The sequence below is a fragment of the Novosphingobium sp. PASSN1 genome (assembly GCF_002278815.1).
Genome location: NZ_NKIS01000001.1, coordinates 400,451 through 628,200, shown reverse-complemented (window position 1 = coordinate 628,200; position 227,750 = coordinate 400,451). Strand labels below are relative to the sequence as shown.

Sequence of the window (227,750 nt, the reverse complement as noted above, 5' to 3'; positions counted from 1 at the left end):
GCCGCTTGTCGTCCGCGGCGAAATTGTCACGCCGGGCTGGCTGCTTAATCACCCCGAGGAGGGTTACGCACTCGTCACGGGACCGCTTCCTGATCGTTTGGAAGCGGCCAACGAGGAGCTATGGCTAATTCGTCTGAAAAGGCGAGTTGAGCGTGTGCGCGAACGCGCAAGTCAGCTGGCTATTGAGCTCGACGAGGCTCAGTTGCGAGTGTTCGCACTTTCGACATCGAAAACTCGGTTAGCGGCGGTCTGGGACGAGAAACGGCAGATCCTCCCGGATACGGACCACCCTGGCCTGTTGGCAATCATGGAACGGAGAGTGACCGAGGAGGAAGATTTCATTATTCTCCTCAGTGCGGCGATCGGACAGTTCCGCGCTGCCGAGACGATCGTCGATGAGGCCGCCGCCGCTGCACGCGGCGCGGGCATGCAAACCTTCGATCGCGACGCCGCGCTTGCATTCATGCGTCAGCCGCGCCGGGAACTTTATGCCGAGATTGAGCGCCGTCTTGAGGGTTTCGCAAGGTGCGGACGAGAGCGTATAGACGATTGGGGTGACCAATTTAGGCTGGAGCGTCGGCTGCCACTTGCGCGCGCTCTCGCGCTGCTTGCTGTTGCGCCAGAGGAATGGCGCCAGCCTCCAAAGCAGGCATATGTCGCAACTTTGCTGGACTTCTATGCCCGGCGGATAACCGGCGCGATCATGCGCGGTCCACTCACTCGAATGGTTATCGGCAAGACCACCGCCCGCGTCGACCTATTCGAGCTTACTAGCGAACGCCGACCAGCCCGTCAGTTGCTTGATCATGTGCTTTTGCGAGGTGAACAGGCTCTCGACATTGATCCAGCACCCCTAGCCGAGGATCCTCGGATTGAGAGGCGCCTTCGGACCCTCCACAGCCATGCGACCCTCTATCGCCGAGATACTGGCATCGATGGCCTCTACCTAGGCTTTCCGTTTTTCGTCATGCAGGAGACTAAGGCGTCGACCCGCCCGCGGATCGCGCCAGTTTTGCTTTGGCCGGTGAAGCTGAATCCTGAGGTCGGTGCGCGCGGCCGGGTGACGCTTGCCTTCGACCACGATCGGGAGGAAGTCCGGCTTAATCCTGCATTCGAAACACTTCTTGGAGTCGAGACAGCCGCACGCTGGCAGGAGTGTGCTAACGAGCTGCTCGGACGCGCCTCGGCTTCCGCGCGCGAAGTCGTTGAAGCATTCGCGGGCCTGGCCGAAATTCAAGGCGACGATCTGGGGCCACTCCCGTCCAAAGACTTACGGATCAAACCCGGCGACGACCGCATTGTCTGCGCGGCAGCACTTTTCCACCTCGGCTTCCTCGGCCAGGCAGTTATGGAGGACCTGAGGCAGCTCAAGGCATTACCTCCAACTGGGACCAGCCTCGAGACTGCTTTTCGCGTTGGCGAGCAGGTGGCGAGGCCCGAGCTCGTCGCCGTACCCGAGCGCCAGCGCTTTTTTACATCTGATAGCGACCCGTCGCAGGAAGCCGCAGTGCTCGAGGCCCGGCATGGACGTGGCCTGCTGGTGGAAGGTCCACCTGGAACTGGCAAAAGCCAGACTATCGTGAACATGGTCGCGGACGCGATCGGCAATGGCAAGAGCTTGCTCATCGTATGCCAAAAGCAGGCAGCCCTCGAAGTCGTGAACAAGCGCCTAGAGGCTGCGGGCCTCGGTGGTCGCATCGTCATGGTGAACGATGTTCACAAAGACCGTGAGCCAGTGATCCGCATGATCCGTGAGCAGCTCGAGGAACTCTTCCAACGGCCGGGCGGTGCGACCGGATGGCGCATGCAGCGTGAGCAGATGGCCGGTCGGATTGAGGCGCTTGAGCAAGAACTTGACGGGCATCATCGTGCCCTCCACGAAACTGATGCCGTCACGGGCATGTCCTACCGGCTCATTTTGGGCGACCTCATTGGCCTCGCCAGGGAGGGACCTAGCATTCCCTTGCCTTCGCTGCGGCACCTCGTCGGTGTGCTCAATCCGAGCGAGCTTGAAGTCTTGTTGGAACGCTGTGTGCCGATTGCGCGCTTATGGCTTCCGGCAAACTTCGAGGGCAGCCCACTCGCTGCGACTCGCTCCTTTGGCAATGACGAGGGAAGTATCGAGACCTTTGCAGGTGATTTAGCCTACTTTGCTGCGGCCGAACGCGAACGCGCTGACGTGATCAGGCGAACTCCCGATGCTCTGATAATCGAGGACCCGGAAGGTTATCGGACTTGGTCCGCTGAACACGGGGCAGTGCTTTTAGGCCTCGAACTGTCGGCGCGAGAGCGTCTTGCACGGTGGCTTGAGTCGCTGGGAGGCGCGAGCGTCAGACCCCGCGCGACCACGACAGCCAGAGTAGAACTGGCAATGCTCGAAAGGGGCCTACTTGGTCTTCCCGCGGACGAGGCCCCCGCCGATGCGATCGCTGTGGCGCAGGCGATGGACGACCAAGAACTGGATAGTTGGATCGAGGTTTCAGATCGGCTGCTCGCCAGCCCGGGATTTTTCGGGCGGCTGTTTCCGAACCGTTGGCTTTGGCTTTGGCGGCGAGGCCGCCTACTGCGACGCGAAGGTCTGGCTGACGCGTACGAGTTCGGCGCCGCGCTGAAACGTGAGAAGGCACTCCGCCCGCTTCGCGATCGGCTTATCGTAGCTGCAATCGATATTGGGGAACCTGCGGGAGACCTTGCTGGCATGCGCGTTCCCGACCTTCTTGCGGCTACGCGCAGTTTTGCCGCCGAACTGGATGCAGCTGAAGCGCTTGTGGTGCGGCTCGAGGCGTATCCCGAGCCTTTAACAGCAAAGGCTATGGCCCGCGCCGCGACGCGCGAGGCGGTTGTAGATCTCATGGAGGCTATACACCAAGGCCTCGCCCGTCACGATGCGAGGGCTACCAGTAGCTCGGCGCTCGCAAAACTGAAACCCTGGCTTGAAGATGACTGGAGCGAAGTCTGCTTCGAAGCGATTGTAGCGAACATTGACAATTCGGCTCGCATTGAGCCGATTTTAAGCGCTTTGCCTCACCTGTCCGCCTACCAAAAGTTCCGCGTCCGCGTGCCGCTGCTCGGTGAGCAGTCCATGGCAGTCTTTGCTGAGCTTGCACGCATCCGCAGCAAGCTCGAGAACTTGGTGGTAGGGGAACTGGAACCCTCAGTGCGCCGCATCATCGCCACGGAGTCCAGGCTCGCCTGGAAGACGCGCCTTGAGACTGCCGATCCGAACCTCCTCCTCGAAGCCAATGAGCTCGAGACAAAGGCGGCCTCGCTTGCGAGTGCAGCCCAAGAGATGCGAGCGCTCAACCGCCGCCTGCTCGTCGATGACATCGAAACCTGGCTCCTGAGGCCGATGCGAGAATGGGAGGACATAACCCGACTTCGCGGCGCGCGCGCGAGGCGAATGCGGGAATTTGTCGATCGCGGAGCCGACCTTGGACTGATGAGGCTGCGGCCTGTTTGGCTTGTGAATCCGGACGTTGCGAGCCGTCTATTGCCGCTTCGCAAGGCGCTATTCGACACGGTGATTTTCGACGAGGCATCGCAAATGCCCGTCGAGTACGCGCTGCCCACTCTCTACCGCAGCCGGACGATGATCGTCAGCGGCGACGAAAAGCAAATGCCACCGACTGCGTTCTTCTCTAGCCGCGTCGAGAGCGATGAGGCGGAGATATTCGAGGGCCATAGCGCGGATTCGGACCTGGCTGTGGAAGAGCGTGAGGTTATCGAGGAAACTTGGAATCGACGCGAGATAAAGGACTGTCCGGACCTTCTCCAGCTCGCGAAGACCGTTTTACCGCCGACGACGCTGCAGATTCACTACCGCTCAACCTACCGCGAACTTGTGCAGTTCTCGAACGCGGCGTTCTACGCGAACCGACTCAGTGTGCCGGCCCGCCACCCCGCCGAAGAGATCCGTCGTAAGCGGCCAATCGAACTCATTCGTGTTGATGGCACCTACATCGATCAGACTAATCCCGCTGAGGCTGAGCGCGTCACAGACGTGCTGGCCAAGCTCTGGTTGGAGGCACCCAATGCACCACCGACCGTTGGCGTTGTTACGTTCAACCGCAAGCAAGCCGACCTGATCGAGGACAAACTCGAGGAGCGCGCCGAGCAAGACCCGGCGTTTCGCGTCGCGCTCACTCGCGAGCGCGACCGCGTCGAAGGTGGCGAAGATATGGGTTTCTTTGTCAAAAACGTAGAGAACGTGCAGGGCGACGAACGCGACGTGGTCGTTTTTTCCTCTACCTTCGGCAGAAATGCGCAGGGGACCTTCCGTCGATCGTTCGGGGTACTCGGCCAAGCTGGTGGGGAGCGCCGCCTCAACGTTGCTGTGACCCGCGCAAAGAACAAGATTATTCTTGTGACTTCGATGCCGATTCCGTTGATTTCCGACCTGTTGACGACGCGGCGGCAGGCCGCGAGTCCGCGCGACTATCTTCAGGCGTACTTCGAATATGCGCGAACGCTCTCGGACGGCGATCTGGATGCGGCTGAAGCGCTTTTGTTAAGACTCACAAGCGAGCAGGGCCGTCGTCGCAGTCCGCTGAACGATGGTCATGACGGCTTTAAAGATGCAGTTGCTGCCGAAATTCGTGCGCTGGGCTGGGAGCCCGCATTGATCGAGGAGGGCGGCGCGTTTGGTCTCGATTTCGCCATTGAAGACCCGCGTACCGGCCTCTTTGGCATCGGCATCGAGTGCGATGCTCCGCGACACCCGCTGCTCGCTACGGCTCGCGCAAGAGAGATGTGGCGGCCGGCGGTACTGCGTCGATCGATACCTGCGCTTCACCGTGTCTCGTCGCACCGTTGGTACCACGAGCCTCAGATCGAGCGGGAACGCCTGCGGCATGCGGTCATCACGGCTTTAGGGAGACAAGTGTGAGCGGACCAAAGGTTGTGCGCGTGGTAACGCGCGAGGAGGTTCTGGCGATCTGTGAGCGATTGCTCGGCCGGGTTGATGCAGCGTTGACCGAGTGGCAAAGGGTTGGATTGCGCAACGATTGCCTCGAAGACGGCGCGATTGCGGCAGCCGAAGCGCGCCGCGCTGAACTTGCTCGGATGATAGCGGCTGACCAGTTTACTGAGCTGCAGAAAGCTGCCCCGCGCGAGGAGGCATTCCTCAGGCAGGACATCCAAGAGCGCCTCGGCGTGGCCGCGCGCCGGCTGGCTGAGGCACGCTCACGCGACCGGCGTGCGCGCGAAGCTGGAGTTACCCTGCTTCGCACACTGCGAGCAAGGGAAGCACCGATAGACAACGAATTGGCGGCCAAGATCGAGCGCGGCGACACTGCAGCGCTTTCCAAGGGCTTTGACCTCCTAGCAGCAGAGCCGAACAATCTGACTACAAACCTCGAGTTGGCAGGGAAATTGCAGACCAATGGGCAGGGCAAAACCTTTGCCGACTGGCTGGCGCTCCATGCCCCCCCGCCACTCGATCCGCTGGTCGAGGTGATTGCCCTCCGGCTCGACACTCTAAAACACCTAGTCAGCGACGAGATGCTAGCCGGATGGCAAGTACGACTAGATGAGGCGGAGAACGCCCCGTTGGCCAGGCGGGCGCTTGTGCTCGACGGCCTCACTGTCGAGACTGCGCGCGTCCACGAGGCCGAAGAAGGCCGAGCCGCAGCACTGTTCGATTTACGCCTTTTGCTTGCAGAGGCATCCGCTGCCGGAATAGTCGTGGCTGATGTCGGCAGGATTGAAGACAGCGCAATCACCGACATTGAGGCGCGCAAAGCAGAGATCAAAACGATCCTCGACGCCCACGAGCGCGAAACGGCGGCCGCCGCGCGTCGGGCTGCTGTGCTCGATGGTCTAGCCGGTCTCGGATACAAGGTTAGCGAAGGCATGACTACAACTCTGGCGCAGGAGGGCCGCCTGGTGGTGCGCTCCGCTGCGAGGCAGGATTACGGGGTGGAGATAACAGCTCCGGCTGGCGCAACCCGAATTCAAATGGCACCGATAGCGTTCACCTTGGGCGGTGCCGGGCCCGATCCGGCACGCGACCGCGATGCCGAAACGATCTGGTGCAGCGAGGTTACGGAGTTAGGCGCAAGGCTCGCCAAGGCGCAGGGTGAGCTCGTGATCGAAAATTCACTTCCAATTGGTGCGCGGGCACTGAAGCGCATAGCCGACCGGGAGCGGGAGGCACGCGAGAGTGTGGCAGCACCGGAGCTCAAAGGTCGGAGTCTGCAATGAAGGGGGTGCTCTAGTGGTCACCTCACGGCAGTTCGCACGTGGCATGGTTCGCACGATGCGCGCTATGGACCGAGCGGCCAAACAGGCTGAACGGCAGCGTGTTGCTCGTCAGCGTGGCATGGCCCGCCAAGCTCATCTTGACGCATCTGCGGAAGCTGTCGAAACCTACGAGACAATGATTGAGTCACTTACGGCTGCTCATCGGATCAGGTTTGATCGGCGAAACTGGCTCACCACAGCTACGGAGCCACTTGGCGCTGCGCCCCCTCGGAGTGACCAGGCAGAGCGCGAAGCGGCTGCAAGATTGGGCGGATACAAGGCGGGATGGCTAACTCGCGTGATTGGTCGCGAACGGAAGGTCCGCGAGCGTTTGTCCGAGGCGATCGCAGCTGCGCGTGGCGAGGACGACGCGGTCCACGCAGCGAGGGAACAGACAGTAGCTCAACGGAATGCGGAGATCGAGCTGGCAAAGCGCGTCGTGGCACGCGATCCCGATGCACTTTTTTCTGCGCTGGAAGAGCACAGCTCGCTTGGTGATTTGCCCTTCGCCGTCGAAGGCATCGACACCTTATTCATCGACAACAGGATTGTGGCCATCGTGGACGGCTTGGATGTTGAGGACATTCCTGAGGAGAGCGCCAGCTTGCTGAAATCGGGCAAAGCCTCATTCAAAGCGATACCGCTTGGAAAGCGCCATGAGCTCCACCGGGATGCGCTCTGCTCGGCTGCCGTGCGCGTCGCGCTCGAATTCTTGACCGTCCTGCCGCTGGATTTTGTTGAAGTTCTCATGCTCACTGACATTCTTGACCGCGCAACTGGTCACATTAACGCGGCGCCGGTGCTGCATTTGTCCCTCTCCGAGCAAGCTGCCTCGACAATCAATTTCGAAAGGGCAGACGGTTTCGCGCTGGTGGAGCGGCTGGGCGGACACATGGACTGGACCAAGCGAGAAGGGTTCAGGGCCATCAACGCAGCCGCTTTCGGGATCGAACTCTCAAACTAGGTGCAACTAGCCGAAAGGCGGACTTAAGGAGGACAAAAGGGTGATCAGTCGCAGAAATCTGCTAGCGGCCATCGGGGCAGTCGCGCTCGTAGGTCTAAACGGAGAGGCCGAGGCGAAAGGACGGCGACGTCCGCGCCGTCGCAGCGGAAGCAGTGGACTTTCAGGTGGTCGAGGGACAAGCGACGACGGCCAATGCCCATGTAATGGGGGGAAGGTCTGCATTGGACCCCGTGGGGGCCGCTACTGCATAACGCGATCAGGCGGGAAACGTTATGGCGTCTGAGGTTAGAGAATGTCCATCGAAAGAGAAAGGTCTCTTTGGCAGAAAGCTCAGACCTGCGTACCGATAGGGCGACCGATCGGAACTCCCGACATGAGCCGCAAGCGACAGTCCGACAAAATGGGCCGAACATACGAAAGACTACAAGCTTCGACTGTCTCATCTCCAGCTCTTGATGTAGCGGGTGCTTCAGTTTGCTAGAGCAAGGATGCGCTGAGTTAAAAGAGGCAATAAGATGAAAATTCATGGTGGTACGCTGCGCCTGAGCGCCACTGATCTGGTGGGGTATCTGAACTGTCGGCACTTGACGCAATTGGAACATGCGGCGGCACGCGGTGAGCTTTCGCGTCCAAAATTCTTTGATCCCGCTCTTGAGGCACTCTGGGAGCGCGGTAAGCAGCACGAACTGGCCTATGTAGACCATTTGCGCGCACAAGGTCTTTCACTTGCTGTGATTGAAGGCGTGGACATCGGCGATGAGGCCGTTGAGCAAACTATTGCCTCCATGAGGGCGGGCGTTGACGTGATCGTCCAGGCCGCGCTGCGAGGCGGATACTGGGCTGGCCGTGCCGACATTCTGCAGCGCGTCGACACGCCAAGCGACCTAGGGCATTGGTCCTATGAAGCCGCCGACGCCAAGCTCGCCCGAGAAACGAAAGGCGGCACCGTCCTTCAGCTGTGCCTTTACTCTGAACTCGTTGCTGAAGTGCAAGGCACAATGCCAGTCTTTGCCAGCGTCATTCCGCCCTGGACCGACTTTGAGCCGGAGCGATATCGGCTCAGCGATTTCGCCGCCTATCACCGCCAGGTGAAGCAAGGATTGCTCGCAGCAATCAACACTCGGACGGCCGAACAGACATATCCGGAGCCAACATCAAGCTGCGACATCTGCAACTGGAGCGCGCGTTGCAATAAGCAACGCCGGGATGACGATCATCTTTGCCTCGTGGCGGGCATCTCCTCGATGCAGATCACAGAGCTCAAGGATCACGGCGTTATAACAGCAACGGCGCTGGCCGAACTGCCGCTGCCCCTGCAATGGAAGCCGGAGCGTGGCTCGAAGGAATCGCTGACCCGCGTCCGCGAGCAGGCTAGGATTCAGCTCGAAACCAGAGTCAGCGGGGAACTACGCTACGAACTTCTGGCAACAGTGGCAGGTTTCGGTCTCAATTGCCTGCCCGAGCCCTCCGAGGGCGATATCTTTCTCGACTTTGAGGGCGATTCCTTCGTCGGCCAGCATGGTCTGGAATATCTCTTGGGTTTCCACTTTCGCGAGAATGGTGAGCCACAATACCGCGGGCTCTGGGCGCTTGACCGCGCCGGCGAGAAGGCAGCTTTCGAGACATTCATGGATGTTGTGCTCGAGCGAATGAAGGTTTTCCCGCAGCTTCATGTCTACCACTACGGCGGTTACGAGACAGGCGCTCTTAAGCGGCTGATGGGGCGATATGGCACGCGCGAAGACGAACTGGATTCACTGTTGCGTGGCCTCGTGTTCGTCGATTTGCTGAGCGTGGTCCGCCACTCGCTGCGCGCGGGCGTGGAGAGTTATTCCATTAAGAAGCTCGAACCGCTCTTTGGCTATGTTCGTGACGCAAGCCTTCCCGATGCCAACCTGGCGCTAAACCGGCTGCAGGTGAGCCTTGAACTGAACGACGCGGCCGGAATCCTTCCGGAGGATAAGCAGACCGTCGAAACCTACAATCGGGACGACTGTGTCTCGACCGAGGCGCTGCGCGATTGGCTGGAGGCCGAACGCACCAAGCTCATTGCTCGGGGCATCGACATAACGAGGCCGGAGCCAGGTGAGAGCGGGCCCAGCGAGGGCCTTTCCGAATGGCTTGCGCGGATAACGCCGCTGATTGAGCGGCTGACTGCCGACGTCCCTGTCGATCCGGAAAAGCGCACCGCCGAGCAACATGCGCGCTGGCTCCTTGCCAACCTTCTCGAGTGGCATCGCCGGGAGGAGAAGGCGACCTGGTGGGAATACTATCGCCTTAGCGACCTCTCCGCAGACGAGTTTATAGACGAGCGCGCCGGCCTTGCAGGTCTCACCTTCCTGGAAACGGTTGGCGGCACAGCCAAGTGCCCGATCGACCGCTACAGCTTCCCCGTACAGGAAGCCGATATCCGCGCAGGCAAAGGGCTGAGAGCGCAGGGCGGCCAAGCACTTGGCACCGTCGAGGACATGTCGAGGGAACAGCGCACCATCGACATCAAGAAAGCCTCGGCAATGGCGGACGAACATCCTGCTGCCGTCTTCGTGCATGAACATGTGCCATCCAAACCCATGCAGGAATCGCTGGTCAGATTGGCAACCCATGTCTGCGAGCATGGCATGGCCGAGGGAGAAGCCTATCAGGCAGCGCGCGACATGTTGATGCGCGTGGCGCCGCGCATTGCCGACGGCAGCGCTGTTCGTCTCGATGGTGAAAAGCCCCTCGATGCGGGCGTGCGCATAGGCCCGCTCATCGCAGCAGGCGTGTTGCCAATTCAGGGACCTCCTGGCACCGGCAAAACCCACACCGGTGGGCACATGATTTGCGAGCTTGTCCGACAGGGTAAAAAGGTTGGGGTCGTGGCCAATGGTCATGAGGTGATCCGCAACCTCTTGAGCAAGGTCATTGAAGTCGCCGACCAGACCGACACCCCCCTGATCTGCATCCAAAAGCCGAAAGGCGGGTCCAAGGAGGACGCGACCGACCGGCTGCGGTTCGCGAAGAAGAGCAATGCGGAGATCTTCGCCGCGCTCAACGCGGATTGTAGTGTTGCAGGAGGAACCGCCTGGCTGTGGTCGACGGAGGATGCCTTCGAAAGTCTCGACGTACTCTTTGTCGACGAGGCGGCACAGATGTCCCTGGCGAATGTACTCGCCGTTTCGCAGGCGGCAAAAACTTTGGTTCTGCTCGGAGACCCGCAGCAGCTCGACCAACCCATGCAAGGCAGCCATCCGGACGGAACCGGCTGCTCTGCGCTCGACCACCTGCTTTCGGGCAAGCAAACAATCGCATCCGATGAAGGCCTGTTTCTCGACGTCACCTGGCGACTTCATCCGGATATCTGTGCGTTCACATCCGAGCTGTTTTACGAGGGCAAGCTCGGAGCGAAGGCAGAAGCGGCCGGCCAGCGGGTCAACGCGAAGGGGATCGCCAATGGCACGGGTCTGAGGTTCCTGCCCGTCGAGCATTCCGGAAACCAGAATTGCTCACCCGAAGAGGCAGACGTAGTTGTTGAACTCGTCGCCGATCTTTTGGGTCAGGGCTCGACCTGGATCGATCGTGAAGGTAACGAAAAGCCCCTCGGAATCGAAGACATACTGATTATCGCCCCATACAATGCGCAGGTATTCGAGATCCAACGTCGAGTACCCCGGGCGCGGGTCGGAACGGTCGACAAGTTTCAGGGCCAAGAGGCGCCGATCTCGATTTATTCGCTCGCCAGCTCTTCGCATGCCGATGCGCCGCGCGGTATGGAGTTTTTGTATAGCCTGAACCGACTGAACGTCGCGACCTCACGTGCAAAATGCGTCACGATCCTTGTCGGGTCTACGCAGGTTTTCGAGGCCGAATGCCGCACGCCTCGTCAGATGCAACTCGCGAACGCATTTTGTCGATATCTTGAGCTCAGTTCAGTGTAACGCCGTCTCAGTTGCGGCTGTTCCGCGCACATAGGTGGCACACCAAACAATGCCGTTTGTTCAGCACATCTCCATGTCCGCAAAAAGGGCCGTGTGCCGACCGGCAGCTTCCTACCCAGATCCGGGTCAATCACACCAGAACCGCTTAGGCGTCCGGTCCCGCTGGAAGCGGCCATCCTCGGGGACACGGGCACCCTGAGTCAGTTGAGGGCTTAGTTTTCGAATGCCTGAATAGGCGGTCGGCGAATTTGGGGCGCCCAAATCCTCGAAGTTACCGAGACTCTGGGAGATCGGATGGCTGACTCAACAATCTCAAGCAAGAAACAGCATGGCTAGCAAGCGCTTGGAGCGGCTTGCCGCCGGGAGAGGATATTCGTCGTCTCGTCAGATGCCAGCTTGGGTTAGGGCGCAGTGCCTTTCAAGATCATCTGTTACTGATAGGAGGGCGGATAATCGTCTCGATTCTATGGTGACTTACACCGGAATAGCTTCCAAAACGGAGATATGGGCCGTACTGATCACTTCACATTGGACACCCAATTGCACAGGGTTCGAAGGCTTCCGCAACTTAGCCGTCTCTTCCCTCACGTTCCGCTCGTTATCTGCCTAACGATGCTGCTTGTGAGCTGCGGAGGGGAAGGGGACGTTCAGAACGTCTCAGCGGCATGCGGCGGATTTCCCGGCATCACGGGGCGAGCCTCCAAGATTTCCGATGGGGACACTTTCCGCCTGTCGCAGTCGAACGGCAGATTCGTTACCGTGCGCCTAGATCAGATTGACGCTCCGGAAAAGACTCAGCCCTGGGCCAAGAAGTCACGGCAGAAGCTCGCCGAATTGCTGGGCACGGGTGAAGTCTGCGTCGTTGGCGGAAAGCACGACAAGTATGGTCGGCTGGTAGGCGAGGTTCGTGCGAATGGAGTTCAGGTGAACCGCGAAATGGTGCAATCCGGTTCGGCTTGGGCTTACCGGCAGTATCTCCGAGATCCGTCGCTTGTGCAACTTGAGGCGCAGGCCCGCTCTGAAAAGCGGGGGCTTTGGTCAATGCCGCCAGCGCAAAACATACCGCCGTGGGAGTTCCGGCACCCGGAACTAGCTTCCAAGGCCGAAACCGCGCAACACCATGGTCTACTGGGATTGCCTGTACATGGGCATTTGGCGCCAGAATGCTCTGCAAAGCCGTCGTGTCGGCAGATGAACAGCTGCGACGAAGCCAAAGGCTGGCTAGCAAAGTGCGGCGGTCAGGGGATCGATGGGGATGGCGACGGCAAGCCCTGCGAGAAGCTGTGCTCTCCCGCCAGTTGATCTCCCGCGGACGGGCTATCGCCTCAACTTGGTGTAGAAAATCTGCTGAACTGCATCCCTTGCGAACACGAGGCCTGTCGTTTCACGCAATTGAACTGTGTAGCGGCAGTTAGGGAACTTTTCTACAACTCGGTTGAAGACGTTGCGGAACCGCGCCAGCGGAAGGCTCCGAACATCGGAGTATTGAAGACCCACGTCGGTCAACACCTTGCGAAGCTCAGGTGTTTCGGCCTCAAAGGTGATCGTCGTAGCGCTTCCTATCAAGGAGGCGAGCACGGTAACCTGACGTTTTCCGGCGACCTCGCTTACTAGGCAAGGCGGGCGCCCGAGACCTTGTTCGAGCTTCTTGGCCGCTGCTCCGGCTCCTCCGGCCTGATCGACCAACTCGACAAGTTTGGCGATGTCCGCGTCTTTGCTACCAGCATGAAGCTTCCCGTTCAGTTCCTTGAGCTGCATTGGCGCAAGCTTAGTCAGCTCGTCGGTGAGTTCCACAATGTTGGAAACTCCTGCTGCATCAATGGCTTTGCCAACCTGCTCAGGGGTGTAATTGCGTGCGCTACGCCCTTCCGCTGCCTTATAAAACACGAAGACGAGCAGCCCAAAAAATATGATCTGAATGAGGAAGTCGACCAGAGTCAGCAGCACGACGCTTTCTGACCGTTGCGCCGCCATGATCAGGAGTTCGTTTCAGGATTGACGAGCAGGAGCTCTTCCACCTGACTGGTTTTTTGCTCGATCGACGCCAAATTGCGGGTGAGACGGCCTTCGATCTCCTCCGAAAGTGCGAGCATTGAGTCCTTGAAGCCTCCGGTTGAATCGATAAGCGCCTGGTTCAGGTTGATCAAAACTGTGCGAAGCTCGTCGGCCTGCGCGCCCATGGACTGCACTGCTCTACCACCGGTATTGGCCGAATTCGCCATAGACGACAGGTGCTGATCCAGTGCTCCCATCTGCTCGACCAAAGCTCCGAACTTTGGCGCCAGTTCTGCCATCGTCGTCATCGCCCGTGCAGCAGCAGCAGCTTGCACCTTGATGTCCTTTAAAGGTTGAGAAACCGCGCTCGCTTGGTCCGAAACTGAAGTGAAGGAAGCCGCCGAAACACTCGCAGAGAGGTTGAAATCCGCTAGGGCTGAACGACTTTCCTCCATTGCAGTCGCAAGCTTCGGGACAGAGCCTTCCTTGCCACCAAGTTCCGATAGCGCTTCGTGGGCACTCATAGCGGAATCGCTCACTTTCCCGAGGCCGCTCGCGAAGGCACCGACGCTATCAGATCCCGCCGAGGCCGAAGTTTTGAGCTCCTGCAGAGTGATGTTGAGCGCCGTCACAGTATCGGTCATCCCCAGAACGCTGTTGCGCAGCGCCTCGCGCTCGGAGCCAAAAGTCACGTCATTCACGGCGGTTCTAAGGTCTTTGAGCGCTGCTTGGCCCTCAGCGGCAATGCCTTTCATTGCCTCACGAAAATCGCTAACGCTAGCCTCAATGTTCTTCTGGACGCTACCCTGGATTCGGCTCGCAAACTCTTCCTGTTGCTGAACAACACTGTTGGCAAAGGCTGAAAAGCGATCAGAGCCCAACTGGACATTGTCGGAGAGGTCCCGGGTATCTTGGACAACTCGCTTCATCAGATCGACGATCTCGGCGTCGGAAAGGGTCTTCGAGGCGGCAGTTAACTGCACCCTTGCCCACACCGCATACCCTGTTGCGAGCAGCCCCAGTCCGAACTGAAACGCTACTTCCGTGAAGTTGTCGTTGATGCCTCGCGTTGCCAGCCGCAATGCCGTGCAGCCGAGGGCACCAACCGTGACGAGAAAGCCAAAATAGTAGACGCTGTCGATTTCAGCTGGACCCAGCGTTCCTTCCACAGCCCTTGGCCGGAGATAGCCAAGATGGTACCAAATGAGCGGCGCCAAGCCCGCTAGGAACGGCAATATTAAGGGTACGAGCGGGTAAGTGGTGGAGGGTGGGATCCACACGCCGACCAGCATGCAGATGGCGGAAATAAGCATGCATCGGGTCAGAACATTCGAGTAAGTGATCACGAGACTTTAGCTCCGCCCGGCAGGTAGTCAGTGGTTAGTGCCGCGTTCGCGCCGTCGTTGTCGCCGAAGAACCAAGCCCAGAACCTGGTTCTGCAGGCAGCGACAGCCTCGCCCACCCCTTCTCGCGGGATGAAGTTCAATTGCACATCGGTGTTTTTGAACGTGGGGCGTTCAACCGCTCCCGCTCGGTGCAGACGGAAGCTCTGGATGGCCGCGTTGCCATCACTGCATCCATACAGGCTGGAGTTCTCGCTGTGCTGCATCATGTCGGAGTAGAGGACGAGCCGGCTCTTCCCGGCGCGCAGACTGTCACTCAGACTCAAATCTATGATGGCTTCGCCCAGCGGCGAGGCTTCCGACTTCTTGGCTGCAACGGCCAAAGCCGCTTCGAACGGCTTCTGGAAGTTCTCTGTGAAGCGCCGTTGAATCGCTTTTACGTTCTCAGTTAGTTCGCTCCCGTCCTGCTGCGGCTTGCAAGCGCTGAATACTGGCAGGAGCTTGGTCCGTGATTGCTCCGTGATTACAAAGACAGACACAAGTTCATTCGCCTGGACGACCTCGGCCACTGTCTTCATGGCCCGGCTGCGCATTTCCGAAGCTGTTTGCTCAGGAATGGCATCGCTTTGGTCGATGACGAAGACGGTTTTGGCGGTCACAGGGGCTACACAGTTTCGTTCGTCCGGTCTCGGGCGGCCTGACAGGTAGGCATTAAAGGCCACCATGCCCAGTGCCACCAAGATGACCCCGGCTATAAGTATGATGCCCTGCCGATCTTTTTTGCTGAGCCTGCTCACAGCGCCTGATCCGGCATGACCTTGAGCTTCTGGGTGATGAGATCCTTAGCGTCGGCCTCCACGCCGGCGATGAACTTGTCGAACATGCTTCCCATGATCTCGGAGGAATGTGACTGGAGTTCGTGGATCTTGCTTCCAAGATCTTCCCGGTAGCGGGCTTGCAAAGCTTCCACGTTAGCCATTACCGCCTTCAGATGTTCAGTTCGCTCCTGCTCGCCGTCTGCGTTCACGGTATCGGTCACCGTGGGCTGCGTCGAAAAATAGTCTGGCGGGTTGGTGCCGCGAATGGCGAGATTGGCTTGCCGATAGCCATCGAGGACCAATTGATAGTCCAGCTGAATGGCTTGCGTGTTCGAAAGTAGGGTTCGCTTGGCCATCGCCGTTTCCGAGATACGGCGGCTGATGGTGGCGATGATGGTGGCTGCCTCACTGGACAGTCGCTGCACGTTCACCAAGTGGGCGTGCATCAAATCCTTGATCTTCTGCTTGAGCAGCGCGCGGGCACCGTCATCGACCTGCTTCGCGGCCTTGAGGGCTCGATCGCGCTTGCTGTAGCCCGGAAATGGATCGTCAGAGGTATAGCCCTTCCAAAACGCCAAAATACTTAGGCAAATCCCCGTCATGAACAGCAGGAAGCTTGAGAGATCCTTCAAGCTGAAGTCCAAAACGAAGATGCGAGCGGCTTCAGATTGAGCCACTGCGAACCCGTCTCGAAGCTGTGAGAGGTCCTGCGGATCATTGAGCATCTGATATGCAGAGCGGAACGCTGCAAAAAGTGCGTTACAGAACAGGGTGAGGGGTATGAACAGTGCCAGTGATGCCCATCCCAGAACCTTTAGGCTGGTGGCGCTGCGGTTCTTATAGCGGAAGAGATTCCCGAGGCCTGTGGCAGTGCCCATGTTGACCGCCGCAACAAACAACGCGACCATCAGCCCGCCAACCAAGCCGTTGTCGTTTTGGTAAAAAAACGCGTTCGCTATCGTCTCGGCAAGTGCCAGTGCAAGAATGATTGCCCAGTGCCAGATTAAGCTCTCCGGGTAGTGAGCCGGATCCCTGATGCCGTTTTCCGCCTGAAACGCTCGCAAGGCAACCTCGTGCTGAATCCGCTCGGCGGCACTATCAATGAGCGCACTGCGGTCGCCGGCCAGAGCAGCATCAACACTGCCGGCTAACGTCTTGTCCGCCAGCGCCTGCTGAATATCGCCATCAAGGACGGTAAGCTTTGATTGCACGTCGACGATAGCCTTGTCGGCCTCGGACATGATCGCATTGAAAATCCGCTGCTCGTCCGCGACGAGCTTATCTGCCTCTGCCTTGAGGGTCACTTCGTGTGTATCGGGATACGTGGATTGTGTTGGGGGCCGGTTCTTCGCTGCCTCTTGCTGTCCGTACTTTCGGTAAGCATCGACCTTCCCGGCCAGGCTACCAGCGTAACTCGAAATCTGCACTCTTGGAGCCCCCCTGAAGCGCGTACGCTAACGTTCGAGAAGTATGGCTAAGTTCTCGCGTTCGCAATGACGTTCAAAGCAAAATCGAGCCGAAATGACGTGCAGATGGCGAGGTATTCGTTAAATCATTGGAAATATTGAAAAATATGCCTACATCACCTTGTGCATTCCTTTGCGCTGTCGATGACCATCATTGCTCTCGAAGGCGCCCGACGTGGCTATCCTTGCAGTCCAAATTACAACCCATTTCGTTTGTCTCACACTCCAGTGGAGGAATAATCATACAAGTTAGCGGGGGAAAGTCTCCACATCGATGAGGAGCGCGCTCCTAGTCGGCGGGGCGGAGGGCGGCGTGACCTTAAAGCGCGGCAGAAGGCGTCGCTGCACGCGATAGTCGTCACTCGCGCTAAGAAGGTCGGCCAAATCTGCCAGATTGGGTGCGGAATTACCCATCATGTCTGCCTCGACCGGGGCTAACACCCATCACCTCGCCGACGCGCCATGCCAATGTCGGCGAGGGAGTCGAGGACCGGGCGCACAGTAGCGGCGCGTTTGCTCTTGAAGGCGCGGGCGATGTCTTGCGGGCCGACGATGGAGAGGATGGACTGCTCGGCGCAACTCGTAGCGCTGATGCTTGTCGTCTGTGCGGCCCTCAGCGGGCGCATCGACGCCTAGCAGGTTGCACAGCTCGTTCATGAAGCTCGGGGTCTTGGCGAGTTTGATGCCGACAGTGCCACGCAATTACGCAATGAACTTTTCGATATCGGAGGGGCCATCAATTAGACGATGATAAAGCACATGGATGGTTGATAGGCAACAACGCGAGCGGCCGCATAACAAAACCTGAATAGAATCAGAGCTGAGAAAATGTGTGTGATGTTAGCAAGGTAAGAAGCCGTTTCGGACATTGTGTAAGGTTATAAGGATCAGGTTTATCGCTGGAGACCGGGCGTTCGGGGGCTATTGGCAGGCAGTTTTGTTTCTGATATGTTCCAAGCGCAAGCCAAGGAGTTCACATGACCGACAGGAACGATCAGCCAACCGAATTTGTTGCCCCCCGGAACTGGGAAGGGCTGGCCGAGTTCGATCGTGCGCTGGCCGACAACCGATTGACCGAATATCGGATCAAGAAGGCGTGGGCGGATCCGATTAATCGTGCGGTGACCATTTTGGTCTGCCTGATCCTCGCAGCTTATGTCGGCTACGTTGTGATCAACGATTTCATTCTCTGAGACCGTCATTCCGGCCATTTTTTGATGCGGTCCGCCGTTTCGGGATTCGCACCCTTCGCATCTGAAGTAAGCCCGTCGAGCAAAGCGCGCTGCGAAGCGATCGATCGTTGCCCCTGAGCCTGAGCAGCTTCCACAATCGCATGCAAGCCTTCCGCCTGCCGCGTATTGCGCTGACCGCTGCTTACAGGTGCGGCGACGATGGATTGTGACATTTGAGTCTGTGGGCGTGCAATGGGCAGCGCCGGAGGCAGGGTGAGCTTTTCTGAGACACCGGCCCGAACCTGACCCGCATAGCTTTCAATGAACTTGCTTTGGAGAGCCTGGCCCGCAGGGCTCAGCTGGAAAGCAGTATCATCGAAGCGGGCACTTCCATAGAAATCGCGGTTCTGGTCCATTTCGGCCAAGCCCCACTCGCGATAGGCCTGACTAAGGTTGAGATTGCCGGACGTGTTGTGGCTGGCGAAGTAGGATGCCTGACCTTCGAGGCGATGTGCAGTTTCCTCAGCGCGGCGAGCTTCGCGGGAGTTCGATTGGGCCTCGGTCACGCTCGAGTTCAGACCGCTGGCTTTGGACGAAATCGAGGTATTGCTTGTTGTGCTGATGGTCCGGAGAAAGCCGTCGCGCGCGCTTGACCAATTCCGGCTGTCCGACATCTGTTGCAGGCTGCCTAGGATGCGGGAACGATCTTCGGAGGCGATCCCGACGTCGCTGTCGGTCCAGGATTGGTTGCGCCCGCCCTTTGCGCCTGCGCCAACATTGCCGGGCCCAAACTTGCCGCCAAGACCGGCTGACGCCTCGCCGTTCAGGAACCACGAGATCGACATGTCGTCCGCTGCCCGCCGCGACAGCCCGAACTGGCGCTGGAGGCTGGACGAAGCCTGATCCACCTCGCTGTAGGCAGTCTGGATGCTGTCCGAATTCGAACTGCCCTGCGCAGTCTCATTGCCGTGGGCATTGCTGAGCTGGTTGCGGAGCTCCTGGAACCTGGCGATGGCCTGGCTGGTCGATTGGGTCGCAACGTTTGCCAAAGTTTCGCTCTGGCTGCGCGCTTCAGATGCCATCGTGGCCAGACGCGAGGAGAACTCAGCTCCAAGCGTCGGCGTGAAGGGGTAGCTCGAATTGGGCACCTGATCGTAGGCCGCGCCCGGAAACGATGTGGTGGTCGCGCCGCTTCCGCTGATCGTGCGGGTCTGGGCGGCGCCATAGGCAAAACTCGGCGCGATGGTCCCTTGGGCGAATTGGCGGGTGAGCACGTTCGAATTGTCGATGCTGGAATTGCCGAGCGAGACATTGCCTGTGCTCGCTTCGCGCGCCGCTTCCTCCGCGGCATTCTGGCTGGGATTGAGGTAGGATGTCGCCTGTGACGAAATCGCCATCGCGCCTTTGGCGACGCCGCCCGCGAGAAACGGCACCGATGCGATCAAATAGCCCGCCAACACGCCGATGTCGGCGTTGACGTCGGCCATACCGGTGAAAGTGGCAAGGCTGAGCCCCGATCCGTTCGCGACAGCGCCCATATCGGCCGCGCCTTTGACCATGAGGATCATGTGAAGGATCACGAACAGCGGTCCCCAGGCGGCGAGGTAAAAGAAGCCGGTCAGATACCCCTTGAGCGCGGTCGGTCCGGTGCGGGGCAGCAGGAACAGCGGAAACAGCACCGGAAACAGTGCATAGAACAGCACGGTCAGGACGATGTTGAGGAGCGGCACCCACTTCATGGCGTTGCTGGCGATCGAGCCGTAGGTGCGCTCGGTCTGGATATCGGCGCGCGTCTGGGCATAGACATCAATGCTCGAAGCCCCGTTGTTCCCCGCAAAGCCGTGCATGGCCTGCGCCATCGCGTTGATCGTCAGCGTCTGCTTGAAGATCTGCGAGGCATTGGCCGAGACGCCGGACAAGTACTGGAAGGCGACCGGTAGATCAGCCAGCAGCTTGGCCTTGGCGAGCGCTGTGGTCTGGTTCGGATAGAGCTGCCGCCCAAACGCCGTGGTCATGGCCGTGACGATGCCGGCCCATTGGCCATTCAGCGCCGTGTAGGCCTCGCGGCAGGTCAGGATGGTCGCGGTGACTTTTCCGCTGGCTGCGTCGCGGGTGAGGAACCGCTGCGCGCGCGCCTGGCTGCCGGGGCCGATCGTCGCCCAGATGTCGGTGCTGTTCGCCAGTGTCTGCATCGATACCCGGCCAAGCAGCACATCGTAGAACACGCATTGCCGGAAATGCTCATCCAGATTGGCAGCGAACTCAGGGTCTGAGATTCTGAGGCCCCGCGTTGCCTCGAACAGGCGCACACCATAGACCATCCCGTTTTTGGAGTAATTGAGCTGGGGCGGCAGCGCGAAAACAACTTCGGCTGAGCCAGTGAGGTAGTCGCCAACCTGGCTGGTGAAACTCGCCATAAGCGCAAGGCCCAGAGGAACGCTGCTTACGTTGGCGGGCGCGAGACCCGGGTTGATGCGGTCGGTGACGTGGACGTCGAGCCGCGGCACCATCAAGCAGGTGTACATGAGCGTCGCGCCAAGGAACCAGTTGATCCACGCGCGCCAATCCTGCCCGAAAGCCAGCGTCAGGGCCGACAGTCCGAGACCCATGACCATCACGACCTGCAGCAGGCCCTTATAGCCGCCGTTGCCGGTCCAAGCGGCGACCGCCCGGAACACCGCGACGAGATAGTCGCCGCCGCCGACCGTGAAGACTTCGACCATTGGATTGGTCCCTCAAGTTTTGCCGGCTGCCGATCGCGGCACCGGCGGGAAGAACGTCAGTGGGTGAGTGCGCGGGTTTCGACAGCACGCGACCAGTCGAGCGCGGCGGCCATGCCGGGCGACATCTGGCTGGCGAGCAGGTTCTCAATGAAGGCGGTCTTCTCGATGATCTGCATGATCGCCCCGACTTTGGCCTGGGTATTGGCCTGCCGGTCGGCGAGTGCCTGGCGGACCACGTTCACCTGACCTTGCCAAAGCGTGATCTTGGCCTCGTCGGCACCGATGAAGCTCGCCATCGAACGAGTTGATTCGCTGACTATGCGGTCGAGAACGGCAAAGAGCAGATCGACGCTGGCGATCTCGGCCAAGGTCTGGCGGTCATCGGTCGGCATGCCGCGCCCGTAGGCGGCCTGCACGGTGAGGATCTTGTAGAGCGGGACCGAGGAGACCTGGAGCAGCTCTTTTTGAGCCGCAGTGATCGGCGTGTCGTCGCGGATCGCTTGGACCATGCCATCGATCAGCGCGGCGATGCGGGGGCGCAGGGCCTTCGATACAGGGACCGACAGCGACGCGAGGCCAGGGTTCAGGCACTGGTCGGGCTCGTCGCAGTGGAAGATCTTGACCGCGCCGCCCGAGCTGCCGTCGAGCAGTGCCGAGACCAGGGTCGAAGAGGCATCGCCCGCGACTGGCACAAACTTGCCCGGCGTATCGTCCTTGGGCGGCTGGTAGATCACCGTACCAACCAAAGTCATCGCGTATTCAGCGAGTTCCTGGTCGAACTTGCCGCTAGGCGAGAAGAATGCGGACTTCTTGAGCACGGTCCAGGTGTAGTTGCGCGCCACGCCCGGATTGACGTCGGCAAAGCTGGCGTCGGCTTTGCCGGTCGTGCTGGCGCGCTCGCCGCGCGTGCCGCAGCCATGCTTGGCGGCGGCGTAGTCGGTGAAGATTCCCTGGCTGTTGCCGATCGCCTCGCAGACCGCCTTGTCGGCTAGGTCGCCCTTGGGCCAGACGCCGCCGACGAGGCCTTGCGCCATCTCGCAGGAGTTGATGCTGAGATTGTTCATGAGCTGCGCCTTCTGCGCAAACTCCTGCATGATCTTCGAGCATTCCGGGCAGACGGTGTCGATGGCGAGACTGAAGGCAAAGCCGACCGCATTGTTGGCGACGGCTTTGAGCATTGCAACGATCTCGCTGGCATTGATGAAACTGAACGAGCCCGCGAACAGGTCGATCCCGCCGCAGCCGGCGCGGGCCTTGGGCAATTGCAGGTTGGCGATCGAGGTCGTTTTCTGCGGAAAGCGCATCCAGACATTGCCGAGGCTGTAGTAGCCCGCCGACTGGCCCTGAAAAGCGGTTGGGCCGTTCACGTTGGCAGCGCCGCCCACATCGTTCAGGAACGAGTCCATCGAGCTGCCGACGTTAGCGCTGGTCGGTGCCGGGGTTGAGGCGAGGGGCAGGGCGAGCGCCATGATCGCGGCGATCAGGCGCTTGGATCTAGTAGTCATGGCCGGCTTCCTTGGAAGTGAGGAGGTAGATGCGGTCCTGGAGCTCGTCGGCGGACATCACGCCGTAGCCGATCGGGATCGCGCGGTGCGCGGCGGCGTCCCACAGGACCACGGCGGGCGTGATCCCGGGCTCAAGACCCATGCGCGCACGCTGGTTTGTCTCTGCGGTGTACCGGGGAAAATCGGGTGAGGGGCCGCCGTCGGTCGAGATCGCGCGGACGGTAATGGCCCACGTCGATGCCACCGAGCGCACGATCGGCGACATCACGCTGCAGGCACCGCAGCTTTGCGCGAAGAAGTAAAACAAGCCGTAGCGTTCGGCCAAGTGCGCCATGACGCTATCGCGCTCGGCCTTGCGCGCGTCCTGCCACTGCCGCTTGCCGAGCGTCGAGACCGGCCGCTGCAGCGTGTAGTCGAGGTCCGGATCCTGCCAGATCGAGCGCTGCCAGACGTCGCTAAAGAGGGAAGCCCGGTCGAGCTGCGCGCGCTGGAAGCGGATATAGGCGGTGACGTTCGCAGGGGTGGGGTCAAGAATGGCGCGCGCTTTGAGTTCGCGCAGCTCTGCCGTGATCGTATCGAGCCGCTGCGTTGCGGGGGCCGTGGGCGCCGAAACGGAAGGGGCAGGTTCTGCGGGTTTGGGCTTGGTGCAGTAGAACCAGTACCCGAGGCGGCGCTCGGCGCAGTAGAACGGATCGCCGCCTGAACTTACGGCAGCTTCTGAAGATTCTGACGCATGTGCTGGAATAGTCGGGCTCAGAAGCAAGCCGATGGCGAGCGCGCCGGCACGCGCGGCGCGATCAATGCGATGCATTGGCATAGTAGGCCTCGATTTTTTGCTGAAGGTCGCCGGCGGCCTGGAGCTCGTCAGGCAGGCGCGCGGCATCGGTGAACTCGGCATAGACTTCGCTGAAGTCCATTTTGGATAGATCGAGCTTCGCGAATTCCTGGACGGTGAACCCGGCGCAGGTTTCCTGCTTGGGCGGGGCCCAGGGCTTGTTCAGTTGGACGCGGCCCTGTTCCTGCAGCACCCGCGAGAGCTTCGATTCAAAGCAGCAGTAGACTTTGCGCTTGGTGAAGCAGACGCCGAGGAAACTTGAGGCACAGTATGTTCCAACGTAGCTGCAAAGACCCTGCGCATCGCGCTGATGGAGCAGCATTTCTTCGCGGCCACAGCCGAGCGCCACGAGCAGCTGGATCCCCGGAATCAGCGGAAAGCCCTTGCCCTTGCAGCAGTTCAAAATGCCGAAAACCTTGGAGGCGCAGCTCGCGCGCTCGCCCTTGAACAGCGAGAGGTTTGCCGGATCGAACTCGCGGCGGGCTTGGGCCAGCGCGTTCAGCGCGACAGCCGCATCCTTGAACTCAGTGTTGGGCTGGCGGTCGATGGTCTCGCAGGACCCGTCGATACAGTAGACATCGCCGTCGCAGATGAATTGGTCCGCGTCAGGTGTCTGGTCAGGGACAGGGCAATCGTAGACCCGCTCCCAAGTCCGGCAGGGCTCATCGGTCAGGCAATCGGAGCGAACGAAGCGGCAGCCCGGATTGGCTTCGAGCGCCGAGCAGTCCTGCTTCGCTTCGTAGGCGGCGCAAGTGTAAGTCCGCTCCCAGGCCCAGCATGGCTGCGTGACCGCGACGCCGCCGATGATGCGGGTGACGGGATCACTGTCGGTGCAGGTTTCTGAGCCAGCGGTGCAATCCGCTTCTGCAGCAAGCAAATTGCAGGCGCCTTCATCGCGGACGGTATCGACCGTTTGGCTCTGCATGACGGAGACCGGCGTATACCCGGCGATCGGCGCAGTGCAGGTGAACTCATCGACGGGATCACCGGGTTCGGTGCAGCCGCCGCCGGCGAATGTCTTGTCCCGTTGCAGACAAAGGCCGGGGTGCGTGCCGGTCTTGCGGCACTCAGACCCTATGAACGCCGAGCAGTCGCCGCCGGTCGAGCAGAAGTAGAGGTATGTGGACTTATCGCGCAGCGCGGTCGTCAATCTCACAGTACAGCTGCGGTTCTCCTGGCTCGCAGTGTAGCCTGTGTTGCAGGTCGCGAAGTAGCGCGCGGCCGTGCCGGTCGAAGGCGGCAGCGGCACGCAGCTGCCTGCGCTACCCTTGCCACCCATGCCGCTGGCATAGGTCATGGGATCAGCGCTGATCGTGCGGCTGCGGGCAATGGCCGCATCGAGATCGACGGCATTGAACTTCGCGCGGCGCTGCATGGAATCGCGCATGGTGCGATAGCCGCTGTTGGTACTGGTCTGGCTGGCGGCTTCGCGCACCATTCGATCTGGATCGGCAAAGTAGCCCGACTGCGCCGGCGTGCCGCCGTAACCGGGCACGCGGGTTGCATTCGGCTTGGTGGTCGCGGCGGCCTGCGCATTGGCTGCCTTGGCAACGCCGAAGGCCTTGCCGTCGGCGCGGGCAGCTTCGGGCGTGCTTTGGGCCAGTGCCGGTGCGGCGAGCATGAGTAGAGCAAGAGCGGGGACGCTGCGGATCATGGTGCATGCTCCTCGAGGCGGGCGCGGTACTGGGCCGCGAGCTTCGCGCCAGGACCGCCACCACCGGCGATGGTGTCCAGCGCATAGGCAGCCGTTACGTTGCCACTGATGCGGTCGAAGGTCGGGACGCTGGTGGTGCAATCGAACCCGTCGCAAAGGTCAAAATCACTGCTTGCGACCACGTAGGCCGGGACCGCCTCGATCCCGAACGCGCGGAACAGGCGCGGATCGATCCCGACGCCGTCGCGGCGCTCGCCCGGTGCGAGGACGCGCGACAGCGCGGCAGTCATGGCCTGCGCGCTGCCGCGGGTCAGCCCGCGAAACACCACCACGCCGCCTGCGCGCGGCACGTCGTCCAACATGGCCTTGAGCGCTGCGGGCGGCATCGAAGTGCTGGCAAAGGCTATGAATCGCGGTGCTTCGCTAAGGTCTGCCTTGGCCATAGTTCCGGCGTCGGCCACCATGCCGTCAAAATCGAATGCATCGCCTGTCCTGCCGGCATGCGTGCGCGCAGCGGCAGAAAGTCGTGCGCCGTTGGCATGGCCATCTTGGGCTGTCTTTGCCGCAGAAGTAGCAAGAGCCTGAGCGCGAGCCCGCGCAGTGGCAGCCAGAGCCTCAGCGTCGCCCGCCTGCTGGGCAGTGCGCGCGCGTATAGCCTCGACATCGATATCTGCCGGAACGCTCTGGGCAAGCGCGCCGCCCAGCGCGGAGGTGAGGGCGAGGCCTGCCAGAAGCCAGGCGCGCAGGGGGAGGGAGGGCCGCCTGCTCATAAAGCGCAGCAATTGCGTTTGCGCCAGACAAGGTAGCCCATGTCCTCGCCAATTGCCGGATAGACTTGTCCCGCCGACATGAAGGTGGTCGAGGCGCCGATCGGTGCGCAGGCGTAGCGGCCGCTGGTCTGGGGATTGGGGTTGGTCGCCTGAAAGCGGTACTGCTGCTTGCGCATGACCGGCATGAGGTATTTGCCGCAGAGTCCCTTGCCGCCCATCGTGCCCCAGGCGACGAGCTCGCGGTGGAGCTTGAAGGCAAATCGCGCGAGCGCGAGGCGCGAGGCCTGAACGTGGCCGATGGTCGCGGCGACATTGCCGTTCATGGGATACATAGTGCCCTGGCAGCCCGCGCACCAGAACAGGTCGTCGCTGGGCAGACGCGTGGTCGCCGCGACGCAGTCGGCAGCGCAGGCGGCGAGTGCCAGCGGATGATCGAAGTGAGCTCGCTGTCCTGCCAGAGCGGATCGAGCTCAGTGATATAGAGGATGTCGACCGAGCCCTGCTCAAGGCAAAGAAAGTCGGCCACCAGTTCCATCCAGTAGATCAACGGATAAGCGTACCAGTGGATGTGCCACTGCGAAGCGTACTGGGTCGCGCCGCCCACCGCGGAGGGTCCTGCCATGGTCTTGAAGCCGATATCGAAGCCCGGATCGAGTTTAAGCCCGCCCAGATTGACGAAGCACCAGGGCTTCATGCTGACATCGGCGAGCCGCACCGGCTCCCAGAACCCCATGGCAATCCCGGGACGCAGACCGCACAGGCAGACCGGGAGCGCAGGATTGCTGGTGTCGGGCCGGCCCGAGGGCCAGATCTTGAGCCCGCCGATCGAGATCGGGAACAGGCACGACCAGCAGATATCGGTGATCGGGTTCACGAAATGCCCCGTGCAGCGGCCCGGGCCGGACGCGGCTGCTGCAGGCGACGGCGTGACGGTCGTGGCGAGCGCCAGCCCGGCAAAAGCCGCGAGCGCGTGGCGGGCAAGCGCGCGAAGCCGCGTCATGACGCCCTCGCCGGTGCTGGCTTCAGCGCCTGTTCGGTGATCTGAAGTACGCGGCCCTTCTGCTCGACCACAGCGGGAACCGCGCGGATGCCGAAATGCCGGACCAGCGTGCCGCCCTGGTCGAAGAACACACGCATCTGGCGCGCTTTCATCAGCGCGAGGGGCGCGCCCGACACGAGGATCACTTTAGGATGGCGCTTGCCGAATTTGGCAGCAGCCCAGTCGAGTGCGGCGGGATCATCGCCGCCCAGGAACACGAGCGGACTGCGGAGCGGGACGGTGTCGAGCGGATTGACCTTGGTGCCTCGCGCAATGATGACCACGCCGCGCGCATCGCGAATATCGGCGCTTACGGTGATTGTCGGATCGAAGGTCCAGGTCCGAGTGGTTGTGGCATGTGCGAGGCCCGACACCGGATCGGGGCGCTCGACTTTGGCGACCGTGCGGCGCTGGAGCGCGGCATTGAGTCGTGCTGTCTCCCCGCTCGCTTCCAGATGTGTCAGGCGGGCATGGATCTGTTCGAGCAGATCGGGCTCAGCGATACTCCAGACCGCGCCATGCAGGCCGTAGTCACGGGCAGCGGCTTGGTTGGTGCTCGCGCACAGCGCGAATGCCAGGACCAGGGCGAGTGAGCGGATGGGGCGCTGGCTCACAGGATAGCCCTCCCGGTCCCGAGAATACGGGGGCGGCAGATCCACCCGATTGCGGCATAGCGGCTGTCGAAACCGTCCTTGTGCGCGGTGCCGACGAAGTAGCAGCCCTTGGGGATTGTCCCGGTGGGCCCAAGGGCGAGCGGCTCGCCGGTGCGGGCCGTGGGCTTGGCGAGCGCGACGGGCACGCCGTCTACGAAGAATTGCCGTCCCTCGCGCGTCACGCGCTGCCCGGGCATCCCGAGCACCCGCTTGCCGAAGAGCCCCGGCTCCTTCCCGAAGTGTCGTTCGAGCAAGTCCGAGCGCGGCGGCACAAACAGCACGAGATCGCCCTTTGCGGGCGCGGCACCGCGCGTCAGCCACATTGCCCAGCAGGGGAGCGAGGGGCTGGCGTTGACGAGAAGGGCGTGCGCGCGAGCAAAATCGCTCAACCCGCCTGCGCCCAGGATTGCAAGACCAGCGCCAGCGGCCAGCAGCAGGCTCCGACCGCGTTCACGCCAGCGACCGTTCTTGAGATGGAACAGGTCAGCGCGCGGCACGGGCGAGGTCCCCCATGCGGCGCGCGACGTCGGCGCGCACCGTTTCGGTCATATCGGGCACGCCGCCGGCGACGACGGCTTCGGCGACCAGCACGGTGCGGCCGTCACGGCCGAGACGCTCGACCGAAGCCTGCACGGCCTTGAGATAGGCTTCGACCTCGCCGCGGGTCTGTTCGGGCGGCCGGCCCGAGCGGGCCTCGGCTTCCACAAAATCGCCCATGATCCGCGAGAGCTGGACCGTCACGACCTGCCGCTTCTCCAGATTGAGCAGGCTGCGTGTGGCCCAGATGCCCCAGAGCGTGGACAGCGTGAGGCTGACCCCGAGTGCTGCCGTGCCGAGCGTTTTGCGCCAGGACATAGCTGGCAATGGCAATGTTGCCAGAATGTTCCTCACAGTTCATCCCCCGAAAGACCGTCCTGCACCGCGTCGAGAAACACAGGCAGGCGCCAGATCGCGAGGAGCGTGGCGAGACCGAACAGGCCAAGCGCCGTGCCCTGGTCGAAGGCAGCGCGCGCACCGTGATCGGCGGCGAGGTAGTGCGCCGCGAGGTTGTCGAGATGGAGGAACAGCCGCTCGGTATCGCCGCCCGCCAGCATCAGGAACGCAAGCAGCGGCAGGCCGAGCACCATGAGGTAGATCGCGCCCAGAAAGGCGCCTGCCTTGACGAGGATGTACCAAAGGTCGGCCAGGTGCCGCCGCTTGCGGGGCGGGGTGCGGCCTGCGGGCGCGGCAGGGACGGGCAGACCCGGAGGTGATGTGTCACCGGGAAGCGGGGGCGCAAGATTGTCGAACGGCGTAACGAGATAGAGAGGCATCGGGGTATCCTTGTTGTGAAAGTTGGGGGAAGGCCGCCGGCCTAGTGCTGGTCCGGAAAGGCGATGCGCGCGATGGCGTCAGCGAGCTGGTGACCGCGCGCGATCTCGGCATCGATGGCTGCAACGGTCTGGGGCGAGCTCGAGAACAGCGTCGCTGAGTAGGGATCGAGCACGAGCCGGCCGATCGCCTCGACTTCGGGTCCCTTGATGAAGACCTCGGAATAAGCCGAGCCCTCGCGCTTGAGGCTCCGGATCAGCGTCTCGGTGCGGTCGTCCATGTCGAGACGCTTGGAATTGCGGAAATCGGCGATCGTCTCGGGTTTCTGCTGGAGGATCAGCATCCAGTCGCTGTTCTCGAGCGCAGCGGTGGCGCCGTCCGACTTGTAGTAGTCGTTGAGCGACTGGGTCGCGGTGGCGAGTGCGCCGCCATACTTGCGGCAGGTGCGGGCGTAGGTTTCGACGAAGGTGCCCATCGAGCCGCCCTTGAGCAGCGCCCAGGCCTCGTCGATCAGCAGCAGCTTGCGCACCGAGCGCGGGCTGCGGGTCATCGCCTGGCTGGTCATGAACATGATGGCGCTGAGGACCACGCTGCGCAGGTCCTCGCGTGCGGCGAGGTCCGACATCTCGAACACCGTGAAATCGCTGGAGAGGTCGAGCGTCGCCGCACCCTCGAAGAACGCGCCGTAGGTGCCGCCCGCCGTGTAGGGCGCGAGCGCGGTGGCAAGGTCGCGCGCGAGCGGGTGGTCGAGGCCCTCCAGCGCCGCGCCAACCAGCGTCACGCTGGCGGAGGGGCCATGGGCGTTCCACACCTCATTGACCGCCCGGTCGATGAGCCCGCGCTCGGTATCGGAGAGCGCCGCGCTGTGGCGCGCCATCTGTCCGATGATCGCCTTGACCATGCCGAAGCAGTCGAGGCGGTAGTCCTCGTCCTCGGCTGCGCGGGTCGCATCGATCATCGAGAAGGGGTTGAGGCAGAAGCCAGAGGCGAGCGTGAACTCGACGAACCGGCCGCCTTGCAGCCGCGCAGAGTGCTCGAAGCTGCGGCCATCGTCGATCACGACGACTTGCGCACCGGCCCCGCGCAGCGCGGCGCACATTTCCTGAAGCAGCACCGACTTGCCCGAGCCCGACTTGCCGCAGATCGCGACATTGTGGTTGCCCGCACCGTTCTCGAAGGGCGACCAGTAGAAGGGTTGGCCGCGGCGTCCGACGAACAAGAGGTGCGGCACCGGGCCGCCGAGGTATTCGCCCTGGACCGGCGCGATGTTGGCGGCCGTGGTCGAGAGCAGCGTCCGAAAGCGGCGCAGCCGCTCCATATCGGTGCCAAGCCCATCGGCGAGGGTGAGCGGCATGGCAGCGAGCAGACCCTGGATCTGGAGATAGCGCTCGTCGGCGAGGTCCCAGCCTGCCGCCTTGTAGATCGACTTGACCGCACGCTCGTGGGTGTCGCCAAGCCCGAGCGGCGAATAGGTCGTGACCCCGTAGAAGACGCGCACGAGACGGCGGCCTTCCTGCAGTTCGGCCTGGACGCGCGCCCATTCTGCCGACTGCTCGCCAATGCGCGGCAGAAACCGCGCGCTGCGCGTATCGGCAAGGCTGGTCGTGCGAATGAACTTGTAGCCAGCGCGCGCGGCTGCCGCTTCCTGGTCGGGGTAGACCAGACAGAGCATGGTCGCGGCGGGACAGGGAAAACGCAGCTTGTCGGTGAAGAGATCACCGATCAGCCGCGCGCATTCGTGCGGGGCCCAGCGCGGCGGATAGGCGCGCACGGCAAAATGCCTGAGGTCGAAGCGGTCGGGATAGACTTCTCCGATGACCGGGGAGCCGTCAGCCATCTCGCCGGTCGGGCGGAAGCGCTCGGTTGCCAGAAGCAGGCGGTCTTCGCGAACCACCAGCTCGATATCGCGGCGGATAGCCTGCGCTGCGATCGGATCCTCGGGATTGTAGGCCACCACATCGTCCTGCGGCGCGGTCGTCGGCGAGGTGAGGTCGTCGATGAGCGCGATAAGACCGTCAGGCTCCAGTTCGGCAACGCCGAGACCGAGCGACCTCAGCATGGCGACGAGGCCTTCGCGGACCTGGACCAGTTCCTGCGCGGAGACCGACTTGTGTTCAGGCACGCCGACCGAAATGAAGACCTGATGATGGCGGGCGTGGAAGGGGGCTTCGTCCGATCCCGAGCGCCAGACCATCTTGTAAAGCTGGCGGGCACGGTGCCGGGCGATGGCTTCGTAGATCCCGCCTTGCAGGTAGCGCGGCGCAAACCACGGCGCGACGATCCGGCTGACGCGCGGGGAAGCCAGATGCAGTATCTGCAGGCAGGCACCTGCCGGGAGGCCTTCGGAAAAGAACGCGCCAAGGATCTCGGCGGTGCGCTCGTCGGCCCCGATCAGCGGTGTCACGCCGAGCACAAACCCTTTGGAGCGGGCATTGAGATAGAGCCGGTGCCGGGGATCCCACACACGGTAGGGCAGCCAGTCCGAGAGCATGTCGAGCATGAGGCGGGGACGCGCGCCGTCGGTTTGCTCGGCATCGCCGGCCAGGCCGCCGAGCAGCGCGTCGCGCAGGGTGCGGAAGGACAGGCTCACGGGCGCGGTTCCTTATTTGCAGGGGTCTTGGCATCAGCCGGACCGGCAGCGTGCGCGGCATCGATGGCGGCGGCCGTCGGGTAATGCGGCGGATCAAAAGAAGGCCGAGAGGTCCGGTCATGCGGGGTGGCGGGCATGTCGGACCCCTCGGCCACCGGCGGGGGGGCGCCGGGTATTGCCTCGCCGACCGTGGAGGGGAGGGCCGGAGGCGAGACAATCTCGAAGGGAAGGGTATCGTTCTGGGTCGGTGCGATGCCGCGGTCCGCATCAGCGGGAACGGTTTCGGTATCGAGGGCCGACCTGGCAGCGACCTGTGCGGCCTTTAGCTGGCGACCAATCTGGCGCGCTATGGGGGCGGCTGACGGCTGGCTGTCGCCGCGCAGCTCAGCCGCCCAATGCGGGGCCTCGATCACCGTCCAGGCAACGGCTTCGTCGTGGAGAGTTCCGGCCTCATCGACATGGGCGGGGAAGACCACGCGCAGCCGGCGTTCCGCTGTGCGGGAAGGATCGGCTTCGCCGACCGGCGCTGCGATCCCGGCGCGCTGGCGCGCTTCGCGAAAACCGTTGTCGGCATCTGGTGAGGCGAGCTCGCGCGTCGCGTGCTCGTCGATCGTGCGGGACGGCGCGCAGGTGCCTTCGGGTGCGCGGCAGGTGAACTGGCCTTTGACGTTGGTGCCAAGCCCGACGCAGCCAGTCAGCGACAGGCAAAGCGGGGCAAGCATGGCGGGAAGACGCAAACGTTGCGACATGAGATTCACCTTTTGTTCGATGCAGGGGTTTGGGGCACGGGCGCGGTGAGAAAGGCGCGCAAGGCAGCAGCCGGGCGGAAACCCTCGAGCACTGCGCCATCGGACGGCCGCACGATCACCGGCGTTCCCGCAAACCCGTGGGCCTTGGCAAAGGCCTCGTTGGCATCGAGCCCGCGGGTGTCGCAGGGCCTGGTATTGGCGAGTGCGGTCCCGGAATAGGCGAGGTGAAGCGAGGTCTCCTGGACTGGCGAACACAGCACGCGCTCGGCATCCTTGCGGGCTTCCGCCCCGAAGATCGAGATCGGCCGCTCCTCGACCCGCGCGCCGATAGCGCGCAGTTCGACCGACAGCTTCTTGCAGTAGCCGCAGTGGAAATCCGAGAAGACAACCACCTTGGGGCCATTGATGGGTCCCCAGCGGATTGCGCCGCTCTCTGGAAGGCCCGCGAGCGAGACCTTTTGCGGGGCAGGGGCTGTCTGCGGCCGGTCGGGCGCATCGCTTTCTGCACTGTCTCGGCGCGGTGCGCCTGCTGCGAGCAGATCAGGGTTGAGCTGGAGCAGCCGTGCGGCCGTCAGGTCCTGGCGCGCCTCCATGTCGTAGACGCGGCCGATCATGAGGTACTTGGCCTGCGCATCGACATAGAACAGCGTCGTTTTGGAAGCGACTTCGCACAGGCCGCCAAGGCCCTTGCAGGTGATCGCGTCGATCGGGGTCTTGGGCAGACGCAACTTGAGCGCGGCGCGGACCTTGGCCGTATCACGCGCCGCATAGGCTGGGACAGCGAGGTAGGCGGCTGCCCCGCCCAAAGCGCCTGTCAGCGCGAAGAGGCTGACTAGCCCGAGGGCCTTTGCGAGAGTGCGAGACCTCGGCACTCGTGTGGTGATCATGCTCATTGGGAATTCCTCACGAAGACACCGTCGAGAAACACAATCTCGACATCGATGCCGGTCGGCATCTCGACGACGGGCTGGTACTGCTCGGCGCGCTCGATCAGGTACTTGGCGGTGGAATCGGCGGCTTCGCCAACCCCCTGGCCGAGACCGCCGCCAAGAATGTCGCCGGCCGAGAGCTTGGCAATTGTTCCGTTTGGGGTGGTCTGCTGGTTCGAGAAGACCGTGTTCGCGTTGGCGGAGAACCCCCGCCCAAACCCGCCGATGATACCGGCGAGCAGCGCTTGGGTGACGAGGTTGCCCTCGCGGCTGACAATGCGGCCGCGCACGCCGGACTTGCCGGCAAAGCTGATGAAGCCTTTAACTTCGCTGACCGCGACGCGACCGCCGGGCTGATCGCAGGTCATCCGCGCCAGTTTGACGTAGACTTTCTCCGAGGAGAGATCGCCGCGCGCCGCGCCGTTGACCACGCAGCCTTCGATCCGCGTCGTCAGCACTTTGCCGTTCTGCAGGACCGAACGCGCAGGCCCGGTGATCCGGAGCACGACCGGCAGCGGGTCGGTCTGGCTCGCGACACCGGCCGAGGCATCGACCCCGACGATCACGCGCGCCGGCGCATAGGAATTAGGCGGCAGGTATTCGGGCGAATCCTCGACAACGAGCGGCGGTGCTTCGGCCCGCGACACTTTCATGCCCGCACCGCCCTTATCGCCGGTGAAGCTCATCAGCTTGACCTCGGCGGAGGGCGCAGCGGGGCCTTCGCTGGGAGAGCCACCCAGGCCCTCGGCATTGCTGCCGGGCGCGGCAAGTCCACGCGCGTCGTAGCTGCCGCCACGCGGACCATAAGCCGGGAGCGGCGGCGCGGCGGCAGGCGCGGGCGGGGCCGCCAACTGGCTCTTCAATTGGGCGTTCTCGGCTGACACCGCATCGATCGCGGCCTGACCGTTGGTGCGCATGGCCTCGTTCTCAGCCTTGAGCGCTGCCATCTGCTCGTCTATCTCGCCTCGCGGCACGGCGGCGTCCTTGAGCTCCTTCTGCGCGCGCGCCATGGCCTCGAGCCGGTTGCCGAAGACCGCAACGAACTCGCGCTCCGACAGGTCACGATTGACCAGCCCGCCCGTGTCCACGGTGGTCTTGGTCGCACTGGCTTTGTCGCTGCTCTCTGCTCCGAAAAGGAACCATGCCGATCCGGCCAAGAGAACCGCCGCGATTCCGCCAAGCAGCAGATTCTGGCGCCGCTGTGTACGCTTGTTCAGCGTCGCAAGCAGATCGCGGTCGGCGTTCCCGCCGCTCTCGGCAGGGCGCGGTGGACGGTGTTGTTCGGTCTTGTCGTCAGTCATGGCCAGTGTCCCCGTTCGGCCCGACAATCCAGGCGGTGGTGGCAGCGCCCGGCGCGAGCACCGGATTGGCGATGGCAACCGCGATCGTGCCGACAGGCGCGAGATCGCGGGTGGCAATCGTGGCAGGGACCGTGCCCCGGTTGGCAAGGCGCACGACTTTGCCGGCAAGACTGGCGCCCCGGTATTCGGCGATCAGCTGGACCTCGATGCCGCCTGCGCGGGCGGGCAGGCTGCTGGGCTGCCGCACTGTGAAGCCTGGAACTTGCGCGTTTCCAGCCATGGCCTGGACAAGGCGCACCGCGCTCGTCTCGATCGGCGTGGCCTTCTCCCAATCGCTCGCTGCATCCTTGGCGATGGCGGAGTTGGTCACGAAGACCTGCTGTGCTTCGACCGGACGGATCAGGCAGGCAAACTTGTAGACGTAGCCTTTCTTTGTGGTGGCAAAGAAGCTGATCCGCGCGGCGGCGTAAACCTCAGGCACCGAGACATAGATGTCGCCGCGCACTGGCTCGTTGGTGACTGCAAAGTCGTTGTAGGGCGTGCCGGTGCCGATCTTGGAGACGCTGGCGAAAGCATCGCCGACCAGCGCAAACCGGGTCAGCTCATGCGCCGAAACCTCGCAGTCGATCGTGCCGCCATCGGCGGTCTGCTTGAACTGGTCGGCGAAAGCAGGGCCGCTGGCGCATAGCGCAGTCAGAGCGGCAAGGACCGGCAGCGATCCTGCCAGGCGGGGGATTGATCCACGCATCAGTTGGACTCCGAGGGTGTGGGAATGGGGGCCGTGCCCGCGGGGCGGTCGTCGGCATGGGCGGATGGGACCACTGCAAATCCGGACAGCGCGAGGCGCAGGCCGCGGTAGGTCCAGTCGAAGCGGAAGCGGCGCTCCTCGCTCGCGATCACCTGCTCGCCCACAAAGGTCTTGAGCGTGCCGCTGACCTCGGAGGTAAGGGCACGGGGATCGACTTCGAGCTTGCTGATCACGAAAGCCTGGGTGACCTCGGAGCCGCGCTGTTCCTCGACAATCCGCATGAGTTCGGCCTTGAGCCGGCCGCGCTGCGCCGGATCAGCGAGCGCCAGGATCTGGCCCATCCAATAGTCGAGACCCTCGGGGCTGCGGTTGAGCAAGGTGAGCGCGACATCGCGGGTTACGAACTCGAGGTACTCGGCCGAAACCCCTGCGCTCGAAATCACCAGCGGCGTGCGGGTGGTTGGAATGAGCAGCACTTCGCGCTCGCGGGTGGCGATGAGGCTGGCCGAGCCTGCAAAGAGCAAGCCGAGGCATACGCTCGTCATCGCGAAGAGATTGCGCTGGCGCAGCAGCGACTGCGTGCGCTCGTGGGCGACATCGGACAGCATGTGACGCGCTCCTCAGCCCGCCAGCACGCGGCAATGGGAGGGCGGCGTTGCCACGAGACCGGTCAATCCCGGCGGCAGATACCAATAGGCGGCATGGTGGACCCAGGAGGCAGAGCGCCCAGCCTTCGCCTTTCGCAGGGCGAACCAGGCCCCGACGGCGAGCCCGATGCCGATCAAGATATGCTGCGCGAGGATACCCCAGGTGAAGGGGACAATCATCCCGGCGAACTCGTCGATGGTCCAGAAGCCGATCAGCTCGGGATCGTCGAGGCGGCGGGGGATCGCATTGCGGTCGGTCATGGTAACGTGCCCTCCCAAGGCGTCACGGATCGGTGATCAGATGACGGCGGTGATCACCGAGGTGACGATCGGAACGCCCGTGCCGACACCCACGCCGACGCCGACCGGCACGGCGATCTGGCCGAGCGTGAAACGGCCCGAGGCAAGGCTGATGAGACCGGCAGCGAGGCTGAGGACGGTGATGATCTTGCCGCCCGAACCCTGCAGAAATCCGGTAAACTTCGTCAGCGCGGTGGTGAAGGTGGCGTCGGTGCCCGCGTATGCCGTGCCAGCGGCGAGCGCGAGCGCGGCGACCGGCAGGATGAGAGCAGCGGACTTGGCGAGGCGGGCCTTGGAACGGCCAGGCAAGGGGAGGGCAATCAAGGTCATGGAGCGTTCTCCGAGGGGGTGGTCACAGCGGTCATCGCCGCTGCCCCACCGTCTTGGCCGGAGAAACTGGTCTAGGAAAAGAGAAGGCTGATCGAGGAAGCGTTATTGGACAAATCTGGACGATCGATGCGATGGCAACTCGGCGAATCTGGCCTGAACCGGCCAAATGCCATGCTAAGTGTGACGGAAATGCCAGCCAAAGCGAGCCAATTTGCGAGACACTACCCCGAATCGGTTTTATCTAGGATAACCGATATGTTCTAAATATGTTCTTTTCGGTTCCTAGCGAAGCGGACTCGCGCTACATGTCCGAGTCGAACCAAGTGGGACCGATTGTGGACATGACCTGCAGCGCACAGACCTTAGGGATCAACGCAAGACTGGCACGGCTTCTGACTGCTGCCGTCGACCGCTCGGGCAAGTCGCGCCGCGAGGTTGCACGCGCCGCAAGCATGAACAAGGACACCTTTCTGCGGATCTTGCGCGGCGACAAGGCGGTCACGCTCGATGATGCTGAGCGCGTGCTCGATGCGAGCGGGCTCCCCTCCAACGGCGCTCTACTGCTTGCGATCCTCGGGCACGAAGATCTCGCGGTCGAATGGCTGGGTGAAGACGCGGGCGCGTTCCTCGATCAGTTCCTCACAGCGCTGCCGGTGACCATGAACGAAACGCTGGGACCCCGTATAGCCGATCTGCGCCCGCGCTGGGCCATCGGCACCTCGTGTCTCGTGGCGCGGCTGCTGGCCAAACACATCGATGATTTTGCCGAGCGCGACATTTCACTCGTGCTTGGCAGGTGAGGGGGGCGGGGGTGGCGTGACCAAACGAGGAGACCATGACTATGTCACGAATTGCTGCTGAGCGTGTTCCCGAGGCTGCCGCTCAAACGGTAGAACCTGCAATTGTGATCACCGCGCCTCCGCGCTTGATCCGCCTGCCGGAAGTGATGGCAAGGGTCGGGCTGAAGCGATCGTCCATCTACCAGCGTATGGCCGAGGGCCGTTTCCCGAAAGGCCGCTCGCTAGGTCCGCGCTGCACTGTCTGGGTCGAGGCCGAGATCGATGCCTGGATTAAGTCGATCACCCAGCATTGATCAGACCTAGAGCGCAAAGGTCTGTATCCAATTGCGCTTTGCCAAAGTTCACCGGCCGGTATCTCAATGGACGGCCCGCGCTTTGGATCGTTTTGTTGATCGTGCTTCCTTCGCCGAAGGACTGGCCATGCAGAAGCTTGCCCACTCGGCCATGAGCGCTTTGCGCTTTTCGAGGAAGTCGGTGCGGCGATAGGCTGCTTCGACTTTGTTCGGGATGGTATGCGCGAGCGCGGCTTCTGCAACCTCGCCAGGATAGTTCGTTTCCTCTGCCGCCCAATCCCGGAATGATGACCGAAAGCCATGAACGGTCACATTCAGGTCTTTGTCGCGGAGGATCTTGAGCAAGGTCATATCCGAAAGCGGGCGCTTTGGGTTCTGCCCCGGAAACACCAGATCGCTTGCCTCCGCTCGCAGTGCTTCAGCCCGCTTCAGGACCTCCAGTGCCGCCTCCGAGAGCGGGACGATGTGGACCACGCCAACTTTCATCCGCTCCGCCGGCACCGTCCACAGGCGCCTCGCAAGATCGAACTCCTTCCATTCGCAGCCTCTGATTTCACCGGATCGGGCCGCTGTGAGAATGAGAAGCTCGAGCGCTAGGCGCCCAACCGACTGACGTTCACGAAGAGTGGTCATGAATGCCGGAACTTCCGGGAAAGGCATGGCATCGAAATGTTTGTTTTTGCGCGGTTGGCGGGGCAACCCCCGGTTGACCGAGCGAAGCGGCGCTTCCGTAGCTCGCAAGCCTTTGGCGCATGCCCAATCAAGCACCGCTGCAATTCTCTGGCGAACCCGCCGGGCAGTTTCCGGTTTGCTCAACCAGATCGGTGCAAGAACGTCCCTGATCGCGGGTCCCTCGACTTCGGATACGAGGCGGTTGCCAATCAGTGGAAATGCATACGTCTCAAGCGTGTTGATCCATTGGTCTTGATGCTTGCCGTTCTTCCATGCCGCCTTGTGCTCGCTGTGTACCGTCTTGGCCGCTTCGCGGAAGGTTGGGATTATCAGGTCGGCTTTCTTGCGTTCGGCAATGACATCGACACCGGCCCTCATCTGTTTGCGGATTGCCCGCGCCGAATCGCGCGCCTCAGAAAGGCTCAAGTCAGAGAGCGTGCCGAGCCCGATGTCTCGTCGCTTGCCATCAGCCTGCACCCTGAGCAGCCAGCTGCCGCGCCCCTGGGCGGCAAGCTTGAGAATGAGGCCTTCTCCATCGGAATAGCGACCAGGCTCCTTCAGGTTCTTGACCGCGATTGCACTCAACTTTCCCATTGGGCTTGCCTTTCCAGACCCACACTCAGACCCACACTCAGTGTGGGACTGAGTGGAACATATGCAGAACTAGCCGGATGCACAAGATGCAAAAAAGGCCGCATTTCTGCGGCCTTTTGGATATTCTTGGTGCTGTATGGAAGCAAGAATGGCGGACAGGGTGGGATTCGAACCCACGGTGAGCTTCCACCCACGGCGGTTTTCAAGACCGCTGCCTTAAACCACTCGGCCACCTGTCCATGCGCTGTGTGCACGGGAACGCCGATAGCGGGCTGGCGCGGGATCGGAAAGGGGTTTTGCGCAGGTGGCTGGAGGGACTTGCCGCGCGTTTTGTCGATTGAGGGATTCCCAGCACGGCCCGGCTGTGCGAGTGTCGGGCGTGATGATGCTGCCATTCCGATTTCGCATGCCCGGAGCCATTGCCTTGTGGCGGGCTGGGCTAGCCGCGCTGGTGCTTTCGCTGCTTGCCGGTCCGGCGGGTGCACAAGCTGATCAGGCAGCGGGGGGATTCGAAGGCTATCTGCAGTACCTTGCCGCCAAGGCGCGGGCGGAAGGTGTGCGCGAGACGACGATTGCCTCGGTCATGGCCGGGCTGACCGAGAACCCGCGTGTGATAGCGCTTGACCGGGCGCAGCCGGGAACGTCGTCCACTATCCCGGCGTTTGCAGGCTATCGGCGCACGCATGTGGATGCCGCGCACATTGGCGGGGGGCGGCGGCAGTTTGCGGCTTCGGCAGACTATCTTGAGCAAGTCGACGAGCGCTACGGCGTGCCGCCGCAGATCATATTGGCGATCTGGGGGCACGAGACGAACTACGGTTCCTATACCGGCGATTTCGATCTTGCGCGGTCGCTGGCGACGCTGGCCTATGAAGGGCGGCGGCGGGCGCTGTTTGCCGAGGAATTCATCGCGCTGCTCAAGATGGTGGACCGGGGTGTGCCGCGGTCCAAGCTGGTGGGCAGCTGGGCTGGTGCTTTCGGCAATCCGCAGTTCCTGCCCAGTGTCTATTTGCGCGTGGCGCAGGACGGCGATGGCGACGGATTTGCCGATATCTGGTCGAGCCGCAAGGATACGCTGGCCTCGATTGCCAACTACTTTCGCGATGCAGGGTGGCGGCCGGGCGAGGCATGGGGCGTGGCCGCTGACGTGACCGCGCCGCTTGACCGTGCGTCTTTGGGCACGGCGCTCGCCAGCCCGCGCTGCCCTCAGGTGTTTGCCCGCCATTCGAAGTGGAAGACCGTGCGCGAATGGAAGGCGCTGGGCGTGGTGCCCCGCGCGCCGAAGTTGGCCGACGATACGCTGGCCAGCTTTCTCGAACCCGATGGTCCGGGGCAGACCGCCTACCTGCTAACCGGAAATTATCGAGTTATCCTCGATTATAACTGCTCGAATCTCTACGCCCTCTCGGTGGGACTTCTGGCTGATGAAATTGCCCGTTAACAGGAACAGCAGCGTGCTAGCGCTGGCCATGGTGCTGGCGCTGGGCGCAGGACTGGGGGGAACGTCTGCCATCGCCGCCGGTGAGCGCAAGGCGCCAATGCCCGATGTGATGGGTCCTGAAGGCGATTATCCCGTCACCATCGGTGATCCTTTCACCGTGGACGGGGTGACGTATACACCTGCCGATACGCTGAATTACGATGCCGTGGGCAAGGCGCTGGCGATGGGCGCAGACGAAACCGGCCCGGCGCGGATCAGCGGTGCGCACCGCACGCTGCCGGTGCCGAGCTACGTCGAGGTAACGGCGCTCGACAGCGGGCGCACGATTGTCGTGCGGATCGACCGGCGCGGGCCGATGAGCGGGAACGGCCTCCTGGCGCTTTCGCCGATGGCGTGGGCGCAACTGGGCCTTGCTGCAAGCGGCTCGGCGCCGGTGCGCGTGCGGCGGGTCAATCCCCCTGAGCCCGAACGCGCGCTGCTGCGTACCGGACAAGCCGCACCGCAGCGGATGGATACGCCGCCGGGCCTGCTGGCCGCGCTGCGCCGCAAGCTGGGGCTGGAGCCGCCGGTTGGCGATTTGCCGGTGACGATTCGCCCGGCCGATGTAGTGCCGGGCAGCGCGGCGAAGCCGGTGACGGCACCGCCGGCAGTGAAGCCGGTGCTGACGCCTGAGCCGAAGCCGGCCACCAAGCCTCCGGCAAAGCCTGCGCCTGCGCCCGTGGCGGCGGTGCAGCCCGAACCTCGTCCCAAACCCACCCCCGCGCCTGCCCCCACACTTGCCCCCACACTTGCCCCCACACAGGCCACGCGGCCTGCATCGGCAAGGTTCTTCGTGCAGATCGGAGCGTTTGCGCAGCGGGGCAATGCCGAAGCAGCGGCGCGCAAGGCGGGTGGCTCTATCGTGCAGTCCGGCACGCTCTGGCGCGTGCGCAGCGGGCCGTTTTCCGCCGGGGATGAGGCGGAGCGCGGGCTGGCGAAGGCGCGCGCTGCGGGCTATGCGGGTGCCCGGATCGTCCGCGACTAGAGCTGCGCGGCGCGGTCCCGTTGGTCATGGGGTTCGCGCTTGGATACGAGGATCATCACCGCGATCGTGATCGCTGGACTGGCTGGCTTGCCCGTGCAGGCGGCTGCGCCAGTGGTCCCGGCCACACATCCTGCATCACCGGCTACCATGCCCGAAATGACCGCGCCCATTGCGCTGCTGATCGACGTGAACGGCGGGAAAGTGCTGTTCGAGCGGCAATCGCATCGGCGCTTCATGCCCGCTTCGCTCACCAAAATCATGACGAGCTATGTCGCGTTCGAGTTGATCAAAGCGGGCAAACTTCGGCTCGATCAGCGTTTCCGCATGAGCCATGAGGCGTTTCGCCAATGGCACCGCGTGGGCAGCACGATGTTCCTTGCCGATGGCAGCGATACTTCGGTGGCCGAACTGCTGGAAGGGATTGTCACGGTTTCGGCCAACGATGGCTGCATCGTGCTGGCCGAGGGCGTGGCGGGTAATGTCCCTGCGTTCACAGCGCTGATGAACGATGCGGCGAAGCAGCTCGGCATGAAGGACACGCACTACAACACCCCCAATGGCTGGATGGACGAGGGCGCGACTTATGTTTCCGCCGCTGACCTCGCGATACTCAGCACCGCGCTGATCACCCGGCATCCTGACCTTTACGCGCGGTTCTACGGACACGAGCGCCTGACCTTCAGAGGTGTCGAGCAGCCCAACCACAATCCGCTCTATGGCCATGTGGCGGGGGCTGACGGCGTGAAGACCGGGTTCACCAATGAGGCTGGCTACGGCCTCGTCGGCTCTGCAATCCGGGATGGGCGACGGCTGATGATGGTCGTCGGCGGATACGACAACGGCAAAGTGCGCGCGCGCGAATCGCGCGATTTCCTTGAATGGGGATTTGCAGCGTTTGAGGCGCATTCGCTGTTTGGCGCGGGCGCCAAGGTCGGTGCAGCCGAAGTGCAGGGCGGGGAAGCGCGGACGGTTGCACTCGTTGCGCCGCACCCCTTGGCACTGACTCTGCCGCGCGGCGCGGGCGCACGCTATTCGCTCAGCCTGCGCTACAAGGGACCGCTGCGCGCGCCAATTGCCAAGGGGCAGGAAGTCGCGAGCCTGATCGTGCGGGTTCCGGGAGCAGGCGAGACGCGTCTGCCGCTCGTCACTGAGGACGCAGTGCCAGTGGCAGGAACACTGGCGCGGCTGCGCAACGGGCTTTTGGCCATGATCGGCCAATGACCGGCCGGTTCATCGTGTTCGAGGGCGGGGAGGGGGTCGGCAAATCGACTCAAAGCCGCCTTCTCGCCGAGGCGCTGCGCGCACGCGGACTGGAGGTCGTCACCACGCGTGAGCCAGGCGGGACACCGGGCGCGGAGGCGATCCGCGCGCTGCTGCTGGGTACCGATGGCCCGGGCTTCGGCGCGCGGGCCGAGGCGCTGCTGTTTGCCGCCGCGCGGGCCGACCATGTCGAGACGCTGATCCGCCCGGTGCTCGCGCGCGGGGCCTGGGTGGTGTGCGACCGCTATCTCGATAGCAGCCGCGCCTATCAGGGCGGCGGGAGCGGGCTGGAAGATGCCGACATCCTTGCGCTGCACCGCATCGGCAGCGCGGGCTTGCTGCCCGATTGCACGGTGCTCCTGACGCTAGATCCCGCCGAAGCGGCGTCGCGCGTCGCGCTGCGGGATGCTGGAGTGCTCGACCGGATAGGCGGCCGCGCGGCGGACTATCATGCGCGGGTCGCGGCGGCGTTCCTCCGCTACGCGCAAGCCGAGCCGGAGCGCTTTGCCGTGGTTGCGGCAGACGGCGCGCCGCAGGACGTTCACGCACGGGTTCTGGCGGCGGTTGAGACGCTGTGAGCCAGTTGATCGGCCATGACGAGGCGTGGGCAGTATGGCGCGCGGCGCGGGCCGGGCAGCGCATGCACCATGGCTGGATTCTGGCGGGGCGCGAAGGGCTGGGCAAGGCGTGCTTTGCGCGCGAAGCGGCGGCGGAACTGGTGGCCGAGGCAGGTGTGCCGCAGCCACCGGTCGATGTGCATCCCGATATTCACGTGCTGGAGCCGCTGCCGAGCAACGACGACGAGGCAAAGAAGCGCGACGAGGGCAAGGCCTATACCCGCAAGCGCAACATCAGCGTGGAGCAGATCCGGGGCGTGCAGCGCAGGCTGGTGACGCGGCCGACGCTGGGTGCGCGGCGCGCGGTGATCATCGATGCGGCGGACGATCTCGAAAAGGGCGCGGTCAACGCGCTGCTCAAGAGCCTGGAGGAACCGCCAGCGGGCACGTTCTTCCTGCTGGTGACGCACCAGATTGGCCGGCTGCTGCCCACGGTGCGTTCGCGCTGCACAGTGCTGCGGTTCCATCCGCTGGGGGTGCAAGACATGGCGCGCGCGCTCGCCGGGGCCGCGCCCGAACTGGGCGGCGCGGCGCGGGAGGCAGCGATTGCGGCGGGGAGCGGCGCACCGGGGGCGGCTCTCGCGTTTGCCGAGCGGGAGCTTGGCGGGGCCTGGCAGCTCATGACGCGGATCGTGACCGAGGGCGATGGCGATCTGGCGCTGCGGGGCGAGCTTTCCACGGCGCTCGGCATGCGGCCGGACCGGGAACGGCTGCTGGCGGCGATCGAAGTGGCGCGGCGGGTGCTGGTGTCCGCGCTGGCGCGCTGCGATGATGGAGCGCGGCTGCGGATTGTGGAGGCCCATGCCGCGCTGGCACAGCTTGCCGCACAGGCGCCCACCTACAACTTCGAGCCTGCGCTGCTGTTGCTGGAAATCGGCGGCTTGCTGGCATCGGTGGCCCGGACTAGGGAGAACGCGGCCTGAAGCAACTCGCGCTTCGGCCTTGCCAAGCCAAGGACAATCGCAGCCCATGGGCGAGCCTTACTATATCACCACCGCCATCAGCTATCCCAACGGCAAGCCGCATATCGGCCATGCCTATGAGGCGATTGCTGCAGATGTCATCGCCCGCTTTCACAAGGCGATGGGGCGCGATGTGCGCTTTCAGACCGGGACCGACGAGCACGGCCTGAAAATGGCGCAGAAGGCGCGCGACATGGGCATCACTCCGGCCGAGCTGGCGGACGAAATGACCAGTCATTTCAGTGCTATGGCCGATGCTCTGAATGTCGATTACGACGTATTCATTCGCACGACCGAGCCGCGCCATCATGCCTCCACGCAGGAGCTGTGGCGGCGGATGGAAGCCAATGGCGATCTCTATCTCGACCGCTACGAAGGCTGGTACTCGGTGCGCGACGAAGCGTACTACGACGCGAGCGAACTGATCGACGGGGAAGGGGGGGAGAAGCTTTCCCCGCAGGGCACGCCGGTCGAATGGACGGTGGAGGAAAGCTGGTTCTTCCGCCTGTCGAAGTATCAGGAGCCGCTGCTCGCGTTGTTCCGCGAAAACGCGGAGTTCATCCGCCCCGAAAGCCGACGCAACGAGATGATCGCGTTCGTTTCGCAAGGCCTTCGCGATCTTTCGGTATCGCGCACCAGCTTCGATTGGGGCGTAAAAGTTCCGGGCAGCGACAACCATGTCATGTACGTGTGGGTCGATGCGCTGACGAACTATATCACCGGCCTTGGTTTTCCCGACGAATCAGGCGATTATGCGAAATACTGGCCAGCCGACCTGCACCTGATCGGCAAGGACATCGTGCGCTTCCACACGATCTACTGGCCGGCCTTCCTGATGAGCGCTGGGCTGCCGGTGCCCAAGCAGGTGTTCGGCCACGGCTTCCTGCTCAACCGGGGGCAGAAGGAATCGAAGTCGCTCGGCAACGTGACCGATCCGCTAGCGCTGGCGGAGACGTTTGGCGTCGACACGCTGCGCTACTTTCTGATGCGCGACGTCGTGTTCGGGCAGGACGGTTCCTATTCGCCCGAAGCTATCGTCACCCGCTGCAATGCCGAGCTGGCGAACAGCTATGGCAATCTGGTGCAGCGCACGCTTTCCATGATTTTCAAGAATATGGATGGCGAACTGGTCAAGTTTTCGAGTGCCGAAGCGGACGACAAGCTGCTCGCCGCAGTGTTCGAGGCGTGCCACGATGAACTGCCGCGCGAATTCGCCGCGTTGAATTTCTCGGCCGGGATCGATGCGTGGATGCGCGCTGTGTTTGCCTGCAACCAGTATGTCGACGAGCAGGCGCCCTGGGCGCTGCGCAAGAGCGATCCGCAGCGGATGCGCGCCGTGCTGATGACGCTGTTCATGGCGATCCGCGACCTGACCATCGCAATCCGACCCGTGGTGCCAACTGCGGCAGACAAAGTTCTGGATCAGCTGGGTATTCCTGGTGACGAGCGCGGCATCACCGCGCTTGCGAAGGCAGATTGGTTCCTCGCTCGCGTGGCCACGGGCGAACGGCTTGCTGCACCGAGCCCGGCCTTTCCCCGGCTTGAGCTGCCCGAGGAAGCCGCCGACTGATGCTGATCGATTCGCACTGCCACCTCAACTACAAGGGCCTGATCGAGACGCAGGCCGACGTTCTGGCGCGCGCGCGGGCGCGGGGCATTACGGGCTTCCTCAATATTTCGACGCGGCAGAGCGAATGGGATGCCGTGGTCGCCACTGCGCACCGCGAGCCGGATGTCTGGGCCAGCATAGGCATTCACCCGCACGAAGCCGACGCCCATGCCGATCTTGGCGCGGAAGCACTAAGGGCGGCCGCTGCGGACCCGAAAGTGATCGCGATCGGCGAAACCGGGCTCGACTACTACTACGACCATTCGGACCGACAGGTGCAGCAGGACCTGTTTCGCGTCCATATCGGCGTGGCGCGCGAAACCGGGCTGCCCATCGTGATCCACACGCGCGATGCCGAGGATGACACGCTGCGTATCCTGACCGAGGAAATGGCCGAAGGCACATTCCCGGCGCTGATCCATTGCTTCACCGCGAGCGCAGCGTTCGGGCGCGCGGTTCTCGATCTGGGGCTGACAATCTCGATTTCCGGCATCGTCACATTCCGCAATGCCAAGGACTTGCAGGCCTTTGCTGCCGAAGTTCCTGATGACCGGCTGCTGGTGGAAACTGATGCGCCGTTCCTTGCGCCAGTGCCGCATCGCGGCAAAGTCTGCGAGCCGGCGTTTGTTTCGGATACGTGCGCGTTTGTCGCCAACTTGCGCGGCACAAGCGCAGAGGATTTGTCCGAGCGGACCAGCGCGAACTTCTTTCGCTTGTTTGCCAAGGCGCAGGCATGAAGCTGATCGTCCTGGGTTCCGGCACGTCCACCGGGGTGCCGCGCATCGGCAACGATTGGGGTGACTGCGATCCGGATGAGCCGCGAAACCGGCGCACGCGTGTGGCGATCATGGTGGAAGGCGCGGATGGCGGGCGCATTCTGGTCGATACGCCGACCGATCTCAGGCAGCAGCTGTTGGCGACCGGGATCGGGCGGATCGATGGCGTGGTCTGGACGCATGACCATGCCGACCATACGCATGGCATCGACGATCTGAGGCCGCTGCGGATGGGGCGCGGCGCGCCGATCCCGGGCTATGCGGCAGACGAGACGGTGCGGCGGCTGCGGCAGCGCTTCGGCTATGTCTTTGCCGGTCAGCACGGTTACCACACGATCTGCAATCTCGACAATCTCGACCGGGTGCGCATGGTAGCAGGCATCGGCGTGACGCATTGCCAGATGCCGCACGGACCGGCGCAGACGACCGCTTTCCGGTTTGAACAAGGCGGAAAGTCAATCGGTTACGCAACGGACTTCAGTGCGATTACCGGTGAATTGGTGGCACTTTTTGACCGGGTCGACGTGCTGGTTGTCGATGCCTTGCGGCGGCAGCCGCATCCCACGCACGCACATCTGGCGATGTCGCTCGAATTGGTCGAGGCCTGCCGGGCGGGCCGCGCGGTGCTGACACATCTCGACAAGAGCATGGATTACCGGACTTTGTGTGACGAAACGCCAGGGCATGTCGAGCCGGGCTTTGACGGGATGGAGATTGTGCTGTGACGCCGGACAAGTTCGTCGCGTTGATCGGCATTGTGATGGCGCTCGTGCTTGTGTTGGGAAACGGAAGGCTGCGCGGGCTGAAGCTTTCCTCCGGGATGATGATGGCGGCGGCTTGGGGTGTGATTATCCTTGCCGCAGCGCTGGCGTTTGCGGGGTATCGGCGCTGATTGCGTGACCATTCATTTAACATAATAATTATTATCGAACTCAAGGATTGAAGGCGCAAAGTAGAAATGTCCCATCCCGCAAAATAGAGATGTCCCATTGCAATGGGTGCTCGCGGTCCGTGGCGGCGTGGTCATCCTCTGCTGTGGAGGATGCGCTTATGACGGTGGTGGCCATGAGCCGTGGCGAGCTTTCGCGGTATGATACGCTGCTTCGGGTGACGCGCCGCGAGCTGCGGGTCGAAGATGCGGCGACCCTTCTGGGATTGACGCGTCGTCAGGTCGGCCGATTGCTCCTTCGTTTGCGGGCCGAGGGCCCCGAAGGTCTTGTTTCACGGCGGCGTGGTCGCCCAAGCAACCGGCGTCACAGCGACGCCTTTCGTCAGCGGGTCATTACTCTGGTGCGCGAGCACTACGCCGATTTCGGACCGACCCTGGCCGCCGAGTATCTGTCCGAGCGGCACCAGATCACCATTTCGCACGAGACGCTCCGCAAGCTGATGATTGAGGCCGGGCTTTGGAGCGAGCTGATGCACCTCAGGATGGTCGAGAGCGAGAACACGTTCGCCTACATGGATGCAATGACCGCTTATATCGAGGCACACGGCAAGCCGGTGGCGATCTACTCGGACAAGCACGGTGTGTTCCGGAACAACACCGCATCGGCCAAGGGCGACGGCATGACCCACTTCGGCCGGTCGCTGGAGGCGCTCAACATCGAGATCATTTGCGCCAACTCGCCGCAGGCCAAGGGCCGTGTCGAGCGCGCCAACGGGACGCTGCAGGACCGCCTGGTCAAGGCGATGCGGCTGGAAGGCATCTCGACGATTGCCGAGGCCAACGCGTTCCTGCCGGGCTATATGGCGCGCCACAACCAGCGGTTCGCCAAGGCGCCGTTCGATCCGCGCGATGTGCATCGCCCCCTTGCCCCGCATGACGATCTCAAGGCCGAGATGGTTTGGCGCGAGCAGCGTACGGTGACGCAGGCGCTGACGCTGCATTACAACAAGGCGCTGATCATCCTCGAGCCTACCGAGGTCAGCCGACCGCTGGCGGGCAAGCGGGTCGACGTGTGCGAGTATCCTGACGGCCGGCTCGAGATACGTCACGAGGAGCACGTCCTGCCCTACCGGGTGTTCGACAAGATCCGGCAGGTCAACCAGGCAGCCATCGTTGAGAACAAGCATCTCGATGCGGCGCTGGCGATGGCCAAGGCGATGCAAGAGTTGTTGCCCCCGAGGAAGCGCAACAACAACGAGCCCTGCCGAAGATCTCAGGGCGCACATATGTTCCCGCCCCCGCAGCCGCAGGAAGGCGCACCGGTCAAGCGCAAGCGTGGCCGTCCTCCCCTTCCCCGGCTGACCCCGAACGAAGCAGCGCAGCGCATGCTGGAGTCCGTGTGAGGGAGCCCACTGCAAAGCAGCGGGTCCACGGGCTCTGTCACCGCAAGACCAGCGCACCAGCGGGGACTGCGCTGCGCAAGACGGAAGGGCTCCACGCAGCCCCCGCTGCATCAACCGGTGACATTTCTATCTGGCGGAAATAGGGACTTCTCTACTTTGCAGAAACAAGGATAGCCGATATGAGCTCTACTCCCGGGGTCTCCCCTATCGGCCTTACCGCTTCCGCGTCGGGGATCGCACGCTTGCTGGGGATCATGGCACGGCTGCGTGATCCGCTGAACGGCTGCGAATGGGATGTCGCGCAAACGTTCGCCACCATCGCGCCGTACACCATCGAGGAAGCCTACGAAGTGGCCGACGCGATCGAACGGGATGACTTGCCCGCGCTGCGCGAGGAGCTTGGCGATTTGCTGCTGCAGGTCGTGTTCCATGCGCGCATGGCCGAGGAGCTTGGCGCGTTCGATTTCGATGCGGTGGCCCAAGCGATTTCGCACAAGATGACCGAGCGGCACCCGCATATCTTTGGCGATGCGGCGGATCAGGGCCAATCGCGCGAGGTGCGCTGGGAAGCGCAGAAGGCCGCCGAGCGCGCCGCCAAGGGCGCGACGAGCGCGCTGGACGGTGTGGCTCTGGCCTTGCCCGCGCTGATGCGCGCGGAAAAGCTGCAGAAACGCGCGGCGCGGGTCGGGTTTGACTGGCCGGATACTGCCGGACCGCGTGCCAAGGTAATTGAGGAACTGGACGAATTGGCTGCGGCGAAGAGCGAGGCTGAAAAGCTCGATGAAGCGGGCGACCTGCTGTTTGCCGCGGTCAATCTGGTGCGCCGCTATGGCATCGCGCCCGAGGATGCGCTGCGTCATGGCAATGCCAAGTTCGAGCGGCGGTTTCGCGGGATGGAAGCTCTTGCCGGTGCGGCGTTCCCGGCCTTGTCACTCGACGAGCAGGAAGACCTCTGGCAGCAGGTCAAAGCCGCCGAGCGCTGATCACATCTGCACGAAGCGACCGAGTTCACGGGGCGTGAGCCGCACGGTCAGGCGCTGCACGGGTGTGCCCTGCTCGTCCTCGATCTGAACTTCCGACAGCACTTCGCCGTGGGCATGGAGCCAAGCCAGTTTCTGGCCGTCTGCCATCGGAACCGACAATTCAAGCACTTGAGCGCCGCCCGTGAGAAGTTCACTGAGGAGCGTAACGAGGTCTTCGACGCCTTCGCCCGTCTGGGCCGAGATCGGCACGACTTTGCGCTCCGGCACCCTGGCGGCGATCAGATCGCGGCGCATGGCGCGGTCGTCGGGGCTGAGAAGATCCCACTTGTTCCACGCCTCGATGATCGGGACGAGGCTTCCCCCTTCCCCGATCACGCCGAGATCAGCGAGGATTTCCTCGACTTCGAGCTTCTGCGCCGAGGTGGCGGGATTGGCGATATCGCGGACGTGGACGATGACGTCAGCCGCGGTCACTTCCTCAAGCGTGGCGCGGAAGGCGGCGACGAGCTGGGTGGGCAGTTCGGAAATGAAGCCCACGGTGTCTGACAGGATCGCCTTTTCAAGACCCGGCAAGCGGATGGCGCGCATGGTGGGATCGAGCGTGGCGAACAGCAGATCTTGCGCCATGACGTCAGCGCCGGTCATCCGATTGAAAAGCGTGGATTTTCCCGCATTGGTATAGCCGACGAGCGCGATCACCGGCCAGGGCGCACGCTGGCGGCGTTCACGGTGCAGGCCGCGGGTGCGGCGGACTTGTTCGAGCTCGCGCCGGATGCGCGCCATACGGCCGCGGATCAGGCGGCGGTCGGCCTCGATCTGCGTCTCGCCCGGGCCGCCGAGGAAGCCGAAGCCGCCGCGCTGGCGCTCGAGGTGAGTCCAGCTGCGCACAAGGCGCCCGGCCTGATAATCGAGGTGGGCAAGCTCGACCTGGAGGCGACCTTCTGCGGTCGCCGCGCGTTCGCCGAAGATTTCGAGGATCAGCCCGGTACGGTCGATGACCTTGCGTTCGAGCTTGTCTTCCAGATTGCGCTGCTGGATCGCAGACAGCGCGCCATCGACAATGACCAGTTCGGCATCGGACTGGTTGATCGCCACGCTGATCTTCTGGACCTGCCCCTCGCCGAACAGCGTGGCGGGACGCACCGCGCGGATCGGCAGCGCAAAGGCATCGACTACATCGAGGCCAATCGCGCGGGCAAGCCCCTGCCCTTCTTCCAGCCGCGATTCCACATCCAGACCAACGCCGTGGCTGGCGCGCTGCCGCAAGTCGGGAAGCACGACGACGCTGCGGGCGCCGCGCGTGACTTCCCCGACGAGCTCGGTCTCGCGGCCGAATTCAAACCCGCTCATGCGGCGGCACCCATGGCTTTGATCAGGATGCCTCACCCTCCCATTCGCCGGACAGATCGACATGACCGGCGGGCTGGATGGTGGAGACGGCGTGCTTGTAGGCAAGCTGGACGTAGCCTTCGCGTTCCAGCAGCATGCAGAACAGATCGTAGGCAGCGACGCGGCCCTGAAGCATGACGCCGTTGACGAGGAACATCGTTACCTGCACCCCGGCATCGCGCACGCTGGAGAGGAACACGTCCTGCAGCAGGCGCTTCTTGGCGGCATCATCGCTGCCCGGCGCGAAGTGCGCGGCACCGATCTGCTGGCCCGGCATGATCGTGGAGATCGCGTGCTTGTAGACCAGCTGGGATTGGCCATCGCGGCGCAGCAGGATTGAGAAATTATCGAACCAGGTGACGATGCCTTGCAGCTTGACGCCCTTCACGAGGAACATTGTGACCGGAATCTTGTTTTTTCTCAGGAAGTTGAGGAACACGTCCTGAAGGTTCTGCCCTTTGCCGGCGACAAGCGGAGCGGGAGCGGAGGGAGCTGCTGCGGCAGGCGTGGCTGCTTCGCTGGCGGGAGCGGCTTCAACCTTGGCCCGGGGGCGCGCAGATAGGGTTCTACCAGTCATCGAGGGTATGTCCTTTCGTTTTTTGGCGGCCCACTACCCTGCGGCAGCGAGACACGATCTGGCGGAGGACTGCACCCACCCTGCCGGCATCGGCTTTCGCCGAATCCGGTCAGAGGTTTGCGCGGCACTACGCCGGTTATCAAAAGCTAGTCTATGTCGGGACTGCAGCTTCGTACAGGGGCAAAATCGATGCCGCTGTTCTAGCCGTCTCTGTTCAGTCGAGATCCTCGTCCTCGCGGCGATCTGCCATGCCGAGAAGCTTGAGCTTGCGGTGAAGTGCCGAGCGTTCCATGCCGATGAAGCTCGCGGTCTTCGAGATATTGCCGGAGAAGCGGCGGATCTGGACCTTGAGATACTCGCGCTCGAAGTTCTCGCGCGCCTCTCGCAGAGGCACACCCATCAGCGCCGACGTGCTCGTATCACCACCTAGCCTGGTCAGGACGATTTCCGCGGGGAGCATGTCGGCATCGATGCGGGTGAGGCGCTCACGCGGGGCGAGGATGATCGTGCGTTCGACCACATTGCGCAATTGGCGCACATTGCCGGGCCAGTCGTAGCTTTGCATCGCCGCGATCGCTTCGGGTGAGATCGCGGGCGGCGGGACGCCCTGCTCGTTGGCGTAGCGCGAGAAGAAGTGGTCGGCGAGCGCGGGGATATCCTCGCGCCGCTCGATCAGCGAGGGGATCGAGACGGGCACGACGTTGAGCCGGTAGAAAAGGTCCTCGCGGAAGCGGCGCTCGGCGATTTCCTTTTCGAGCGGGCGCGACGTGGACGAGACGACGCGCACATCAACGCGGATCTGGCGGTGGCCGCCGACGCGCACGAACGATTGCTCGGTGAGGACGCGCAGGATGCGGGCCTGGCTGGACGCGGGCATTTCCGCCACTTCATCAAGGAACAGCGTGCCGCCATCGGCCATTTCGAGGAGGCCGGCCCGCACCAACTTGCCGTCGATCTCCTCGCCGAACAGCTCCTGTTCGAAGCGTTCGGGCGTGATGCGCGCGGAATTGACCGTGACGAAGGCGTGATCGGCGCGCGGGCTCCACGAATGGAGCAGCCGCGCGGCGACTTCCTTACCCGATCCTGCGGGGCCGGTGATGAGCAGGCGGCTGCCAGTGTTGGCAACGCGCTTCAAGGTGGCACGCACCGTGTTGATCGCGCCCGAATTGCCAGTGAAGCCATCGGCCATCGACAGGCCCTGCCGCAGCCGCGCGTTTTCGCGGCGGAGGCGTTCGGTCGCGGTCGCGCGTTCGACGAGAAGCAGCAGGCGTTCGGCTTCGAACGGCTTTTCGAGGAAATCCATCGCGCCGCGCCCGATGGCGGAGACCGCCGTATCGATGTTGCCGTGGCCCGAGAAGATGATCACCGGCAGTTCCGGTTCGCGCTTCTTGATCTCGTCGAGCACTTCGAGCCCGTCCATCGGGCTGCCGTGAAGCCACACGTCGAGCAGGACGAGGCTGGGGCGGCGTTCATCGATTGCGGCCAGCGCGGCGGTGCTGTCGGCGGCGGTGCGGCAGCCATAGCCTTCGTCGCTAAGTACGCCGGCGACCAGTTCGCGGATATCGCGTTCGTCGTCCACGATGAGGATGTCGAGTGCCATCGGTGGTGGTGTCCTGAAAGTCTGGTCTAGCGGTTGGCGGTAATGGTGGTTGGCGTTTCGGTCAGTGCTTCGGCGGCGAGCGGATTGCGGGCGATGCGCATGATCACAGATGTGCCGCCCTCCTCGTTGGCTGTGAAGGCCATGGTGCCGCCGTGTTCCTCGACGATCTTGTTGACGATCGCGAGGCCAAGGCCCGTGCCCTTCTCCCGCGTGGTCATGTAGGGTTCGAGAATGCGGTCGCGCTCGGCAGGCAGGCCCACGCCGTTGTCTGCCACGGTGACGGTGACGGCATGGCGTTCAGCGAGCAGGGTGACGGCGATCCGGCCGCGATAGGCGATATCCTGCCCCTTGGCGCGCTGCTCGATGGCCTCGATCGCGTTCTTGAGGACGTTGGTCATCGCCTGGCCGAACTGGTGGCGGTCGGCCTCGATCGGCACTGGCCCCTCCCCGCCGCTTTCGCCTTCCTGCCGGAAGCTGAAGGTGATCGCGCTGTGGGCGACTTCCTGCAGGAACAGTGACTGGCGCACGAGGTCGCTGGCGTCCTCCGGGCGGAACACTGGCTTGGGCAGGCGCGCGAACGAGGAGAATTCATCGACCATCTGCCTGAGATCACCGACCTGGCGGATGATCGTGGCGGTGAGTTCCTCGAACAATTCGGGGTCGGTTTCGATCTGGCGGCGATAGCGGCGCTTGAGGCGCTCGGTCGCGAGCTGGATTGGGGTGAGCGGGTTCTTGATCTCGTGCGCGATGCGTCGCGCGACGTCGGACCATGCCGCGCGGCGCTGATCGAGCAGCTGGCGGGTGATGTCCTCGAACGTGATCACGTGGCCGTTGCGGTCCGCCGTAACCTTGACCGCGAGGGTGAGCAGATCGCCGCCCTTGGCCATCGTCACGACACCGCTGCGCTCTCCGCTGGCGACGAACTGGGCCAACTGGGGGGCGACATCGGTGAGCGGCGCACCGATGGGATCGGCAACGCCGCTGCTTTCCGGCCCATCGCGCATCAGCGCCTGCGCCGAGCTGTTGATCAGGCGGATGCGGCCTTCGCGGTCGACCGAGACGATCCCGGCGGTGATCGATTCAAGCACCGCCTCGATGAAGGCGCGGCGCACTTCGAGCTGGGCATTGGCGCTGACGAGCGCCTGCGTCTGCGCTTCCAGCTGCGCGGTCATGCGGTTGAACGCGCGGGCGAGGAGGCCGACTTCATCGGTGCCATTACCGGCCCGCACGCGCATCGCGAAGTTCCCACTCCCCACATTGCGCGCGGCTGAAACGAGTTCGACCAATGGGGCCACCTGCCGATCGGCAAAGCGCAGCGCGACCCATACGGCGAGGGCGACGAGCGCCAGTGAGATCACCAGCAGCGCAATGTTGAAACGCAATTGCAGCGCGCGCGCGCGGCGGGTGAGGAAATCGTAAGCCTTGAGCACGCTCTGGGCACGCTGCCACTGGTTGAGCGCGAGCGCATCGGAATTGCGCGCGACATAGAGGTAGATGCCGCGTGTCCGGTCAACCGGAGTGACCGCTTCGATGCGCGCCGCAGAGGCGGTGACGACAACCGGCTCGCCCGCATCGATCCGCGCCAGCTGGGCGGGCGTGACGCGTTCGCGCTGTTCGCTGCGGGCGGGATCGACAATGGCCGCTGTGCGCAAGGTGCCATCGGGGCCGCGCTCAATCAGCGCGGATTCGTTAAGCTTGCGGTTGATCACCTGCCACGAATAGCCCTCGGCAAAGTCCTGGCTGGTGATCGGGGCCTGGCCCAGATAGTCGCGCAAGTCTCCGGCCATGGCGACGCTTTCGTTGCCGACATCGCGCAGTTTATCGGCATAGTAGCCGCGCGCGAGGCTGTTGGCGTTTTCCAGCATGCCGCGTGAATTGTCTGAGAACCAGAACTCGACGCCGGACTGGAACAGCAGCGAGGCGAAAACCACGACGAGCAGCGTCGGGATCGCGGAAATCAGCGAGAACAGCCAGACCAGCCGGACATGGAGCCGCCCGCTGCTGCCCAGCACGCTGCGCGCGGCCCGGCGCAGCGCGAGCCGCCGCCCGATCAGCACGATCAGCGCCATCGCGGGCACCAGCGTGCCTATCAGCAGGCTGGCGGTGAGACGCGATGGCAGGAGCTGGTTGGAATTGCCGATGGCGGAAAGCGCCATCCACGTGACCGTGATCATCAGCGCCAGCGCCATGGTCGCGGTCATTTCCAGCACCAGAAACACATTGGCGCGGCGCATCGCCACCAGAAGGCGGCGATACCACCTTGGTGAGCGCCGCATGCCGCCTTTGCCGTTCTGTGCCATCGTTGCCGATATACAACACCGCTGTTGCAGCATTGCAAGTTGATTCGACGAAACCGCGTAAAATCGCGGCAAACTGCATGTGGCGGGAAAGTACCGTCAGTCGCGCGGGGTGACGTCGTCCGGATTGATGGCGAGGTCCGAGAGCCGCTTGCGCAAAGTGTTGCGGTTGATGCCCAGCAGGCGGGCGGCGCGCAGCTGGTTGCCGCCCGTCACGGTGAGCGCGTGGAGGAACAGCGGGCGCTCGAACGCGGCGAGTGCAGCGCTGTAGAGTTCGCCCTCGGCAGGCTGCTCGTCCACCAGCCAATTGGCGAGCGCCTCGGCGAAATCGGCGGCACCCGTAGCCGCGGCATGGCCAGCGGGCGGCTGCGCGCGATCTTGTGCGAGGAGCGGTTCGATCGCGGCGGCATCGATCATCTCATCACGCGCCAGAAGCGCGAGGCGGTAGACGAAATTGCGCAGTTCGCGCACGTTGCCGCGCCAGGGCTGGCTGGCGAGCAGCGCCGCGCCGCTGGCTGTCAGTTGGCGGCGCGGCAATCCTTCGGCGGCGGCGCGGACCAGGAAATGGCGGGCGAGCGCCTCGATATCGTCGGCCCGTTCGCGCAAGGGCGGAAGTTCGATGGGCACGACGGCAAGGCGGTAGTAGAGGTCTTCGCGAAACGTGCCCGCTGCGATCATGGGCACGAGATCGCGGTTTGTCGCGGCGACGATGCGGCAATCGAGGGTGATTTCCTCGGTCCCGCCCACGCGGCGAATGCGGCCCGATTGCAGCGCGCGCAGCAGCCGCGTCTGGGCTTCCAGCGGCATGTCGCCGATTTCATCGAGGAACAGCGTGCCGCCCCGCGCCTGCTCGAACTTGCCAATGCGGCGCGTGACGGCGCCGGTGAACGCGCCCTTCTCGTGGCCGAACAGCTCGCTTTCGATGAGATCGCCGGGGATCGCGGCGGTGTTGACCGCAATGAACGGCCCGGCACTGCGATTGCCGAGCTGGTGGATCGCCTCGGCCACAAGCTCCTTGCCGGTGCCGGATTCGCCGAGGATCAGCACGGTGAGATCGTTGCGCAGCACCCGCGTGATCATGCGGTAGACCGTCTGCATCGCCGGGCTGCGGCCAACCAGCGGCAAGCCGGGGGCAACATCCTCGGCCAAGTCTTCAGCGCCCGCGCTCTCGCCGGAGCCGATGGCCTGGCGAACGGTGCGCACCAGTTCATCGAGATCGAAGGGCTTGGGGAAGTATTCGAACGCCCCGGTATCGCTGGCGCGCACGGCGGTATCGAGCGTGTTCTGCGCCGAAAGGATGATCACCGGCATCTGCGGCGCGGCCTCGCGCACGCGGTCCAGCGTTTCCATGCCGTCGCCGTCGGTCAGCATGACATCGGTGAGCATGAGGCCGAAGTGGGTTTCACCGAGCAGCCGGTCGCGCTCGCTGATCGAGACGCAGTGCGACACGGTGTAGCCTTCCGCTTCGAGCGCGGCGGTTATCACCAGCGCGATGGACGCATCGTCCTCGACCAGCAGGATCCGGCTTTTCATGGCTTTTGGCTTCCTGCAACCGGCAAATGGAGCCGGAAATGCGTCCACCCGCGCACTTCATCGCGGTCGTGCGTCACCCGGCCATTCATTTCCCGCACCAGCTTCTGCACGAGCGCGAGGCCGAGGCCCTGCCCGTTCTTCTTGCCGGTGACGAAGGGGTCGAAGATGTGATCGCGCAAGGCCGGATCGATACCAGGGCCGTTGTCGCTGACGCGCAGTTCGATGGGCAGGCGCAGCGGCTTGCCGCCCGGACCGGCGTGGAGCTGGATACCGCTGGCAAAGCGCGTGCGCACGGCGATGCGCGGCTCATGCGCGGTCTCGCACGCCTCGCGCGCATTGGTGAAGAGATTGAGCAGGACTTGCACGAGCGCGTCGGCATTGGCCATGATCGGCGGAAGCGATGGATCGAACTCTTCCTCGACCACAAACCCGCCGTGCCCGGCCGCGACCACCGCCTGTGCGCGGCGCACCGCTTCGTGGAGGTTGCACGGCGCATCCGGTTCGCGCCCGCGCCGCGAGAGCGACTGCATCTGATCGACCAGCTTGGCGATCCGGTCGACTTCGCCCGTGATCAGTTCGGTGAGCGCGCGGTCGGCATCCCCCAGCTTGCGGCCAAGGAGCTGCGCCGCGCCGCGAATGCCCGCCAGCGGGTTCTTGATTTCGTGCGCGAGGACTTCGGGCGCGCGCAGCGGGGTGCCCTCGCCTGCCCCGGCCCCGCCGCCATCGCCCGAAAGCGCCTCGACGCCGACCGCCTCGCCCAGCGCCAGCAGCTGCCAGCCGGGCGAATAGGCAATCGGTGCGGTCATGACGTCAAACCGGCGCGCGGGAGCGCCTAGCACGCGCACCAGCGAATCGCGGGCGAACAGCTGCGCTTCGCCTTCGCCGAGGCGGCGCAGGATGAGCTGTTCCTCGAAGCCGAAGACATCCTCGACCGCCTTGCCGACGAGGCGGCGCGCGCCCTGCCCCGCGAGCTGTTCGGCGGCGGGATTGACTGTGGCGATGGTGAGATCAGGGGCAAGCGTGATGACGGCCAGCGGCAGGCTGGCGACGATGCGTTTGGGATCGGGCCGCGCGTTCTCGCCGCCTTTGCGCCAGTCGCCTGGGCCGCTCATGCAGCGGCGCGGCCAGCCGGAGCAGCCCCGGACACCGCTATGGCGCGGGCGTAGAATTCGGCCAGCGAGGCGAGCACGGCCTTTGGGTCGTCGATGAAGTTGACGCGGTTGCGGAACTCGGCCGAACCGGCAAGGCCCTTGGTGAACCAGCCAAGGTGCTTGCGCGCCATGTTGACGCCGGTCACCGTGCCATAATGCTCCAGCATTGCGTGGTAATGCTCTATGATCAGGGCATATTGTTCGGCGATGCCGGGCTCCGGACGATATTCGCCGGTATCGAGCCAATGCATGACCTGGCCGAGCAGCCAGGGCTTTCCATAAGCCCCGCGCCCGATCATCAACCCGTCCGCGCCGCTTTGCTCGATGGCCTTGGCGGCGTCATCGATCCCGCAGATATCGCCGTTGACGATCACGGGGATCGAAACCGCCTCCTTTACCCGGCGCACGAAGGCCCAATCGGCGGAGCCCTTGTACATCTGGTTGCGCGTGCGGCCATGCACAGTGATCATCTGTGCACCGAGATCCTGCGCAATCCGCGCAAGTTCCGGGGCGTTCAGGCTGTCATGACACCAACCCATGCGCATCTTGACAGTGACCGGCACTTTCACGGCTTTAACGGTCGCCTCGATCAGCGCGGTGGCGAGCGGAATATCGCGCATCAGCGCCGAGCCGCAATCGCCGCTGACGATCTTGCGCACCGGGCAGCCCATGTTGATATCGATGATCGCCGCGCCCTTGGCTTCGGAAATGCGGGCCGCTTCGGCCATCTGCGCGGGCTCGTTGCCCATGAGCTGCATCGAGACCGGCTCTTCGGTCGGGTGCCATGCCGCTTTCTGGACCGACTGGCGCGTTTCCCGGATCGCAGCGGGGCTGGCGATCATCTCGGTCACGTTGAGCCCCGAGCCGAAGCGGCGCACCATCGTGCGGAACGGCTGATCGGTGACCCCGGTCATTGGCGCGAGCACCACCGGCTGCGGGATGCGCACGGGGCCGACCATGATCGGCGCGAGTTGGGGCGGAGCGGGAAGTTCGGTCATCGGAAGTGTGCCTAAAAAAGAGGCATGCGCTTAGTCGATTGCGCGGTTTGCGGCAAGGACTGTAAGGGGCGATGCATGAACGCGCCCTTCCCTGCCCCGGTTGCAGCCCCTGTTGCTGCTGTCGTCGTTGCCGCCGGGCAGGGTCTGCGCGCGGGCGGCAGCGTGCCCAAGCAGTTCGCGCTGTGGCGGGGCAAGCCTCTGGTGCGCCATTCGGTGGAAGCGCTGGCAACGGCAGGTGTCAGCCCAATTGTCGTCGTGATCCCGGCGAACTGGGAAGAAACCGCTGCCGAGGCGCTTGCCGGGCTGCCCGGTGTGCGCTTCGTGCATGGCGCGGCAAGCCGGCAAGGTTCGGTGAGCGCCGGATTGGAAGCGCTGGAGGCCGCAGCCCCCGGCCTCGTGCTGATCCATGATGCCGCGCGGCCTGATCTGCCGCCACCCGTCATCGCCGCCCTGATTGCGGCGCTGGACCAGCACCCTGGAGCCATTCCGGTGCTCCCTGTCGTCGATAGCGTGGTGCGCGGCGCGGATGGCCTGCGCGGCGCATTCGTCGAGCGCGATGGCCTCTACCGGGTGCAGACCCCGCAGGCATTCCGCTTTGACGTAATCCTTGCCGCGCACCGCGCGTGGAACGGTTCCGCCGATGCCGGGGACGATGCCGCCGTGGCCGAGGCCGCGGGACTGGCGGTCGCGTTGGTGCCGGGCGACGAGCGGCTGAAGAAAGTGACCTTTGCGGAAGACCTGAAGGATGAAAGCATGACACTGGCCGCTGTGCGCACCGGCATGGGCTATGATGTCCACCGCTTGGCCGAAGGCGAGGAGCTGTGGCTCTGCGGTGTGAAAATCGAGCATTCCAAAGGGCTTGCCGGGCATTCCGATGCCGACGTCGCAATACACGCGCTCGTTGATGCGCTGCTGGGCGCGGTGGCAGCGGGCGATATCGGCGATCACTTCCCGCCGTCCGATCCGCAGTGGCGCGGGGCTTCGTCAGACCGGTTTCTCGCCCATGCCGCAACGCTCGTGGCGGCGGCGGGTTATGCCATCGGCAATGTCGATGTCACGATCATCTGCGAGGCTCCCCGCATTGGTCCGCACAAGGCGGCTATGCGGGCAAGGCTGGCGGCGATTCTGGCGATTGACATCGCTGCCGTCAGCGTGAAGGCCACGACCACCGAGCGGCTCGGCTTCACCGGGCGCGGTGAAGGCATTGCCGCGCAGGCGGTTGCCACGGTTATCGCGAAAGCTTGAAGGAGCGCAGGGACATGTCGCTGGTTCGAAGCATGGTGTTTGGGGCGGCAATGGCCTCGCTCGGTCTGGCCGAAGTGGCCGCCGCGCAGGGGCCGGAGTGCCTAAGCGAGCGCGAGGTGACGAGCCTCGTGACCTATGCCCTCCCCGTCGTGATGGATTCCACGATCAAGACCTGCCGGCCCACGCTTTCGCCGCAGGGCTATTTCGCCACGCAAGGCTCGGGGCTGGTGCAGCGCTATGCCGCGCGCAAGGGTGCGGCCTGGCCCGAGGCCAAGGCGGCGCTGTTCAAGCTGGGCGGCAATGACGTGAAGATGAAGGATCTCGTCTCCACCCTTTCGGACGAAGCGCTGCAGCCTTTTGCCGAAGGCCTCGTCGCGGCGATGGTGACCAAGGGGATCAAGCCCGACCAGTGCAAGGCGATCGAGCGTGCCACGCGGCTGCTCTCCCCCCTGCCGCCGGAAAACACGGCCGAGATCGTGACCTTCATCCTCGTGATGGCAGACAAGCCCAAAGTGCGCGGCGCGGTCGGCGCTTCGAAGCCGTCCGACCTCCCGATCTGCCCGGCTGCCTGAACGATGGACACTCTGATCCCTGCCGAACTGACCGCGCTGGCTGCGCGGGTGATTGCCGAGAACAAGGCGGCGGGCCGCATGGTCGCCCTTGCCGAAAGCTGCACGGGCGGGCTGGTCACGGCGGCGCTGACCGAGATTGCCGGATCATCCGCCGTGGTCGAGCGCGGCTTCGTGACCTATTCGAACGAAGCCAAGCACGAGATGCTGGGCGTTTCGACCGACCTCATCGACACCTTCGGCGCGGTGTCCGTCGCGGTGGCCTGGTCGATGGCACAGGGGGCCTTGAAGCATTCGCGCGCCGATGTCGCGGTGGCGATCACCGGAATTGCCGGGCCGGATGGCGGCACCGAGCAAAAGCCGGTGGGCACGGTCGTCTTCGCGCGGGCCGAACGCGGTGAAGACCCTGAAGCGGTGGTGGCCGAACTGAAAGTGTTCGAGACGGCGAAGACCCGCGCCGAAGTGCGGCTTCAGGCGGCGCTGGTCGCGCTGGAGCTTTTGCTCCCGTAAAGCTTTTCGGCGCGCGTTTCGAATGCGGCCACCATCTTGCGGAAGGCGCGGTCGAGGTATTGCCCGGCCAGCGCCTCGAAGATCGCGCTGCGGAAGGTGAAATCGACGTTGAAGTCGATCACGCAGCCGCCATCCTCGGCATCTGCAAACACCCAGGTGTTTGAAAGGCGCTTGAGCGGGCCGTCAAGATACTCGACCGCAATGCGGCGCGGGCGGTCTTTGTGAACGCGTGAGGTGAACTTCTCGCGCAGCGCGGAAAAGCCGACCATCATGTCCGCCACCATCTCGGTCTCGCTATCGGATTTGATGCGCGTGGCGACGACCCAGGGCAGAAACTCCGGGTAGCGCTTCACGTCCGCGACGAGGTCGTACATCTCCTGCGCCGACCACGCGAGGTGCCGCTGCTGGTTGATCACCGGCACGTGGGATCAGGCCTTCCCGGTGGCCTTGGCCAGCTGCGCCTCGCGCGCGGCGCGCATCTCGGCGAAGTCTTCTCCGGCATGATAGCTGGAACGCGTCAGCGGGCTGGCGGCGACTTGCAGGAAGCCCTTGGCCCGCGCAATCGCGCCATAGGCGGCAAAGGCCTGCGGCGTGACAAAATCGATCACCGGCGCGTGCTTGGGGGTGGGCTGGAGATACTGGCCCATCGTCAGGAAATCGATGCCGGCCGAACGCATGTCGTCCATCACCTGATGGACTTCGAGCCGCTGCTCACCGAGGCCGAGCATGATGCCCGATTTGGTGAACACCCGCGGATCATGGTGCTTCACTTCCTCCAAAAGGCGCAGCGAAGCATAGTAGCGCGCACCGGGGCGGATCGTGGGATAGAGCCGGGGCACGGTCTCGAGGTTGTGGTTGTAGACGTCAGGCCCTGCGGCCATGATCGCCTCGACCGCAGGGCGCATCTTGCCGCGAAAATCGGGGGTCAGGATCTCGATCGTGGTGTTCGGCGTCGCGGCGCGCAGGGCCTGAATGACTTTCACGAATTGCCCCGCCCCGCCATCGGGCAGGTCGTCGCGGTCCACCGAGGTGATGACGATATGCTCAAGGCCGAGCTTGGCAGCGGCTTCCGCCACATGCGCAGGCTCGTTCACGTCAACCTTGCGCGGCATCCCGGTCTTGACGTTGCAGAACGCGCAGGCCCGCGTGCAGACATCGCCGAGGATCATCACGGTCGCGTGCTTCTTGGTCCAGCATTCGCCGATGTTCGGGCAGGCCGCTTCTTCGCACACCGTGTTGAGGCCAAGGCTGCGCATGAGTCCGCGCGTTTCCTCATAACCCTTGCTGGTGGGTGCCTTGACGCGAATCCAATCGGGCTTGCGGGCACGCGCCGGGCGCTCTGGCGCGGCAATCGGGGACTGATCGTTCATGGCGCTTCAGATAGGCGCATGAAGCATGACTTGAAAGATGCATTCGTAGGCGGCAACAGGCTGGACATGACCAGACCCTTCTCTCCCGAACTCGATCACCTAGTCGAAGGCTACCGCCGGTTCCGGCAAAACGGGTGGAACCCCCGCGTCGAACGCTGGCACCAGCTGCGCGAGGGGCAGGAGCCGCCAGTGATGGTGATCGCCTGTTCGGACAGCCGCGTCGATCCGGCGCAGATCTTCGATACCGATCCGGGCGAGATGTTCGTGGTGCGCAACGTGGCTGCGCTGGTGCCGCCGTTTGAAACCTCGCCCGGCTATCACGGTGTCTCCGCTGCGCTCGAATTTGCCGTGCAGGTGCTCAAGGTGCGCAAGATCGTGGTCCTGGGCCACGGCATGTGCGGCGGCTGCCGCGCTGCGCTGACGCAGGAACTGGAAGGCACCGAACCCGGCGAAGGCGGCTTCATCAACGACTGGATCGGCCTCTTGAGCGGCGTGCGCGAAGATGTGGCGCACAAGCACGGCACCACGGGCCGCCCGGCAGAGCGGGCAATGGAACAGGCGGGCGTTAAAGTCAGCCTCGCCAACTTGCGCACGTTCCCCTGCGTGCGGCGCAAGGAAGCATCGGGCGAACTGCGCCTGCGCGGCGCGTTCTTCGCGATCTCGGACGGGATCCTGCACGTGCTGGATGAGGACAGCGGCGAATTTCTCGAAGTGCAGTGAGGATTTGCGTTTAAACCGCTGCCAGATGAGCAAACAAAAAGGGCGGCCCTTGCGGGGCCGCCCTTTCCATTTGGCTTCCTGCCTCAGGCGATCAGGGCTTGGCGCTCCGTGCCACAAGAACCGACCACAGCTTCGCGAGCGGGGCGCGGACGCCGCCGACCTTTGCAAAGCTGGCCCTTGCGTCTTCGAACTTGTCCTGATCGTACTGCGCGATACCGAGACGCGTTTCGGCGCGGTCCATATCGATGGCGCCGCCCTTGGTGAGCGCGAGCTGATAGAGCTCCTCGGCCTTGGCGGGGTTGTCATACGAGAGATACGCATCAGCCGTGGCGACCGCAAGCTTGCCGTCCGCCGAAGCGCGTGCGTCCTTTTCGAGACCGACGAGCGAGGCCTTGTCCGCCGCGATACGGCCCTTGGCCTGGCTGAGCGAGTCGCTCACGAACACGTCGCTGGTATCCAGCGCGCCCTTCGAAAGGCCGAGTTCGATCACCTTCACCGTTTCGCCCGGCAGACGACGCGGGTCGGCAGCCTGAACGTATTCGATGAATTCGCGGGTCACGTACTGCTTGTCGTTGTCAAACGCGCCCGAACGCAGGAACAGACGGCCGAGATCGAGCGATTCCTCCTTGCCGAAGCCGCCGAATTCGCGCGCAAGCTGGCCAGCGCCCAGCCAGTTGAGCGGGCTCGGATCAATCCCGACGAGCAGGGTCGACCATTCGATCGCCTGCGCCCCGAGCTTGTTCTTGTAGGCAATGACATTGGCGCGGCGGAACCACGATTCCGGCACCGTGCCGCCAGCGGCCTTGCGCGCATCGAGCGCGACCTTCAGCGCGGCGAGGCCCTCGGCGGGGCGCTTCAGCTCGTTGTAGGCGTCGGCGAGCATTTCAGCTGCCGCGTCTTCCGAGACATTCCCCTGCACGGCCTTGGTCAGCGGCTCGATCGCGCCCTGATAGTCCTTGGCAGCATAAGCGAAGTTGCCGAGATAGAAGTTGAAGGTCGGAACCTTCTCCGGCTCGAGCATCCCGCTGTCGATCATGTTCTTGATCCCGCGCGAACGCATGGCGGTGTCTTCGAGGAAGCCGCCGATCTGTACGGCGAACTGGCCTGCGGCGAGCCGGTCCTGCCCGGTCTTCACCGCAGCTTCGGCCTTGGCCAGCACCGCGTTGGCATCGCCGAGCGAGGCCTTGATCTGAGCGTCGGGCGTGCCCTTGGCCTTGGCGGCCTGCGCGTCCTGCACCAGCTTCTGGACCGGACCGGCAACGGCGATGAATTCCTTGGAATAGGTGGCCTTGGGCGCTTCCTTTTCCTTCGCGGCGAAGGCAGGCGCAGCGCCCAGCAGCGCGCCACCGGCAAGACCCGTCGACAGCGCGACGGCCAGCGCAGCCCGAGCGGCCACGAACTTCATTGCATTACCCCGCATCACTTCGTCTCCTCTTGGCCCATGTCGGCGGACCGGATCGGTCTCCATCGCCCTTCTGCCACGCGCCATATCCCAGAACATCGGCAGAATGGACAAGTCCGTTATGGACACTTGCTTAGCTTCCGCCGGGGCGAACCTCTGACGCGGAATCGGCGTCTTGGCAACGCCTTGCTGCAATGGAACCCACCGCTTGAACGCGGATTGAACGCCATTTCGTCTCATTGTTCAGGAAAGCTGCGGATCCACGCTCGCATATGTGGATAAGGCCGTGTCACTCGGGCCGTTTTCTGGCGTTTGGCAGGGCTTTGGCCTAGGACTGAAGCATTCCCCATAACAAAACGAAAAGCCACCGACGTGAGCGATGATACTGGCCTGATCGACCCGCCTGCTCCGCTGCCGGACCACGAGTTCCAGCGGATTGACATCGTCGACGAGATGAAGACGAGCTACCTCGATTACGCGATGAGCGTGATCGTGAGCCGCGCGCTGCCCGATGTGCGCGATGGCCTGAAGCCCGTCCACCGCCGCATCCTGTGGACCAGCCACGAGAACGGTTTCACCTCGACCAAGGCCTATCGCAAGTCCGCGCGTATCGTCGGCGATTGCATGGGCAAGTACCACCCGCATGGCGACAGCGCGATCTACGACGCACTGGCGCGCATGACGCAGGACTGGTCGATGCGCCTGCCGCTGATCGACGGCCAGGGCAACTTCGGCTCGATGGACCCCGATCCGCCAGCCTCGATGCGCTATACCGAGGCGCGGCTTGCCAAAGTGGCGGATTCGCTGCTGGCGGATATCGACAAGGACACGGTCGATTTCCAGCCCAACTACGATGGCTCGGAACACGAGCCGATGGTCCTCCCGGCGCGCTTTCCCAATCTCCTCGTCAATGGCGCAGGCGGCATTGCGGTCGGCATGGCGACCAACATTCCGCCGCACAACCTCGGCGAAGTGATCGACGGCTGCCTTGCCTATATGGCGAACCCGGGAATCACGAACGAAGACCTGATCCAGATCATCCCCGCACCCGATTTCCCGACCGCCCCGCTGATCCTGGGCACGAGCGGCGCGCGCAAGGCCTATTCCGAAGGCCGCGGCTCGATCGTGATGCGTGCGCGCCACGAGATCGAGGATACCAAGGGCGGGCGCGGTGAAGGGCGCAAGTCCATCGTGCTCACCTCGATCCCCTATCAGGTGGGCAAGAACAGCCTGGTCGAGAAGATCGCCGAAGCCGCTAAGGACAAGCGGATCGAAGGCATCTCCGATATCCGCGACGAATCGAACCGCGAAGGCGTGCGCGTCGTCATCGATCTCAAGCGCGATGCCACCCCCGAAGTCGTGCTCAACCAGCTGTGGCGCAACACGCCCGCGCAATCGAACTTCCCGGCCAACATGCTGGCGATTCGCGGCGGACGGCCTGAAATCCTGTCCTTGCGCGACATCATCGAGGCGTTCGTCCAGTTCCGCGAGGAAGTGATCCAGCGCCGCACCAAGTTCGAGCTGAACAAGGCGCGCGACCGGGCGCATATCCTGCTTGGCCTTGTCGTTGCGGTCTCGAACCTCGATGAAGTCGTGCGGATCATCCGCGCTTCGGCCAATCCGGCGCTGGCGCGCGAAACCCTGCTCGCGCGCGAATGGCCGATTGGCGATATTGCGCAGTATATCCGCCTCGTCGAAGCCATCGAGGACGAGGCGCTCGAAGGTTCGGGCGGCGTCTACCGGCTGAGCGAAACGCAAGTTCGCGCTATCCTCGACCTGCGCCTCCACCGCCTCACCGCGCTGGGCCGCGACGAGATCGGCGGCGAGCTCGAAATCCTCGCCAAGGCGATTGCCGAATACCTCGCCATCCTTGCCGACCGCGAAAAGCTCTTCGCGGTGATGCGCGAGGAACTCGTCGCCGTGCGCGATGCCTTCGCCACGCCGCGCCGCTGCGAGATCACCGCCCCGGCCGACGGGATCGAGGACGAGGATCTGATCGAGCGCGAGGACATGGTCGTCACGATCACCCTCGATGGCTATATCAAGCGCACCCCGCTCTCCACCTTCCGCGCGCAGAACCGGGGCGGCAAGGGCCGCAGCGGCATGGCGACCAAGGAAGAGGATGCCGTGGCGACGATGTTCGTCACCTCGACCCACACCCCGGTGCTGTTCTTCTCGACTGCGGGTAAGGTCTATCGCCTCAAGGTCTGGCGCCTGCCCGAAGGCGGGCCGACCACCCGCGGACGGCCGATGGTCAACCTGCTTCCTGCGCTTGATGCCGGAGAGACGATCGCGACCGTGCTCCCCCTGCCGGAGGACGAGGCAGAATGGGGCAAGCTTTCGGTGGTTTTCGCCACGGCCAAGGGCAACGTGCGCCGCAATGCGATGGATGCCTTCGCCAACATTCCCACCAACGGCAAGTTCGCGATGCGCTTCGAGGAAGGCGACGCGGACCGGCTGATCGGCGTCGCGTTGCTTGAAGCTTCGGACGACGTGCTCCTCGCCACCCGCGCGGGCAAGGCCATCCGCTTCGCCGGCGATGAAGTGCGCGAGTTCACCAGCCGCACCTCCACCGGCGTGCGCGGCATGACGCTGAAGGGCGACGACGAGGTCATCTCGCTGTCGATCCTCCACCGCGTCGGCACCAGCGCCGAAGAGCGTGAGGAATATGTCCGCTTCGCTCCGTGGAAGGGTGAAAAGGACGGCGAGCCTGCGATGACCGCAGAGCGCATGGCCGAACTGCAAGCACGCGAGCAGTTCATCCTCACCGTCTGCGCCAATGGCTATGGCAAGCTGTCCTCGGCTTACGAATATCGCCGCACGGGCCGCGGCGGCCAAGGCATCACCAATATCGACAACATCGCGCGCAACGGCCCGGTGGTGGCGAGCTTCCCGGCGGTGCAGGCTGACCAGCTCATGCTCGTCACCGATCAGGCCAAGCTGATCCGCCTGCCGCTGGAATCACTGCGCGTGATCGGGCGCGGCTCTGCCGGTGTGCGCCTGTTCAACGTTTCGGGCGACGAGCACGTGGTGAGCGCGGTCCGTCTGGCCGAGGAAGAGGGCGAGGCTGAGGGCGAAGTTGAAGCCGAAGGTACTGCGGAGGCATGACCACCGCCTACAAGGTGCTGACCGGTGAGCAGATGGCGGTGCTGCTGCGCGACGGCGTGTTCCCCGGCGCGCCCATCGATCTGGCGGACGGCTATATCCACCTCTCCACCGCCGATCAGGTGACCGAGACGGTGGACAAGCACTTTGCCGGGCAGAGCGGCCTCTTCGTTGCAGCGGTGGACCTCACCGCGCTCGGCGATGCGGTGAAGTGGGAACCGTCGCGCGGCGGGCAGCTGTTTCCGCATATCTACGCGCCGCTGCCCCTGAGCGTGATTACCGCGCATGGTCCGCTGACGCGCGATGCAAACGGGGCGGTGGTGCTACCCTGATCGTTCAGGGTGCCGTGAACGCCCCCTTGCGCCGCAGCGCGCCAATCACGCCGACGGCGATGAGGAACTGGCCGAAATAGTAGAGCGGCCAGATCAGCAGGCGCGGAAGCGCACTATCCGCCAGCAGCCCCATCTGCGCAAAGATCAGCAGATCAGACACCGCGAACATCACCGCGCCCAGCGCGACCTGGCTGCGGGGAAAATTGCTGGCGAAGGCTGCGGCAGTCATGCCCCCAAGACCAAGCGCATAGAGCCCAACTTCGGGCCGCCCAGTGAGGGCAAGGCTGGCTGCGGGCACAGCGAGCAGCAAGACCGCCGTGGCGATCCGCTCGCCTGCCGCCATGGCCGCGCGGCGATGGCGCAGATAGAGCGCGATGGCGGCCAAGTGCCCCAGCAGAAACGCCAGCGCGCCGCCGGTGAAGTTCACCACCAGCACCATGTCGCCCAGCGCCCCCAGCGCCATGACGAGCGCGATGCGGTGTGCATCGGCGACTGGATGGTGCCGCCAAGCATAAACCGCCAGCAGGCCCACGCCCGCACCCTTCCAGAGGATCAGGTAGAGGCCGGGAATCCAGCTTTCCGCCACGAACCAGTAGCTGATCCCCGCGATCAGGCTGGCCAGCAACCACGGTCGCTGTTCGATCAAGGCGCGTTGCGGCATTGTATCCCCTTCCCTTCCGGGCTCTTTCCTAGGGCTTGCCGCGCGGCAGACGCAATGCCAATGCGAATGGCATGACGCATCAGGTTCACATCATCGGCGGCGGCATGGCCGGAAGCGAAGCGGCGTGGCAGCTCGCGCGCCGGGGCATTCGCGTGCGCCTTTCGGAAATGCGGGGCGGCGGCGATACGACGGCAGCGCACAACAGTGATGGCCTCGCGGAACTGGTCTGCTCCAATTCGTTCCGCTCTGATGATGACGAGAAGAACGCGGTCGGCCTGCTGCACCACGAAATGCGCCAGTGCGACAGCTTGCTGATGACCGCCGCCGCCAAGGCGCGCGTGCCCGCAGGCTCAGCGCTGGCGGTGGACCGGGATGTGTTTTCGGCCGAAGTCGAAGCCATGCTCGCGGCCCAGCCCACGCTCGAAATCGTGCGCGAGCGGGTCGATGTGCTGCCTTCAGACGGCCTCACCATCGTCGCCACCGGCCCGCTGACGGCCCCTGCCCTCGCCTCCAGCATCGGCGCGGCGACGGGGGCCGAAAGCCTCGCTTTCTTCGATGCCATCGCCCCCATCGTCTATCGCGATTCGATCAATATGGACGTGGCGTGGATGGCCTCGCGCTGGGACAAGGGCGCGGAAGCCAGCCTCGCGATGGGCGGCGACGGGCGCGACTATATCAACTGCCCGATGACGCGCCCGCAATACGAAGCGTTCCGCGAGGAGCTGCTGGCGGGCGACAAGACCGAGTTCAAGGAATGGGAAGCCAATACCCCGTATTTCGATGGCTGCATGCCAATCGAGGTCATGGCCTCGCGCGGGGTGGAGACGCTGCGCTTCGGCCCAATGAAGCCGGTGGGGCTGGATAATCCGCACTGGGCCACGCCAGAGCATCCCAGCGGGCGTTGGCCCTATGCCGTGGTGCAGCTGCGGCAGGACAACAAGCTCGGCACGCTGTGGAACATGGTCGGTTTCCAGACCAAGCTGAAACATGCCGAACAGGTCCGCGTGTTCCGCACGATTCCTGGCCTCGAACAGGCCGAATTTGCGCGGCTTGGCGGCCTGCACCGCAACACCTTCCTCAATTCGCCGACCCTGCTGGACCGACAGCTCCGCCTGAAATCAGCGCCGCATATCCGCTTTGCCGGGCAGATCACCGGGTGCGAAGGCTATGTCGAAAGCGGCGCGGTCGGGCTGCTGGCGGGGCTGATGACGGCGGCCCAAATTGCCGGACGTGACTGGTCCGCGCCGCCGCGCACGTCTGCACTTGGCGCGCTGCTTTCGCATATCACCGGTGATGCCGAGGCCGAGACCTATCAGCCGATGAACGTCAACTTCGGGCTGTTTCCGCCGCCCGATCCTTCCACGAAGAAGAAGCAGCGCAAGGAAGCCTACACCGCGCGCGCCAAGGCCGATCTGGCGCAGTGGCTGCCTTCGCTGGCCTGATCGGCTAGCATTTGCAGGCGGGTTTCTTCGCCTTCTTCTGCTTGGTGGTGGCAAATTCCTCGCGGCTAAGCCCGCCATCGCCGTTCTTGTCGGCCCCCTTGAAGCGGTTGTCGGTGGCGACGGACCATTCGTCGAAAGTCAGCAGGTTGTTGCCGTCAACATCGAGCTTGCGGAAGTCCTTCACCCGGGGGCTGAGCATTTCGGTGCGGGTGATCTTGCCATCGCGGTTCTTGTCCACCCGGTCGAAGCGCTTGGCCTCGCGGCTTTGTTCGCTGGCTTCGGGCAGGCCCGGGCCGACCGCATCGCCGGCTTCGGAATCAGGCAGTTCCTCGTCAGCGGCGGGCGCGGAAGCGAGCGCGAGGTGGCTGGGTGCAGCGGGCGGCGTGACAGCGGCGCGGCCCTGCCACCAGAACAGGCCCGAGGCCACCATCAGCAGCGCGCCGAGCGCGCCCACGAGCATTCGGTTCATGCCTCGCCTCCCATAGGGATAATACCTAGCTTAGGCCGCGAAGGGCGCGGGCGGCAGGGGTAAGTCCGGCCATTATGGCGGAAGTTTCAGCGGCCCATCAGGCCGAGGCGAAGGATCGCCAGGAAATCGCGCAAAGGACCGCCGGGCCGTCCCGCCGCTTCGCGCAGCGCCATGCCGCGCAGGATCACCAGCGGTCGCAGCGCACCAGGCAGGATGGGCGCGCGCGGTGCTGGCGGTTCGAGCCCGAGCCATTCGGCGGCGGCGCGGCGCACGGCGGCATCATCGGGGCGTGCGGTGCTCATCCGCGCCAGCGCGCAGACTGCCGCGATCCGCGCCTTGCCGAGCTCCGAGCCGCCATCTTCGCCCACGATCCGAGCTTCCCAGCCATCGACAAGGCCTGACAGGGCGGCGCGTTCCGGCTCCCAGCCGTGCAGCTTGGCCAGCAGCGGTTCGCCTTGCGGCCAATCGGCGCAAGGCTGCGCGAACCGATCACGCCACCAGGCAAGCCGCAGCTGAATCATCAAGGGATCACGCCCTGCCCGCGCGGCATCGGCCAGCCGGCGATCAAGCAGCAGGAAGCCCTCCCACAGCGGCTGAACGGCTCGCGGCGCATAGAGCACCGCGAGCCGTTCGGGTGGGCTCAGTTCAAGATCAGCCGGAGAAGGCTCCATCACCTCAGCGCCAAAAAATCAGCGCCAGAAGGTCAACGGTAACAGACCTTCTTGACCGCCGCGATCACCCGCGCGGTATCGACCAGCGCGAGCTTTTCGAGATTGGCGGCATAAGGCAGCGGCACGTCTTCGTTGCAGACGCGCAGGACCGGGGCGTCGAGGTGGTCGAAGCCTTCTTCCATCGCGATGCTGATGATTTCAGATGCAATCGAGCAGACCGGGAAGCCTTCCTCGACCACCACCATGCGGTTGGTGCGCGCAAGGCTTTCGAGCACTGCGTCCTTGTCGAGCGGGCGCAAGGTGCGCAAGTCGATCACTTCGGCCTCGATGCCCTCTGCCGCCAGTGCCTCGGCGGCTTCGAGCGCGAGGGCGACGCCGATGGAGTAGCTGACGATGGTGACATCGCGCCCGGCGCGCATGGTGCGGGCCTTGCCAATGGGCACGGTGTAATCATCCAGCTGCGGCACATCGAACGCGCGGCCATAGACCAGCTCGTTTTCAAGGAACACGACCGGATCCGGGCTGCGGATGGCAGACTTCAGCAGACCCTTGGCATCGGCGGCATCATACGGCGCGATGACAACGAGGCCGGGGACCGAGGCGTACCAGCCCGCATAGTTGTGGCTGTGCTGCGCGCCGACGCGCGAGGCCGCGCCATTGGGGCCGCGGAACACGATGGGGCAGCGCATCTGGCCGCCGGACATGTAGTTGGTCTTGGCTGCCGAGTTGATGATGTGATCAATTGCCTGCATGGCGAAGTTGAACGTCATGAACTCGATGATCGGACGCAGGCCGCCCATCGCCGCGCCCGTGCCGATGCCGGCAAAGCCATATTCGGTGATCGGCGTGTCAATCACGCGGCGCGGGCCGAATTCCTCGAGCAGGCCCTGCGTGACTTTGTAGGCGCCCTGGTATTCGGCGACTTCCTCACCCATCACGAAGACGCGGTCGTCGGCGCGCATTTCCTCGGCCATCGCATCGCGTAGGGCTTCGCGCACCGTGGTGGCGACCATGGCCGTACCAGCGGGAACGGCGGCAACCGGTGCCGGAGCGGGAGCCGCAACGGGCGCGACAATGGCAACCGGAGCAGGTGCTGCAACCGGAGCAGGAGCAGGCGCAGCGGATTCGTCATCGCCGGTGATCGTGGCGATCACCGTGCCGACTTTCACGCCTTCGGTGCCTTCAGCCACCATCAGCGCGCCGATCACGCCCTCGTCGATGGCTTCGAATTCCATCGTTGCCTTGTCGGTCTCGATCTCGGCGATGATGTCGCCGGATTTCACGGTGTCGCCGGGCTTGACCAGCCACTTGGCGAGCGTGCCTTCCTCCATCGTCGGGGAAAGCGCGGGCATCTTGAGGTCAATCGCCATGTCAGTAGGTCCCCACCAGCACGTCGGTATAAAGTTCGGCAGGCGCGGGTTCCGGCGAGCTTTCGGCGAAATCTGCGGCAACGGCGACGATCTGGCGGATCTTCTTGTCGATGGCCTTGATCGCCTCCTCGCTCACGCCCCGGCGCAGCAGATCCTGCTTGGCGCCTTCGATGGGATCGTGATGATCGCGCATTTCCTGCACTTCCTCGCGGCTGCGGTACTTGGCCGGGTCCGACATCGAGTGGCCGCGGTAGCGATAGGTGTTGAGCTCCATCAGCACCGGGCCATTGCCGGCGCGGACATATTCGAGCGCGACTTCGGCCGCTGCGCGCACTTCGAGCACGTCCATGCCGTTGACGTCCATGCCGGGGATGCGGAAGCCCGTACCGCGCCGGTGAAACTGCGTTTCGGCCGAGCCGCGCTTGACCGCCGTGCCCATGGCGTAGCCGTTGTTTTCCACCACGAACACGATGGGGAGCTTCCACAGGGCGGCCATGTTGAAGGTTTCGTAGACCTGGCCCTGGTTGGCCGCGCCATCGCCGAAATAGGCCATGCAGACGCCGCCATCGTTCTGATACTTGTGCGCGAAAGCAAGCCCTGCGCCGAGCGAGACTTGGGCGCCGACGATGCCGTGCCCACCGAAGAATTTGTGCTCGGTCGAGAACATGTGCATCGAGCCGCCCTTGCCCCGGCTGATGCCAGCGCCGCGTCCGGTGAGTTCGGCCATGATCACGTTGGGATTGATGCCATAGGCCAGCATGTGCCCGTGATCCCGGTAGCCGGTGATCACGCTGTCGTGGCCTTCCTTGAGCGCGGACTGCAAGCCGACCGCCACTGCTTCCTGCCCGATATAGAGGTGGCAGAAGCCGCCGATGAGGCCGAGGCCATAGAGCTGGCCAGCCTTTTCCTCGAATCGCCTGATCAGCACCATCTGCTCGTAGAAGTGGAGCAGTTCCTCATCGCTCGCGTCATAGCGCTTGTTGTTGGCGTGGGCCTGCTGAAGGCTGCGCAGCGCGAACGTGGCTTCGTCTTCGGGAGCGATGGCCGGAGCGGCTGCGGTGGCAGCAGGAGCGGCTTTGGATGCGGCCTTAGGCAATGATGCCTTGGATGCGCGCGGCTTGGCGGAAGGCCTGGCAGGTTGGGCCAATGCGGTGTTCCTTGTCTGGCAGCCTGGGGAGGGCACGGTTCTTGGCGGCACGAGTGCCACGCCCAGTGCTATAGGCCCAAGTGCCGGAAATCCGCAACGCCCAACGCTGCTTGGATAGCTATGCAAGGCGGCACAAAAACACACCCCGGGCCTGTGGCCCTGAGGGGTTTTCCAACGATGTGGGGAAGTGGTGCACCCGGAGCGATTCGAACGCCCGACCCTCAGATTCGTAGTCTGATGCTCTATCCAGCTGAGCTACGGGTGCATTGGAGACGCGCCTTTAGAAGCGCGTTTCAGGCATGGCAACCCCTTTGCTGATCCAATTGCAGCTTTTTTAGAAAAGTGGCCAAAGCTGCGGCCAGCGGGATATCGAGCGGGGGCATCGCCAAGGCGGAAAGCTGGTCGATCGATGTCCATTGAAGCGCGGCTCCGGGTTCCGCAACCGGATCGCCCTCCCAGCGGCGGCAGGCATAGAGCAGGAGCACGAGCGGCCGCTGCCCTGCTCCCTCGCTGGCGGCGAAGGAAACGGGCGTGAGATCGGCCGCGTGTATGGCAATGCCGAGTTCTTCCGCAATTTCACGTACAAGCGCCTCGGCAGGCCCCTCATCCGCTTCGAGCTTGCCGCCCGGAAATTCCCACAGACCGCCATGAGCCCGGTTTTCCGGGCGGCGCTGCATGAGAACGCGCCCTGCCGGATCGATCAGCGCCATTGCGGCAACAGCAAGCAATGTCGGGCCAGCTTCCATCGGACTTCGCTCCGTTAAGGTCTTTTTAGCCCTACACCTACTAGAATAGACCTACATGTGGACAGGGGATTTCCAATTGATGTGGGACTATGTCCGCAAACCGCTGGCAGACCAGACCGGGGCCACCGCGATCGAGTATGGCCTGCTTGCGGGCGTGCTCGCAATGACCATGTTCTTCGGCATGAACGCGTTCGTGAACTCGCTGTTCCTTCTTTACGAGACCATCGACGTCAACGTGAAGAACGCCAAGCACCAGTAACATCTTGCTGGATGACCCGGACAAGCAAGGAAAAACCCCGCTTTACCATTTATCAGGAAATGCCGGATAATTTGACACTCGCAATTTCGGACGGCCGGGGGGTCGTGAACCGCGAAAGAGCACGACGGTAGCGCTAGCTGCCAGGTGGAGGACCATTCGCATGACTTTCTTGAAGACGCTTCTCAAAGACGAAGATGGCGCCACAGCCATTGAATATGGCTTGATTGCCGCCCTGATTGCGGTTGCCGCGATCACCGCCATGGGCGCGCTGGGCAACTCGCTCTCGAACACCTTTACGCAGGTTTCGACCAAAATGAGCAACGCGCAGGACGGCAAGGGTCCGTTCTGACGGCAAGCCATCCAAGTCAGCTTATCGGAAAGGGGGCGCGGTATTCCGCGCCCCCTTTTTCGTGCGATCGAACCTGATGTGGATGCCGTGAAGTTGAAACGCGGATCAGGCTTGTGTCGGAGCAGCTTACAGGTGACGCACCCGGCACAGCTGCACCGCAATCAGTAGACGATCAGCTTCACCCGCGTGCCCGGCACCAGCTTGCTTGTCGTATCAAGCCCGTTGAGGACAAGGAACCGGTCAAGCGGGCTGTCCTCGTAGGCCATCTTTCCTGCCAGCGATTGCAGCGAATCGCCTTTCTTCACCGTAACGACCATCAGCCGCCGCGCGCGCACTGCCCCGGCCTCGCCAATGGTGATGCGGCGCATCGAGGAAAACATCGGATCGAACGCACCAGCCTGCCCGGCTGCGCTGATCGTGGTGAAATGGAACGCCTGTGACGGGCTCCACGCATAAGCGAACACCACGATATCGCGCGCGCCGTCACCGGTGTTGGCCCGCGCCACGCCGTAGGCCGCCGGAATACCGTTGACCGTGGTGGTGCGCACTGCATCGGGGGCGAGGCGCTGCTGTTCGGAAAGGCCGGCGAAAACCGTGCGGACATAGGCATCGAGATTGCCGGAATAGGCGGCCGTGGCGAGTTCGCCTTTGCCCGATTGGCCGCTGATCGAAACCGAACGCGTGCCGTTGACGAGATAGAAGCCCTGCGGCGCCTGGAACGACATGCGGAACGCGGGGTGGATGAACTTGCGCCCATCGACCACGCCCTGCTTGGGATCATCGCCATAGGTCAGGCCGTCGACCCGCGTAAGGAAAGTTTCGCGATTGGCCATCCCGCGCGTGCTGGGCCCGGCGAGCGCCAGCGCAGCGGTGACGCGCGAGGCCGGATCGGGGTGGGTGCTCGCCCATTCCGGCACTTTGTCGGCACTGCCGGTGAGGCGGGCATCGAGCGCGGTCTGCTGGGCAAGGCTGCGCAGCACCGTGCCCATCGCATGGGGATCATACCCGGCGCGGCGCAGATAGGTCACGCCGAGCGAATCGGCCTCGGTTTCCTGCCCGCGGGAATACTTGAGCGTGAGCAGCTGGCTGCCGGTGGAAAAGATCTTCTGGCCCAATTGGCCGAGCGCGGAATTGCCCAGCACTGCGCCCGCGAGCACCGAACCAAGCACGCCGAGGATCGAATTGCGGGTGGCGGCGCTTTCCCGCTTCTGGGAATGGCGCGCGGCCACGTGGCCGACTTCATGGCCGAGAACGCCCGCGAGTTCCGCCTCGTTGTTCATCAGCGCGACGAGCTGGCGGGTGACGTAGACATAGCCACCGGGGATGGCGAAGGCGTTGTTGACCGGGGAATTGAGCAGCGTGACGGTGAAATCGCTGCGCGCATTGCCAAGGCCCGATTGCATCGCGATCGTCTTGCCGATGCCTTCGACATAGGTCGCCTGCGATCCGCTGACCGCACCGCCGAATTCGGAGAGGAGCTGCGGATGGGCCTTCGCGCCCTGTGCCTTGTCAGCCGCGCTGATCGTGGCGACGGTGCCTTGCGCCTCAGCTTGCGAGGTGGGCACGGCCGGCCCGGCGACCACAAGGCCGCAGGCCGCTGCAGCAAGCAGGACAGCGCGGAACGGGCGGTTGTTCATGGTCTCTCCCCTGGGCCAGCGGCATCCGCGCAGCGAAGCGCGGCTCCGGCGGTAACGTCACGCCGATCTTGCCTTGCGCTTCGCAGCAATGCCAGCGCCATTTGGTCCGAAAGTGGAGTGCCTCCAATCAGGTGCCCCTGTCAGGCTGGCTGATCAGCCGCCAATGCGCAGGAACCGTTCGGCGCGCAGGCTGCGCAGGGTCTCGGCGGGCTTTCCGGCCAGCGCCGAAAGTTCGGTGGCAATGGCTTTGCCCAGCGCCGCTGCAGCGCCTGCCGGATCGCGGTGTGCGCCGCCGACGGGTTCGGTGACGATCTTGTCGATCACGCCGAGGCCGAGCAGATCCTGCGCGGTCATCTTCATCGCTTCGGCCGCTTCGGGGGCCTTTTCGGCGGTACGCCACAGGATCGATGCGCAGCCTTCGGGCGAAATGACCGAATAGACCGCGTGTTCGAACATCAGCACGCGTTCGGCGCTGGCGAGTGCCACCGCGCCGCCTGAGCCGCCCTCACCCACGATCGCCGCGACCATCGGGACGCCCAGCGCAAGGCAGGCCTCGGTGCTGCGGGCGATGGCTTCGGCCTGCCCGCGTTCCTCGGCCTCGACCCCCGGAAACGCACCCGAGGTATCGACCAGCGTGACGACCGGCAGGCCATAGCGGCTCGCCAGCTCCATCAGGCGGATCGCCTTGCGATAGCCTTCAGGTTTGCCCATGCCGAAGTTGTGGCGGATGCGGCTTTGCGTGTCGTGGCCCTTTTCGTGGCCGATCAGCATTACGGCGCGGCCTTCCAGCGTGGCGAAGCCGCCGACGATGGCGTTGTCCTCGCCAAACTTGCGGTCGCCGCCCAGCGGCATGAAATCGCTGAACGCATGGCCGACGTAATCGCGGAAATGGGGCCGCGAGGGGTGCCGGGCGACTTGCGTCTTCTGCCAGGGCGTGAGCGAGCGATAGGTGCTGGCGAGCAGTTCGGCCGACTTGGCCTCAAGCCGCCTGATCTCGCTCGTGATATCCACTGCACCTGATTGGGCCGTCTCACGCAGTTCGGCGATGCGCGCTTCGAGCGCGGCGACCGGCTTTTCGAATTCGAGATAGGAGATCATGCGCGCCGCGCTAAGGCTGGCCGGGGCCAAGGTCAACCGCCGGGGCGTTCTCCGGCGGGGAATTGTGCCGAGTCTGCCCCAGCGGATGGCGCGAATTGACCAGCGCAACGAGCCGGGCGGCGTCGACATGGGTGTAGATCTGCGTCGTCGCGATATCGGCATGGCCGAGCAGGGTCTGCAGCACGCGCAGGTCTGCTCCGCCCTCCAGCAAGTGCGTGGCAAAGGCATGGCGCAGGACGTGCGGGCTGACCTTTTCGGGATCGAGCCCGGCCCGCAGCGCCAGATCGCGCAAAAGCTGGAACAAGCGCACGCGCGTGAGGTGACCGCCGCGCGGGCTGGGGAATATCCATCGCCCGCCTTGGGGGCGCAGCGCAAGCCAGCGCGTGAGCGCCGCCCCTGCCCGCGCGCTGACCGGCACCATGCGCTGCTGCCCGCCCTTGCCGGTGATCATCAGGAACGGCGCATCGCGCGGCACGGCGGCCAGCGGCAGCGACACGAGTTCGCTCGCCCGCAGGCCCGAGCCATAGAGCAGTTCGAGCAGCGCCAGCATGCGCGCGCCTTCGGCCGAGCCAGCGGCGTCCTCCGCGCAGGCAAACAGCGCGGCGATTTCCGCATGGCCCAGCAGGCGCGGCAGCGGGCGGCGCGTGCGCGGGCGCGGTAGCGCGGCAGAGGGATCGTCGGTGCGCAGCCCTTCATCGGCAAGGAAGCCATAGAATTGGCGCAGTGCAGAGGACTTGCGCGCAATGCTGGACGGGGCCAGATCGCGCCAGGCTTCGGCAAGATTGGCTAGCGCGGCACTGTCCGCCGTCAGCAGGTCGCCGATTTCTTCGCGCGCGGACCTGAGGTCCCGGCCATAGGCGGCAATGGTGTTGGCAGCGGCCCCGCGCTCGGCGGCCAGCATGGCAAGGAAGGCTGCGACGGGATCGGGCGCGCCAGCATCGCTCACGCCGTTCAGACCCGCGCCACGGCCTCCGCCGCGATCATCCGCGCCTCACCCTCCAGCCCGGCGCGGCGCAGCGCGGCGACGATGTGATAGAGGTGCAGCGGGGTCATCTTGTCCCATCCGCTGCCCTGCATCCCGAACCCGGCCAGCAGCGCGACAAGGACCGGGTTTTCAGACGCGGCTGCGGCGTCGATCGCGCGGGTCCAGCGCGTCTCGCGGTTCAGGTCGAGCTTCAGATCTTCGGCAATCCGGCGCGCCGTGGCCGGATCGACGCGGCCAAGGCCCATCAGCCCGGCCAGCAGGAAGCGCGAGCGCAAGCTGCCCGTGCTGCTATCGCCGGACTGGAAACTGCCCAGCGCATCGGCGCTGATCGGCGCAGGTTTGGCAGGGGCGGACAAGGCGATCAGGCCCCAGGCCTCGCTTCCCATCGGCACGACGCTGGCCCAGCGCAGCGCATTGCGATCAAGCCCGGCAGTGAGCATCGAGGCGATGAGCGCCTTGGCATCGCCCGCAAACTCGGCATTCGGCGCGATGCGCGCGGCAGCATAGGCGGTAAGGACGAGGCGCGAATAGGCGCGGTCCGGATCGCTGGCATCGCCCCACAGGCTGCGGATCGCGGCGAGGCGGTCTGCGGCGGCGGCGGCGAGATAGGCGCTGCGCAGGCTATCGGCGAGCGGCCCCCAGGTGCGGTCCGCTTCGTCCATCGCATGGATCTCGCTGTAGAGATCGACCATTGCGGCGGCAGACATAATGCCGCGTTCAGCGGCAATGTCGGCCGCTTCGGCGCGCGCGGTGAGCGGGAGCATTGGCGCGCGCACCGCCAGCACCGCATAAGCCGCACCGGCCTGCTTGCGCAGTTCCTCTGGCGGTTCGAGGCCGGTGGCGAGCGCAAGGCCGGTGCGCCACGGGGTCAGGCTGTCCACCCCGCCCCATTCGATCTTGACCGCGCGCCGCCCTTGCGATGCGGACCCGGCGAATTTCTGCGCCAGCAGGATGTCGATCTTGGCGGCGGTGCCCTTGCGCATCGCCTGATCGAGCACGGCGAGTGCAGGCGCGCCCTCCCCGCCGGTGAAGGCGGTGCAGATCGCGCGGGTCAGGCTCCAGTCCCAGCCCGGCCGACCAGCGGCGGTCAGCGCGGTCACGGGGCACAGGCCGACCGGATCGGCGGCGGCGAGGAAGCTGCCCATCGCTGCATCTTCAAGCGCGGGGGTGTAGAACCCGTTGTCGACTTCCTGCACCATCGCGCGGGCAGCGTCGGCCTCGCCCATCCGCAGCAGCACCCCGGCGCGCAAGGCGGCCCAATCGGCACCGTTCATGCCCACCGGCGTATCGAGCCGGCTCGCCAGCGCGCGGCGCAGCAGGATGTGGCCCCAGCGCGAGACGAACTCGCCGCGCATCTTCGTGAGCAGGCCCGCGACATAAGGCCCATTGAGATAGTGGCTGGAAACCGCCGGGAAGCCGCCATCCGCCTGATCATAGAAGCCGACGCGGGCAAGGCTGCGCTGGGCCTGCGGCGGAATATCGGCCTTTGGCTTGGCGCTGGCGACCAGCTGATCGATCAAGGCCGGATCGATCCCGGCAAGATCGCTGCCGCCAAGGCCGCTTGCGGCAGGCGTGGCCGGAGCCGCCGCGCCGGGCGCAGGCTCGGCTGACTGGGGCAGCGCGACGACTTGCGGTGCGGCCGAAGAGGCGGGGCGCTGCACGGTCACTGTTGCAGGGGCTGCCGTGCGCGCAGGTGCCGGGGCGCTCGATGTGGCGGGGCGCGGCGGGGTCTGGGGCTTGCGCGCAGGGGCGGCGGGCTTGTCGTCGAACCCCGGCGGCAGCAGCGATTCCTGCGCGGTGACGGCAATGCCAGAAAGCGCGGCAATCGCGGCGCAGCCTAGCAAGGCAAGGCGCATACGGCGCGCCTTCACGAGGCGGCCCCCGGCGAAGGCGCGGAAACCGGCGTCTCGATCCAGCGCGTCGGCTGCGTATCACCCATGATCCATGCTAATGCCACTATCGCCATCACCACCAAGAGGCCGCAACCAACCAGAATTCGAGCTTTCACCTAAAACGCTCCCGTGGCCGCGATCCCCGCCTTGCAGCAGGCAACGCTGCGGGCTGGGCCACGGCTCTTGCATTGGCCCTAGCGCAACTATAGGCCGCGCGGCAATGGAGCACGACGAAACCGCCTTCTCGACCGCCGATATCCAGCGCCTTGCCGCGCGGATCGATCGGCCGATCGTGCTCGTCGGCATGATGGGCGTGGGCAAGACGACCGTCGGGCGCAAGCTTGCATTGATGCTCGGCCTGCCGTTCTGCGATGCCGACGAGGAAATCGAAAAGGCGGCGCAGATGTCGATCCCGGAGATTTTCGCGCAGTTTGGCGAGGCTTACTTCCGCAGCGGTGAGCGGCGCGTGATCGCCAGGCTGGTGGGCGAAGACGGCGCGCCCGAACGGCGCGTGCTGGCGACCGGCGGCGGGGCTTTCGCCGATCCCGAAACACGCGCGCTGATCCTGAAGCGCGCCATTGCGGTGTGGCTCGACAGCGATGTCGATACGCTGCTGGCGCGCGTCGGGCGCAAGAGCAATCGCCCGCTGCTCAAAACCGGCAACCCGCGCGAGATCCTCACGCGGCTCAAGGCTGAGCGCGGCCCGGCTTATGCCGAAGCACCGATCCACATCACCAGCGGCAATCAGCCGCATCAGGCGACCGCCATCGCCATTCTGAAGGCAATCGACGCATGGCTGTGATCCCCGTGAATATCGCCGGCGCGCCGTACGACGTGCGGATCGAGGCTGGCCTTCTGGCCAATGCGGGCCAGCATTGCCGGCCGTTCATCCGCGGCGGCAAAGTGGCGGTGGTGACGGACGAGCGCGTTGCAGCGGCATGGCGCGCGCCGGTTTCGGCTTCGCTGGCGGCTGTAGGGATTGCCAGCGAATGGCTTGTGCTCCCGGCAGGCGAAGCGACGAAGGGCTGGGAACACCTTGCCCGAACGACCGAGTGGCTGCTCGAACAGGGCGTTGAGCGCAAGGACAGCGTGATCGCGTTGGGCGGCGGGGTGATCGGCGACCTGACCGGCTTTGCCGCCTCGATGGTCAAGCGCGGCTGCGGCTTCATCCAGATGCCGACGACGCTGCTGGCCCAGGTCGATTCGAGCGTTGGCGGCAAGACGGCGATCAACACGGCGGCCGGCAAGAACCTCGTCGGCGCGTTCCATCAGCCGGTGCTGGTGCTCGCGGATCCGCTCGCGCTCGATACGCTCCCCCCGCGCGAAATGCGTGCGGGCTATGCCGAAGTGGTGAAGTACGGCCTGATCGACGATGCGGAATTTTTCGCGTGGTGCGAGGCGCATGGCCCGGCGCTGCTGGCAGGCGATGCCGCCGCGCGTGAACACGCCATTGCAACCAGCGTCGCGGCCAAGGCGCGGATCGTCGCGGCTGACGAAAAGGAAACGCTGGGCCTGCGCGCGCTGCTCAATCTGGGCCACACCTTCGGCCATGCGCTGGAGGCCGAGACGGGTTTCTCGGACCGCCTGCTGCACGGCGAGGGCGTCGCGCTCGGCATGGTGCTGGCAGCGCGCTATTCGGTGCGGCGCGGGCTGATGAACGGTCAGGATGCGGAGCGCGTTGCGGCGCACATCGCGGCGGCGGGCCTGCCCGAGTCGATTTCTGCGCTGGGCATGAAGGCAGACGGAGCGAAGCTCACGGCGCACATGCTGCACGACAAGAAGATGGATGCAGGCACCCTGCCCTTCCTGCTGATGCGCGGGATCGGGCAGACGTTTCTGGCCAAGGACGTCGATCTCGCCGACGTCGCCGCGTTTCTCGATGGCGAACTGGCGCGCGCCTAAAACAACCGCGCGCCGTTGGGCACTTTGCCGTCCGGCGCGAAGAGGACGACGCGGCCTTCCTCGTCCGGAAAGCCCACTGTCAGCACTTCGGACATGAACTTGCCGATCTGGCGCGGTGGGAAGTTCACCACCGCCGCGACCTGACGGCCGACCAGTTCCTCCGCCGTGTAGAGCGCGGCGATCTGGGCGCTCGAACGCTTGACGCCGATCCCCTCCCCGAAGTCGATCGCCAGCTTCAGACTGGGCTTGCGTGCTTCGGGATAGGGTTCCGCGCTCACGATCGTGCCCACGCGGATATCGACCTTGAGGAAATCCTCAAAGCCGATGGTGTCTGCCGCAGGGGCTGCCGGATCGTGTTCGAGATGCATTATTGGCCCCTGATTACTGGCCTTTGAACTCGGCCTTGCGCTTTTCGAGAAAGGCCATGATGCCTTCGCGGGAATCCTTGCTGTCGCCCGCCTTCCACTGGCCTTCGGCTTCGATCAGCAATGCCGCAGGCAGATCGGTTTCCAGCGCGCGCGCCACGTTCTGGCGCATCACGCCCAGCGCTACGGTGGGGCCATTGGCGAGCCGCGTCGCCAGCGCCATCGCCTCATCCGCCAGCGCGGCATCGTCCACCGCTTTGTAGATCATGCCCCAGTCTTCGGCCTTTTCAGCGCTGACGCGTTCGCCCAGCATCATCATCTGCAGCGCGCGCGGCTTGCCGATCAGGCGCGGCAGGATCCAGCTGGAGCCGCCATCGGGAACAAGCCCGATATTGACGAAGGCCTGCAGGAAATAGGCGCTCTTTGCCGCGATCACGAAATCGCCCATCAGCGCGATGGAGCAGCCGACCCCGGCAGCCACGCCATTGACGGCGGTGATCACCGGCACCGGCAGGCGCGAAAGTTTGGCGATCATCGGGTTGTAGCTCTCGGTCAACGCCTTGTAGCTGCCCGCACCGCCCGTGACGCTGCGCTTGCCGGTGGCAGCCAGATCCGCGCCCGAACAGAACGCCCGGCCCTCGCCCGTGATGAGCACGGCCCGCGCGCCTTCAAGGTCATAGAGCGCATCGCCGATTTCGACCGCCATGTTGGGCGGGCAGGCATTGAGCCGCTCGGGACGGTTGAGCACGATGCGGCGCACATTGCCGACGTTTTCGACGCGGATCGTTTCGTAGGACATCGCTCTTTTCCCTTAATCGCTCGGTTAAGGGTATGGCTAAGCGAGCCATGCCGCCTTGGCAAGCAGGTTCGCCGCAGCCCTCACAAAAGCGTCAAGGTTAGCCGGCCAAGAGACCTGAATGCGCCTGTGCAAATGCCGCCGCTGCGCCAAACAGGCCGGGCTGCGGATGGGTGATGAGCTTCACCGGCAGGGCCGCCATCAGCCCTTCGAACCGCCCCTTGGCGCAGAACCGCTGGGCAAAGCCGGAACGCACCAGCGTATCCTTGATGCGCAGCCCCAGCCCGCCCGCCATGACCAGTGCGCTCGCCCCATGCGCCAGCGCCAGATCGCCCGCCACGCTGCCGAGCGAAAGGCAGAACCGGTCGACTGCGGCGGCAGCCAAGCTGTCTTCGCCGCTCGCGCCAAGCGTCCACAGTTCCTTGTCGGTGAGCGAAACGATGGCGCGGCCTTCGATATGCGCCAGTGTTTCGTAAATATCGACGATGCCCGGTCCGGCTACGACGCGCTCCACCGAAACGCGGCGATAGCGGCCCCGCAGCCGCGCGAGGATGGCATCCTCGATCCCGTCGAGCGGGGCGTAGTCGATATGGCCGCCTTCGGTGGGCTGCACATGATAGCCGCCGCCCTGCTGGCGCCACAGTTGCGCCACGCCAAGCCCGGTGCCGGGGCCGACCACGCTGATCGTGCCTTCGGCGGGCAGCGGCGCATCAGGCCCGCACAGATGGATGAAATGCGCGCTATCCGCCTGCGCCACGGCATGGGCGACGGCGGCGAAATCGTTGACCACCACATAGGCTGGCGCGCCCAACTTTTCCGGGATCAGCGCCGGGCGGATGATCCAGGGATTGTTGGTGAAGCGGATGATTTCTCCGCCCACTGGACCCGCCACGGCAATGGCCACCGCAGGCGGCAGCGCTCCGCCGGAAAGCCGCGAAAACTCCTCCCACGCCAGTTGGAAGCTGGGGTGATCGGCGGTCTTGAGCGTGACGGCCTCGCCCAGATGGACAACGCGACCCGCTTCCACTTCAGCCAGCGCGAAGCGGGCATGGGTTCCGCCGATATCGACTGCGACCAGTTGCATGTGCCCGTTATCCCCCCGCTGTTGCCCTGTTAATGGTCTCAAAGCCCGCCCAGCGCCAGCATGGCCGAACCGCCGCGTTCGGCGGGATCGGCAAAGTGGCGCATCATGGCGAAGAGTTCGCGGCCCACGCCCATCTCTTCCGCCGGGGCCTCGGCAGGTGTGCGCGCGGCCCATTCCGCAGCATCGACCAATGCCGTCAGTTCGCCGGTTTCGGCGCAGACGCGCACCACGTCGCCATCGCGCAGCAGCGCCAGCGCACCGCCCTTCTTCGCCTCGGGCGAGATGTGGATCGCGGCCGGAACCTTGCCCGATGCGCCCGACATGCGGCCATCGGTGACGAGCGCGACGCGGAAGCCCCGGTCCTGCAGCACGCCCAGCGACGGGGTGAGCTTGTGCAGTTCGGGCATGCCGTTGGCGGCAGGTCCCTGGAAGCGCACGACGACGATCACATCGCGCTCAAGCTCGCCCGCCTTGAACGCTTTCAGCACATCGTTCTGATCGGAAAACACGCGGCACGGGGCCTCGATCGTCCAGCGCGAACGATCGACGGCGCTGACCTTGATCGTGCCGCGACCGAGATTGCCGTGCACGAGTCGCAGGCCGCCCTCGGGTTGAAACGGCTCGGCCACGCCGCGCAGCATGGCCGGGTTCAGGCTTTCGCGCGGGGCGGGCTGCCAGCGCAGCGCGTCACCTTCCAGCACCGGCTGTTGCGCGCCATCGAGGAGCGAGCTCCCGTAGACCGTGCGAATGTCGCCGTGCGCAAGGCCCGCTTCCACCAGTTCGCGGATCACGAACGGCATCCCGCCTGCATCGGCAAAGCCGTTCACGTCACCCGAACCGTTGGGATAGATGCTGGCGATCAGCGGCACGGCGCGGGACAGTTCGTCCATGTCGTCCCAATCGATCTGCACCCCGGCTGCGCGCGCGATGGCCGGAAGGTGGATCACATGGTTGGTCGAACCGCCCGTGGCGAGCAGGCCGACGATGGCGTTCACGATGGCCTTTTCGTCCACGCAATGCCCCAGCGGACGATAGTCGTCACCGTCCCAGGTGATCTCGGTCACGCGGTGCACGGCGGCGCGTGTCAGTTCCTGCCGCAGCTTGGTGCCCGGCTGCACAAAGCTCGCGCCGGGCATGTGCAGGCCCATCATTTCCATCATCATCTGATTGGAATTGGCGGTGCCATAGAACGTGCAAGTGCCTGCCGAATGATAGCTCGCGCTTTCGCTTTCGAGCAGTTCCTCGCGTGTCGCCTTGCCCTCGGCATAGAGCTGGCGGATGCGCTGCTTTTCCTTGTTGGCAAGGCCGGTGGCCATCTGCCCGGCGGGCACGAGGATCGTCGGCAGGTGGCCAAAGCGCAAGCTTCCGATCAGCAGGCCCGGCACGATCTTGTCGCAAATGCCCAGCAGCAGCGCGGCTTCAAACATCCCGTGGCTGAGGCCGACCGCCGCGCCCATCGCGATGTTGTCGCGGCTGAACAGGGACAACTCCATCGAGGCCTGCCCCTGCGTCACCCCGTCGCACATCGCGGGCACGCCGCCCGCCACTTGCGCCGTCGCGCCCACTTCGCGGGCGAAAATCTTGATCTGCTCCGGATAGCGGCCATAGGGCTGATGCGCCGAGAGCATGTCGTTATAGGCGGTGATCACCCCGATATTCGCGCTCTTGCCGGTGCGTAGCGCGATCTTGTCCTCACCCGCTGCGGCAAAGCCATGCGCCAGATTGCCGCACGAAAGCACATCGCGGTTCACCCCGGCATCGCGCGCGCGGGCGATCAGATCGAGATAGGCGGCGCGGCTCTGCGCCGAACGGGCGATGATGCGGTCAGTAACCTTCGCGACAATGGGGTTCAGGGGCATCATTCGCTCCAGTAGATCGTGACGGGCGGGCCGTAGCCGCGCAGGAAATCGGAAACCGGATAGGCGTCGGACCCGGCCAGTACGCGCTCGATCAGCGCCTTCTTGGACGCGCCGGTAACGACAAGCATGATCTCGGCCGCGGCCTTCAGCGCACGCCGATTGAGCGTGAGCCGATCAAACGGCGCTTCGGGCGGAAGCGGAATGGGCGTGGTGGCGATCACGCTTGGCCCCGGGCGGATGAACGCCTGCATGTGGGGGAACAGCGAGGCGACATGGCCGTCCTCGCCCATGCCGAGCCAGACGAGATCGAAGGGGGCAACGCTTGCCCCTTCTTCCAGACGCTCGAACGTGGCGCCGGTTCCGGCCAGCGCGGCGTGAAGCTTGCCGAAATTGCTGGCGGGATGATCGTCCGGCACCCGCCGGTCATCGGTCAACGCGATGGTCGCGTCCGACCAGTCGAGGTTCTGACCGGCCAGCAGCGCAAACACCTTGAGCGGGGTGGAGCCGCCCGTGAAGGCCAGCCGCTTTGGCCCCGGCCGCGCCAGCACGCGGGCGATATGCGCCGCCACCGCTGCGGCATCGCCAGGCTCGGCCCAGCGCACCTCAGTCATGCCAGCTTCTCCCGTCGCGCTCGGTTAAAGCAATGCCTGCGTTCGGCCCCCAGCTTCCGGCGGCATAGGGCTTCACGTCCATGCCGGTCTCGGCCCAGACGCGGCGGATCGCATCGACCCAGGTCCACTGCGCTTCCACTTCGTCGCGGCGGACGAACAGCGTCTGCTCGCCTTCGATCAGATCGAGCAGCAGGCGTTCATAGGCAATGCGGCGGCGCGCCTTGGCAAAGGCGGTGGTGAGCGAGAGATCGAGGTTCACCTCGCGCAGCACGACCCCGCCGCGATCAAGCCCCGGCTCCTTGGCCATGACTTGCAGCCGCACATATTCCTCGGGCTGGAGGCGGATGACGAGGCGGTTGGCATTGAGCTTGCCGCCGCGCTGCGTGAAGATGTTGTGCGGCACGTCCTTGAACTGGACCACGATCTCGCTGCGCCGCTCGGCCAGCCGCTTGCCGTGGCGCAGATAGAACGGCACGCCCTGCCAGCGCCAGTTGTCGACGTGGGCCTTGGTCGCGACATACGTCTCGGTGTCCGAAGCTGCGCCCAGATCATCAAGATAGCCCGTCACCGCGCTGCCGCCCACGGCCCCGGCGCGGTATTGCCCGCGCACCATTTCCTCCGCCTTCACCGGGCGCAGCGCGCGCAGCACTTTTACCTTCTCGTCGCGGATCGAGGTGGCGTCATATTCCACCGGCGGCTCCATCGCGGTGAGCGCGACCAGCTGGAGCATGTGGTTCTGCACCATATCACGCAGCGCGCCGGTATCGTCGTAGAAGCCCTTGCGGCCTTCAAGGCCGACGGTTTCGCTGACGGTGATCTGCACATGATCGATTCCGGCGCTGTTCCACAGCGGCTCGAACATCATGTTGGCAAAGCGCAGCGCCAGCAGGTTCTGCACCGTCTCCTTGCCGAGATAGTGATCGATGCGGAAAATCTGCTTTTCGGAGAATCCCGCCGCCACCGCATCGTTGATCCGGCGGCTTGAGGCCAGATCATTGCCGAGCGGCTTCTCAAGGCCGATGCGCACACCTTCGTGCGCAAGGCCGGCCACCCGCAAACCTGCAATGGTCGGCTCGAACAGCGCGGGCGCGGTGGAAAGGAAGATCGAGAGGCCGCACGAAGTATCGCCCAGCTTTTCGGCCAGCCCGGCAAAGCCTTCGGGGCTGGAGGCATCGAGCGTCTGGTATTCCAGCCGTTCGAGGAAGCTCGCCAGCTTGCTCTCGTCGCGCCGGTCGGCAGGCAGGAATTCCAGCAGCGCGGCGCGCGCCATGTCGCGAAATTCGGCGTCGTCATGCTCCGAACGCGCGGTGCCGACAATGCGCAAGGCAGGATCGATCAGCCCGTCTTCATGCAGCGCATAGAGCGAGGGCAGCAGCATGCGCCGCGAAAGATCACCGGTCGCGCCGAACAGAAGCAAGGCGGAACAACTGGTGGCGGCCATGGGCGGCATACTCCTTATCCGTGCTGCGCGCCGCACGGCCCGCAAGGCTTCCTAGACCCGTTTGACCGGGACTTCAGCATGCATAAGTATTCCAGCCGAAAAGGCGATGCCAGCCGCCGCCCTGCCGCTTACTTGGCGGGGTGCAGGCGGATCGCCGCGCCGCCGCCGGGGGCAAGCCAGAGCGGCAGCTTGTCGCCCTTCTTCACCGTCAGCGTGGCATAGGCGATCTTGTGGCGCGCGTCGGTCGTGTAAGTCGCCCCTTCTCCGTCCTTCCAGATCGTCGCGGTGTAGGTCTTGCCAGCATCGAGGAAGTCCATCGCAAGCGTGACATCGCGCGCCGTGGCATCATTGACGCCGCCGACATACCAGTCCTCGCTATTCCGGTCCTTGCGCGCGAAGATCGCATAATCGCCCACTTCACCGGCAATCAGGTGGCTTTCCGACCAGTCAGCGGGCACCTGCCGGATGAATTCCAGCTCCTTCGGATGCGCCGCAAGGCTCTCGATGAAGTCGGACGCCATCTGGATCGGCGAATAGATCGCGAGATAGAGGCCGAGCTGTTTGGCCAGCGTGGAGGCCAGCGGCACCTTGTTCGCACCTTCAAGGCTGAGCATGCCCGGCGTGAAGTCCATCGGCCCCGAAAGCATACGGGTATAGACCAGCGTAGGCTCATGGTCCGGCCCGTTGGCGAACTGCCCCCAAGCATTGTATTCCATGCCCCGCGCGCCTTCGCGGTCGATCCAGTTGGGATAGGTGCGGCGCAGGCCGGTATCCTTGACCGGTTCGTGTGCATCGATGGCCACCTGATACTTCGCCGCCGTTTCGACGACCTTCAGGTGATGCTGCACGTTGCGCTGACCTTCGTGCCATTCCATGCGCACTTCGCCGGGCGCATCGCCGGGGGCAATGATTCCGCCCGCATCCGCGACATAGCCCGTCTTGACCGAATGCATGCCGAGCGACTGGTACAGCTTCATCGCCGGCTCAAGCTGAGCCTCGTAGTTGGCGATATGGCCGCCCGTCTCGTTGTGGCCGATCAGCTGGACTTTGTTCTTCGCGGCATAGGCGGTGACCGCCTTGAGATCGAAATCGGGCACCGCCTCTGTAAAGCTGAAGTCCTGCCCATGGCCGAACCAGTCGCCGTTCCAGCCCTTGTCCCAGCCTTCCACCAGCACGCCGCCAAAGCCGTTCTTCGCGGCGAAATCGATGTACTGCTTGGCCCGCGCCGTCGTCGCGCCGTGGCGCGGCCCTTCGGCCCAGGTCCAGTCGCCGCGGATCATGCCCCACCAGATGCCGATATACTTCATCGGCTTGAACCAGCTGACATCGCCAATCTTGTTCGGCTCGTTGAGATTGAGCTCGAGGTCGTTCTCGACCAGCCCTGCCGCGTTGTCCGCAATCCGCACCGTGCGCCAGGGCGTGTTGAAGGGCAGATCGCGGATCACCGCCGCCCCGCGCGAGGATGGCGCGATGGTGGTGCGGAACAGTTGGCGTTCGGCGCGCTTGAAATATAGCGCTGAGTAATCGACCAGCGCCGCCTCGTGGAACGCGAGGTGCGTGCCGTCCTCAAGGCGCAGGGTGATCGGCGTCTGCGCGGTGGCGACGGCATCGATCGGGGTGCGCTGATAGATCTGCTCCTCGCGGTTCCATTCAAGGCCCGCGACCCAGAACGCGGTGCCAGGCTGCGCAACATCGAACTCGGTCCACTCGTCGGCGATCTTCATCGTCTTGAGGCCGGGCTGCTCGGGCAGTTCGTAGCGGAAGCCGAAGCCATTATCGAACAGGCGGAAGCGGACGTTCATCTTGCGGCCAGCGTAGTCCGCGTTCTGCTCCAGATGGACCAGCACTTCGTTGTGGTGATCGCGCACGAAGCGGCGTTCGCCCCAAGGCTGCTCCCATGTCGTATCGGCGCTCGCGGTCTCCGAACCGGTGATGCGGAAGCCGCGCACCATGTTGAGACCGTCAGTCAGCGTGAAGCCCAGCTTCGACGCGCCGATCAGCAGCTTGCCCTTGCGCGAGAGCGAATAGACCGGGCGGTCGCTGCCATCGGTGGTGACGGTGAGGACGAGGCTGCCATTAGGCGAAGCGGCGGTGACGACCGCCTTCTGCGGGGCGGCCTGCGCGAAGGCGGCGGCAGGGAGCAGCGCGGAGGCGGCGAGCGCGAAGGGGACGGCCTTACGGGTCAGACGGAGCATGGTCAGGTTCATTCCTCGATCAGGAGGGCGCCGAAGGGTGGCAGGGTGCCGGGGGCGGCACGGTTCACCATCTGCAGCACGCCGCCTTTGGTGGGCGCAGCGGCAGGCCATGCGGCATGGCGCGGCCCCATGTTGATGACGCCGATGACGCTCGTCCCTTCGGCCACACGGCGGAAGGCAAGCACATCGGTGCCGGCATGGAGCACGGTGAAATCCCCAATCCGCAGCGCAGGATGGCTGCGGCGCAGGTTCAGCAGATCGCGCGTCAGGTGGAGCAGCGAGCCGGGATCGGCCTCCTGCCGGTCGACCGCGCGCGCGTGATTTTCCGCGCCCAGCGGCAGCCACGGCGTACCGGTGGTAAACCCGCCCTGCTCGCCTTGCGCCTGCCACGGCATCGGCGTGCGTGCGCCGTCGCGCGAGAGCGTCAGCGGCCAGTTGGCAATTGCTTCGGGATCCCGCAACTGCTCGAACGGGATATCGACTTGCGTGAGGCCCAGTTCCTCGCCCTGATAGACGATCACGTTCCCGCGCAGCGACGCCAGCAGCAGGGCCTTCATCCGCGCGAAGGACTCCGCATCCTCCGGCGCGCACCAGCGCGAAAGCGCGCGCGGCGCATCGTGGTTTTCAAAGGCCCAGCTTGGCCAGCCTGTGCCGGGTGCATCGGACCATTTCGCCTGCGTCTCCGCCACCAGTTCCGGCGTCAGGCGGTCAGCATAGAGGAAATCGAAGCCGTAGGCGCTGTTCAGCCGGGCATCGCCTGCTGTGTATTCCTTCATCTCGGTCTCGGCCAGATCGCCGCCGACTTCGGCCAGCGTGAACACTGCGCCATAGCGATTGCACAGCGCGCGCAGGCGTTCGATGAAGCCGACAATGCCGGGGTGCGACTGGTTGTAGATCTTGAGCTGATAGTCGAACGGGCGCGTGCGGCGGCGGCCATCGTAGGGCGCGGGCGGATTGTTGCGCATGTCCGGATCGTGCATCAGGAAATTGAGCGCATCGATGCGGAAGCCATCGACGCCCCGGTCCAGCCAGAACTGCATGACGCCCAGCAGCGCTTCCTGCACCGCCGGGTTGTGCGCGTTGATCTGGGGCTGGCTGCTCAGGAAATTGTGGAGATAATACTGGCAGCGGCGCGCGTCCCACGTCCACGCCGGGCCGCCGAACACCGATTGCCAGTTGGAAGGCGGCGCGCCATCTTCCTGCGGATCGGCCCAGACGTACCAATCCGCGCGGGGGTTGTCCTTGCTTGCCCGGCTTTCCTCGAACCACGGGTGCTGGTCCGAGGTATGGGCATAGACCTGATCGATCGTGACCTTGAGGCCCAGTTCGTGCGCGCGCGCGACCATGCGGTCGAAATCCGCCAGCGTCCCGAAAATGGGGTCAACGTCGCAGTAATCCGCCACATCATAGCCGAAATCGCGCATGGGCGAGGTGAAGAACGGCGAGACCCAGATCGCATCCACTCCCAGCGCCGCCACGTGATCGAGCTTCGCCGTGATACCGGGCAGATCGCCGATGCCGTCGCCGTTCGCATCGCAGAAGCTGCGCGGATAGATCTGGTAGATCGCCGCACCGCGCCACCACGGCAGGTCTGCTGCTGCGGCAATGGGGCGGGCTTGGGCTTGGGCTTTGGTCATTGGGGAGACTGCATTCCTGGGGAGGAAGGGAGGAGGCGGCACACCGCGCTGCCGAACGCGGGCAGATCGAGCAGCACGCTGCCCGGCGCGGCCACGCTGGCCGGGCACGTGCCGTAGAGCGTTTCGAGCTTGGCGGCCGAAGTGCCCACCACGCTGGCGGCGCGGATCGGCGCATCGGACGTGTTGAACGCGATAAGGTATTCCGCGCCCGTCTCGGGATCGAAGCGCGAGACGCTGAACAGGCCAGGTTTTTCGCCATAGCTGCGCGTGACCTGCCGCCCGCGCGCGAGCGCCGGATGCGCGGCGCGCAAAGCGGCGAGATCGCGGATCAGGCCGTAGAACGAATGCGCCGGATCGAAGTGATCGGCAGCAGCCGGGCGCGTGGCCCCCATCACCGGATTATCAAGATAGCTTGCCGTGCGCGTGGCAAACATGTCCTCGCGCGCGTCCTGATCGTTGCCATCGCCAACGAAGCCCTGCTCGTCGCCATAATAGATCACCGGAGAGCCGCGCAGGGTCATCAGCATGACATGGGCAAGCCGGACGCGCGCCTCCAGTTCGGCCGCGCCGATACCGGGCCGCTCGGCGCGGATCAGGCTGGAAATGCGGCCCATGTCGTGATTGCCGAGGAACGTCGGCATGGCCAGCGCCGCTGCCTCGCCGCCCTCATAGAGCACATCGCCTTCGAACAGATCGGCTAGCACGTCAGTGCCCCGGCCCTTGCCCAGCACCGCACGGATCGAGGCCTGAAACGCGAAATCGAGCACGGCGGGATAGCCATCACGCCGGGTGAACTGCGCGATATAGCCATTGCCCGGCTCCTCCCGCGCGACTTCGCCGAAAATCGCGAAGTTCGGGATGCCGCGCGCCTTTGCCGTTTCCAGCAGCGGCGGAATGAACGCCTGCCAGAAGCCGGGATCGACATGGCGCGCCGTGTCGATGCGGTAGCCGTCGATGCCGAAGTCCTCGATCCATTGCCGGTAGACCGCAATCATACCTTCGCGCACGCGCGGGTGTTCGGTGAACAGATCATCCAGCCCGGCGAAATCGCCAAAGCGGCTGCTCTCGCCGCTAAACGTGCTGTTTCCGCGGTTGTGATAGAACTGCGGATCGTTGAGCCAGCCGGGCACTTTCACGCCTGCTTCAGCAGCGGGGACGAACGGCGTGTAGGCAAAGGCCGGATCGGTGAGCTTGGCGAAATTGGCCGCGCTGGAATCCGCGTCGCCCGCAAACCCCGCGTTGATCGCCGGGCCAGCGAGGCCGCCCTTGCGCGCATAGGGATAGTCGGCGCGGCTGCGATAGTCGCCGCCTTGCTCGCGGTACTGGATCACGTCCGCCGTGTGGTTGGCGATGATATCCATGTAGACCTTCAGCCCGCGCGCGTGCGCCGCATCAACCAGCGCCTTGAAATCGGCGTTGCTGCCGAAATGCGGATCGACGCGGGTGAAATCCGTGATCCAGTAGCCGTGATACCCGGCGCTTTCCTGGCCCTGAGCGCCCTGCACCGGCTTGTTCTTGAACACCGGGCCGACCCACACGGCGGTGGCCCCCATGCCCTTGATGTAGTCGAGCCGGGCGATCAGTCCCTTGATGTCACCGCCGTGGTAAAAGCCCTTGGCCGCCGGGTCGAACCCGGTATGAAGCCGGTCCCCTTTGAGACCGCCGCGATCATTGGCTGGATCGCCGTTCTCGAACCGATCGGGCAGGAGAAAATAGACCACCTCGCCCGCCGCCGGGCGCGCGCGGACGCTCTCCAGCGGCGTCTGCGCGGCAGCAGGCACGCTGCCACTCGCCAGCAGCGCCAGCGCAGCAAAGCGCAGCGCCCGCTTCATGCCGCACCGCCAAGGGCCGGTGCCCCGCAGTGCCGCGCGATGAAATCGGCGTGGGCGGGATAGCGCTCCACCTCGCGGCGGTAGAGGCCGTTCAGTGTTTCGAGGTAGCCCTTGAGGTCCGCCTCATCGATGGTTTCGGCAAGGCCGTGGCTGCGCTCGGGCACGATGCCCTGCCCGGCCATGACCTGAAACCAGCCCACTTCGCCAAACAGTTCGTCGCCATGCCGGAATATGTGACCGTTGGTTCGGAACAGTTCGATGCGGTCCTTCAGCGTATCGGGCAGCGCCATGTCACGCATCGCCTGCCAGAACGGTTCGGGGCGCTGGTTCACGTGATAGTGCAACACGATAAAGTCGCGAATGCGCTCCATCTCGAACGTGAACTGGCGGTTGTATTCGTCGCGCGCGGCCTGTGTCTGCTCTTTGCCCGGCAGCAGTTTCAGGATGCGCGAGATCGCGGTCTGGATCAGGTGGATGCTGGTCGATTCCAGCGGTTCGAGGAAACCGCTGGCCAGCCCCACCGCGATCACATTGCCGCGCCACGCCTCGGCCCGGCGGCCGGTGGTGAAGCGGATGGGGCGCGGATCAGCGAGCGCCGGGGCATCGAGATGCGCCAGCAGGCTCTCTGCCGCTGCTTCGTCAGTGGTAAAGGCGCTGCAATAGACGCGGCCATTGCCGGTGCGGTGCTGCAACGGAATGCGCCATTGCCAGCCCGCATCGTGCGCCGTGGCGCGGGTATAAGGAGTGAAATTCTCCACGCGCGCGCTCGGCACAGCCAGCGCCCGGTCGCACGGCAACCAGTGGCTCCAATCGACATAGCCGCTGCCCATCGCGCCGCCGATCAGCAGGCCGCGAAAACCGGTGCAGTCGATGAACAGATCGCCCGCGATTTCCTCGCCGGACGCAAGCACCAGCGCCGTGATATCGCCGCTCTGCGCATCCTGCCGGACTTCGCCGATCTTGCCCTCGCGCCGTACCACGCCGCGCGCTTCGGCAAACTGGCGCAGGAACGCGGCATAGAGCCCCGCATCGAAATGGAACGCATGGGGCATTTCCGGCACATTGCGGCTCGTGAGCGGCGCACCCCGGTGCATCCGGCCCGCGCGCGCAGCAATGTCGTTGATCGCATAATCGCCATGCGGCCCGGCAAGCCCAAGCCGCCGCCCGCGCGACCAGTAGTGATGAAAGGCGCACAAGCCCACATCGCGGCCCACATCGCCGAACGCGTGCATATAGCGTTCGCCAGGCCGGCCCCAGCCGACGAACTCGATGGCCAGCTTGAAAGTCGCCTGCGTGGCGCGGCTGAAGGCGTCTTCGTCTATCCCGAGCGCCTGATTGAACATGCGGATCTGGGGGATCGTTGCCTCGCCCACACCCACGGTGCCGATCTCTTCGGATTCGACGAGCGTGACGGTGAAGCCCCGGTCAAGAAAATGGCCCAGCGCAGCGGCTGTCATCCACCCTGCCGTGCCGCCACCGGCAACGACGATCCGCAACGGTCCGGATGGGCCTGCGCTGCCGCTGGTTTCGGTGCTGCTCATCGCAGGCTCCCTGCTGTCGGAGGGTGGAGCGTTGCCCTGCTTGCCAGCAAGGCAGAACCCGAGCGTCTGGCAAGGCGGCCCGGAGTGCGGACGGCCTGCCAAAGCTGGGTCATGGTTTCAGGCATTGGCTCACGCTACCGGGCGGATGAACTTGCAGCAAGCCATCCGCCCGGTTGCGCATACGACTTCAGAACTTGTAGCTGAGGCCGATGTAGAAATCGCGGCCATAGCGCTGATAGTCGATCACCTGACGCGGATCGTTGTTCTGGTAGGTGATGAACGGACGATCTGTGAGGTTGCGCGCCTGGAACAGGATCGAGAGGCCTTCGAGCGCCGAACCGGGCTGGAAGTCATACCCGATCTGGGCATCGAGGATGCCTTCCGCCTTCGCGGTGCGGTAGGTCGGGTTGGCCGAGAGGCCAGCGACTTCGGCAAGGAACTTCGAGCGGTAGCGATACGAGGCGCGCAGCTGGAGCCCATGCTTTTCGTAGTAGACCGAGGCGTTACCCACCCAGTCCGACAGGCCGGGCAGCGTGATCGGGTTCACCGGATCGCTGTTCAGGCGGATCGTGCTGTCGGTGTACGAACCGCTGCCATAGAAGCCGAAGCCGTCAAGCGAAGGCGTGAGCAGCGAGAACGGCAGCGAGAGCGTGAACTCCGCACCCTTGAGCGAGCCTTCGCCATCGTTGAGCGGCTGCGACACGACGCCCATCGTGGTCTTGAGCTTGCTGCGGATATCCGCCGGCAGCGAAGCCGCCACTGCCGCAAAGTCGAACGGCAGGTTGCGCGACGGGTTCACGAAGTCGGTGAGCTTCTTGTAGTAGCCCGCCAGCGAGACGTAGCCGCCCTTTGGGAAGTAGTGCTCGACCGAGACGTCGATGTTTGCGGCGCGGTAGGGGCGCAGCAGCGGGTTGCCGCCGTTCGACTTGAAGAACGGCCGGGTCGGGTCGTTGGCTTCGAGGTTGGTGAAGTCGAAGTTCAGCTCCTGGTTCACCCGCTCCTGATCGAGGCGCGGACGCACCATGCTGAGCGAGCCGGCCAGCTTGACGTAGGTGGCGTTCGCCACTTCCAGCGCGAAGTTGGCGCTGGGCAGCACGCGCCAGAACTTGTCGCCGCCCGTGGCAGGCACAACGAGCACGTTGCCGGTTGCACCGTCGAAGTTCGAGATCGAACCGTTCGAGCTCTGGTCGGTGTGAACCGCCTGCACGCCGATGGAGCCGGTCAGCTTCTTGCCGCCCACATCGCCATCGAGCTTGAGCATCGCATAGGCCGTCCAGACCTTCTCGGTGATGGTGTTGTCACGCACCAGCGAGACCGGGCGGTTGTCGAACACCGAGGCGAGCGAATTGTTGACGAGGTAGACCGGATCGAGCGCCAGCATCTTCGGCACGCCGAGGTAGGCGAGCGGAACCGAGCCGACGACGGCGGCGTCCGGAATGGACACGAACTTGGGCGTGCCGCTATCGACCGAGCAGTTGCTGCCCGCGCCCTTGGGGCACAGGAAGAACGACTTGAACGCCGAAGTCTTCTTGCGGCGGCTGTAGTTGCCGCCAACCTGCCAGCCCGCCAGCGGGCCAGCGCCGTCGATCGCGCCATCGAGATCGGCGCGCAGCGAAAGCAGGTCGTCCTTGAACTTCGGACGGTTGAGGAAGCCCGCCTGCACGACGGCCTTGGTGCCGTTGTAGCCCCAGCCGCGCGGATCGGTCAGGCCGAACTGGCTGGCGTTGGAGTAGTCAAGCGTCGGGACGATATCGAACGTGCCATTGGGGTTGGCCGAGATCTTGATCGTGTCAGCCGCGCCGCCGGTGCCGTAGCCGGTGCCGGAATAGGTTTCGAGCAGATCGTCGGTGCGCTTGGCGGTGCTGTAGGAGGCGTCGAGCGTCAGGTTGAGCTTGTCGTTAAGCTTGATCTGGTTGTTCCAGCCCACCGAGAAGTTATCGGCCTCGCGCTTGTTGCGGTCATTCCGCTGCACGGCGTGGATGCCGGTGAGCGTCGCTTCGGTGACAAGGCCGTTCTCGACCTTGAAGCCGGGCTGCACGGTTGCGCCCGAACCCCAGGCCGGAGCAATCGGGAATTCGATGCCGCGCAGGATCTGGGTTTCCTTGAAGTGCGAATAGAGCACGTCGAGGGTCGAGTGGAAGTTGTCGCTCGGCTGGTATTCCAGTGTCGCGACCGCGCCGTAGCGCTGCAGCTTGTTCGACTGAACATAGGGCTTGGCGCCGCCGAGGAACAGTTTGCCGCCCGCCGAACCTTCGTTCGGGAAGCCCCAAGCGTTGTAGCGCTCGTTCTGCGAAGGCGCGTCGGTTGCCGAAACGCCGATGGCGATGCCGAAGGTGTCATCGGCGAACTTGTCGACATAAGCCGCCGAGGCGCGATAGCCATAGCGGCTGGCGTCGGGGTTGAGCTTCTTCATGCCGTTCATCTGGCCGCGCAGCTGCAGCGAGACGATGCGGTCCTTCTGCGACAGCGGACGCAGCATCCGCAGATCGACCGTACCGGCGATACCGGCGGCGACGAGCGACGGCGTCGGGGCCTTGTAGACGACGACGTTCTTGAAGAATTCAGCCGGATACTGGTCGTATTCCACGCCGCGGTTGTCACCGACGGTGACCTGCTCGCGGCCGTTCAGCAGCGTGGTGCCGAAGTCCGGCCCGAGACCGCGGATCGAGAGGCGCTGGTCGCGGCCTTCAAGGCGCTGCGAGGTGACGCCGGGCAGGCGGGCGAGCGAGTCTGCAATCGAAACGTCGGGCAGCTTGCCGATGTCTTCGGCCGAAAGCGCTTCCACGATGGTCGGCGCGCCGCGCTTGATCGAGGCCGAAGCATTGAGCGAGGCGCGGTAGCCGGTGACGACGATGGCGCCGTCATCAGCAGCGGGCGCTTCGGCAGCGGCCTGCGGAGCGGCGTCCTGCGCAAAGGCAGGCGCAGCAAGAGCGGCAACGGTCAGCGCGATGGCCGAACTGCCGAATGCAAAAAGGGTGTGCTTAGCCATGGAAATCAGATCTCCCCCGGGTGGCCGAATGGCGGCCTCAATGGTGTCGGAACGCGCTTGTTCGCAGGTCCAGTACGAAGGGCTCGGTAGGCGCGGTGTGCATGGGAACGAATATGGCATACGTATACCATCGGGATTCCGCGGGGTTAGCGGGGCCCAAGTGCGGCGCATTTGCCACGCCCCGCGCCGGAATGGACCTGCCGGCCGCCGAGTCCTCCGCGGCAATTGCGCCCATGCATTTCCATGCGTAGAGTTCTTGCTCGTCCGATCCGGTGCACAGAAACCGGGCGGCGCGGGAGGAAGAGGCGATGGGCCGCAGGCCGTCCAACAAGCCGACCAGTTTCGATATCGCCTATCTGGCCGGGGTTTCGCAGCCCACGGTGAGCCGTGCCCTGCGCGGCAGCAAGTCGGTCAGCCTCGCCACGCGCCAGAAGATCGAGGCAATCGCCCGCCAGCTCGGCTACACGGTCGACAAGAACGCCTCGTCGCTGCGCTCGCAGCGCTCCAACACGCTGGCGCTGCTGTTCTTCGAAGACCCGACGCCGGACGAATCCGGTATCAATCCGTTCTTCCTCGCGATGCTCGGTTCGATCACGCGGCACTGCGCCGCGCGCGGGCTTGATCTGCTCATCTCGTTCCAACGGCTCGATGATGATTGGCACAAGCGCTATCAGGACAGCCACCGCGCCGATGGGCTGATCCTGCTCGGCTATGGCGATTACACGCTCTATGAAAGCCGTCTGCGCCAGCTGGTGCGTTCTGGCGCGCATTTCGTGCGCTGGGGCGCGGTTGAGCCCGAGACCATCGGCGCCACGGTCGGCTCGGACAACTTCGGCGCGGGCCGCCTTGCAGGCGAACACCTGCTGGCGCGTGGGCGGCGCAGCATCGCCTTTCTGGGCCAGGCAGACAGCCACTATCCCGAGTTCAAGAACCGCTACGAAGGTCTGGTCCGCGCGGTGGAGACAGCGGGCCTGACGCACGATCCGGAACTGGTCATCCCGGCCATATCGTCCGAGCAACTGGGCTATCAGGCCGCGCGCAAGCTGCTCGCCAGCGGCAAGTCGTTCGACGCGATCTTTGCCGCCAGCGACCTCATCGCCATCGGCGCGATGCGCGCGCTGGGCGAAGCGGGGCTGTCCATTCCGGGCGATGTCGCGATTGTCGGCTTCGATGATATTCCTGCCGCCAGCCTCACCTCGCCGCCGCTCACCACCGTGATGCAGGACATGCGCCACGCCGGTGTCGCGCTCGTGGAAACGGTGATGGCGCAAGTGGAGGACAAGCAGCCCCCCTCCCCCTTCCTGCCGACGCGGCTTGTAGTGCGCGGCACCACGGGCGGATAGAATCCCTTCCCGCATGGGGATGACATTCGTATGCATTGCTGCCTGCGCGTCCCGGCTCGCCTAGGGAACTTGCAGGAAAACAAAGCAGATGCACCTGCATGGCGGGCGCACGGGGAGCCGAAAGCACGTGACCACCCGCCAGAAACCGCAGCAGTCCTTTGGGGGACTGTGGAACGTGAGCTTCGGCTTCTTCGGCATCCAGCTCGCGTTCGCGCTGCAGAACGCCAATGTCAGCCGCATTTTCCAGTCGCTCGGCAGCAGTGTCGATGATCTGGCGTTCCTGTGGATCGCCGGGCCGGTCACGGGTCTCATCGTGCAGCCGCTGATCGGGCACTATTCGGACCGGACATGGGGCTGTTTCGGGCGGCGGCGGCCCTATTTCGTGGCGGGCGCAGTGCTGGCAGCGCTGGCACTGCTGGGCCTGCCGCAAGCGGGCGCGCTGATGCTGGCGGCGGGGTTCCTGTGGCTGCTCGATGCCTCGCTCAACATCGCGATGGAGCCGTTCCGCGCTTTCGTGGGCGACATGACGCCGGACGACCAGCGCGCCAAGGGCTTTGCGCTGCAAACGTGGTTCATCGGTGCGGGCGCGGTGATCGGCAGCCTGCTTCCCGCGCTGTTCACGTATCTGGGCATAGCGAACACCGCGCCAGAGGGCGTGGTGCCGGATTCGGTGCGGCTCAGCTTTTTCATAGGCGCGGCGGCGATGGTGCTGGCCGTGGCATGGACCGCCTTCACCGTGCGCGAATACAGCCCCGAGGAAATGGCCGCGTTCGGCGCTGGCCAGCCAGAGGCCGGCGCAGCGCAGCCCCTCGTCTATTCGGCGCGCGGGCCATACTGGCTAGCGCTCGGCGCAGGGCTGCTGGCGCTGGTTGCCGAAATGGACCTCGACAAGCAACTCTATGTGCTGGGCGGCGGGCTTGTGGCGTTCGGCCTCGCGCAGATCGTACTGCGCGCGCTCCGGGCAAAGGGCGCGCTGGCCGAAATCATGAGCGATCTGGCCCAGATGCCTGCGCAGATGCGGCAATTGGCGCTGGCCCAGTTCTTCACATGGACCGCGCTGTTCATCCTGTGGATCTACACCACACCGGTCGTGACGCAGTATGTCTTCGGCGCGGCCGATACGACCGGCGCGGCCTACAATGCGGGTGCGGACTGGGTCGGCGTGATGTTCGCCTTCTACAACGGCGTCGCCGCGCTGGCAGCTTTCCTGCTGCCGGTGCTGGCGAGGCGGATCGGCAATGCGCGCACGCACATGGTCTGCCTGCTGGGCGGCGCGGCGGGGTTCCTGCTGATCCTCTTGCTGCGCGATCCGTGGCTGCTTCTGGCGCCGATGGTGTTCATCGGGATCGCATGGGCGTCGATCCTCGCCATGCCTTACGTGATCCTCACGCGCGTACTGCCGCCGCACAAGTTCGGCATCTATATCGGCGTGTTCAACGTGTTCATCGTCGTGCCGCAGCTGATGGTCGCGACGATCATGGGCGGCGTCATCCGCAGCTTCTTCCCCGCCGAACCCAAGTGGACAATGCTGGTCGGCGCAGTGGTGATGGTAGCCGCGGCGCTGGCGATGCTGCGCGTGCGCGAAGACAAGCCGGGCTAGTCGCGAGGCAAAACCTTAGCTCTCCGTCGCCCCGTGCTTGACACGGGGCCGGGCTATTCTTCTGGCGCGGTGCCGAACACGAAAAGCCAAGGCCCGTGTCAAGCACGGGCCGACGATCCCATCAAATGTCATGCTGCTTCAATACTGAAAGGCAGCCTCTGGCACCGCATCCATCAGCGTCTCGTTGCGCTCGCGCATCTTGTCGCGGAATTCGCCGTGGGTCACGATATGGAGCCGGTCCGCAAGTATGCCGTCCGCCACGATCTCTCCTACCGTTTCCGGGTCCATCCAGTCATCGCCGGGCGGGCGCTCAAGCAAGGTCGCCTCGCTCGCGCCAAACCCGCTGCCTTCGCGCAAGTGCGCAGGGCGGTTGAGCGCGGCTTCGTGGATGTTGGAGCGCACGAACGCCGGGCACAGCACCGACATGCCGATGCCCTTGCCCGCCAGTTCTTCGCGCAGGTTTTCCGACAAGTTGAGCACCGCCGCCTTGCCCGCCGCATAGATCGCGAAGTTCGATGGCATGCGAACCGCAGCGGCGAGTGACGAGACATTGACGACATGCCCCCCGCGTCCATGCGCGATCATGCGCGGCAGGAAGCTTTGCAGGCCATTGATCACCCCGCCCAGATTGACGCCAAGGCCATAGTCCCAATCAGCGTAGCCTGCTTCCAGCACCGGCCCTTCCACGCCGACCCCGGCGTTGTTCACCAGAATGTCGATCCCGCCGAGTTCGATATCGAGCCGCTCGGCCACAGCGGCAAAGGCGGCGCGGTCGGTCACGTCGAGGGTGAGCGCTGCCACGCTGCTGGCAAGCCCCGCCTCGCGCACGTCCGCTAGCGCCCGGTCGATATGATCGGGCCTGAGATCGGCGATGACGACAAACGCCCCGCGCCGCGCCAGCGCCTTGACGATGCCAAAGCCAATTCCGCTCGCCCCGCCGGTGACGATGGCGCGCTTGTCGTGGAAGGTGCGCATCGGCATGTCCCTTGTCCTCAGCCCCTGTTTTTCAGGCCCCGTAGACCCAGTAGCGCGGGCCGAAGCGCGCTTCCAGTTCGGCCAGCTTGGCCTTGTGGATCGCCTGAATGGCGGCAGGCGTGGTGGCCTCGTCGCCCGCGACTTCTTCGAGCTTCACGCTCGTCGGGTCTTCGTAAAGGTGCTCGCCCGCCAGCCGCGCCGTGTCGTCATAGGGCCAGATGAAGGCCTGACGGCTCGAGACATGATAGAGCGCGTCGGCCTTGGGCGCGTCATAGCCCATCGCCGCAAGATCTGCCCCTTTGGCGAGCTGGTGGAAGGTTATCTCGTCGCAGATGCCCCAGTCGTTCACCGCAAGCCGGTCGTCCGAGTGCCACAGCACCGCCTGCCCCACGCTGTTGTAGAAAGCCTTCACGCCTTCCTTGCCCTCGATCACGGCGGGATTTGCCCCCCAGGTCACGCGGTAGACCGGGTGATCGACCATCATGTCGCTGGCGGTGATATCATCATAGAGCCCCGCGCCTTCGAGGTGCACGTGGCGCCAGAAGTTGAGCAGGATCGCGCGGTGCAGCGGGTTCTTCGTGGCGTTGTAGAGCGCCTCGGTCGGGTTCATGCATTCGAATACCGCACGCTCGATGGTGTTGGTCGGGATCGTGGTAGCGAGGTTCATCGGGCTATCCTCATGTGTTGGTTCAGGCACCGGGCGCGATCAGCACCTTGCATTGCTCGGTGCGGCGGCGCAGCGCCTCGAACACGGTGGGGGTGCGGTCCAGCGGGATGGTTTCAGTGACCAGTAGGCGCGGCTCGGCCGCCCCCCGGTCCAGCGCATCCAGCGCGGCGTGATATTCGTGCGCGGTGAAGAACGCCGAGGTGATGAGCCGCACTTCCTTCGAAAGCATGGCAAAGCTGTTGAATGTATCGGGCACGGTACACAGGCCCAGCAGCACGATGCTGCCCCGCGCCCGCACTTGTTCGACCGCTTGCGCGATCAGGCCGGGCAGGCCAACGCATTCGAATACCACGTCGGCCTTGCCGGCCAGCGCGCGCTCCGCCGCGCCCAGCGGGTCTTCCCGGTCCGCGACGAAATCGTGCGCGCCCATGGCGAGTGCGCGCTCCTGCTGCCAGGTGGCGACATCCTGCACCACAACGCGCCCTGCCCCCATGCGGCGCGCCCAGAAGGCCGCGGCAAGCCCGATGGGGCCAGCACCGAGGATCAACACCTTGTCGCCAATGCGCATGCCCGCCATCGCCACGCCGTGGAGCGCCACGGCCAGCGGCTCGATGATGGCGCCATCGGCAAGGCTGGCGGATTTCGGCAGCTTCACGCACTGGTTGGGCATCGTCAGAGCATATTCGGCATAGCCGCCGCCTTGCAGGCCGAACTTGTCGCACCACGAGACATTGCCGGCGAGGCAGGCGGGACAAGACCCGCAACTTTTCAGCGGGCTGACGGCGACGAGATCGCCCTTGGCAAGGCCTTCAACGTCCTTGCCCAGTTCGATGACTTCGCCCGCGAACTCATGGCCAAGGATCGAACCTGCGCCCTGCCCATAGGCCGCGTCCTTGGTCATGTGCAGGTCAGAGCCGCAAATGCCGCAGCGGCCAACCTTGACGACGACTTCGCCCACGCCGGGCACAGGATCGGGCACGGTCTCGATGGCCAGCGGCTTGTGCAGGCCTTGCATCACGGCGGCGCGCATGGGCGTTGCTCCTCAGTGCGCCGGCTTAGTGCGCGGTCTGGCCGCCATCGATGGCGATAGTCGCGCCATTGATGAAGCTGGCTGCATCCGAACACAGGTGCAGCACGGTGCCCGCAATTTCCTCCGGCTGCGCAGCACGGCCGCTGATGTTCCCGGCGAAGAACGCGGCGCGGAAGTTCGGATCGTCGGCCCAGTGCTGCGTCATCGGGGTGACCACGAAGCCCGGCGCGATGGCGTTCACGCGGATGTTCTGCTGCGCATATTCCACCGCTGCCGCCTTGGTCAGGCCCGAAACGGCATGCTTCATCGCGCAGTAGACGCTCATGTTCGGGTCCGCGATCAGCGCGCCGACAGAGGCCGTGTTGACGATGGCCCCGCCGCCCACTTTCAGGAAGTGCCGGATTTCCGCCTGCATCGCGAAGAATACGCCCTTGAAGTCGACGTCGATGGCGAGGTTCATTTCCTCTGCCGTCACTTCATGGATCGGGCGCTGCGGCGGGAGAACGCCGGCGTTGTTGAACGCCGCGTCCATCCGGCCATAGCGCTGCACACAAGCCGCGACGAGCGCATCCATCGCTGCCGGATCGGTCACGTTGGCTTGGCAGAAGGAAGCCTCCCCGCCCGCCTGCTTGATGATCGCGACCGTTTCTTCCGCACGCGGGTCGATGTCGCCGATGATCACCTTGGCCCCTGCACCCGCAAAAGCCACGCAGGCCGCGCGGCCAATGCCAGTTGCCCCGCCGGTGACGAGGACGGCTTTGTCCTCGAAGCTCATTCCTGCCATGCGGGCTGCTCCCCTTTTGCGACCTTGGATGAATTGCCGAGCAGGAAATCACCAAGCACGTCGACGGCATCGGGGAAGGCCTTCTGCACGCGCGCGCGCAGATCGGCGCTATCCTTCGATGCCGCGACCAGCTTCGGCCACTCGGCGATATAGCGCCGCGTGAACTCGAGGCCGGAGGCATCGCTTTGCATACCCGGCTTGTCGTGCCCGGCCACGACGATCTCGGGCTTCAGCGCGATGAAGCTGTCGTTGGCCTTGCCCCATGCCGCGATGGCAGCCGCATCATGCTCGCCCATCCACAGGTACATCTGGTTGTAGACCAGATCGCCCGGAAACAGCGCCTTGATTGAAGGTGCCCAGAGTGCAGTGGCGTGGACGTGATCGCCCTGCACAGGACCGAGCACCTTCAGTTCCTTGCCTTCGAGCAGGATCGTATCGCCCTCGAGCGCGGCGGGCGCGGTGGGATGGCGCGGCGCGTTCATGCCCAGCACCGGATACCAGCGTTTCACCTTGAACGGCAGCGAGCGCCAGATATCGGCGGCAACCACCGGATGCGCGACGATCTTTGCATCGGGAAAGGCATCCTGCAGCACTTCCATCGCGAAGAAGTGATCGGGATGATCGTGCGTGATGAACACCGTGGTCAGCCGCTTGCCGCTATCGAGCACCATCGCGACAACGCGGTGGGCATCGGCGCGGGTGAACGGTGCATCCACCAGCACCGCATCCTTATCGCCCTTGATCAGCGCGATATTGGCAAACAGCGAACCCTCGCTGGTGCGCAGGGTTTCCACCGTGAGCGGCCGAGAACTTGCAGCGTCCTGCGCCTGCGCCGTGGTGGCGAGCAAAGCGCCCGCCAGCGCCAGAAGCGTTTTCCTGATCATCACAGAATGCCTGACTTGCCGGGGGCAAGGATGTGGTTGGGATCAAGCGCGTCTTTCAGCTTGGCATTGAACGCGCGGTTCACCGTGCCGAACTGCTCCGCCACGAGGTCCATAGCGTGGACGCCGGTGCGGTAGCTCGCCCAGCCCCGCTCGCCGAAACCCGTCACCAGTTCGCGGTAGCAATCGTCGGCGCGCTTTTCCTCGGCGGCGTCAGACTTGTCGTAGAGCAGTGCGATGATGTGGTGGAGTTCGCGGCTGCCGATCGCGAAGGCGGCGGTATAATCGAACCCGTGCTTACCCAGAATCTGCTTGGCCAGTTCCACCTGTCCCTGCGTCTCGCTGCCCTTGGCTGGCGCGACGGGGGCAAACCACGCAAGGCCGCCGCCGTTTCCGCGCCAGCGCGCAAGGCCGATCTCGTCGAGGTTGAGGCCGCCTTGCATCAGCGTGGCGTGGTGGTGGAACCACGGGTTGTCGCCCACTTCTTCCTGCGTCAGCACTTCACCGTCGATGGCAGCAAAGGCGGCGCGGATGATCTTCTCGCTTTCGGCGATCATGCCTTCAGTGCCATAGAGCGCGATGTAGGTGTTCCACATGCCGAGGTTGTTGGCCTCAGCCGCCTTGGCTACGGCCTCGTCGGTAATCGGCGTCGGCTGATCCCACACCTCGCCGCGCCGCTTGAACATGGCCAGCTGATAGGCAGCGCCCATCATCAGCACCACGTTGGGCACGATATTGGCAATGCGCAGCGGGCGCATGGCTTCCACGATGCGGGCGACGTCCTCCATCTTCTTGTGGCGGATGACGAAGGGCTTGTAGACTGGCGGTGCGGGCATCAGCCACATGCCCATCTTGGTCACCACGCCGAAGTTCGACTGGGTGAACAGGCCATCGAGATACGGCCCGTAGCCCCACTTGAACGCCTGCCAGGCGGACGGATTCTTGGTGGAGCCCATGCCGGTGCGCAGGATTTCGCCGTCCGCGAGGACGACTTCCATGCCGCACTGGACCATGAAGTGCTCGCCATAGGGCGTGTAGCCCACCCCGCGATCGAGCGTGTTGCCCACCGGGCTGGCGATGGGGCCAACCGTGGGTACGTCGATCCACAGCGGGATGTTGTTTTCGGTCAGATAGTCCTTGAGCTGGCGATAGGTCACGCCCGGCTCGACCAGCGCGGTGCACAGCTCCGGATCGACCGAGATGATGCGGTTCATGCGCTTCAGATCGAGGATCATCTGGCCGGGCGCGGCGGTGGTCGTCATCCCATAGCCCATGTTCTTGCCGGTGGAGACCGGCCAGATCGGCTGGCGGAACTGGTTGGCGATCTTAACGATGGCCTGCACGTGCTCCACGGTTTCCGGGCAGACCGCGCCGACGGGGACGTGCTTGGCATAGGGATCGGGGGTGTAGGACTTCTTCCACGGCGAAACCGCTTCGGGATCGGCAAAGACCCATTCATCGCCCACAACCTTGCGCATCGCGGCAACCGCACCGGCAAAATCGCGCTTCTTCACGCCGGGGGCGAGGACGGCCTTGGCCGTGGCGCCCGTGCCGAGGCCGACAGCGGCGGCTCCCGCAGCGGCACCTCCAAGGAGCGAACGGCGATCGAGAGTCGGTATGGAATTTGGGGCTGTCATTGGCCGTGTTCCTTCGTGTCGGCGCTGCTCTTCTCGACCCAATCGGCCAGAGCCTTGAGTTCGGTGGGGGTAACCTCGGTCGGGCGGAAGGCGGGCATTGCGTTCTGGCCGTGGCGGACGATGTATTCGACCGCGCTGGCGGGAAGCGCCCTGCCCCGGATCACCGGGCCGACGTTCTTGCCGTGGCAATAGCCGCAGACCGCTGCATAGACCTGCTCAGGGCTGCGCTGTGCCTGCACATCCCCCAGCTTCTGCGCCGCGTGGGCCGTCCCCGCGAGAGCAAGGCCCGCCACGATGATGAAGATGTGCTTCATTGATATTTCCCCAGCATCATACCGCCGTCGATCACGACGTGGCTTCCAGTCATGTAGTCCGAAGCATCGGAGGCGAGCAGCAATGCTAGCGGCTTCAGCTGTTCGGTTTCCGCCACTGCGCCCAGCGGCACAATGGCGTCCCATGCCTTGCGCGCAACGGGATCCTTCTTGAGCCAGCCTCCGCCGATGTTTGTCACGAACGGCCCCGGCGCGATGGCGTTGATGCGGATGCGGAACTCGGCCAATTCCAGCCCCAGCGCCCGCACCATGTGCAGCACGCCTGCCTTGGCCGGCATATAGGGCAGGCCGACGATGGGTTCCGTCACGAGGCCTGCGTTGGAGGCGGTGCAGATGATCGAACCACCGCTGCGGCCATTGGCGCGGCCGGGCTGTTTCATCACGCGCACAGCGTTGCTCACGGTGTAGAACACGCCCGAGAGATTGACCGAAATCGACTTGTCCCAGCGCTTGGGATCATAGGTATCGACCTGGCCTGCGGGATTGCGGTGTCCGGCCGGATTCCAGAAGCCCTCGCCGGTATCGATACCGGCATTGGCGAAGGCGATATCCAGCCCGCCATAGGCCTTGGCATGGGCATCGAACACGGCAGCTACGGCATCGAAGTCCGAGACATCGAGCCGGTCGAAGCGCACTTCGTATCCGGCTTCATTCAGGCGGGCCGCTTCGCGCTCGGCCCCTTCGCCGTCGATATCAGTCAGCGTCACCATCGCCCCGGCTTCCGCCATGGCTTCGGCATAAGCGAGGCCGATGCCCGAGGCCGCGCCGGTGACGAGCGCAGAGCGGCCCTTGATGTCAAAGCGGTCCAGAATTGCCATTGTTGTTATCCTCTCCGTCGCGGCAGCTTTATTCGGCTGCTTGCGCTTGTCGTTCGCGGTCTATGAGGCGTTGCAGCATGCGGCGCGCGCGCACCCCGCCTCCATCGCCGTTCAGGATGAGTGGGCGCAGCTCCCAGAAGTCGGCCCCACGCATCAACCGGTGGCTGTCGCGGATCAGCGGCATGTCTTCCTGCTCGAACGCGAATTCGAGCGCGCCGCGCATCCCGGCGGTGAACTCCACATCCCCCAGCGCGAAATCGCGCGCCGTAGCCCAGAAGTAGTGGGTGGTATCCGGCGTTTCGGGCGTGAAGGCGTGCAGCGAGGGGAGCAGCGTACACTCTTCGCGCGGCGTACCCGGAGGCCCGGCGCGGAAGTCGAAATAGAGCACGGCGGGGGCATGCCAGATGACCCAGCCGTAGAAGTCCTGCTTGATGCCGATCCGCCCGAGCATCCCGCCGATACCCTCGGAGAGGTAATCATCGAGGCGGATGTATTCGGCGTGGACTGTCTCCCCGTCCTGCCAGAACTTGCGCTCCCCTTCGGTGAAAGCCGCCGCCACCAGCGCAGGGTGGACGAAGTTCGCGTGGCTCAGGTCAAGGATATTGTCGCTGTAGAGCTCGTAATGCCCTTCCGCGACCGTCGCTCCGCGCACGGCTTCCCACTTGGGATCGGACAGCCAGCTGAAGTCCGGGATAAGGGCCGGATCGGCCTTGTCCGCCTCACCCATCCAGATCCACAGCAAGGCATGGCGCTCTTCCAGCGGATAGACGCCCAGCTTGCTTTCGGGGAGTTGGCCGCCGGGGTGCGGGTTGTGAACGCAGGCCCCGGTGCCGTCAAAGCGCAGGCCATGATAGGGGCACATCAGCGCACCATCCACCACCGAGCCTTGCCCCAGCGGCGCAAAGCGGTGCGGGCAGCGGCCCGACACGGCGTTTGCCTTGCCCTCCCCATCGCGAAACAGCGCAACGGGCTCTTCCAGGAAGACGCGCTGCTGGGGCGTTTCTCCCAGATCAGAGGCCCAGCCCGCGACGTACCACGTGTTACGCAGGTACGTGCCAACCGGCTCCGGGCCGAGTTTGGGGACCCCAGCAGCGCTCATCTCGGCGGCTCCCTTACAGGTAGAGCTGCTTGTTGATCGGGATGTTGTTTTCCCGGCAATAGGTCTCGTAGTGGTTCATGAACCACCACACATCGAGCGTTTCGACATGATTGCCATTCTCGTCGAAGAACTCGTTGGCGCCCTGCATGTGGAACAGCGCCTTCATGCCGTTGGGATCATCCGTCACGAGCGTGTGCGCAGTGCCCGGCGTTTCCGTGATGAATTCACCCGGCTTGCACACCCAGTCGTATTCCAGATAGCGGAACGAGCCTTCGAGCCCGATCGCCCAGACGCGGCCGCGGTGCTTGTGCGTGCCGATCACGCCCGGGCCCTTGATCCACAGGATGTTGACATAGACGTTGTCGCGCACGTCGAATGCCAGATGCCGGATCGCGGCGTTGTCGCCGAACGGCACCCACGGGCTTTCGGCCTCGGACGCGCCGACATAGGTGCCTTCAATGCCCTTGGACTTGATCAGCGCGCCGTAAAGCTCGGGCACATCGACGATCTTGTAGGCCCCGGACGGCGGGGCAGTCATGGTAGCCATCTTGGCGGTCCCTTTAGAGGTAGAGCTTGGGATTGATGGGCAAGTTGTTTTCCCGGCAGTACGTCTCGTAGTGGTTGATGAACCACCAGACGTCCGTGGTTTCGACGAACGCGCCCGCGTCATCGTAGAACTCGATCGGCCCCTGCATCCAGCCGAACAGCTTGACGCCTTCGGGATGCTCGGTCACCAAAGTGTGGCTTTCGCCCGGCACTTCGAGGATCAAGCCGCCAGGTGATGCGGTCCAATCATACTCCAGATAGCGCACGCTGCCCTCGATGCAGACCATCACGATGGTGCCGCGGTGGAGGTGCGTACCGATCGTGCCCGGGCTCTTCACCCACAGGATGTTCGAGAAAATGCCCTGCCGCACATCGAACGCGAGGTGCTTGATCGCAGCATTGTCGCCGAAGGGCACCCACGGGCTGTCAACGTCGGTCTGCGCATCGATATAGCGCCCGCCGGGGCTCAGCCGCGCGACGAGGTCGCGATGGGCGAAACCGACATCAACGATTTCCTTCTTGGAAGAAGGCGGGGCAGTCATTGCATTCATGGAGGCGCTCCTTCAGCGGATCCCGATCAACGGATAAGCGTATCGACATAGTCGGCACCGATGCCGACCCGGTCGTAATGTTCGCGCGCGTTCTTGATGTAGTCAAACACATCGAAATGCCCGGTGGTATTGCCATCATCGTCCAGCCACATCAGCGGGCCGGATACGACGAAGAACACCTTCATCGGGTCTTCGTGTTCATAGCAGACGAGCGTGTGGCTCTCGCCCGGCGTTTCATAGACAAAATCGCCCGCAGTCGCGGTCCAGTCATGCTCGAGGTAAGCCCACTTGCCGCTGATCGTGTAGGCCCAGATCGGGTGCGGGTGATAATGGCGGTTCACCAGACCCGCCGATTTCGACATCAGCACATCGGCCCACATGTTCTTGGTCGGGCTGATCCAGACGGGCTTGGAACTCACCGTCTCGCTGATCGGCACCCAGTAGCGTTCATCGCCCTCGGCAATCTTCGACAAGTAGACTTCAGGAAGGCTGCCCTCCCGGAACACCTTGTCGACAGGCTTGATGCCTTTCCAGAATTCGGAATGGGCGGTTTCAGGCATGTCTCTCTCCTCGTGGCAGAAGGGCGGGTGCCGTTGGCACCCGCCCCCTGTTAGGCAGCGATCAGAACCGCAGGCCGAGCTTGGCGTACCACTCGCGCGGACGGCTGTAGGTGCCGTAGATCTGGCCACCGGCAATCTGAGCCTGACCGGTCACCAGATAACGCGTATCGGTGATGTTGGTCATACCCACCGTCAGATCCCAGTGATCGCCGGGTTCCTTGTAGGTCATCGAGCCGTTCAGCATGTCCACGCCCGGACGCTGCAGCAGATAAGCCCGCTCGGTATCGTTCCACAGCGACGACGAGTGCGTGTAGTCGGCGATGAAGATCAGCTTGCCGCCGTTCTGGAACTTCGCCTCGTAACGCGGGCTGATGTTGAACTTCCACTTCGGCGTCTTGGGCAGATCCGCACCCGGGAACACACCGGCCTGGAAGGGGTTCGCCGCAACCTGCGCTGGCGCGAGAACCGAGGTGTACTTGGCATCGAGGTGCCCGATGGAGCCGGTGATGGTGAGGCCATCAACCGGTGCCGCGGTCAGCTCGACTTCGAAGCCCTTGATCTTGGCATCGCCCGCGTTCTGGATGGTCGGCGAAACGCCCTGCTGGAAGTTCAGCTGGATGCCCTTGTAGTCGGTCTGGAATACAGCGGCATTGAGCTGGAGGCGGCGATCGATCAGGGTCGACTTGACACCCAGTTCATACGTGGTCGCCTTTTCCTCGCCGAAGCCCGGAGCATAGGGCAGCGGGTTGGACAGGCGGGTCGTCCAGCCGCCAGTCTTGTAGCCCTTCGACCAGCTGGCATAGACCATCACGTCGTCGTTCGGGTGGAACTGCAGACCCACCTTCGGAGCGAAGTTGTTGAACTTCTTGTGCTGCGTTCCGGCAACGTAATACCGCAGCGGCTGCCCCGCATTGGGGAACCCGGCGGCAATGCGGCAGGCATCGCTGATCGGGTTGATGTTGGCGCAGGCCGGCGGGCCCGCATCGATCCCGGCGAGGAAGTTGAGGATCTTGTAGGTAAGGCCGTTGGCGTCCGACTGGAAGCCTTCGAATTCCTTGTCCTCGTGCGTGTAACGGCCGCCGACGGTGATGCCGAACATGTCGTTGAACTTGTAGTCAACCTGGCCGAAGAACGCATAGTTCTTGGTGGCAAGATCGTTCGGACCATCGACCTGCAGCAGGCCTTCGGCAAACGTCACGTAGTCATGCAGGTTGCCCGCTTCCTTGAAGTAGTAGGCGCCCAGCACGTAGTTGAGCTTCTTGTCCATCGCGTTGCCGAGCAGCTGCACTTCCTGGCTGAACTGCCACTGATCCGTGGTGAAGCTGGTGTGGAGGAAGTTGAGCGGCGACCCGTCAAGATCGGTGCCCACGTTCCAGTGCAGTTCGCGGTAGCCGGTGATCGACTTCAACGTGACGTTGTCCGACAGGTCGTAGGCCATCGTGAGCGAGCCGCCGTAGGACTTCAACTTCGAGTAGTTGTTGCCGTTGGCATAGCTCGTGTCGATATCGTTGGTCACGAACCGGTTGTCATAAGGCAGCCGGTCGTTGCGCGGATCGGCATCGACATTCACGCCGAAGACGGTCGGATTGTCGAAGATCGAGCTCTGGCCGCCAATGCCGCCGATATAGGCGAACGCGGGCGGGCCGCCGCCGCAATCGGTGGACGAAGCTGCAATCGCGCAGTTGTAGGTGCCCGCGAAGACCGCAGGGGTCGTCGCGATCAGCCGGTTGGCGATCTGGCTCTGGTCGACATTGGTGTAGTCGCCTGAAAGCGTCGCGGTGAACGCGCCGCTATCGTACTTCAGCTTGCCGCGCAGGTTCCAGTTGTCATCACCGCCCTCGGTGCCAAGCCCGATGTTGCCAAAGCCCGCTGCTTTGTAGTTCTGGATGTTGGTCGAGGCGAAGTTACCCGCGCCCGGAAAGGCGATGCGCTTCAGGTAGCCGTTGCGGTTCTTGGTCGAGAAGCTGACCGAAGCGCCCAGCCCATCGGCGAGCGGCAGGTCGACCGTACCGCGCGTCTGGATCAGGCTGTAGCGGCCGACCGTGACATCGCCGACAAAGCGGAATTCCTTGCCCGGATCGTGCGTGACGATCGAGATCGCGCCGCCGATGGTGTTGCGGCCGAACAGCGTGCCCTGCGGGCCCTTGAGCACTTCGATGCGCTCGACGTCGGGCAAGTCCTGGTTCGCACCGACCGAACGGGCGAGGTACACGCCGTCAAGGTAGATGCCCACGCCCGGATCGATGTTGAAGGCGAAGTCGTTGGCGCCGATGCCGCGGATATAGGCTGAAAGCACCGCGGTCGAACCCGAGAACGGCGTACCAGCATCAAGCGTGACGTTGGGCGCGATGTTCGAAAGCTGGGCGACGCTGGTGACGGACCGTTCCTGCAGCGTATCGGCGGTGAACGCCGTGATCGCGATAGGCACATCCTGCACGTTTTCCGACCGCTTCTGCGCGGTCACGACGATTTCCGCGATGCCGCCTTCGGGGGCAGCTTCTGCCTGGGCTTGCGGTGCGCTCTGCGCGAAGGCCGGGGTGGCCAGCGCCGCTGCGAGCACGGCAAGTGATACCGTTGTTCGTCTCATGTTGCTCTCCCTAAACTGATGTCACTGTCCCTTCGCCCCCTGGCGGCGGGACATGCGCATTCGAATTCGTAAACCGCTTCGGACTGACCGGCTTGCACTGGAGCGCAAGCAGATCAGGACTCATGCGCAAATCGACCTATTTTCTGCGCCATTCACGTGGTGAAATGCCAAACCGCTGCCGGAAGGCGCGCGCGAAATAGGCGCTGTCGTTGAAGCCAAGCTCGAAGGCCACTTCGGTAATGCTGGCCCCCTGCGCTGAAACGAGCCGCTCCGCCGCGCGGGCAAGCCGGCGTTCCAGGATATAGGCGCTGGGCGTGGTGCCCATGGCGGCAAACATGTTCTGGATCGTGCGGACAGAAGCATTGCAGGTGTTCGCGAGGCTGAGCGTGCGCAACCCCCGATCGGCAAGCTGCGCTTCGACGATACCCAGCACGCGGCGGCGCAGCGCGCTGTCCTGTGCAGGTGCATCAGGCTTGGAGGCCCCGCGCATGGCCAGCGCGACGAGATCATAGAACACCTGGCTGACCCCGTCCTGCCAATCGTCATCGGCAAGCCCCTGCTGGCTTTGCCGCCACAGCGAGAGCAGGAAATCATGGAACACGCGGGCACCCGGCGTGGAGCCGCTCATCCGCTGGCGCAAGGCATCATCGATACCCGGAAAGCGTTCCGCCAGCGGCGCGCGCGGAAACTCGACCACCAGCAGTTCGTGCGCGGCAAGGTCGATGGCATAGGCCTCGTGCGGCGAGGCAATGATGAAATCGCCCGCACCCAGCGTGGTCTCGGTGCCGCTCTGCTTATGGATACTGGAGCCGCGGCACTGGAGGTGAAGGATCAGGCGCTCGTCATCGGTGTAGCGTGGATCGCGCCCAACGAACGAGGCGGTGGAGCGCGGGCGAATCATCGCAAGATCGCCGACCTGCCAGGTCCACATCTCGCCGCTGAACTCGTCGTTCGGGCTCTTCACATAAGTGCCGCTATAGACGCGGTCGACCAGCGAGTTCCAGAACGCGAGGCGCTCGGGAGGAGCAATTCCGTCGGTGGCAAACTTCTGCACTGCGGTCATGGCGGGCGCGTCCTTTTGCAGCGAGGGTCAGGCGGGAGCAGGCATGCGGCGCGCGACGACACGCGGCGCGGATTCAACAAGGCCAAGCGCGCAGATCCCGGCCAGGATGCACAAGACGAGCATCAGCCACAGCGCCGCAGACAAGCCGTAGACATCGGCCAGCGCCCCTGCGAGGAACGGGCTGAGCACGCCGCCCAGCACTTCGCCCGTGCCCATCACCACGCCGGTCAGCGTCGCGGTCAGGCGCGGATCGACCGATTCCGAAGGGATCGTCGCCATGAACATCGGGAACAGGCCGTTGAGCCCCCACCCGAAGAAGAAGATCGCCGCCAGCACCCAGGTCGAACCGGTGTAGTACAGCCCGCCCAGCGGCAGGATCACGCCGAGGAAGGCAAAGCCGATCATCACCGGACGGCGGCCGATGGCGTCCGAAATCGCGGGTACGACAAAACTGCCAAGGCCTGCCGAAAGCCCCAGCGTTGCCATCAGCCAGCCCATCGTTTCGGGCGAGAAGCCGCGCACGGTGGTGAGGTAGAGCGGCATGAACGCCCAGCACACCACGAGGTAAGAGACGAGCAGCACCGAAATGATCGCGCAGAGCACCACGTTGCGGTGGCGGAAGGCTTCGGACAGCGGCACCTTGGGCTGGGCTTCATCGTGCGCTTCGGCAGGCGGTTCGCGCAAGGTGAACCAGATCAGCGCGGCGGTAATGAGGCCCGGTGCTGCAGCAAGATAGAACCCCTCGCGCCAGCCATAGGCGGCCGCCACAGGCACCAGCAGCAACGGCGCAAGGCCGGAACCCAGCAGGTTCGACCCCAGGTTCTGCGCCACGCCCATCGCCATGCCGCGCCGTTCGGGCGCGACTTCGCTGACGATCATCGAATGGCTGACGGGCATGACCCCGCCTTCCGCCGCGCCCATCAGGAGGCGCGCGCCGAGCAGCATGAAAAAGGAGGATGCAAGGCCCGAGGCGAAAGAACACAGGCAAAACGCGAGCGTTGCCACGACCACCACCGGCTTGCGCGATCCCAGCTTGTCGGAAATCCGCCCGACCGCCAGCCCCGACAGCGCCCAGGTCAGCGAAAGCGCCGAGCTGAACATGCCGACTTGCGTGTTCGAAAGGTGCAGATCCGGCTGCACGAACGGCATCAGGAAATTGAGCGCGTTGCGATCAAAGAACAGGATGCCGAAGTTGAGGCTGAGCAGCGCAACCACCCAGGCCTGATAGCCGCCGCTGGCGCGCTGCGATGCGTCCACGCTGGACGTCAGCGAAGCCCCGCTCACAGGAACGACCTCACGGGATCGGTCTGCCCGTCCCAATCTTGCGCCGCCTGCCACTGCGCGGTGAACAGCGTGTTCATGCCTTCGGTCGCGGGGATCAGCTCCAGAAAGCCAGGCGCGGCCGGATCGGCGCTCTCGAGATACACTACAGAGCCACCCGTCGGCACGGGCGCGCGGAAGGCCAGCGTATGGCCCCGCCCCAGATAGCCGGGCAGCGCTGCGTCGACATCGGTGAACGCAATGCCGAAGTGGTGGAAACCATAGCCGCGCTGCGCGATCGTCTCGCGGTACACGGAAGGGTGCTCATCCAATGGCTGGATCAGTTCGATCTGCATGTGCCCGGCAAAGCCCATCGCGATCGCCACATCGGCCTGCGAAGCTGCGCCGCGATAGACTTGCCCCTCACCCAGAAAGTGATCGAGCAGGAAGAACGGCCCCGCCCCGCAATCGCGCTGGAAGTGGGAGATGGCAGCATGGATGTCGGCAACGACGAACGCGGTCTGCACCACGCCGCCGATGCGTTGTCCAAAGCCCAAAGACTGTACCATTCCCGGTATTCCCCTTCCCGAATGCCCGCCGCTTTTGCAGCTGGGAGTTAGCGGCGCGGCCTCGCGGCCACGCTGTCAGAGCGTAATCACCACCTTGCCGAACAGCGCGCTGGATGATTGGTAGCGATAGGCTTCCAGTGCATCCTCCATGGCGAACGTGCGGTCGATCACCGGCTTGATGCCGTGCGCGTCGATGAAGGCATTCAGCCGGCTCGCCAGCGCGCGTGAGCCGACGAAGATGCCGCGGATGCTGCCGCCCTTGAACATCAGCGGATGCGGATTGGTATCGCCTTCGCGCGTCAGCACGCCGATCAGCGCGATCTCGCCATTGAAGCCGACGGCGGCGATGCTCTGCTTGAGCGTGCCCGCGCCGCCAACTTCGACCACATGATCGACCCCGCCGCCCGCCAGATCGGCAGCCGCCGCGCCCCATGCGGGAACGGTGCGATAATTGATCGTCTTGTCGGCACCCAGCGCGACAACCCGCGCCAGCTTTTCATCTGAGGAACTGGTGGCGATGACCTGCGCGCCCGCTGCTTTCGCGATCTGCAGCGCCAGCAGCGAAACGCCGCCCGTGCCCAGCACCAGCACGCTTTCGCCTGCGACAACCGGATGGGGGCCCTCCATCAGCGCGTTCCATGCGGTGACACCGGCGCACGGCAGGCAGGCCGCTTCTTCGAACGAGAGGCTTTGCGCCAACGGCACCACGCCGTGCTCGGGCAGCACGACGAGATCCTGCAACATGCCGGGCGCGGGCGGCGCACCCAATGCGGGGCCGGCACCGGGGTTGGGCGGGCCATCGATCCAGTTCTGGAAGAAGGTTCCGGCAACGCGGTCTCCCGGCTTGACCGAAGTTACCCCTGCCCCGACCGCAACGACTTCGCCCGCACCATCGGACAGCGGCACGGTATCCACCGCAACGGTACCGCCCATGTAGAGGCCCTGCGGGATGATCTGGTCGCGGAAATTGAGCGAGCAGGCGCGCACGCGCACCAGCACTTCGCCCCGCCCCACCTGCGGCTCGGGCGCATCGTGCAAGGCCATGTCGTCCAAAGATGACGCGCCTGCCCGGATCACCCACTGCCGCATGCTTCAATCCTCCCACTATCGTTGATGTGATAGTCGCACAGGAAGCCGCCAATTTAATCAGTAACACAAACGGATTTCACAAGGTGGAATATCCACGCGATGACAGTGGCCTCAGCGAACCGGCGCGCTGCCCGATTGATCCGCCACCGCCCGGCCAATGGCTTGCGCCGTCTGCTGCAAGGCCTCAAGGTGGCGGTGCATCACGGCCTCGTCGGTGCCGCGCTTGGCCGGCCAGGTCAGGTTGATCGTGGCGACCGGCGCACCGTTCGCCACGATCGCGACGGCCATCGAACGCCGCCCATCGCGCAGCACGAGCTGCTTGGAACGGTCGGGCCAGGGATGGAGCGGTTCGCGCAAGGCAAAGCCGCGCTCACGCGTTTCGGCCAGGATCGTGCGCAAGTCGTCTTCGCTTCCCGGCGCGGCGTCCTTGGGGCGCAGGCGCGCGATGATCGCCTCGCGCTCGTTTTCGTCACACGCCGCGAGATAGGCCCGGCCGGTGGCGGTGTGGATATAGGAAAGCTTGACCCCCACGGGGCCGAGAATGGCGGAATCGAGCCGGAACAGCGGGCTGTTGGTCTCAAGGATTTCCATGTGATCGAGCCGCGGCACGCCGAGCACCGAAGGCCATGCGACTTTGGTGGAAAGCGCCTTCATGTAGGGCGAGGCGATTTCGGCGATATGTTCCACTGCGCTGCCGGTTCCGCGGGCAGCAGCACCGATATGCGGCAGATAGGCTCCGTCCGCGAGGCGCTGCCAGACTAGCCCTTTGCGTCCGAGCGTGAGCAACATGCGCAGCAGGGTCGCCTTGGGCAACTGCAGCGCCTGATGCAGCTCGTGAAGGCTCACCGCGCGGCGCGCCTGCACTTCAATCAGCACATCGAGCCCGCGCTCCAACGCGCGCACTGTCTTCACCTTGCGTTCCAGCATCGTCTCTTCCCGGTGCTGCTTTCACGGTACGGTGCAAACCGGCACGCCCGTGGGTTTCACCTTATGCAACGCGCCCTGCGCATAGCACCGTGCAAAGTCAACCGGGATGTCGCACTCATGCAACAAAGGAAAAGAGGATAGCCATGGCCGAAACCACAAGCCCAAGCGTCATGTTAATCGTGACGCAGGATACCAAGGAAGAAGAAGCGCGCTTCGTGCGGGCTGTGCTGGAAGCCGCTGGCGTCCGGGTCGTTCACCTTGATCCGAGCGTGCGGCGCACGGTGGGCGGCGCGGAAATTTCCCCTGAGGATGTGGCCGCTGCTGCCGGCATGACCATCGAACAGGTCCGCGCGCTGGGCCACGAAGGCAAGTGCCAAGACGCGATGATCCGCGGCTCGATTGCTGCGGCCCACGCATGGCACGCGCGGGATCCGATTTCCGGCATTCTCGCGGTCGGCGGCTCGATGGGTTCGGCGCTGGCGGGCGCGCTGATGCAGAGCTTCCCCTTTGGCCTGCCGCGCCTGATCGTCTCGACCATGGCCTCCGGTTTCACCAAGCCGTACATGGGCGTGCAGGACATCGCGATGATGAACGCGGTGACCGACATCTCCGGCCTCAATTCGATCAGCCGCGACGTGTTCCGCAACGCCGCCAACGCGGTGGCGGGCATGGCGAAGGGCTATGATCCCACAGCCGCCGCCGAAAAGCCGCTGGTGCTCATCACCACGCTCGGCACCACCGAGGCGAGCGTCAAGCGCATCCGCGAGGCGCTGGAGAGCGATGGCTGCGAAGTCATGGTGTTCCACTCCTCCGGTGCGGGCGGGCCGACGCTCGATGGCCTCGCGGCGGGCAAGAACGTGGCTCTCGTGCTCGATCTCTCGCAGACCGAAATCCTTGACCATATCTTCGGCGGGCTTGCCGATACCGGCCCGGACCGGGGCCGTGCCGCCCTGCTCAAGGGCGTGCCGACGATCCTCGCGCCCGGCAACGCGGACTTCATCATCGGTGGTCCGATCGAAGTCTCGCGCGTCCAGTTTCCCGGCCGCCGCTATCACGAACACAACCCGCAGCTGACCGCTGTCCGCACCACGTTCGAAGACCTCAAGAAGCTGGCCGACCACCTCGCCGCCAATGTGCGCGATGCGAAAGGCCCGGTGCGCCTGTTCACCCCGCTGCACGGCTTCTCCAACCACGACAGCCCCGCCGGGCACCTGATGGACCCCAGCGTGCCGCCGCCGTTTGCCGAATATCTGCGCGCCGTCATGCCCGCAGACGTCCCGGTGACGGCCATCGACGCCCATTTCAACGACACTGCCTTCTCGGACGCCATCATCGCCGCCTCGCGCGAGATGCTGGCGGCCGCCAAGGCCTGACCGGACAGACCCATGAACGAAGACCTGCCGTTGACTGCCGAAGACATCGCCGAGATTGCGGCGATCATCGAGGCATCGCCCTACCGCGAACTGGACTTGTCCACCCGCCGCTACCGACTGCGCCTCGCGCGCGGCGATGGCGAGGCGGCGGGGTTGACGCAGGAATGGCAATGGGCGGGCAGCGCCCCTGAAGCCGCCGCAGCCGCCGAGGCCGAGCACAGCGCCGATCCCGACGCCGTGCCCGCGCCGCTGCCCGGCACTTTCTACCACGCGCCGCAACCGGGCGCGCCGCCCTTCGTGGCCGTGGGCGATGAAGTCGGCCCGGAGACGGTCGTCGGCATTGTCGAGACGATGAAGCTGATGAACCCCGTCCACGCCGGGCGCGCGGGCACCGTGGCCGAAGTCCTCGCTCCCAACGCCACCATGGTCGCCAAGGGCCAGCCCCTGATCCGGCTCGCCTGAGCGCAAAGGCAGACACCCATGATCCGCCGACTGTTCATAGCCAATCGCGGCGAAATCGCGCTGCGCGTGATCCGCACCGCCAAAGCGATGGGGATCACCACCGTGCTCGGCGTTTCCAGCGCCGACGCCGCCTCGCTCCCCGCGCTGATGGCGGACGAAACCGTGCTGCTCGGCCCGGGCCCCTCCTCGCAGAGCTACCTCGCCATCGACGCGGTTGTGGCGGCGATGGTTTCCGCGAAGTGCGATGCGGTACATCCGGGCTACGGCTTCCTTTCCGAAAACGCCGCTTTCGCGCGGGCTGTGGCCGAAGCTGGGATCCGCTTCGTCGGCCCCGATATCACCACGCTGGAAGGCATGGGCGACAAGCTTGCCGCCCGCGCGCTGGCACTGGAGGCGGGCCTTCCCGTCCTCCCCGGCGGTGAGGCAGCCACGCGCGCGGCGGTCCACGCCCGCGCCGCCGAGATAGGCTATCCGCTGCTGCTGAAAGCGGTGGCAGGCGGCGGCGGCAAGGGCATGCGCCGCGTCGACCGCGCCGAAGACCTCGATGCCGTGCTCGATATGGCGCAGGCCGAAGCGCAGGCCGCCTTCGGCAACAGCGCGGTCTATGTCGAGAGGTTCGTGGCAAAAGGCCGTCATGTCGAAGTGCAATTGCTGGGCGATGGCACGCACGCGATCCACCTCGGCACGCGCGATTGCTCGATCCAGCGCCGTTTCCAGAAGCTGGTGGAGGAGGCCCCTGCCCCGGCCATGCCCGCAGAAGCGCGTGCGGGAATCGAGGAGGCTGCCGTGCGCCTTGCCCGCCACATCGGCTATCGCGGCGCGGGGACGGCCGAGTTCCTCGTCGATGCGACCGATTTCTCGTTCTATTTCCTCGAACTCAACGCGCGCATTCAGGTCGAGCATCCCGTAACTGAAGCGATTACCGGGGTCGATCTGGTGGAGCAGCAATTGCTGGTGGCATCGGGCAAGGCGCTGACTCTGACGCAGGCGATGGTGCGCCCGGTGGGCCACGCCATCGAAGTGCGCATAAATGCCGAAGACCCGGAGGCCGATTTCCGCCCCGCACCCGGCCGGATTTTGCGCGCGGCATGGCCCGCCGGCCCCGGCATCCGCGTCGATACCCATATCGCGGCGGGGGGCGAAGTGCCGCCGTTCTACGATTCGCTATTGGGCAAGCTGATCGTCCATGCGCCCACGCGGGAAGAAGCCGTTGCCCGGCTCCAGTCCGCACTGGCACGCATCGCGATTGAAGGCGTGCCCACCACCGCCGGGCTCCACGCCCGCATCGCCGCCGATCCGCGCTTTGCCGCAGGCGGCGTGGACACCGGATTTCTGACAGGACTTTCTGCATGAGCACGCTCAGGCTGGTCGACGTGACCATGCGCGATGGCAACCAGAGCCTGTGGGGCGCCACCGGGCTCAACACCGCGCATATGCTGCAAGCCGCAGCTCTCACCGAAGCCTGCGGTTTCCGCGCGATAGACTTCACCTCGTCAAGCCACATGGCGGTCGCGGTGCGCTATTTCCAGAACAACCCGTGGGAGCGCCTGCGGCGCATGGCGGCAGCGATGCCGACCACGCCCTTGCAGTTCATCACGACGGGCCTGCGCTTCATCGCCTGGCAGCAAGCGGACCCGGAGTTCATGCGCCTCGTCTACCGCGCGCTGCAAGTGAACGGCGTCGGGCGTTTCGTCCTGCTCGATCCGATGCACGAAGTGCCCGCCGTGGTCGAAGCCGCGCGCCTCGTGAAGGAAGAGGGCGACGCGGAAGTGATGTGCGCGCTCACCTTCACGCTCTCCGAATTTCACACCGACCAGTTCTACGCCGATTTCGCCCGCGCGGTAGGGCAAAGCCCGGATATCGACCTGTTCTATATCAAGGATCCCTCAGGCCTGCTCTCGCTCGACCGGGTGCGCACGCTGGTGCCCGCCGTGCGCGCCGCCATCGGAGGCCGCCCGCTTGAAATCCACGCCCACACCACCATCGGCCAGGGCATGCTCTCCAGCCTTGAGGCGGCCAAGCTGGGCATTTCGGCGATCCACGTCGGCATCGGTGCGGCCGGCGACGGCTCGTCGCTGCCCGAGGCAAACCGCATGCTCGCGAACCTTGAGGAAGCGGGCCACACGGTCGAGATCGACCGCGCGGCGCTGGCGAAGCTGACTTCGTACTGGAACCGCACCGCGCTCGCGGAAAACCTGCCGTTCGGCAGGCCGCAGAACTTCGACGCCAGCTTCCTGCGCCACCAGATTGCGGGCGGCGTGATGACGACGCCCGCGCGCCAGCTCGATGAGCTGGGCCTGTCGGACCGCCTGCCCGCCGTCATCGCCGAGACCGAGCAGGTCCGCGCCGAGCTGGGCTATCCGATCATGGTCACGCCCTTCCCGCAGATGGTCATGAGCCAGGCGCTGTTCAACGTGATCAGCGACCGGCGCTATGCGCAAGTCTCCGATCAGGTGATCCGCTACTGCCTCGGCAAGTTCGGCAAGCCGACCTCGCCCATCGACAAGGATGTGCTGGCCGCGATCATGGACCGCCCGCGCGCGCGGGAGCTCGAGAACGAGCCGACCTTCCCCGCGCTTGGCGATCTGCGCCGCCAGTTCGGCCATGCCATGCCCGACGAGGAGTTCCTCCTGCGCGCAGTCATGCCGCCCGAACAAGTCGATGCGATGCTCAGCGCAGGCCCCTCGCGCGCCACTTATACGCCCGAGGCCGCGCCGGTCATCGCACTGCTGCGCAAGCTGGCCGCCAAGCCCACCGCGCGCGACCTTGTCATCGAGCGCGGATCGTTCCGCCTCGCCCTTCATGCCGGAGCCGGTCTGTGAGCATTTCCCCCGAATACGCCGCGCGCCTCAAGGACGCGGCCGGTTACATCTTCGATATGGACGGCACCATCGCGCTGGGCGATGCGCAGAGCGGCGGGCACAATGCCCTGCCTCATGCCATCGCCGTGCTGGAGGCGCTGAAGGCGCGCGGCACGCCTTTCGTGGTCTTCACCAATGGCACCGCCAAGCCGCCTGCGGCGTATGCCGCTTCGCTGCGCAAGGCCGGGTTCCCGGTGGAAGACGGCCAGATGCTGACGCCTTCGTCGTCCACCGCCGATTGGCTGAAGCGCAGCGGAATCGGCAAAGTGCGCGTGCTGGGCAATCCCGGTTGCCGCGCGCCCCTGGATGATGCCGGGCTCGATGTCGTCGGCCCGTCCGACGAGGCCGAGGGCGTCGAGGCGGTCTATACCGGATGGTTCCGCGAGTTCGATTTTCCCGCGCTGGAAGCGGCCTGCGATTCCCTCTGGAAGGGCGCTAGGTTGCTCACCGCCAGCAACGTGCCGTTCTTCGCCACCGCCAATGGCCGCGCCATCGGGGCAAGCTATCCGATCAACGCGATGCTGACGGCCATGACGGGCAAACGCCCGCGCATCCTCGGCAAGCCCTCGCGCGTGGCGTTCGATACCGCGCGCCTGCTGATGGGCTTGCCCAAGAGCGCGGCGAAGCAGATGGTCGTCGTCGGCGATGATCCGGCGCTCGAAATGCGCATGGCCAATGCCGTCGGCGCGCTGTCGGTCGGCATGGCGACGGGGATCATGGCGAAAAGCGCGGAACTGCCAGAGCGCGACCGGCCTTCGGTGCTGCTGGACAGCCTGAAGCCGCTGCTCGATCTGCTTTAATCGGTGCCCTGCGGCTCGTCGATCACGCGGCCCGCGCGCCACAAGTAAAGCCCGGCGGCAATGATGATGGCGGCCCCGCCGAGCGCGGTGAGGTCCGGGTGCTCGTGGAACAGCAGCCAGCCATAGAAGCCGGCCATGATCAGCTGGAAGTAGGTCATCGGCGCGATGGTCCCTGCGCCCGCGCGTGACGTCGCCATGTAGATCAATGCATGGGCGCCGCTGCCGGTCACCGCGATCATCGCGCTACGCCCGACCACGCTCCACGATGGCACGCCGACATGAAGCATGGCAACGCCGCTGAAATGGCCGACCACGGTGAACAATAGCAGGAACAGCGTAGCGAAGATCGCCACGTTGACCTGCATGGCGAGCGCGGAGCCGCGCCCCTGCACCGCCCGGTTGCCGATCATCAGCAGCGCCATGCCAAGCGCGGCAAACATCGGCAGCACAGCCGCCGGGCCAATGGCGGCGAAATTGGGCCGCAGCACCACGATCACCCCGGCAAAGGCGGCGATGCTGGCGATCCATGTCTCGCGCCGCAGCGGCTCTCCCAGCAGCAGCGCTGCCAGCAGCGCGGTGATCATCGGGCTGGTGAAGGAAATCGCGGTCGCCGCGGCAAACGGCATGATCTGGACCGCGGTGAAGAAGGTCGTGGCCGAAAAGGCAACGCCAAACCCGCGCACCGCATGCCAGCCGAGCCGGTCAAAGCGAAAGCCCGCCTGCCCCTCGCGCCAGAGCAGCAAGGAGCCGAGCCCCAGCGTGCCGACGACATAGCGCAGCGACGCGATGGCTGGCCCCGGCCACTGCCCTGCCATCGTCTTGACGAGGGAATCCCCTGTTGAAAGAAGCGCAAAACCGCCAATCGCCAGCAGCAGTGCATCTCTTGTCTGATTGCGCAAATGCTCCTCCTTAGCCCTGCCTCTTTGCGGCCTCCGCGCAGCAGCGCAAGCCTCGATACTGGCCATGTTCCATTATCGGTGGCATTGGCGCTATCGGGTTGCGCTGTCGGGGGGCGCTGCCGGGGGGCCGGTTAAGGCTTCTTTACGCGTTATTTACCAAGCTTTGCGTACTAACCGCCGCAAGGCAGGAGGCGATTTGATGGTGGATCACATTCCCGGACGGGATGCTGCAGCCGGGTTGCAAGGCCCCGCCCTGTCCGTTGTCATCCCCTGCTACAACGAAGCGGATGGCCTCGCGGAACTGCACCGCCGCCTCGTCGCCGCCATCGAACCCCATTTCGCCGATGATTTCGAGATCGTGCTTGTCAACGATGGCTCGCGCGATGCGACCTGGGCCAACATGGTGGCCATTTCTGATGCCGATCCGCGCGTGCTGTGCGTCAATCTTGCGCGCAATCATGGCCACCAGCTCGCGCTTACCGCCGGGCTGGGGCAGGCAGCGGGCGAGCTGATCTTCATCCTCGATGCCGATCTGCAAGATCCCCCGGAACTGATCGGCCCGATGCTGGAGCTGATCCGCGCAGGCAACGATGTCGTCTATGGCCAGCGCCGCAAGCGCGAAGGCGAAACCGCGTTCAAGCGCGTCACCGCCGCCGCGTTCTACCGCGTGCTCGACCGGCTCGTCGATGTCGACATACCGCGCGATACGGGCGATTTCCGCCTGATGACACGCCGCGTGCTGAATGTCCTGCAGGCGATGCCCGAACGCTACCGCTTCGTGCGCGGCATGGTCAGCTGGGTCGGTTTCAAGCAGGCCCCCCTGCAATATGATCGCGATGCCCGCTTCACGGGTGAGACCAAGTACCCGCTGCACAAGATGATTTCCTTCGCGATCGACGCGATCACCAGCTTCTCGGTCGCGCCCTTGCGCATCGCTTCGTGGATGGGCGTCTGCGCCGGATTGGGCGCGCTGCTGATGCTCGGCTATGTGCTCGGCGCGTGGATCCTCGGCTATGCGATCAGCGGGTGGACCTCCACGCTGGCGATCATCCTCGTGCTTGGCTCCACCCAGCTGATGATCCTTGGCATCATGGGCGAATACCTCGGGCGCATGTATATGGAAGCCAAGCGCCGCCCGCTCTATATCATCGAGCAGGTCCACGGGGTGCGCGGTGCGCGCGGGAACGCCGTCCACCAGTTGCACGAAAGCATCAAGGAGCGCGTCAATGGGTGAAGTGCTCACCGTTTCCGCCGAGTTCGATGCTGTCGCGCAGGACTACCGCGCCCAGCACGCCCATTCCACCGGCGTCTCCGAAGACGCACTCGATTACTTCGCCAGCTACAAGATCGAATACGTCCGGCAGCTGTGGCGCGAAAAGGGCCGCACCCCGCGCACGATCATGGATTTCGGCGCAGGCATCGGCAACGCCCTCGCCCCGATGCACGAAGCCTTCCCGGAGGCCGAGATCATCGCGCTCGACGTCTCGCGCGCCAGCCTCGATCTGGTAGACGCGCAGGCCATCCCGCAGGTGCGCACCCTGGCCTATGACGGGCTGCACGTGCCCCTGCCCGATGCCAGCCTCGACTGTGTGTTCATTGCCTGCGTGTTTCACCATATCCCCGCCGAACACCACATCGCGCTGCTGAAAGAGCTGCGCCGCGTGCTGCGTCCCGATGGCGTGCTGGTGCTGTTCGAGCACAACCCGCTCAATCCCCTCACCCGCCTCGCCGTCGCCCGCTGCGAGTTCGACCGCGATGCCGTGCTGATCGGCGCGGGCGAGATGCACCGCCGCCTCAAGGCGGGCGGCTTCATTCGCACGGAACGCAAGTTCTGCCTGTTCTTCCCGCCGGTTCTGGCCCTGCTGCGCCCGCTGGAACGGTTCATCGGCTGGCTGCCGCTGGGCGCGCAGTATCATCTGGTCGGCAGCTGAATGGACGAGGGTTGAATGGACGAGGGTCCACCCTCTTCTGCGCCTGATCGGCCTTCTGCCGCTGCCCTGCCCCCGATTGTCCGCTTCGCCATCACCGGCGTCGGCAATTCGGTGGTGGGCTTTGCGGTGCTGCTCTTCGCACTGAAGCTCGGCTTTACCGACATCGCCGCCAACCTCACCGGCTTTGCTGCGGGGCTGACGCTGGGCTTTGTCGCCAACCGGCAGTGGACATTCGCGGTGGAGGGCCGCGTCAGCCTTGGGGAGATCGTGCGCTATCTCACCGGGTTCGCGTTGGCATGGTCGCTGAACATCGCGGTTGTCGTGGCTGGAATCCGTGCCGGATATGCCGGTTCCCCCCTGATCCACCTTGCGGGGATCGCGACCTATTCGCTGGCGTTCTTCTTCATCTCGCGCAGCTTCGTATTTGCCCCGCGCCCCGAAACGTCCGCGCCGCAGGACTGGCTCGGTGAGAGCATCGTGGTGCCGGCTGCTGCGCTGTTGATGCTCGTCATGCGCCACCTGCCGCTGACCCATGATGTGATCTGGCAGCTGTGGATTTCGCGCCAGATGCTCGGCGGGGTCGAGCTCTACAGCCAGATCAACGAGATCAATCCGCCACTGTGGTTCTGGATGGCCATGCCGCTGCACCGCATTGCAGCCGCGCTCGCCCTGCCCGCGCCGACGATCCTCGTGTGGTTCATCCTGCTGCTCGCGCTCGCCTCCGCGCTGCTCGTGGGCCGGATTGGCCGCTTCGAGGGTCCGCGCGAACGGGCCTTCGCGATGGTGATGACGCTGGTGATCGGCCTGTTCACCTCGCTCTACGATTTCGGCCAGCGCGAACAGATCCTGCTGATCGGCGCGATCCCCTATGCCCTGCTGATCGCCGCACGCATCCGGGGCGAACGGCCCCCCGCCTTGCTGGCCGCCACCATCGGCCTGCTCGCGGCGCCGGGTTTTGCGCTCAAGCACTATTTCGTGCTCGCCCCGCTCGGTCTGGAAGTGCTGCTGCTGTGGCACCTGCGCCGCGCATGGCGGCCGCTGCGGGTTGAAACGCTGGTTCTGGCCCTCCTCGGCGGGGCTTATGCCCTCGCCGTCTTCACGCTTGCACCCGCATTCCTTGCGGTGATCGTGCCGATGGTGAAGGCCGCCTACTTCGGGTTCGAAACGCCGGTGTGGATGTGGTTCGACGAGCCGATCCAGGCCTTCTGGCTGCTCATCCTCCTCGCGCTCGTGGCTTCCGGTGCGCACCGCCAGTTTCGCGCGCGGCCGGAATTTCAGGTCTTCGCGCTGGCGGCGCTGGCTTTCCTCGCGGCCTACTTCCTCCAGCGCAAGGGCTGGCAATACCACGCCGTGCCGGTCAGCGGCATGCTGCTGATGCTGCTCGCCAGCCTCGGCTTTGCGCATGGCCAGCGCCTCGCCGATCTCAAGGCGCGCCCGCTGGTCTGCCTTGTCATCGCCATGTACCTCTCGTTCAGTTTTCTGGAGCGCCCCTACGACAACGAGCGCGAACCGTTCGTCGGGCGCTACATCGATCAGGCTCCGGCAGGTTCGGCCGTGCTGATCATGGCGAGCAATCCGATGTGGGGCTGGCCTGCGGTCGAGCACCGCCACCGCGTGTGGGCGAGTCGCTACGGCGCGCTGTGGATGCTGCCCGCTTTTGGCCGCGCCCGCACCGATCACACCGAAACCCCCGCGCTTCTCGCCCTTGAGCAGACCGTGCGGCAGGAGAACTATGTTGATATGGCCTGCGCCGCGCCCGGCCTGATCCTGATCGAGAACCACGAGCCCAATTTCCTGACCCGGCCGATCAACTTCGACACCCTTGCATTCTTCTCCCAGGACAAACCCTTCCGCGACTACCTCGCCGCGAACTACCGCCTGATCGATAAAGGTTTTTATCTGCGCGCCTATCTGCGCAAAACCGCAATTGCGGCGCATCGCCCGCCCGGCTGCCGCTCCGTGGTGCCCCCTTTCGGCACAGAATGACACATTTCGGGACCAGTTTAGGAAATCCTGAAGGTTTCGGCGGTATTCACCACGCATCGGAAGCTCGTGCTGACCATTGCCAGTGCAATGCTTCCGCGTTGAAAACAGGGATATCTGCATGAGCGCATTTGGCCGCAAACCCGGAGCCAGTGGGGGCAGCACTGCGATGCGCCCGTCGTTCGGCGTGGCGCGCCCGATGAAATCGGGCGACAGTTCGGCGCCGCCCGCACCGGTGCCGGTGGGCGGTGAACAGTTCCCGCCGCTCCCGACCATGGATGCTGCCGCCGACTCCGGTGCCAACAACAAGTCAGACGCGATGACCCGGCTTGCGGACCGCATCAACGGGGTCAACGAACCGGGCTACAAGGCCGAAGGCTTCGAAGCCTCGGTCCACAAGATCAAGGAGCAGGTGCTGCCGCGCCTGCTCGAACGCGTCGATCCCGAAGCGGCGGCCACGCTGACCAAGGAAGAGCTTTCCGAGGAATTCCGCCCGATCATCATGGAAGTGCTGGCCGAACTGAAGGTCACGCTCAACCGGCGTGAACAGTTCGCGCTCGAAAAGGTGCTGATCGACGAGCTGCTTGGCTTCGGCCCGCTCGAGGAGCTGCTCAACGACCCGGAAATCACCGATATCATGGTGAACGGGCCGGAGCAGACCTACATCGAAAAGAAGGGCAAGCTGGTCATCGCGCCGATCCGGTTCCGCGATGAAAGCCATTTGTTCCAGATCGCCCAGCGCATCGTGAACCAGGTCGGCCGCCGCGTCGACCAGACCACGCCGCTGGCCGACGCTCGCCTCAAGGACGGCAGCCGCGTCAACGTCATCGTGCCGCCGCTTTCGCTGCGTGGCACTGCGATCTCGATTCGTAAATTTTCCGAGAAGCCAATCACGATCGACATGCTGCGCGATTTCGGCTCGATGTCGGACAAGATGGCCACCGCGCTCAAGATTGCCGGTGCCTGCCGCATGAACGTCGTCATCTCGGGGGGGACGGGTTCGGGCAAGACGACCATGCTCAACGCGCTTTCCAAGATGATTGATCCCGGCGAGCGCGTGCTGACCATTGAAGACGCCGCCGAACTTCGCCTCCAGCAGCCGCACTGGCTGCCGCTCGAAACCCGCCCGCCCAACCTTGAAGGCCAGGGCGCGATCACCATCGGCGATCTAGTGAAGAACGCGCTGCGTATGCGTCCTGACCGGATCATCCTGGGCGAAATTCGCGGCGCGGAGTGCTTCGACTTGCTCGCCGCGATGAACACCGGCCACGATGGCTCGATGTGCACCCTCCACGCCAACAGCCCGCGCGAATGCCTTGGCCGTATGGAAAACATGATCCTGATGGGCGACATCAAGATCCCCAAGGAAGCCATCAGCCGCCAGATCGCCGAATCGGTCGATCTCATCGTTCAGGTCAAGCGTCTGCGCGATGGTTCGCGCCGCACCACCAACATCACCGAAGTGATCGGGATGGAAGGCGATGTTATCGTGACGCAGGAACTGTTCAAGTTCGAGTATCTGGACGAAACCGACGACGGCAAGATCATCGGCGAGTTCCGCCCTTCGGGCCTTCGCCCCTATACGCTGGAAAAGGCGCGCCAGTTCGGCTTCGATCAGGCCTATCTTGAAGCCTGCCTTTGATCTGAACACTTGATCGGCGCGGTCCCTGCCCTATGGCCGGGACCATGCCGGTCAACCAACGCCCGATATATGCTCTGGCGCTGCGCCTCATGGCCATGCTGGCGCTGTCGGCGATGCTGCTGCTGGTGAAGCTTACCGGCGAACGCGGCATTCCCCTCACCGAAACCCTGTTCTGGCGGCAGTTCCTGCCCGGCATCGCGCTACTGGGCTGGCTGGCCTCGCGCGGCGAGCTCGCGCGCCTGCGCACGCAGCGCCTGTGGAGCCACGCCCGCCGCGCTTTCGTCGGCGGTACCGGCATGTTCTTCACGCTTGGCGTCGTGCAGATCCTGCCGCTGGCCGAAGCGACCGTGCTGGGCTTCACTTCCCCCATCTTCGCGGTGATGCTGGCAGCCGGGCTGCTGGGCGAAAAGGTCGGCCCCTGGCGCTGGATGGCGGTGCTGCTGGGCCTTGCGGGGATCGTGATCATCGCCGGGCCAGACCGCGCGCATATCCCGCTGAACGGCCTTGCCACCGGCATCTGCGCGGCCTTCCTGGTTGCCGTGATCTCGATCCAGCTGCGTGATCTGGGGCGCACCGAAGAGCCGGTGAGCGTGGTGTTCTGGTTCTCCGCCTTCTGCACGCCCGTTCTGGCGCTGTTCTTCTTCCGCAACGGGTCGCCGCACCACGATCTGGCAGGCTGGGCCATGCTCGCAGGCATCGGCGCAACAGGCCTTGCCGCGCAGCTGCTGATGACGGCGGCGCTGCGCTACGGCAGCGTCGCCAGCGTGATTGTCATGGACTATTCGCAGTTCGGCTGGGCCACGCTGTGGGGCTGGCTGGTATTTGCCCACGTGCCGGGGCCGCAGACCTGGATCGGCGCGCCTGCGATCATTGCCGCTGGCCTCATCATCGCCTGGCGCGAACAAGTGCGCGGCAGCGCCGCCGGGCCAAGGCCGCCCGCCGCCTGACCTTCGCCCTCCCATATTCGCCAGCTAGGCGGTGCCCCGGTGCGGGGGCAACGTGGCGCGCAGCGGAGAGGAAAAACAATGACATCGCAATCAGCGGGGCAATCAGCCGGAGAAGCCGCGGGCGCGTTCAACTTGGTCGTCGTGGGCAGCGGCGCCGCAGGGCTGGTCGCGGCGATCACCGCATCGCAGTGCGGCCTGCGCCCGCTGATCATCGAAAAGGCCGATGGCTGGGGCGGCACCACCGCTACCTCGGGCGGGGTGCTGTGGGTGCCCGGCAATCCGGTCATGGTCGCCGATGGTGATGTCGAGGATCCTGCCAAGGTCCGCCGCTATGTCGAAGGGCTGCTGGGCGAAGCGGACGCGCGCAATCTGGCCAAGGCCCATGCCTTTCTCGAAACCGCGCCTGCCATGGCGCGCATGCTGGCAGGCGAAGGCATTCGCTGGATCCGCAGCCGCACCCACCCGGATTATTACCCCCACGTCGATGGCACTGGCATTGGCCGCACGCTGGAATCCGCCGAGTTCGACGGCACCGCGCTGGGCGAACGCTTCGCCACGATGCGGGGCGCGGCGCTCGACGTTCCGGCGCTCAGCAGCGACCAGTTCGGCACGGTTGCGCTGGCGAAATCGCGGCTCGGGCCGCTGGTTGAAACCGCGCTGACCGTCGGGCGCTACAAGCTGAAGCGGATGCTCGGCAAGAAGCCGCTGGGCAATGGCCGCGCGCTGGTGGCCGCGCTGATGCAGATCGTCATGGCGCGCGGCATTGAACTGCGCCTCGGCACCGCGATGGTCGAACTGGTCACCGATCACGGCGCGGTGACGGGCGTTGTCGTCGAGCGCGGCGGGCGGCGGGAAACGCTCCCCGCGCCTGCCGGGGTCGTGCTCACGGCGGGCGGTTTCTCGCGCAATCCCGCCTTGCGCAAGCAACTGCAAGGCCGTGATCAGGTCTGGCCGAATGCGATCCCCGAAGACACCGGCGATGCGCTGGCCGCCGGTCTCGCGGTGGGCGCGGATCACGAACGGACGGACGATAGCTGGTGGATGCCCTCGATCCAGATCGACGATAGCGCCAATGCCCTTGCGCTAGGCCTGCGCGCGCTGCCCGGCAGCATCGTCGTGAACGCCGAGGGGCAGCGCTACATGAACGAGGCGGCCTCCTACATGACCACGGGCCGCGTGATGTTCGAACACGGCGCCGCTACCAGCCAGCACTGGCTGATCATGGACGGCAAGTTCCTGAACAAATACGTTTTTGCCGAGCTTTCGCAGGCCCGTGTTCGCGCGAAGATGCTGAAGACGGGAACCCTCCACCAGGCCCCCACCATCGCCGCCCTCGCCCAGCAATGCGGCCTCCCGACCGCCGCGCTCGAAGCCACGGTCGCGCGCTTCAATGCCTTCGCCAAGGCCGGGCGCGACGAGGATTTCGCGCGCGGCGACACCGCCTACGATCGCCACTGGGCCGATCCGGCGCACAAACCGAACGCCAGCCTCGGCGCGCTCGAGAACGGGCCGTTCTGGGCAGCCCTCATCCGCCCCGGTGATCTCGGCACCAACGGCGGGCTCAAGACCGACGAGAACGCACGCGTGCTCGATACGGCGAACAAGCCCATCACCGGGCTCTATGCCGCGGGCAATTCGGCCAGTTCGCCCTTCGGCCGGACCTATCCCGGCGCAGGGGCGACCATCGCGGCGGCGGCCACGTTCGGCCACCTCGCCGCGATTCATGCCGCCAAGCGTTACAGCAACGCCTAGTTGACCTGCCGGTCCATGCCTGCCCAGTAAGGCTCGCGCAGTTCGCGGCGCAGAATCTTGCCCGAAGGATTGCGCGGCAGCGCCGGGATCACGTCGACCGACTTGGGCACCTTGAACCCGGCGATCCGCTCGCGCGCCCACGCGATGACGCTGGCCTCGTCCACCTCGCAGCCATCACGCGGGACGACGCAGGCCTTCACCGCCTCGCCCCAGCGCGCGTCCGGCACGCCGATCACGGCCACTTCGGCGACCTGCGGGTGACCGTAGATCGCGCTTTCCACTTCGGCCGGATAGACGTTCTCCCCGCCCGAAATGATCATGTCCTTGATGCGGTCCTGAATGAAGACATAGCCGTCCTCGTCCATGTAGGCGGCATCGCCGGTGCAGATCCAGCCATCGGGCGTGAGCGTCTTGGCGGTCGCTTCGGGCAATTGCCAGTAATGCAGCATGTTGGCGGGCGAGTGGATCTGGATTTCCCCGACCGTGCGGCGGGGAACTTCGTTGCCTTCGGTATCGACGATGCGGATCACCACCCCCGGGCAAGCCTTGCCCGCCGAGCGCATCCGCTCGTTACCAGCGAGATCGTGATCCGACGGCGGCAGGATGGCGATGGTGCCGGTCGTCTCGGTCATCCCGTACATCTGCATGAAATCGGCGTTGGGGATGGTGGTGACTGCCTGGCGCAGCAATTCGAGCGGGATCGGTGCCGCGCCGTAGAGCACGTAGCGCAGCTTCGAGAAATCAGTCGACTGGGCCAGCGGATGCTGGATCAGCATCTGCAGCGCGGCGGGGACGATGAAGAACCGGGTGATCCCCTGCCCGATTGCCGTCAAGGCGCCTTCGGCCGTGAATTCGGCTTGGATGATCGCGCGTGCGCCGCCGCAGAACGCCATCGTGCCAAGGCCCGTTCCACCGATATGCGCACAGGGCATGCACACCAGAATGGCATCGTCATCGTGCCATTCGGCCCAGGGCAGCCCGGCCTCGAGCGCAGGTCCGCGCAGGCCCATGAAATTGCGCTGGCACAGCACCGCGCCCTTGGGCTTGCCGGTGGTGCCCGAAGTGTAGAGCTGGAGGAATGCGGCTTCCGGTTCTGCCGCAACGATGGGATCGGCAGGCGCATTCGGGATCGCGGCCCGCGCTTCACCTTCTTCGATCACTTGCGGCCTGAGCGGCGCGGCGGCGGCAAGTTCGTGCGCGACGGCCTCGAACCCCTCGCCCGCGAACACCAGCTTCGCCCGCGTATCCTCAAGGATATAGGCCATTTCCGCCGGGGCAAGCCGCCAGCCAATCGGCACCATGACGACCCCGATCCGGCCGCAAGTGAGCAGCATCTGGAAGTAGACATCGCAGTTCTTGCCGATCCACGCGATGCGGTCGCCCTTCACCACGCCGTGCGCGGCAAGGAATGCGGCGTAGCGGCGCGAGAACACTTCGAGCTGAGCGAAGGTCGTCTTGCGGCCATCCTGCTCGTGTGAGACGGCATCGGGCTTGTGCTCTGCCCAGTGCCGGAAGAACGCGTCGAATGTCTCGAAACCTGCCGTCTCGCGCATTTGGTCATCCTCTTCATGGTGCCGCTGGTTTCGGGCCGGCCTGCTCACCGCGCATTCACCTGCGCCGTGGCAGGAATACGTGGACAGCGGTTGGCCCCGCGACTTAACCATTCGATTAAAGGGACAAGACCCATGGTACGCAAGGTGATTTTTTCGGTTGCCCTCACCGGCCTGATGCTGGGGATGACGGCGTGCAAGACAGTGAAGGGTCTTGGCGGCGATATCCAGTCGGTCGGACAAGCCGGATCGGACGCGATCCACAAGCGGTGATGGCCTCTAGACGTTACTTAGGCCTTCCGGGCGCTCGCCGAAAAGTTTCGCGTAAGCGTCCATCGCGTACTTGTCGGTCATTCCGGCCATGAAATCAGCGATGTGGCGGCTGCGCGCTGGTTCGCCATTTGGCAGGCTTTCGCGCCAACTCTGAGGCAGATTCTCGGGCGCGGCGCGATAGGCGGCGAAAAGCCGGGCGATGACGGCGCGCGCCCGGTTCGCCGTCTCGACCTGCTCAGGATGCAGGTAGAGCGTCTTGTACATGAAGGCCTTGAGCGTGCGCTCTTCCGCCGCCATGTCCGGCGAAAACCCAGCGAGCGTGCGGCCAGCGGCGCGCACTTCAGCGGCGCTGCTGACGCCGGTTTCCGCAAGACGGCGCTGCGTTTCGCCGATCACATCGTTAACCATGCGGCCGATCTGCCCGCGCACCAGTTCGCGCAGCAACCGGTCACGCGGGGCGCCGGGGAAGCGCACTTCGATATCGCGCCACTGCGCTTCGAGCGACGGCAGCGCGAGCAGCGTATCGAGCGTGAGGAACCCCGCGCGAAGGCCGTCGTCGATGTCGTGGTTGTCGTAGGCGATATCGTCCGAAATCGCGGCGACTTGCGCTTCGAGCGAGGCGTGCTGGGCAAGGTCCAGCGGGAACGCGGCATCAAGCTCGGCCAACGCCCAGGTCGGTTCGTAAACCGGCCCGTTGTGCTTCGCGAGACCTTCGAGCAGCTCCCAGGTGAGGTTCAGCCCCTCATGGCGGGGATAGGGGCTTTCGAGCCGCATCAGGACGCGCAGGGTATTCGCGTTGTGATCGAAGCCGCCGCACGCGGCCATCGCCTCTTCCAGCGCATCCTCTCCCGCATGGCCGAAGGGCGGATGACCGATATCGTGCGCAAGGCAGAGCGCTTCGGTGAGGTCTTCATCCAGCCCCAGCGCGCGGGCGATGACGCGGCCGATCTGTGCAACTTCGAGGCTGTGGGTGAGCCGCACGCGGTAGTGATCGCCATCGGGCGCGATGAATACCTGCGTCTTGTGGCGCAGGCGGCGGAACGCGATGGAGTGGATGATGCGGTCGCGGTCGCGCTGAAACGGGCTGCGCGGGCCGCGCGCGGTTTCCCCGGCGATGGCGAACTCGCGCCCGCGCGAGGCGGCCGGATCGCAGGCCCAGAGCGCGCGCTCCATCATGCCGTGACCTTGATCTTGGGTGAAAGCGTGAGGGAAAAGCGCATGGCGCGCCCTAGCCCGGCTTCCTCTCGGGCGCCAGACCGCTGGCGCAGAGCAGCGCGGAACCAACCGTGACTTCGATCAGTTCCCGGTCGCCCACGCGGCGCACGGTCATCACATAATCCGCGATGGAACGCTTGGGGCTTTGCAGCGCCTGCAACTTGCGGAGCTGGCCGAGCGTGAGCCGGTCGGTCATCCGCTCGGCCATGCAGGCCGCGTTGGGCTGCGAGAGGCCGGCGTCCATCAGCGCAGAACGCACACGGCCCTCGGCCAGCTTGGCCGGGGTGCATCCTGCGAGCATGATCGAAAATGATGACAACGAAATGCCGATCTTGATAATAATTGCCATTTTGCAACCTCTGGAAAGGCAATAATTATTTAAATGCGTCAGCCACTGAATCATCTGAATCAATAGTATCTCGAAGCTTTAAGCCCCTCTTCGTTGCAAAAAAACCGACTACTAGCATCCCTAAAAAGTATAGAAAAAAACCATCAGGACGCCAAGGACCACCGCGAGCAGTAGTGAATCCATAAATAATCGAGGCACAAAAATAAGCAGCTAACGTCGAGCCCACTTTCCCCTTGAGCGGGTCGTTGAAAATTCGCTTAAAAATCAACCATTCCAGAATTTGCTGGAGCACATAAATACCAACAATGCCACCGACCAAAGAGCTAATCTGGAACATCCAAAACCCCCTTTAATCTAGCTCAGTGCGCCAGAGCCTTGTTGATGTCCTCGACCATCTTCTTGGCGTCGGCGAGGAGCATCATGGTCTGGTCCATGTAGAACACGTCGTTGTCGACACCGGCATAACCGACACCGCCCATCGAGCGCTTGATGAACATGACCGTCTTGGCCTTGTCGACGTCGAACACGGGCATCCCGTAGATCGGCGAGGACTTGTCGGTCTTCGCCGCCGGATTGACCACGTCGTTCGCGCCGATGATGAACGCGACGTCGGCTTGCGCGAACTCGCCGTTGATGTCTTCAAGCTCGAAGACTTCATCGTAAGGCACGTTCGCTTCGGCGAGCAGCACGTTCATGTGGCCGGGCATACGGCCCGCGACCGGGTGGATGGCGTACTTGACGTTGACGCCTTCCTTCTTGAGCAGATCGCCCATTTCACGCAGCACGTGCTGGGCCTGCGCCACCGCCATGCCGTAGCCCGGGATGATGATGACGTTTTCGGCTTCCTTCATCAGGTAGGCCGCGTCTTCCGCCGCGCCGCGCTTCCATGGGCGCTGGACCTTGGCCGCGCCGCCGCTGCTCACTTCGGGCGCTGCGCCGAAGCCGCCTGCAATCACCGAGATGAAGCTGCGGTTCATCGCCTTGCACATGATGTACGAGAGGATCGCGCCCGACGAGCCCACGAGCGCGCCGGTGATGATCATCGCGGTATTGTGGAGCGTGAAGCCCATCGCCGCCGCGGCCCAGCCCGAATACGAGTTCAGCATCGAGACGACCACCGGCATGTCCGCGCCGCCGATCGGGATGATCAGCAGGAAACCGATGAGGAACGAGAGCGCGGTGATGACCGCGATCACCCACGGGCTCTGGTCCACGGTGAAATAGCCGACAAGGCCGAGAATGCCGAGCAGCGTGCCGAGGTTGATGGCGTGCCGGCCGGGCAACATGATGGGCGATCCGCTCATGTTGCCGTTGAGCTTGAGGAACGCGATGACCGAGCCCGAGAAGGTGATTGCACCGATGGCGATGCCGAGGCCCATCTCGATCCGGCTCTGCACCTCGATCACCCCGTCCGGCCCGGCAATGCCGAACGCGATGGGGTTGAGGTAAGCGGCAAGACCGACGAGCACCGCCGCCATGCCGACGAGCGAGTGGAAGGCCGCAACGAGCTGCGGCATGTCGGTCATCTTGATCTTGCGCGCGGTGACGAAGCCCAGTCCGCCGCCGACCGCGATAGCGGCGGCGATTTCAGGCAGGCTGGCAAGGCCATGCGTGGCCAACGTGGTGACCATCGCAATGGTCATGCCGACGATGCCATAGCGGTTGCCCGCGCGCGAGGTTGCCGGGCTGGAAAGACCGCGCAGCGCCATGATGAACAGGACGCCAGCGGCCAGATAGGCCAAGCCTACCCAGGAGGGAGGAGCGACGTGTTCCATCACTTCTTCTCCTTCTTCTTGTACATCGCCAGCATGCGCTCGGTGACCGCGAACCCGCCGAAGATGTTGACCGAAGCCAGCACCACCGCGAGCAGCCCCAGCCACTTCGAGACGGCCGAACCTTCAGCCGCTCCCGCAACCAGCGCGCCGACGACGATGACCGACGAAATCGCATTGGTGACCGCCATAAGCGGCGTGTGCAGCGCCGGGGTGACCGACCACACCACGTAATAGCCCACGAAGCAGGCCATCACGAACACACTCAGAATCGAAATGAAGTCCATGTCAGCCCCCCTCAGCCCAGCAGTCGTTCGTTGACGACCTTGCCGCCCTGCGTCAGGCGCACGGCATTGCCGATTTCCTCGTCGAGCACGGGCTTGCCCTGCTCCTTGTCCCAGAAGGCCGAGAGGAAATTGAACAGGTTGCGCGAAAACAGCGCCGAAGCGTCTGCCGCGAGATGCGTGGCGGTGTTGGAATAGCCGATGATCTTGACGCCGTGCTTTTCAACGACCTGATCCGCGACCGAACCTTCCACGTTGCCGCCTGCCGAAACCGCGAGATCGAAGATCACCGAACCGGGCTTCATCGTCGCGATCTGCGCATCGGTGATCAGGCGCGGGGCCGGACGGCCCGGAATCAGCGCGGTGGTGATCACGATATCCTGCTTGGCGATGTGGCTGGAAACCAGTTCGGCCTGCGCCGCCTGATATTCCGGGCTCATCTCGGTGGCATAGCCGCCCGCGCCTTCGCCCTCGATCCCCGCGACGTTCTCCACGAAGATCGGCTTGGCGCCGAGCGACTGGATCTGTTCCTTGGTGGCCGAACGCACGTCAGTTGCGGAAACCTGCCCGCCGAGGCGGCGCGCGGTGGCGATGGCCTGAAGGCCGGCGACGCCGACGCCCATGACGAAGACCTTGGCCGCCGAAACCGTGCCAGCTGCGGTCATCATCATCGGGAAGGCGCGGCCATAAAGGTCCGCTGCCACGATCACGGCCTTGTAGCCCGCGAGGTTCGACTGCGAGGAGAGGATGTCCATCGACTGCGCGCGGGTGATGCGCGGCATGAACTCCATCGCCAGCGCCTCGAGACCCGCCGATGCATAAGCATCGACGCGGGCACGCTGGCCGAAGGGATCGAGCGAGGCAACAACCCACGCGCCGGGCTTGGCGCCCGCCAGCAGCTCAGGCTCCGGCCCCTGGATGCCCAGCACGATATCCGCACCGGCGGCAGCACCGCTGGCGACGATTTCGGCTCCGGCAGCCTGATAGGCCTCGTCGCTGATCGAAGCGGTCATGCCCGCCCCTGCTTCCACGCGCACAGCCGCGCCAAGACCGATGAACTTCTTCACCGTCTCAGGCGTCGCCGACACCCGGTGCTCACCGCTAGCCCGCTCCCGCAGGACCGCGATCGTTGTTGTCGCCCCCATTCGCGGATCAGGCGATGAGATAGATGACGAAAGCCACGATCAGAGCGATCACCGGCGTGGCGACCTTGATCATGCCGACGAAGCCTTCATACGTGGCCGTCGCTGCCTTCATGTTGTTGTTGCTGGCGCCCATGACAAACCCTTCCTGATTGCGTTTTAAACGACCGATTGACCGCATCCTCTAGCGGCCCCTCCACCCCGGCTCAAGCGGAACCGATGCTTTCGCACTTAATCTGGTCTTTACCCAATTGGGCTAGACCCCGGCACTATGCAAAAGGACCGGGGAAGCCATGCCAGAGCCAACTGATCGGCTGCTATTGCTGATCGACGATGAACCGGCGCAATGCCGCCTCATCTCGTCGCTCGCAGCGCGCGAGGGGTGGCGCACGATCATTGCCCGCGATTCCGAGACGGCCATCGCCACACTCGGCACCCGTCAGGGCATGCAGCTCGATGCAATCATTCTGGATCAATGGGTTCCGGGCGACGAGGCTTGCGAGCTGATTGCCGAACTGAAAGCCCGTCGCCCAGCGCTGCCTATCCTGATGATCACCATCAGCGCCTCGCCGCTGCTCGCCGTCGAGGCGATGCGCGCGGGTGCTTCAGACTATCTCATCAAACCCGTCGCGCCCGATCGGCTGCTTCAGGCGCTGCGCAGCGCGGTCCGGCGCGAAGAATCGCCCGATGAACTGCAACCGCTGACGGAAAAGTTTTCCGGCACGCTCGATTTCGATTCGATGATCGGTGCTGCCCCCGGATTCCGCGCCGCGCTGGCCGTGGCGGCAAAGGCCGCGCGCACGCAGAACAGCGTGCTGATCGAAGGCGAAAGCGGCACCGGCAAGGAAATGCTGGTGCGCGCAATGCATGCCGCAAGCCCGCGCTCCAAAGCACCCTTGCGCATCGTGAACGCCGGGGGAATCCCGGCCAACCAGATCGAATCGGTGCTGTTTGGCCATGAAAAGGGCTCGTTTCCGGGGGCCTTCGAACGCCATGTCGGCGCGCTGCAGCATGCCGATGGCGGCACGTTGGTGATCGACGAGATCGACCGGCTGTGCCTGCCCGCGCAGGCCCGCCTCGCGCAGTTCCTCCAGCGCGGCGATATCCAGCCCATCGGCGCGCGCCACAGCTTCCGGCTCGACGTGCGGGTGATCGTGTGCAGCAATGCCGCGCTGGGCGATCTGGTCGACGTCGAGCTGTTCGATCCGGCGCTGCTCGAAGCCTTGAGCGGCGTGCACGTGCATCTGCCTGCGCTGCGCGAACGCGCGGGCGACATTCCGGCGCTGGCCCGCCATTTCCTCACGCGCATCGGCGAACAGCCGGGGCTGAGGCCGCTGGGCATCACCGATGGCGCGCTTTCGTTGCTCGCCGCCTATGATTGGCCGGGCAACGTGCGCCAGCTTCAGGCCACGCTGTTCCGCGCTGCCGTGTTCTGCGACGGCGAGGCGCTGACCGCGCAGGACTTCCCCAACCTTTCAAGCCTGATCGGCGAAACCCCGCGGTCCGCACCGGCGCAGAGCGAGGGGGCAGGCGTCATGCTCTATTCGCCTGACGGCAACTTGCGCCCGCTTGAGGAAATCGAGGCCGACGTCATCCGCCTCGCCATCGGGCACTACCGCGGCCGGATGACCGAAGTGGCGCGGCGGCTCGGCATCGGGCGCTCGACGCTTTATCGCAAGCTCTCAGAACTGGGCATCGACAACGTCGCTTGATGCGGCAGGGGGATCGGGGTTAGCCTGCCCCCATGGCAGGTGAACTCGACTTTTCCGGCAAGACCATTCTTATCACCGGTGCCGCATCGGGGATCGGCGCGGCAACGGCACGCTGGCTCGATGCGCATGGCGCGGCCGAACTGGTGCTTGTCGATATCGACCGCCCGGGGCTCGATGCTCTGGGCCTGGGGTGCAGGATACGGCCTTTTGGCGGCCATGTTGGCGATCCTGCGCTGTGGAATTTGCTCTCGCGCGAAATCGGGCGGCTCGATCACGCGGTGATCAATGCCGGAGTGGCTGGGGCCGGAAAGGCCATCGTCGACCTGGACATCACGGACTGGCGGGCCACGATGGCGGTCAACCTCGATGGCATGTTCCTCGGCCTGCGATGTGCGCTGCGCAACATGATGCGCCCCGCAGCAGATGGCGCGCGTTCCGGCTCGATCGTGCTGATGGGTTCGGTTTCGGGCCTGAAGGGCACTGCGCCGGTGGACTATGGCGCGTCCAAGGCAGCCGTGCTCCACATGGCGCGCATTGCCGCGCATGAAGCAGCGCCCCACGGGATCCGGGTCAATGCGATTGCGCCGGGGGCGGTCGATACGCCGATCTGGGATGCGGCGGGAATGATGCAGCAGGCCATCGCGCAGCACGGCAGCCGCGAGGCCGCCATTGCCGAGATCGGCCGCGCCGGATCGCCGCTGGGCCGCATGGCGAGCGCGGAGGAGATCGCGGCGCAGGTCGGCTTCCTCCTGTCAAATCTGGCAGCGCCCATCACCGGCTCGGTGCTGGTAAGCGATGGTGGATATTCGATCTAGAGCCCGGACTTCATCGGGCCAGCGGGGAGGAAAGCGCATCATGGCCGGGCAGAAGCTGCTGGAAGGCATTCGCATCGTTGATCTGACCAGCGTGGTGTTCGGGCCTTACGCCACCGAAACGCTGGCCGATCTGGGGGCCGATGTGATCAAGGTCGAAGTGCCCGTGGGCGATATCTTCCGCCATGCCGGAAAGGTCGCGGCAACGCCCGGCATGGGGCCGTGCACGCTCAATCTCAACAAGGGCAAGCGCAGCCTCGCGCTCGATCTCAAATCGCCCGAAGGCAAGGCGGCGCTGACTGCGCAGCTCGCCGAAGCCGATGTGTTCATCCACAACGTGCGCGGCAAGCCGATCGAGCGGCTCGGCTTCGGCTATGAGGCGGTCAAGGCGATCAAGCCCGACATCATCTATGTCCACTGCACCGGCTTTGGCTCGGGCGGGCCTTATGGCGATCTTCAGGCCTATGACGACGTGATCCAGGCAGCGACCGGCACGGCCAACCTGCTATCGCGCGTCGATGGCAATCCCGTGCCGCGCTTCCTGCCCTCGCTGATCGCCGACAAGGTTTCAGGGCTACACGGCGCTTATGCGGTGATGGCCGCGATCATTCACAAGCTGCGTTTCGGCGAGGGCCAGTTCGTGGAAGTGCCGATGTTCGAGAGCTTCACGCACTTCATGATGCAGGAGCATCTCTACGGGCTGACGCTGGTGCCACCAAAGGAACCTGCAGGCTATCCACGCCAGCTCGATCCGTTTCGCCAGCCCTTCCCCGCCAAGGACGGCTATGTGGTGATTGTGCCCTATACGCCCGACGCCATCGACACGGTGATTGAGCTGCTCGAAGCGCCCGAATTGGCCGCAGACCCGCGCTTCATCGATTACCCCTCACGCATGCGCAATATCAGCGCGTTCTACGAGGAAATGGCCAAGCGCACGCCGAAGCTGACGATGGCGGAATGGGCGGCGAGGATGGCCGAGCACCAGATCCCCTGCATGCCGGTGCGCGATCTCGATGACATAACCGAAGACCCGCACCTGAAGGCGGTCGATTTCTTCCAGCAGCGCACCCACCCCACTGAAGGCGAATACCTCAAGATGCGGAGTCCGGTAACGTTCTCGGTCGGCGGGTTCGAAGTGCAACCGGCACCGCATATCGGCCAGCACAACGAGGCGCTGGGCGCCCCGCCGCTGCCGGTCAAGCGCCCAGCTGGCTGAAGTCGGTCAGCGCCGCATCGCGCAGGCCGCGCCACACGCGCAGGGCCTGCACGGTTTCGGCCACATCGTGCACGCGCACCATCTGCACGCCCGCTTCGAAGCCCTTGGCCGCCAGCAGCAGCGAGCCGCCGAGGCGCTCATGCGCGGGAGCTTCCCCCGATAGCGCCCCGATCATGCGCTTGCGGCTCGCTCCCAGCAGCAAAGGCTGGCCAAGCGCGTGGAACAGCGGCAGGGCATTGATGAGGGCGAGGTTCTCGGCCAGCGACTTGCCGAAGCCGATGCCGGGATCGAGCAGGATCTTCTCGCGCGCGATGCCGCCCGCGATGGCGGAGTCGCGCCTTTCGCGCAGGGCATCGAACACGTCGAGCACCACGTCGGCATAGTGGCCATCGGCGTGGAGGTCCTTCTCGCCGCCGGGTGCGTGCATCAGGATGACGGGCGCGCCGCTCGCCGCCACGACTTCGATGGATCGCGGATCGTGGCGCAGGGCGGAGACATCGTTGACGATATGTGCGCCTGCCGCGAGTGCTTCGGCCAGCACGGTCGAGCGGCGGCTGTCGATGGAAATGGCCGCGCCGCTGGAGGCAAGCCGCGCGATCACCGGGACGACGCGCTTGGCCTCGTCCCCCTCCCACACCGCAGGCGCGCCGGGGCGCGTGGATTCTCCGCCGACATCGATGATCGCCGCACCCGCTTCCAGCATCGCGGCGGCGTGTTCAAGCGCGGCTTCGGGCTTGTCGAGGAACTTGCCGCCATCGGAAAAGCTGTCGGGCGTGACGTTGAGGATGCCCATGACTTGCGGCTGATCGAGCCGCAGCATGCGCGCGCCGCAAGCCAGCGGGCCATGCTGCATCTTGAGATTGGCCCACTGCGTATGGGCTTCGGCGGCAAGCGCATCAGGCAGAGCGCCGAGTACGGCAACGGCTTCATCGGCACCGAAGCGCTGGCGCGACACGACTTTCGTGCCTTCCCGCACGATCAGCGCAAAGCGTGAAGCATAGACCAGCCCTCCGGCGAGGCGGACCGCCCCGCCCTCCTCGCTCTGCGGGCTTTCGGCAAAACCGATGGGGCGAATGTAGAGCTTTCGCATGGATCAGCGCCGCGCCGCACGCCGGATCGCGCGCATCAGCATCGCGCGCGTCCACTTCGCATGCGCGCGCAGCACGAGCGCATGCGGCATGAGGCCGAGCAGCGGCAGCACGTCAGTCTTCCACCGCAAGCAGGTACAGCTGGCGCAGCGCATCGAGCGGCTTGACCTCGCCCTCGTGCTCGATGTGCCAGAACGTCCAGCCATTGCACGAAGGCGCGCCCTGCACCGCCGAGCCGACGCCGTGGATCGAGCCAGTGGCGGCGTCGGCCATGACCGAACCATCTGCGCGCACACTCGCCGTCCAGCGCCGCTTGCGATCAAACAGCTGCGCCCCCGGCGCGATCATGCCGCTTTCGATCAGCTGGCCGAAGGCGACGCGCGGGGCGCTGCGCTTGCTCATCATCGTGGTGAGCGCGCTTTCATCCAGCGGGAGCGCGGCGGCAATGCGTTCCTCGGCCACCGCGATATAGCTTTCCTCGCGCTCGCAGCCGATGAACTCGCGGCCCAGGCGGCGCGCCACTGCGCCGGTGGTGCCAGTGCCGAAGAAGGGATCGAGCACGACATCGCCGGGATTGGTCGTGGCCAGCATCACGCGGTAGAGCAGTGCCTCGGGCTTCTGCGTGGGGTGGGCCTTCACGCCGTCCTTGCGGATGCGCTCCGGCCCGCCGCAGATCGGCAGCACCCAGTCAGAACGCATCTGGAGCTCGTCGTTGAGCGTCTTCATCGCGCGGTAGTTGAAGGTGTACTTCGCCTTCTCGCTGCGCGAGGCCCAGATCAGGGTTTCGTGCGCATTGGTGAAGCGCGTGCCCTTGAAATTGGGCATCGGGTTGGCCTTGCGCCACACGATGTCGTTGAGGATCCAGAACCCCAGATCCTGCAGCAGCGCGCCGACGCGGAAGATGTTGTGGTACGAACCGATCACCCACAGCGCGCCATCGGGCTTGAGCAGGCGGCGCGCCTCGGTCAGCCATTCGCGGGTGAAGGTGTCGTAGCGTTCGAAGCTGTCGAACTTGTCCCAATCGTCGGTGACGGCATCGACATGGCTGCCATCGGGCCGCGCCAGATCGCCGCCCAATTGCAGGTTGTAGGGCGGATCGGCGAAGATCAGGTCGATCGAGCCGGTGGGCAGCTCGCGCATCCGTTCGATGCAATCGCCGCGCAGGATCTGGCCCAGCGGCAGCGCCAGCTTGCTGATCGTTGCCGCCTGCGCCGCCCGCAGCGCGCGCGCCGCACCTTTTGCCGGACGTTCCTTTGTCAGAGCCACCATTACCGCCTTGTCCCCCGCTGATACGCGCTGACTGGTGAATCATCGCGGACTCGCCGTCAAGCCGCGACTCGCCGGATTCTCGCGAGTCGCAGAGGGTCTAAGCAGAGGAACGGAACGAGTCCGTATCCATATCTGGAGTCCTGCCGGCACGGCTCACCCCCACATCTGGTGGTGTGGCCGGGCGGACTCGCGGGGTGAAAAAAGTTTCGCGCCGCTTAGCTGACGACGGCAGCAACCGGCGCAAAGCTGCGGCGGTGATGCGGGCTGGCCCCATACTGCTGCAGCGCGGCGAGGTGCTGCGCCGTGCCATATCCGGCATTGCGCTCCCACCCATAGTGCGGGAACTCCACCGCCGCCGCGCGCATCACGCGGTCGCGGTGTTCCTTGGCGAGGATCGAGGCGGCGGAAATGCATGGCTCGCTCGCATCGCCGCGCACGATGGCGCGGGCGGGCCAGATCCACCCCTCGCAGCGCCCGGCAGGCGTGAGGTTGCCATCGATCAGCACCGTGCCGATGCGGTCTTCCGCCAATGTAGCGACAAGCGCGCTCACCGCGCGGGTCATTGCCAGCATGGTCGCGGCAAAGATGTTGAGGCGGTCGATCTCCTCGACGTCGGCCACGCCCAGCGCCCAGTGGCAGGTTTGCTGGATCAGAGGCTCAAGCCGCGCCCGGCGCAGCGCGCTGAGCTTCTTGGAATCGCCAAGCCCGTTGGGCGGCGCAGCCCCGAGCACGACCGCCGCGGCCACCACCGGGCCAGCCAGCGGTCCTCGCCCCGCTTCGTCCACGCCGACGACAAGGCCCTCGGGTAGCGCCAGAGCGTTTTCGGCAGACGCCGAAGCGGCGCTGACAAGGGGCCTCTGCACTGGCATGGTGCGATCCATGAGAAATTCTGTCCTTTCCGCGCTGGCGCTGGCCGGTTTCGCCATGACTGGCTGCTCGAGCCCTGCCGAGGCTGGTGACAACGTCATCGTCACCAGCCCCACGCCGCAGCTCACGCAAGTGACCATAACGGACGAGGCAACGTTCAACGAACCTTGGGCGATGGCCTTCCTGCCAGGCAGCAATTTCGCGCTCATCACCGAAAAAGCTGGCAAGCTCAAGTTCTGGCGTCCGGGGCGGCCGGTGCGTGACGTCAAGGGTGTTCCACCGGTCGCCTATGGGGGCCAGGGCGGCTTCGGCGATGTGGTGCCGGCGCCCGATTACCGCACTTCGCAGCTGATCTATCTCAGCTGGGTGGAATTGGGCGCGGATGGCAAGCGTGGTGCTGTGGTCGGACGCGCGAAGATCGAGTTCCCGACAACCGGGCCGCGCCTCAGGGGCTTGCAGGTCATCTGGCGGCAAGGCCCCAAGACCTTTGGCGAAGGCCACTTTTCCCACCGCATTGCCTTCTCGCCCGATGGGCAGCACTTGTTCGTCAGTTCGGGCGAGCGGCAACTGTTCAGCCCCGCGCAGAATCTCAAGGTCACGCTTGGCAAGATCGTGCGCCTCCTGCCCAATGGAAAGCCAGCGCCCGGCAATCCCTTTGCCGGCCAAACCGACAAAAACCCACAGATCTGGTCCTATGGCCACCGCAACGCGCTGGGGCTGGCGTTCGACAGCAACGGACAGCTGTGGGATCTGGAACACGGGCCCGCAGGGGGCGATGAGCTCAATCTCGTCCAGCCCGGCAAGAACTATGGCTGGCCGCGCGTGTCCAATGGCGACAACTATGACGGCACCCCCATCCCGCGCCATGCCACGCGGCCCGATCTCGAAGCGCCAGCGATCAGCTGGAACCCGGTGATCGCGCCGGGCGATCTCATCTTCTACAAGGGCACCTTGTTTCCTGGCTGGCAGGGCCACGCGATCTGCGCCGGTATGGTCAGCGGCGGGCTCGTGCGGGTCGCCACGAGCGGGACGGGTTCCCGCGCGCGCGGCACGGAAATCGAACGCATCGCGCTGGGCACCCGCATCCGCGAAGTGGAGGAAGGGCCGGACGGGGCGCTTTATATCCTTGAAGACGGCGGGAGCGGCCGGTTGCGCAAGCTGGTCCCGGCCGCGGTGGGGAGCTGAACCTTGGTGTTTGACCCCACGCGCGTTGATTGCTGGATCTTCGATCTCGATTACACGCTCTATCCCCCGGCCTGCGGCCTGTTCGGCCAGATCGACCAGCGCATGGGCCGCTTCATCGAAGACCTGCTCGGCTGCGATCCGATCGAGGCCAAGCGCGTGCAGAAGCTCTATTTCCACGATCACGGCACGACACTGGCGGGGCTGATGCACTACCATGCCATCGACCCGCGCGAATTCCTCGATTTCGTCCACGATGTCGACATGAGCGTGCTGGCGCAGGCGCCGCGCCTGGCAGATCAGATCATGGCGCTGCCCGGGCGGCGGCTGATCTTCACCAATGGCGACCAGACTTATGCCGAGCGGGTGCTGGCGGCGCTGGGGCTGGCGCATTGCTTCGAGGGCCTGTGGGACGTGATCGCGATGGACTACAAGCCCAAGCCCGAGCCTTCGGCCTATCACGGCCTGATCGAAGCCTTCGGGTTCGATCCGCAGCGCGCGGTGTTCGTCGAGGATTCGGCGCGTAACCTTGCGCCTGCCAAGGCGCTGGGGATGCAGACGGTGTGGCTCGACTGCGCCAGCGAATGGGGCGACCGGGCCAAGGACGATGCCGCGATCGATCTGGTGATCGATGATCTGCCGCAGTGGCTGGAATTGGTTTGCGCAGAGCTTGCAGGCGGCGCTGCGCTCCGTTAGGCCCCGCCATCTGTTTTTCCCGGAGCCAAAGCCATGACCGCAGACCTGCAGGCCGCCATCGAAGCCGCGTGGGAAGCCCGCGCCGACGTCACTCCTGCCAGCAGCGCTGTGCGCGAAGTGGTGGAAGCCGCGCTTGAACTGCTGGATAGCGGCAAAGTGCGCGTGGCCGAAAAGGTCGGCGGGGAATGGATCGTGCACCAGTGGTTAAAGAAGGCCGTGCTGCTCTCTTTCCGCTTGAACGACAATGCCGTGATCGAGCACGGCGCGGGCGGCGCTCCGGCTTACGACAAGGTGCCCTCGAAGTTTGCCGGATGGGGCGAGAACCGCTTTCGCGAAGCCGGTTTCCGCGTGGTGCCGGGCGCGGTGGCGCGGCGCGGCGCGCATATCGCCAAGGGCGTGGTGCTGATGCCGAGCTTCGTGAACATCGGCGCGCGCGTCGATGAAGGCACGATGGTCGATACCTGGGCCACGGTCGGTTCCTGCGCGCAGATCGGCAAGAATGTGCATATCTCGGGCGGCGCAGGCATCGGCGGCGTGCTCGAACCGCTGCAGGCCGGCCCCGTGATCATCGAGGACGGCGCCTTCATCGGCGCGCGCTCCGAAGTGGCCGAAGGCGTGATCGTGGGCGAAGGCGCGGTGCTGTCGATGGGCGTGTACCTCGGTGCATCGACCAAGATCGTCGACCGCGCGACGGGCGAAGTCCACATCGGCCGTGTGCCGCCGTATGCCGTGGTCGTGCCGGGCGCGATGCCGGGCAAGCCGCTGCCTGATGGCACGCCGGGGCCTTCGCTCTATTGCGCGGTGATCGTGAAGACCGTGGACGCGCAGACCCGGAGCAAGACCGGGATCAACGAACTGCTGCGCGACTGAGCCGTGGCACGGGCCGTCACCCGCTGGGTACTGGCCCTGCTCTACGCGCTGGCGGGCGCGGCGCATCTGCTGCTGCCGCGCCCGTTCCTTGGCATCATGCCGACATGGGTGCCCGCGCCTGAACTGGTGATCGCGCTGACCGGCGTGGCCGAACTGGCGGGCGCGGCGGGCCTGCTGCAACCGTGGTTCCCAGCGCTCCGCCGTGCGGCAGGCTGGGGTCTCGCCGCTTATGCGGTGTGCGTGTTCCCGGCCAACATCGTCCATTTCATCCGCGACATGGCCCGGCCCGATCACGGGCTGGGGCTTGGCTATCATGTGCCGCGCATGTTTGTGCAGCCAGTGCTGGTCTGGCTCGCGCTATGGGTTGGACAGGTCCTGCCCTTTCGGGCAAGGGCAGCGCATGAGCGATGAAGATTATGTGTTCGACGAGGACAGCGGCGAGTGGATGCCAGCTTCCGAACTGGCAGCCAAGATTGCGGCGCAAGGCACTGTTGAAGTGCGCGACGCGGTGGGCAACCTGTTGGCCGACGGCGATCAGGTAACGCTGATCAAGGATCTTGAGGTCAAGGGCGCGGGCCAGACGCTGAAGCGCGGCACGCTGATCAAGTCGATCCGCCTGACCGGCGACGCGCAGGAGATCGATTGCCGCTTCGATGGCATCAAGGGCCTCGTCCTGCGCGCCGAGTTCGTCAAAAAGCGCTGATGCTCAAGGCACTTGCTGCGCGTCCGTCAGCGCGTAAGTGCCATCGAGGCGGTGCCAGACGACCACGTTCCAGCGCGTGCCATCGGCCATGCGCAAGGCCATGCGCCAATTGGTTCCGGCCACCACCTGCGTTTGGGCAGACATCACTTCGGCAAGTGCGCCATGCCCTGCGGGCAGCTGCGATACAGCATAGCGGGCGGCGGCCTGAACCCACTCGCCGGCAGGATCGGCAGCGCTCCACCCGCCAGCGATGACCGGCATCGGGACCGGCTCCACCGCCTTGGGCGCACACGCCGCAAGGCCTGCACAGAGCGCGAGCGCAAACACCGAAATCAAACGATTGCGCGTTTTGCAACTGGCGCGACGATCATAGCAATTGCCGCTTATTGTGCGGTGCATCATATCACTTTCAACAAGAAAACAGGGGTGCTCGAAGGCAATTTCTTCCGACTCAAAAGGGGATATTGCCATGTTTATCAAGTCTTTCCAGATCGCTGCCGCCGCCGCCCTGATCGCTGCTCCGGCATTTGCGCAGGCTGAAGAAGCCAAGGCGCAGTTTTCCCACGAAGGTGTCACCTACACCTACACGACGCAAGTCTCGGGCGGCGAACGCGTGATCCGCGGCTCCGCTTTCAACGGCAAGGCGCCGTTCGAACTCCACGTTCGTGGCCGCTACGTGACCGGCACGTTCAACAACCAGCCGGTCGATTTCACGCAAGCTGAAGCCAAGGCGCTGGGCATCCAGGTCGCCTCCAACTGAGCCTGCGGGCAGCATCGCTGCCCTGCTGACCGAAAAAAGCCCCCGCAATGTGCCAATCAGGCGCGCTGCGGGGGCTTTTTCGTGCGCGCGCAGGATTGCTAGCCAAGCCCGGGCCAAAGGCCTAAGCCTGATCCCCGGCCATACCGTCGGAACGGAGAGCGAGCATGGCCAAAGGGCAGAAGAAATCGAACCGCGAAGCGCGCAAGCCCAAGGCCGAAGCGCCGAAAAAGCTGAACGCTTCGAACCCCAGCCAGAAATCCGGTGTGGTTGCAGGCCTCGATAACATGAAGAAGAGCACCTGAACCGGCAGGACTGCGATCCCTTCTGTCGTAGCCACGCAGGCTGTGGCAAGGGCCGCGCATGAACACGCCCCCTGCCCCCAGTTCTGGCCCCAGTCCTGGCCCCATCCGCATTCTGGTCGATGGCGATGCCTGCCCGGTCAAGGACGAGATCTACAAGGTCGCGTGGCGGCATGAAGTGGCCGTGGTGGTGGTGAGCAATTCGCCGTTCCGCGTGCCGGTGCACCCGCTGGTCCGGCGCGTGGTGGTGGATGGCGGATTTGACGCAGCAGACGACTGGATCGCGGAGGAAGCCGATCCGCGCTGCGTGGTGGTGACCGCCGATATCCTGCTGGCGGACCGCTGCCTGAAGGTGGGAGCGCAAGTGCTTTCCTCCACCGGCAAGCCTTTCACCACCAACTCCATCGGCAGCCAGATCGCCACCCGCGCGATCATGGCAGACTTGCGCGCGGGCGGCGATATCATCGGCGGGCCAGCGCCGTTCTCCAAGGCCGACCGGTCGCGATTCCTGTCAGCTCTCGATGATGCGCTGGTGCGGCTGAAGCGCGGGTAAGGCCTAGCGCCTTACCCTTCCGCCTCGCGCTGGATGGCTGCTTCGCCGCCGATGCGCGAACTGATCCGGCCGAGGATCGTCAGCACCGTGACCGCCAGAACAGTCGCGACGATCGCATAGCTGTAGAGCCCGGCGAGGTTGTCGCCCATGCCCAGCATGGCGAGCGTGGCCTTGATCGCCTCGTTCCACGCCAGCGCGGCGACGAGGCCGAGCGAGGCGGAGGCGAGCGCGATCATCGTCTGGATCATGGCTTTGGCGTCGGTCATTGATGTTCCCTTGGTTGATTGTCAGCCAAGGGTGACGCGGGGCCGGGGTGATTGCAAGACTTGGCGTTTACCCCTCCACCACCCGCTGCGCGGGCGGTCCCCCTCCCCATTTGCACTTCGTGAAAATGGGGAGGATTGAGGACTATTCTGCTGCCGGCAAGTATAGTTCGCTGCCCGCTTCGCGGTACTTCTCGCTCATCTGCGCCATGCCCGCTTCGGCCTCGGCTTCGTTCGCCACGAACGTGGTGATGTCAGCGTTCTGCTTGGCGGCGAATTCGCGCACTTCCTGGCTGATCTTCATCGAGCAGAACTTCGGCCCGCACATCGAGCAGAAGTGCGCCGTCTTCGCGCCTTCGGCCGGGAGCGTCTGGTCGTGGTACTGCTCGGCCGTATCCGGATCGAGCGACAGGTTAAACTGATCCCGCCAGCGAAAATCGAAGCGGGCGCGGCTGAGTGCATCGTCGCGGAACTTGGCTGCGGGGTGGCCCTTGGCCAGATCGGCCGCGTGGGCCGCCAGCTTGTAAGTAACCACGCCGACCTTGACGTCATCGCGGTCGGGCAGGCCAAGGTGCTCCTTGGGCGTGACGTAGCAGAGCATTGCGGTGCCGAACCAACCGATCATGGCCGCGCCGATGCCGCTGGTGATGTGGTCATAGCCCGGCGCGATATCGGTCACGAGCGGCCCGAGCGTGTAGAACGGAGCTTCGCCGCAAACGGCGAGCTGCTTGTCCATGTTTTCCTTGATCTTGTGCATCGGCACATGGCCGGGGCCTTCGATCATCACCTGCACGTCCTGTGCCCACGCACGCTTGGTCAGCTCGCCCAGCGTGTAAAGCTCGGCGAACTGGGCTTCGTCGTTGGCATCGGCAATGCTGCCCGGACGCAGGCCATCGCCCAGCGAATAGGCGATATCATAGGCCTTCATGATCTCGGTGATATCGTCGAAGTGTTCGTAGAGGAACGATTCCTTGTGATGCGCGAGGCACCACTTGGCCATGATCGAACCGCCCCGGCTGACGATGCCCGTAACGCGCTTGGCGGCGAGCGGGACATAAGGCAGGCGCACGCCGGCGTGGATCGTGAAGTAATCGACGCCCTGTTCGGCCTGTTCGATCAGCGTATCGCGGAAGATCTCCCAGGTCAGTTCCTCGGCAATGCCGCCGACCTTTTCGAGCGCCTGATAGATCGGCACGGTGCCGATCGGCACGGGGCTGTTGCGGATGATCCATTCGCGCGTGTCGTGGATGTTGCGGCCCGTGGAGAGGTCCATCACGGTGTCCGCGCCCCAGCGGATCGACCAGACCATCTTGTCGACTTCGTTCGCCACGTCCGAGGCGACGGCAGAGTTGCCGATATTGGCGTTGATCTTGACGAGGAAGTTGCGCCCGATCGCCATCGGCTCGCTCTCGGGGTGGTTGATGTTGTTGGGGATGATGGCGCGGCCGCGCGCGATCTCGTCGCGCACGAATTCAGCCGTCACGTAATCGGGGATCGCAGCGCCCCAATCCTGTCCATCGCGCAGCGCGGCTTCCTTCAGCTGCTTGCGACCAAGGTTTTCGCGGATGGCGACATATTCCATCTCGCGCGTGATGATGCCCTGGCGGGCGTAGTGCATCTGGCTGACGTTCGCGCCGGGGAGCGCGCGCAAGGGGCGCTTGGTGGGCATCGGGAACGGGGGGACGCCGCCCGAACGGTCCGGCCCGAGCTGGCCGTTGTCTTCCGGCTTCACTTCGCGCGCATCGTATTCCGCCACATCGCCGCGGCCCATGATCCATTCGCGGCGCAGCTGGGGCAGGCCCTTGGCGATGTCGATTTCGGCGTTGGTATCAGTGTACGGCCCGGAGGTATCGTAAACGCGCAGCGGCGGTTCGTTCGCGCTGGGCTCAAGCGCGATTTCGCGCATGGCGACTGTCAGGCCGGGGAAGCGCGGGCTTTCGACGTGGATCTTGCGGCTGCCGCGAATCGGACCAGTGGTGACGCCGATGGGCGTGGCCTGCGGTCCATTTTCGAGGCGGGAATTGATATCGGCCATCTGTACGCTCCTTTGAACGGACGGATTGCGGGCGCTGGCGTGCAGGCTGACCGCTCCCTCCGCCCGTGCTAACGGGTTCAGGTTCGACGGGTCGGGCTGCGTGACCAGCCCCTCTCAGCCATGCTTGCTCACTGGCTCCCCGGGGAATGCACCCGTTCTAGTCCGGTCGGGTGACCGCGTCCACCGTGTTTGGCACAGTGGTTGGCACCCTGTTTGGGGCTGGACTTTAAGCGGGCGCTTAAACATACTTCTTCCCAAGGCCGCGCCGGATTGCGAGCGGGGCCAACGGAGCAGGACATGGCGAGCCAGACGCTGACGCGGGACCGCGCGATCAATCCCTATGACGTGAGCGTGGACGCGCTTTACACCGAGGATACCTGGCGCGAGCCGTTTGCGGTTCTGCGCCGCGAGATGCCGGTAAGCTGGCGGCCGGAAAGTCCGTTCGGACCGTACTGGTCGGCGGTGACGCATGAGACGATCCAGGAAATCGAGCTGATGCCGGAGGTGTTCTCCTCTTCATGGAAGCGGGGCAACATCACGATCGCCGAGTCCGTCAACGAAAGCGAGTTTCCCAATTTCATCGCGCAGGATCCGCCGATCCACACCGCGCAGCGCAAGGTGATCGCGCCGGCCTTCAGCCCGGGGCAGATGATCAAGCTGGAGCAGCAGGTGCGCAACCGCGCGAAAATGCTGTTCGATGCGCTGCCAATGGGCGAAACGTTCGATTGGGTCGAGCAGCTCGCCATTCCGCAGACGCTGGGGATGCTGTGCAGCCTGTTCGACATGCCGTTCGACGAATGGCGCGATCTCAAGCGCTGGTCGGATTATGGCAGCGGGGTTTCGGCGGACAACCTGACGCCGGAATACCGCGCCGAATGGATGAAGCAGATGGGCGAAATGCTCCAGCGCTTCGACCGCGAGCTCGATGCGCGGCGCGTGCTGCCGCCGACGGACGACCTGCTCAGCCGAATGGTGCATTCCGAGGCGATGGGGAATCTCCCGCCGCTGGAGCGCCTCGCCAATATTGCGCTGCTGATCGTGGCGGGGAACGACACCACGCGCAATTCCATCGCCGGGCTGGTCGAGGCACTGACGCTCTACCCGGAGCAGATGGACGTGCTGCGCGCCGATCCGACGCTTTCGGCCAATGCCGCGCAGGAAATCATCCGCTGGCAGACCCCGGTGACGCACATGCGCCGCACCGCGACGCGCGATGTGGAAGTGGGTGGGCAGCAGATCCGCGAGGGCGAGAAAATCGTGATGTGGTACATTTCGGGCAACCGGGATGAAAGCGTGTTCCCGAATGCCGAGCGGTTTGACGTAACCCGCGACAATGCGCGGCGGCACATCGGGTTTGGCCACGGCATCCACCGCTGCGTGGGCGCGCGGCTGGCCGAAGTGCAGATTGCCGCGGTGATCGACGAGATCGTGGCGCGAGGGCTGCGGCCGGTGATGGCTGGCAAGCCAGAGCGGCTGGCGAGCCCGTTCCTGCATGGTTTCAATGCGATGCCGGTGCGGCTGGAGCGCGACTGATATGACCGGAACCGACAAACGCGTTTGCATCATCGGGGCGGGCTGCTCGGGGATCACGGTCGCCAAGCGGCTCAAGGACTACGGCATCAGCTACGACCAGTTCGACGCCTCCGACGATATCGGCGGGAACTGGTATTACAACAATCCCAATGGTTTATCGGCCTGTTATCAGAGCCTGCATATCGATACCTCGAAGTGGCGGCTGGCGTTCGAGGACTATCCGGTGCCGGCAGACTGGCCGGATTTCCCGCACCATTCGCAGCTCCTCCAGTATTTCCGCGACTATGCCGCGCACTTCGGCTTGCGCGAGGCCATCACCTTCAACACCAAGGTGGAGAAGGCGGTGCGGAAAACCGGTGGCGGCTGGGAAGTACGGCTATCGAGCGGGGAAACGCGCGAATACGAAGCGTTGGTGGTGGCCAACGGGCACCATTGGGCGGCGCGGATTCCGGACTATCCGGGCCACTTTGATGGCGAGCAGCTCCACAGCCATTCGTTCCGCAGCGCGTTCGAGCCTGTGGATTGCCGGGGCAAGCGCGTGCTCGTCGTCGGCATGGGCAATTCGGCGATGGACATCGCCTCCGAGCTTTCGCAGCGCGCGATTGCGGAGCGGCTCTACGTCTCGACCCGGCGCGGGGTGTGGGTGCTGCCCAAGTATTACAAGGGACAGCCGATCGACAAGAACCCCGCCCCGGCATGGATGCCGCGCAAGGTGCGCACCGCGCTCGGCACGCGCATGATCAAGGGGCTTGTCGGCAAGATGAGCGACTATGGCCTGCCCGAGCCGGAGATCGGCCCGTTCGACGCCCATGCCACGGTTTCCGGCGAGTTCCTGCTGCGCGCAGGCTCTGGCGATGTGACGATGAAGGGCGGGATCGAGCGGCTCGATGGCGGCGGCGTGGTGTTCAAGGATGGCAGCCGCGAGGCGATTGACGTCATCGTCTGGGCGACGGGCTATGATATCCGCTTCCCGTTCTTCGACGATCCCGCGTTCTGCGCCGATGCCGACAACCGGCCGCCGCCGCTGTTCAAGCGGATCATGAAGCCCGAAGTGCCGGACTTGTTCTATGCCGGACTCGGCCAGCCCCTGCCGACGCTGGTAAACTTTGCCGAGCAGCAATCAAAGCTGATCGCAGCCACTCTCGCGGGGGAATACGCCCCTCCCCCGGCGGACGAGATGCACCGCATCATCAAGGCCGACGAGGAATACCACACCGGGCATTACTACGCGGCACGGCGGCATACGATCCAGCTCGATTTCGATGACTATGTGCGCGATCTGAAGAAGGAAATCGCGCGGGGGACGAAGCGGCGCACGGCGGCCTGAGGGGCACAATCGCCACCGCCCCCAACCCCCTCCTCTGAAGAGGAGGGGGCTTTTTTAGCGCAGGTTTATTCCGCTGCTTCCAGCGCTGCGGCTTCGGCACGCTGGCCGTCGTAGACGAACTCCGCTGCCGCCGGATCAATGGCCGGGATTTCGTTGCGCTCGCTCCAGTAATCCTGGTTGTGCTGCCATTCGGGCTTGTCGCCGCGCTTGGGCATGCGGTCCAGATCGCGCATCAGGTAGGTCGGGTTGAAGTTGTCGCCATCAATCCACGGCAGGATCGGCATGTCCGCATCTTCCGGCCGCAGCGCGACTTCGACCTTGTGTGCACCCTCTGAATCCATGTGATTCAGCAATTTGCAGACGAAATCTCCGACGATATCGACACGCAGCGTCCACGAAGCGCGGAAATAGCCGAACACCCAGACGAGATTGGGCACGCCGGTGAACATCATGCCGCGGTAGTTGACCGTATCGGCCCAGTTCACCGCCTGACCATCGACGCTGAAGGGAATCTCGCCGAGCACCGAGAGGCGGAAGCCGGTGCAAGCGACCACGATATCCGCCTCGATCTCCTGACCGGACGAGGTGCGCACGCCGTTTGCGGTGAAGGTGTCGATCGTATCGGTGACCACGGCGGCATTGCCCGCGACCACATGCTTGAACATGTCGCCATCGGGGAGCTGGGCCAGGCGCTGCTGCCACGGGCGATACTTCGGCGTGAAGTGCGGCTCGAAGTTGAAGTCTTCACCCACATAGCCACGGATCAGCGCGCGCAGATCCTCAGCCATGGCCTCGGGTTCCTCGCGGCTGCGGCGGTCCATCTCGTAGAAATTGTAGATGTAGTCCTGCCGCACCACGCGGTGGACGGTCTCCTCGTCGACGCCGATGGTGCGCAGGCGGTCGGCCAGTTCGCTGACGTTGGGCGCGCAGTAGAACCAGGTCGGCGAGCGCTGGAGCATGGTGACTTTCGCGCCTGCATCACAAAGCGCCGGGACAATCGTTGCCGCCGTGGCACCCGAGCCGATGACGAGCACGCGCTTGCCCGAAACGTCCGTCTTGGGATCCCAGAGCTGGGCGTGGACGAACTGGCCCTTGTAATCGGCCATGCCGGCCCAATCGGGGATATAAGGCGTCTTGTGGTCGTAGTAACCCTGGCACATCCACAGGAACCCGGCGGTGAACACCAGTTCGGTGCCGTCCTTGCGGCGGGCGTTCACGGTCCACAGGTTGTCCGCGCTCGACCAGCTGCACGATGTGATCGTGTGGCCATAGCGGATGTGCTGGTCGATATGGTTGTCTGCGATCACTTCGCCCATGTAGCGCAGGATTTCCTCCGCGGAGGCAATCGGTGCACCGACCCACGGCTTGAAGCGGTAGCCGAAGGTGTAGAGATCGGAATCGGAGCGGATGCCGGGATACTTGTGGGTTTCCCACGTGCCGCCGAACGTGTCCTTGCTTTCGAGGATGGTGTACGTCTTGCCCGGGCACTGGTCCTGCAGGTGCTTGGCTGAACCAATGCCGGAAATCCCGGCGCCAACGATCAGGACATCCACGTGCTGCGGTGCTTGCACTGCCATCATTCTCTCCTCTTCTGGCGGGCCTTGCCCCCTTGCAGCCCGCGCCGCAGCGGCGGTGCATGGCTGTTCGGAGGGCAGATCGCCCATTGCTGGCGGTTCTCGCCTTGTGGGTGCAAGGAGGCCTTGATCCGCATCAAAACGCAACAGGAATCTGGCCCCCACTGGGTGCGTCAGGGGCAAACATTGCCAATTGTTCATGTGGCGGAACGGCGGCGGACATTTGCGCCGTGGCATACGCTGATTGTCGCACCGGTCGGTTCTGATCAACACGCCTTCAGCGCCTGGCCAAGCGGCAATTCCTGGGAGAAGGGCCTCTCCCCCCGGCGGCCCTTTGCTGGTAACCCCCGGAGGCGGCGCACCTTCACCGCCGCCCCCGGGGCCCCATCGCGCCTTTGCCGATCCCCCGCCGCGCGCAATCCCCCGCATTCACGAACGGGCAGTACCGGCCCGGTTGCGCACGTGCCGCCCAGCGCCTATTCCCGGATGCGATGAATGCACGGCGCTGCGATATCGCGATCCTTGGCGGCGGGCTGGCAGGCGGGCTGATTGCGCTCGCGCTCGCCCGCTACCGCCCCGATCTTTCGCTTCTGCTGGTGGAACAGGATACCTGTCTCGGCGGCAATCATGTCTGGTCGTTCTTCGCGACCGACACCGATCACGAAGCGACCGAACTGCTCGCGCCGATGATCGTCGCCACCTGGGACGATTACAACGTCCATTTTCCTCGCCATTCCCGCAAACTCCACACAAGCTACAGCGCGATGACATCAGAGCGGTTCGACGCCGCCCTGCGCGCGGCGCTCCCGGATGACGCGATCCTTACGTGCCAAGCGGTAAAGGGCTGCAACGAGACCGAAGTCATGCTCGGCGATGGCACGCTCGTCAGCGCAGGCGGGGTCATCGATGCGCGCGGGCTGCGCGATGTTTCGCACTTTACCGGGGGCTGGCAGAAGTTCGTCGGCCGCAAGTTCAAGCTCAAGGCGCCGCACGGGCTGGAACGGCCGATCGTGATGGACGCGACGGTGGAGCAGCTTGACGGCTACCGCTTCATGTACGCCCTGCCCTTTGCGCCGGACGTCGTGTTCCTTGAAGACACCTATTATTCGGACAGCAGCGTGCTGGATCGGCCCCTGCTCGAACAGCGCATCGACGCCTATATGGCCGCGCGCGGCTGGGAAGCCGAGGCGCTGATCAATGAAGAACACGGCGTGCTGCCGGTGGTGGCGGGCGGCGATTTTGCTGGGTTCTGGCGTGATGGCGGCGAGGAGACGGCGCGCGCCGGTTCGCGCGCGGGGCTGTTCCATTCGCTCACCAGCTATTCGGTGCCCGATGCGGTGCGCTTTGCCCTCGCGCTCGCGCACCACGATGCGCTCGATGGGGCTGGCCTCAAGGCGTTCTCGGCCAAGTGGGCTAAAGGGCACTGGGAAAACCAGAGCTATTACCGCATGCTTTCGGCGTTGCTTTTCGGCGGAGCTTATCCGGAGGAGCGCCTGCGCGTACTCGAGCGGTTCTATACGATGAAGCCGCAACTGATCGAGCGGTTCTATTCGGGTCGCTCGACCTCATACGACAAGTTTCGCATTCTGGCGGGCATTCCGCCCATTCCAATCCCCCGCGCGCTTGGCACGATCACGGGCTTTGGCAGGCAGCCGGCGCCGCTCAAGTTTTCAGGAGTCTAGAGTTTCATCATGAAGAAAGTAGCCGTCATCGGAGCCGGTTTCGGCGGACTGGCGCTGGCGATCCGCCTGCAGTCGGCAGGTATCCAGACCACCGTCATCGAAGCACGCGACAAGCCGGGCGGCCGCGCCTACTACTGGGAAAAGGACGGCTTCACGTTCGATGCGGGGCCGACGGTCGTGACCGATCCCCCGTGCCTCGAGGAGCTCTGGGCGCTTTCGGGGCATCACATTTCCGAGGACGTCGAACTTCTGCCCGTGAAGCCGTTCTACCGGCTGAACTGGGCTGACGGGACGAACTTCGACTACACCAACGACGAAGCCATACTCAACGCCGAGATCGCCAAGCTCAACCCGCGCGACGTGGCGGGCTATGCCGAATTCCTCAAGTTCTCGGCCGGGGTGTTCGAGGAAGGCTATGTCAAGCTCGGCTCGGTTCCGTTTCTCGATTTCGCCTCGATGATCAAATCGGCCCCGCCGCTGATCCGCTATCAGGCGTGGCGCTCGGTCTATTCGATCGTCTCGAGCTACATCGAGAACGAGAAGCTGCGCGAGGCGTTCAGCTTCCACTCGCTGCTGGTGGGCGGCAACCCGATGACCGCGAGCGCGATGTATGCGCTGATCCACAAGCTGGAGAAGGACGGCGGCGTGTGGTGGGCCAAGGGCGGCACCAACAAGCTGATCGCGGGGATGATCAAGCACTTCGAGCGGCTGGGCGGCACGGTGCGGCTGGGCGATCCGGTGGTGCACATCCATTCGCTGGGCGACCGGGTGACGGCGGTGGAGACCAAGAGCGGCTGGCGCGAAAGCGTGGATGCAGTCGCCTCCAACGGCGACATCGTCCATTCCTATGCCGATCTCATGCCCGATAACGGCCATGCGCAGCGGCGTGCCAAGGCACTCAAGAAGAAGAAGTTCTCGCCCAGCCTGTTCGTCGTCCACTTTGGCGTGGAAGGCACCTGGCCGGGGATCGCGCACCACATGATCCTGTTCGGGCCGCGCTACAAGGGCCTGCTCGACGACATCTACAAGCACGGCGTGCTGCCCGAAGACTTCTCGATCTACCTGCACCATCCCTCGGTAAGCGATCCGAGCATGGCACCGCCGGGGATGAGCACGTTCTACGCGCTGGTGCCGGTGGCCAACATGGGCAAGCTGCCGATCGACTGGGACGAAGTGGGGCCGCTGTTCGAAAAGCGCGTGCTCGATGAAGTGGGCCGCCGCCTGATCCCGGACATCCACAGCCGGATCGTCACGAAGTTCCACTATACGCCCAAGGACTTCTCGATCGATCTTTCAGCGCATCAGGGCAGCGCCTTCAGCCTTGAACCGCTGCTCACGCAGTCTGCCTATTTCCGTGCGCACAACCGTGACGATGCGATCCAGAACTTCTATCTGGTCGGCGCAGGCACCCATCCGGGCGCAGGAATCCCGGGCGTGGTCGGCAGCGCGAAGGCGACGGCGGGGCTGATGATCGAGGATCTGCTGAAATGAACCCTGCGCTCTTCGCTTTGGCGGCGGTTGCATCGGCTGGCGGCGGCGGCGAAGTGTTTGTCATGGAAACGCCGGGGCACACCCGCTTTGCCTATCTGGCGGACTCCCTCTCCGTGCGCCCGGGCGAAGAGGGTGACGTGCGGTCGGCAACGATCATCACGCACAATCCCGATGAGGGCACGCCCCGGCCCGGCGATCAGATCGGCGCGCGCGGAACGATGGAATTTCAGTGCGCGCGCCACGCCTACCGCGAAGTCAGCACGGTTTCGCTTCTGCGCAGCGGTGAGGAAATCGTGGCGGTTCCCGCCAATCCGGGCCGGGCTTTTGCCGTTACCAGGCCGGGCAGCTTCGAGCGGCAACTGGCTGACGCCGTTTGCGCGGTGAAGCTGTGAAGCGCCTCGCGGTCTACTGCGGTTCGGCTTCGCCCGCAGACGCACGCTATGTGGCTTTGGCGCGTGAGGTTGGCGCGGCGCTTGCCGGGCGCGGGATCGGCGTGGTCTATGGCGGCGGGCGGCTCGGCCTGATGGGCGCGGTGGCGGCTGGCGCGCTGGAGGCGGGCGGCGAAGTCATCGGCGTGATCCCGCGCGCGCTGGCGGAGGCCGAAGTCGCCAATCCCGATTGCACGCGCCTGACCATCGTGGAGACGATGCACGAGCGCAAGCAGGCTTTCACCGACCTTTCGGACGGGTTCCTGACGCTCCCCGGCGGCGTGGGCACGATGGACGAGCTGTGGGAAGCGGTGAGCTGGGCGCAGCTGGGCTATCACGCCAAGCCGGTGGGCCTGCTCAATGCCTTCGGCTTCTACGACAAGCTGCTGGCCTTCCAGACCCACATGATCGAGGTCGGCTTCATCCGCCCGGTACATGGCGGGATCATTCTGGCGGAGCATTCGCTCGATGTGCTGCTGGCGCGCATGGCCGCGCATGTGCCGCACACACCCATCATCCAGATGTCCGCGAAGGACTTGTGAGGCGGCGTGGCTGATCCTGTCGCAGCGCTGCCGAAGCCGGACCGCGCTGCCCTTGTTGCCCATGCCCGCGAGACGATTGCGCGCGGGTCGAAGAGCTTTGCCGCCGCATCGCAGCTGTTTGACAGGACGACGCGCGAACGGGTGTGGCTGCTCTATGCCTGGTGCCGCGCCTGCGACGATATTGCCGACGAACAGGATCTCGGCGGCGAACTGGGGACGACGCCGGGCGGCGACGCAGCGGGGCGGCTCGCGCTGATCCGGCGGCTGACGGCTCTGTCACTGACCGGGCGCCCCACCGGCAACCCCAACTTCGATGCGCTGGGCGTGGTCGCGGCGGAATGCGGGCTGACGCAAGCGATGGCCGATGATGTGATCGACGGCTTCGCGCTCGATGCCGCGGACTGGACCCCGCGCGGCGAGGCAGATCTCATGCGCTATTGCTTCCATGTCGCGGGCGCGGTGGGCGTGATGATGGCGGTCGTGATGGGCGTTGCGCCCGATGATGACGACACGCTGGACCGTGCCTGCGATCTGGGCCTTGCGTTCCAGCTCGGCAATATCGCGCGCGATGTGGCCGAGGATGATCGCGGCGGGCGCTGCTATCTCCCCGCCGAATGGCTGGCAGGGGCGGACATTCCGCCGGGCGAGCAGCTGCGTCCGTGCTACCGCGCCGCCTTGGTAGACGTCGCGCAAAGGCTTGCCATGCTGGCGGCTGAGTACGAAGCTTCCGCAAGGGTCGGTGCCGCGCGGCTCGGTTTCCGCCAGCGCTGGGCAATCCTTTCGGCCGCGGGCATTTATGGCGCAATCGCGCGCAAGGTGGCAGCGGGCGGACCGAGGGTGTGGGACGGCCGCGTCTTCACATCACGCAATGAGAAGATCGCGCATGTGCTGCGCGCCGGGCTTCAGGCATTGGGGCGGCCTGCCCCTGCCCCGCATCCACGCTGGTCGCGCACGAGCCTAAAGGCATTGGCTAGCGGGAAAATGCCACGTCCGCAGGAAGCATGACGGTGCCGCGATTGCCCGCCATGTCTGCCAGCAGGCGCGCGGCGGCGATTCTGCCCGACATTGTCGCCATCGGAATGCCCGGCCCCGGATGCACGCTGCCCCCCGCCAGATAGAGCCCCGGCACTTTCCCCCGCGCTCCGGCCCGCGCAAAGCTGCCCATCATGCCATGGTTCGCCCTGCCATAGAGCGCGCCACCGCTCGCAGGAAACAAGGCGTCGAAGCCGGCGGGATCGGTGATGAACGGCTCACCCTCTACCGCCAGTTCCAGCCCGCAATCGCGCATCAGGCCGACACTGCGGCGCGCAAGATCGGCAATTTCGGCATCGGGCAGCGGGCCTTTGTCGCCATCGGCGGGCGCGTTGATCAGCGCGAGGAGGCGTTCGGGCGTGCCGGGGGCATGATCGTTCCCCTCCCCCCGGTCCTGCGCGCAGAGGTATACTGTGGGCGTCTGCGTGATCCGGCGCTGCTTGAAGATGGCATCGAACTCGGCGCGATAGTCAGATCCAAAGAACACATTGTGGTGGGCCAGATCGAAGCCGGAGGTGCGCGCGGCAAGGCACCAGGTGACGGCGGAGAGCGAACGCCGGGCGGGCGTGGTGGCAGGAACCGGGCGAACCTCGTCGGTCAGCGCCGAGATATCGCCGTTGAACACCACGGCATCGGCAGCAAGGCGTTCGCCCCCCGCCAGTTCCACCCCGGCGACACGGCCTTGCTCGATGATGATGCGTTCCATCTGGGTATTGCACCGAACGCGCGCGCCGTGCCGTTCGGCCAGCCCGGCGATGGCGCGCGCCACTTCGTGAATGCCGCCCCGCACCAGCCAGACGCCTTGCTGCTCGACATGGGCGATTAGCATCAGCGTAGCGGGTGCCGCCCACGGCGAGGCACCGACATAGGTGGAATAACGTCCGAACAGCTGGCGCAGGCGCGGATCCTTGAAGTGATCGCCCAGCGCGCCCCACAGGTTCCGCATCGGCACGGTGCGCATCAGCGCGGGAAGGCCCAGCGGGCCGAGGCGCGCGACAAGGCCAGGGATGGAAGGTCGCTCTGCCGCGATGAACGCGGCGGCTAGCGTCTTGTAGATATCGGCGCTGCGGGCGCAGAAATCGCGGTAGGCGCGCGCTTCGCCGGCTCCGGAGAAATCCCCGATGGCGTCGGCGGACCGAGCGACATCGGCGAAGAGATCGAGCTTGCCGCCATCCTGCCACGCGTGGCGCGCGAGGGTTTCGGCCGGGATCAGGCCAAGATGATCCTCCAGCCGCTGCCCGGCATCGCCGAACAGGCCATCGAAGATCCAGCGCATGGTGAACACGGTGGGGCCTGCATCGATGGCAAGCCCGCCGCTTTCCACCCGGCGCATCTTGCCGCCGACGCTGGCCGCGCGCTCGATGACCGTGACATCGAGACCGGCGCGGGCCAGATCGGCCGCAGCGGCAAGGCCGCCCATCCCGGCTCCGACGACGACGACCTTGCGGGCGGACATATCAGTCCCCGACTCAGTCAGACGTTGCAGCGCGGCGCGGACGCAGCACTTGCGGGATGAGGCTGATGCCGGCCTTCTGGTCGATACGAATGCGGTGATAGATCAGGATGATGAGGCCCGTGACGAGCGGCACCGACCACATCGCCGGATGTAGCGCGAGCGCGGGGAACAGCCGCACCGAACCGAACGCAAGAAACGCCGTGTAGACCGAAATACCCGCGCCCACGAGCGCCTTCACATGTTCCTTGAGCCACATCACCGGCGAGGGATTGCGCGAATAGAGGAACACGAGATTGGTGATCCCTGTGGCCATGCCGACCACGGAAATCAGCATCATCAGCGGCTGATTGATCCGCGCGCCGTCCCACGCGCAGACCACGGCGGCGATCATCACCGCGAATTGCAGCGCGATATTGAGCGGCGTGCGATTGGCCGCAACGTTGCGCCGGTTTTGCACGCAGAGCCAGCCATACCACGCCAGATTGAGCGTGAGGATGGCGTTGTGCAGCATCATCACGCCGAAGATGCCGCGCACGAAATCTGCGTCGAACCGCCCGGCAAGGTGCGGATGAACGCCCATTGGATCGTAGAGCGTAAGCAGGCTCATCGTCAGGGCAAGGCAGCCGGTGATGAGGATCGCCTTGGTGAAGACGCGGCCCCACTTGCGGTGATTGACGTCACCCTTGCGGCCCACGACCGGAATCCAGAACGCAATGGCCCCGGTCGCTCCGGCGGCGATGTGCGCTGCAATCAGGCAGCGGAACAGCAGCAGTTCCATCGCATCCCCCGGTTCTTCTCCATGCGACTATTCCACTGGACATGGTCCGTGTAAACATAAGATGACACATCGAAGCCACACGGGAAGCCTCCTTGAACCAAGTTGCCGCCTATCGCCCGCCCCGCCCCAGCTCGCTCGGCGCGATCACGGCGCTGCTGCGCGTGGCACTGCGCGGGGATGGCGATCTGCTCAGCCTGCTTCCGGCCAGCGCCTATCGCTGCGATGTGGGGCCGCTGGGCTATTCGCGGCGCTCGATCCTGATCGTGAACCGGCCCGACGAAGTGCGGCGGGTGCTGTCCGATCCGGAAGGCATCTTCCCCAAGAGCGACTTGATGGTCGATGCGCTCGCCCCGCTGATCGGTGATTCGATCTTCGTCTCCTCGGGCGAGACATGGCAGCGCCAGCGCCGGATGATCGATCCCGCTTTCACGATGATGCGCGTGAACCGCGCGTTTCCGGCGATGCAGGAGGGGGCCGAGGCCTGCGAGGATACGTTGGCGGCGCGTGCGGCGGATGGCACGGCGTTCTCGCTCGACCTCACGATGAGCCATCTGACGGCAGACATCATCTGCCGCACGGTGTTCAGCTCGGGCCTCGAAACCGGGGCGGCGCACGATGTGTTCGATGCCTTCACGGTGTTCGAGCACAGTGTGGCGCAAGTCGAGATTCGGCGGCTGATCATGGACCCGGCATGGACGGCGGTGCCGCAGAAGGACTTCGTGCTGGAGGCCTGCACCCGCATCCGGCGGCATCTGGGCGATCTGCTCGATACGCATGCGGGGCCGAATGGCGAGCACTTCGACGATATCGCGGCAGCGGTGATCGCGGCGCGCGACGACTTCACGAAGACGGCGTTCACGCGCGAGGAACTGATCGACCAGCTCGGCGTGCTGTTCCTTGCGGGCCACGAGACAAGCGCGAGCGCGCTGACCTGGGCGTTCTATCTGCTGGCGATGCAGCCCGATCTGGTGGCGCGGGTGCGGCGCGAAATCCGCGAAGTTGCTGGCGAGGACGGGCCGATCGGGTTCGAGGAGACCAAGCACCTCCTCACCATCCGCAACCTGTTTCGCGAGACGCTGCGACTCTATCCGCCGATCACCTTCCTGCCGCGCGTGGCGACCGAGGCGACGACGATCGGCGGCAAGCGGGTGAAGCGCGGGGCGCTGGTGATGGTCGCGCCGTGGGTGCTGCACCGGCACAAGCGCTATTGGAAGAACCCCGATGTGTTCGATCCGGACCGCTTCCTGCCTGCGCGCGAGAGCGAGCTGACGCCGGGGGCGTATATTCCCTTCGGACAGGGACCGCGCGTGTGTGCCGGGGCTGCCTTCGCGCTGACCGAAGCGGTGCTGCTGATCGCGCGGCTGTTCCGCAAGTTCGATTTCCACATCGAGGATGCCAGCGCGGTCCGCCCGGCGGCGCGGCTGACGACGCGGCCCGCCAAGCAAATCATGGTGCGGGTAACCCCGGTGACGTCCGGAGCGTGACGTCATGACGACAGTCCTGCTCACGCTGGGGCGGCTGCCCAAGGCGCTCGATCTGGCGCGCGGCTTTGCCAAGGCGGGGTGCCGGGTGCTGGTGGCAGAGCCTTATGGCTGGACGCTTGCCGGGGCATCGCGCCACGTTGCGCAGGAATTCAAGGTGCCGCCGCCAAGCGCAGGCAAGGCGGCATACCTTGCGGCGCTGGCCGAGATCGTGCGCCGCGAGGGTGTCGATCTGGTGGTGCCGGTTTCGGAAGAGACAATGCATGTGGCGCATCTGGCGGGGATGCTGCCGGAGGGCGTGCAGCTGTTCACGATGCCGCCCAAGCAGGTAATCGCCCTGCATGACAAGGCGGGGTTCGTCCGCGCGGCGCTGGCGATGGGGCTGGCGGTGCCGCAAAGCGCGCCACTGGGAAGCGCGGAAGCAGCGGCGCTGGCGGCAGGCGGGCCGGTGGTGGTGAAGCCGCTGTTTTCCTGCTCGGGCAATGGCGTGCACATCCTGCGTGCCGGCGAACCCCTGCCCGCGCCCGATCCCGCCGCGCCCGCCGTCGTGCAGCGCTTCGTTACGGGACGCGAGCACAGCACCTGCACGATTGCCCGCGAAGGCCGCGTGATCGCCACGTCGGTCTATCGCGGAGCCGTCATGTCCGGCTCGGTCGCGGTGGCGTTCGAGCGGGTGGAGGTGCCCGCCATTGACGCATGGGTGGCGCGGTTCGTGGCCGAGATCGGGTGGAGCGGGTTCATTTCCTTCGACTTCATCGTCGATGCGGGCGGCGTGCCCCATGCCATCGAATGCAATCCGCGCGCCACGAGCGGGGTGCATTTCTGGGAGGATGTGGACATTGCCCGCGCGGTGCTGGACCCGGCATCGACCGGGGCGGTGCGCGTGCGGCGGCACAAGGTGCTCCAGCAGTTCTACGCCTGCCTCACTGAAACGCAGGCGGCGATGCTGCGCGGAAAAGGCTTCCTCGCCAGCCTCAAAAGCCTCGTTACGACACGGGATGTGAGCTGGGACGCGCGCGATCCTTGGCCCTTCCTCAGCATGATCGGCACGTCCTGGCCGATCATCTGGCAATCGATCACCAAGGGCGCGCGCTTTGGCGAGGTGGCAACGGCGGATGTGGGCTGGTATGAAGACTGACGCGCGCTATGGTGCGCGCCGTGCCCGAAGCGGGTTGCGGGCATGGCAGGAGCGGGAATGATGGCGACACGGCCTGAGCTGATCTACCGCACGCGCCTTCCGGTGCGGATCTGGCACTGGATCAACGCGCTTGCGATCTTCGTCATGCTGATGAGCGGGATGATGATCTTCAACGCGCATCCCCGGCTCTACTGGGGCGAATACGGTGCGAACCTCGATACGGCATGGCTGGTGATCGGCAACCGGGGGACAAGCGGCTTCCTGTCCATCCTCGGCTTCGAGATCCCGACGACGGGCGTGCTCGGCTATGCCCAGGGGACAGCCGAAGCCTTCCCGCCGCTGGTCACCATCCCGTCCAGCTACAGCATCGCAGGCGCGCGCCAATGGCACTTCTTCTTCGCCTGGGTGCTATTGGCGAGCGGCACGCTGTTCCTGCTCTATACGCTATTTTCCAAGCATTTGTGGAACGATCTTGCGTTAAAGCGTGAAGAATTGAGCCTTGCGCACTTGTGGCATGACATCAAGGACCATGCGCGGCTGCGCTTCCCAACAGGCGAGGCTGCACGGGCCTATAACCCGCTGCAGAAGATCGCCTATCTCGGGGTGCTGTTCGTGCTGATCCCGGTGGTGATCCTGACCGGGTGCACGATGTCGCCCACGCTCAACGCCGCGTTCCCGTGGCTGGTGGAGCTGTTCGGCGGGCGGCCTTCGGCGCGGTCGATTCACTTCCTCTGTGCGCTGGGGTTTGCACTGTTCATTGTGGTGCACTTGCTCGCGGTGGTGTTGGCCGGGCCGGTCAACGAACTGCGCTCGATCATCACTGGCTGGTATCGCTTGCCGAAGGAGCGCGGGAAATGAGCGATCAGATCATCACGCCACCAACTTCCCTCATCACCCGGCGCCATGCGCTCGTCGGCGGTGCGGGTCTGCTGCTGGCGGGCTGCGACCAGATCAATGCCTCGCCCGCAGTGCAATCGGTGCTGAGCCTGGGCGAAAAGGCGACGCAGGGTGCGCAGCGTCTCGTAACGGACCGCAATGCGCTGGCGAAGGAGTTCAGCCGGGCCGAAATGTCGCCGGTATTCCGCGAGAATGGCAACCGCGATCCGGGCACGAGCGAGTACAAGGCGCTGGCGGCAAACACGTTTGCGGACTGGACGCTGATGGTGGACGGCATGGTGGCGCATCCGCTGCGCATCAGCCTCGCGCAGATGATGGCGGCCCCCCGGCGCACGCAGATCACCCGGCACGATTGCGTGGAAGGGTGGAGCGCGATCGGCGAATGGAGCGGCGTTCCGCTCGGCCTCATCCTCAAGCGCGCCGGGATGTCGTCCAGTGCCAAGTTCGTGGTGTTCCACTGTGCCGACAGCACCGGCGGCGTGCCCTATTACGAAAGCATCGACCTGATCGACGCATTCCACCCGCAGACCATCCTCGCGACACACATGAACGGCGCGCCGCTGACCGTGGGCCACGGCGCACCGCTGCGCCTGCGGGTCGAGCGGCAACTGGGCTACAAGCAGGCGAAGTATGTCATGCGGGTCGAGGCGGTCGCCTCACTCGACGGCATCCACGGCGGCAAGGGCGGGTATTGGGAAGATCACAAGGGGTATCAGTGGTTTGCGGGCATCTGAGGGCTAGCCACTGATGACTTGCCATTAATCTGCTTTCCGTCACCCCGTGCTCGACACGGGGTTCGGCTTTTATTCCTGCGTGACGCCGCAAAAGAAAAGCCAAGGCCCGGATCAAGTCCGGGCCGACGAACCCATTTGACACCCTTTGTTTCTAGACCCTGACCACCCCCTGCGCGATCAGGCTTTTCGCGCAATCGACGATGGACTCCTCGCTCGGGCGCGTTTTCCAGCCAAGGCGTTCGAGCGCATGGGCAGAGCTGGCGTCGCGCACATTGCCAAGCTCACCCACCACTTGCCGGATCAGCGGATTGAACGTGGCGGAAAAGCGCACGATCCAGTTCGGCAAGCGGCGTGTCGTTACGTTGCGCGCATCGAGCGGCATGTGCTGGCGCAGGATCGCGGCGACTTCGGCCATCTTGAGGAACGGGCCAGACGCGATGAAGCGTTCGCCATCGAGGCCCGGCTCGGTCAGCGCGCGGACGTGGAGATCCGCCAGATCGCGCACATCGACAATGCCGAAGCCGAGATCGGGGCAGCCCGGCAGCGCGCCGGAAAGGAGCTGGCTGACCAGTTCGATGGAGGCTGAGAAATCTTTGCTCCACACCGGGCCAAGCACGGCAGAAGGGTTGATCGAGAGGAATTCCATGCCGGCTCCCTCCTTCGCCATCCAGTCGCGCGCGGCGCGCTCGGCAATCGTCTTGGATTTGACGTAGGCATAGGCATCGCGGCTGTGAACGTTGGTCCAGTCGGCCTCGGTGAACTGGTGGTGCCCCTTGCCGTGGCCATAGGCGATGGCGGCGACCGACGAGGTCTGGACAAAGCGCAGGACACCCGCCGCCTTGGCGATACGCAGCGTGCGCACGGTGCCTTCGCGCGCGGGGATGATGAGGTCATCGGGATTGCGCGGCGGCTTGCTGCTGAAGGGTGAGGCCACGTGGAGCACATGGGTGCAGCCCGCCATCGCCTCGGCCCAGCCCGCATCCGCAGTAAGATCGGCGGCGAAGAAGCGCAGCGTTTCGGCGCTACCGCCCAGCAGCGGGCGCAGTTCGGCCTCGCGCTTCAGGCTGCGCACGGTCGTGTTGACCGTCCACCCGTCGGCCAGAAGCTGCTTGATGATGAACCCGGCGATATAGCCGCTGCCGCCGGAGACGAGGACTGTCTTGCTCATGGACTGTTCCTTCAGAAGCGCAGCATGATGGAACGGGCAAGCGCGGGCGAGAGCGAGTAGACCGCACGCAGCACTTTCACCATGCCGACATTGGCCTCGTCCTTGCCGGTTTCCATTGCCGCAATGATCTGGCGGGCGCATTCCTCCGGGCTAAGCTTCTTGTTGCCGCGCCCGGCGGTCATCGCCGTATCGACCACCGGGGGAAGCGCTTCAAGCACGAGGATGCCGGTGCCTTTCAATTGCGCGCGCAGGCCCTGCGTGTAGCTGCGCAGCGCAGCCTTGGTGGCGCAATAGAGCGGCGCCCCCGCGCTAGGCGCGATGGCAAGACCCGAGGTGACGTTCACGATCATGGCCTCGGGACGCGCCCGCAGCACGGGCATCAGCGCCGCGATCAGGCGGATCGGCGCGTGGAGATTGAGCCAGAGCGTGCGCTCGTCGTCCTCCGGGACAGGCGGTGCGACGCGGAAATCGTGGTCCGCACCCATCCCCGCGTTGTTGATCAGGATATCGATGGCGCGGCCGCCCAGCCCCGCGATCACGGCTGCGATGCCGTCCGGTCCGGCGAGGTCGGCAGGAATCACTTCGAACCCTTCCGCCTCGGCAGCGGTGATGCGCTCCGGGTTGCGTCCCGTAACGATCAGCATTGCGCCTTTTTCGCGCAGCTGGCGAGCAAGGCGCAGGCCGATGCCGTCGGTCCCGCCCGTCAACAGGATCGTCTTGCCTTGAAGTTTCACGCTATTCCCCCGCATTGTTGTGCGGGAGACTAGCGATCCCGTTGCAAGCTGCAACCTTCACTTCATCAGCACGAGTTCCTCGGCCATCGAGGGGTGCAGCGCCACGGTCGCATCGAAATCGGCCTTGGTCAGCCCGGCCTTCACCGCGATGGCGGCGGCCTGGAGGATTTCCGGTGCTTCCGGACCGATCATGTGGAGCGCCAGCACCCGGTCGGTCGCCGCATCGACGATCATCTTGTAGAGCCCGCGCTCGGGCCGGTGGCCGAAGATGTTCTTCATCGGGCGGAAATCCGAGGAATAGACCTTGATCGAGCCGTACTTGTTGCGCGCCTCGCCCTCGGTCGGCCCGACGCCTGCCAACGGCGGCTGCGAGAAGACGGCGCTGGGGATGCAGCTGTAATCGATCGTTACGTGCTTGCCGCCGAATACGCGGTCGGCAAAGGCCTGGCCTTCGCGGATGGCGACGGGGGTGAGCTGGACGCGGTCCGTTACGTCACCCACCGCGTAGATGCTGGGGCATGATGTCTGCGCGTGATCATCGACGAGGATCTCGCCATTGCTGCCCAGCGCCACGCCTGCGGTTTCAAGCCCCAGACCATTGGTCTTGGGGCGGCGGCCGGTGGCAACGAGCACCTGATCGGCCAGGATCGGATCGGGCTGGCCCTTGAGCCAGACTTCGAGAAGGCCGTCCTCGCGCTTCACCACCTTTTCGAACGGGCAGTTGAACCGGTACTGGATCCCTCGCGCCATGGTGATCTGGAGCAGCCGGTCGCGCAGCGCTTCGTCATAGGTGCGCAGCAGCGTTTCAGAGCGGTTCACCACCGTTACGTGACTGCCGAGCGCATTGAAGATCCCGGCAAATTCGAGCGCGATGTACCCCGCGCCCGAGATGACGACGCGGCGGGGGAACTGATCGAGATGGAATACCTCGTTCGAGGTGATGCAGTGCTCCGCGCCTTCGAATTCGGGCATGACTGGCCAGGCGCCGGTGGCCACGAGGATATGCTTTGCGGTGATCTCGCGCCCCGAGGTGGTGAGGCGCACCGAATGCGGGCCGGTAATTTCGGCACGTTCGAGGAAGCGCTCGACCTTGTGGCTTTCGAGCGTCGATGTGTAGGCCGCGTTGAGCCGGTCGACATCCTTGAGCACGGCATCGCGCAAGGTCGGCCAGTCGAACGTAGTGTTCTCAACCGTCCAGCCATAATTGGCCGCGTCCTGCAGTTCTTCGGCAAAGTGCGAGCCGTAGACAAGCAGCTTCTTGGGCACGCAGCCCCGGATCACGCAGGTGCCGCCGACGCGGTATTCCTCCGCCACCGCAACACGCGCGCCGTGGCCCGCCGCGATGCGGCTGGCGCGAACGCCGCCGGATCCTGCGCCGATGACGAAGAGGTCGTAGTCGTACTGCGTGTCGGTCATTCGTCAGGCTCCTGCTGCGTGCGCCCATATGGGCTATCAGGGTGCCCTGCAACAATGCCGATTCGCCATCGTTTGGTTGCCTCCGGAACACGGAGTGCCTCCGGCGCGTTATGGCGTCACGCGGCCAGTCCGGTCGTGCCGGGAACAGCAGCCATGCAGCATGAAGGCGAAGAGGTGCACATCGACACCGAGGAAGTCAGCGGCGGCGACAAGGACAGGAGCCTCGTCAGGATGGTAGTGATCGGCACCGTGCTGGCAATCGGGCTACTGTCGGCAGTCTGGATCACCGGCGCGGTGCGGTTCGATCAGGCCCATCCGGAGGCCGAAGCCACCACCGCCGGACCCTGAAAAAGCCCGTTACCTAACGATCAATCCCGGCGGCTTCCAACAGCGCCTCGGTGCTGGCATCGAAGCGCGTGCTGCCGACGTCGTCCATCGCCTTGGCCATGGCCTTGCCCAGTTCCACGCCGAACTGGTCGAACGGATTGATCCCCAGCATCATCGCGGAAACGAACGTGCGGTGTTCGTGGAAGGCGATCAGGCTGCCGAGCGTGGCAGCGCCAAGTTCGTCACACAGGATCGTGGCCGAGGGGCGGTCCCCCGGATAGTCGCGCGCCGCATCATCGCCGCCCGGCTTGCCCGCCATCAGTGCCGCGCCTTGCGCAAAGCAATTGGCCAGCAGGGTGCGGTGGTGCGCCGGATCGAAATCGTGACCGGGGATGCTCACGGCAAGGAAATCGACCGGGATCAGGTGCGTGCCCTGATGGAGCAGCTGGAACACGGCGTGCTGCGCATCGGTGCCGACCCCGCCCCAGGTGACCGGCGCGCTGGGCCGGGCGAGCGGAGTGCCCTGTGCCGTAACGCGCTTGCCGTTCGATTCCATTTCGAGCTGCTGGAGGTAGCTGGGCAGCAGGCGCAGGCGCTCATCATAGGCAAACACGGCGCGGCTGCCGCAGTGGCGGGCCTGCGTGTAATAGAGGTCGGCGAAAGCGGCGCGAATCACGACGTTTTCGGCGGCGGGCGCTTCAAGGAAGTGCCGGTCGATCGCGGCGGCACCGGCAAGGAACGCGGCAAACCCGTCCCACCCCAGCGCAAGCGCGATGGGAAAGCCGATCGAGGACCACAACGAGTACCGCCCGCCGACCGTTTCGGCGAACGGCAGGACGCGGGTTTCATCGACGCCCCATTCAACCGCCTTGTCCGGCGCGGCGGTGAGGGCGACGACGCGGCCGAAGGGGTCTTCCACCCCGCCAGCCCGCAGCCAATCGAGCGCGCTGACGGCGTTCATCAGGGTTTCGGTGGTGGTGAAGGTCTTCGAGGCCACCGCGATCAGCGTGGTGGCCGGATCGCATTGCGCCACGGCGGCCGCGAGCGCTGCGCCATCGACGTTGGAGACGACATGGACCGCAACCCGCGCGTCCTCGCGCGCCAAGGCATCGATGGCGAGCGCGGGGCCAAGCGCGGAGCCGCCAATGCCGATGTGGATCAGGCTCTTCACTTCGCCCAGCAGACCTTCGTGGATCGCCTCGACCAGAGCCTGCATCCGCTCGTGGAAGCGTTCGGCTTCCTCGGCAGCCTCCGGATTGCCGACGCCGCGCTCGGCCATATGCGTGGCGGCGCGGCCTTCGGTGTTGTTGATGAGCGCGCCTGCAAACAGCGCTTCGCGGCTGCCGGGGAGATCGACCGCGTCCGCTATCTGGCCGAGCACGGCCTCGACGTCAGCGGAAAGGTGCGTCTTCGACCAGTCGAAGCGAATCGGGCCGCCGGGAAGGTCGAGCACCGTCGCGTAACGACCAAGCCGGGCCGGATCGGCGAACAGGTCCGTCAAGGTCGGACGCGGAAGCGCCTCAAGCGCGGTCCAGAGCGGGGCGGTGTCAGTGGCGGCCATGGTGTCGTCTCCTGCGGAATGGCGCGGGCGTACCCTGCCCTTTCGACCAAGCGCAAGGGATGGCCGACCGGCGAAGCTCCTAAATTCGTCTGCATAGCGCTATCGGTGCAGTCTGCGCTTGACGGATGCGAGGCCCCTCCACATGACCGCGACGATGACAGAGACCCCCGAGAACGCTCCGGACAGCACGGCCAGCGCGCCGCAGCCGCTGGCAGATACGCTGCCGCCCGCGAAAAAGCCGGCCGCAAAAAAGAAGGAGCGCAAGGAAGATAGCTTCCCGGTGTTCGTGATCAAGCTGGTGCTGATCGTGGCCTTCTTCCGCAGCTTCGTGTTCTCTCCGTTCAACATCCCTTCGGAATCGATGCTGCCACGGCTGGAGAACGGGGACTACCTGCTCGCCGCCAAATGGCCGTTCGGCTATTCCTCCTATTCGTTGCCGTTCAGCGCGCCGCTGCTGCCGAAGCGCATCCTTGCAGGGCAGCCAAATCGCGGTGATGTGGTGATCTTCAAGGCACCGCCGGGCAATGATGTCGATTACATCAAGCGCGTGATCGGCCTGCCGGGCGATACGGTGCAGATGATCGGCGGCCAGCTGCACCTCAACGGGGTGGCGGTGCCCAAGGTGAAGATCGCCGATTTCGTCATCAAGGTTTCGGCCAACACCAGCTGCATCGCACCTGAATTCGAAGCGGTGGAGAAGGACGGCACGCCCAGCTGCCACTACCCCCAGTTCCGCGAGACGCTGCCGGAAGGCAAGCAGGTCAACGTGCTCGATCTCGGCTATAGGCCGCAGGACGATACCCCGCCGGTGGTGGTGCCCGCAGGCCAGCTGTTCCTGATGGGCGACAACCGCGACAACTCGATGGACAGCCGTTTTCCGGCAGTGGAAGGCGGGGGTATCGGGCTGGTCCCGCAAGACAACCTGATCGGCCGCGCCACCATCGTGATGTGGTCCACCGATGGCAGCGCCAACTGGCTCCTGCCGTGGACCTGGTTCACCGCCGCCCGCTTTGACCGCATCGGGGGCACGTTCTGAACGCCGCCCTTCCGGACGAGACCGCCGGCTTCATTGCCGCGCTGACAGGAGCGCCCCCTGCCCGGCCCACGCTGTGGCACGAGGCGCTGACCCATGGTTCGATGGGTGAGGCGCGCGATTACCAGCGGCTGGAGTTTCTGGGCGACCGCGTGCTGGGCCTCGCGATTGCCGAATGGCTCCATGCGCAGAGCGAGGCCGCAGAAGGCAAGCTTTCGCAGCGCCTCAACGCGCTCGTCAGCCGCGAAACCTGCGCCGATGTGGCGCGCCGACTGGGGATCACGCCGCATATCCGGCTGGGCAAGCAGGCGCGCAGCGATGGCGCCGGGCAGAGCGACAATGTGCTGGGCGACGTCATGGAAGCGCTGATCGGAGCGCTGTTCCTCGAACGCGGGTTCGATGCGGCTCGCGATTTCGTGCGGACGGCATGGGAACCGGCGATGGCGGGCGGCGCGGGGCAGCGCAAGCACCCCAAGGCCGCGCTGCAGGAATGGGCTGCGGGCAACCGGCGCAAGGCCCCGATCTATACGCTGGTGGATCGCAGCGGCCCCGATCATGCGGCGGTGTTCACCGTGCAGGTCGAAGTGCCCGGCATCGGGGCCGAGCAGGCAACAGGTTCAAGCAAGCAGGAAGCCGAGCGCGGCGCTGCCGAGGCTTTCATGGCGCGCTATGGGTGATACGAAAATGACGGAACATTGTGGTCTCGTGGCGGTGATCGGCGCGCCCAATGCGGGCAAATCGACCCTGGTCAATGCGCTGGTCGGGCAGAAAGTGGCGATCGTCTCGGCCAAGGCGCAGACGACGCGCGCGCGGCTGATGGGCATCGCGTTGCAGGATCTGGGTGGGCAGGATTCAGGGGGCGGCGAACGCGTGCAGATCATTCTGGCCGATACGCCGGGTCTGTTCGAACCCAAGCGGCGGCTGGACCGCGCGATGGTCCACGCCGCGTGGGAAGGCGCGGACAGCGCCGATGCGATCCTGCTCGTTGTCGATGGCCGCAAGAAGAAGCGCGACTATCTGGAGCCGATCCTTGAAAGCCTGAAGGACCGCAGCGAGCGCAAGATCCTCGTGCTCAACAAGGTCGATGCGATTGCCAAGGAGCCGCTGCTGGAAATGGCGGCGGAGCTTGCGCCGCTGGGCGGGTTCGACGAAGTGTTCTTCGTCTCGGCCCTGACCGGCGACGGGGTGGCCGAACTGAAGCTGAAGCTGGCTGAACGGATGCCGGAAGGCGCGTGGCATTATCCCGAAGATCAGGTTTCGGACGCCAGCGAGCGGCTCTTGGCAGCGGAAATCACCCGCGAGCAGCTCTACCGGCAGCTCCACGACGAACTGCCGTATGATAGCGCGGTGCGGCCCGAAAGCTACGCGACGCGGCGCGATGGCTCGATCGAAATCCACCAGCAGATCGTCATTGCGCGCGATAGCCAGAAGGCCATCGTGCTCGGCAAGGGCGGATCGAAGCTCAAATCCATCGGCGAGGCCGCGCGCAAGGAGCTGGCGGAGCTACTGGGGGTGAAGGTCCACTTGTTCCTCCACGTCAAGGTTGAGGAAGGCTGGGCCGAAGCCAAGGAAATCTACGAGGAAATCGGGCTCGACTGGGTCAAGTGAGGGGACGGCGATGGCGTTGATCCTGTCAGGACTGGGCCTGCTGCTGGCAATGACCGTGCTTTGGCGCGTGGGCACCGCGCTGCACCGGCGCGCGGGTGAAGGCGGCGAAGCGCCTACCCAATCTGGCGGCGAGAGCTATGTCCTTTCCGGCGCGTTCGGGCTGCTGGCCCTGCTCATGGCGTTTGCTTTCAGCCTGGCCATCGGGCGTTACGAGACGCGGCGGTTGCTGGTGGTGGACGAGGCCAATGCGATTGGCACCATGGCGACCCGGCTGGCGCTGCTTGAGGACAACCATCGCAGGCCGCTGGACACGATGCTGTCGCGTTACGCCATCGGGCGTGCGGCAGCGGGCAAGAACGCCACCGACGAAGCATGGCAGGCCGCGCATGACGCAAGCGCGCGGGACTGCGCGGCATTCGGCGATGCGCTGTTTGCCGCGCTGCGTGCGATGCCGCCCGATACGCGCGGTCCGCTGCTGGTGCAGGCCTATAACGCGATGTGCGATATCACCACGTCGCGCCATGCCGCCCGGTCCGCTCGCCTGCCCAGCGAAGTGCTACTGCTGCTGGCGTTCTATTGCTGTGCCTGCACGGCACTGCTGGGCTTCACCACCGGGCGCAGCGACCGGCGAAGCGCTGTCTCCTCGATGCTGTTCTTTGCGCTGCTTTCCGCCGCCTACGTGACGATCCTCGATCTCGACAGCCCACGCAGCGGCGCGATTTTGGTTCCGCAGGAAGAGCTGGATAAAGTGGTGCAGAGCCTGAAATGAACCCACTTCAAAGGACTTACGGATGATCCAGCGCGAACTGCTCGGCACGGCGCATGTGCCGGGAGGCACCGAGCTGCGGCTGTTTCGCCACGACCGCGATTTCATGATCGTGATGGGCCACAATGAACTGATGAGCAGCCGGATGAGCGGCTCTGAAGTTGCATTGGCGACCGAGACGATCCGGCGGCTGAAGGACCGCCCGGCCCCGACCCTGCTGATCGGCGGTTATGGCATGGGCTTCACCTTGCGCGCGGCGCTGGAAGTGCTGGGGCCGAAGGCGGAGCTGATCGTGGCCGAACTGGTCCCCGAAATCATCCAGTGGGCGCGCGGGCCGATGGCCCATATAGCCGCTGGCTGCCTCGATGATCCGCGCGTGCGGCTGCTGATGGGCGATGTGGGCAGCGAGATCGACGGCGCAAACGGCGACTACGATGCGATCCTGCTCGATGTGGACAACGGGCCGGACGGTGTGGTGCGCGATGGCAATGGCGCGCTCTACACATCATCGGGCCTGCGCGCGGCGCGGCGGGCCTTGCGCCCCGGCGGCGTGCTCGCAGTGTGGTCTGCCGGGCCGGATCCGGCGTTTACCCGGCGGCTCGAAAAGACGGGCTTTGCCGTGGATCAGATCCGCGTACCGGCACGCACGAACGGCAAGGGGCCGAAGCACACGATCTGGTTCGCAACCCCCGCTTGAGGCGGCCCGCGCAGAGCCCCCACCCCATGCGGGGTGAGGGTTCAAGGCGCGTTACGTGGCGGATTTCTTGGCCGCGGGCTTCTTTGCTGGGGCTTTCTTGGCAGGCGCCTTCTTCGCAGCCGGCTTCTTGGCTGGTGCATCTCCGGCGGCCTTCTTGGGCGCGGCCTTCTTCGGCGCAGCTTTCTTCTTCTTGCCCTTGGCAGGCGCTGCGGCGGCGCGGGCGTCGATCAACGCGATGGCCTGTTCGAGGGTCAGGTCTTCGGGCTTGGTGTCCTTGGGCAGCGTGGCGTTGGTGGTGCCATCGGTCACGTAGGCACCATAGCGGCCCGCGAGCAGCTTCATCTCGCCGCCGGACGTCGGGTGCGGCCCGAAGGTGTTGAGCGGTTCGACCGGCGTGCGATTGCCGCGCGCGCCTGCCCCCGCTGCGGCTTCGGCCAGTTTGACCACGGCGGCGTTCATGCCCGTCTCGAACACTTCAGCGGTCGATTTGAGCCGCCCATACTTGCCATCGTGTGCGAGGTATGGGCCATAACGCCCTATGCTTGCAGTGATAATCTTGCCCGTTTCCGGATGCGCGCCGATCTCACGCGGGAGTGACAGCAGCTTGAGCGCCCATTCCAGATCAAGCTCCGGGATGTCCTTGGGGATCGAGGCGCGCTTGGCTTCCTTGCCCTCACCCAGCTGGATGTATGGCCCGAAACGGCCCGTGCGGCGCGTGACGTCCTCACCGGTCACCGGGTCCTTGCCCAGGCTGGCATCATCGCCCCCGGCCCCGGCACCCTCTCCGCCGCCCTGCGCGAACTTGCGGGTGAACTTGCACTCCGGATAGTTCGAGCAGGCGACGAACGCACCGTAGCGCCCGCCGCGCAGCGCAAGGCGGCCCGCCTCGCACTTGGGGCACAGACGCGGATCGCTGCCGTCCTCGCGCTTGGGGAAAAGGTAGTCCTCCAGGAAGATATCGAGCTCGGCGGTCACCTCGCTCGGCTTCTTCTCCATCACCTCATCGGACTTGGGCTTGAAATCGCGCCAGAAGGCTTCGAGCACGGCCTTCCACGCGGCGCGCCCGCCCGAGACGTCGTCGAGTTCGTCCTCCATCCCGGCGGTAAACTGATACGCAACGTAACGCTCAAAAAAGCGTTCGAGGAACGCCGTCAGCATCCGTCCGCTTTCCTCGGCGAAGAAGCGGTTCTTCTCGGTGCGGACGTAGTTCCGGTCCTTCAGCACCTGCAACGTCGCGGCATACGTCGAAGGGCGGCCAATGCCGAGCTCTTCCAGCCGCTTGACGAGGCTGGCTTCGGAATAGCGCGGCGGCGGCTGGGTGAAGTGCTGCAACGCCTCCACGCCGCGCTTGGCGGGCATGTCGCCGGTGTTCATCACCGGCAGCAGGTTGCTCTCGTCGTCGCCGTCATCGGGGCCATCAGCCTTCTGGTCCCGGCCTTCTTCATAGACGGCGAGGAAGCCCGGGAACTTCACGACTTGGCCGGTGGCGCGCAGCTCATGCTTGCCGGTGCCTTCGCGCAGCGTGACGGTTGTGCGTTCGATCAGCGCAGAGGCCATCTGGCTGGCCATCGCGCGCTTGTAGATGAGGTCGTAAAGCCGGGCCTCGTCGCCTGAACCGTAACGGTCATGGTTGAAATCGGTGGGCCGGATCGCTTCGTGCGCTTCCTGCGCGTTCTTGGCCTTGGTTTCGTAGTGCCGGGGCTTTTCCGGCAGATAGTGGCCCGAATAGCGGCTGCTGATCGCGGCACGCGCGGCGCTGATGGCGCTGGAATCCATCTGCACGCCGTCGGTCCGCATGTAGGTGATCGCGCCCGCTTCATACAGCGTCTGCGCCACACGCATGGTGTGGCTGGCGGCAAAGCCGAGCTTGCGCGCGGCTTCCTGCTGCAGTGTGGAGGTGGTGAACGGCGGGTACGGGTTGCGGCGAGTCGGTTTGGTTTCGACCTCTTCCACCCGGAAGGTTGCGGCCTCAACCGCCGCCTTTGCGCGCATCGCCACGCCTTCATCGCCCAGCGAAAGCCGCTCCAGCTTCTCGCCCTCGAAGCGCACAAGCCGCGCCTTGAACGGCGTGCCGCCCTGCTCCAGCATGGCCGCGACCGACCAGTACTCCTGCGACTTGAAAACCTCGATCTCGCGCTCGCGCTCGACGATCAGGCGCAGCGCGACCGATTGCACGCGGCCCGCAGACTTCGCGCCGGGCAGCTTGCGCCACAGCACCGGCGAAAGCGTGAAACCGAACAGGTAATCGAGCGCGCGGCGGGCGAGATAGGCGTCGATCAGATCCTGATCGAGCTCGCGCGGGTGCTTCATCGCCTCGGTCACCGTGGCCTTGGTGATCGCGTTGAACGTAACCCGCTCGACTTCCTTGGGCAGCGCCTTGCGCTTGGCCAGAAGCTCGCGCACGTGCCACGAGATCGCCTCGCCCTCACGGTCAGGGTCGGTGGCGAGGATCAGGCGGTCGGCGGTCTTGGCCGAATCGACAATGGCCTTCACCCGCGCCGCCTTGTCGCCATAGAGCTCCCAATCCATCGCGAAGTCCTCGTCCGGACGGACGGAGCCGTCCTTCACCGGCAGATCGCGGATATGGCCGTAGGACGCGAGGACCTTGAAGCCGGGACCGAGATACTTCTCGATGGTCTTGGCCTTGGCCGGAGATTCAACGATGACAAGTTGCATGAGGCGAACTGAACTTTCCTACGCGTATACGTACACGCGAGGGTGGGGAGTGATCCCGCCCCGCGTCAAGGCCCCGCGTTCTGCGCAGGTTTTGCGGAAAGTCCAGCCCGAAGGCCCCCCGAGCGCCCCCCGAGCGCCCTTTGTCACTCCCCAGCGTTCATTTCAGGGCATTGATCTGCCCCATCAGCACATCGTTGGCGAGGCCGGCGGCCTTGGCTGCGCCCTCCTCGTAGTTGCCGGGCTTGGCGTCGAACTCGAATTTGCGGGTCTTGCCGAACATCATGCCGCCATGCCCCATCGCTGCCATGAGCCCGCCGGCCACGTTGGCGGCAGCCTGCGTGGTCTTGGCCATACCGCTGGAGGCATCCTTCCGCTCGATAAAATCACCATCGACCGAGACCGACTGGTTGAGGGTGACAGTTGTCGTCTTGCCGTTGGCGCCAAACACGGTCATCCGGCTGAAGCCCGGCACGACCGAGAGATTGGCGTTGACCTCAAGCCCGCCGAAACTGAAGGCGCCCGGGCGCTTCTGGTCCGAAAAATCGATCAAGTACGTGACGTCAACCACCGGCACGCCCGCCGCCTTGGCGTATTGCGAAAGGGCATAGCTGGCCTGCCCGGCATCCATGGAAAGGCCCATGCTGGAAAAGCCGCTGCCCTGGAAATCACCTGCAACCATGATCAGGGTGGGGAGTGCGGCGGGCTTCACGTAAGTCGCCTTGCCCTTGCTGCCCTTTTCAAGCGTGATCGAAATGTCGAGCGGTGAGGTCTGGCCATGGGGTTTGGCCATTTCCGGCGCGGCAAACACGCTCGCTCCATCCTTTACTGCAAGGCCCGAGGCGGCAAGCTTGGCGGTGAAATCGGCATACGCGGCATCGGCGATCTTCTGCATCATCTCGGGCGTGACGCCAACGAGCGAGGACTTGGCTTTGGTGGTACCGCCAAACGCGCCCATGAGGCCGCCGGTTGCCTTGGTCTGATCAGTCGACTCGAAGATGAAGCCGACATTGAATGCGGCCACGGCAACGCCCGTCGCGCCCTTGACGGCTTCCTTGCCGGAAACCTTTACCGGCGCGCTATCCCCTGCATAAGCCGCAGCAGGCAGGGTGAGCGCGGCCGCAGCGAGCGCCAGAGCGACGGAATTTCGAGCTTTCATGGTTCCATATCCCCTTCCACCTCGCCCCCCGGCGAAGTCCGGATTGGATAATAGTAGGTAAATTTCGCTAGCGTCAATCGAAGCGGGGTAATTGCGGTACGCAAGGCTACCCGAGCGAGACGCGGCCCCCGGCGTGGCGGATGAGCCGCCCGGCAAGTTCCAGTTCGATCAGCGCCATCTGCACCGCGCCCGCGCTGGTGCCGCTCTGGCGGATCAATTCGTCGATGGCGACGGGAGCAGTCCCTAGAAGGTGCGCAATCTCGGCAGGTGCATCGTCCTGCGGGCCGTGGCCGAAGTCCGGTTCGTCCGCATAGGGCGCGCCGCTGCCCGTCCACATCGGTTCCCGCAGTTTCAGCCGTGCCGGTCCGTCGAAACGTTCGAGCAGTTCGGCAATATCGTCGGCAGACTGGACGAGGACCGCGCCGTCGCGGATCAGTTCGTTGCACCCGCGCGAGCGGCTATCGAGCGGGGAGCCGGGCACGGCCATGACTTCACGCCCCGCTTCTGCGGCGAGGCGCGCGGTGATCAGCGAGCCGGAACGCGGCGCCGCTTCGACCACGACAGTGCCTGCCGCGAGCCCGGCAATGATCCGGTTGCGAAAGGGGAAATGGCGCGCCAGCGGCTCCGTGCCCGGCGGCATTTCGGCGATCAGCAAGCCGCGCTGCGCAACATCCTCCTGCAATTCGGCATGTTCGGGGGGATAGGTCACATCGATCCCGCTGGCGATCACGCCAACCGTCCCGCCGCCATGCCCCATCGCGGCGAGCGCACCGCGATGCGCCGCCGCATCGATCCCGCGGGCAAGGCCCGAGACGACGGCGTATCCGCGCGCAGCGAGCGACGCGGCGTATTCGCGCGCAAGCCGGCAGGCACCCGCCGAGGCATTGCGCGCGCCGACGAGGGCGACGGCTCCCTGCCCCAGCAGCGCCAGATCGCCGCGCCAGGTCAGCACCGGCGGCGGGGTTTCCAGCGCGGCGAGAAGGCGGGGATAAGCCGGGGAATCGTGAAACAGGTACTGCCCACCCGCTGCCCGCAGACGGGCGATCTCCGCCTCTATCCGTTCGGCCGGAACGGGACGATAGCGCGCCCCGCCCCGCGCGGCGAGTTCAGGCAAGGCATCGAGCGCTGCGGCGGCATCGCCAAACCGCCCCAGCAGCTGGAAATAGCTGACCGGGCCGATCCCGGGCGACCGCAGCAGGCGGATGCGCGCGAATATGTCCGCATCCGAAAGCAGCGCGACCGACGCGTTCATCCCTTGGAACCGATGCGCGGCTCGGTCCCGGCACGCAGTCGGGCAATGTTGGCACGGTGGAGCCACAGCACGAGGAGCGCGAGCGCCGTCAGCACGGGCGCATAGGCAGCGTGCCCGGTGAACAGCGCGGCAATTGGCGCGGCCACCACCGCGCTCATCCCGCCGAGCGAGGAAATGCGCGTTACCCCCAGCACGCCGAGCCAGACCACGGCATAGGCAAGCCCGATGGGCCAGGCGAGTGCCAGCGCAACGCCCATCGTGGTGGCAACCCCTTTGCCGCCGTTGAAACGCAGCCAGACAGGGAAGCAATGGCCGATCACGGCCGCCAGTGCGGCCAGTGCTTCGGTGCCGGGAAACAGCGCGCGCGCCAGCAGAACTGCGGCGGCCCCTTTGGCAAGATCGAGCAGCAGCGTGGCTGCGGCAAGCCCCTTGCGCCCGGTGCGGAGCACGTTGGTTGCGCCGATATTGCCCGAACCGATCGCGCGCAGATCGCCCGCGCCGAACAGGCGGGTGAGCAGGAGGCCGAAGGGGACCGATCCGAGCAGATAGGCCCCTGCGAGGATGAGAAGCCGAAGAAGAAAAACCGTGATCATAGCCAAGCCATAACCGCCCCCGGGCACAAAGGGGAGAGGCATGGTTTCCTTTTTGCCACCACTCCCGATAGAAGGCCGGTCATGACCCCCAACCCCGCCGCCCCGCTGCTCCTGTTTGATTCCGGTGTCGGCGGGCTTTCCGTGTTGGGCAAGGTTCGAGCGCTGCTACCTCAAGCGCCGGTAATGTATGTTTCGGACAATGCCGGGCTTCCGTATGGCACCAAGACCGAAGCACAGATCGCGGCGCGGGTTTCCGGGCTGCTCGGGAGGCTGACCGAACGCTTCCGTCCGCGCCTTGTCTGCATCGCGTGCAACACCGCCTCGACCATCGCGCTGGCTTCGGTGCGCGAGGTGCTGGAGGTGCCGATTGTCGGCACGGTCCCCGCGATCAAGCCGGCCGCCGCGATGACGCAGACCGGCGTGATCGGCCTGCTCGGCACCGAGGCGACGATCCGGCAGGGGTATGTCGACCGGCTTGAGGCCGAGTTTGCCGCAGGCAAGCGGCTGCTGCGCCATGGCGCGCCCGAACTGGTCGCGGCAGCCGAAGCGAAACTGCGCGGGCAACCGGTTGATGCTGCGGTGTTTGCGCGCGCAGCGGCGGCCTTGCGCGCCATGCCTGATGGCGAGCGGATCGATACGGTCGTGCTGGCCTGCACGCACTTTCCGCTGCTGGAGGCAGAGTTGGCGCAAGCGTTTGGCCCGGGCGTGCGGTTCGTCGATGGATCGGACGGGATTGCGCGGCGCATTGCCTTCCTCACCGCAGGGCAGGCCTGGGAGCGTAGCCCGCAAGGCGATCTTGCGCTCTTCACCAACGACGATCCCGCCGATGCTCTGCTCGGCCCTGCGCTGGCGCGCTACGGCCTGACACAGCGGCTGGTCTTCTAAGCACAACGGGGATAGTTCAGCCGCACATGTTCACGCGCATTGCCCTTTCGCTCATCGTCATCCTGGCAGTACCCTACTATTGGCTGCTGATGGACGCAGGGCCGACCGCAGTGCCGCCGCGCGATATCGACATCGCACGCCTCAGAACGCTCGCCGACAGCCAGAGCGGACCGCGCCCCTTGGGCATCGAGTACGCGGCGGTGGCGGCGGAGCAGCAGCCCGGCACCCTGCTGGTGGCGGGCGGCGGGCTGAAAAGCGAAGAGGTCGCCGCGTTCACCTGGCGGCTGATCACCCCGGGCGGCGATACGATCATCAATTCCGGCCTGACCGAGGATCAGGCGATTGCCAGCGGTTATGGCGACTATCACCCCGAAATGCAGGCGACAGTCGACCGCTGGTTGCAAACGGCGCGGCGGATCATCTTTACCAGCGAGGAAATCGACCATGTCGGCGGGTTTGTTTCGATGCTTCCGGAGGAGACCGCCATCGGCGCGAAGCTTGTGGCCAATCCCCAGCAGTATGAATACATCCACGCACTAGCGCCGATAGCAGGCGAGATGCTTGCGCCGCCCGTTGCTGCGCTCGCTGGTGCCGCAGCATATGGCGCCATTGCGCCTGGGATCGCCGCAGTGCGGACGCCCGGACACCTGGCTGGATCACAGATGATCTACGTGCGGTTGCAGAACGGGCGCGAGTTCCTGTTTGCCGGCGATTCCGCGCCGATGCGCCGCAATGTTGAATGGCAGCGGCCGCGTTCGCGCTATGCGGCGCAATGGCGAGGACATGAGGACCGCGCGGCAACACTGGCCTGGATCAAGGGCTTGGCGCGCCTGCACGAACGGGAGCCCGGCCTCAAGCTGGTTTACGGCCATGACTTTGGCTGGATCAAGGATCCCGATGATGGACCGCGCTTTGCACCGGCCCCCGCTACGGCGCTCCTTGCGAAGCAGCCTGCCACTGCCCCCTGAAATCTGAAATACGGCCCCCTGAAATGGCGCGAAGACTGGAAAATATGACCCAAATGCCGCTGGCAATGCCCGGACAAGCGGCGTAAAGCGCGCTTCGCTTTCTCGAGGCCGGGGTGCGTTGCTGCAACCCTTTGAGGCCGGTTTCGAGGCAAGGTGACGCGCAACTGGTGCATAGGGAGCCGCGGGTGAATTACGATCAGGTTTTCGATTCCGCGATCGACCGTCTGCACACCGAAGGCCGCTACCGCGTCTTTATCGATATCCTGCGCAACAAGGGTGCCTATCCCAATGCGCGGTGCTTTGCCGGGCACAATGGCCCCAAGCCGATCACGGTCTGGTGTTCGAACGACTATCTGGCCATGGGCCAGCATCCCAAAGTGATCGGCGCGATGGAAGAGGCGCTGCACGATGTCGGCGCGGGCTCTGGCGGCACGCGCAACATCGGCGGCAACACGCATTACCACGTCGATCTCGAAGCCGAACTGGCGGACCTGCACGGCAAGGACAGCGCGTTGCTGTTCACCTCGGGCTATGTCTCGAACGATGCCACGCTCTCCACACTTGCCAAGATCCTGCCGGGCTGCGTGATCTTTTCGGATGAACTCAACCACGCCAGCATGATCGCGGGCATCCGCAATTCCGGCGCGGAAAAGAAGGTTTTCCGCCATAACGATGTGGCGCATCTGGAAGAACTGCTGGCCGAAACCGATCCGGCGCTGCCCAAGCTGATCGCGTTCGAAAGCGTCTACTCGATGGATGGTGACATCGCGCCGATCCACGCGATCTGCGATCTGGCCGAAAAGTACAACGCGCTCACCTATATCGACGAAGTCCACGCTGTCGGCATGTACGGCGCGCGCGGCGGCGGCATTTCAGAGCGCGACGAGGCGGCGCACCGGATCGACATCATCGAGGGCACGCTGGGCAAGGCGTTCGGCGTGATGGGCGGCTATATCGCTTCGGACGCCCGGATCGTCGACGTGATCCGCAGCTATGCGCCCGGCTTCATCTTCACCACGTCGCTTTCGCCGGTGCTGGCCGCTGGCGTGCTGGCGGCAGTGCGCCACCTCAAGGCCTCCAGCATCGAGCGCGAAGGCCAGCAGGCGGCAGCGGCCTTCCTCAAGCAGGCCTTTGCCGATGCGGGCCTGCCGGTCATGCCTTCCACCACGCATATCGTTCCGCTGATGGTGGGCGATCCGGTGCACGCCAAGAAGGTCAGCGATATCCTGCTGGCGGAATACGGCGTCTACGTGCAGCCGATCAATTACCCCACCGTGCCGCGCGGCACCGAACGGCTGCGCTTCACCCCTGGTCCTGCGCATACCGAGCCGATGATGATCGAGCTGACCGAGGCGCTGATCGAGATCTGGCACCGGCTCGGGCTTGATCGGCGCAAAGCGGCCTGACCGCCGGCCGCACCGAGGTGGTGGCTATGGCCGCTTGTCCCTTGGCCCAAACCTGAACGGCTCAACGAAAAAGGCCCCGCGAACAATCGCGGGGCCTTTTTCATGCGAACCCAGCGACTGGGTCCGATTTCAGGGCATCAACGCAGCGATACCACGTTGTCCGATACCCGCGGATCGCGGCGATCACCGCGGTACTGGCTGGCCATCGGCTCGTCCGAGACTTCGAACACGTCGGTCGCGCCAAAGCCGTTGAACGCGGTCTTCATCGCCGCACCATAAGCGCCGAGCATGCCGATCTCGATGAAATCGCCCGCCTTGATGTCCGTCGGAAGCGCAAACGGCCCCTCCATGCGGTCCATGTCGTCGCACGTCGGGCCCCAGAAGCTGAAGCCTTCGGTTTCCGTCTCACCGTCCTCGTTCGCGGCGCTTTCGCGCAGCAGGCGGACGGGGAAGCGCCAACCCACGTGTGCGGCATCGAACAGGGCACCATAGGCACCGTCGTTGATGTACAGCTCGGTCCCGCGGCGACGTTCGACGCGCACGATCATCGAATTGTATTCCGCGCAAAGCGCACGGCCCGGCTCGCACCACAGCTCGGCCGAGTACGAGACGGGCAGCGATTCGTAGGTACGGTCGATCACGCCGAAGTAGTCTTCAAGCGGCGGCGGCTCCATGCCGGGATAGATCGACGGGAACCCGCCGCCGACATCGATGATGTCGACCGTGACCGACGCATCGACGATCGCCGCGCGGACGCGTTCGAGCGCCTGCACATAGGCATGCGGGCTCATCGACTGGCTGCCGACGTGGAAGCAGATGCCGAGCGAATCGGCGACCTGACGCGTTGCCTGCAAAAGGTCTGCCGCGCCCGCGAGATCACAGCCGAACTTCGAGGCAAGGCTGAGCTCCGAATACTCGGACGAGACGCGCAGGCGCACGCACAGCGTCAAGTCCTCGGGCAGCACGCCGCCGTTGGCGATGGTGGTCGCTTCGCGGATCTTCTCCAGTTCCTCGATCGAATCGAGGCTGAACACGCGCACGCCGTGATCGCGGTACGCTTCGATGATCGCGCTGGGCGTCTTGACCGGGTGCATGAAGCACAGCGTGGCATCGGGCAGAGCCGCGCGCGCCATGCGCACTTCGGCAACCGAGGCCACGTCGTAATGGGTGATCCCGGCATCCCACAACACGCGGAGCAAGTCCGGCGAAGGGTTGGCCTTGACCGCATAGAGCGAGCGCCCGGGAAACTTCTCAACGAAGAAACGGGCAGCGCGCGCCGCAGCGTGCGGACGGTTCAGAATGGCGGGTTGGTCAGGCGCGAATGCGCCCGCTACAGCCAATGCGTCAGGATGGATGTGCAACTCAAGGGACCCCCAAACGGAAAATTGCGACAAAGCTGCCTTGCGGTTTGGAAGTCCCCATGGGGCAGCGGAGGCGGTAATAGCCCCCCGCCCCTGAACATCAAGTGAAAAAAGGGGCACCTCATGAACGGGTCACAAATCTGAAACATTTGGGGCCAGGTGCGCGGAAAACCTCAGGAATTGAGGGCTTGCGCAAGGGCTCGCCATGCCGGGAGCGAGTGCGGATCGTTCGCGCCGTTGGCTGCCGTGGGGTGCGAAGCGAATCGCGCGATCACCATTTCGCTCACCGGATCGATCCACAAGGTCTGCCCGTGGATGCCGCGCGCGCTGAAGCAGCCGTGGTTGTCCTGCGCATGCCACCATTGGCTGCCATAGCTCCACCCGGTGAGCAGCGGATAAGCCGTCTTGTGGAAGCGCTCGGGATCACCGCCCTGCCGGATGCGCTGAACATCGCTTGCAGGGATCACACCCAGCCCGCCAAGCCGCAGCGCCTCGCCGAACCGGGCGAGGTCTTCGAGGCGCAAGTTCAGCCCGCCGCCGGCAAAGGGCGCGCCTGCCTCGTCCACGATCAGGTCTGCATCGCCCAGCATGCCCAGCGGCTGCCACAACCGTTCGGACAGGACTTGCGCAAACGGCTTGCCCTCCACGCGGGTGATGATCCACGCGAGCACATCGGTGTTGGGCGTGCGGTAGACGAACTGCTCGCCATGCGTGCCTGCGCCGGGAACGGTGGTCAGATAGTCCCACAGGTTGTGCGGGCCGGTATAGCTGGCAGGGCGGGGCGTCAGGCCAAGCGCCGCGCTATAGGCCCCGATGCCGGAGTTGGGATTGCCATACTCTTCGGAGAAATCGAGCGCGGTCGTCATGTGCAGGACCTGACCGATGGTCGCGCTGCCGAACCCGCTGGGGGCAAGTTCGGGCAGCACGCTGGTGACAGGCGCGGCCAGATCGATGCGCCCTTCCCCGACCAGCATCTGCACCAGCGTGCCGACGAAGCTCTTGGTCACGGAAAACGCAATGTGGCGGGTTTCCGGCCCGGTGACGCCGAACCAGCGCTCGTACACGACAGTGCCCTTGTGGAGCACCAGAATGCCGTCGGTGAAGGCAGATAGCAGCGATTCTTCGAACGAAGTTTCAGTTTCCGCCCCCAGCGGGGTGAAGCAAACTCGCCCCAGATCGTCCTGCAGCGCGCGGGGAAACGGCGCGCCCTCCCCGCCCGCGGCGACGCGGACCGTCGGGCAGAAGCTGCGCATGTTGGAATAGGACCAGCGGATCATCGGGAAGCGCATGTGATCGGCGCGGGCGGCAAGAATGCGCTTTTCCGGCGGCGGCGGCGCGCCATGCATCCAGCCCATCGCCACCGGGTCGCTCGTCACGCCGTCCAGCACTTCGCCCGCCATTTGCACTCTCCGCCTTGTTTTTTCTTCAGGCGGACACGATGCCTCAGGAAACGCGGTCGCGGAAGGCCTCCCACGAAAAACGCTTCACGCATTCCAGCGTGTCGGTCTCGCTGTCCCACAGCCAGATGGAGGGAAGCGGCACGCCGTTGAAAGTGGTCGTCTTGACCATCGAATAGTGTGCCTGATCGAGAAACGCGAAGCGCGCGCCCGGTTCGGTCAGGCCGGGCTTGCGATAATCCCCGATGACGTCACCTGCAAGGCACGAGGGGCCGCCGAGACGGACGGGGGCATGGCCTTCTCCGTCTTCGTATTCGTCGACCGGCAGTTCACCGAGCATCGCGGGGCGATAAGGCGCCTCGATCACATCGGGCATGTGGCAAGTGGCCGAAATATCGGTGATGCCAAGGTTCATCCCGTTACAGTGCGTATCGAGCACGGTGCCGACGAGAATGCCGGCATCGAGCGCGACGGCTTCACCGGGTTCGAGATAGATCTCGCAACCGGTTTCGAGCTTAACTTGCTGAAGGAAGGCGACAAGTTCGTCGCGCTGGTAATCGGCGCGGGTGATATGGTGCCCGCCACCGAAATTGAGCCAAGTGAGCTGGCCGAAATAAGGCGCGATATGCGGCTTGAGCGCGGCCCACGTGCGCTCAAGCGGCGCGAAATCCTGCTCGCACAGCGTGTGGAAATGGAGGCCGGAAACGCCTTTGAGATGCTCGGGGCGCAGCTGGTCAACCGGGAAGCCAAGGCGCGAATGCGGTGCGCACGGATCATAACGCGGCACTTCACCTTCGGGATGCAAGGGATTGATCCGCAAACCGATATCGAAGGGCTCGCCAGCAGCGCGGGCGGCGGCGATCTGATTGGCAAAGCGCGCGTGCTGGCCCGGCGAGTTGAAGATCACGTGATCGGAATGCTGGAGAATCTCCGGCAGGTCTTCCGCCTTGTACGCCGCACAATAGGTCGCGATTTCTCCGGCATAGTGATCGGCGGCAAGGCGCGCTTCCCACAGGCCCGAAGTGCACACGCCGTCGAGGTATTCGCCGATCAGCGGCGCGACGCGCCACATCGAGAACGCCTTGAGTGCGGCAAGAACCTTGATTCCTGCGCGGTCACGCACATCGGCGAGAATGCTCAAGTTCTGCCTGAGCTTTGCGACATCGACCACGAAGGCGGGGCTATCGACGCGCGACAGGTCGAACTGGGTGAAAGCGCCCGGATCGCCGGCTCTGGTTTCCATCGGTCCTGTTCCTTCAACCCAGCGGCGAGCGGAAAATGAGCGCCGCTCCGGCCACGATCAATACAAAACCCGCCAGCTGCGACAGATTGGGCCGCGCGCCGAACAGGACATAGGCAACGCCGATAAAGGTGACGAGGGTGATCGCCTCCTGCATCGTCTTCAATTGCGCCAGCGAATAACGTTCTGCCCCGATCCGGTTGGCGGGTACGGCGAGCATGTATTCGAAAAAAGCCAGCGCCCAACTGGACAGGATCACAATCCAAAGCGCCCGGTGCGGCGCCTTGAGATGCGCATACCACGCCACATTCATCACGATATTCGAGCCGATCAGCAGCACCGGCGGCAGCCAGAGCGAAGTTGGCAGCACGTCAGAAAGCCAGCGGGCCGTCCAGTTCCTTCACCTGCCAGGGCAGGCCGTGCTTGTTCAGCATGTCCATATAGGGATCGGGATCGAACTGTTCGATGTTGAACACGCCTGCCCCGCCCCATGTGCCCGTGACCAGCATCGCCGCGCCGATCATGGCAGGAACGCCAGTGGTATAGCTGATCGCCTGGTTGCCGGTTTCGGCATAGGCCTCTTCGTGATCGCAGATGTTGTAGATGTAGAAGGTCTTCTCGACGCCGTCCGTCAGGCCCGTGGCGATATCGCCAATGTTGGTCTTGCCCTTGGTCAGCGCGCCGAGGCTGGCGGGTTCGGGCAGCACGGCCTTGAGGAACTGGAGGGGGACGATTTCCTTGCCCTCGTACATCACCGGATCAATCCGCGTCATGCCGACGTTCTGCAGCACGGTGAGGTGCGTGATATAGGCGTCGCCAAACGTCATCCAGAAGCGGATGCGCTCGATCTCGGGCAAGTGATGCGCGAGGCTTTCGATTTCCTCGTGGTACATCAAGTACATGTTCTTGGGGCCGACCGCTTCGAAATCGAAGGTCTGGCGGATCGTCAGCGCGGGGGTTTCGACCCACTCGCCCTTTTCCCAGCGCCGCGCCGGGGCCGTCACTTCGCGGATGTTGATTTCCGGGTTGAAGTTGGTGGCGAAAGGCTGGCCGTGATCGCCGCCGTTGCAATCAAGGATATCAAGCGTGCGGATCGTGTCGAACTTGTGCTTCTTGAGCCATGTGGCGAACACGCTCGTCACGCCCGGATCGAAGCCGGAACCGAGCAGCGCGGTGAGCCCGGCTTCCTTGAAGCGCTGCTGATAGGCCCACTGCCACTTGTATTCGAACTTGGCCTCGTCGATCGGTTCGTAGTTCGCGGTGTCCATGTAGTTGACCCCGGCGGCAAGGCAGGCCTCCATGATGTTGAGGTCCTGATAGGGCAGCGCGAGATTTACGACGAGCGCGGGGCGCAGCTCGTTCAGCAGCGCGGTAGTCGCCGCGACGTCATCGGCATCGAGCGCATAGGTGGCGACCGTCCGGCCGGTGCGCTGCTTCACCGAGGCGGCGATGGCTTCGCACTTTGAGAGCGTGCGGCTGGCGAGCACGACTTCGCTGAAGATATCGGGGTTCATCGCCATCTTGTGAACGGCAACCGAACCGACGCCGCCTGCGCCGATGACAAGGACCTTGGCCATAGGGAAACTCCACAGTGGATCGCCGCAGCGTCTGCTGGCGCTTCGAAAGCGGTGCCTTTAGGGTATGGGCATGACAAACCCAAGTCCCGAAATGACCCCTGCCCCCTTGGTCCGCGAACCGACGCGCGCCCCAACTCAAGAGGGCGTGCTGCGCGCCGCCGCCAAAGTCAGCGCGCTGGTGCCGCATACGCCGCTGCTGGCGCTGGAATTGCCTGAAGGAGGAACCGTGTGGTGCAAGGCGGAATGCCTCCAGCCAGTGGGCGCGTTCAAGCTGCGCGGGGCGTGGCACCGCATGACCGACCTGACCGAAGCCGAACGCGCACGCGGTGTCGTCGCCGTGTCGAGCGGCAACCATGCGCAAGGCGTGGCTTGGGCCGCGCGGCGGCTGGGGATCGCGGCAACCATCGTGATGCCATCGGACGCGCCTGCGGTGAAGCTCAATGAGACGCGGCGGTTGGGGGCGGAAATCGTGCTCTATGAGCGACTGACCCAATCGCGCGATGCCATCGCGGCGCAGCTTTGCGCCGAGCGGGGCAGCGTGCTGGTCCATGCCTATGGCGATCCCTGGGTAATCGAGGGTCAGGGCAGCACCGGGATCGAGCTCAGCAGCCAGATGGCGTGCTTCGCAGGCGGTTCGCCAACCCGGATCGTGGCACCATGTGGCGGCGGCGGGCTGGTTTCGGGGCTGGCGCTGGCGTGTCCTGAGGCCGAAGTCGTGCCCGTTGAGCCCGAAGGCTGGGATGACGTCACGCGCAGTCTGGCGGGCGGCGCAATTGTCGGCGTGGGGTCAAATCCACCGCCGACGGCCTGCGATGCCTTGCAGACCATGGCAACCTATCCGATCAACTTCGCCGTCATGACGTCACACGGCATGCAGGGCTTCGCAGTGAGCGAGGCAGAAGTGCGGGCGGCGCAGCGCTATGCTTTCAGCAAGCTGCGGTTGGTGGTCGAACCGGGCGGTGCTGCGGCACTGGCGGCAGTGCTCGCGGGCAAGGTCTCGGTGGATGGACGGACGGCGGTCATCCTCTCAGGCGGGAATGTCGATCCCACGGCCTTTGCCAAAGTCATTGCGGAGAGCTGATCAGTTGCAATTGACAATCCATTGGCGGCTGTTCACTCCTTCGCGATAAGAAAAAGCGGGGGTGATTTCGGATGCAACGGGAAATGCTCGCACCGGCGGCGGTGCTTGTGCTGTGGACGTTCGTCATGCTGATCTGGCTGGCGGCAAGCCGCTTGCCTGCGCTCAAGGCCATGGGCGGCCTCGCCAATGCGAAGCCGGGCGGGCGCGGCCAGGATCTCGAAGGGGTGATCCCGGCGAACATCAACTGGAAATCCCATAACTACACGCATCTGCTGGAGCAGCCGACGCTGTTCTATGCGGTAAGCACGATCCTCGCGCTGACCGGCGCGACGCAGACCGACGTGCTGCTGGCGTGGGGCTATGTGAGCCTGCGGATCGTCCATTCATTGTGGCAGGCGCTGGTCAACACGGTCCCGGTGCGCTTCACGCTGTTCATGGTTTCGACCACGCTGCTGGTCGCGCTCGCGATCCGCGCGGCGGAGCAGACGCTTTTTCCGTGAAGAATGAAAAATGGAGGGGACCGCAATGATTGGCATGGAAATTCTGAAGCCGGTGGTGGCGCTGGCGGCGTGGACGATGGTGATGTGGGTGTGGATGTATGCCACGCGCATCCCGGCGATCACGGCGCTGCCGAAATCCGATGATCCGAATGCCGATGTGGGCTGGACGGGCGCCAAGCTAGAGGGCCTGCTCGCGCCGAGCATCCAGTGGAAAGCGCATAACTACAACCACCTGCACGAAGCTCCTACGGTGTTTTATGCCGTGGCGCTGGTGCTGGCGCTGATCGGCCAGGGCGATGGGGTGAACCTGATGATCGCATGGGCCTACGTGGCCTTGCGCGTTGTGCACTCGATCTTCCAGTCGACCGTGAACAAGGTTGCGCCGCGCTTTGCGCTATTTGCGCTCTCCAGCGTGGCACTGATGGCGCTGGTGCTCCACGCCGCGATGGCGGTGTTCAGTCTCTGATAAACAGGCTCGCCAGCTCGACGTGGGTGGACCAGCGGAACTGGCCCACCGGCACGAGCCCGGCGAGCCGGTAGCCGCCTTCAACCAGCGTGGCGGCATCTTTGGCCCAGCTGGCGGGATTGCAGCTGATATAGACCACCTTCGGCACGGCTGATTTCGCCAGCAGCAGCACCTGCTCGCGCGCGCCGGCGCGCGGCGGATCGAGCAGGACGGCGGCAAAGCGGTCAAGCTCCGCTTCCTGCAGCGGATTGCGGAACAAGTCCCGGTGCAGGCAATGCACCGGCTTGCCATGCAACCGCGCGGCAGCCTGGCAGGCCATATGCGCATCGCGCGCCGCCTCGACCGCGAGGACTTTGGTTTTCGGACCGGCAAGCCCGAACGCGAACGTGCCGAGGCCGGAGAACAGATCGGCCACCGTCGGCGCGCCTTTCAGCCATGCGCGTGCAGCGTCCATCAGCGCCGCTTCGCCGTCGCGCGTCGCTTGCAGGAACGCGCCCGGCGGCAAGCCGACCGCAACGCCGCCGAGTGTCACGGTGACGGGCTCGGGCTCCCACACGGTCTCCGGCCCGTCGCCCTGATTGAGCGTGAGGCGGGCAATACCGTTGTCCCGCGCGAAATCGAGGATGGCTTCGGTCTGCGCGAGCCCTTCCATCTTGATCCCGGCGAGATCGACCGTTGGCCCCTGATCAGCCAGCGTCAGCGAGATATCGGCCGCGAGGCTGCGCGCGGCCCGCGTTTCGAGCAGGCGGCGCAAGGGGGCAACCAGCACCGCCAGTTCGGGCGCGAGGACCGGGCAGTCCTTCAGATCGACGATCTTGTGCGAGCCCTGTTCGCGAAAACCGAGGACAATGCGCTTGCCTATGGCCTGCGCATGGAGCGTGGCGCGGCGGCGCGTGTGCGCTGGCGAAAGGTGCGGCGGCGATACTTCGCCGGGATCGAGTCCCTGCCCCCGTGCCGCGCCCTCCACCCGCCCCGCGACATAGGCCGCGAGCGCGCTTTCCGAGAGGTGTTGCAGCTGGCAGCCGCCGCATGCCGGGAAATGGCGGCATGACGGCGCAGCGCGGTCCGGCCCCGGTGTCAGCGTCCCGTCTTCCTCCAGCACATCGCCCGGTGCCGCGAGCGCTGCATAGCGGCCGTCGGCGGTCTGCCCTTCGCCCTTGGCGGCGATGCGAATGATGAGGCCGGGATTTGTCATGGTTGAGCCGCCCTTAGGGCATGGCCGGTGCTGGCGGCAAGGTCTCCGGCTGTGAAGGCCGGGCCGCATTGGCGCGCCGCTTCGCCGTGGAGCCAAAGGCCTTCCTGCGCAGCCTGAAATGCATTGCCATGGACGGCAAGGCGGCTCGCGATGATCCCGGCAAGCACATCGCCGCTGCCGGCCACCGAAAGCCATGGCGAAGCGCGCGGGCTGACAATGACGTCTCCGCCAGGTGCGGCAATCAGGCTGTCGGGCCCTTTAAGGAGCACCACGGCTTGCGCAGCCCGTGCCAAGGCAAGCGCGCGGGCGCGGCGGGTGCCGGTGGCGGACAGCGCGAAAGCGGCTTCGAGAGCGGCCATTTCGCCTTCATGCGGGGTGAGGACTCGGGGGGCCTTGCCGGGGCTGTCTGGCCGCAGCAGCGTGAGCGCATCGGCATCGATCACCACAGGGCGGTTGGCGGCGAGAGCGGCATCAAAGCGGGCGGCAGCTTCGCCGCTACGTCCAAGGCCGGGGCCGACAAGGATGGCGGCGATGCGCGGATCAGAAAGCGCGGCAAGGTCGGCGTCATCGCAAACCAGCGAAGGCGGCACGCCCTCGGGCCGTGCGGCGGCCAGCAGCTTGACATAGCCTGCGCCGGACCGCTGCGCCGCTTCGGCCGAGAGCAGCGCAGCACCGGGCATCGCACCTGCGATGACCGCCAGCAGCCCACGGCGGTATTTGTGGGCATCGGGCGCAGGCGGCAAAATGCAGGGCTTGGTGAGAACCCGCGCCGCGCCCGGCACAGCATTCACGCCGATATCGACAAGCCGCAGCGCGCCCATCAGCGGCGCGGCAGGCATGGCAAAGTGCGCGTGTTTCCACGCCCCCAGCGCCACGGTGACGTCAAACGCCGGCAGGCCGGGGTTCAGCACCGCGCCGCTGCCTGCCTCGATCCCGCTGGGGAGATCAGCGGCGATGTGCAGGGTATGCTGCTGCGCGAGACCAATGAGCAAAGCAAACAGGTCGTCCGGCAAGGGCCGTGAAAGGCCGCTGCCGAACAGGCAATCGAGCATCACACCGCCGTGCGGCAATGCGCCGGGGGACTGGACCTCACCCTTGTAGAGCGAGCGTGCCGTCATGGCCTCATGCGTGGTCGGTTCACGCGCGGCTATGACGGTAACGGGGACGCCGTGCTCCATCAGGTGCCGCGCCGCGACATAGCCATCGCCGCCGTTGTTGCCGGGGCCGCACAGCACGGTGACGGAGCGCCCTGCCCCAAGCCGCCGCGCCCATTCACCGAGCGCGCGGCCAGCGACTTCCATCAGGGCCTGCGCGGGTGTGCCGCCAGCAATGAGCACCGCTTCGGCAGCGCGCATCGCGGCAACATCGAGGACTTGAGCTAAGTCAGCCTGCATCCTGCGAGCCGCTGCGGCGCACGAGGCCCGCAAGATCGCGCACGGCACCGCGCGCGGCGCTGGTGGTCATGGCGGCGTAGGCCTGCAGCGCGAGGCTGACCTTGCGCGGACGCGCCTTGACCGGCTGCCACCCGCGCGCTTCGGCGGCCTTGCGGCGCTCGGCCAGCACAGCGTCATCGACGATCAGGTTGATCGAGCGGGCGGGAATGTCGATCTCGATCCGGTCGCCGTTTTCGACGAGGCCGATCGTGCCGCCTTCCGCCGCCTCGGGCGAGCAATGGCCGATGGACAGGCCCGAAGTGCCGCCCGAGAAGCGCCCGTCGGTAACAAGCGCGCAGGCAGCGCCAAGGCCCTTCGATTTGAGGTAGCTCGTCGGATAGAGCATTTCCTGCATGCCCGGACCGCCGCGCGGACCTTCGTAGCGGATCACGACAACGTCGCCCGCCTCGACCTGCCCGGTGAGGATCGCGGTGACGGCGGCGTCCTGGCTTTCATAGACTTTGGCCGGGCCGCTGAACTTGAGGATCTTGTCGTCGACGCCCGCCGTCTTCACGATGCAGCCGTCCTTGGCGAGATTGCCGAATAGCACGGCGAGGCCGCCGTCCTTGCTGAACGCGTGTTCGGCCGAACGGATCACGCCGCTCTCGCGGTCGAGATCCAGCTCCTTCCAGCGGCGCGACTGGCTGAAGGCGACTTGCGTGGGCACGCCGCCCGGTGCTGCCTTAAAGAATTCATGGACTTGCGGGTCATTGCTGCGGGAAATATCCCACTTGTTGATCGCATCGGCCATCGTCGGGCTGTGGACGGTCGGCAGATCGGTATGGAGCAGCCCAGCCCGCTCCAGTTCGCCCAGAATGGCCATGATCCCGCCCGCGCGGTGGACGTCTTCCATATGGACGTCGGACTTGGCAGGCGCGACCTTGGACAGGCACGGCACCCGGCGCGAGAGGCGGTCGATATCGGCCATGGTGAAATCAAGCCCGGCCTCGTGCGCGGCGGCCAGCAGATGGAGCACGGTGTTGGTCGAGCCGCCCATCGCGATATCGAGGCTCATTGCGTTTTCGAAGGCCTTGAAGCTGGCGACTTCGCGCGGCAGCACGCTGGAATCGTCCTGCTCGTAATAGCGGCGGCACAGCGTGACGGCGAGACGGCCGGCTTCGCGGAACAGGCGCTCGCGGTCGGCGTGGGTGGCCAGCACCGAGCCATTGCCGGGAAGCGAGAGGCCCAGCGCTTCGGTAAGGCAGTTCATCGAGTTGGCGGTGAACATGCCCGAGCACGAACCGCAGGTCGGGCAGGCAGACCGCTCGATCGCCGTGACTTCCTCGTCGGTGTACTTGTCGTCTGCTGCCGCCACCATCGCGTCGACGAGGTCGAGCGCAACTTCCTTGCCGTTGAGCACGACCTTGCCCGCTTCCATCGGTCCGCCCGAGACGAACACGGCGGGGATGTTGATGCGCATCGCGGCCATCAGCATGCCGGGCGTGATCTTGTCGCAGTTCGAGATGCAGACCATGGCATCGGCGCAGTGCGCGTTGACCATGTATTCGACGCTGTCGGCGATCAGATCGCGGCTGGGGAGCGAATAGAGCATCCCGTCGTGGCCCATCGCGATGCCATCATCGACCGCGATGGTATTGAATTCCTTGGCAACACCGCCCGCCGCCTCGATCTCGCGCGCGACGAGCTGGCCGAGATCCTTCAAGTGAACGTGGCCCGGCACGAACTGGGTGAAGCTGTTAACGACCGCGATGATCGGCTTGCCGAAATCGCTGTCCTTCATGCCCGTGGCGCGCCACAGACCGCGCGCGCCCGCCATGTTGCGGCCGTGGGTGGTGGTTCTGGAACGATAGACCGGCATTGGCATTCTCTCTTGCAAAGTCTGGACTCGCCCATGCGGCGATGATGCTGCGCACCTAGCGCAAGCGGGCTTTCGGGTCGAAAGTAATCTCCGCAACCATCCGGCTAGCTGCCAAGCGCGATGGCAACCTGATTGGCAATCCGGGCAAGGCGTTCGGCCCATGATGCGTGGCTGGCGGGATCGGCAATCTGGTCCTGCCGCACTTCGATGCCGAGATAAGGGCGGCCTTCAGCTTCGGCATGGCGGTTCATCGTCGCGTTTAGCAGGCGGCCCGAATAGGGCTCCTGATCGCCGACGATAAGGCCTTCGGCTTCGAGCAGCGGAATGGCGAGCCGCGCGGCGCGGTCGTCCTCGTTGTAGAGCACGCCGACCTGCCACGGGCGCTGCTGCGAAGGATCGCTGGCAAGCTGCGGGGTGAAGCTGTGCAGCGAGAGGATCAGCGCAGGCGGGGCTTCGTCGAGCAACTGGGCGAGCGCCTCGTGATAGGGCCGGTAGAAGCGCGCAAGGCGGGCTTCGTGACCGGCATGGTCCAGCGCGTTGCCCGGGATGGCGTGGCCGTCGCTGGCAATGGGGCAGACGGTGGGCCCGTGTTCGTCGCGGTTGAAATCGCAGACGAGCCGGCTGACGCCCCCGAGGAACGCCGCAACGCCGGGGCGCTGCGCCATGTGGCCCGCAACACCTGCAACGCCGATATCGACCGCGATGTGTTGTTCCAGCAGCGCCGGGTCGATGCCAAGGTCGATGTCATCGGGCACACGGTTGGACGCGTGATCGGACACGACGAGAATGCCGCCGAAGCGCGGCGTGCCGATGACCTGGTACGCTTCGCTCATCTCAGTTTTCCGGCAAGGCGCCACCATGCGGGCGGCAAGGCGTCAGCGGCAACGTCGCGGGCCTCGACGCTATCATAGAGCGCAAAGCAGGTCGCGCCGGAGCCAGACATGCGGGCAAGCCACGCGCCGCTGGCCTTGAGCGCGGCGATGACGTCAGCGATCTGCGGCACGAGCGCGATGGCGCTGGGTTCGAGATCGTTGCGGCCTTCGCGCGCGATGGTCCGCAGATCGCCTGACGGCATGGGTCCACGGTCGATCTGGTCCCACCCCTTGAACACGGGGCCGGTGGCGAGCGGGATGCGCGGGTTGACGAGGAGGACCGGCGTTCCGGCAAGATCGCCAGCGACGGGTTCGAGTTCGGTCCCCGTCCCGCGCCCGATGCAGGTCTGGCTGAGAACGCAGGCAGGAACATCGGCCCCAAGCTTGGCCGCGCGCTGCTGCCAGTCATCCGGCAAGCCATGCGCGCGCTCCACCATGCGAAACACCGCGCCCGCATCCGCCGAGCCGCCGCCGAGGCCAGCGGCGACGGGGAGGCACTTTTCGAGGGTGACTGACCAGCCCTTGCCATGGGGCAATGAATTCAGGGCTTTGGCGACGATATTTCCGAACGGATCGGAAAGGCCGATCGCAAATTCACCGGTGACATGCAGTGTGTCGCAGGCGGCAGGCTCCGCCGCCAGTTCATCACCCGCATCGACAAAGGCGAACAGCGTCTCAAGCTCATGATAGCCATCCTCGCGCCGCCGCCGGACGTGGAGCGCGAGGTTGATCTTGGCGTAGGCGGTTTCGCGCATGACGAGCCCCCTCCCCGTTCCGGGGAGGGGCATCCATCACATGTTCGGATAGTTCGGGCCGCCGCCGCCTTCGGGCGTGACCCACTCGATGTTCTGCGTCGTATCCTTGATGTCGCAGGTCTTGCAGTGGACGCAGTTCTGGGCGTTGATCTGCAGGCGCGGGTTGCCGTCCTCGCCGGTGAGGAATTCATAGACGCCTGCGGGGCAGAACCGCGCTTCGGGCCCGGCATAAAGCGGCAGGTTGATCGCGGTCGGAACGCTCGGGTCCTTGAGCACGAGGTGGCACGGCTGGTCTTCCTCGTGGTTGGTGTAGGAGAACGAGACCGAGGTCAGGCGATCGAAGCTGATAACGCCATCGGGCTTGGGATATTCGATCGGCTTGAACAGGTCCGCGCGCATCGTGGCGTCGCTATCCTTGTGATGCTTCATCGCGCCCAGCGGGTTCACCTTGAGCACGCGCGCCCACATGTCCGCGCCTGCCAGCGCGGTGCCGAGCGAGCCGCCGAACTTGGCAACCAGCGGCTGTGCGTTCTGGACGAGCTTCAGTTCCTTGGCGATCCAGCTTTCGCGAACGGCGCTGTCGTATTCGCCCAGTTCATCCTGCTCGCGCCCGGCTGCCATCGCAGCGGCAATCGCCTCGGCGGCGAGCATCCCGCTCTTCATCGCAGTGTGGCTGCCCTTGATGCGCGGCACGTTGACGAAGCCCGCCGAGCACCCGATCAGCGCGCCGCCGGGGAAAGCGAGCTTGGGCACCGACTGCCAACCACCTTCGTTGATCGCGCGCGCGCCGTAGGACACGCGGCGGCCGCCTTCGAGGATTTCGCGGATCGCCGGATGCTGCTTCCAGCGCTGGAATTCCTCATAGGGGTAGACGTAGGGGTTCGCGTAATCGAGCGCGGTGACGAAGCCCAGCGCGACCTGGTTGTTCGCCTGATGGTAGAGGAAACCGCCGCCCCACGAATTGCTTTCCGAAAGCGGCCAGCCTTGCGTGTGGAGCACGCGGCCCGGCACGTGCTTGTCGGGATCGATATCCCACAGCTCCTTGATGCCGATGCCGTAGACCTGCGGCTGGCAATCGCGCTCGAGGTCGTACTTCGACTTCAGCTGCTTTGTGAGGTGTCCGCGTGCACCCTCTGCAAACAGGGTGTATTTTGCGAGGAGCTCCATGCCCGGCTGATAGTCCGGCTTGCGGCTGCCATCCTTGGCAATGCCCATGTCGCCCGTGGCAACGCCGCGCACTGCGCCCTTGTCGTCATAGAGAATTTCGGCGGCAGGGAAGCCGGGGAAGATTTCCACGCCCAGCTCGCCCGCCTGCTCGGCCAGCCAACGGCAGAGATTGCCGAGACTGCCGGTGTAGTTGCCGTGGTTGGAAAGGAACGGCGGCATCATCAGATGCGGCAGCGCGGTCTTGCCGGTGCGCGTGAGTACCCAGTGCCAGTTGTCCGTCACCGGGGTTTCCGCCATCGGGCAACCCTGCTCGCGCCATTCGGGCAGAAGTTCATCGAGCGCTTTGGGATCGACAACCGCGCCCGAGAGGATGTGCGCGCCGATTTCCGAGCCTTTTTCGAGGATACAAACCGACAGTTCGGAATTGACCTGCTTGAGGCGGATCGCCGCTGCAAGGCCAGCAGGCCCGCCGCCGACAATCACGACGTCATACGGCATCGATTCCCGTTCGCTCATTCTCTCTCGCTCCGACCCCATGCGTTCAAACACGAATTGGGCACGCCATGCCCCAAAACATCATGTGCTTGCCTTGAAAGCTGCGGCCAGCAAGGTCAAGACCGCACAAGTATGAGAACGCTTGACAGAAACGACAGGTCCTTGGGCGAAAGCCTGATCGCAGCCCTCGCGTGGTGGCGCGAGGCGGGGGTCGATCTGGCGTTTGTCGATGCGCCGCAGGACTGGCTGGCGCTGCAGGCTCAGGCTGCTGCCACCAAGGGCGCGCCCGCTGCTGCCCTTCCCCCCTTGCCGCAAAAGACGCCGCGCGTTTCGGCGCAGGAAAAAGCCCTCGAACCAATTGCAGCAGACCGGTCCAACTGGCCGGAAAATCTGGAAGATTTCGCACCCTGGTGGCTGACCGAACCTACGCTTGCACCGCGCGGTGCGAACCGCTTTGCGCCTGCCGGGCCACACGGCGCAGCACTGATGGTGATCGTGCCGATGCCGGCGGAAGATGATGGCGAAGCGCTGCTGTCCGGCCGGACCGGGCGACTGCTCGATGCCATGCTCGGCGCGATGGGGCTCGATCCGGCGCACGTCTATCGTGCTTCGGCGCTGCCAGCGCGAATCGCCCTGCCCGATTGGGCAGGACTTGGCACCGCAGGGCTTGGCGCAGTGCTCCAGCGCCATGTTGCGCTGGCCGCGCCGCAGCAGGTGCTGGTATTCGGGCGGACCGACATCTCGGCGCTATTGGGGCACGGCTCGGCGCATAGCGCTCACGATTTACGCGGCTTTAACCATGAGAACGGTACAGTTCCTGCGGGTTTCGAGTACGATCTGGAAACCTTGCTGGCAAAACCGGGCTGGAAGGCAGGGGTCTGGCAGCGCTGGTTGGACGGGGCGGCAACAGAAGCCGATCCAGCATGACGATGAGCGCTGGCGGGATTGAACGGAAAGAGATCCGAAGTGAACTATTCGTGCAGGGTCAATCGTTCGTGAAATCCGTGCGCGCAGGCTTGCTCGCCATGACGGCCATCGTCGCAGCCGGAATGGCCACGCCCGCGGCCGCCAACAGCGCCGCCGCCGAATACTTCCGCTCGCGCGCCGACCGCACCGCTGTGCCTGCGCTGCTGAGCCAGGAAGACCGCACTTATTACAAGCAGATGTTCGGCGCGATCGAGCGCGAGGACTGGCAGGCGGTGCAATCGCTGCTGGCACAGCGCAGCGATGGGCCTCTGCACGCCGTGGCGCGTGCGCAATATATCCTGGCGGCAAATTCGCCGCGCGCCGAACTCGCGCCGATCACCCAAGTGCTGGCCGCTGCGCCGGAACTGCCCTGGGCCGAGCAGCTGGGACGCCTTGCGCTGAAGCGCGGCGCAACCGAACTGCCCGCCCTGCCCAGCGCGCAGCCGATGATGACGCTGCCGGGCTTGCCCAAGCGCATCAAGCCGCGCCCGGTTTCCGATGGCACGATGCCCGAAAGCGTGGCGCTGGCGATACAGGACCGGATCAAGAACGACGATCCGATGGGCGCGCGCGTGCTGCTCGATGGCATCGAATCCGGGCTGAGCCTTGAGGCGCGGGCTGAATGGCACCAGCGCGTGGGCTGGGCCTTCTATATCGAGAACGACGACGCCAACGCGCGCACTGTCTCGCTGGGCGCGCTGCAGGGCGCGAGCGGCCCGTGGGTGGCCGAAGCGCTGTGGACCGCAGGGCTTTCCGCGTGGCGGCTGGGCGATTGCCAGAATGCCGCAAACAGCTTCGAGCAAGCGGCAAGCGCTGCCCAGAACGACGAACTTGGCGCAGCGGCACACTATTGGGCGGGCCGCGCTTGGATGCGCTGCCGCGCTCCGGACAAAGTGGCCAACGCCCTGCGCGGGGCCGCGCGCCTGCGCGATACGCTCTACGGCATGATCGCGAGCGAGGCGCTGGGCATCAAGGAAACCAGCCTTGCCGCCGCCCCCGATTTCAGCGCCGACGATTGGCAGCACTTGCGGCAGGTCAGCAATGTCCGCCTCGCGGTGGAACTGGCCGAAATTGGCGAGGACGGCCTTGCCGACGAACTCTTGCGCCATCAGGCCCGCATCGGTGATCCCTCGCTCTACGCGCCGCTTTCGCGTCTGGCGCGGGATCTGGGCCTGCCCGCCACGCAGTTGTGGATGGCTTATAACGCGCCCTCAGGCGCAAAGCCCGATGCCGCCGCCCGCTTCCCCGCGCCGCGCTGGGTTCCCGCAACCGGCTGGAAGGTCGATCCGGCGCTGCTGTTTGCGCATTCCTTGCAGGAATCGAACTTCCGCACTGCGGTCGTCAGCCCTGCGGGCGCGCGCGGGCTGATGCAGGTCCTGCCGGGCACGGCGCGCGGCCTGACGCGCAACGAACCGGCGATGGTGGGCCGCGAAAAGCAGCTCGATCTGCCCGATGTGAACATGGCCTTCGGGCAAGGCTATCTCGTCCAGCTCAAGGATTCGGGGGCAACCGGCGGCCTGCTGCCCAAGGTCATCGCCGCCTACAATGCCGGGCCGATGCCCATCGGGCGCTGGAACACCGAAATCCGCGACAACGGCGATCCGCTGATGTGGATGGAATCGATCCCCTATTGGGAAACGCGCGGCTACGTTTCCATCGTGATGCGCAATTACTGGATGTACGAACGGCAGGCAGGCGGCCCATCGGAAAGCCGCATCGGCCTTGCGCAAGGCATGTGGCCGAAGTTCCCGGGCCTGACCGGCGCCGAAAGCGTGAGGATGGCCTACAGTGGCAATTGATACCACGCGCACGTTCAAGCCGATCAACATCGCGCTGCTCACCGTTTCGGACACGCGCGGCCCGGAGGATGACACATCGGGCGATATCCTGGCCGAGCGGATCAAGGCGGCGGGGCACCATCTTGGCGCGCGCGCCATCGAAAAGGATGACGCCTCGCGCATCGCGAGCCGGCTGAACAACTGGATCGATGATCGGGGCATCGATGCCGTCGTCATCACCGGCGGCACGGGCCTGACCGGGCGCGACGTGACGCCCGAGGCGCTCGACCGCGTGAAGACGCGCGATATTCCCGGGTTTGGCGAACTTTTCCGCTGGATCAGCTTCAAGACCATCGGCACCAGCACGATCCAGTCGCGCGCCTGCGCGGTGGTGGCGCGGGGAACCTACATCTTCGCCCTCCCTGGTTCGAACGGCGCAGTGAAGGATGGCTGGGACGGTATCCTTGCCGAACAGCTCGACAGCCGCAATCGGCCCTGCAACTTCGTCGAACTGATGCCCCGCCTGCTGGAACAGTAAGCCAGCCTGGGCAGCAAGGCACCGTTGACGATTGCACCGGACCGGACCAGTAACCCCGGTGCCGCGCCCTGCCATACAGCCAGCGTTCAGGTCGTCCTGCGACATTTGGCGCGTGCGGCGGGCCTTGCTCGGCGCAGCACGATATGGGGGACATTCCGGATGCCGCTGCCAAGCCCGCGCCTCGCGCGCGCAATTTTCGCCTTTGCCTGCCTCGGTTTCGTCGGCGCAGGCCTCCCTGCATCGGTTTCCGCCCAGACTGCTCCTGACCAGCTAGCGCCTGACCCAACCGGGCGCGGCCCCTACACGGTCGATAGCGCCGAATACAAACTTGCGGCAAAGCGCGATGTGCTGGTCGCTCCCTTCACGGTGACCGAGTTGTGGGCGCGGGTCTATCGCCCCGCCAATGCCAAGGGCGCGCGGCCCGTGATCGTGATGCTGCATGGCAACCACGGCACTTGCGGGCGCATCGACCCGGCAGTTCCCGGCCGGATCGACGACGATTCCACGTATACCGATACCGGCCGCTGTCCCGAAGGTTATGTCGTTGCGCCAAGCCATGAAGGCTACGCCTATCTGGCCAAACAGCTGGCCTCGTGGGGCTATGTCGTCGTTTCGATCAATGCCAACCGCGGAATCAATGCCGCGTGGGGGGATGACGAGGACTTTGGGCTCAACCTCAGGCGCGGGCGGCTGATCCTGCGCCATCTCGTCCTGCTGGATCGGTGGAACACCTCGAACGCCTCGGCCAAGGTGCTGGGGTTCAGCTTGCGCGGGAAGCTCGATTTCAACCAGATCGGGCTATTCGGCCATTCGCGCGGCGGCGAAGGCATACGCGCGGCGCTTACCCAGTACCGTGATGTGGGTAGCATCTGGCCCAGCCAGTTCCGCAGCAAACCGACGTTCCGGGCCCTGTTCGAGCTTGCCCCGGTCGATGGGCAAGCTGGCCGCGTCCTGAATGCGGAGGGCGTTGCGTGGAACGTGCTGCTGCCGACCTGCGACGGCGATGTCTCCGATCTTCAAGGTCAGCGCGTGTTCGATCGGATGATCACCGCCCGCGCCGAAACCGTCCCCACCCCGAAATCCATGTTCACCGTGGAGGGGGCCAACCACAATTTCTACAACACCGAGTGGCAGCAATCGGACTCGCAAGGGTGCTCCAGCACCGATACCAAGCAACCGGTGGTGTTCGATCCCGCAGCAGCCGGGTCGGAAGCCCAGCGCACGACGGCGCTCTATCCGGTGACGGCATTCTTTCGTGCCCACCTCGGGGCTGATCCGGTGGCCGTGTTTGGTGCAACGTTCGATCCCGCATTCCGCCTCCCCGGAAAACTGAACCGGATCACGCGCTACCGCCGCACTTATGCCGACAACGTGGCGCGCAAGGGCAGCATCGTGCTCGACAACTTTATCCGCACCAGCGGGGCGGGCGAAACCGGCATCGGCAATGCGGTTGGCGGCCTGAAATACTTCGCGCAAAGCCCGCTGCCCGAGCATGAGCCGACCGCGCAGTTTGGTGTGCTGGGCTGGGATACCACCGTTATCAGGAGCAAGGGCGCCAGTCCGTTTTATCAGGCCAACGCCGCAGTGCCGGGCAAGGGCGTTTCGCTCGCGGGCTTCGAAACGCTGGAGTTCCGCGTGGGTCTGGCCTGCAACGGCTATGACACCGGCACGCTGTACGGCTGCGAAGTGAACCCCAAGCTCAATCCTTCGGGCACGACCAATTTCAGCATAGCGCTGGTTTCTCCCGATGGATTCGTGTCGCAGGCGGTGCCGCTGGCGCGCTATGCCCGGCCGCTTGCGCCTGTGGGCGTGAGCTATGGCCCGATCATCATCGACCGCCCGGAGCCTCGCCCGGGCGGTCAGATCCTGCCGGGTAATGAACCCCCGGTCGAAACCTTCGGCAGCGGGCACCCGGTGCTTGAATCGGTGCGCATTCCGCTGACGGATTTCGGCCTCGCCAAAGGCACGGCGGTGCGCGGTGTGCGCCTGACGTTCGACCGTGCCCCGGTCGGCGCAATCTATCTGGGCAACGTGCGCTTTGCCCGGGTGCTTGAAACGGCACCGGACCAAGGCCCAGGTCCGATCCCCGGGCCGTTTGTGGCGGCAGATGCAACTGCACCAACGATCGCAGCAACGATGGCAGGGGCGATCCCGTCAGCGCCCAGCCCGGCAGCCCGCCCTGCGGCGCGCCTCATCTCCGGCGGGCGGGTAACCCAGATCCTGCGCGAACGCCGCCCAGTGGTGACGGCGACGCAGGCGATCATGAGCGCGCGTCGCGGACCGGCAACCGTCTGGCCCGCGCCGCGCCCGGTGGTGACGGTGGCCATCGCCGTGCCGGAAACACTCGTGATCGGCGGTGCGCTGCTCACGCTGCGGATCGGGGAGCAGAGCTTCAAGCTGGGCCAGGCCGTTTCGGTGCCGACGCAGGGCCTGAAGGCCGCGCGGTTCATCCTCAGCCCCGAAGCCTTTGACGCCTTGCCGCAAGGCGCGCCGATGGTGCTCGAAAACGGGGCGCAGCGCTTCGAACTCGGCGCGCTCGACAAGGCGATGCTGCGCTGATGCGTCAGGTGCGGCGCAGCACCATCACCGTGTTGGCATGCATCGGCAGCGGGCCGTAGACCAGGCGGATGGCGTTGTCGGCAAGGCCGCGGACAAAGTCTTGCGCTTTGCGCGCAACCCGGCCTGCCATGCCGCCAACGTAAGGGCGGAACGCGCGGCCCGCGAACACGATATCGAGCGGAAGCCCGCGCGCCATCTGTTCGACAATCGGTGCCGAAAGCACCGAGATATGGGTGTGATCGCCATGCTGGATTGGCAGCGAGAGCGGGCTCTGGCCGTTGGGGAACCGTACAAACAGCAGCCCGCCCGGCTCCAGCAGGCGCGAGGCGGCGGCCAGCAGCGCGGCGTTCTGTTCGCGGGTGAGGTGCTCCATCACATCAATCGCGGCCATCACGCGCAGGCGGCCGGGCAGCACGGCCTGCCACGCCCCGAATTCAAGCGGGAGCAGGCCGACCCCCGCCGTGACGGCCTTGTCGCGCGCGGCGGCCTGCACTTCCGAGCCATAGACACGTGCCCCGCGCGCCGCCGCCCAGCCCAGAAAATTGCCGTTGCCAAAACCGACTTCGGCGACCAGCGAGCCTTTGCTCACAGCATCGGCAAGATAGTGTTCGAAGAACTGCACATCGGTGCGCGTGGGCTGCATGAACGGCGCTTCGTGCCAGCCCTTCAATTCCTGATAGTGTAGATACCCGTCTTCCATCGAACGCTCCGCCTGCATGCCGGCGAAGTGAAGCGTGCCAGCGGCGGGGCTGCAATCGCAGTCCGCCCCGAAATGGAGCGACAACGGGTGAGGCACCCCATCGGATTCCGCTGGAACTCCGCAAATGTTCCTTATATGTTCCAACAATGGCAAAGCCCGAACCCACCTTTCATGGACGCGGTGCGCAATCCGCGCGGGTGCCGACACGCTTTGCCCTGCCGACGCGGGAAGCGGATGGCGACTGGCGGGACATGGCGGAAACCATCGATGGGCCGGGGCCGAAATTGCGGACCACCGTGGCCGAGGAATTTCCGAAAACGGCGATGGCTCGGAACACTTCACCCGATATTCCGTTTGACCGCTCGCTCAATCCTTATCGCGGCTGCGAACACGGCTGCATCTATTGCTATGCGCGGCCCACGCACGCCTGGCACGATCTTTCACCCGGGCTCGATTTCGAGACGAAGCTGTTTGCCAAGCCCTCGGCACCGGCCTTGCTGCGCCAAGCCTTCACGGCGCGGGGGTATCGCCCTGCCCCGCTGGCACTGGGCACCAACACCGATCCGTATCAGCCCATCGAAGCGCATTACCGCATCACCCGCCGCGTTCTGGAACTGTGCCTTGAGGTGGGGCATCCTGTCACGATCACCACCAAGTCGGCGCGGGTTCTCGACGATCTCGATCTGCTGCGCGCGCTGGCACAGCGGAACCTGACCGCTGTTTCGATTTCGGTGACGAGCCTTGATCCCCGGCTTTCCGGCATTCTGGAACCACGCGCCTCCGCTCCCGCCAAGCGCCTGGCCGCGCTGCAAGCTTTGGCGAAAGCGGGCGTGCACACCAATGTCTCGGTTTCGCCGATCATTCCCGCAATTACAGACAGTTTCATCGAAGCGACGCTGATTGAAGCGGGCGCGCGCGGTGTAGCTTCGGCCAGCTGGATCATGTTGCGCCTGCCGCACGAAGTGGCGCCCTTGTTCCGCGAATGGCTGGATGTGCATTTCCCGGATCGCGCCGCGAAGGTCATGGCCATCGTGCAATCGGTGCGCGGCGGGAAGGATAACGACGCCCGCTTCTTCAGCCGGATGAAGCCGACCGGCGTGTGGACCGATCTGGTGCGCAAGCGCTTCCGGCTGGGGCTGAAGCGCGCAGGAATTGCGCAGGCAAGGCCCGTGCTCGATTGCAGCCAGTTCCGCGCGCCGGAGCGGGACGGGCAACTGGCGCTTTTCTAGACGCGCTTGCGGCCAAACCCGCCGCCTGCAGGGCGCGGCGCAAGCGAAGGAGGTGGCGGCGCGGCAGGCGGGAGTTCATGGTAGGACGCGGGCGATGGCGCGGAGGGCTTTTCGCGCTGGGGCCTGCCAGCCTGCCCCGGTTTGGCCTCGACCACGCCCATCAGCCGCTTGAGCTGTTCGGGCGCAAAGACCGACATGCCAACAAGGCCAAAGAGAAACAGCACCATCACCATGCCCGGCATCGCGCTGGGCGGGCCATCCCGCTCGCTCGCCTGATCCTGTTCGGCCGTACCGGCGGGCAGATCGGGCGACCAGGTATTGCGGCGCGCGGGCTTGGCGCTGAAAGTACCAGAAGTCTGGCCGCCAGTGCAGGTTCCGTCAGGATAGGAAGGGCCTTCGCAGAACGGCTTGTCCAGCCTGACCATGTCGAAGGTCTGCGCCAGCTTGGCCGGACTGAAGGTATCCAGCATCCGCGCCGGATCGTTGTTGGCTGGCCAGTGGAACACGAGCAGGAATGCCGTGACCGAAACCACCGGGATGAGCATCTTCGGCGTGAGGCCGAGCGCATTGCGCTGATCGGAAACGCGCCATTCATACCAGGCAAAGCACGCCTCGTTCCAGCGGCGGTAAGCAGGCGGATCGGTGAAGCGCAGCAGCTGCAGCGCCAGCGTGGGCGTCGGCGGCTGCTCGAGCGGGCGGCCTTCCTCGTCGCAAGGGTATTCCTGCGCGCTTGCCGTCTTGGGCCGCACGCCGAAGCGCGGCCGGATGGTGGCGGGTCCGCGCGTGTCCTTGCGCTGGCGGCCCGGCACCATCAGATCACGGCCCAGCGCAGTGATCGCGGCAATGCGCTCAGCAACCGGCGGGTGCGTGCCGCCTTCGTGGTCCGATGGCCCTTCGAACAGCAGCGCTTCCACGCGGCGGCTGCCATCGAACCGGCCCTGCCCGCGAATCTTCCCGAGCGCGCTGACGAGTGCTTCGGGGAAGTGCGTCATCCGCACCGCCTCGCCATCGGCGATGTGATCGCGGCTCAGCTTGATATCGCGCCGCGCGGCCTTGGCGAGGCGCATGGCCAGCATGGTCGCGGCGCTGCCCGCAATCAGGATCGGCAGGAAGGGCGGCAGGAACAGCGGAATGATCATCTGCCGCCAGTCTTCGATCCGCAGCGGATTGTTGACCTGCAGCGTCACCGCCGTGCGCATCAGCGCATGGTTGGCCGAAAGCACCTGCGTATCGCCATTGCGGATATGCGACGCTTCGTGCGCGAGGACCGCGGCGAGTTCATCATCGTCAAGCCGTTCGAGCAGGCCGCGCGTGACCGCGATCAGCCCGCGCGCCGGGCCATCGCCCACCGTGAGCGCGTTGAGCGCGTCCACCTCGATCACCCCGAAACGCGGCGCACGCACACCCAGCGCGGTGCATTGTTCCTCGGCAATGGCGACAAAGCGGGGTTCGTCCGCGCGGGTTACGTCGCGGATATCGAGCGCGGCGCGCACGGCATCGGCGTGGCCGCGATAGATGCTCCAGAAGATCAGCGCGCTGATCACACCGAGCGGCACTGCATAGCGCAGTGCGTAGCCAGCGGGGTCCGACAGGATGGTATGCAGCGGATCGAAGATGAGCAGCGGAGCGGTGAGTGCGAAGGCCCCGATCAGCTGGAAGGCGGCGATATAACCCGCAATGGTGCGCGCAAGGCGGCGCCGGTTCTGCGCCGCATGCGTGACATAACCGAGCGGCTTGCTGCCTTGCGCCATCGGGCCTGCTCCGCCAGCTTAGAACGCGATCTGCGTGGTCTCTTCGTAAGCGCCGCGCCGTTCTCCGAGCGAGAACTTCTCGCGCAGCGGCAGACGGCTCAAAGATGCGATCACATTGCCTGGAAACGCACGGGCGACCGAATTCAGCTCCTCGACCGCGAGGTTGTAGAACTTGCGCGCGGCGGTAATACGGTCCTCGATGCGCACGAGATCGCTGCGCAGCGTGGCGAAATGGCTGCCGGATTCGAGTTCGGGGAAGTGTTCGCCGAGTGACACAAGGTTCTGGAGGAACGCGGCGTTCTGCTGGCCGATCATGGCCCCATCACCCAGCGCGGCAATCGCCTCGACCCGCGAAGCGAGGACATCGCGGATCACATCGTGCTCCTTGGCGGCAAAGGCGCGCACCACTTCGACGAGATTGCCGACAAGCGTCTTGCGTTCGAGCAGCAGCGCGTCGACATCGCCGAAAGCGGCATCTGCGCGCTCATCAAGCTGCGCGATCAACGCGTGCTGCGAACGGATGCGCAGGGCCAGCCACAGCAGCGCACCCACCACGAGCCAGAGCCACCACAAATCGAGCATGGTGTTGGCCGAACGCACCGCGCGGCCCCACAAGTCGATGGCCTGCCAGACGTTCTGCGTATCGGAAGCTTGCATGATCGGGGTCCGCTGCTGTTCAACTCAGCGGATTTACCGAGTACATGGTTTAGAACATGCTAACTGGACAGGTCAGGAAATGGACCGCTTCGGTCCAAACCGCACGAGCCGCGAGGTGGCGACAGCCGCCTGCCGGTGGATGACGACCGGCGCATAGTCCGGATCCTTGAGCATGCTGAAGAACGCCGCCGCATCGGGATAGGCCATCACGAAGGTCTCGTCCCACTCCCATTCCGCCGGGCCGGTGACCATCGCTTCGAAGGCGCCGGCCCACACGATCTGCCCGCCCGAGCGCGCCAGAACCGGCTGGATGGTGCGCATGTACTCGGCGTAGGCCTGCGCGCCGGTCAGGCCCTTGCCTGCCAGTTCGTGGCCTTCGGGATAGGTCGCCTGCGGCTTGAAGCGCACCAGATTGAGCATGTGGATCGGCGTGTCGCGCGGGAGCGCCTTGAACTTTGCAAAGTTCTCGCGGCTCGGATCGATATAGGCTTCGTCCATGCTCAGGATTCCCATTTCCAGTCGCGGAACTCGTCGCGCAGGTCCTTCTTGCTGATCTTGCCGGTGCCGGTGTGCGGGATCTCGTCGACGAAAGCGACGGCATCGGGCAGCCACCACTTGGCGACATGACCGGCAAGGTAATCCCGCAGCGCGTCACCAGTGAAATCGGCACCGGGCTTCTTCACCACCACCAGCAGCGGGCGCTCGTCCCAGCGCGGATGATAGACGCCGATGGCCGCCGCTTCGGCCACGCCGGGGAAACCGATAGCCGCGTTTTCCAGCTCGACCGAGCTGATCCATTCGCCGCCCGACTTGATCACGTCCTTGGTACGGTCGGTCAGCTGCAGCGTGCCATCGGGGTGGATCACCGCGACGTCGCCGGTATCGAACCAATTTTCGGCGTCGGTTGCGGGCTTGTCGGCCTTGAAATAGCGGCCAACGACCCATCCCCCGCGCACTTGCAGCGCGCCCGAGGTCTTGCCGTCACGCGGGAGCACCTTGGAACAATCCCCCAGATCGACGCAGCGCAGCTCAACCCCAAAGGGCACGCGGCCCTGCATCGCCTTGATCGAAACCTGCTCGTCGAACGAAAGCTCGTCCCAGTTCCAGGTCTCAGTGCCGGTCGTGCCGATGGGCGAAGTTTCGGTCATGCCCCAGGCATGGGCGACGCGTCGGCCCGCTTTCATGAAACGCTCGATCATCGCGCGCGGCATGGCCGAGCCGCCGCAGACAACAGTGTTGAGGTGCGCGGGAATATCCTTCCCATGGGCGTCGATGTACTGGAGCAGGCTCAACCAGACGGTGGGCACGCCTGCCGACGTGGTGACCTTTTCGCGCTCCATCAGTTCGCACAGCACCGAAGCCTCATTGACCGCGCTGTAGACAAACTTCGCGCCTGCTGCCGCACCTGCCCACGGCAGGCCCCAGCTGGCCGCATGGAACATCGGCACGATAGGCAGCGCCACGCTGCGGCAATCCATGCCGAAGACTTGCGGCGTCAGCGCGGTCATCGCATGGAGCACGGTCGAGCGGTGTTCGTAGAGCACGCCCTTGGGATTGCCGGTGGTGCCGCTGGTGTAGCAGAGCATGCAGGGATCGCGCTCATCGCCGTCGGCCCATTCGCCCTGACCGTCTTCGGTGGCGATCCAGTCCTCGAAATGCTCGGCGGGGCTGCTGCTGTCAAAGCAGATGTAGTGCTCGATGGTTTTCCAGCGCGGCTTCATGCGCTCCACGATCGGAGCGAAGGCGGCATCGAACAACAGCACGCGGTCTTCGGCGTGGTTGGCGATGTAATCGAGCTGGTCATCGAACAGGCGCGGGTTGATCGTGTGGAGCACCCCGCCGACACCGACCGCACCGTACCACGTGACGAGGTGGCGGTGGTGGTTCATGGCGAGGGTGGCGACGCGGTCCCCCGGCTTGATGCCCAGCTTCGCCAGCTTCTGCGCCATGCGCATCGCATCGTGGCGGATACCGGCCCAGGTGGTGCGGGTTTCGCTGCCATCGGCCCAGCGCGAGACGATCTCGCGCCCACCGTGTTCACGCGCAGCATGATCGATGAAGCGCGTTACGCGCAGTGACCAATCCTGCATGGCACCCAGCTGCATCCCAAACTCCCCTTGAACGTGTTGTTTTATTCGACAAGCCGCAAGTGCCGGTCCGGTCTTGCGGTGAGGGCCACATTGGCAAGCCCTTCCACCGGAATCAATCGCTCGATGACATCCGAATCGAGCGCGAAGTCCGCGCCGAGGCGCATGACCGGTTCGCGCGCGCTGCCGGTGCGCAGGCGGGCGAGCACTTCGCCCCGCGCACCCTCGGCACGCGGCAGCAGCAGCGCGAGTTCGGACATGGCTTCGGGCTTCGTCACATCGAGCTTGAGCAGCATCCGCGCCGCGCTGCTGACCGAAGCCAAGGGACGCGCCCCGCGCACGGTGATGCGCGGTGGCTCATCCGGATTGGGCCGGTCAAGCTCTACGTTGAGCAACACGCAAGTCCCCTCGCGCGCCCATTGCTGGAACGGCTCGACCAGCGCTTCCTCGAAGCACGAGGCGGAGAACTGGCCGGTGCTGTCGGAGAAATCGGCCGCAATGAAATCATTGCCCTTCTTGGTCTTGCGCCGGTTCACGTTCTCGACCAGCGCTGCCATGACGGCACCGCTGCGGCCCCCGGCAGCGTCGCCATCCCCGCTCATCAGGCTGCCATAACTGCGCGCGCCATTGGCGGAAGCCACGGCGCGGTATTCGGTGACGGGGTGCGCGGCGAAGTAGAACCCGAAGGTATCGCGCTCAGCCGCCATCTGGTCCGTGCGAGACCAAGGCGGCGTTTCGGCGAGGCGGGTGGCGGGAACGGCGTGATCCTCTGCGCCGAACAGGCCCGCCTGCCCCGATGTGCGCGAACGGACGGCTTCGTCCGCCACGGCCATGAGCAGTTCCGCGTTGGCGGTAATCTGCGCGCGGTTCGGCTCCAGCGCATCGAACGCGCCCGCAGCCGCCAGCGCTTCCAGCCCGCGCCGGTTCATCGCGCCTGCGGGCAGGCGGCGGAAGAGATCATCAAGGCTGGTGTAAGGCCCATTGGCCTCGCGCTCGGCCACGATGGCGTCCATAGCCTTTTCGCCGACATTGCGCAGGCCCGCCAGCGCATAGCGCACGGCATAGCCATCTCCGGTGCGCTCGACCGTGAACTCGGCCTCGGAGCGGTTGATATCCGGCCCGTGGAGCGCAAGGCCCGACCGGCGCATGTCGTCGACAAAGACCGCCAGCTTTTCCGACTGGTGCATATCGAAGCACATCGAGGCGGCGTAGAACTCGTGCGGGTAATGCGTTTTCAGCCACGCGGTCTGATAGGCGAGCAGCGCGTAGGCGGCGGCGTGGGACTTGTTGAAGCCGTAGCCTGCGAACTTGTCGATCAAATCGAACAGCTCGTTGGCCTTCTTGGCGTCGATCCCCGAAACGGTCAGGCAGCCATCGACGAAGCGCTGGCGCTGCGCGTCCATTTCGGCCTGAACTTTCTTGCCCATCGCGCGGCGCAGCAAGTCTGCGTCCCCCAGCGAATAACCCGCAAGGATCTGCGCGGCCTGCATCACCTGTTCCTGATAGACGAAGATCCCATAAGTCTCGGCAAGGATGACCGAGAGCTTCTCGTGCGGGTATTCGATCTCTTCGAGGCCGTTCTTGCGGCGGCCGAACAGCGGGATATTGTCCATCGGGCCAGGCCGATAGAGCGAGACGAGCGCGATGATGTCGCCGAAATTGGTGGGCTTCACCGCGGCCAGCGTGCGGCGCATGCCTTCGGATTCCAGCTGGAACACGCCGACGGTATCGCCCGACTGCAGCAGTTTGTAGACCGCCGCATCATCCCACGCGAGGCGGTCGAGATCGATCTGGATGCCGCGCTTGGCCATGAGATCGACCGCCTTGCGCAGGACGGACAGCGTCTTGAGGCCGAGGAAGTCGAACTTCACGAGTCCCGCTTCCTCGACGAACTTCATGTCGAACTGCGTGACCGGCATGTCGGAACGAGGATCGCGGTAAAGCGGCACGAGCTGCGCCAGCGGCCGATCTCCGATCACAACGCCCGCCGCGTGGGTCGAGCTGTTGCGCGGCAGGCCTTCCAGCTGCATCGCCAGATCGATCAGGCGGCGCACTTCGGGATCGCGGTCGTATTCGCGCTTCAAGTCGGCAATGCCGTTGAGCGCGCGGGGCAGCGGCCACGGGTCGGTCGGATGGTTGGGCACCATCTTGCACAGGCGGTCGACCTGCCCGTAGCTCATCTGCAGGATGCGCCCCGTATCGCGCAGCACCGCGCGGGCCTTCAGCTTGCCGAAGGTGATGATCTGCGCGACGTGATCGTCGCCATATTTGCGCTGAACATAGCGGATCACTTCGCCGCGCCGCGTTTCGCAGAAGTCGATATCGAAGTCCGGCATCGAGACGCGTTCGGGATTGAGGAAGCGTTCGAACAGCAGGCCCAGCTTGATCGGATCGAGATCGGTGATGGTGAGCGCCCACGCCACAAGGCTGCCCGCACCCGAACCGCGCCCCGGCCCCACCGGGATGCCCTGTTCCTTGGCCCACTTGATGAAGTCGGCCACGATCAGGAAGTACCCGCCAAAGCCCATGCGGTTGATGATGCCGATCTCGAATTCGAGCCGGTCGCGGTATTGCTTCACCTCGTCCCAGTGCCCTTCGGCGCGCAGCACATCTGCGGGAAGGCTGTCCATCTCCTCGACCGGGCACGTCAGCGCTGCCGCCAGTTCATCGGCCGCGGCCTCGGGATAATAGGGCAGCATCCGCGCGACGAGGCCGCGGCGCGAATCTTCGGCCATCATCCGCGCCTCGCCTTCCTTGTCGCCCGCAAGGCTGGGCAGGATCGGCTTGCGATAGGGCGGCTTGAACGCGGTGCGCTGCGCCACGACCAGCGTGTTGGCAATCGCTTCGGGGAGATCGGCGAACGTCTCCTCCATCAGCGGCGCGGGCTTGATCCACCACTCCTTGGACGAACGCGGGCGATCCGTGGAATCGACGTGCGTGGAACTGGCGATGCACAGCATGGCATCGTGCGCATCATAAAAGCTGCGCTCGGCAAAGCAGGCCGGATTGGTGGCGACGAGCGGCACATCGCGCGCATAAGCCAGATCGATCAGCGCCTCTTCCGCCGCCATTTCCGCCGCATCCCCGCGCCGGGCGAGTTCGATGTAGAGGCGCTGCGGAAACAGCGCTTCGATTTCGGCAAGATAGGCCTCGGCAGCGGTCTGCTGGCCATCGGCGAGGAGCCGGGTGAGCGCCCCCTCCCCCGCCGCCGTCAGGCAGAGCAGGCCATCGGTGTGGCCCGCGAGCTCCGCCAGCGGCACATGCGGCGCAAATTCGAGCGGACGCGCGAGGTGCGCCTGACTGACGAGGTGGCACAGGTTGTCATACCCCGCCGCATCCTGCGCATAGAGCGCGAGCCAATCGATGGTGGGCGCAGAGGCCCCGAACCCGGTATTCGCCGCCCCTTCGCGCGCAGGCCGCGCCACCGCGAGCATGGTGCCGATGACCGGCTGCACGCCCGCATCGAAGCATGCCTTGGCGAAGGCGACGCTGCCATAAAGCCCGTTGCGATCGGTGATGGCAATCGCCGGAAACCCCCGCTCCGCCGCCGTCTTGGCAATCGCCTTGGGATCAATCGCGCCGTCGAGCATCGTGTATGACGAGAAGACACGAAGCGGAACGAAGGGGGCGTGGGACATTCGGAGAGGCTAGGGCTTGGGCGGTGATTCTGCGAGGGTTCGGAGGAGCATTATCCACGTGGGATTGGTGCGCCCTCCCCGCCCTTTTAAAGCAAAGCCTCGATATCCGCCGCCAGCTTCTCCGGCTTGTCCGTCGGCGCATAGCGGCGCACGACTTTGCCATCGCGGCCGATCAGGAACTTGGTGAAGTTCCACTTGATGCCCTTGGTGCCGAGCACGCCGGGTGCTTCGGCCTTGAGCCAGGTGTAGAGCGGATCGGCGCCGTCGCCATTGACCTCGATCTTCGACATCAGCGGAAAGCTCACGCCGAAATTGACCTTGCAGAAGCTTTCGATCTCGTCCGCCGTGCCCGGCTCCTGCCCGCCGAACTGGTTGCACGGGAAGGCCAGCACTTCGAAGCCGCGCTCGCCGTACTTCTTCCAGAGCGCTTCCAGCCCGTCATACTGCGGGGTGAAGCCGCACTTGGAGGCCGTGTTGACGACGAGGAGCACCTTGCCGGCCTTGTCGGCGAGGCTCAAGTCCTTGCCGCCGGGCATCTTCACGGTGAAATCGGCGATGGTCTGCGGGCTGGTCATGCTGCGGGCTCCCCTGATGTGCTTTGGCCGCAGGCTGGCACGGCAGGGCAGCGGGATCAAGCGGGGAGCGTTATGCCAGCAGGCCTTCGTGCAAGCGCACCACGCGGTCCATGCGCAGCGCAAGGCGCTCGTTGTGCGTGGCCACCAGCGCAGAGCTGCCTTCGCCGCGCACCAGCTTGAGGAATTGCTCCAGCACCTTGTCGGCGGTCGCTTCGTCAAGGTTGCCGGTCGGCTCGTCCGCCAGCACAAGGCCGGGGCGATTGGCCAGCGCGCGGGCAACGGCGACGCGCTGCTGCTCGCCGCCCGAAAGCTGGCTGGGCCGGTGCGTGAGCCGGTGGCCGAGGCCGAGCGCGGTGAGCAGTTCCTCTGCCCGCGCCTTTGCCTCGCCCGCACCCTTGCCCGCAATCAACTGCGGCAGCACCACGTTCTCGGTCGCGTTGAAATCGGGCAGCAGGTGGTGGAACTGATAGACGAAGCCGAGGTGATCGCGGCGCAGCGTGGTGCGCGCGTCAGCCGAAAGCGCGCTGGCCTCGACGCCCGCAATCTCGATCTGCCCAGTGAAACCGCCTTCTAGCAGCCCGACCGCTTGCAGCATGGTCGATTTGCCCGAACCCGAAGGCCCCAGCAGCGCCACGATCTCGCCGGGGCGAATGGCAAGGTCGATGCCGCGCAGGACTTCGATGGTCTCTCCGCCCTGGCTGAAGCTGCGCTTGAGCCCGGCAAGCCGGACGAAAGGATCATTCATAACGCAGCACCTGCACGGGATCGGTGCTCGCCGCTGTCAGCGCGGGATAGAGCGTGGCGAGGAAGCTGAGGACCAGCGCCATTGCGCAGATCACGACGATCTCGACCGGATCGCTGCGGCTCGGCAGTTCGGTGAGGAAGCGGATCGAGGGATCCCACAGCGGCCGGCCCGCAAGGAATTCGACCCCGTGGATGATCGGCTGGCGGAAATAGAGGAACACGAGACCGAGCCCCAGCCCCACCGCCGTGCCCAGCGCGCCGATCACGAAGCCGATGGTGACGAAGACCTTGAGCAGGCTTTTGCGCGTGGCCCCCATCGTGCGCAGGATCGCGATATCGCGCGTCTTGGCGCGCACCAGCATGATCAGCGAGGAGAGGATGTTGAACACCGCCACCAGCACGATGATCGAAAGCACCACGAACATCGCGACGCGCTCCACCGCCAAGGCCTCGAACAGGCTGGCGTTGATCGTCTTCCAGTCGGTCACTTGCGCGCGGCCCACCAGCGCCTGCTTGATCGGCGCGAGCGTTTCGGCGGCGGTATCGGCGTCGGTCGTGGTCACCTCGATCATGCCGATGGTATCGCCCGTCAGCAGCAGCGTCTGCGCGTCTGCAATCGGCATCACGACATAGGCCTGATCGTAATCATAGACGCCGATCTCGAAGATCGCGGCCACGCGGTAGCCGATCTGGCGCGGCACGGTGCCAAACGGCGTGGCGCGGCCCTGCGGGTTGATGATCGTGATCGTATCGCCGATTTGCGCGCCAAGGCTTTCGGCAAGGCGAGAGCCGATGGCGACATTGGTAGAGCCGGGGCGCAATTCGTTGAAGCTGCCCGCGCGGCGCTTGGCGGAAAGGCGCTTCAGATCGGCGTTGGTATTGCCGCGCACGAGGATCGCCTCGACCCGGCCATTGAACGTGGCGAGCAAGGGCTGTTCGATCAGCGGGCTGGCCCGCGTGACGCCCGGGGTAGCCTCGACACGTTTCAGGATATCCTGCCAGTCATCGAGCCGACCGCCATAGGCCTGGATGATCGCATGGCCATTAAGCCCCACGATCTTGTCGAGCAATTCGGCGCGAAAGCCGTTCATCACGCTCATCACGATGACCAGCGCGGCGACGCCGAGCATGACCGCGGCAAGACTGATGCCCGCAACCATGGCGATGAATGCTTCGCCCCGGCCCGGCAGCATATAGCGCTTGGCGATGGTCCATTCGAAGGGCGAGAGGATCAAGAGCGGGCTCGCTTCATCATGTGTCCGGCCATCTAGGCGCATGTGCGGGACGTGGCAACCATGGCATCGGCATGGCATCGGCATGGCATCGGCATGGCATCGGCATGGCATCGGCCCATCCACCGGGCGAAACTGCGGATTGCAGGCACTTGCTTTAAGGCCCAAAGCTCGCCACATGGCCGCAGAAGGTGCCGGTACAGGCACCGCAGCGCAAGTTTCCGGAACGCCCATGAACCTCCCTGATCCCCTTTGCGGCGCAGCCCATCCCTTTTTCGATGAAAACGGGGACAAGCTGCGCGAGGAATGCGGCATTTTCGGCGTGCTCGGCGCGCGCGATGCTGCCGCCATTTCCGCGCTCGGGCTGCACGCGCTGCAGCACCGCGGCCAGGAAGCGGTGGGCATCACCAGCTTCGATGGGCAGGAATTCTATTCGCGGCGGGGCATCGGCCATGTCGCCAGCATCTTTTCGAGCAGCGAAGCGATTGCCGAACTGCCCGGCTCGATGGCAGCAGGCCATGTGCGCTATTCGACCACCGGCGGCTCGGGCCTGCGCAACGTGCAGCCGCTGTTCGCCGATCTGGCCACCGGCGGCTTTGCCATCGCGCACAACGGCAATATCTCCAACGCGATGACGCTGAAGCGCGATCTGGTTGCCAAGGGCGCGATCTTCCAGTCGACCTCCGATACCGAAGTCATCATCCACCTCGTCGCGACGAGCCGCTATCCCACGTTGCTCGACCGCTTCATCGATGCGCTGCGGCTGGTGGAAGGCGCCTATTCGCTGATCTGCCTCACCAACGAGGGCATGATCGCCTGCCGCGATCCGCTGGGTATCCGCCCGCTGGTGATGGGCAAGCTGGGCGATGCGGTGGTCTTCGCGAGCGAAACCGTGGCGCTCGATGTGATCGGCGCGGACTTCGTGCGCGAGGTCGAGCCGGGCGAAATGATCCAGGTCGGCCATGACGGCGAAATCCGCTGCCACCGCCCGTTCGGTCGCCCCAGCCCGCGCCCGTGCATTTTCGAGCACGTCTATTTCAGCCGCCCGGATTCGATCATGGGCGGCCGCTCGGTTTATGAAGTGCGCAAGGCCATCGGTGCCGAACTGGCGCGCGAATCCGAGGTTGAAGCCGATCTCGTGATCCCGGTGCCCGATAGCGGCGTTCCTGCGGCACTCGGCTTTGCGCAGGCCTCGGGCATTCCCTTCGAGCTTGGCATCATCCGCTCGCACTATGTGGGGCGCACGTTCATCCAGCCTTCGGACGGTGCGCGCCACGCCGATGTGAAGCGCAAGCACAATGCCAACCGTGCGCTGGTGGCGGGCAAGCGCATCGTGCTGATCGACGATTCGATCGTGCGCGGCACCACCTCGATGAAGATCGTGCAGATGATGCGCGATGCCGGCGCAAGCGAAGTCCACTTCCGCGTCGCCAGCCCCCCGACCGAACATTCCTGCTTCTACGGCGTCGATACGCCAGAACGTTCCAAGCTGCTCGCCGCAACGATGGACGTGGAGGCGATGGCCAAGTTCATCCATGCCGACAGCCTTGCCTTCATCTCGATCGACGGGCTCTACCGCGCGGTGGGTGAGGCCGAGCGCAACAAGGCCTGCCCGCAATATTGCGATGCCTGCTTCAGCGGCGAATACCCCACGCGCCTGACCGATCTGGTCGGCCGTGATGGCACGGATCAGCTTCCGCTTCCCGTCGGGAAAGTCGCATGAGCGGCAGCGGACCTCTCGACGGCCAGCTCGCCCTCGTCACCGGCGCAAGCCGCGGGATCGGGGCCGCCACGGCCAAGGCTCTTGCGGCAGCTGGCGCGCACGTGATCATCACTGCGCGCGCGGGCAAGGACCTCGAAGCGACCGAGCAGGCGATCTACGACACGGGTGGCAAGGCCACGATCGCGCCGGTCGATCTGGCCGAGCCTGATGGCATCGCGCGCCTTGCCGCCGCCATTGGCCGCCGCTGGGATGCGCTCGATATCCTTGTCATCAATGCGGCGGTCCTGCCCACGCTGACTCCGGTGTGGCAGATCGAGCAGAAGGACCTGACGCGGGCGATGACGCTCAACGTCCTCGCCACCCAATCCCTGATCGCCGGGTTCGATCCCATGCTCAAGAAGAGCAAGGACGCGCGCGTGATCGGCGTGACCTCCAGCGTCGGCTCCGCCCCGCGCGCCTACTGGGGCGCCTACGGCGCAACCAAGGCGGCGTTCGAGAACCTGCTCGATGCCTATGCGCAGGAAGTCCGCAACCTGTCCGCCATCCGCGTGGCGATCCTCGATCCGGGCGCCACGCGCACGGCGATGCGCGCCAAGGCCTATCCCGGCGAAGACCCCGCCAGCGTTAAGGCTCCGGAAGTGGTTGCCGATTATATCACGGCTCTGCTTGGTGAATCATTTGCCAGCCCTGCCCGCGTATCGGTTAACCAGCCCCGCGAACCACAAGTCCTGACAAACGGTTAAGCCCGTCCGGCGATAGTCGGCCAAGGTCTTCCCGCCAGGGGGAGGCCGAATCGGCTCAGGACAATCGCCATGCACAGGGACTGGGATCCTTACGCGAACGAAGCCTACTATCAGGCGACCCAGGAAGATCGCTGCGCGCCGCGCAGCAAGGTCAACATCCCGGCCAGCCTGCGGCCTTCGGGCGCAAAAAGCTTTCACACCGTGGTCCACGATCTCTCGCTGGGCGGCTTTTCGGCCACTTCGCTCAATCGGATGCATGTCGGCACGATCTGCTGGCTGACGTTGCCGGGGCTGGAATCGCTGCAAAGCGAAGTCGTCTGGTGGCAGCGCGGCCAGGTCGGCTGCGCCTTCGCCAGCCTGCTCAGCCCCATCATCCACGACAACATCCTGCAGCGCTATCGCGGCGACGGGGTTTACCGCCCGGTGGCGTGAGGCAGGATGGTAAATTTTCCCTTGGTCTTTTCAGAAAACCTCAAGGCGGCTTGAGACCGCTATCGGGCCGTCAGCCGCGCGCGTCGTTCCACCGAGCATAAGCCGCCAGCGCCCGGGCGCGGGCTTCGGCATGGCCGATAATGCGCGGCGGATAGGCGCGCGGGCGCACATCGGGATCGTGGATGCGGGCATCGTCCAGATGCGCCAGCTCAGGCACCCACTGGCGGATATAGGCGGCCGCATCGAACTTGGGGGACTGGGTCAGCGGCGCCATGATCCGCACGAACATGTTGGAATCGACGCCCGTGCCTGCGCTCCACTGCCAGTTCACGGCATTGGAGCCGTAATCGGCATCAACCAGCGTATCCCAGAACCACTGTTCGCCCTGCCGCCAATCAATCAGCAGGTGCTTGATCAGGAAGCTGGCCGCGATCATCCGCACCCGGTTGTGCATCCAGCCCGTCGCCCACAGCTCGCGCATCCCGGCATCGACGATGGGATAGCCGGTGCGGCCCTGCTGCCATGCCTTGAGGCCTTCGGGGTCATCGCGCCACGCAAAGGTGTCAAAGGCCTCCCGCGCAGGCTTTCCGGCATAGTCCGGCATCTGCAGGATTACGTTCTGCGCGTAATCGCGCCAGCCCAACTCGCCGAGGAACGTGCTCACCGACCCACCGCACTCTGCCGCGGAATGCCAGATCGTCGCGGGCGAAATCTCTCCGAAATGCAGGTGCGGTGATAGCCGCGAAGTGCCCGGCACCGAGGGCAGATTACGGCGTTCGGCATAGGCGCGCCCGCGCGGGAGGAAGGCCTCAAGCCGGTCAGCCGCGCCCGCCTCGCCCGGCGCCCATTCGCCGCGCATCCCGCCCGCCCAATCCGGCTTGGTGGGAAGGAGGTCCCAGTCCTCCAGTGCGTCCGATGCTGGCCACGCCTCGGACGCGGGCAGGCTTGCCGGGGCGGGAAGCGGCGCGGGCGGCGGCATCCGCGCTTCGAGCGCGCGCCAGAACGGGGTGTAGATCTTGTAAGGGCTGCCGCTGCCCGTCGTCACCGATCCCGGCGGAGCGAGATAATTGCCGTGATGGCGTACCAGCTTGACCGCCTCACCCACCGCGCGCTCGGCATTGCGCCACCACGGTTCATAATGGCGCAGGCAGTGGATGGTTGCCGCGCCCGTCTCGCGGGCCAGCTCCGCCAGCACCGCCTCGCACCGCCCGCGCCGCAGGATCAGGCGCGAACCAAGCTTGCGCAGATCGGCATCGAGGCTGGCAAGGCTGTGGTGCAGCCACCAGCGCGATGCTCCGCCCATGCGGCGATGGCGCGGGGTCTCGTCATCCAGCACATAGACCGGAATAACCGGGCCAGCGGCGGCGGCAGCGACAAAGGCGGCCTGATCGGCAAGGCGCAGATCGCGGCGCAGCCAGACGATGGAAGGTGTGGTCATGGCAAAGGCCTATCGCACAGGCCGCTGGCCCCGCCCACTGCCCCGGAGGGCGCGCGTTACTCCACCGTCCAGGTCTGGCCCTTGCTGAGCAGTGCAGCGAGGTTCGCGGTCTTGCCGGCTGCGGCGCGGGTGCGCTCCTCGATCACGCTGGCCTCGAAGGTCGGGCGCGGATCATCGTAGATCACGCCCAGCGCCATCGGGAACGGGCCGAACGGCATTTCGACAAGGAGATGCGCCATCGCGCGGTTCTTCACATCGTGGACGCGCACGCCCGCCGCCTGCCAATC

At 64.8% G+C, this 227,750-nt stretch carries 205 protein-coding genes, 2 tRNA genes, 1 pseudogene and 1 riboswitch (2 of these 209 running past the window's edge); of the genes and pseudogenes, 86 read left to right on the top strand and 122 right to left on the bottom strand.

Features of this window, described 5'->3' with window-relative positions:
* The 5 genes from CFE35_RS02825 to CFE35_RS02805 all read left to right on the top strand — a co-directional run.
* A protein-coding gene (locus tag CFE35_RS02825) for an AAA domain-containing protein (protein ID WP_292927707.1) crosses the window boundary here: on the top strand, positions 1-4,885 show its 3' portion. Its footprint begins 995 nt before the window's first position; 4,885 of the gene's 5,880 nt are visible here — the last part of the coding sequence; its start codon lies beyond the left edge, outside the window; it ends in the stop codon at positions 4,883-4,885.
* On the top strand, positions 4,882-6,201 hold the full coding sequence (locus tag CFE35_RS02820; protein ID WP_292927705.1) for a hypothetical protein: 1,320 nt from the start codon (positions 4,882-4,884) through the stop codon (positions 6,199-6,201). Before CFE35_RS02825 ends, CFE35_RS02820 begins: the two co-directional genes overlap by 4 nt.
* Before the next feature lie 337 nt (positions 6,202-6,538).
* Positions 6,539-7,204, top strand: a complete 666-nt coding sequence (locus CFE35_RS02815; RefSeq protein WP_292927703.1) for a hypothetical protein — start codon at positions 6,539-6,541, stop codon at positions 7,202-7,204.
* Between the two features lie 515 nt (positions 7,205-7,719).
* Complete coding sequence (locus CFE35_RS02810; protein WP_292927701.1) at positions 7,720-11,121, top strand: TM0106 family RecB-like putative nuclease; 3,402 nt, start codon at positions 7,720-7,722, stop codon at positions 11,119-11,121.
* Between the two features lie 612 nt (positions 11,122-11,733).
* Positions 11,734-12,423 (top strand): thermonuclease family protein, encoded by a 690-nt coding sequence (locus tag CFE35_RS02805; protein WP_292927699.1) that lies wholly within the window; start codon positions 11,734-11,736, stop codon positions 12,421-12,423.
* 15 nt (positions 12,424-12,438) lie between these two features.
* Here CFE35_RS02805 and CFE35_RS02800 read toward each other — a convergent pair whose 3' ends face one another.
* From CFE35_RS02800 to CFE35_RS02785, 4 genes are all read right to left on the bottom strand, one after another.
* Positions 12,439-13,095: a hypothetical protein gene (locus CFE35_RS02800; protein WP_292927697.1), complete on the bottom strand. Its 657-nt coding sequence runs from the start codon at positions 13,093-13,095 to the stop codon at positions 12,439-12,441.
* A 2-nt stretch (positions 13,096-13,097) separates the two neighbouring features.
* The gene (locus tag CFE35_RS02795) at positions 13,098-14,333 is read right to left on the bottom strand and encodes a hypothetical protein (RefSeq protein WP_292927695.1); all 1,236 of its coding nucleotides are present in this window, start codon (positions 14,331-14,333) and stop codon (positions 13,098-13,100) included.
* A 125-nt stretch (positions 14,334-14,458) separates the two neighbouring features.
* Positions 14,459-15,256 carry a hypothetical protein gene (locus CFE35_RS02790; protein ID WP_292927693.1) on the bottom strand — a complete coding sequence of 266 codons (798 nt, stop codon included), beginning with the start codon at positions 15,254-15,256 and terminating at the stop codon, positions 14,459-14,461.
* On the bottom strand, positions 15,253-16,704 hold the full coding sequence (locus CFE35_RS02785) for a hypothetical protein (RefSeq protein ID WP_292927691.1): 1,452 nt from the start codon (positions 16,702-16,704) through the stop codon (positions 15,253-15,255). The genes CFE35_RS02790 and CFE35_RS02785 overlap by 4 nt, the downstream gene beginning before the upstream one ends.
* A gap of 1,016 nt (positions 16,705-17,720) precedes the next feature.
* Here CFE35_RS02785 and CFE35_RS02780 point away from each other — a divergent pair.
* The gene (locus CFE35_RS02780; RefSeq protein WP_292927689.1) at positions 17,721-17,936 is read left to right on the top strand and encodes a hypothetical protein; all 216 of its coding nucleotides are present in this window, start codon (positions 17,721-17,723) and stop codon (positions 17,934-17,936) included.
* Positions 17,937-17,941: 5 nt separating this feature from the next.
* Here the strand turns inward: CFE35_RS02780 and CFE35_RS02775 are convergent, their stop codons facing one another.
* From CFE35_RS02775 to CFE35_RS02690, 18 genes and pseudogenes are all read right to left on the bottom strand, one after another.
* Positions 17,942-20,638, bottom strand: coding sequence for a conjugal transfer protein TraG N-terminal domain-containing protein (locus CFE35_RS02775; protein WP_292927687.1), 2,697 nt, complete (start codon positions 20,636-20,638; stop codon positions 17,942-17,944).
* 56 nt (positions 20,639-20,694) lie between these two features.
* Positions 20,695-22,143 carry a conjugal transfer protein TraH gene (locus CFE35_RS02770; protein ID WP_292927685.1) on the bottom strand — a complete coding sequence of 483 codons (1,449 nt, stop codon included), beginning with the start codon at positions 22,141-22,143 and terminating at the stop codon, positions 20,695-20,697.
* The gene (locus CFE35_RS02765; protein ID WP_292927683.1) at positions 22,133-22,954 is read right to left on the bottom strand and encodes a conjugal transfer protein TraF; all 822 of its coding nucleotides are present in this window, start codon (positions 22,952-22,954) and stop codon (positions 22,133-22,135) included. The genes CFE35_RS02770 and CFE35_RS02765 overlap by 11 nt, the downstream gene beginning before the upstream one ends.
* Positions 22,941-24,632: a conjugal transfer protein TraN gene (locus tag CFE35_RS02760; protein ID WP_292927681.1), complete on the bottom strand. Its 1,692-nt coding sequence runs from the start codon at positions 24,630-24,632 to the stop codon at positions 22,941-22,943. Before CFE35_RS02760 ends, CFE35_RS02765 begins: the two co-directional genes overlap by 14 nt.
* Positions 24,629-25,402 carry a type-F conjugative transfer system pilin assembly protein TrbC gene (gene trbC, locus CFE35_RS02755; protein ID WP_292927679.1) on the bottom strand — a complete coding sequence of 258 codons (774 nt, stop codon included), beginning with the start codon at positions 25,400-25,402 and terminating at the stop codon, positions 24,629-24,631. The genes CFE35_RS02760 and trbC overlap by 4 nt, the downstream gene beginning before the upstream one ends.
* Positions 25,399-26,402: pseudogene (gene traU, locus CFE35_RS02750) on the bottom strand (conjugal transfer pilus assembly protein TraU). The gene trbC and the pseudogene traU overlap by 4 nt, the downstream one beginning before the upstream one ends.
* Positions 26,399-27,040, bottom strand: a complete 642-nt coding sequence (gene traW, locus CFE35_RS02745; RefSeq protein WP_292927773.1) for a type-F conjugative transfer system protein TraW — start codon at positions 27,038-27,040, stop codon at positions 26,399-26,401. The pseudogene traU and the gene traW overlap by 4 nt, the downstream one beginning before the upstream one ends.
* 11 nt (positions 27,041-27,051) lie before the next feature.
* Positions 27,052-27,591 (bottom strand): S26 family signal peptidase, encoded by a 540-nt coding sequence (locus tag CFE35_RS02740; protein WP_292927677.1) that lies wholly within the window; start codon positions 27,589-27,591, stop codon positions 27,052-27,054.
* The gene (locus CFE35_RS02735; RefSeq protein ID WP_292927675.1) at positions 27,578-27,949 is read right to left on the bottom strand and encodes a type-F conjugative transfer system protein TrbI; all 372 of its coding nucleotides are present in this window, start codon (positions 27,947-27,949) and stop codon (positions 27,578-27,580) included. The genes CFE35_RS02740 and CFE35_RS02735 overlap by 14 nt, the downstream gene beginning before the upstream one ends.
* A gap of 32 nt (positions 27,950-27,981) precedes the next feature.
* Positions 27,982-28,407 carry a hypothetical protein gene (locus tag CFE35_RS02730; protein ID WP_292927673.1) on the bottom strand — a complete coding sequence of 142 codons (426 nt, stop codon included), beginning with the start codon at positions 28,405-28,407 and terminating at the stop codon, positions 27,982-27,984.
* 41 nt (positions 28,408-28,448) lie between these two features.
* Positions 28,449-30,995, bottom strand: coding sequence for a type IV secretion system protein TraC (gene traC / locus CFE35_RS02725; protein ID WP_292927671.1), 2,547 nt, complete (start codon positions 30,993-30,995; stop codon positions 28,449-28,451).
* Positions 30,992-31,717, bottom strand: a complete 726-nt coding sequence (locus CFE35_RS02720; protein ID WP_292927669.1) for a conjugal transfer protein TraV — start codon at positions 31,715-31,717, stop codon at positions 30,992-30,994. Before CFE35_RS02720 ends, traC begins: the two co-directional genes overlap by 4 nt.
* 32 nt (positions 31,718-31,749) lie before the next feature.
* On the bottom strand, positions 31,750-32,637 hold the full coding sequence (locus CFE35_RS02715) for a DsbC family protein (RefSeq protein ID WP_292927667.1): 888 nt from the start codon (positions 32,635-32,637) through the stop codon (positions 31,750-31,752).
* Positions 32,634-33,974 carry a TrbI/VirB10 family protein gene (locus tag CFE35_RS02710; protein WP_292927665.1) on the bottom strand — a complete coding sequence of 447 codons (1,341 nt, stop codon included), beginning with the start codon at positions 33,972-33,974 and terminating at the stop codon, positions 32,634-32,636. The genes CFE35_RS02715 and CFE35_RS02710 overlap by 4 nt, the downstream gene beginning before the upstream one ends.
* The gene (locus tag CFE35_RS02705; RefSeq protein WP_292927663.1) at positions 33,967-34,722 is read right to left on the bottom strand and encodes a type-F conjugative transfer system secretin TraK; all 756 of its coding nucleotides are present in this window, start codon (positions 34,720-34,722) and stop codon (positions 33,967-33,969) included. Before CFE35_RS02705 ends, CFE35_RS02710 begins: the two co-directional genes overlap by 8 nt.
* The gene (locus CFE35_RS02700; protein WP_292927661.1) at positions 34,722-35,330 is read right to left on the bottom strand and encodes a type IV conjugative transfer system protein TraE; all 609 of its coding nucleotides are present in this window, start codon (positions 35,328-35,330) and stop codon (positions 34,722-34,724) included. Before CFE35_RS02700 ends, CFE35_RS02705 begins: the two co-directional genes overlap by 1 nt.
* Before the next feature lie 12 nt (positions 35,331-35,342).
* On the bottom strand, positions 35,343-35,630 hold the full coding sequence (gene traL / locus CFE35_RS02695) for a type IV conjugative transfer system protein TraL (RefSeq protein WP_292927659.1): 288 nt from the start codon (positions 35,628-35,630) through the stop codon (positions 35,343-35,345).
* A gap of 36 nt (positions 35,631-35,666) precedes the next feature.
* On the bottom strand, positions 35,667-35,999 hold the full coding sequence (locus CFE35_RS02690) for a TrbC/VirB2 family protein (protein ID WP_292927657.1): 333 nt from the start codon (positions 35,997-35,999) through the stop codon (positions 35,667-35,669).
* A 266-nt stretch (positions 36,000-36,265) separates the two neighbouring features.
* On the opposite strand from CFE35_RS02690, the gene CFE35_RS02685 reads away from it, so the two are divergent.
* Positions 36,266-36,799 carry a helix-turn-helix transcriptional regulator gene (locus CFE35_RS02685; protein ID WP_366557098.1) on the top strand — a complete coding sequence of 178 codons (534 nt, stop codon included), beginning with the start codon at positions 36,266-36,268 and terminating at the stop codon, positions 36,797-36,799.
* 41 nt (positions 36,800-36,840) lie between these two features.
* On the top strand, positions 36,841-37,092 hold the full coding sequence (locus CFE35_RS02680) for an AlpA family transcriptional regulator (protein ID WP_292927653.1): 252 nt from the start codon (positions 36,841-36,843) through the stop codon (positions 37,090-37,092).
* Positions 37,093-37,155: 63 nt separating this feature from the next.
* Here the strand turns inward: CFE35_RS02680 and CFE35_RS02675 are convergent, their stop codons facing one another.
* Positions 37,156-38,358 carry a site-specific integrase gene (locus CFE35_RS02675; protein ID WP_292927651.1) on the bottom strand — a complete coding sequence of 401 codons (1,203 nt, stop codon included), beginning with the start codon at positions 38,356-38,358 and terminating at the stop codon, positions 37,156-37,158.
* Between the two features lie 149 nt (positions 38,359-38,507).
* Positions 38,508-38,597 (bottom strand) — tRNA-Ser (locus CFE35_RS02670).
* Positions 38,598-38,740: 143 nt separating this feature from the next.
* Here CFE35_RS02670 and CFE35_RS02665 point away from each other — a divergent pair.
* The 11 genes from CFE35_RS02665 to mazG all read left to right on the top strand — a co-directional run bounded on the left by CFE35_RS02665 (position 38,741) and on the right by mazG (position 49,322).
* Positions 38,741-39,799: a lytic transglycosylase domain-containing protein gene (locus tag CFE35_RS02665; protein WP_292927649.1), complete on the top strand. Its 1,059-nt coding sequence runs from the start codon at positions 38,741-38,743 to the stop codon at positions 39,797-39,799.
* Positions 39,783-40,823, top strand: a complete 1,041-nt coding sequence (locus tag CFE35_RS02660; protein WP_292927647.1) for an SPOR domain-containing protein — start codon at positions 39,783-39,785, stop codon at positions 40,821-40,823. Before CFE35_RS02665 ends, CFE35_RS02660 begins: the two co-directional genes overlap by 17 nt.
* Positions 40,824-40,862: 39 nt before the next feature.
* Positions 40,863-42,044 carry a D-alanyl-D-alanine carboxypeptidase family protein gene (locus tag CFE35_RS02655; protein WP_292927645.1) on the top strand — a complete coding sequence of 394 codons (1,182 nt, stop codon included), beginning with the start codon at positions 40,863-40,865 and terminating at the stop codon, positions 42,042-42,044.
* Complete coding sequence (tmk, locus tag CFE35_RS02650) at positions 42,041-42,661, top strand: dTMP kinase (RefSeq protein WP_292927643.1); 621 nt, start codon at positions 42,041-42,043, stop codon at positions 42,659-42,661. Before CFE35_RS02655 ends, tmk begins: the two co-directional genes overlap by 4 nt.
* 5 nt (positions 42,662-42,666) lie before the next feature.
* On the top strand, positions 42,667-43,623 hold the full coding sequence (locus CFE35_RS02645) for a DNA polymerase III subunit delta' (RefSeq protein WP_292927771.1): 957 nt from the start codon (positions 42,667-42,669) through the stop codon (positions 43,621-43,623).
* 46 nt (positions 43,624-43,669) lie between these two features.
* On the top strand, positions 43,670-45,232 hold the full coding sequence (gene metG, locus CFE35_RS02640) for a methionine--tRNA ligase (RefSeq protein WP_292927641.1): 1,563 nt from the start codon (positions 43,670-43,672) through the stop codon (positions 45,230-45,232).
* The gene (locus CFE35_RS02635; RefSeq protein ID WP_292927639.1) at positions 45,232-46,008 is read left to right on the top strand and encodes a TatD family hydrolase; all 777 of its coding nucleotides are present in this window, start codon (positions 45,232-45,234) and stop codon (positions 46,006-46,008) included. Before metG ends, CFE35_RS02635 begins: the two co-directional genes overlap by 1 nt.
* Positions 46,005-46,772 (top strand): MBL fold metallo-hydrolase, encoded by a 768-nt coding sequence (locus CFE35_RS02630; protein WP_292927637.1) that lies wholly within the window; start codon positions 46,005-46,007, stop codon positions 46,770-46,772. Before CFE35_RS02635 ends, CFE35_RS02630 begins: the two co-directional genes overlap by 4 nt.
* Positions 46,769-46,939 carry a hypothetical protein gene (locus tag CFE35_RS02625; protein ID WP_292927635.1) on the top strand — a complete coding sequence of 57 codons (171 nt, stop codon included), beginning with the start codon at positions 46,769-46,771 and terminating at the stop codon, positions 46,937-46,939. The genes CFE35_RS02630 and CFE35_RS02625 overlap by 4 nt, the downstream gene beginning before the upstream one ends.
* 158 nt (positions 46,940-47,097) lie before the next feature.
* Positions 47,098-48,339 carry an ISNCY family transposase gene (locus tag CFE35_RS02620; protein WP_292927633.1) on the top strand — a complete coding sequence of 414 codons (1,242 nt, stop codon included), beginning with the start codon at positions 47,098-47,100 and terminating at the stop codon, positions 48,337-48,339.
* A 179-nt stretch (positions 48,340-48,518) separates the two neighbouring features.
* Positions 48,519-49,322 carry a nucleoside triphosphate pyrophosphohydrolase gene (gene mazG / locus CFE35_RS02615; RefSeq protein WP_292927631.1) on the top strand — a complete coding sequence of 268 codons (804 nt, stop codon included), beginning with the start codon at positions 48,519-48,521 and terminating at the stop codon, positions 49,320-49,322.
* Here the strand turns inward: mazG and hflX are convergent, their stop codons facing one another.
* From hflX to dusB, 7 genes are all read right to left on the bottom strand, one after another.
* Complete coding sequence (gene hflX, locus CFE35_RS02610) at positions 49,323-50,672, bottom strand: GTPase HflX (RefSeq protein WP_292927629.1); 1,350 nt, start codon at positions 50,670-50,672, stop codon at positions 49,323-49,325.
* Positions 50,673-50,694: 22 nt separating this feature from the next.
* The gene (gene hfq, locus CFE35_RS02605) at positions 50,695-51,288 is read right to left on the bottom strand and encodes an RNA chaperone Hfq (protein ID WP_292927627.1); all 594 of its coding nucleotides are present in this window, start codon (positions 51,286-51,288) and stop codon (positions 50,695-50,697) included.
* Positions 51,289-51,502: 214 nt separating this feature from the next.
* On the bottom strand, positions 51,503-52,888 hold the full coding sequence (locus tag CFE35_RS02600; protein ID WP_292927625.1) for a sigma-54 dependent transcriptional regulator: 1,386 nt from the start codon (positions 52,886-52,888) through the stop codon (positions 51,503-51,505).
* Positions 52,889-52,914: 26 nt separating this feature from the next.
* The gene (locus tag CFE35_RS02595; RefSeq protein WP_292927623.1) at positions 52,915-55,188 is read right to left on the bottom strand and encodes an ATP-binding protein; all 2,274 of its coding nucleotides are present in this window, start codon (positions 55,186-55,188) and stop codon (positions 52,915-52,917) included.
* Between the two features lie 96 nt (positions 55,189-55,284).
* Positions 55,285-56,718 (bottom strand): sigma-54 dependent transcriptional regulator, encoded by a 1,434-nt coding sequence (locus tag CFE35_RS02590; protein WP_292927621.1) that lies wholly within the window; start codon positions 56,716-56,718, stop codon positions 55,285-55,287.
* Positions 56,715-57,830 carry an ATP-binding protein gene (locus tag CFE35_RS02585; protein ID WP_292927619.1) on the bottom strand — a complete coding sequence of 372 codons (1,116 nt, stop codon included), beginning with the start codon at positions 57,828-57,830 and terminating at the stop codon, positions 56,715-56,717. The genes CFE35_RS02590 and CFE35_RS02585 overlap by 4 nt, the downstream gene beginning before the upstream one ends.
* Positions 57,827-58,867: a tRNA dihydrouridine synthase DusB gene (gene dusB, locus CFE35_RS02580; RefSeq protein ID WP_292927617.1), complete on the bottom strand. Its 1,041-nt coding sequence runs from the start codon at positions 58,865-58,867 to the stop codon at positions 57,827-57,829. Before dusB ends, CFE35_RS02585 begins: the two co-directional genes overlap by 4 nt.
* 75 nt (positions 58,868-58,942) lie before the next feature.
* On the opposite strand from dusB, the gene CFE35_RS02575 reads away from it, so the two are divergent.
* The 3 genes from CFE35_RS02575 to CFE35_RS02565 are packed head-to-tail and all read left to right on the top strand — an operon-like array spanning position 58,943 to position 61,191.
* The gene (locus tag CFE35_RS02575) at positions 58,943-60,112 is read left to right on the top strand and encodes a bifunctional 2-C-methyl-D-erythritol 4-phosphate cytidylyltransferase/2-C-methyl-D-erythritol 2,4-cyclodiphosphate synthase (protein WP_292927615.1); all 1,170 of its coding nucleotides are present in this window, start codon (positions 58,943-58,945) and stop codon (positions 60,110-60,112) included.
* Between the two features lie 14 nt (positions 60,113-60,126).
* The gene (locus tag CFE35_RS02570; protein ID WP_292927613.1) at positions 60,127-60,684 is read left to right on the top strand and encodes a hypothetical protein; all 558 of its coding nucleotides are present in this window, start codon (positions 60,127-60,129) and stop codon (positions 60,682-60,684) included.
* Positions 60,685-60,687: 3 nt separating this feature from the next.
* Positions 60,688-61,191, top strand: coding sequence for a CinA family protein (locus CFE35_RS02565; protein WP_292927611.1), 504 nt, complete (start codon positions 60,688-60,690; stop codon positions 61,189-61,191).
* On the opposite strand, the gene CFE35_RS02560 is transcribed toward CFE35_RS02565, so the two are convergent.
* On the bottom strand, positions 61,152-61,613 hold the full coding sequence (locus tag CFE35_RS02560; protein ID WP_292927609.1) for a type II toxin-antitoxin system RatA family toxin: 462 nt from the start codon (positions 61,611-61,613) through the stop codon (positions 61,152-61,154). The genes CFE35_RS02565 and CFE35_RS02560 overlap by 40 nt on opposite strands.
* 6 nt (positions 61,614-61,619) lie before the next feature.
* The gene (lipA, locus tag CFE35_RS02555) at positions 61,620-62,561 is read right to left on the bottom strand and encodes a lipoyl synthase (protein ID WP_292927607.1); all 942 of its coding nucleotides are present in this window, start codon (positions 62,559-62,561) and stop codon (positions 61,620-61,622) included.
* 66 nt (positions 62,562-62,627) lie between these two features.
* On the opposite strand from lipA, the gene CFE35_RS02550 reads away from it, so the two are divergent.
* The gene (locus tag CFE35_RS02550; protein ID WP_292927605.1) at positions 62,628-63,281 is read left to right on the top strand and encodes a carbonic anhydrase; all 654 of its coding nucleotides are present in this window, start codon (positions 62,628-62,630) and stop codon (positions 63,279-63,281) included.
* Between the two features lie 91 nt (positions 63,282-63,372).
* Here the strand turns inward: CFE35_RS02550 and CFE35_RS02545 are convergent, their stop codons facing one another.
* Positions 63,373-64,701 (bottom strand): hypothetical protein, encoded by a 1,329-nt coding sequence (locus CFE35_RS02545; RefSeq protein ID WP_292927603.1) that lies wholly within the window; start codon positions 64,699-64,701, stop codon positions 63,373-63,375.
* Between the two features lie 354 nt (positions 64,702-65,055).
* On the opposite strand from CFE35_RS02545, the gene gyrA reads away from it, so the two are divergent.
* Positions 65,056-67,791, top strand: a complete 2,736-nt coding sequence (gene gyrA / locus CFE35_RS02540; protein WP_292927601.1) for a DNA gyrase subunit A — start codon at positions 65,056-65,058, stop codon at positions 67,789-67,791.
* Positions 67,788-68,120, top strand: coding sequence for a DUF952 domain-containing protein (locus CFE35_RS02535; RefSeq protein ID WP_292927599.1), 333 nt, complete (start codon positions 67,788-67,790; stop codon positions 68,118-68,120). Before gyrA ends, CFE35_RS02535 begins: the two co-directional genes overlap by 4 nt.
* Positions 68,121-68,124: 4 nt before the next feature.
* On the opposite strand, the gene CFE35_RS02530 is transcribed toward CFE35_RS02535, so the two are convergent.
* Positions 68,125-68,781 carry a lysoplasmalogenase gene (locus tag CFE35_RS02530; protein WP_292927597.1) on the bottom strand — a complete coding sequence of 219 codons (657 nt, stop codon included), beginning with the start codon at positions 68,779-68,781 and terminating at the stop codon, positions 68,125-68,127.
* A gap of 71 nt (positions 68,782-68,852) precedes the next feature.
* Here CFE35_RS02530 and trmFO point away from each other — a divergent pair, with 71 nt between their 5' ends.
* Positions 68,853-70,223, top strand: coding sequence for a methylenetetrahydrofolate--tRNA-(uracil(54)-C(5))-methyltransferase (FADH(2)-oxidizing) TrmFO (trmFO, locus tag CFE35_RS02525; RefSeq protein ID WP_292927595.1), 1,371 nt, complete (start codon positions 68,853-68,855; stop codon positions 70,221-70,223).
* 4 nt (positions 70,224-70,227) lie between these two features.
* Here the strand turns inward: trmFO and CFE35_RS02520 are convergent, their stop codons facing one another.
* From CFE35_RS02520 to CFE35_RS02495, 6 genes are all read right to left on the bottom strand, one after another.
* Positions 70,228-70,692 carry a hypothetical protein gene (locus CFE35_RS02520; protein ID WP_292927593.1) on the bottom strand — a complete coding sequence of 155 codons (465 nt, stop codon included), beginning with the start codon at positions 70,690-70,692 and terminating at the stop codon, positions 70,228-70,230.
* 86 nt (positions 70,693-70,778) lie between these two features.
* On the bottom strand, positions 70,779-71,363 hold the full coding sequence (locus CFE35_RS02515; protein ID WP_292927591.1) for a hypothetical protein: 585 nt from the start codon (positions 71,361-71,363) through the stop codon (positions 70,779-70,781).
* 32 nt (positions 71,364-71,395) lie between these two features.
* On the bottom strand, positions 71,396-72,733 hold the full coding sequence (locus tag CFE35_RS02510; protein ID WP_292927589.1) for a pyruvate dehydrogenase complex E1 component subunit beta: 1,338 nt from the start codon (positions 72,731-72,733) through the stop codon (positions 71,396-71,398).
* A gap of 1 nt (position 72,734) precedes the next feature.
* Positions 72,735-73,745, bottom strand: a complete 1,011-nt coding sequence (gene pdhA, locus CFE35_RS02505) for a pyruvate dehydrogenase (acetyl-transferring) E1 component subunit alpha (protein WP_292927769.1) — start codon at positions 73,743-73,745, stop codon at positions 72,735-72,737.
* 323 nt (positions 73,746-74,068) lie between these two features.
* A tRNA-Arg gene (locus CFE35_RS02500) sits at positions 74,069-74,145 on the bottom strand.
* A 28-nt stretch (positions 74,146-74,173) separates the two neighbouring features.
* Positions 74,174-74,626 carry a (deoxy)nucleoside triphosphate pyrophosphohydrolase gene (locus tag CFE35_RS02495; RefSeq protein ID WP_366557096.1) on the bottom strand — a complete coding sequence of 151 codons (453 nt, stop codon included), beginning with the start codon at positions 74,624-74,626 and terminating at the stop codon, positions 74,174-74,176.
* Positions 74,627-74,705: 79 nt separating this feature from the next.
* Between CFE35_RS02495 and CFE35_RS02490 the strand changes: the two genes are divergently transcribed.
* Both CFE35_RS02490 and CFE35_RS02485 read left to right on the top strand, forming a co-directional pair.
* A complete protein-coding gene (locus tag CFE35_RS02490; protein WP_292927585.1) occupies positions 74,706-74,885 on the top strand; it encodes a Flp family type IVb pilin in 180 nt (59 codons plus the stop codon).
* 160 nt (positions 74,886-75,045) lie between these two features.
* Complete coding sequence (locus CFE35_RS02485; RefSeq protein WP_292927583.1) at positions 75,046-75,234, top strand: Flp family type IVb pilin; 189 nt, start codon at positions 75,046-75,048, stop codon at positions 75,232-75,234.
* A 161-nt stretch (positions 75,235-75,395) separates the two neighbouring features.
* On the opposite strand, the gene CFE35_RS02480 is transcribed toward CFE35_RS02485, so the two are convergent.
* The 4 genes from CFE35_RS02480 to CFE35_RS02465 form a co-directional block, all read right to left on the bottom strand.
* Entirely contained in the window at positions 75,396-76,871 is a 1,476-nt protein-coding gene (locus CFE35_RS02480; protein WP_292927581.1) for a M48 family metalloprotease, read from the bottom strand.
* Between the two features lie 153 nt (positions 76,872-77,024).
* Positions 77,025-77,969, bottom strand: coding sequence for an acetyl-CoA carboxylase carboxyltransferase subunit alpha (locus CFE35_RS02475; protein WP_292927579.1), 945 nt, complete (start codon positions 77,967-77,969; stop codon positions 77,025-77,027).
* 10 nt (positions 77,970-77,979) lie between these two features.
* Positions 77,980-78,915, bottom strand: coding sequence for a tyrosine recombinase (locus CFE35_RS02470; RefSeq protein WP_292927577.1), 936 nt, complete (start codon positions 78,913-78,915; stop codon positions 77,980-77,982).
* A 5-nt stretch (positions 78,916-78,920) separates the two neighbouring features.
* On the bottom strand, positions 78,921-80,825 hold the full coding sequence (locus tag CFE35_RS02465; protein ID WP_292927575.1) for a hypothetical protein: 1,905 nt from the start codon (positions 80,823-80,825) through the stop codon (positions 78,921-78,923).
* 241 nt (positions 80,826-81,066) lie between these two features.
* Between CFE35_RS02465 and CFE35_RS02460 the strand changes: the two genes are divergently transcribed.
* On the top strand, positions 81,067-81,648 hold the full coding sequence (locus CFE35_RS02460; RefSeq protein ID WP_292927573.1) for a shikimate kinase: 582 nt from the start codon (positions 81,067-81,069) through the stop codon (positions 81,646-81,648).
* Complete coding sequence (gene aroB / locus CFE35_RS02455) at positions 81,639-82,748, top strand: 3-dehydroquinate synthase (RefSeq protein ID WP_292927571.1); 1,110 nt, start codon at positions 81,639-81,641, stop codon at positions 82,746-82,748. Before CFE35_RS02460 ends, aroB begins: the two co-directional genes overlap by 10 nt.
* Here the strand turns inward: aroB and CFE35_RS02450 are convergent.
* From CFE35_RS02450 to CFE35_RS02400, 11 genes are all read right to left on the bottom strand, one after another.
* Positions 82,745-83,116, bottom strand: a complete 372-nt coding sequence (locus CFE35_RS02450; protein ID WP_292927569.1) for a tRNA-binding protein — start codon at positions 83,114-83,116, stop codon at positions 82,745-82,747. The two genes, aroB and CFE35_RS02450, sit on opposite strands and share 4 nt — an antisense overlap.
* Before the next feature lie 13 nt (positions 83,117-83,129).
* Positions 83,130-83,912 (bottom strand): enoyl-CoA hydratase-related protein, encoded by a 783-nt coding sequence (locus CFE35_RS02445; protein ID WP_292927567.1) that lies wholly within the window; start codon positions 83,910-83,912, stop codon positions 83,130-83,132.
* Between the two features lie 97 nt (positions 83,913-84,009).
* Positions 84,010-84,993: a glucokinase gene (locus CFE35_RS02440; RefSeq protein ID WP_292927565.1), complete on the bottom strand. Its 984-nt coding sequence runs from the start codon at positions 84,991-84,993 to the stop codon at positions 84,010-84,012.
* Between the two features lie 38 nt (positions 84,994-85,031).
* The gene (gene edd, locus CFE35_RS02435) at positions 85,032-86,855 is read right to left on the bottom strand and encodes a phosphogluconate dehydratase (protein ID WP_292927563.1); all 1,824 of its coding nucleotides are present in this window, start codon (positions 86,853-86,855) and stop codon (positions 85,032-85,034) included.
* A complete protein-coding gene (locus CFE35_RS02430; protein ID WP_292927561.1) occupies positions 86,852-87,463 on the bottom strand; it encodes a 6-phosphogluconolactonase in 612 nt (203 codons plus the stop codon). Before CFE35_RS02430 ends, edd begins: the two co-directional genes overlap by 4 nt.
* A complete protein-coding gene (gene zwf, locus CFE35_RS02425; RefSeq protein WP_292927559.1) occupies positions 87,456-88,904 on the bottom strand; it encodes a glucose-6-phosphate dehydrogenase in 1,449 nt (482 codons plus the stop codon). Before zwf ends, CFE35_RS02430 begins: the two co-directional genes overlap by 8 nt.
* A gap of 128 nt (positions 88,905-89,032) precedes the next feature.
* Positions 89,033-91,099 (bottom strand): glycoside hydrolase family 97 protein, encoded by a 2,067-nt coding sequence (locus CFE35_RS02420; RefSeq protein WP_292927557.1) that lies wholly within the window; start codon positions 91,097-91,099, stop codon positions 89,033-89,035.
* Between the two features lie 8 nt (positions 91,100-91,107).
* On the bottom strand, positions 91,108-92,736 hold the full coding sequence (locus CFE35_RS02415) for an alpha-amylase family glycosyl hydrolase (RefSeq protein ID WP_292927555.1): 1,629 nt from the start codon (positions 92,734-92,736) through the stop codon (positions 91,108-91,110).
* The gene (locus CFE35_RS02410; protein WP_292927553.1) at positions 92,733-94,568 is read right to left on the bottom strand and encodes an alpha-amylase family glycosyl hydrolase; all 1,836 of its coding nucleotides are present in this window, start codon (positions 94,566-94,568) and stop codon (positions 92,733-92,735) included. Before CFE35_RS02410 ends, CFE35_RS02415 begins: the two co-directional genes overlap by 4 nt.
* Positions 94,565-96,109, bottom strand: a complete 1,545-nt coding sequence (locus CFE35_RS02405; protein WP_292927551.1) for a tryptophan halogenase family protein — start codon at positions 96,107-96,109, stop codon at positions 94,565-94,567. Before CFE35_RS02405 ends, CFE35_RS02410 begins: the two co-directional genes overlap by 4 nt.
* A gap of 187 nt (positions 96,110-96,296) precedes the next feature.
* Entirely contained in the window at positions 96,297-99,098 is a 2,802-nt protein-coding gene (locus tag CFE35_RS02400; RefSeq protein WP_292927549.1) for a TonB-dependent receptor, read from the bottom strand.
* Positions 99,099-99,406: 308 nt separating this feature from the next.
* Here CFE35_RS02400 and CFE35_RS02395 point away from each other — a divergent pair, with 308 nt between their 5' ends.
* Both CFE35_RS02395 and CFE35_RS02390 read left to right on the top strand, forming a co-directional pair.
* Entirely contained in the window at positions 99,407-100,441 is a 1,035-nt protein-coding gene (locus CFE35_RS02395; RefSeq protein WP_292927547.1) for a LacI family DNA-binding transcriptional regulator, read from the top strand.
* 88 nt (positions 100,442-100,529) lie between these two features.
* Positions 100,530-102,041: an MFS transporter gene (locus tag CFE35_RS02390; RefSeq protein WP_292927545.1), complete on the top strand. Its 1,512-nt coding sequence runs from the start codon at positions 100,530-100,532 to the stop codon at positions 102,039-102,041.
* A gap of 138 nt (positions 102,042-102,179) precedes the next feature.
* Here CFE35_RS02390 and CFE35_RS02385 read toward each other — a convergent pair whose 3' ends face one another.
* From CFE35_RS02385 to CFE35_RS02300, 18 genes are all read right to left on the bottom strand, one after another.
* Positions 102,180-103,022, bottom strand: a complete 843-nt coding sequence (locus tag CFE35_RS02385; protein WP_292927543.1) for an SDR family NAD(P)-dependent oxidoreductase — start codon at positions 103,020-103,022, stop codon at positions 102,180-102,182.
* 25 nt (positions 103,023-103,047) lie between these two features.
* Positions 103,048-103,683 carry a hypothetical protein gene (locus CFE35_RS02380; protein ID WP_292927541.1) on the bottom strand — a complete coding sequence of 212 codons (636 nt, stop codon included), beginning with the start codon at positions 103,681-103,683 and terminating at the stop codon, positions 103,048-103,050.
* Positions 103,684-103,705: 22 nt separating this feature from the next.
* Entirely contained in the window at positions 103,706-104,713 is a 1,008-nt protein-coding gene (locus CFE35_RS02375; protein ID WP_292927539.1) for an alcohol dehydrogenase catalytic domain-containing protein, read from the bottom strand.
* A gap of 25 nt (positions 104,714-104,738) precedes the next feature.
* A complete protein-coding gene (locus tag CFE35_RS02370) occupies positions 104,739-105,497 on the bottom strand; it encodes a glucose 1-dehydrogenase (RefSeq protein WP_292927537.1) in 759 nt (252 codons plus the stop codon).
* A complete protein-coding gene (locus CFE35_RS02365; RefSeq protein WP_292927535.1) occupies positions 105,485-106,381 on the bottom strand; it encodes an MBL fold metallo-hydrolase in 897 nt (298 codons plus the stop codon). Before CFE35_RS02365 ends, CFE35_RS02370 begins: the two co-directional genes overlap by 13 nt.
* The gene (locus CFE35_RS02360; protein WP_292927533.1) at positions 106,381-108,015 is read right to left on the bottom strand and encodes an FAD-binding oxidoreductase; all 1,635 of its coding nucleotides are present in this window, start codon (positions 108,013-108,015) and stop codon (positions 106,381-106,383) included. Before CFE35_RS02360 ends, CFE35_RS02365 begins: the two co-directional genes overlap by 1 nt.
* Positions 108,012-108,329 (bottom strand): cytochrome c, encoded by a 318-nt coding sequence (locus CFE35_RS02355; protein WP_292927531.1) that lies wholly within the window; start codon positions 108,327-108,329, stop codon positions 108,012-108,014. Before CFE35_RS02355 ends, CFE35_RS02360 begins: the two co-directional genes overlap by 4 nt.
* Positions 108,326-109,165 carry an SDR family NAD(P)-dependent oxidoreductase gene (locus CFE35_RS02350; RefSeq protein ID WP_292927529.1) on the bottom strand — a complete coding sequence of 280 codons (840 nt, stop codon included), beginning with the start codon at positions 109,163-109,165 and terminating at the stop codon, positions 108,326-108,328. Before CFE35_RS02350 ends, CFE35_RS02355 begins: the two co-directional genes overlap by 4 nt.
* A gap of 28 nt (positions 109,166-109,193) precedes the next feature.
* On the bottom strand, positions 109,194-110,264 hold the full coding sequence (locus CFE35_RS02345) for an aromatic ring-hydroxylating dioxygenase subunit alpha (protein WP_292927527.1): 1,071 nt from the start codon (positions 110,262-110,264) through the stop codon (positions 109,194-109,196).
* A 13-nt stretch (positions 110,265-110,277) separates the two neighbouring features.
* On the bottom strand, positions 110,278-110,811 hold the full coding sequence (locus tag CFE35_RS02340; RefSeq protein ID WP_292927525.1) for a 2,4'-dihydroxyacetophenone dioxygenase family protein: 534 nt from the start codon (positions 110,809-110,811) through the stop codon (positions 110,278-110,280).
* Between the two features lie 13 nt (positions 110,812-110,824).
* Complete coding sequence (locus CFE35_RS02335; protein ID WP_292927523.1) at positions 110,825-111,361, bottom strand: 2,4'-dihydroxyacetophenone dioxygenase family protein; 537 nt, start codon at positions 111,359-111,361, stop codon at positions 110,825-110,827.
* 26 nt (positions 111,362-111,387) lie between these two features.
* Positions 111,388-111,921, bottom strand: coding sequence for a 2,4'-dihydroxyacetophenone dioxygenase family protein (locus CFE35_RS02330; RefSeq protein WP_292927521.1), 534 nt, complete (start codon positions 111,919-111,921; stop codon positions 111,388-111,390).
* A gap of 61 nt (positions 111,922-111,982) precedes the next feature.
* Positions 111,983-114,508 (bottom strand): TonB-dependent receptor, encoded by a 2,526-nt coding sequence (locus tag CFE35_RS02325; protein WP_292927519.1) that lies wholly within the window; start codon positions 114,506-114,508, stop codon positions 111,983-111,985.
* 136 nt (positions 114,509-114,644) lie between these two features.
* Positions 114,645-115,571, bottom strand: coding sequence for a helix-turn-helix domain-containing protein (locus tag CFE35_RS02320; protein ID WP_292927517.1), 927 nt, complete (start codon positions 115,569-115,571; stop codon positions 114,645-114,647).
* A 27-nt stretch (positions 115,572-115,598) separates the two neighbouring features.
* Entirely contained in the window at positions 115,599-116,855 is a 1,257-nt protein-coding gene (locus CFE35_RS02315) for an MFS transporter (protein ID WP_292927515.1), read from the bottom strand.
* Positions 116,852-117,400: a VOC family protein gene (locus CFE35_RS02310; RefSeq protein WP_292927513.1), complete on the bottom strand. Its 549-nt coding sequence runs from the start codon at positions 117,398-117,400 to the stop codon at positions 116,852-116,854. Before CFE35_RS02310 ends, CFE35_RS02315 begins: the two co-directional genes overlap by 4 nt.
* 75 nt (positions 117,401-117,475) lie before the next feature.
* Positions 117,476-118,489 carry an NAD(P)-dependent alcohol dehydrogenase gene (locus tag CFE35_RS02305; RefSeq protein WP_292927511.1) on the bottom strand — a complete coding sequence of 338 codons (1,014 nt, stop codon included), beginning with the start codon at positions 118,487-118,489 and terminating at the stop codon, positions 117,476-117,478.
* A gap of 111 nt (positions 118,490-118,600) precedes the next feature.
* A complete protein-coding gene (locus CFE35_RS02300) occupies positions 118,601-119,416 on the bottom strand; it encodes an IclR family transcriptional regulator C-terminal domain-containing protein (protein WP_292927509.1) in 816 nt (271 codons plus the stop codon).
* Between the two features lie 143 nt (positions 119,417-119,559).
* On the opposite strand from CFE35_RS02300, the gene CFE35_RS02295 reads away from it, so the two are divergent.
* Genes CFE35_RS02295 through CFE35_RS02275 form a run of 5 tightly spaced genes read left to right on the top strand, consistent with a single transcriptional unit; the run spans position 119,560 to position 124,912 of the window.
* Positions 119,560-120,789, top strand: a complete 1,230-nt coding sequence (locus CFE35_RS02295; protein ID WP_292927507.1) for a Tm-1-like ATP-binding domain-containing protein — start codon at positions 119,560-119,562, stop codon at positions 120,787-120,789.
* A 12-nt stretch (positions 120,790-120,801) separates the two neighbouring features.
* Entirely contained in the window at positions 120,802-121,251 is a 450-nt protein-coding gene (locus CFE35_RS02290) for a biotin/lipoyl-containing protein (RefSeq protein WP_292927505.1), read from the top strand.
* An 18-nt stretch (positions 121,252-121,269) separates the two neighbouring features.
* Positions 121,270-122,604, top strand: a complete 1,335-nt coding sequence (locus tag CFE35_RS02285; protein ID WP_292927503.1) for a biotin carboxylase N-terminal domain-containing protein — start codon at positions 121,270-121,272, stop codon at positions 122,602-122,604.
* A complete protein-coding gene (locus CFE35_RS02280) occupies positions 122,601-124,073 on the top strand; it encodes a biotin carboxyl carrier protein (RefSeq protein WP_292927501.1) in 1,473 nt (490 codons plus the stop codon). The genes CFE35_RS02285 and CFE35_RS02280 overlap by 4 nt, the downstream gene beginning before the upstream one ends.
* Positions 124,070-124,912, top strand: a complete 843-nt coding sequence (locus tag CFE35_RS02275) for an HAD hydrolase-like protein (protein ID WP_292927499.1) — start codon at positions 124,070-124,072, stop codon at positions 124,910-124,912. The genes CFE35_RS02280 and CFE35_RS02275 overlap by 4 nt, the downstream gene beginning before the upstream one ends.
* Here CFE35_RS02275 and CFE35_RS02270 read toward each other — a convergent pair.
* Positions 124,909-125,811 carry a DMT family transporter gene (locus CFE35_RS02270; RefSeq protein ID WP_292927497.1) on the bottom strand — a complete coding sequence of 301 codons (903 nt, stop codon included), beginning with the start codon at positions 125,809-125,811 and terminating at the stop codon, positions 124,909-124,911. The two genes, CFE35_RS02275 and CFE35_RS02270, sit on opposite strands and share 4 nt — an antisense overlap.
* 199 nt (positions 125,812-126,010) lie before the next feature.
* On the opposite strand from CFE35_RS02270, the gene CFE35_RS02265 reads away from it, so the two are divergent.
* From CFE35_RS02265 to CFE35_RS02240, 6 genes are all read left to right on the top strand, one after another.
* On the top strand, positions 126,011-127,045 hold the full coding sequence (locus CFE35_RS02265; RefSeq protein ID WP_292927496.1) for a glycosyltransferase family 2 protein: 1,035 nt from the start codon (positions 126,011-126,013) through the stop codon (positions 127,043-127,045).
* Entirely contained in the window at positions 127,038-127,742 is a 705-nt protein-coding gene (locus CFE35_RS02260; protein WP_292927494.1) for a class I SAM-dependent methyltransferase, read from the top strand. Before CFE35_RS02265 ends, CFE35_RS02260 begins: the two co-directional genes overlap by 8 nt.
* Before the next feature lie 15 nt (positions 127,743-127,757).
* Positions 127,758-129,728 carry a GtrA family protein gene (locus CFE35_RS02255; protein ID WP_292927492.1) on the top strand — a complete coding sequence of 657 codons (1,971 nt, stop codon included), beginning with the start codon at positions 127,758-127,760 and terminating at the stop codon, positions 129,726-129,728.
* A 118-nt stretch (positions 129,729-129,846) separates the two neighbouring features.
* Positions 129,847-131,367 (top strand): CpaF family protein, encoded by a 1,521-nt coding sequence (locus CFE35_RS02250; RefSeq protein WP_292927490.1) that lies wholly within the window; start codon positions 129,847-129,849, stop codon positions 131,365-131,367.
* A 44-nt stretch (positions 131,368-131,411) separates the two neighbouring features.
* A complete protein-coding gene (locus CFE35_RS02245; RefSeq protein WP_292927488.1) occupies positions 131,412-132,314 on the top strand; it encodes a DMT family transporter in 903 nt (300 codons plus the stop codon).
* 78 nt (positions 132,315-132,392) lie between these two features.
* Positions 132,393-134,066: an FAD-dependent oxidoreductase gene (locus CFE35_RS02240; protein WP_292927486.1), complete on the top strand. Its 1,674-nt coding sequence runs from the start codon at positions 132,393-132,395 to the stop codon at positions 134,064-134,066.
* On the opposite strand, the gene CFE35_RS02235 is transcribed toward CFE35_RS02240, so the two are convergent.
* Positions 134,063-135,619 carry a long-chain-fatty-acid--CoA ligase gene (locus CFE35_RS02235; protein ID WP_292927484.1) on the bottom strand — a complete coding sequence of 519 codons (1,557 nt, stop codon included), beginning with the start codon at positions 135,617-135,619 and terminating at the stop codon, positions 134,063-134,065. The genes CFE35_RS02240 and CFE35_RS02235 overlap by 4 nt on opposite strands.
* Before the next feature lie 132 nt (positions 135,620-135,751).
* Between CFE35_RS02235 and CFE35_RS02230 the strand changes: the two genes are divergently transcribed.
* On the top strand, positions 135,752-135,889 hold the full coding sequence (locus CFE35_RS02230; protein WP_292927482.1) for an Entericidin EcnA/B family protein: 138 nt from the start codon (positions 135,752-135,754) through the stop codon (positions 135,887-135,889).
* Between the two features lie 6 nt (positions 135,890-135,895).
* Here CFE35_RS02230 and CFE35_RS02225 read toward each other — a convergent pair whose 3' ends face one another.
* From CFE35_RS02225 to CFE35_RS02195, 7 genes are read right to left on the bottom strand one after another with little or no spacing between them, the layout of a single operon-like run.
* Positions 135,896-137,173, bottom strand: coding sequence for a deoxyguanosinetriphosphate triphosphohydrolase (locus tag CFE35_RS02225; RefSeq protein ID WP_292927480.1), 1,278 nt, complete (start codon positions 137,171-137,173; stop codon positions 135,896-135,898).
* Entirely contained in the window at positions 137,118-137,453 is a 336-nt protein-coding gene (locus CFE35_RS02220; protein WP_292927478.1) for a hypothetical protein, read from the bottom strand. The genes CFE35_RS02225 and CFE35_RS02220 overlap by 56 nt, the downstream gene beginning before the upstream one ends.
* A 25-nt stretch (positions 137,454-137,478) precedes the next feature.
* Positions 137,479-137,790 carry a hypothetical protein gene (locus CFE35_RS02215; protein WP_292927476.1) on the bottom strand — a complete coding sequence of 104 codons (312 nt, stop codon included), beginning with the start codon at positions 137,788-137,790 and terminating at the stop codon, positions 137,479-137,481.
* A 22-nt stretch (positions 137,791-137,812) separates the two neighbouring features.
* Positions 137,813-139,228, bottom strand: a complete 1,416-nt coding sequence (locus CFE35_RS02210) for an NAD(P)(+) transhydrogenase (Re/Si-specific) subunit beta (RefSeq protein WP_292927474.1) — start codon at positions 139,226-139,228, stop codon at positions 137,813-137,815.
* The gene (locus CFE35_RS02205) at positions 139,228-139,512 is read right to left on the bottom strand and encodes a proton-translocating transhydrogenase family protein (RefSeq protein WP_292927472.1); all 285 of its coding nucleotides are present in this window, start codon (positions 139,510-139,512) and stop codon (positions 139,228-139,230) included. Before CFE35_RS02205 ends, CFE35_RS02210 begins: the two co-directional genes overlap by 1 nt.
* Positions 139,513-139,523: 11 nt before the next feature.
* Entirely contained in the window at positions 139,524-140,654 is a 1,131-nt protein-coding gene (locus tag CFE35_RS02200; protein ID WP_292927470.1) for an NAD(P) transhydrogenase subunit alpha, read from the bottom strand.
* Between the two features lie 7 nt (positions 140,655-140,661).
* Entirely contained in the window at positions 140,662-140,787 is a 126-nt protein-coding gene (locus tag CFE35_RS02195; protein ID WP_292927468.1) for an aa3-type cytochrome c oxidase subunit IV, read from the bottom strand.
* A 157-nt stretch (positions 140,788-140,944) separates the two neighbouring features.
* Between CFE35_RS02195 and CFE35_RS02190 the strand changes: the two genes are divergently transcribed.
* From CFE35_RS02190 to CFE35_RS02180, 3 genes are read left to right on the top strand one after another with little or no spacing between them, the layout of a single operon-like run.
* Positions 140,945-142,363 carry a sigma-54 dependent transcriptional regulator gene (locus CFE35_RS02190; protein ID WP_292927466.1) on the top strand — a complete coding sequence of 473 codons (1,419 nt, stop codon included), beginning with the start codon at positions 140,945-140,947 and terminating at the stop codon, positions 142,361-142,363.
* Between the two features lie 32 nt (positions 142,364-142,395).
* Positions 142,396-143,178, top strand: coding sequence for an SDR family oxidoreductase (locus CFE35_RS02185; protein ID WP_292927464.1), 783 nt, complete (start codon positions 142,396-142,398; stop codon positions 143,176-143,178).
* A 40-nt stretch (positions 143,179-143,218) separates the two neighbouring features.
* Positions 143,219-144,391, top strand: a complete 1,173-nt coding sequence (locus CFE35_RS02180) for a CoA transferase (protein WP_292927462.1) — start codon at positions 143,219-143,221, stop codon at positions 144,389-144,391.
* Here the strand turns inward: CFE35_RS02180 and folP are convergent.
* The 3 genes from folP to CFE35_RS02165 form a co-directional block, all read right to left on the bottom strand.
* Positions 144,372-145,481 carry a dihydropteroate synthase gene (gene folP / locus CFE35_RS02175; RefSeq protein ID WP_292927460.1) on the bottom strand — a complete coding sequence of 370 codons (1,110 nt, stop codon included), beginning with the start codon at positions 145,479-145,481 and terminating at the stop codon, positions 144,372-144,374. The two genes, CFE35_RS02180 and folP, sit on opposite strands and share 20 nt — an antisense overlap.
* A gap of 112 nt (positions 145,482-145,593) precedes the next feature.
* Positions 145,594-146,748 carry a site-specific DNA-methyltransferase gene (locus CFE35_RS02170; RefSeq protein ID WP_292927458.1) on the bottom strand — a complete coding sequence of 385 codons (1,155 nt, stop codon included), beginning with the start codon at positions 146,746-146,748 and terminating at the stop codon, positions 145,594-145,596.
* A 215-nt stretch (positions 146,749-146,963) separates the two neighbouring features.
* Positions 146,964-147,629 (bottom strand): ribonuclease HII, encoded by a 666-nt coding sequence (locus CFE35_RS02165; RefSeq protein WP_292927456.1) that lies wholly within the window; start codon positions 147,627-147,629, stop codon positions 146,964-146,966.
* Between CFE35_RS02165 and CFE35_RS02160 the strand changes: the two genes are divergently transcribed.
* Genes CFE35_RS02160 through CFE35_RS02140 form a run of 5 tightly spaced genes read left to right on the top strand, consistent with a single transcriptional unit; the run spans position 147,628 to position 151,066 of the window.
* Positions 147,628-148,800, top strand: a complete 1,173-nt coding sequence (locus CFE35_RS02160; protein WP_292927454.1) for a PQQ-dependent sugar dehydrogenase — start codon at positions 147,628-147,630, stop codon at positions 148,798-148,800. The genes CFE35_RS02165 and CFE35_RS02160 overlap by 2 nt on opposite strands.
* Positions 148,801-148,803: 3 nt before the next feature.
* Positions 148,804-149,493 carry a pyrimidine 5'-nucleotidase gene (locus CFE35_RS02155; protein ID WP_292927452.1) on the top strand — a complete coding sequence of 230 codons (690 nt, stop codon included), beginning with the start codon at positions 148,804-148,806 and terminating at the stop codon, positions 149,491-149,493.
* Positions 149,494-149,526: 33 nt separating this feature from the next.
* Entirely contained in the window at positions 149,527-150,363 is an 837-nt protein-coding gene (dapD, locus tag CFE35_RS02150) for a 2,3,4,5-tetrahydropyridine-2,6-dicarboxylate N-succinyltransferase (RefSeq protein ID WP_292927450.1), read from the top strand.
* A 3-nt stretch (positions 150,364-150,366) separates the two neighbouring features.
* Positions 150,367-150,774 (top strand): DoxX family protein, encoded by a 408-nt coding sequence (locus CFE35_RS02145; protein ID WP_292927448.1) that lies wholly within the window; start codon positions 150,367-150,369, stop codon positions 150,772-150,774.
* A complete protein-coding gene (locus CFE35_RS02140; RefSeq protein WP_292927446.1) occupies positions 150,764-151,066 on the top strand; it encodes an alkylphosphonate utilization protein in 303 nt (100 codons plus the stop codon). The genes CFE35_RS02145 and CFE35_RS02140 overlap by 11 nt, the downstream gene beginning before the upstream one ends.
* A 3-nt stretch (positions 151,067-151,069) precedes the next feature.
* Here CFE35_RS02140 and CFE35_RS02135 read toward each other — a convergent pair whose 3' ends face one another.
* On the bottom strand, positions 151,070-151,465 hold the full coding sequence (locus tag CFE35_RS02135; RefSeq protein ID WP_292927444.1) for a cystatin domain-containing protein: 396 nt from the start codon (positions 151,463-151,465) through the stop codon (positions 151,070-151,072).
* Between the two features lie 70 nt (positions 151,466-151,535).
* On the opposite strand from CFE35_RS02135, the gene CFE35_RS02130 reads away from it, so the two are divergent.
* The 3 genes from CFE35_RS02130 (at position 151,536) to CFE35_RS02120 (ending at position 152,678) form a co-directional block, all read left to right on the top strand.
* The gene (locus CFE35_RS02130) at positions 151,536-151,826 is read left to right on the top strand and encodes a hypothetical protein (RefSeq protein ID WP_292927442.1); all 291 of its coding nucleotides are present in this window, start codon (positions 151,536-151,538) and stop codon (positions 151,824-151,826) included.
* Positions 151,827-151,990: 164 nt separating this feature from the next.
* Positions 151,991-152,128, top strand: coding sequence for a hypothetical protein (locus CFE35_RS02125; protein WP_292927440.1), 138 nt, complete (start codon positions 151,991-151,993; stop codon positions 152,126-152,128).
* A 58-nt stretch (positions 152,129-152,186) separates the two neighbouring features.
* On the top strand, positions 152,187-152,678 hold the full coding sequence (locus tag CFE35_RS02120) for a YaiI/YqxD family protein (RefSeq protein ID WP_292927438.1): 492 nt from the start codon (positions 152,187-152,189) through the stop codon (positions 152,676-152,678).
* A gap of 11 nt (positions 152,679-152,689) precedes the next feature.
* Here CFE35_RS02120 and CFE35_RS02115 read toward each other — a convergent pair whose 3' ends face one another.
* Both CFE35_RS02115 and thiC read right to left on the bottom strand, forming a co-directional pair.
* Complete coding sequence (locus CFE35_RS02115) at positions 152,690-152,944, bottom strand: DUF5654 family protein (protein WP_292927436.1); 255 nt, start codon at positions 152,942-152,944, stop codon at positions 152,690-152,692.
* 142 nt (positions 152,945-153,086) lie between these two features.
* Positions 153,087-154,976, bottom strand: coding sequence for a phosphomethylpyrimidine synthase ThiC (thiC, locus tag CFE35_RS02110; RefSeq protein WP_292927434.1), 1,890 nt, complete (start codon positions 154,974-154,976; stop codon positions 153,087-153,089).
* 37 nt (positions 154,977-155,013) lie between these two features.
* Positions 155,014-155,128: riboswitch (TPP riboswitch) on the bottom strand.
* A 145-nt stretch (positions 155,129-155,273) separates the two neighbouring features.
* On the opposite strand from thiC, the gene CFE35_RS02105 reads away from it, so the two are divergent.
* Positions 155,274-156,509, top strand: coding sequence for a cytochrome P450 (locus tag CFE35_RS02105; protein ID WP_292927432.1), 1,236 nt, complete (start codon positions 155,274-155,276; stop codon positions 156,507-156,509).
* 1 nt (position 156,510) lies between these two features.
* The gene (locus CFE35_RS02100; RefSeq protein WP_292927430.1) at positions 156,511-157,836 is read left to right on the top strand and encodes an NAD(P)-binding domain-containing protein; all 1,326 of its coding nucleotides are present in this window, start codon (positions 156,511-156,513) and stop codon (positions 157,834-157,836) included.
* Between the two features lie 65 nt (positions 157,837-157,901).
* On the opposite strand, the gene CFE35_RS02095 is transcribed toward CFE35_RS02100, so the two are convergent.
* Positions 157,902-159,413 (bottom strand): NAD(P)/FAD-dependent oxidoreductase, encoded by a 1,512-nt coding sequence (locus tag CFE35_RS02095; protein WP_292927429.1) that lies wholly within the window; start codon positions 159,411-159,413, stop codon positions 157,902-157,904.
* A gap of 488 nt (positions 159,414-159,901) precedes the next feature.
* Here CFE35_RS02095 and crtY point away from each other — a divergent pair, with 488 nt between their 5' ends.
* Genes crtY through CFE35_RS02070 form a run of 5 tightly spaced genes read left to right on the top strand, consistent with a single transcriptional unit; the run spans position 159,902 to position 164,558 of the window.
* On the top strand, positions 159,902-161,092 hold the full coding sequence (gene crtY, locus CFE35_RS02090; protein ID WP_292927428.1) for a lycopene beta-cyclase CrtY: 1,191 nt from the start codon (positions 159,902-159,904) through the stop codon (positions 161,090-161,092).
* Between the two features lie 9 nt (positions 161,093-161,101).
* A complete protein-coding gene (locus tag CFE35_RS02085) occupies positions 161,102-162,583 on the top strand; it encodes a phytoene desaturase (protein WP_292927427.1) in 1,482 nt (493 codons plus the stop codon).
* Complete coding sequence (locus CFE35_RS02080; RefSeq protein WP_292927426.1) at positions 162,580-162,975, top strand: hypothetical protein; 396 nt, start codon at positions 162,580-162,582, stop codon at positions 162,973-162,975. Before CFE35_RS02085 ends, CFE35_RS02080 begins: the two co-directional genes overlap by 4 nt.
* A complete protein-coding gene (locus tag CFE35_RS02075; RefSeq protein ID WP_292927424.1) occupies positions 162,972-163,553 on the top strand; it encodes a TIGR00730 family Rossman fold protein in 582 nt (193 codons plus the stop codon). Before CFE35_RS02080 ends, CFE35_RS02075 begins: the two co-directional genes overlap by 4 nt.
* A gap of 6 nt (positions 163,554-163,559) precedes the next feature.
* Positions 163,560-164,558 (top strand): phytoene/squalene synthase family protein, encoded by a 999-nt coding sequence (locus CFE35_RS02070; RefSeq protein ID WP_292927422.1) that lies wholly within the window; start codon positions 163,560-163,562, stop codon positions 164,556-164,558.
* Here CFE35_RS02070 and crtD read toward each other — a convergent pair.
* Together crtD and CFE35_RS02060 are read right to left on the bottom strand one after the other, a co-directional pair.
* A complete protein-coding gene (gene crtD, locus CFE35_RS02065) occupies positions 164,524-166,041 on the bottom strand; it encodes a 1-hydroxycarotenoid 3,4-desaturase CrtD (RefSeq protein WP_292927420.1) in 1,518 nt (505 codons plus the stop codon). The genes CFE35_RS02070 and crtD overlap by 35 nt on opposite strands.
* Before the next feature lie 13 nt (positions 166,042-166,054).
* Entirely contained in the window at positions 166,055-166,819 is a 765-nt protein-coding gene (locus CFE35_RS02060) for a hypothetical protein (protein ID WP_292927418.1), read from the bottom strand.
* A 92-nt stretch (positions 166,820-166,911) separates the two neighbouring features.
* Here CFE35_RS02060 and CFE35_RS02055 point away from each other — a divergent pair, with 92 nt between their 5' ends.
* From CFE35_RS02055 to CFE35_RS02040, 4 genes are read left to right on the top strand one after another with little or no spacing between them, the layout of a single operon-like run.
* Positions 166,912-168,303 carry a cytochrome P450 gene (locus CFE35_RS02055; RefSeq protein ID WP_292927416.1) on the top strand — a complete coding sequence of 464 codons (1,392 nt, stop codon included), beginning with the start codon at positions 166,912-166,914 and terminating at the stop codon, positions 168,301-168,303.
* A 4-nt stretch (positions 168,304-168,307) separates the two neighbouring features.
* On the top strand, positions 168,308-169,438 hold the full coding sequence (locus CFE35_RS02050; protein ID WP_292927414.1) for an ATP-grasp domain-containing protein: 1,131 nt from the start codon (positions 168,308-168,310) through the stop codon (positions 169,436-169,438).
* 60 nt (positions 169,439-169,498) lie between these two features.
* On the top strand, positions 169,499-170,296 hold the full coding sequence (locus CFE35_RS02045; RefSeq protein ID WP_292927412.1) for a cytochrome b/b6 domain-containing protein: 798 nt from the start codon (positions 169,499-169,501) through the stop codon (positions 170,294-170,296).
* Positions 170,293-171,069, top strand: a complete 777-nt coding sequence (locus tag CFE35_RS02040; protein WP_292927410.1) for a molybdopterin-binding protein — start codon at positions 170,293-170,295, stop codon at positions 171,067-171,069. Before CFE35_RS02045 ends, CFE35_RS02040 begins: the two co-directional genes overlap by 4 nt.
* Positions 171,070-171,220: 151 nt before the next feature.
* Here the strand turns inward: CFE35_RS02040 and CFE35_RS02035 are convergent, their stop codons facing one another.
* Genes CFE35_RS02035 through gorA form a run of 3 tightly spaced genes read right to left on the bottom strand, consistent with a single transcriptional unit; the run spans position 171,221 to position 174,387 of the window.
* A complete protein-coding gene (locus CFE35_RS02035) occupies positions 171,221-172,237 on the bottom strand; it encodes an aldehyde reductase (RefSeq protein ID WP_292927408.1) in 1,017 nt (338 codons plus the stop codon).
* 11 nt (positions 172,238-172,248) lie between these two features.
* Positions 172,249-172,971: an SDR family NAD(P)-dependent oxidoreductase gene (locus CFE35_RS02030; RefSeq protein WP_292927406.1), complete on the bottom strand. Its 723-nt coding sequence runs from the start codon at positions 172,969-172,971 to the stop codon at positions 172,249-172,251.
* Between the two features lie 57 nt (positions 172,972-173,028).
* Entirely contained in the window at positions 173,029-174,387 is a 1,359-nt protein-coding gene (gene gorA, locus CFE35_RS02025) for a glutathione-disulfide reductase (RefSeq protein WP_292927404.1), read from the bottom strand.
* A 153-nt stretch (positions 174,388-174,540) separates the two neighbouring features.
* On the opposite strand from gorA, the gene CFE35_RS02020 reads away from it, so the two are divergent.
* On the top strand, positions 174,541-174,735 hold the full coding sequence (locus CFE35_RS02020) for a hypothetical protein (RefSeq protein ID WP_292927402.1): 195 nt from the start codon (positions 174,541-174,543) through the stop codon (positions 174,733-174,735).
* A gap of 13 nt (positions 174,736-174,748) precedes the next feature.
* On the opposite strand, the gene pgi is transcribed toward CFE35_RS02020, so the two are convergent.
* On the bottom strand, positions 174,749-176,275 hold the full coding sequence (gene pgi / locus CFE35_RS02015) for a glucose-6-phosphate isomerase (protein ID WP_292927400.1): 1,527 nt from the start codon (positions 176,273-176,275) through the stop codon (positions 174,749-174,751).
* Positions 176,276-176,429: 154 nt separating this feature from the next.
* Between pgi and lepB the strand changes: the two genes are divergently transcribed.
* Genes lepB through CFE35_RS01990 form a run of 5 tightly spaced genes read left to right on the top strand, consistent with a single transcriptional unit; the run spans position 176,430 to position 180,379 of the window.
* Positions 176,430-177,311, top strand: coding sequence for a signal peptidase I (gene lepB, locus CFE35_RS02010; RefSeq protein ID WP_292927398.1), 882 nt, complete (start codon positions 176,430-176,432; stop codon positions 177,309-177,311).
* Positions 177,312-177,343: 32 nt separating this feature from the next.
* Complete coding sequence (rnc, locus tag CFE35_RS02005; protein ID WP_292927767.1) at positions 177,344-177,985, top strand: ribonuclease III; 642 nt, start codon at positions 177,344-177,346, stop codon at positions 177,983-177,985.
* 7 nt (positions 177,986-177,992) lie between these two features.
* Positions 177,993-178,916 (top strand): GTPase Era, encoded by a 924-nt coding sequence (era, locus tag CFE35_RS02000; RefSeq protein WP_292927765.1) that lies wholly within the window; start codon positions 177,993-177,995, stop codon positions 178,914-178,916.
* Between the two features lie 10 nt (positions 178,917-178,926).
* Positions 178,927-179,685, top strand: coding sequence for a hypothetical protein (locus tag CFE35_RS01995; protein WP_292927396.1), 759 nt, complete (start codon positions 178,927-178,929; stop codon positions 179,683-179,685).
* Positions 179,686-179,707: 22 nt separating this feature from the next.
* Complete coding sequence (locus CFE35_RS01990) at positions 179,708-180,379, top strand: spermidine synthase (protein WP_292927394.1); 672 nt, start codon at positions 179,708-179,710, stop codon at positions 180,377-180,379.
* A gap of 51 nt (positions 180,380-180,430) precedes the next feature.
* On the opposite strand, the gene topA is transcribed toward CFE35_RS01990, so the two are convergent.
* The 4 genes from topA to plsY all read right to left on the bottom strand — a co-directional run bounded on the left by topA (position 180,431) and on the right by plsY (position 186,056).
* Entirely contained in the window at positions 180,431-183,055 is a 2,625-nt protein-coding gene (topA, locus tag CFE35_RS01985; RefSeq protein ID WP_292927392.1) for a type I DNA topoisomerase, read from the bottom strand.
* Positions 183,056-183,212: 157 nt separating this feature from the next.
* Positions 183,213-184,211, bottom strand: coding sequence for a hypothetical protein (locus tag CFE35_RS01980; RefSeq protein ID WP_292927390.1), 999 nt, complete (start codon positions 184,209-184,211; stop codon positions 183,213-183,215).
* A 106-nt stretch (positions 184,212-184,317) separates the two neighbouring features.
* Positions 184,318-185,463 (bottom strand): DNA-processing protein DprA, encoded by a 1,146-nt coding sequence (gene dprA, locus CFE35_RS01975; protein WP_292927388.1) that lies wholly within the window; start codon positions 185,461-185,463, stop codon positions 184,318-184,320.
* Positions 185,460-186,056 (bottom strand): glycerol-3-phosphate 1-O-acyltransferase PlsY, encoded by a 597-nt coding sequence (gene plsY / locus CFE35_RS01970; RefSeq protein ID WP_292927386.1) that lies wholly within the window; start codon positions 186,054-186,056, stop codon positions 185,460-185,462. Before plsY ends, dprA begins: the two co-directional genes overlap by 4 nt.
* Before the next feature lie 81 nt (positions 186,057-186,137).
* Between plsY and murI the strand changes: the two genes are divergently transcribed.
* From murI to hemA, 3 genes are all read left to right on the top strand, one after another.
* On the top strand, positions 186,138-186,941 hold the full coding sequence (gene murI / locus CFE35_RS01965; RefSeq protein ID WP_292927384.1) for a glutamate racemase: 804 nt from the start codon (positions 186,138-186,140) through the stop codon (positions 186,939-186,941).
* A gap of 26 nt (positions 186,942-186,967) precedes the next feature.
* A complete protein-coding gene (locus tag CFE35_RS01960) occupies positions 186,968-187,909 on the top strand; it encodes a hypothetical protein (RefSeq protein ID WP_292927382.1) in 942 nt (313 codons plus the stop codon).
* A 185-nt stretch (positions 187,910-188,094) separates the two neighbouring features.
* Positions 188,095-189,315, top strand: coding sequence for a 5-aminolevulinate synthase (hemA, locus tag CFE35_RS01955; protein WP_292927380.1), 1,221 nt, complete (start codon positions 188,095-188,097; stop codon positions 189,313-189,315).
* 137 nt (positions 189,316-189,452) lie between these two features.
* Here the strand turns inward: hemA and CFE35_RS01950 are convergent, their stop codons facing one another.
* The 5 genes from CFE35_RS01950 to CFE35_RS01930 form a co-directional block, all read right to left on the bottom strand.
* Positions 189,453-190,676: a type III PLP-dependent enzyme gene (locus tag CFE35_RS01950; protein WP_292927378.1), complete on the bottom strand. Its 1,224-nt coding sequence runs from the start codon at positions 190,674-190,676 to the stop codon at positions 189,453-189,455.
* 173 nt (positions 190,677-190,849) lie between these two features.
* Complete coding sequence (locus CFE35_RS01945; protein ID WP_292927377.1) at positions 190,850-192,076, bottom strand: serine hydrolase; 1,227 nt, start codon at positions 192,074-192,076, stop codon at positions 190,850-190,852.
* 43 nt (positions 192,077-192,119) lie between these two features.
* On the bottom strand, positions 192,120-193,316 hold the full coding sequence (locus tag CFE35_RS01940) for a carboxynorspermidine decarboxylase (protein WP_292927375.1): 1,197 nt from the start codon (positions 193,314-193,316) through the stop codon (positions 192,120-192,122).
* A 13-nt stretch (positions 193,317-193,329) separates the two neighbouring features.
* Positions 193,330-193,683, bottom strand: a complete 354-nt coding sequence (locus CFE35_RS01935; RefSeq protein WP_292927373.1) for a DMT family protein — start codon at positions 193,681-193,683, stop codon at positions 193,330-193,332.
* A gap of 1 nt (position 193,684) precedes the next feature.
* Entirely contained in the window at positions 193,685-194,890 is a 1,206-nt protein-coding gene (locus tag CFE35_RS01930) for a saccharopine dehydrogenase family protein (RefSeq protein WP_292927371.1), read from the bottom strand.
* Positions 194,891-194,960: 70 nt separating this feature from the next.
* Here CFE35_RS01930 and CFE35_RS01925 point away from each other — a divergent pair, with 70 nt between their 5' ends.
* The 3 genes from CFE35_RS01925 to CFE35_RS01915 all read left to right on the top strand — a co-directional run bounded on the left by CFE35_RS01925 (position 194,961) and on the right by CFE35_RS01915 (position 196,937).
* Positions 194,961-195,971, top strand: coding sequence for a threonine/serine dehydratase (locus CFE35_RS01925; protein ID WP_292927369.1), 1,011 nt, complete (start codon positions 194,961-194,963; stop codon positions 195,969-195,971).
* A 71-nt stretch (positions 195,972-196,042) separates the two neighbouring features.
* Positions 196,043-196,471, top strand: a complete 429-nt coding sequence (locus tag CFE35_RS01920; protein ID WP_292927367.1) for an MAPEG family protein — start codon at positions 196,043-196,045, stop codon at positions 196,469-196,471.
* 25 nt (positions 196,472-196,496) lie between these two features.
* Positions 196,497-196,937: an MAPEG family protein gene (locus tag CFE35_RS01915; protein WP_292927365.1), complete on the top strand. Its 441-nt coding sequence runs from the start codon at positions 196,497-196,499 to the stop codon at positions 196,935-196,937.
* Here the strand turns inward: CFE35_RS01915 and CFE35_RS01910 are convergent.
* The 6 genes from CFE35_RS01910 to CFE35_RS01885 all read right to left on the bottom strand — a co-directional run bounded on the left by CFE35_RS01910 (position 196,927) and on the right by CFE35_RS01885 (position 204,694).
* Entirely contained in the window at positions 196,927-198,132 is a 1,206-nt protein-coding gene (locus CFE35_RS01910; protein WP_292927363.1) for a class I SAM-dependent RNA methyltransferase, read from the bottom strand. The genes CFE35_RS01915 and CFE35_RS01910 overlap by 11 nt on opposite strands.
* Complete coding sequence (locus CFE35_RS01905; protein WP_292927362.1) at positions 198,129-199,526, bottom strand: NAD(P)H-hydrate dehydratase; 1,398 nt, start codon at positions 199,524-199,526, stop codon at positions 198,129-198,131. Before CFE35_RS01905 ends, CFE35_RS01910 begins: the two co-directional genes overlap by 4 nt.
* Positions 199,516-201,384, bottom strand: coding sequence for a dihydroxy-acid dehydratase (gene ilvD, locus CFE35_RS01900; RefSeq protein ID WP_292927360.1), 1,869 nt, complete (start codon positions 201,382-201,384; stop codon positions 199,516-199,518). The genes CFE35_RS01905 and ilvD overlap by 11 nt, the downstream gene beginning before the upstream one ends.
* A gap of 104 nt (positions 201,385-201,488) precedes the next feature.
* Positions 201,489-202,217, bottom strand: coding sequence for an N-formylglutamate amidohydrolase (locus CFE35_RS01895; protein WP_292927358.1), 729 nt, complete (start codon positions 202,215-202,217; stop codon positions 201,489-201,491).
* The gene (locus CFE35_RS01890) at positions 202,214-203,011 is read right to left on the bottom strand and encodes a 4-(cytidine 5'-diphospho)-2-C-methyl-D-erythritol kinase (protein WP_292927356.1); all 798 of its coding nucleotides are present in this window, start codon (positions 203,009-203,011) and stop codon (positions 202,214-202,216) included. The genes CFE35_RS01895 and CFE35_RS01890 overlap by 4 nt, the downstream gene beginning before the upstream one ends.
* 36 nt (positions 203,012-203,047) lie before the next feature.
* On the bottom strand, positions 203,048-204,694 hold the full coding sequence (locus CFE35_RS01885) for an electron transfer flavoprotein-ubiquinone oxidoreductase (RefSeq protein WP_292927354.1): 1,647 nt from the start codon (positions 204,692-204,694) through the stop codon (positions 203,048-203,050).
* 111 nt (positions 204,695-204,805) lie between these two features.
* Here CFE35_RS01885 and CFE35_RS01880 point away from each other — a divergent pair, with 111 nt between their 5' ends.
* The 4 genes from CFE35_RS01880 to CFE35_RS01865 all read left to right on the top strand — a co-directional run bounded on the left by CFE35_RS01880 (position 204,806) and on the right by CFE35_RS01865 (position 210,514).
* Positions 204,806-205,600 carry a hypothetical protein gene (locus tag CFE35_RS01880; protein ID WP_292927352.1) on the top strand — a complete coding sequence of 265 codons (795 nt, stop codon included), beginning with the start codon at positions 204,806-204,808 and terminating at the stop codon, positions 205,598-205,600.
* A gap of 98 nt (positions 205,601-205,698) precedes the next feature.
* Positions 205,699-207,438 carry a transglycosylase SLT domain-containing protein gene (locus CFE35_RS01875; protein WP_292927350.1) on the top strand — a complete coding sequence of 580 codons (1,740 nt, stop codon included), beginning with the start codon at positions 205,699-205,701 and terminating at the stop codon, positions 207,436-207,438.
* A complete protein-coding gene (gene moaB / locus CFE35_RS01870; protein ID WP_292927348.1) occupies positions 207,428-207,955 on the top strand; it encodes a molybdenum cofactor biosynthesis protein B in 528 nt (175 codons plus the stop codon). The genes CFE35_RS01875 and moaB overlap by 11 nt, the downstream gene beginning before the upstream one ends.
* Positions 207,956-208,114: 159 nt before the next feature.
* Complete coding sequence (locus CFE35_RS01865; protein WP_292927346.1) at positions 208,115-210,514, top strand: hypothetical protein; 2,400 nt, start codon at positions 208,115-208,117, stop codon at positions 210,512-210,514.
* A gap of 4 nt (positions 210,515-210,518) precedes the next feature.
* On the opposite strand, the gene CFE35_RS01860 is transcribed toward CFE35_RS01865, so the two are convergent.
* A complete protein-coding gene (locus CFE35_RS01860; protein WP_292927344.1) occupies positions 210,519-211,232 on the bottom strand; it encodes a methyltransferase domain-containing protein in 714 nt (237 codons plus the stop codon).
* A 128-nt stretch (positions 211,233-211,360) separates the two neighbouring features.
* Between CFE35_RS01860 and CFE35_RS01855 the strand changes: the two genes are divergently transcribed.
* On the top strand, positions 211,361-212,443 hold the full coding sequence (locus CFE35_RS01855; protein ID WP_292927342.1) for a PA0069 family radical SAM protein: 1,083 nt from the start codon (positions 211,361-211,363) through the stop codon (positions 212,441-212,443).
* On the opposite strand, the gene CFE35_RS01850 is transcribed toward CFE35_RS01855, so the two are convergent.
* The 8 genes from CFE35_RS01850 to CFE35_RS01815 all read right to left on the bottom strand — a co-directional run bounded on the left by CFE35_RS01850 (position 212,440) and on the right by CFE35_RS01815 (position 223,130).
* Positions 212,440-214,194: a M48 family metalloprotease gene (locus tag CFE35_RS01850; protein ID WP_292927340.1), complete on the bottom strand. Its 1,755-nt coding sequence runs from the start codon at positions 214,192-214,194 to the stop codon at positions 212,440-212,442. The two genes, CFE35_RS01855 and CFE35_RS01850, sit on opposite strands and share 4 nt — an antisense overlap.
* An 18-nt stretch (positions 214,195-214,212) precedes the next feature.
* Positions 214,213-214,851 (bottom strand): LemA family protein, encoded by a 639-nt coding sequence (locus CFE35_RS01845; RefSeq protein ID WP_292927338.1) that lies wholly within the window; start codon positions 214,849-214,851, stop codon positions 214,213-214,215.
* A 72-nt stretch (positions 214,852-214,923) separates the two neighbouring features.
* Complete coding sequence (locus tag CFE35_RS01840) at positions 214,924-215,349, bottom strand: DUF1330 domain-containing protein (RefSeq protein ID WP_292927336.1); 426 nt, start codon at positions 215,347-215,349, stop codon at positions 214,924-214,926.
* Positions 215,350-215,351: 2 nt separating this feature from the next.
* On the bottom strand, positions 215,352-216,956 hold the full coding sequence (locus tag CFE35_RS01835) for a long-chain fatty acid--CoA ligase (protein WP_292927334.1): 1,605 nt from the start codon (positions 216,954-216,956) through the stop codon (positions 215,352-215,354).
* Between the two features lie 26 nt (positions 216,957-216,982).
* Positions 216,983-220,576: a DNA polymerase III subunit alpha gene (gene dnaE, locus CFE35_RS01830; RefSeq protein WP_292927332.1), complete on the bottom strand. Its 3,594-nt coding sequence runs from the start codon at positions 220,574-220,576 to the stop codon at positions 216,983-216,985.
* An 86-nt stretch (positions 220,577-220,662) separates the two neighbouring features.
* Positions 220,663-221,151, bottom strand: a complete 489-nt coding sequence (locus CFE35_RS01825; RefSeq protein ID WP_292927330.1) for a glutathione peroxidase — start codon at positions 221,149-221,151, stop codon at positions 220,663-220,665.
* A 70-nt stretch (positions 221,152-221,221) separates the two neighbouring features.
* Entirely contained in the window at positions 221,222-221,896 is a 675-nt protein-coding gene (locus tag CFE35_RS01820) for an ABC transporter ATP-binding protein (protein ID WP_292927328.1), read from the bottom strand.
* Positions 221,889-223,130, bottom strand: coding sequence for a lipoprotein-releasing ABC transporter permease subunit (locus CFE35_RS01815; protein ID WP_292927763.1), 1,242 nt, complete (start codon positions 223,128-223,130; stop codon positions 221,889-221,891). Before CFE35_RS01815 ends, CFE35_RS01820 begins: the two co-directional genes overlap by 8 nt.
* A 229-nt stretch (positions 223,131-223,359) precedes the next feature.
* Here CFE35_RS01815 and purF point away from each other — a divergent pair, with 229 nt between their 5' ends.
* The 3 genes from purF to CFE35_RS01800 all read left to right on the top strand — a co-directional run bounded on the left by purF (position 223,360) and on the right by CFE35_RS01800 (position 226,025).
* Positions 223,360-224,850, top strand: a complete 1,491-nt coding sequence (gene purF, locus CFE35_RS01810) for an amidophosphoribosyltransferase (protein ID WP_292927761.1) — start codon at positions 223,360-223,362, stop codon at positions 224,848-224,850.
* The gene (locus CFE35_RS01805) at positions 224,847-225,593 is read left to right on the top strand and encodes an SDR family NAD(P)-dependent oxidoreductase (protein WP_292927326.1); all 747 of its coding nucleotides are present in this window, start codon (positions 224,847-224,849) and stop codon (positions 225,591-225,593) included. Before purF ends, CFE35_RS01805 begins: the two co-directional genes overlap by 4 nt.
* Positions 225,594-225,662: 69 nt before the next feature.
* Complete coding sequence (locus tag CFE35_RS01800; protein WP_292927324.1) at positions 225,663-226,025, top strand: PilZ domain-containing protein; 363 nt, start codon at positions 225,663-225,665, stop codon at positions 226,023-226,025.
* 70 nt (positions 226,026-226,095) lie between these two features.
* Here the strand turns inward: CFE35_RS01800 and CFE35_RS01795 are convergent, their stop codons facing one another.
* A complete protein-coding gene (locus CFE35_RS01795; protein WP_292927322.1) occupies positions 226,096-227,463 on the bottom strand; it encodes a deoxyribodipyrimidine photo-lyase in 1,368 nt (455 codons plus the stop codon).
* 56 nt (positions 227,464-227,519) lie between these two features.
* Positions 227,520-227,750: the end of a 2-oxoacid:ferredoxin oxidoreductase subunit beta gene (locus CFE35_RS01790; protein ID WP_292927320.1), read on the bottom strand. It continues 783 nt past the right edge of the window; 231 of the gene's 1,014 nt are visible here — the last part of the coding sequence; its start codon lies off the right edge, out of view; its stop codon occupies positions 227,520-227,522.

What these genes read in the sequence shown, in the direction of transcription:
- CFE35_RS02520 (WP_292927593.1), bottom strand. Translation starts at nt 70,692, where the DNA reads ATGAACCGAATGCTCGTGGGCGCGCTCGGCGCGCTGCTGATGGTGGCC.
- CFE35_RS01915 (WP_292927365.1), top strand. Translation starts at nt 196,497, where the DNA reads ATGATTGGCATGGAAATTCTGAAGCCGGTGGTGGCGCTGGCGGCGTGG.
- CFE35_RS02380 (WP_292927541.1), bottom strand. Translation starts at nt 103,683, where the DNA reads ATGAACCTCGCTACCACGATCCCGACCAACACCATCGAGCGTGCGGTA.
- CFE35_RS02530 (WP_292927597.1), bottom strand. Translation starts at nt 68,781, where the DNA reads ATGCCGCAACGCGCCTTGATCGAACAGCGACCGTGGTTGCTGGCCAGC.
- CFE35_RS02760 (WP_292927681.1), bottom strand. Translation starts at nt 24,632, where the DNA reads ATGATCCGCAGCGTCCCCGCTCTTGCTCTACTCATGCTCGCCGCACCG.
- CFE35_RS02295 (WP_292927507.1), top strand. Translation starts at nt 119,560, where the DNA reads ATGGCCGAAACCACAAGCCCAAGCGTCATGTTAATCGTGACGCAGGAT.
- CFE35_RS02665 (WP_292927649.1), top strand. Translation starts at nt 38,741, where the DNA reads ATGATGCTGCCATTCCGATTTCGCATGCCCGGAGCCATTGCCTTGTGG.
- CFE35_RS02510 (WP_292927589.1), bottom strand. Translation starts at nt 72,733, where the DNA reads ATGGCGATTGACCTCAAGATGCCCGCGCTTTCCCCGACGATGGAGGAA.
- CFE35_RS02485 (WP_292927583.1), top strand. Translation starts at nt 75,046, where the DNA reads ATGACTTTCTTGAAGACGCTTCTCAAAGACGAAGATGGCGCCACAGCC.
- CFE35_RS02170 (WP_292927458.1), bottom strand. Translation starts at nt 146,748, where the DNA reads ATGGTGGCTCTGACAAAGGAACGTCCGGCAAAAGGTGCGGCGCGCGCG.
- CFE35_RS02250 (WP_292927490.1), top strand. Translation starts at nt 129,847, where the DNA reads ATGAGCGCATTTGGCCGCAAACCCGGAGCCAGTGGGGGCAGCACTGCG.
- CFE35_RS02220 (WP_292927478.1), bottom strand. Translation starts at nt 137,453, where the DNA reads ATGGCAATTATTATCAAGATCGGCATTTCGTTGTCATCATTTTCGATC.
- dapD (WP_292927450.1), top strand. Translation starts at nt 149,527, where the DNA reads ATGACCGCAGACCTGCAGGCCGCCATCGAAGCCGCGTGGGAAGCCCGC.
- CFE35_RS02595 (WP_292927623.1), bottom strand. Translation starts at nt 55,188, where the DNA reads ATGGCACAGAACGGCAAAGGCGGCATGCGGCGCTCACCAAGGTGGTAT.
- CFE35_RS02280 (WP_292927501.1), top strand. Translation starts at nt 122,601, where the DNA reads ATGAGCACGCTCAGGCTGGTCGACGTGACCATGCGCGATGGCAACCAG.
- CFE35_RS02100 (WP_292927430.1), top strand. Translation starts at nt 156,511, where the DNA reads ATGACCGGAACCGACAAACGCGTTTGCATCATCGGGGCGGGCTGCTCG.
- CFE35_RS02285 (WP_292927503.1), top strand. Translation starts at nt 121,270, where the DNA reads ATGATCCGCCGACTGTTCATAGCCAATCGCGGCGAAATCGCGCTGCGC.
- CFE35_RS02255 (WP_292927492.1), top strand. Translation starts at nt 127,758, where the DNA reads ATGGACGAGGGTCCACCCTCTTCTGCGCCTGATCGGCCTTCTGCCGCT.
- CFE35_RS02340 (WP_292927525.1), bottom strand. Translation starts at nt 110,811, where the DNA reads ATGGCTACCATGACTGCCCCGCCGTCCGGGGCCTACAAGATCGTCGAT.
- lipA (WP_292927607.1), bottom strand. Translation starts at nt 62,561, where the DNA reads ATGAACGATCAGTCCCCGATTGCCGCGCCAGAGCGCCCGGCGCGTGCC.
- CFE35_RS02515 (WP_292927591.1), bottom strand. Translation starts at nt 71,363, where the DNA reads ATGGAGCCTTCTCCGGCTGATCTTGAACTGAGCCCACCCGAACGGCTC.
- CFE35_RS02290 (WP_292927505.1), top strand. Translation starts at nt 120,802, where the DNA reads ATGAACGAAGACCTGCCGTTGACTGCCGAAGACATCGCCGAGATTGCG.
- CFE35_RS02310 (WP_292927513.1), bottom strand. Translation starts at nt 117,400, where the DNA reads ATGGTACAGTCTTTGGGCTTTGGACAACGCATCGGCGGCGTGGTGCAG.
- mazG (WP_292927631.1), top strand. Translation starts at nt 48,519, where the DNA reads ATGAGCTCTACTCCCGGGGTCTCCCCTATCGGCCTTACCGCTTCCGCG.
- trmFO (WP_292927595.1), top strand. Translation starts at nt 68,853, where the DNA reads ATGACGCATCAGGTTCACATCATCGGCGGCGGCATGGCCGGAAGCGAA.
- purF (WP_292927761.1), top strand. Translation starts at nt 223,360, where the DNA reads ATGAACCTCCCTGATCCCCTTTGCGGCGCAGCCCATCCCTTTTTCGAT.
- CFE35_RS02130 (WP_292927442.1), top strand. Translation starts at nt 151,536, where the DNA reads ATGTTTATCAAGTCTTTCCAGATCGCTGCCGCCGCCGCCCTGATCGCT.
- CFE35_RS02135 (WP_292927444.1), bottom strand. Translation starts at nt 151,465, where the DNA reads ATGCACCGCACAATAAGCGGCAATTGCTATGATCGTCGCGCCAGTTGC.
- CFE35_RS02705 (WP_292927663.1), bottom strand. Translation starts at nt 34,722, where the DNA reads ATGCGTGGATCAATCCCCCGCCTGGCAGGATCGCTGCCGGTCCTTGCC.
- CFE35_RS02810 (WP_292927701.1), top strand. Translation starts at nt 7,720, where the DNA reads ATGAAAATTCATGGTGGTACGCTGCGCCTGAGCGCCACTGATCTGGTG.
- CFE35_RS02700 (WP_292927661.1), bottom strand. Translation starts at nt 35,330, where the DNA reads ATGCTGTCCGATGTCGCCCACGAGCGCACGCAGTCGCTGCTGCGCCAG.
- topA (WP_292927392.1), bottom strand. Translation starts at nt 183,055, where the DNA reads ATGCAACTTGTCATCGTTGAATCTCCGGCCAAGGCCAAGACCATCGAG.
- CFE35_RS02260 (WP_292927494.1), top strand. Translation starts at nt 127,038, where the DNA reads ATGGGTGAAGTGCTCACCGTTTCCGCCGAGTTCGATGCTGTCGCGCAG.
- CFE35_RS02040 (WP_292927410.1), top strand. Translation starts at nt 170,293, where the DNA reads ATGAGCGATCAGATCATCACGCCACCAACTTCCCTCATCACCCGGCGC.
- CFE35_RS02765 (WP_292927683.1), bottom strand. Translation starts at nt 22,954, where the DNA reads ATGCATCGCATTGATCGCGCCGCGCGTGCCGGCGCGCTCGCCATCGGC.
- CFE35_RS01855 (WP_292927342.1), top strand. Translation starts at nt 211,361, where the DNA reads ATGGCAAAGCCCGAACCCACCTTTCATGGACGCGGTGCGCAATCCGCG.
- CFE35_RS02535 (WP_292927599.1), top strand. Translation starts at nt 67,788, where the DNA reads ATGACCACCGCCTACAAGGTGCTGACCGGTGAGCAGATGGCGGTGCTG.
- CFE35_RS01850 (WP_292927340.1), bottom strand. Translation starts at nt 214,194, where the DNA reads ATGGCGCAAGGCAGCAAGCCGCTCGGTTATGTCACGCATGCGGCGCAG.
- CFE35_RS02575 (WP_292927615.1), top strand. Translation starts at nt 58,943, where the DNA reads ATGAACGCGCCCTTCCCTGCCCCGGTTGCAGCCCCTGTTGCTGCTGTC.
- CFE35_RS02370 (WP_292927537.1), bottom strand. Translation starts at nt 105,497, where the DNA reads ATGGCAGGAATGAGCTTCGAGGACAAAGCCGTCCTCGTCACCGGCGGG.
- plsY (WP_292927386.1), bottom strand. Translation starts at nt 186,056, where the DNA reads ATGATCACGGTTTTTCTTCTTCGGCTTCTCATCCTCGCAGGGGCCTAT.
- CFE35_RS01910 (WP_292927363.1), bottom strand. Translation starts at nt 198,132, where the DNA reads ATGACAAATCCCGGCCTCATCATTCGCATCGCCGCCAAGGGCGAAGGG.
- CFE35_RS02240 (WP_292927486.1), top strand. Translation starts at nt 132,393, where the DNA reads ATGACATCGCAATCAGCGGGGCAATCAGCCGGAGAAGCCGCGGGCGCG.
- CFE35_RS02035 (WP_292927408.1), bottom strand. Translation starts at nt 172,237, where the DNA reads ATGAGCAAGACAGTCCTCGTCTCCGGCGGCAGCGGCTATATCGCCGGG.
- CFE35_RS02080 (WP_292927426.1), top strand. Translation starts at nt 162,580, where the DNA reads ATGAACCCTGCGCTCTTCGCTTTGGCGGCGGTTGCATCGGCTGGCGGC.
- CFE35_RS01925 (WP_292927369.1), top strand. Translation starts at nt 194,961, where the DNA reads ATGACAAACCCAAGTCCCGAAATGACCCCTGCCCCCTTGGTCCGCGAA.
- CFE35_RS01820 (WP_292927328.1), bottom strand. Translation starts at nt 221,896, where the DNA reads ATGAATGATCCTTTCGTCCGGCTTGCCGGGCTCAAGCGCAGCTTCAGC.
- CFE35_RS01995 (WP_292927396.1), top strand. Translation starts at nt 178,927, where the DNA reads ATGGCGTTGATCCTGTCAGGACTGGGCCTGCTGCTGGCAATGACCGTG.
- CFE35_RS02570 (WP_292927613.1), top strand. Translation starts at nt 60,127, where the DNA reads ATGTCGCTGGTTCGAAGCATGGTGTTTGGGGCGGCAATGGCCTCGCTC.
- CFE35_RS02405 (WP_292927551.1), bottom strand. Translation starts at nt 96,109, where the DNA reads ATGAGCAGCACCGAAACCAGCGGCAGCGCAGGCCCATCCGGACCGTTG.
- CFE35_RS02395 (WP_292927547.1), top strand. Translation starts at nt 99,407, where the DNA reads ATGGGCCGCAGGCCGTCCAACAAGCCGACCAGTTTCGATATCGCCTAT.
- CFE35_RS02690 (WP_292927657.1), bottom strand. Translation starts at nt 35,999, where the DNA reads ATGACCTTGATTGCCCTCCCCTTGCCTGGCCGTTCCAAGGCCCGCCTC.
- CFE35_RS02590 (WP_292927621.1), bottom strand. Translation starts at nt 56,718, where the DNA reads ATGAAAAGCCGGATCCTGCTGGTCGAGGACGATGCGTCCATCGCGCTG.
- CFE35_RS02545 (WP_292927603.1), bottom strand. Translation starts at nt 64,701, where the DNA reads ATGCGGGGTAATGCAATGAAGTTCGTGGCCGCTCGGGCTGCGCTGGCC.
- CFE35_RS02215 (WP_292927476.1), bottom strand. Translation starts at nt 137,790, where the DNA reads ATGTTCCAGATTAGCTCTTTGGTCGGTGGCATTGTTGGTATTTATGTG.
- CFE35_RS02335 (WP_292927523.1), bottom strand. Translation starts at nt 111,361, where the DNA reads ATGAATGCAATGACTGCCCCGCCTTCTTCCAAGAAGGAAATCGTTGAT.
- CFE35_RS01890 (WP_292927356.1), bottom strand. Translation starts at nt 203,011, where the DNA reads ATGCGCGAAACCGCCTACGCCAAGATCAACCTCGCGCTCCACGTCCGG.
- dusB (WP_292927617.1), bottom strand. Translation starts at nt 58,867, where the DNA reads ATGACCGAACTTCCCGCTCCGCCCCAACTCGCGCCGATCATGGTCGGC.
- CFE35_RS02660 (WP_292927647.1), top strand. Translation starts at nt 39,783, where the DNA reads ATGAAATTGCCCGTTAACAGGAACAGCAGCGTGCTAGCGCTGGCCATG.
- CFE35_RS02350 (WP_292927529.1), bottom strand. Translation starts at nt 109,165, where the DNA reads ATGGCAATTCTGGACCGCTTTGACATCAAGGGCCGCTCTGCGCTCGTC.
- CFE35_RS02180 (WP_292927462.1), top strand. Translation starts at nt 143,219, where the DNA reads ATGGCCGGGCAGAAGCTGCTGGAAGGCATTCGCATCGTTGATCTGACC.
- CFE35_RS02235 (WP_292927484.1), bottom strand. Translation starts at nt 135,619, where the DNA reads ATGCGCGAGACGGCAGGTTTCGAGACATTCGACGCGTTCTTCCGGCAC.
- CFE35_RS02330 (WP_292927521.1), bottom strand. Translation starts at nt 111,921, where the DNA reads ATGCCTGAAACCGCCCATTCCGAATTCTGGAAAGGCATCAAGCCTGTC.
- CFE35_RS01845 (WP_292927338.1), bottom strand. Translation starts at nt 214,851, where the DNA reads ATGCAAGCTTCCGATACGCAGAACGTCTGGCAGGCCATCGACTTGTGG.
- CFE35_RS02320 (WP_292927517.1), bottom strand. Translation starts at nt 115,571, where the DNA reads ATGACCGCAGTGCAGAAGTTTGCCACCGACGGAATTGCTCCTCCCGAG.
- crtD (WP_292927420.1), bottom strand. Translation starts at nt 166,041, where the DNA reads ATGTCCGCCCGCAAGGTCGTCGTCGTCGGAGCCGGGATGGGCGGCCTT.
- CFE35_RS02230 (WP_292927482.1), top strand. Translation starts at nt 135,752, where the DNA reads ATGGTACGCAAGGTGATTTTTTCGGTTGCCCTCACCGGCCTGATGCTG.
- CFE35_RS02325 (WP_292927519.1), bottom strand. Translation starts at nt 114,508, where the DNA reads ATGAGACGAACAACGGTATCACTTGCCGTGCTCGCAGCGGCGCTGGCC.
- CFE35_RS02400 (WP_292927549.1), bottom strand. Translation starts at nt 99,098, where the DNA reads ATGGCTAAGCACACCCTTTTTGCATTCGGCAGTTCGGCCATCGCGCTG.
- CFE35_RS02780 (WP_292927689.1), top strand. Translation starts at nt 17,721, where the DNA reads ATGACCGACAGGAACGATCAGCCAACCGAATTTGTTGCCCCCCGGAAC.
- CFE35_RS01880 (WP_292927352.1), top strand. Translation starts at nt 204,806, where the DNA reads ATGAGAACGCTTGACAGAAACGACAGGTCCTTGGGCGAAAGCCTGATC.
- trbC (WP_292927679.1), bottom strand. Translation starts at nt 25,402, where the DNA reads ATGAGCAGGCGGCCCTCCCTCCCCCTGCGCGCCTGGCTTCTGGCAGGC.
- CFE35_RS02125 (WP_292927440.1), top strand. Translation starts at nt 151,991, where the DNA reads ATGGCCAAAGGGCAGAAGAAATCGAACCGCGAAGCGCGCAAGCCCAAG.
- CFE35_RS02805 (WP_292927699.1), top strand. Translation starts at nt 11,734, where the DNA reads ATGCTGCTTGTGAGCTGCGGAGGGGAAGGGGACGTTCAGAACGTCTCA.
- CFE35_RS02105 (WP_292927432.1), top strand. Translation starts at nt 155,274, where the DNA reads ATGGCGAGCCAGACGCTGACGCGGGACCGCGCGATCAATCCCTATGAC.
- ilvD (WP_292927360.1), bottom strand. Translation starts at nt 201,384, where the DNA reads ATGCCGGTCTATCGTTCCAGAACCACCACCCACGGCCGCAACATGGCG.
- CFE35_RS02205 (WP_292927472.1), bottom strand. Translation starts at nt 139,512, where the DNA reads ATGGACTTCATTTCGATTCTGAGTGTGTTCGTGATGGCCTGCTTCGTG.
- CFE35_RS02115 (WP_292927436.1), bottom strand. Translation starts at nt 152,944, where the DNA reads ATGACCGACGCCAAAGCCATGATCCAGACGATGATCGCGCTCGCCTCC.
- CFE35_RS02305 (WP_292927511.1), bottom strand. Translation starts at nt 118,489, where the DNA reads ATGCGGCAGTGGGTGATCCGGGCAGGCGCGTCATCTTTGGACGACATG.
- CFE35_RS02360 (WP_292927533.1), bottom strand. Translation starts at nt 108,015, where the DNA reads ATGACAGCCCCAAATTCCATACCGACTCTCGATCGCCGTTCGCTCCTT.
- CFE35_RS02715 (WP_292927667.1), bottom strand. Translation starts at nt 32,637, where the DNA reads ATGAGCATGATCACCACACGAGTGCCGAGGTCTCGCACTCTCGCAAAG.
- CFE35_RS02265 (WP_292927496.1), top strand. Translation starts at nt 126,011, where the DNA reads ATGGTGGATCACATTCCCGGACGGGATGCTGCAGCCGGGTTGCAAGGC.
- metG (WP_292927641.1), top strand. Translation starts at nt 43,670, where the DNA reads ATGGGCGAGCCTTACTATATCACCACCGCCATCAGCTATCCCAACGGC.
- CFE35_RS01920 (WP_292927367.1), top strand. Translation starts at nt 196,043, where the DNA reads ATGCAACGGGAAATGCTCGCACCGGCGGCGGTGCTTGTGCTGTGGACG.
- CFE35_RS02185 (WP_292927464.1), top strand. Translation starts at nt 142,396, where the DNA reads ATGGCAGGTGAACTCGACTTTTCCGGCAAGACCATTCTTATCACCGGT.
- CFE35_RS02020 (WP_292927402.1), top strand. Translation starts at nt 174,541, where the DNA reads ATGCAGCATGAAGGCGAAGAGGTGCACATCGACACCGAGGAAGTCAGC.
- CFE35_RS02480 (WP_292927581.1), bottom strand. Translation starts at nt 76,871, where the DNA reads ATGAACAACCGCCCGTTCCGCGCTGTCCTGCTTGCTGCAGCGGCCTGC.
- murI (WP_292927384.1), top strand. Translation starts at nt 186,138, where the DNA reads ATGACCCCCAACCCCGCCGCCCCGCTGCTCCTGTTTGATTCCGGTGTC.
- CFE35_RS02735 (WP_292927675.1), bottom strand. Translation starts at nt 27,949, where the DNA reads ATGTCCTGGCGCAAAACGCTCGGCACGGCAGCACTCGGGGTCAGCCTC.
- CFE35_RS01980 (WP_292927390.1), bottom strand. Translation starts at nt 184,211, where the DNA reads ATGAAAGCTCGAAATTCCGTCGCTCTGGCGCTCGCTGCGGCCGCGCTC.
- CFE35_RS01940 (WP_292927375.1), bottom strand. Translation starts at nt 193,316, where the DNA reads ATGGAAACCAGAGCCGGCGATCCGGGCGCTTTCACCCAGTTCGACCTG.
- traL (WP_292927659.1), bottom strand. Translation starts at nt 35,630, where the DNA reads ATGACCGACCGCAATGCGATCCCCCGCCGCCTCGACGATCCCGAGCTG.
- CFE35_RS02600 (WP_292927625.1), bottom strand. Translation starts at nt 52,888, where the DNA reads ATGGCACTCGACATCCTCATCGTGGACGACGAACGCGATATCCGCGAA.
- CFE35_RS02565 (WP_292927611.1), top strand. Translation starts at nt 60,688, where the DNA reads ATGGACACTCTGATCCCTGCCGAACTGACCGCGCTGGCTGCGCGGGTG.
- CFE35_RS02630 (WP_292927637.1), top strand. Translation starts at nt 46,005, where the DNA reads ATGAAGCTGATCGTCCTGGGTTCCGGCACGTCCACCGGGGTGCCGCGC.
- CFE35_RS02085 (WP_292927427.1), top strand. Translation starts at nt 161,102, where the DNA reads ATGAAGAAAGTAGCCGTCATCGGAGCCGGTTTCGGCGGACTGGCGCTG.
- gorA (WP_292927404.1), bottom strand. Translation starts at nt 174,387, where the DNA reads ATGACCGACACGCAGTACGACTACGACCTCTTCGTCATCGGCGCAGGA.
- CFE35_RS01835 (WP_292927334.1), bottom strand. Translation starts at nt 216,956, where the DNA reads ATGCAGCTGGGTGCCATGCAGGATTGGTCACTGCGCGTAACGCGCTTC.
- CFE35_RS02120 (WP_292927438.1), top strand. Translation starts at nt 152,187, where the DNA reads ATGAACACGCCCCCTGCCCCCAGTTCTGGCCCCAGTCCTGGCCCCATC.
- CFE35_RS01960 (WP_292927382.1), top strand. Translation starts at nt 186,968, where the DNA reads ATGTTCACGCGCATTGCCCTTTCGCTCATCGTCATCCTGGCAGTACCC.
- zwf (WP_292927559.1), bottom strand. Translation starts at nt 88,904, where the DNA reads ATGGCCGCCACCAGTTGTTCCGCCTTGCTTCTGTTCGGCGCGACCGGT.
- CFE35_RS02445 (WP_292927567.1), bottom strand. Translation starts at nt 83,912, where the DNA reads ATGTCCTACGAAACGATCCGCGTCGAAAACGTCGGCAATGTGCGCCGC.
- CFE35_RS02550 (WP_292927605.1), top strand. Translation starts at nt 62,628, where the DNA reads ATGACCAGACCCTTCTCTCCCGAACTCGATCACCTAGTCGAAGGCTAC.
- CFE35_RS02430 (WP_292927561.1), bottom strand. Translation starts at nt 87,463, where the DNA reads ATGACTGAGGTGCGCTGGGCCGAGCCTGGCGATGCCGCAGCGGTGGCG.
- CFE35_RS02460 (WP_292927573.1), top strand. Translation starts at nt 81,067, where the DNA reads ATGGAGCACGACGAAACCGCCTTCTCGACCGCCGATATCCAGCGCCTT.
- CFE35_RS02685 (WP_366557098.1), top strand. Translation starts at nt 36,266, where the DNA reads ATGTTCTTTTCGGTTCCTAGCGAAGCGGACTCGCGCTACATGTCCGAG.
- CFE35_RS02800 (WP_292927697.1), bottom strand. Translation starts at nt 13,095, where the DNA reads ATGGCGGCGCAACGGTCAGAAAGCGTCGTGCTGCTGACTCTGGTCGAC.
- CFE35_RS02385 (WP_292927543.1), bottom strand. Translation starts at nt 103,022, where the DNA reads ATGCCGATGCGCACCTTCCACGACAAGCGCGCCATCGTCACCGGCGGG.
- CFE35_RS02710 (WP_292927665.1), bottom strand. Translation starts at nt 33,974, where the DNA reads ATGACTGACGACAAGACCGAACAACACCGTCCACCGCGCCCTGCCGAG.
- CFE35_RS02410 (WP_292927553.1), bottom strand. Translation starts at nt 94,568, where the DNA reads ATGAAGCGGGCGCTGCGCTTTGCTGCGCTGGCGCTGCTGGCGAGTGGC.
- crtY (WP_292927428.1), top strand. Translation starts at nt 159,902, where the DNA reads ATGAATGCACGGCGCTGCGATATCGCGATCCTTGGCGGCGGGCTGGCA.
- CFE35_RS02345 (WP_292927527.1), bottom strand. Translation starts at nt 110,264, where the DNA reads ATGAGCGCTGCTGGGGTCCCCAAACTCGGCCCGGAGCCGGTTGGCACG.
- CFE35_RS02300 (WP_292927509.1), bottom strand. Translation starts at nt 119,416, where the DNA reads ATGCTGGAACGCAAGGTGAAGACAGTGCGCGCGTTGGAGCGCGGGCTC.
- CFE35_RS02355 (WP_292927531.1), bottom strand. Translation starts at nt 108,329, where the DNA reads ATGAAGCACATCTTCATCATCGTGGCGGGCCTTGCTCTCGCGGGGACG.
- CFE35_RS02450 (WP_292927569.1), bottom strand. Translation starts at nt 83,116, where the DNA reads ATGCATCTCGAACACGATCCGGCAGCCCCTGCGGCAGACACCATCGGC.
- CFE35_RS01840 (WP_292927336.1), bottom strand. Translation starts at nt 215,349, where the DNA reads ATGGACGAAGCCTATATCGATCCGAGCCGCGAGAACTTTGCAAAGTTC.
- folP (WP_292927460.1), bottom strand. Translation starts at nt 145,481, where the DNA reads ATGCGAAAGCTCTACATTCGCCCCATCGGTTTTGCCGAAAGCCCGCAG.
- CFE35_RS02050 (WP_292927414.1), top strand. Translation starts at nt 168,308, where the DNA reads ATGACGACAGTCCTGCTCACGCTGGGGCGGCTGCCCAAGGCGCTCGAT.
- CFE35_RS02420 (WP_292927557.1), bottom strand. Translation starts at nt 91,099, where the DNA reads ATGCTCCGTCTGACCCGTAAGGCCGTCCCCTTCGCGCTCGCCGCCTCC.
- CFE35_RS02060 (WP_292927418.1), bottom strand. Translation starts at nt 166,819, where the DNA reads ATGGAACTGCTGCTGTTCCGCTGCCTGATTGCAGCGCACATCGCCGCC.
- CFE35_RS02140 (WP_292927446.1), top strand. Translation starts at nt 150,764, where the DNA reads ATGAGCGATGAAGATTATGTGTTCGACGAGGACAGCGGCGAGTGGATG.
- CFE35_RS01800 (WP_292927324.1), top strand. Translation starts at nt 225,663, where the DNA reads ATGCACAGGGACTGGGATCCTTACGCGAACGAAGCCTACTATCAGGCG.
- thiC (WP_292927434.1), bottom strand. Translation starts at nt 154,976, where the DNA reads ATGGCCGATATCAATTCCCGCCTCGAAAATGGACCGCAGGCCACGCCC.
- CFE35_RS02210 (WP_292927474.1), bottom strand. Translation starts at nt 139,228, where the DNA reads ATGGAACACGTCGCTCCTCCCTCCTGGGTAGGCTTGGCCTATCTGGCC.
- tmk (WP_292927643.1), top strand. Translation starts at nt 42,041, where the DNA reads ATGACCGGCCGGTTCATCGTGTTCGAGGGCGGGGAGGGGGTCGGCAAA.
- CFE35_RS02775 (WP_292927687.1), bottom strand. Translation starts at nt 20,638, where the DNA reads ATGGTCGAAGTCTTCACGGTCGGCGGCGGCGACTATCTCGTCGCGGTG.
- CFE35_RS01805 (WP_292927326.1), top strand. Translation starts at nt 224,847, where the DNA reads ATGAGCGGCAGCGGACCTCTCGACGGCCAGCTCGCCCTCGTCACCGGC.
- CFE35_RS01875 (WP_292927350.1), top strand. Translation starts at nt 205,699, where the DNA reads ATGACGGCCATCGTCGCAGCCGGAATGGCCACGCCCGCGGCCGCCAAC.
- CFE35_RS02200 (WP_292927470.1), bottom strand. Translation starts at nt 140,654, where the DNA reads ATGGGGGCGACAACAACGATCGCGGTCCTGCGGGAGCGGGCTAGCGGT.
- CFE35_RS01945 (WP_292927377.1), bottom strand. Translation starts at nt 192,076, where the DNA reads ATGGCGGGCGAAGTGCTGGACGGCGTGACGAGCGACCCGGTGGCGATG.
- lepB (WP_292927398.1), top strand. Translation starts at nt 176,430, where the DNA reads ATGACAGAGACCCCCGAGAACGCTCCGGACAGCACGGCCAGCGCGCCG.
- CFE35_RS02190 (WP_292927466.1), top strand. Translation starts at nt 140,945, where the DNA reads ATGCCAGAGCCAACTGATCGGCTGCTATTGCTGATCGACGATGAACCG.
- CFE35_RS02585 (WP_292927619.1), bottom strand. Translation starts at nt 57,830, where the DNA reads ATGAGCGGCCCAGGCGACTGGCGCAAAGGCGGCGAGAACGCGCGGCCC.
- CFE35_RS02045 (WP_292927412.1), top strand. Translation starts at nt 169,499, where the DNA reads ATGGCGACACGGCCTGAGCTGATCTACCGCACGCGCCTTCCGGTGCGG.
- CFE35_RS02495 (WP_366557096.1), bottom strand. Translation starts at nt 74,626, where the DNA reads ATGGAAGCTGGCCCGACATTGCTTGCTGTTGCCGCAATGGCGCTGATC.
- CFE35_RS02490 (WP_292927585.1), top strand. Translation starts at nt 74,706, where the DNA reads ATGTGGGACTATGTCCGCAAACCGCTGGCAGACCAGACCGGGGCCACC.
- CFE35_RS02475 (WP_292927579.1), bottom strand. Translation starts at nt 77,969, where the DNA reads ATGATCTCCTATCTCGAATTCGAAAAGCCGGTCGCCGCGCTCGAAGCG.
- CFE35_RS02770 (WP_292927685.1), bottom strand. Translation starts at nt 22,143, where the DNA reads ATGACTACTAGATCCAAGCGCCTGATCGCCGCGATCATGGCGCTCGCC.
- CFE35_RS01905 (WP_292927362.1), bottom strand. Translation starts at nt 199,526, where the DNA reads ATGCAGGCTGACTTAGCTCAAGTCCTCGATGTTGCCGCGATGCGCGCT.
- pgi (WP_292927400.1), bottom strand. Translation starts at nt 176,275, where the DNA reads ATGGCCGCCACTGACACCGCCCCGCTCTGGACCGCGCTTGAGGCGCTT.
- CFE35_RS02390 (WP_292927545.1), top strand. Translation starts at nt 100,530, where the DNA reads ATGCACCTGCATGGCGGGCGCACGGGGAGCCGAAAGCACGTGACCACC.
- CFE35_RS02730 (WP_292927673.1), bottom strand. Translation starts at nt 28,407, where the DNA reads ATGCCTCTCTATCTCGTTACGCCGTTCGACAATCTTGCGCCCCCGCTT.
- CFE35_RS01795 (WP_292927322.1), bottom strand. Translation starts at nt 227,463, where the DNA reads ATGACCACACCTTCCATCGTCTGGCTGCGCCGCGATCTGCGCCTTGCC.
- CFE35_RS02720 (WP_292927669.1), bottom strand. Translation starts at nt 31,717, where the DNA reads ATGCTTGCCCCGCTTTGCCTGTCGCTGACTGGCTGCGTCGGGCTTGGC.
- CFE35_RS02365 (WP_292927535.1), bottom strand. Translation starts at nt 106,381, where the DNA reads ATGATCAGGAAAACGCTTCTGGCGCTGGCGGGCGCTTTGCTCGCCACC.
- CFE35_RS02160 (WP_292927454.1), top strand. Translation starts at nt 147,628, where the DNA reads ATGAGAAATTCTGTCCTTTCCGCGCTGGCGCTGGCCGGTTTCGCCATG.
- era (WP_292927765.1), top strand. Translation starts at nt 177,993, where the DNA reads ATGACGGAACATTGTGGTCTCGTGGCGGTGATCGGCGCGCCCAATGCG.
- CFE35_RS02165 (WP_292927456.1), bottom strand. Translation starts at nt 147,629, where the DNA reads ATGGATCGCACCATGCCAGTGCAGAGGCCCCTTGTCAGCGCCGCTTCG.
- hfq (WP_292927627.1), bottom strand. Translation starts at nt 51,288, where the DNA reads ATGACTGGTAGAACCCTATCTGCGCGCCCCCGGGCCAAGGTTGAAGCC.
- dprA (WP_292927388.1), bottom strand. Translation starts at nt 185,463, where the DNA reads ATGAACGCGTCGGTCGCGCTGCTTTCGGATGCGGACATATTCGCGCGC.
- edd (WP_292927563.1), bottom strand. Translation starts at nt 86,855, where the DNA reads ATGATGCCCCTGAACCCCATTGTCGCGAAGGTTACTGACCGCATCATC.
- CFE35_RS02375 (WP_292927539.1), bottom strand. Translation starts at nt 104,713, where the DNA reads ATGCGCGCCGCCGTGATGCAAGGCCTGCACAAGCCGCTGGCCATCGAG.
- CFE35_RS01895 (WP_292927358.1), bottom strand. Translation starts at nt 202,217, where the DNA reads ATGAGCGAAGCGTACCAGGTCATCGGCACGCCGCGCTTCGGCGGCATT.
- CFE35_RS01990 (WP_292927394.1), top strand. Translation starts at nt 179,708, where the DNA reads ATGATCCAGCGCGAACTGCTCGGCACGGCGCATGTGCCGGGAGGCACC.
- CFE35_RS02635 (WP_292927639.1), top strand. Translation starts at nt 45,232, where the DNA reads ATGCTGATCGATTCGCACTGCCACCTCAACTACAAGGGCCTGATCGAG.
- CFE35_RS02620 (WP_292927633.1), top strand. Translation starts at nt 47,098, where the DNA reads ATGACGGTGGTGGCCATGAGCCGTGGCGAGCTTTCGCGGTATGATACG.
- aroB (WP_292927571.1), top strand. Translation starts at nt 81,639, where the DNA reads ATGGCTGTGATCCCCGTGAATATCGCCGGCGCGCCGTACGACGTGCGG.
- CFE35_RS01885 (WP_292927354.1), bottom strand. Translation starts at nt 204,694, where the DNA reads ATGAGCGAACGGGAATCGATGCCGTATGACGTCGTGATTGTCGGCGGC.
- CFE35_RS02245 (WP_292927488.1), top strand. Translation starts at nt 131,412, where the DNA reads ATGCCGGTCAACCAACGCCCGATATATGCTCTGGCGCTGCGCCTCATG.
- CFE35_RS02680 (WP_292927653.1), top strand. Translation starts at nt 36,841, where the DNA reads ATGTCACGAATTGCTGCTGAGCGTGTTCCCGAGGCTGCCGCTCAAACG.
- hflX (WP_292927629.1), bottom strand. Translation starts at nt 50,672, where the DNA reads ATGAGCGGGTTTGAATTCGGCCGCGAGACCGAGCTCGTCGGGGAAGTC.
- CFE35_RS02440 (WP_292927565.1), bottom strand. Translation starts at nt 84,993, where the DNA reads ATGCAACTGGTCGCAGTCGATATCGGCGGAACCCATGCCCGCTTCGCG.
- CFE35_RS02095 (WP_292927429.1), bottom strand. Translation starts at nt 159,413, where the DNA reads ATGGCAGTGCAAGCACCGCAGCACGTGGATGTCCTGATCGTTGGCGCC.
- CFE35_RS01930 (WP_292927371.1), bottom strand. Translation starts at nt 194,890, where the DNA reads ATGGCCAAGGTCCTTGTCATCGGCGCAGGCGGCGTCGGTTCGGTTGCC.
- CFE35_RS01860 (WP_292927344.1), bottom strand. Translation starts at nt 211,232, where the DNA reads ATGCAGGCGGAGCGTTCGATGGAAGACGGGTATCTACACTATCAGGAA.
- dnaE (WP_292927332.1), bottom strand. Translation starts at nt 220,576, where the DNA reads ATGTCCCACGCCCCCTTCGTTCCGCTTCGTGTCTTCTCGTCATACACG.
- CFE35_RS02415 (WP_292927555.1), bottom strand. Translation starts at nt 92,736, where the DNA reads ATGACCAAAGCCCAAGCCCAAGCCCGCCCCATTGCCGCAGCAGCAGAC.
- CFE35_RS02675 (WP_292927651.1), bottom strand. Translation starts at nt 38,358, where the DNA reads ATGGGAAAGTTGAGTGCAATCGCGGTCAAGAACCTGAAGGAGCCTGGT.
- CFE35_RS01825 (WP_292927330.1), bottom strand. Translation starts at nt 221,151, where the DNA reads ATGACCAGCCCGCAGACCATCGCCGATTTCACCGTGAAGATGCCCGGC.
- CFE35_RS01865 (WP_292927346.1), top strand. Translation starts at nt 208,115, where the DNA reads ATGCCGCTGCCAAGCCCGCGCCTCGCGCGCGCAATTTTCGCCTTTGCC.
- CFE35_RS02195 (WP_292927468.1), bottom strand. Translation starts at nt 140,787, where the DNA reads ATGGGCGCCAGCAACAACAACATGAAGGCAGCGACGGCCACGTATGAA.